Source organism: Salipiger marinus, assembly GCF_900100085.1.
Lineage (GTDB): Bacteria > Pseudomonadota > Alphaproteobacteria > Rhodobacterales > Rhodobacteraceae > Salipiger > Salipiger marinus.
Genome location: NZ_FNEJ01000002.1, coordinates 1 through 218700, shown reverse-complemented (window position 1 = coordinate 218700; position 218700 = coordinate 1). Strand labels below are relative to the sequence as shown.

At 68.1% G+C, this 218700-nt stretch carries 217 protein-coding genes, 3 tRNA genes and 1 other RNA gene; 134 read left to right on the top strand and 87 right to left on the bottom strand.

The features are described from left to right. The first annotated feature begins 255 nt into the window (after positions 1–255). From rpsM to BLR51_RS02950, 13 genes are all read left to right on the top strand, one after another. The gene (gene rpsM / locus BLR51_RS03010; protein WP_089843621.1) at positions 256–624 is read left to right on the top strand and encodes a 30S ribosomal protein S13; all 369 of its coding nucleotides are present in this window, start codon (positions 256–258) and stop codon (positions 622–624) included. A gap of 15 nt (positions 625–639) precedes the next feature. Continuing rightward, positions 640–1032 (top strand): 30S ribosomal protein S11, encoded by a 393-nt coding sequence (gene rpsK / locus BLR51_RS03005; RefSeq protein WP_089843617.1) that lies wholly within the window; start codon positions 640–642, stop codon positions 1030–1032. A gap of 115 nt (positions 1033–1147) precedes the next feature. Beyond that, positions 1148–2164, top strand: a complete 1017-nt coding sequence (locus BLR51_RS03000) for a DNA-directed RNA polymerase subunit alpha (protein ID WP_089844093.1) — start codon at positions 1148–1150, stop codon at positions 2162–2164. A 128-nt stretch (positions 2165–2292) separates the two neighbouring features. After that, a complete protein-coding gene (gene rplQ, locus BLR51_RS02995; RefSeq protein ID WP_089843613.1) occupies positions 2293–2718 on the top strand; it encodes a 50S ribosomal protein L17 in 426 nt (141 codons plus the stop codon). 115 nt (positions 2719–2833) lie between these two features. After that, positions 2834–4210, top strand: coding sequence for a trypsin-like peptidase domain-containing protein (locus BLR51_RS02990; protein ID WP_089844089.1), 1377 nt, complete (start codon positions 2834–2836; stop codon positions 4208–4210). Between the two features lie 45 nt (positions 4211–4255). After that, the gene (gene crcB / locus BLR51_RS02985) at positions 4256–4633 is read left to right on the top strand and encodes a fluoride efflux transporter CrcB (RefSeq protein WP_089843609.1); all 378 of its coding nucleotides are present in this window, start codon (positions 4256–4258) and stop codon (positions 4631–4633) included. Beyond that, complete coding sequence (locus tag BLR51_RS02980) at positions 4630–5682, top strand: RluA family pseudouridine synthase (RefSeq protein ID WP_089843605.1); 1053 nt, start codon at positions 4630–4632, stop codon at positions 5680–5682. Before crcB ends, BLR51_RS02980 begins: the two co-directional genes overlap by 4 nt. Before the next feature lie 3 nt (positions 5683–5685). Continuing rightward, positions 5686–6363 (top strand): HAD-IA family hydrolase, encoded by a 678-nt coding sequence (locus tag BLR51_RS02975; RefSeq protein ID WP_089843601.1) that lies wholly within the window; start codon positions 5686–5688, stop codon positions 6361–6363. Beyond that, on the top strand, positions 6360–7073 hold the full coding sequence (locus BLR51_RS02970; RefSeq protein ID WP_089843597.1) for an ATP12 family chaperone protein: 714 nt from the start codon (positions 6360–6362) through the stop codon (positions 7071–7073). The genes BLR51_RS02975 and BLR51_RS02970 overlap by 4 nt, the downstream gene beginning before the upstream one ends. A 197-nt stretch (positions 7074–7270) precedes the next feature. Further along, on the top strand, positions 7271–8293 hold the full coding sequence (locus BLR51_RS02965; protein WP_089843594.1) for an amino acid ABC transporter substrate-binding protein: 1023 nt from the start codon (positions 7271–7273) through the stop codon (positions 8291–8293). A 141-nt stretch (positions 8294–8434) separates the two neighbouring features. Next, positions 8435–9667, top strand: coding sequence for an amino acid ABC transporter permease (locus tag BLR51_RS02960; protein WP_089843590.1), 1233 nt, complete (start codon positions 8435–8437; stop codon positions 9665–9667). Position 9668: 1 nt separating this feature from the next. After that, positions 9669–10985, top strand: coding sequence for an amino acid ABC transporter permease (locus BLR51_RS02955; RefSeq protein ID WP_089843586.1), 1317 nt, complete (start codon positions 9669–9671; stop codon positions 10983–10985). An 11-nt stretch (positions 10986–10996) separates the two neighbouring features. Further along, entirely contained in the window at positions 10997–11788 is a 792-nt protein-coding gene (locus BLR51_RS02950) for an amino acid ABC transporter ATP-binding protein (RefSeq protein WP_089843581.1), read from the top strand. A 36-nt stretch (positions 11789–11824) separates the two neighbouring features. On the opposite strand, the gene BLR51_RS02945 is transcribed toward BLR51_RS02950, so the two are convergent. The 10 genes from BLR51_RS02945 to rpmH all read right to left on the bottom strand — a co-directional run bounded on the left by BLR51_RS02945 (position 11825) and on the right by rpmH (position 19952). Further along, positions 11825–12310, bottom strand: a complete 486-nt coding sequence (locus BLR51_RS02945; protein ID WP_089843578.1) for a SixA phosphatase family protein — start codon at positions 12308–12310, stop codon at positions 11825–11827. Positions 12311–12316: 6 nt separating this feature from the next. After that, entirely contained in the window at positions 12317–13210 is an 894-nt protein-coding gene (gene argB / locus BLR51_RS02940) for an acetylglutamate kinase (RefSeq protein WP_089843574.1), read from the bottom strand. Between the two features lie 81 nt (positions 13211–13291). Continuing rightward, positions 13292–13945, bottom strand: coding sequence for a ribosome biogenesis GTP-binding protein YihA/YsxC (yihA, locus tag BLR51_RS02935; protein ID WP_089843569.1), 654 nt, complete (start codon positions 13943–13945; stop codon positions 13292–13294). After that, positions 13942–14685 carry an MOSC domain-containing protein gene (locus tag BLR51_RS02930; RefSeq protein ID WP_089843565.1) on the bottom strand — a complete coding sequence of 248 codons (744 nt, stop codon included), beginning with the start codon at positions 14683–14685 and terminating at the stop codon, positions 13942–13944. Before BLR51_RS02930 ends, yihA begins: the two co-directional genes overlap by 4 nt. Beyond that, positions 14682–16502, bottom strand: coding sequence for a membrane protein insertase YidC (yidC, locus tag BLR51_RS02925; protein ID WP_089843561.1), 1821 nt, complete (start codon positions 16500–16502; stop codon positions 14682–14684). The genes BLR51_RS02930 and yidC overlap by 4 nt, the downstream gene beginning before the upstream one ends. A 143-nt stretch (positions 16503–16645) precedes the next feature. Continuing rightward, positions 16646–18190, bottom strand: coding sequence for an EAL domain-containing protein (locus tag BLR51_RS02920; RefSeq protein ID WP_230795981.1), 1545 nt, complete (start codon positions 18188–18190; stop codon positions 16646–16648). 61 nt (positions 18191–18251) lie between these two features. Further along, positions 18252–19121, bottom strand: a complete 870-nt coding sequence (ttcA, locus tag BLR51_RS02915) for a tRNA 2-thiocytidine(32) synthetase TtcA (RefSeq protein WP_089843556.1) — start codon at positions 19119–19121, stop codon at positions 18252–18254. Between the two features lie 9 nt (positions 19122–19130). Beyond that, positions 19131–19352, bottom strand: a complete 222-nt coding sequence (gene yidD, locus BLR51_RS02910) for a membrane protein insertion efficiency factor YidD (RefSeq protein ID WP_089843553.1) — start codon at positions 19350–19352, stop codon at positions 19131–19133. Next, positions 19349–19801, bottom strand: a complete 453-nt coding sequence (gene rnpA / locus BLR51_RS02905) for a ribonuclease P protein component (RefSeq protein WP_089843548.1) — start codon at positions 19799–19801, stop codon at positions 19349–19351. Before rnpA ends, yidD begins: the two co-directional genes overlap by 4 nt. Before the next feature lie 16 nt (positions 19802–19817). After that, positions 19818–19952: a 50S ribosomal protein L34 gene (gene rpmH, locus BLR51_RS02900; RefSeq protein ID WP_008884025.1), complete on the bottom strand. Its 135-nt coding sequence runs from the start codon at positions 19950–19952 to the stop codon at positions 19818–19820. Between the two features lie 276 nt (positions 19953–20228). Between rpmH and BLR51_RS02895 the strand changes: the two genes are divergently transcribed. From BLR51_RS02895 to BLR51_RS02880, 4 genes are all read left to right on the top strand, one after another. After that, entirely contained in the window at positions 20229–20978 is a 750-nt protein-coding gene (locus tag BLR51_RS02895) for a TVP38/TMEM64 family protein (RefSeq protein WP_242656624.1), read from the top strand. A gap of 17 nt (positions 20979–20995) precedes the next feature. After that, positions 20996–22420, top strand: a complete 1425-nt coding sequence (locus BLR51_RS02890; RefSeq protein ID WP_089843544.1) for a dihydrolipoyl dehydrogenase family protein — start codon at positions 20996–20998, stop codon at positions 22418–22420. A 19-nt stretch (positions 22421–22439) separates the two neighbouring features. Then, positions 22440–23822 (top strand): sensor histidine kinase, encoded by a 1383-nt coding sequence (locus tag BLR51_RS02885; protein ID WP_089843540.1) that lies wholly within the window; start codon positions 22440–22442, stop codon positions 23820–23822. Between the two features lie 95 nt (positions 23823–23917). Then, positions 23918–23994: transfer RNA gene (locus tag BLR51_RS02880), tRNA-Arg, on the top strand. Between the two features lie 160 nt (positions 23995–24154). Here BLR51_RS02880 and BLR51_RS02875 read toward each other — a convergent pair. After that, complete coding sequence (locus tag BLR51_RS02875) at positions 24155–25069, bottom strand: LysR family transcriptional regulator (RefSeq protein WP_089843537.1); 915 nt, start codon at positions 25067–25069, stop codon at positions 24155–24157. Between the two features lie 99 nt (positions 25070–25168). Between BLR51_RS02875 and BLR51_RS02870 the strand changes: the two genes are divergently transcribed. The 7 genes from BLR51_RS02870 to BLR51_RS02840 all read left to right on the top strand — a co-directional run bounded on the left by BLR51_RS02870 (position 25169) and on the right by BLR51_RS02840 (position 30311). Further along, positions 25169–25492: a nuclear transport factor 2 family protein gene (locus tag BLR51_RS02870; protein WP_089843532.1), complete on the top strand. Its 324-nt coding sequence runs from the start codon at positions 25169–25171 to the stop codon at positions 25490–25492. Next, positions 25489–26268 (top strand): SDR family oxidoreductase, encoded by a 780-nt coding sequence (locus BLR51_RS02865; RefSeq protein WP_089843528.1) that lies wholly within the window; start codon positions 25489–25491, stop codon positions 26266–26268. Before BLR51_RS02870 ends, BLR51_RS02865 begins: the two co-directional genes overlap by 4 nt. 210 nt (positions 26269–26478) lie before the next feature. Further along, entirely contained in the window at positions 26479–27306 is an 828-nt protein-coding gene (locus tag BLR51_RS02860) for a UDP-2,3-diacylglucosamine diphosphatase (protein WP_089843524.1), read from the top strand. Between the two features lie 2 nt (positions 27307–27308). Then, the gene (locus BLR51_RS02855; RefSeq protein WP_375342672.1) at positions 27309–28424 is read left to right on the top strand and encodes a ceramide glucosyltransferase; all 1116 of its coding nucleotides are present in this window, start codon (positions 27309–27311) and stop codon (positions 28422–28424) included. 4 nt (positions 28425–28428) lie between these two features. Continuing rightward, the gene (locus tag BLR51_RS02850; RefSeq protein WP_089843515.1) at positions 28429–29010 is read left to right on the top strand and encodes a DedA family protein; all 582 of its coding nucleotides are present in this window, start codon (positions 28429–28431) and stop codon (positions 29008–29010) included. After that, complete coding sequence (locus BLR51_RS02845; RefSeq protein WP_230795971.1) at positions 29007–29702, top strand: glycosyltransferase family 2 protein; 696 nt, start codon at positions 29007–29009, stop codon at positions 29700–29702. The genes BLR51_RS02850 and BLR51_RS02845 overlap by 4 nt, the downstream gene beginning before the upstream one ends. A 3-nt stretch (positions 29703–29705) precedes the next feature. Continuing rightward, the gene (locus tag BLR51_RS02840; RefSeq protein ID WP_089843507.1) at positions 29706–30311 is read left to right on the top strand and encodes a CDP-alcohol phosphatidyltransferase family protein; all 606 of its coding nucleotides are present in this window, start codon (positions 29706–29708) and stop codon (positions 30309–30311) included. On the opposite strand, the gene BLR51_RS02835 is transcribed toward BLR51_RS02840, so the two are convergent. After that, entirely contained in the window at positions 30308–31432 is a 1125-nt protein-coding gene (locus BLR51_RS02835) for a geranylgeranyl reductase family protein (protein ID WP_089843504.1), read from the bottom strand. The genes BLR51_RS02840 and BLR51_RS02835 overlap by 4 nt on opposite strands. A 208-nt stretch (positions 31433–31640) precedes the next feature. On the opposite strand from BLR51_RS02835, the gene BLR51_RS27655 reads away from it, so the two are divergent. Then, the gene (locus tag BLR51_RS27655) at positions 31641–31802 is read left to right on the top strand and encodes a hypothetical protein (RefSeq protein ID WP_165616720.1); all 162 of its coding nucleotides are present in this window, start codon (positions 31641–31643) and stop codon (positions 31800–31802) included. Between the two features lie 121 nt (positions 31803–31923). Here BLR51_RS27655 and BLR51_RS02830 read toward each other — a convergent pair whose 3' ends face one another. Beyond that, on the bottom strand, positions 31924–32130 hold the full coding sequence (locus tag BLR51_RS02830) for a cold-shock protein (RefSeq protein ID WP_089843501.1): 207 nt from the start codon (positions 32128–32130) through the stop codon (positions 31924–31926). A 279-nt stretch (positions 32131–32409) separates the two neighbouring features. Here BLR51_RS02830 and BLR51_RS02825 point away from each other — a divergent pair, with 279 nt between their 5' ends. Then, on the top strand, positions 32410–32889 hold the full coding sequence (locus tag BLR51_RS02825; RefSeq protein ID WP_089843498.1) for a DUF2938 domain-containing protein: 480 nt from the start codon (positions 32410–32412) through the stop codon (positions 32887–32889). A gap of 243 nt (positions 32890–33132) precedes the next feature. Here the strand turns inward: BLR51_RS02825 and ettA are convergent, their stop codons facing one another. After that, entirely contained in the window at positions 33133–34788 is a 1656-nt protein-coding gene (gene ettA / locus BLR51_RS02820; RefSeq protein ID WP_089843494.1) for an energy-dependent translational throttle protein EttA, read from the bottom strand. 237 nt (positions 34789–35025) lie between these two features. Here ettA and BLR51_RS02815 point away from each other — a divergent pair, with 237 nt between their 5' ends. The 3 genes from BLR51_RS02815 to dacB all read left to right on the top strand — a co-directional run bounded on the left by BLR51_RS02815 (position 35026) and on the right by dacB (position 40749). Further along, on the top strand, positions 35026–37314 hold the full coding sequence (locus BLR51_RS02815; RefSeq protein ID WP_165616719.1) for a methyl-accepting chemotaxis protein: 2289 nt from the start codon (positions 35026–35028) through the stop codon (positions 37312–37314). A gap of 1265 nt (positions 37315–38579) precedes the next feature. Next, on the top strand, positions 38580–39188 hold the full coding sequence (locus tag BLR51_RS02805; RefSeq protein ID WP_089843486.1) for a nicotinate-nucleotide adenylyltransferase: 609 nt from the start codon (positions 38580–38582) through the stop codon (positions 39186–39188). 64 nt (positions 39189–39252) lie between these two features. Continuing rightward, the gene (dacB, locus tag BLR51_RS02800; protein ID WP_089843483.1) at positions 39253–40749 is read left to right on the top strand and encodes a D-alanyl-D-alanine carboxypeptidase/D-alanyl-D-alanine endopeptidase; all 1497 of its coding nucleotides are present in this window, start codon (positions 39253–39255) and stop codon (positions 40747–40749) included. 207 nt (positions 40750–40956) lie between these two features. Here dacB and BLR51_RS02795 read toward each other — a convergent pair whose 3' ends face one another. Further along, entirely contained in the window at positions 40957–41403 is a 447-nt protein-coding gene (locus tag BLR51_RS02795; protein ID WP_269061976.1) for a tellurite resistance TerB family protein, read from the bottom strand. 94 nt (positions 41404–41497) lie between these two features. Between BLR51_RS02795 and BLR51_RS02790 the strand changes: the two genes are divergently transcribed. The 3 genes from BLR51_RS02790 (at position 41498) to BLR51_RS02780 (ending at position 45979) form a co-directional block, all read left to right on the top strand. Next, complete coding sequence (locus BLR51_RS02790; protein ID WP_089843476.1) at positions 41498–43075, top strand: lysine--tRNA ligase; 1578 nt, start codon at positions 41498–41500, stop codon at positions 43073–43075. Positions 43076–43150: 75 nt separating this feature from the next. After that, the gene (locus BLR51_RS02785; RefSeq protein ID WP_089843473.1) at positions 43151–43552 is read left to right on the top strand and encodes a DUF4864 domain-containing protein; all 402 of its coding nucleotides are present in this window, start codon (positions 43151–43153) and stop codon (positions 43550–43552) included. 141 nt (positions 43553–43693) lie between these two features. Next, a complete protein-coding gene (locus BLR51_RS02780) occupies positions 43694–45979 on the top strand; it encodes a right-handed parallel beta-helix repeat-containing protein (RefSeq protein WP_089843470.1) in 2286 nt (761 codons plus the stop codon). A gap of 42 nt (positions 45980–46021) precedes the next feature. Here the strand turns inward: BLR51_RS02780 and BLR51_RS02775 are convergent, their stop codons facing one another. Further along, positions 46022–46690, bottom strand: a complete 669-nt coding sequence (locus BLR51_RS02775; protein WP_089843467.1) for a hypothetical protein — start codon at positions 46688–46690, stop codon at positions 46022–46024. Between the two features lie 132 nt (positions 46691–46822). Between BLR51_RS02775 and parA the strand changes: the two genes are divergently transcribed. Both parA and BLR51_RS02765 read left to right on the top strand, forming a co-directional pair. After that, a complete protein-coding gene (gene parA, locus BLR51_RS02770; protein WP_089843464.1) occupies positions 46823–47464 on the top strand; it encodes a ParA family partition ATPase in 642 nt (213 codons plus the stop codon). Between the two features lie 24 nt (positions 47465–47488). Beyond that, the gene (locus tag BLR51_RS02765) at positions 47489–48331 is read left to right on the top strand and encodes a DUF6206 family protein (protein ID WP_089843461.1); all 843 of its coding nucleotides are present in this window, start codon (positions 47489–47491) and stop codon (positions 48329–48331) included. A 112-nt stretch (positions 48332–48443) separates the two neighbouring features. Here the strand turns inward: BLR51_RS02765 and fsa are convergent, their stop codons facing one another. Then, a complete protein-coding gene (fsa, locus tag BLR51_RS02760) occupies positions 48444–49097 on the bottom strand; it encodes a fructose-6-phosphate aldolase (protein WP_089843457.1) in 654 nt (217 codons plus the stop codon). A gap of 104 nt (positions 49098–49201) precedes the next feature. Here fsa and BLR51_RS02755 point away from each other — a divergent pair, with 104 nt between their 5' ends. From BLR51_RS02755 to BLR51_RS02660, 22 genes are all read left to right on the top strand, one after another. Beyond that, positions 49202–51391 carry a primosomal protein N' gene (locus BLR51_RS02755; protein WP_089843453.1) on the top strand — a complete coding sequence of 730 codons (2190 nt, stop codon included), beginning with the start codon at positions 49202–49204 and terminating at the stop codon, positions 51389–51391. 153 nt (positions 51392–51544) lie between these two features. Continuing rightward, positions 51545–52342 (top strand): S49 family peptidase, encoded by a 798-nt coding sequence (locus BLR51_RS02750; RefSeq protein WP_089844081.1) that lies wholly within the window; start codon positions 51545–51547, stop codon positions 52340–52342. Beyond that, complete coding sequence (locus BLR51_RS27650; protein ID WP_165616718.1) at positions 52342–52515, top strand: hypothetical protein; 174 nt, start codon at positions 52342–52344, stop codon at positions 52513–52515. The genes BLR51_RS02750 and BLR51_RS27650 overlap by 1 nt, the downstream gene beginning before the upstream one ends. Position 52516: 1 nt before the next feature. Next, positions 52517–53467, top strand: a complete 951-nt coding sequence (locus BLR51_RS02745; protein ID WP_089843450.1) for a calcium/sodium antiporter — start codon at positions 52517–52519, stop codon at positions 53465–53467. A gap of 25 nt (positions 53468–53492) precedes the next feature. Further along, the gene (locus BLR51_RS02740) at positions 53493–54281 is read left to right on the top strand and encodes an SDR family oxidoreductase (RefSeq protein ID WP_089843447.1); all 789 of its coding nucleotides are present in this window, start codon (positions 53493–53495) and stop codon (positions 54279–54281) included. Beyond that, positions 54281–54592, top strand: a complete 312-nt coding sequence (locus BLR51_RS27340) for a hypothetical protein (protein WP_131821777.1) — start codon at positions 54281–54283, stop codon at positions 54590–54592. The genes BLR51_RS02740 and BLR51_RS27340 overlap by 1 nt, the downstream gene beginning before the upstream one ends. Then, positions 54589–56469 carry an excinuclease ABC subunit UvrC gene (gene uvrC, locus BLR51_RS02735; protein ID WP_089843443.1) on the top strand — a complete coding sequence of 627 codons (1881 nt, stop codon included), beginning with the start codon at positions 54589–54591 and terminating at the stop codon, positions 56467–56469. The genes BLR51_RS27340 and uvrC overlap by 4 nt, the downstream gene beginning before the upstream one ends. Before the next feature lie 90 nt (positions 56470–56559). Beyond that, on the top strand, positions 56560–57423 hold the full coding sequence (locus BLR51_RS02730) for a branched-chain amino acid aminotransferase (RefSeq protein WP_089843441.1): 864 nt from the start codon (positions 56560–56562) through the stop codon (positions 57421–57423). A 1-nt stretch (position 57424) separates the two neighbouring features. Beyond that, on the top strand, positions 57425–58645 hold the full coding sequence (locus BLR51_RS02725) for a hypothetical protein (RefSeq protein ID WP_089843439.1): 1221 nt from the start codon (positions 57425–57427) through the stop codon (positions 58643–58645). Between the two features lie 56 nt (positions 58646–58701). After that, positions 58702–59157: a universal stress protein gene (locus tag BLR51_RS02720; protein ID WP_089843436.1), complete on the top strand. Its 456-nt coding sequence runs from the start codon at positions 58702–58704 to the stop codon at positions 59155–59157. Positions 59158–59241: 84 nt separating this feature from the next. Then, positions 59242–59805 carry a NifU family protein gene (locus BLR51_RS02715; protein WP_089843433.1) on the top strand — a complete coding sequence of 188 codons (564 nt, stop codon included), beginning with the start codon at positions 59242–59244 and terminating at the stop codon, positions 59803–59805. 3 nt (positions 59806–59808) lie between these two features. Beyond that, positions 59809–60378, top strand: a complete 570-nt coding sequence (tsaB, locus tag BLR51_RS02710) for a tRNA (adenosine(37)-N6)-threonylcarbamoyltransferase complex dimerization subunit type 1 TsaB (protein WP_089843431.1) — start codon at positions 59809–59811, stop codon at positions 60376–60378. Further along, positions 60375–60830, top strand: a complete 456-nt coding sequence (locus BLR51_RS02705; RefSeq protein ID WP_089843429.1) for a GNAT family N-acetyltransferase — start codon at positions 60375–60377, stop codon at positions 60828–60830. The genes tsaB and BLR51_RS02705 overlap by 4 nt, the downstream gene beginning before the upstream one ends. 114 nt (positions 60831–60944) lie before the next feature. Beyond that, positions 60945–61949 carry a BMP family lipoprotein gene (locus tag BLR51_RS02700; protein ID WP_089843427.1) on the top strand — a complete coding sequence of 335 codons (1005 nt, stop codon included), beginning with the start codon at positions 60945–60947 and terminating at the stop codon, positions 61947–61949. A gap of 106 nt (positions 61950–62055) precedes the next feature. Beyond that, positions 62056–63657 carry an ABC transporter ATP-binding protein gene (locus BLR51_RS02695; protein ID WP_089843424.1) on the top strand — a complete coding sequence of 534 codons (1602 nt, stop codon included), beginning with the start codon at positions 62056–62058 and terminating at the stop codon, positions 63655–63657. Beyond that, positions 63650–64744: an ABC transporter permease gene (locus BLR51_RS02690; RefSeq protein ID WP_089843422.1), complete on the top strand. Its 1095-nt coding sequence runs from the start codon at positions 63650–63652 to the stop codon at positions 64742–64744. The genes BLR51_RS02695 and BLR51_RS02690 overlap by 8 nt, the downstream gene beginning before the upstream one ends. After that, positions 64744–65709 (top strand): ABC transporter permease, encoded by a 966-nt coding sequence (locus tag BLR51_RS02685; protein WP_089843419.1) that lies wholly within the window; start codon positions 64744–64746, stop codon positions 65707–65709. The genes BLR51_RS02690 and BLR51_RS02685 overlap by 1 nt, the downstream gene beginning before the upstream one ends. Positions 65710–65913: 204 nt before the next feature. Continuing rightward, a complete protein-coding gene (locus BLR51_RS02680) occupies positions 65914–66819 on the top strand; it encodes a sulfite exporter TauE/SafE family protein (protein WP_089843417.1) in 906 nt (301 codons plus the stop codon). Next, complete coding sequence (locus tag BLR51_RS02675) at positions 66816–67580, top strand: TIGR02186 family protein (RefSeq protein ID WP_089843414.1); 765 nt, start codon at positions 66816–66818, stop codon at positions 67578–67580. Before BLR51_RS02680 ends, BLR51_RS02675 begins: the two co-directional genes overlap by 4 nt. Beyond that, on the top strand, positions 67577–68023 hold the full coding sequence (locus tag BLR51_RS02670) for an acyl-CoA thioesterase (protein WP_089843411.1): 447 nt from the start codon (positions 67577–67579) through the stop codon (positions 68021–68023). The genes BLR51_RS02675 and BLR51_RS02670 overlap by 4 nt, the downstream gene beginning before the upstream one ends. Position 68024: 1 nt before the next feature. Then, on the top strand, positions 68025–69236 hold the full coding sequence (locus tag BLR51_RS02665; protein ID WP_089843408.1) for a hydantoinase/carbamoylase family amidase: 1212 nt from the start codon (positions 68025–68027) through the stop codon (positions 69234–69236). A 60-nt stretch (positions 69237–69296) separates the two neighbouring features. Next, entirely contained in the window at positions 69297–69758 is a 462-nt protein-coding gene (locus tag BLR51_RS02660; protein WP_089843405.1) for a DUF2383 domain-containing protein, read from the top strand. Between the two features lie 4 nt (positions 69759–69762). Here BLR51_RS02660 and BLR51_RS02655 read toward each other — a convergent pair whose 3' ends face one another. After that, positions 69763–70464 (bottom strand): response regulator transcription factor, encoded by a 702-nt coding sequence (locus BLR51_RS02655; protein ID WP_089843402.1) that lies wholly within the window; start codon positions 70462–70464, stop codon positions 69763–69765. After that, positions 70461–72359 (bottom strand): hybrid sensor histidine kinase/response regulator, encoded by a 1899-nt coding sequence (locus BLR51_RS02650; RefSeq protein ID WP_089843399.1) that lies wholly within the window; start codon positions 72357–72359, stop codon positions 70461–70463. Before BLR51_RS02650 ends, BLR51_RS02655 begins: the two co-directional genes overlap by 4 nt. Before the next feature lie 320 nt (positions 72360–72679). Here BLR51_RS02650 and BLR51_RS02645 point away from each other — a divergent pair, with 320 nt between their 5' ends. The 7 genes from BLR51_RS02645 (at position 72680) to BLR51_RS02615 (ending at position 81260) form a co-directional block, all read left to right on the top strand. Beyond that, positions 72680–74650 (top strand): AMP-binding protein, encoded by a 1971-nt coding sequence (locus BLR51_RS02645; protein WP_375342670.1) that lies wholly within the window; start codon positions 72680–72682, stop codon positions 74648–74650. A gap of 88 nt (positions 74651–74738) precedes the next feature. Next, the gene (locus BLR51_RS02640; RefSeq protein ID WP_089843395.1) at positions 74739–75593 is read left to right on the top strand and encodes an ABC transporter ATP-binding protein; all 855 of its coding nucleotides are present in this window, start codon (positions 74739–74741) and stop codon (positions 75591–75593) included. Between the two features lie 79 nt (positions 75594–75672). Further along, positions 75673–76626, top strand: a complete 954-nt coding sequence (locus tag BLR51_RS02635; RefSeq protein ID WP_089843392.1) for a branched-chain amino acid ABC transporter permease — start codon at positions 75673–75675, stop codon at positions 76624–76626. 38 nt (positions 76627–76664) lie between these two features. Beyond that, positions 76665–77741, top strand: a complete 1077-nt coding sequence (locus BLR51_RS02630; protein WP_089843388.1) for a branched-chain amino acid ABC transporter permease — start codon at positions 76665–76667, stop codon at positions 77739–77741. Positions 77742–77793: 52 nt separating this feature from the next. Beyond that, a complete protein-coding gene (locus tag BLR51_RS02625; RefSeq protein ID WP_089843385.1) occupies positions 77794–79086 on the top strand; it encodes an ABC transporter substrate-binding protein in 1293 nt (430 codons plus the stop codon). Between the two features lie 57 nt (positions 79087–79143). After that, complete coding sequence (locus BLR51_RS02620) at positions 79144–79974, top strand: ABC transporter ATP-binding protein (RefSeq protein ID WP_089843383.1); 831 nt, start codon at positions 79144–79146, stop codon at positions 79972–79974. A 38-nt stretch (positions 79975–80012) separates the two neighbouring features. After that, positions 80013–81260 carry a phenylacetate--CoA ligase family protein gene (locus BLR51_RS02615; RefSeq protein ID WP_089843379.1) on the top strand — a complete coding sequence of 416 codons (1248 nt, stop codon included), beginning with the start codon at positions 80013–80015 and terminating at the stop codon, positions 81258–81260. Here the strand turns inward: BLR51_RS02615 and BLR51_RS02610 are convergent. The 3 genes from BLR51_RS02610 to BLR51_RS02600 all read right to left on the bottom strand — a co-directional run bounded on the left by BLR51_RS02610 (position 81224) and on the right by BLR51_RS02600 (position 84698). Then, positions 81224–82432: a class I SAM-dependent methyltransferase gene (locus BLR51_RS02610; RefSeq protein ID WP_089843376.1), complete on the bottom strand. Its 1209-nt coding sequence runs from the start codon at positions 82430–82432 to the stop codon at positions 81224–81226. The two genes, BLR51_RS02615 and BLR51_RS02610, sit on opposite strands and share 37 nt — an antisense overlap. 52 nt (positions 82433–82484) lie before the next feature. Then, positions 82485–82787, bottom strand: coding sequence for a DnaJ family domain-containing protein (locus tag BLR51_RS02605; protein WP_089843373.1), 303 nt, complete (start codon positions 82785–82787; stop codon positions 82485–82487). Between the two features lie 351 nt (positions 82788–83138). Further along, the gene (locus tag BLR51_RS02600; protein ID WP_089843369.1) at positions 83139–84698 is read right to left on the bottom strand and encodes a bifunctional metallophosphatase/5'-nucleotidase; all 1560 of its coding nucleotides are present in this window, start codon (positions 84696–84698) and stop codon (positions 83139–83141) included. Positions 84699–84818: 120 nt separating this feature from the next. Here BLR51_RS02600 and BLR51_RS02595 point away from each other — a divergent pair, with 120 nt between their 5' ends. Beyond that, complete coding sequence (locus BLR51_RS02595) at positions 84819–85160, top strand: DUF952 domain-containing protein (protein ID WP_089844078.1); 342 nt, start codon at positions 84819–84821, stop codon at positions 85158–85160. Next, complete coding sequence (locus BLR51_RS02590; RefSeq protein ID WP_089843365.1) at positions 85157–86215, top strand: quinone-dependent dihydroorotate dehydrogenase; 1059 nt, start codon at positions 85157–85159, stop codon at positions 86213–86215. The genes BLR51_RS02595 and BLR51_RS02590 overlap by 4 nt, the downstream gene beginning before the upstream one ends. A 31-nt stretch (positions 86216–86246) precedes the next feature. Here BLR51_RS02590 and BLR51_RS02585 read toward each other — a convergent pair whose 3' ends face one another. The 3 genes from BLR51_RS02585 to hemE form a co-directional block, all read right to left on the bottom strand. Next, a complete protein-coding gene (locus BLR51_RS02585) occupies positions 86247–87008 on the bottom strand; it encodes an ABC transporter permease (protein WP_089843362.1) in 762 nt (253 codons plus the stop codon). After that, on the bottom strand, positions 87005–87937 hold the full coding sequence (locus tag BLR51_RS02580) for an ABC transporter ATP-binding protein (RefSeq protein ID WP_089843359.1): 933 nt from the start codon (positions 87935–87937) through the stop codon (positions 87005–87007). The genes BLR51_RS02585 and BLR51_RS02580 overlap by 4 nt, the downstream gene beginning before the upstream one ends. Positions 87938–88030: 93 nt before the next feature. Then, a complete protein-coding gene (hemE, locus tag BLR51_RS02575) occupies positions 88031–89059 on the bottom strand; it encodes a uroporphyrinogen decarboxylase (protein WP_089843356.1) in 1029 nt (342 codons plus the stop codon). Positions 89060–89143: 84 nt separating this feature from the next. Between hemE and hemC the strand changes: the two genes are divergently transcribed. Next, on the top strand, positions 89144–90106 hold the full coding sequence (gene hemC / locus BLR51_RS02570) for a hydroxymethylbilane synthase (RefSeq protein ID WP_089843353.1): 963 nt from the start codon (positions 89144–89146) through the stop codon (positions 90104–90106). 230 nt (positions 90107–90336) lie between these two features. Here the strand turns inward: hemC and metG are convergent, their stop codons facing one another. Next, positions 90337–92046, bottom strand: a complete 1710-nt coding sequence (gene metG, locus BLR51_RS02565) for a methionine--tRNA ligase (RefSeq protein WP_089843349.1) — start codon at positions 92044–92046, stop codon at positions 90337–90339. A gap of 126 nt (positions 92047–92172) precedes the next feature. Beyond that, positions 92173–93396 (bottom strand): MFS transporter, encoded by a 1224-nt coding sequence (locus BLR51_RS02560; RefSeq protein ID WP_089843346.1) that lies wholly within the window; start codon positions 93394–93396, stop codon positions 92173–92175. A 164-nt stretch (positions 93397–93560) separates the two neighbouring features. Between BLR51_RS02560 and BLR51_RS02555 the strand changes: the two genes are divergently transcribed. From BLR51_RS02555 to BLR51_RS02515, 9 genes are all read left to right on the top strand, one after another. Next, positions 93561–94604, top strand: coding sequence for an aldo/keto reductase (locus BLR51_RS02555; protein ID WP_089843342.1), 1044 nt, complete (start codon positions 93561–93563; stop codon positions 94602–94604). A gap of 44 nt (positions 94605–94648) precedes the next feature. Continuing rightward, a complete protein-coding gene (gene trmB / locus BLR51_RS02550) occupies positions 94649–95362 on the top strand; it encodes a tRNA (guanine(46)-N(7))-methyltransferase TrmB (RefSeq protein WP_089844076.1) in 714 nt (237 codons plus the stop codon). 178 nt (positions 95363–95540) lie between these two features. Beyond that, complete coding sequence (gene aroA / locus BLR51_RS02545; RefSeq protein WP_089843338.1) at positions 95541–96902, top strand: 3-phosphoshikimate 1-carboxyvinyltransferase; 1362 nt, start codon at positions 95541–95543, stop codon at positions 96900–96902. 124 nt (positions 96903–97026) lie between these two features. Next, the gene (locus BLR51_RS02540) at positions 97027–97647 is read left to right on the top strand and encodes a (d)CMP kinase (protein WP_089843333.1); all 621 of its coding nucleotides are present in this window, start codon (positions 97027–97029) and stop codon (positions 97645–97647) included. Beyond that, positions 97644–98642: an aldo/keto reductase gene (locus tag BLR51_RS02535; RefSeq protein WP_089843328.1), complete on the top strand. Its 999-nt coding sequence runs from the start codon at positions 97644–97646 to the stop codon at positions 98640–98642. Before BLR51_RS02540 ends, BLR51_RS02535 begins: the two co-directional genes overlap by 4 nt. A 360-nt stretch (positions 98643–99002) precedes the next feature. After that, positions 99003–100679 (top strand): 30S ribosomal protein S1, encoded by a 1677-nt coding sequence (gene rpsA, locus BLR51_RS02530; RefSeq protein WP_089843325.1) that lies wholly within the window; start codon positions 99003–99005, stop codon positions 100677–100679. Between the two features lie 287 nt (positions 100680–100966). Continuing rightward, positions 100967–101248: an integration host factor subunit beta gene (gene ihfB / locus BLR51_RS02525; protein WP_089844074.1), complete on the top strand. Its 282-nt coding sequence runs from the start codon at positions 100967–100969 to the stop codon at positions 101246–101248. Positions 101249–101253: 5 nt separating this feature from the next. Beyond that, complete coding sequence (locus BLR51_RS02520) at positions 101254–101604, top strand: lipopolysaccharide assembly protein LapA domain-containing protein (protein WP_089843319.1); 351 nt, start codon at positions 101254–101256, stop codon at positions 101602–101604. 90 nt (positions 101605–101694) lie between these two features. Next, positions 101695–102375: a phosphoribosylanthranilate isomerase gene (locus tag BLR51_RS02515; protein ID WP_089843314.1), complete on the top strand. Its 681-nt coding sequence runs from the start codon at positions 101695–101697 to the stop codon at positions 102373–102375. A 123-nt stretch (positions 102376–102498) separates the two neighbouring features. On the opposite strand, the gene ykgO is transcribed toward BLR51_RS02515, so the two are convergent. Then, positions 102499–102624 carry a type B 50S ribosomal protein L36 gene (gene ykgO, locus BLR51_RS02510; protein ID WP_089843309.1) on the bottom strand — a complete coding sequence of 42 codons (126 nt, stop codon included), beginning with the start codon at positions 102622–102624 and terminating at the stop codon, positions 102499–102501. An 83-nt stretch (positions 102625–102707) separates the two neighbouring features. Beyond that, positions 102708–102782 (bottom strand) — tRNA-Val (locus BLR51_RS02505). Positions 102783–102930: 148 nt separating this feature from the next. On the opposite strand from BLR51_RS02505, the gene BLR51_RS02500 reads away from it, so the two are divergent. Continuing rightward, positions 102931–103791 carry an N-formylglutamate amidohydrolase gene (locus BLR51_RS02500; RefSeq protein WP_089843306.1) on the top strand — a complete coding sequence of 287 codons (861 nt, stop codon included), beginning with the start codon at positions 102931–102933 and terminating at the stop codon, positions 103789–103791. 2 nt (positions 103792–103793) lie between these two features. On the opposite strand, the gene lpxK is transcribed toward BLR51_RS02500, so the two are convergent. The 7 genes from lpxK to rbfA all read right to left on the bottom strand — a co-directional run bounded on the left by lpxK (position 103794) and on the right by rbfA (position 109602). Further along, positions 103794–104786: a tetraacyldisaccharide 4'-kinase gene (lpxK, locus tag BLR51_RS02495; RefSeq protein ID WP_089843301.1), complete on the bottom strand. Its 993-nt coding sequence runs from the start codon at positions 104784–104786 to the stop codon at positions 103794–103796. Further along, a complete protein-coding gene (locus BLR51_RS02490) occupies positions 104786–105928 on the bottom strand; it encodes a 3-deoxy-D-manno-octulosonic acid transferase (protein WP_230795900.1) in 1143 nt (380 codons plus the stop codon). The genes lpxK and BLR51_RS02490 overlap by 1 nt, the downstream gene beginning before the upstream one ends. A 68-nt stretch (positions 105929–105996) precedes the next feature. Next, entirely contained in the window at positions 105997–106239 is a 243-nt protein-coding gene (locus BLR51_RS02485) for a DUF4170 domain-containing protein (RefSeq protein WP_089843294.1), read from the bottom strand. A gap of 72 nt (positions 106240–106311) precedes the next feature. Beyond that, entirely contained in the window at positions 106312–107091 is a 780-nt protein-coding gene (locus BLR51_RS02480) for a 3'(2'),5'-bisphosphate nucleotidase CysQ (RefSeq protein ID WP_089843291.1), read from the bottom strand. Next, complete coding sequence (locus BLR51_RS02475) at positions 107078–108424, bottom strand: TldD/PmbA family protein (RefSeq protein ID WP_089843288.1); 1347 nt, start codon at positions 108422–108424, stop codon at positions 107078–107080. Before BLR51_RS02475 ends, BLR51_RS02480 begins: the two co-directional genes overlap by 14 nt. A gap of 33 nt (positions 108425–108457) precedes the next feature. Further along, complete coding sequence (locus BLR51_RS02470; RefSeq protein ID WP_375342669.1) at positions 108458–109210, bottom strand: phosphodiester glycosidase family protein; 753 nt, start codon at positions 109208–109210, stop codon at positions 108458–108460. Continuing rightward, positions 109207–109602, bottom strand: coding sequence for a 30S ribosome-binding factor RbfA (rbfA, locus tag BLR51_RS02465; protein WP_089843285.1), 396 nt, complete (start codon positions 109600–109602; stop codon positions 109207–109209). The genes BLR51_RS02470 and rbfA overlap by 4 nt, the downstream gene beginning before the upstream one ends. Before the next feature lie 83 nt (positions 109603–109685). Between rbfA and dapB the strand changes: the two genes are divergently transcribed. Continuing rightward, positions 109686–110501 (top strand): 4-hydroxy-tetrahydrodipicolinate reductase, encoded by an 816-nt coding sequence (gene dapB / locus BLR51_RS02460; RefSeq protein WP_089844068.1) that lies wholly within the window; start codon positions 109686–109688, stop codon positions 110499–110501. A gap of 104 nt (positions 110502–110605) precedes the next feature. Here dapB and BLR51_RS02455 read toward each other — a convergent pair whose 3' ends face one another. Next, positions 110606–110797 (bottom strand): DUF1674 domain-containing protein, encoded by a 192-nt coding sequence (locus BLR51_RS02455; RefSeq protein WP_089843282.1) that lies wholly within the window; start codon positions 110795–110797, stop codon positions 110606–110608. Between the two features lie 93 nt (positions 110798–110890). Between BLR51_RS02455 and BLR51_RS02450 the strand changes: the two genes are divergently transcribed. The 7 genes from BLR51_RS02450 (at position 110891) to BLR51_RS02420 (ending at position 119718) form a co-directional block, all read left to right on the top strand. After that, a complete protein-coding gene (locus tag BLR51_RS02450) occupies positions 110891–112153 on the top strand; it encodes an RsmB/NOP family class I SAM-dependent RNA methyltransferase (protein ID WP_089843279.1) in 1263 nt (420 codons plus the stop codon). A 189-nt stretch (positions 112154–112342) separates the two neighbouring features. Beyond that, the gene (locus tag BLR51_RS02445; protein WP_089844065.1) at positions 112343–114091 is read left to right on the top strand and encodes a heparinase II/III family protein; all 1749 of its coding nucleotides are present in this window, start codon (positions 112343–112345) and stop codon (positions 114089–114091) included. A gap of 21 nt (positions 114092–114112) precedes the next feature. Continuing rightward, on the top strand, positions 114113–115702 hold the full coding sequence (gene purH, locus BLR51_RS02440; RefSeq protein WP_089843275.1) for a bifunctional phosphoribosylaminoimidazolecarboxamide formyltransferase/IMP cyclohydrolase: 1590 nt from the start codon (positions 114113–114115) through the stop codon (positions 115700–115702). A gap of 122 nt (positions 115703–115824) precedes the next feature. After that, on the top strand, positions 115825–116313 hold the full coding sequence (lspA, locus tag BLR51_RS02435) for a signal peptidase II (RefSeq protein WP_089843272.1): 489 nt from the start codon (positions 115825–115827) through the stop codon (positions 116311–116313). 55 nt (positions 116314–116368) lie between these two features. Further along, positions 116369–116890 carry a DUF3035 domain-containing protein gene (locus tag BLR51_RS02430; RefSeq protein WP_089844063.1) on the top strand — a complete coding sequence of 174 codons (522 nt, stop codon included), beginning with the start codon at positions 116369–116371 and terminating at the stop codon, positions 116888–116890. A gap of 141 nt (positions 116891–117031) precedes the next feature. Next, positions 117032–118387, top strand: a complete 1356-nt coding sequence (locus BLR51_RS02425) for a M16 family metallopeptidase (RefSeq protein WP_089843269.1) — start codon at positions 117032–117034, stop codon at positions 118385–118387. Next, complete coding sequence (locus BLR51_RS02420) at positions 118384–119718, top strand: M16 family metallopeptidase (RefSeq protein WP_165616717.1); 1335 nt, start codon at positions 118384–118386, stop codon at positions 119716–119718. Before BLR51_RS02425 ends, BLR51_RS02420 begins: the two co-directional genes overlap by 4 nt. 212 nt (positions 119719–119930) lie before the next feature. Here BLR51_RS02420 and dapA read toward each other — a convergent pair whose 3' ends face one another. After that, positions 119931–120806 carry a 4-hydroxy-tetrahydrodipicolinate synthase gene (dapA, locus tag BLR51_RS02415; protein WP_089843266.1) on the bottom strand — a complete coding sequence of 292 codons (876 nt, stop codon included), beginning with the start codon at positions 120804–120806 and terminating at the stop codon, positions 119931–119933. A gap of 128 nt (positions 120807–120934) precedes the next feature. On the opposite strand from dapA, the gene BLR51_RS02410 reads away from it, so the two are divergent. After that, a complete protein-coding gene (locus BLR51_RS02410) occupies positions 120935–122890 on the top strand; it encodes a lytic transglycosylase domain-containing protein (RefSeq protein ID WP_089843263.1) in 1956 nt (651 codons plus the stop codon). Positions 122891–123046: 156 nt separating this feature from the next. On the opposite strand, the gene BLR51_RS02405 is transcribed toward BLR51_RS02410, so the two are convergent. Together BLR51_RS02405 and mnmC2 are read right to left on the bottom strand one after the other, a co-directional pair. Further along, positions 123047–123919, bottom strand: coding sequence for a DMT family transporter (locus BLR51_RS02405; protein WP_089843260.1), 873 nt, complete (start codon positions 123917–123919; stop codon positions 123047–123049). Next, a complete protein-coding gene (gene mnmC2 / locus BLR51_RS02400; protein WP_089843257.1) occupies positions 123916–124584 on the bottom strand; it encodes a tRNA (5-methylaminomethyl-2-thiouridine)(34)-methyltransferase MnmC2 in 669 nt (222 codons plus the stop codon). Before mnmC2 ends, BLR51_RS02405 begins: the two co-directional genes overlap by 4 nt. Before the next feature lie 50 nt (positions 124585–124634). Between mnmC2 and BLR51_RS02395 the strand changes: the two genes are divergently transcribed. Then, entirely contained in the window at positions 124635–125717 is a 1083-nt protein-coding gene (locus BLR51_RS02395; RefSeq protein WP_089843255.1) for an NAD(P)/FAD-dependent oxidoreductase, read from the top strand. A gap of 44 nt (positions 125718–125761) precedes the next feature. On the opposite strand, the gene BLR51_RS02390 is transcribed toward BLR51_RS02395, so the two are convergent. The 5 genes from BLR51_RS02390 to BLR51_RS02370 all read right to left on the bottom strand — a co-directional run bounded on the left by BLR51_RS02390 (position 125762) and on the right by BLR51_RS02370 (position 130816). Further along, positions 125762–126205: a MaoC family dehydratase gene (locus BLR51_RS02390; protein ID WP_089844057.1), complete on the bottom strand. Its 444-nt coding sequence runs from the start codon at positions 126203–126205 to the stop codon at positions 125762–125764. A gap of 97 nt (positions 126206–126302) precedes the next feature. After that, complete coding sequence (locus BLR51_RS02385) at positions 126303–127175, bottom strand: TIGR01459 family HAD-type hydrolase (RefSeq protein WP_089843251.1); 873 nt, start codon at positions 127173–127175, stop codon at positions 126303–126305. Positions 127176–127245: 70 nt separating this feature from the next. Beyond that, positions 127246–128505 (bottom strand): SulP family inorganic anion transporter, encoded by a 1260-nt coding sequence (locus BLR51_RS02380; RefSeq protein WP_089843247.1) that lies wholly within the window; start codon positions 128503–128505, stop codon positions 127246–127248. Positions 128506–128566: 61 nt separating this feature from the next. Then, positions 128567–129685, bottom strand: a complete 1119-nt coding sequence (locus BLR51_RS02375) for an HWE histidine kinase domain-containing protein (RefSeq protein WP_242656623.1) — start codon at positions 129683–129685, stop codon at positions 128567–128569. A 210-nt stretch (positions 129686–129895) separates the two neighbouring features. Continuing rightward, positions 129896–130816 (bottom strand): manganese-dependent inorganic pyrophosphatase, encoded by a 921-nt coding sequence (locus BLR51_RS02370; protein WP_089843244.1) that lies wholly within the window; start codon positions 130814–130816, stop codon positions 129896–129898. A gap of 155 nt (positions 130817–130971) precedes the next feature. Between BLR51_RS02370 and BLR51_RS02365 the strand changes: the two genes are divergently transcribed. Together BLR51_RS02365 and BLR51_RS02360 are read left to right on the top strand one after the other, a co-directional pair. Then, positions 130972–131172: a DUF3072 domain-containing protein gene (locus BLR51_RS02365; protein ID WP_089843242.1), complete on the top strand. Its 201-nt coding sequence runs from the start codon at positions 130972–130974 to the stop codon at positions 131170–131172. A gap of 165 nt (positions 131173–131337) precedes the next feature. Next, positions 131338–133617 (top strand): NADP-dependent malic enzyme, encoded by a 2280-nt coding sequence (locus BLR51_RS02360; protein ID WP_089843239.1) that lies wholly within the window; start codon positions 131338–131340, stop codon positions 133615–133617. A gap of 49 nt (positions 133618–133666) precedes the next feature. On the opposite strand, the gene BLR51_RS02355 is transcribed toward BLR51_RS02360, so the two are convergent. Continuing rightward, the gene (locus BLR51_RS02355) at positions 133667–134155 is read right to left on the bottom strand and encodes a hypothetical protein (RefSeq protein WP_131821776.1); all 489 of its coding nucleotides are present in this window, start codon (positions 134153–134155) and stop codon (positions 133667–133669) included. Between the two features lie 403 nt (positions 134156–134558). Between BLR51_RS02355 and prpE the strand changes: the two genes are divergently transcribed. Continuing rightward, a complete protein-coding gene (prpE, locus tag BLR51_RS02350) occupies positions 134559–136457 on the top strand; it encodes a propionate-CoA ligase PrpE (RefSeq protein WP_089843232.1) in 1899 nt (632 codons plus the stop codon). A gap of 2 nt (positions 136458–136459) precedes the next feature. Here the strand turns inward: prpE and gloA2 are convergent, their stop codons facing one another. Continuing rightward, complete coding sequence (gene gloA2 / locus BLR51_RS02345) at positions 136460–136843, bottom strand: SMU1112c/YaeR family gloxylase I-like metalloprotein (RefSeq protein WP_089843228.1); 384 nt, start codon at positions 136841–136843, stop codon at positions 136460–136462. Positions 136844–136855: 12 nt separating this feature from the next. Further along, a complete protein-coding gene (locus BLR51_RS02340) occupies positions 136856–137617 on the bottom strand; it encodes an NAD kinase (protein WP_089843225.1) in 762 nt (253 codons plus the stop codon). Positions 137618–137784: 167 nt separating this feature from the next. Between BLR51_RS02340 and glyA the strand changes: the two genes are divergently transcribed. Next, positions 137785–139080, top strand: coding sequence for a serine hydroxymethyltransferase (glyA, locus tag BLR51_RS02335; protein ID WP_089843222.1), 1296 nt, complete (start codon positions 137785–137787; stop codon positions 139078–139080). 285 nt (positions 139081–139365) lie between these two features. Beyond that, positions 139366–140985: an MFS transporter gene (locus BLR51_RS02330; RefSeq protein ID WP_089843219.1), complete on the top strand. Its 1620-nt coding sequence runs from the start codon at positions 139366–139368 to the stop codon at positions 140983–140985. Positions 140986–141047: 62 nt separating this feature from the next. Here BLR51_RS02330 and BLR51_RS02325 read toward each other — a convergent pair whose 3' ends face one another. Continuing rightward, the gene (locus tag BLR51_RS02325) at positions 141048–141701 is read right to left on the bottom strand and encodes a peroxiredoxin (RefSeq protein ID WP_089843216.1); all 654 of its coding nucleotides are present in this window, start codon (positions 141699–141701) and stop codon (positions 141048–141050) included. Between the two features lie 174 nt (positions 141702–141875). Here BLR51_RS02325 and BLR51_RS02320 point away from each other — a divergent pair, with 174 nt between their 5' ends. Continuing rightward, positions 141876–143315, top strand: coding sequence for an aldehyde dehydrogenase family protein (locus BLR51_RS02320; RefSeq protein WP_089843213.1), 1440 nt, complete (start codon positions 141876–141878; stop codon positions 143313–143315). 83 nt (positions 143316–143398) lie between these two features. Here the strand turns inward: BLR51_RS02320 and BLR51_RS02315 are convergent, their stop codons facing one another. From BLR51_RS02315 to BLR51_RS02295, 5 genes are all read right to left on the bottom strand, one after another. Beyond that, positions 143399–144043 (bottom strand): SDR family NAD(P)-dependent oxidoreductase, encoded by a 645-nt coding sequence (locus BLR51_RS02315; RefSeq protein WP_089843211.1) that lies wholly within the window; start codon positions 144041–144043, stop codon positions 143399–143401. A 9-nt stretch (positions 144044–144052) separates the two neighbouring features. Continuing rightward, entirely contained in the window at positions 144053–144496 is a 444-nt protein-coding gene (locus tag BLR51_RS02310; RefSeq protein ID WP_089843209.1) for a DUF1178 family protein, read from the bottom strand. Continuing rightward, complete coding sequence (locus BLR51_RS02305) at positions 144493–145011, bottom strand: NUDIX hydrolase (RefSeq protein ID WP_089843207.1); 519 nt, start codon at positions 145009–145011, stop codon at positions 144493–144495. Before BLR51_RS02305 ends, BLR51_RS02310 begins: the two co-directional genes overlap by 4 nt. After that, on the bottom strand, positions 145008–146255 hold the full coding sequence (locus BLR51_RS02300; RefSeq protein WP_089843205.1) for a 3-deoxy-D-manno-octulosonic acid transferase: 1248 nt from the start codon (positions 146253–146255) through the stop codon (positions 145008–145010). The genes BLR51_RS02305 and BLR51_RS02300 overlap by 4 nt, the downstream gene beginning before the upstream one ends. Positions 146256–146330: 75 nt before the next feature. Further along, positions 146331–147956: an AMP-binding protein gene (locus BLR51_RS02295; protein ID WP_089843203.1), complete on the bottom strand. Its 1626-nt coding sequence runs from the start codon at positions 147954–147956 to the stop codon at positions 146331–146333. A 111-nt stretch (positions 147957–148067) separates the two neighbouring features. Between BLR51_RS02295 and BLR51_RS02290 the strand changes: the two genes are divergently transcribed. Then, positions 148068–148715 (top strand): sulfotransferase family 2 domain-containing protein, encoded by a 648-nt coding sequence (locus tag BLR51_RS02290; protein WP_089844050.1) that lies wholly within the window; start codon positions 148068–148070, stop codon positions 148713–148715. Between the two features lie 244 nt (positions 148716–148959). Here BLR51_RS02290 and BLR51_RS02285 read toward each other — a convergent pair whose 3' ends face one another. Further along, a complete protein-coding gene (locus BLR51_RS02285) occupies positions 148960–149607 on the bottom strand; it encodes a ribonuclease T2 family protein (RefSeq protein ID WP_089843201.1) in 648 nt (215 codons plus the stop codon). 138 nt (positions 149608–149745) lie between these two features. Between BLR51_RS02285 and BLR51_RS02280 the strand changes: the two genes are divergently transcribed. Further along, the gene (locus tag BLR51_RS02280; protein WP_089843199.1) at positions 149746–150519 is read left to right on the top strand and encodes a DUF1013 domain-containing protein; all 774 of its coding nucleotides are present in this window, start codon (positions 149746–149748) and stop codon (positions 150517–150519) included. A gap of 206 nt (positions 150520–150725) precedes the next feature. On the opposite strand, the gene BLR51_RS02275 is transcribed toward BLR51_RS02280, so the two are convergent. Both BLR51_RS02275 and BLR51_RS02270 read right to left on the bottom strand, forming a co-directional pair. Further along, positions 150726–151625 carry an alpha/beta hydrolase gene (locus BLR51_RS02275; RefSeq protein WP_089843197.1) on the bottom strand — a complete coding sequence of 300 codons (900 nt, stop codon included), beginning with the start codon at positions 151623–151625 and terminating at the stop codon, positions 150726–150728. A gap of 84 nt (positions 151626–151709) precedes the next feature. Next, positions 151710–152294: a protein-tyrosine phosphatase family protein gene (locus BLR51_RS02270; protein WP_242656622.1), complete on the bottom strand. Its 585-nt coding sequence runs from the start codon at positions 152292–152294 to the stop codon at positions 151710–151712. A gap of 220 nt (positions 152295–152514) precedes the next feature. Between BLR51_RS02270 and BLR51_RS02265 the strand changes: the two genes are divergently transcribed. The 6 genes from BLR51_RS02265 (at position 152515) to BLR51_RS02240 (ending at position 157719) form a co-directional block, all read left to right on the top strand. Beyond that, complete coding sequence (locus BLR51_RS02265) at positions 152515–153360, top strand: DUF4394 domain-containing protein (RefSeq protein WP_242656621.1); 846 nt, start codon at positions 152515–152517, stop codon at positions 153358–153360. A 144-nt stretch (positions 153361–153504) separates the two neighbouring features. Then, positions 153505–155271 carry a DNA polymerase III subunit gamma/tau gene (locus tag BLR51_RS02260; protein WP_089843193.1) on the top strand — a complete coding sequence of 589 codons (1767 nt, stop codon included), beginning with the start codon at positions 153505–153507 and terminating at the stop codon, positions 155269–155271. A gap of 71 nt (positions 155272–155342) precedes the next feature. Continuing rightward, entirely contained in the window at positions 155343–155699 is a 357-nt protein-coding gene (locus BLR51_RS02255) for a hypothetical protein (RefSeq protein ID WP_089843191.1), read from the top strand. A 111-nt stretch (positions 155700–155810) separates the two neighbouring features. Next, positions 155811–156155 (top strand): YbaB/EbfC family nucleoid-associated protein, encoded by a 345-nt coding sequence (locus tag BLR51_RS02250; protein ID WP_089843189.1) that lies wholly within the window; start codon positions 155811–155813, stop codon positions 156153–156155. A gap of 25 nt (positions 156156–156180) precedes the next feature. Next, positions 156181–156777, top strand: coding sequence for a recombination mediator RecR (gene recR, locus BLR51_RS02245; protein ID WP_089843186.1), 597 nt, complete (start codon positions 156181–156183; stop codon positions 156775–156777). 30 nt (positions 156778–156807) lie between these two features. Beyond that, on the top strand, positions 156808–157719 hold the full coding sequence (locus BLR51_RS02240) for a hypothetical protein (RefSeq protein ID WP_089843184.1): 912 nt from the start codon (positions 156808–156810) through the stop codon (positions 157717–157719). Positions 157720–157749: 30 nt separating this feature from the next. On the opposite strand, the gene BLR51_RS02235 is transcribed toward BLR51_RS02240, so the two are convergent. Then, positions 157750–158700 carry a class I SAM-dependent DNA methyltransferase gene (locus tag BLR51_RS02235; RefSeq protein WP_089843180.1) on the bottom strand — a complete coding sequence of 317 codons (951 nt, stop codon included), beginning with the start codon at positions 158698–158700 and terminating at the stop codon, positions 157750–157752. Between the two features lie 250 nt (positions 158701–158950). Here BLR51_RS02235 and BLR51_RS02230 point away from each other — a divergent pair, with 250 nt between their 5' ends. From BLR51_RS02230 to BLR51_RS02205, 6 genes are all read left to right on the top strand, one after another. Continuing rightward, positions 158951–160066, top strand: coding sequence for a LacI family DNA-binding transcriptional regulator (locus tag BLR51_RS02230; protein WP_089843175.1), 1116 nt, complete (start codon positions 158951–158953; stop codon positions 160064–160066). 4 nt (positions 160067–160070) lie between these two features. After that, complete coding sequence (locus tag BLR51_RS02225; protein ID WP_089843172.1) at positions 160071–161066, top strand: ABC transporter substrate-binding protein; 996 nt, start codon at positions 160071–160073, stop codon at positions 161064–161066. Between the two features lie 66 nt (positions 161067–161132). Beyond that, positions 161133–161936, top strand: coding sequence for an ABC transporter permease (locus BLR51_RS02220; protein WP_089843169.1), 804 nt, complete (start codon positions 161133–161135; stop codon positions 161934–161936). Positions 161937–161940: 4 nt separating this feature from the next. Then, positions 161941–162729, top strand: a complete 789-nt coding sequence (locus BLR51_RS02215; protein ID WP_089843166.1) for an ABC transporter permease — start codon at positions 161941–161943, stop codon at positions 162727–162729. Continuing rightward, positions 162726–163757 (top strand): ABC transporter ATP-binding protein, encoded by a 1032-nt coding sequence (locus BLR51_RS02210; protein WP_089843163.1) that lies wholly within the window; start codon positions 162726–162728, stop codon positions 163755–163757. The genes BLR51_RS02215 and BLR51_RS02210 overlap by 4 nt, the downstream gene beginning before the upstream one ends. Continuing rightward, complete coding sequence (locus BLR51_RS02205) at positions 163757–164569, top strand: phosphodiesterase (RefSeq protein ID WP_089843160.1); 813 nt, start codon at positions 163757–163759, stop codon at positions 164567–164569. The genes BLR51_RS02210 and BLR51_RS02205 overlap by 1 nt, the downstream gene beginning before the upstream one ends. Before the next feature lie 105 nt (positions 164570–164674). On the opposite strand, the gene BLR51_RS02200 is transcribed toward BLR51_RS02205, so the two are convergent. After that, a tRNA-Thr gene (locus BLR51_RS02200) sits at positions 164675–164749 on the bottom strand. Positions 164750–164958: 209 nt separating this feature from the next. On the opposite strand from BLR51_RS02200, the gene BLR51_RS27645 reads away from it, so the two are divergent. From BLR51_RS27645 to BLR51_RS02120, 17 genes are all read left to right on the top strand, one after another. Further along, on the top strand, positions 164959–165120 hold the full coding sequence (locus BLR51_RS27645) for a hypothetical protein (protein ID WP_165616716.1): 162 nt from the start codon (positions 164959–164961) through the stop codon (positions 165118–165120). Between the two features lie 3 nt (positions 165121–165123). Then, positions 165124–166395, top strand: a complete 1272-nt coding sequence (gene murA / locus BLR51_RS02195; RefSeq protein WP_089843154.1) for a UDP-N-acetylglucosamine 1-carboxyvinyltransferase — start codon at positions 165124–165126, stop codon at positions 166393–166395. Further along, positions 166392–166859 carry a DUF2948 family protein gene (locus BLR51_RS02190; protein WP_089843151.1) on the top strand — a complete coding sequence of 156 codons (468 nt, stop codon included), beginning with the start codon at positions 166392–166394 and terminating at the stop codon, positions 166857–166859. The genes murA and BLR51_RS02190 overlap by 4 nt, the downstream gene beginning before the upstream one ends. A gap of 202 nt (positions 166860–167061) precedes the next feature. After that, positions 167062–168363 carry a histidinol dehydrogenase gene (hisD, locus tag BLR51_RS02185; protein WP_089843148.1) on the top strand — a complete coding sequence of 434 codons (1302 nt, stop codon included), beginning with the start codon at positions 167062–167064 and terminating at the stop codon, positions 168361–168363. A 102-nt stretch (positions 168364–168465) separates the two neighbouring features. Further along, positions 168466–168945 carry a UPF0262 family protein gene (locus BLR51_RS02180; RefSeq protein ID WP_089843145.1) on the top strand — a complete coding sequence of 160 codons (480 nt, stop codon included), beginning with the start codon at positions 168466–168468 and terminating at the stop codon, positions 168943–168945. A 3-nt stretch (positions 168946–168948) separates the two neighbouring features. Next, positions 168949–169395 (top strand): arsenate-mycothiol transferase ArsC, encoded by a 447-nt coding sequence (locus BLR51_RS02175; RefSeq protein WP_089843142.1) that lies wholly within the window; start codon positions 168949–168951, stop codon positions 169393–169395. After that, positions 169392–169790, top strand: coding sequence for a ketosteroid isomerase-related protein (locus BLR51_RS02170; protein WP_242656620.1), 399 nt, complete (start codon positions 169392–169394; stop codon positions 169788–169790). The genes BLR51_RS02175 and BLR51_RS02170 overlap by 4 nt, the downstream gene beginning before the upstream one ends. Continuing rightward, complete coding sequence (locus tag BLR51_RS02165; RefSeq protein WP_089843133.1) at positions 169787–170395, top strand: GNAT family N-acetyltransferase; 609 nt, start codon at positions 169787–169789, stop codon at positions 170393–170395. The genes BLR51_RS02170 and BLR51_RS02165 overlap by 4 nt, the downstream gene beginning before the upstream one ends. A 126-nt stretch (positions 170396–170521) precedes the next feature. Continuing rightward, the gene (locus BLR51_RS02160; protein ID WP_089843129.1) at positions 170522–171406 is read left to right on the top strand and encodes a carbon-nitrogen hydrolase family protein; all 885 of its coding nucleotides are present in this window, start codon (positions 170522–170524) and stop codon (positions 171404–171406) included. A 105-nt stretch (positions 171407–171511) separates the two neighbouring features. Beyond that, complete coding sequence (gene infA / locus BLR51_RS02155) at positions 171512–171730, top strand: translation initiation factor IF-1 (protein ID WP_005978431.1); 219 nt, start codon at positions 171512–171514, stop codon at positions 171728–171730. An 87-nt stretch (positions 171731–171817) separates the two neighbouring features. Further along, positions 171818–172399 (top strand): Maf family protein, encoded by a 582-nt coding sequence (locus tag BLR51_RS02150; RefSeq protein ID WP_089843127.1) that lies wholly within the window; start codon positions 171818–171820, stop codon positions 172397–172399. Next, positions 172396–173424, top strand: a complete 1029-nt coding sequence (locus tag BLR51_RS02145) for a ribonuclease E/G (RefSeq protein ID WP_089843124.1) — start codon at positions 172396–172398, stop codon at positions 173422–173424. Before BLR51_RS02150 ends, BLR51_RS02145 begins: the two co-directional genes overlap by 4 nt. Next, positions 173421–173630 (top strand): DNA gyrase inhibitor YacG, encoded by a 210-nt coding sequence (locus tag BLR51_RS02140; RefSeq protein WP_089843122.1) that lies wholly within the window; start codon positions 173421–173423, stop codon positions 173628–173630. Before BLR51_RS02145 ends, BLR51_RS02140 begins: the two co-directional genes overlap by 4 nt. 2 nt (positions 173631–173632) lie before the next feature. Further along, positions 173633–174889, top strand: a complete 1257-nt coding sequence (locus tag BLR51_RS02135) for an aminotransferase class V-fold PLP-dependent enzyme (protein WP_089843119.1) — start codon at positions 173633–173635, stop codon at positions 174887–174889. Positions 174890–174971: 82 nt separating this feature from the next. Beyond that, complete coding sequence (locus tag BLR51_RS02130; protein WP_089843116.1) at positions 174972–175706, top strand: 5-oxoprolinase subunit B family protein; 735 nt, start codon at positions 174972–174974, stop codon at positions 175704–175706. Continuing rightward, positions 175703–176716 (top strand): 5-oxoprolinase subunit C family protein, encoded by a 1014-nt coding sequence (locus tag BLR51_RS02125; protein WP_089843113.1) that lies wholly within the window; start codon positions 175703–175705, stop codon positions 176714–176716. Before BLR51_RS02130 ends, BLR51_RS02125 begins: the two co-directional genes overlap by 4 nt. A gap of 12 nt (positions 176717–176728) precedes the next feature. Continuing rightward, entirely contained in the window at positions 176729–177508 is a 780-nt protein-coding gene (locus BLR51_RS02120; RefSeq protein WP_089843110.1) for a LamB/YcsF family protein, read from the top strand. Positions 177509–177752: 244 nt separating this feature from the next. Here the strand turns inward: BLR51_RS02120 and BLR51_RS02115 are convergent, their stop codons facing one another. Then, positions 177753–178757 (bottom strand): zinc ABC transporter substrate-binding protein, encoded by a 1005-nt coding sequence (locus BLR51_RS02115; protein ID WP_089843107.1) that lies wholly within the window; start codon positions 178755–178757, stop codon positions 177753–177755. A gap of 94 nt (positions 178758–178851) precedes the next feature. Between BLR51_RS02115 and BLR51_RS02110 the strand changes: the two genes are divergently transcribed. Genes BLR51_RS02110 through BLR51_RS02100 form a run of 3 tightly spaced genes read left to right on the top strand, consistent with a single transcriptional unit; the run spans position 178852 to position 180862 of the window. Then, positions 178852–179337: a transcriptional repressor gene (locus BLR51_RS02110; protein ID WP_089843104.1), complete on the top strand. Its 486-nt coding sequence runs from the start codon at positions 178852–178854 to the stop codon at positions 179335–179337. Beyond that, on the top strand, positions 179328–180074 hold the full coding sequence (locus BLR51_RS02105) for an ATP-binding cassette domain-containing protein (protein WP_089844044.1): 747 nt from the start codon (positions 179328–179330) through the stop codon (positions 180072–180074). Before BLR51_RS02110 ends, BLR51_RS02105 begins: the two co-directional genes overlap by 10 nt. After that, positions 180074–180862 carry a metal ABC transporter permease gene (locus BLR51_RS02100; RefSeq protein ID WP_089843100.1) on the top strand — a complete coding sequence of 263 codons (789 nt, stop codon included), beginning with the start codon at positions 180074–180076 and terminating at the stop codon, positions 180860–180862. Before BLR51_RS02105 ends, BLR51_RS02100 begins: the two co-directional genes overlap by 1 nt. Before the next feature lie 155 nt (positions 180863–181017). On the opposite strand, the gene BLR51_RS02095 is transcribed toward BLR51_RS02100, so the two are convergent. Beyond that, positions 181018–182469 carry a sensor histidine kinase gene (locus BLR51_RS02095; protein WP_165616715.1) on the bottom strand — a complete coding sequence of 484 codons (1452 nt, stop codon included), beginning with the start codon at positions 182467–182469 and terminating at the stop codon, positions 181018–181020. Between the two features lie 539 nt (positions 182470–183008). Here BLR51_RS02095 and BLR51_RS02090 point away from each other — a divergent pair. Beyond that, positions 183009–184271 (top strand): MFS transporter, encoded by a 1263-nt coding sequence (locus BLR51_RS02090; RefSeq protein WP_089843094.1) that lies wholly within the window; start codon positions 183009–183011, stop codon positions 184269–184271. A gap of 283 nt (positions 184272–184554) precedes the next feature. Here the strand turns inward: BLR51_RS02090 and ffs are convergent. The 6 genes from ffs to BLR51_RS02060 all read right to left on the bottom strand — a co-directional run bounded on the left by ffs (position 184555) and on the right by BLR51_RS02060 (position 188839). Then, an RNA gene (ffs, locus tag BLR51_RS02085) (signal recognition particle sRNA small type) lies at positions 184555–184653 on the bottom strand. Positions 184654–184697: 44 nt separating this feature from the next. After that, positions 184698–185459, bottom strand: coding sequence for an ABC transporter permease (locus tag BLR51_RS02080; protein WP_089843091.1), 762 nt, complete (start codon positions 185457–185459; stop codon positions 184698–184700). 93 nt (positions 185460–185552) lie between these two features. Then, positions 185553–186341, bottom strand: a complete 789-nt coding sequence (locus BLR51_RS02075) for an ABC transporter ATP-binding protein (RefSeq protein ID WP_089843088.1) — start codon at positions 186339–186341, stop codon at positions 185553–185555. Positions 186342–186394: 53 nt separating this feature from the next. Then, on the bottom strand, positions 186395–187399 hold the full coding sequence (locus tag BLR51_RS02070; protein WP_089844042.1) for an ABC transporter substrate-binding protein: 1005 nt from the start codon (positions 187397–187399) through the stop codon (positions 186395–186397). A 133-nt stretch (positions 187400–187532) separates the two neighbouring features. Continuing rightward, positions 187533–188231, bottom strand: a complete 699-nt coding sequence (locus BLR51_RS02065; protein ID WP_089843085.1) for an HAD family hydrolase — start codon at positions 188229–188231, stop codon at positions 187533–187535. After that, positions 188228–188839, bottom strand: a complete 612-nt coding sequence (locus BLR51_RS02060; protein ID WP_089843082.1) for a histidine phosphatase family protein — start codon at positions 188837–188839, stop codon at positions 188228–188230. The genes BLR51_RS02065 and BLR51_RS02060 overlap by 4 nt, the downstream gene beginning before the upstream one ends. Before the next feature lie 323 nt (positions 188840–189162). On the opposite strand from BLR51_RS02060, the gene nudC reads away from it, so the two are divergent. Together nudC and BLR51_RS02050 are read left to right on the top strand one after the other, a co-directional pair. Beyond that, entirely contained in the window at positions 189163–190122 is a 960-nt protein-coding gene (nudC, locus tag BLR51_RS02055) for an NAD(+) diphosphatase (protein ID WP_089843079.1), read from the top strand. A 44-nt stretch (positions 190123–190166) separates the two neighbouring features. Next, positions 190167–190625, top strand: a complete 459-nt coding sequence (locus BLR51_RS02050) for an SRPBCC family protein (protein WP_089843076.1) — start codon at positions 190167–190169, stop codon at positions 190623–190625. A gap of 6 nt (positions 190626–190631) precedes the next feature. On the opposite strand, the gene xylB is transcribed toward BLR51_RS02050, so the two are convergent. The 13 genes from xylB to BLR51_RS01985 form a co-directional block, all read right to left on the bottom strand. Then, the gene (xylB, locus tag BLR51_RS02045; protein WP_207543538.1) at positions 190632–192083 is read right to left on the bottom strand and encodes a xylulokinase; all 1452 of its coding nucleotides are present in this window, start codon (positions 192081–192083) and stop codon (positions 190632–190634) included. A gap of 114 nt (positions 192084–192197) precedes the next feature. Then, positions 192198–192830, bottom strand: a complete 633-nt coding sequence (locus BLR51_RS02040; protein ID WP_089843070.1) for an ATP-binding cassette domain-containing protein — start codon at positions 192828–192830, stop codon at positions 192198–192200. Further along, positions 192823–194499, bottom strand: a complete 1677-nt coding sequence (locus BLR51_RS02035) for an ABC transporter permease (protein ID WP_089843067.1) — start codon at positions 194497–194499, stop codon at positions 192823–192825. The genes BLR51_RS02040 and BLR51_RS02035 overlap by 8 nt, the downstream gene beginning before the upstream one ends. Next, positions 194500–195708, bottom strand: coding sequence for an ABC transporter substrate-binding protein (locus BLR51_RS02030; RefSeq protein ID WP_089843064.1), 1209 nt, complete (start codon positions 195706–195708; stop codon positions 194500–194502). Positions 195709–195787: 79 nt separating this feature from the next. Then, complete coding sequence (locus BLR51_RS02025; RefSeq protein WP_089843061.1) at positions 195788–196480, bottom strand: HAD-IA family hydrolase; 693 nt, start codon at positions 196478–196480, stop codon at positions 195788–195790. Then, positions 196477–197151: a phosphoglycolate phosphatase gene (gene gph / locus BLR51_RS02020; protein ID WP_089843057.1), complete on the bottom strand. Its 675-nt coding sequence runs from the start codon at positions 197149–197151 to the stop codon at positions 196477–196479. Before gph ends, BLR51_RS02025 begins: the two co-directional genes overlap by 4 nt. Before the next feature lie 29 nt (positions 197152–197180). Further along, a complete protein-coding gene (gene rpe, locus BLR51_RS02015; protein WP_089843054.1) occupies positions 197181–197867 on the bottom strand; it encodes a ribulose-phosphate 3-epimerase in 687 nt (228 codons plus the stop codon). Between the two features lie 22 nt (positions 197868–197889). Next, positions 197890–198825: a 2-hydroxyacid dehydrogenase gene (locus BLR51_RS02010; protein ID WP_089844038.1), complete on the bottom strand. Its 936-nt coding sequence runs from the start codon at positions 198823–198825 to the stop codon at positions 197890–197892. Between the two features lie 7 nt (positions 198826–198832). Beyond that, complete coding sequence (gene rodA / locus BLR51_RS02005) at positions 198833–199972, bottom strand: rod shape-determining protein RodA (RefSeq protein ID WP_089843051.1); 1140 nt, start codon at positions 199970–199972, stop codon at positions 198833–198835. Beyond that, positions 199969–201888 carry a penicillin-binding protein 2 gene (mrdA, locus tag BLR51_RS02000; RefSeq protein WP_089843048.1) on the bottom strand — a complete coding sequence of 640 codons (1920 nt, stop codon included), beginning with the start codon at positions 201886–201888 and terminating at the stop codon, positions 199969–199971. The genes rodA and mrdA overlap by 4 nt, the downstream gene beginning before the upstream one ends. Next, positions 201885–202424, bottom strand: coding sequence for a rod shape-determining protein MreD (locus BLR51_RS01995; RefSeq protein WP_089843045.1), 540 nt, complete (start codon positions 202422–202424; stop codon positions 201885–201887). Before BLR51_RS01995 ends, mrdA begins: the two co-directional genes overlap by 4 nt. Next, positions 202417–203346 (bottom strand): rod shape-determining protein MreC, encoded by a 930-nt coding sequence (gene mreC / locus BLR51_RS01990; protein WP_089844035.1) that lies wholly within the window; start codon positions 203344–203346, stop codon positions 202417–202419. Before mreC ends, BLR51_RS01995 begins: the two co-directional genes overlap by 8 nt. A 79-nt stretch (positions 203347–203425) precedes the next feature. After that, positions 203426–204472, bottom strand: a complete 1047-nt coding sequence (locus tag BLR51_RS01985; RefSeq protein ID WP_089843041.1) for a rod shape-determining protein — start codon at positions 204470–204472, stop codon at positions 203426–203428. A gap of 444 nt (positions 204473–204916) precedes the next feature. Between BLR51_RS01985 and BLR51_RS01980 the strand changes: the two genes are divergently transcribed. The 4 genes from BLR51_RS01980 (at position 204917) to BLR51_RS01965 (ending at position 209478) form a co-directional block, all read left to right on the top strand. Beyond that, complete coding sequence (locus BLR51_RS01980; protein ID WP_089843038.1) at positions 204917–207421, top strand: GcvT family protein; 2505 nt, start codon at positions 204917–204919, stop codon at positions 207419–207421. 78 nt (positions 207422–207499) lie between these two features. Then, the gene (locus BLR51_RS01975) at positions 207500–207949 is read left to right on the top strand and encodes a YtoQ family protein (protein WP_089843035.1); all 450 of its coding nucleotides are present in this window, start codon (positions 207500–207502) and stop codon (positions 207947–207949) included. A 97-nt stretch (positions 207950–208046) separates the two neighbouring features. Further along, a complete protein-coding gene (gene mscL, locus BLR51_RS01970; RefSeq protein ID WP_089843032.1) occupies positions 208047–208469 on the top strand; it encodes a large conductance mechanosensitive channel protein MscL in 423 nt (140 codons plus the stop codon). A gap of 121 nt (positions 208470–208590) precedes the next feature. Next, on the top strand, positions 208591–209478 hold the full coding sequence (locus BLR51_RS01965) for a cation diffusion facilitator family transporter (RefSeq protein ID WP_089843029.1): 888 nt from the start codon (positions 208591–208593) through the stop codon (positions 209476–209478). A 21-nt stretch (positions 209479–209499) separates the two neighbouring features. On the opposite strand, the gene BLR51_RS01960 is transcribed toward BLR51_RS01965, so the two are convergent. The 7 genes from BLR51_RS01960 to BLR51_RS01930 all read right to left on the bottom strand — a co-directional run bounded on the left by BLR51_RS01960 (position 209500) and on the right by BLR51_RS01930 (position 217144). After that, the gene (locus tag BLR51_RS01960; protein WP_089843025.1) at positions 209500–210405 is read right to left on the bottom strand and encodes a DMT family transporter; all 906 of its coding nucleotides are present in this window, start codon (positions 210403–210405) and stop codon (positions 209500–209502) included. Positions 210406–210409: 4 nt separating this feature from the next. Next, complete coding sequence (locus BLR51_RS01955; RefSeq protein WP_089843022.1) at positions 210410–211132, bottom strand: SDR family oxidoreductase; 723 nt, start codon at positions 211130–211132, stop codon at positions 210410–210412. A gap of 5 nt (positions 211133–211137) precedes the next feature. Beyond that, on the bottom strand, positions 211138–212022 hold the full coding sequence (locus BLR51_RS01950; protein WP_089843019.1) for an NAD(P)-dependent oxidoreductase: 885 nt from the start codon (positions 212020–212022) through the stop codon (positions 211138–211140). A 30-nt stretch (positions 212023–212052) separates the two neighbouring features. Next, on the bottom strand, positions 212053–213543 hold the full coding sequence (locus BLR51_RS01945) for a D-arabinonate dehydratase (protein ID WP_089843016.1): 1491 nt from the start codon (positions 213541–213543) through the stop codon (positions 212053–212055). 84 nt (positions 213544–213627) lie between these two features. After that, on the bottom strand, positions 213628–215220 hold the full coding sequence (locus BLR51_RS01940) for a TRAP transporter large permease (protein ID WP_089843013.1): 1593 nt from the start codon (positions 215218–215220) through the stop codon (positions 213628–213630). Between the two features lie 5 nt (positions 215221–215225). Beyond that, positions 215226–216032: a TRAP transporter small permease subunit gene (locus BLR51_RS01935; protein ID WP_089843010.1), complete on the bottom strand. Its 807-nt coding sequence runs from the start codon at positions 216030–216032 to the stop codon at positions 215226–215228. Between the two features lie 104 nt (positions 216033–216136). Beyond that, positions 216137–217144, bottom strand: coding sequence for a TRAP transporter substrate-binding protein (locus BLR51_RS01930; RefSeq protein WP_242656619.1), 1008 nt, complete (start codon positions 217142–217144; stop codon positions 216137–216139). Between the two features lie 224 nt (positions 217145–217368). On the opposite strand from BLR51_RS01930, the gene BLR51_RS01925 reads away from it, so the two are divergent. Continuing rightward, positions 217369–218028: a GntR family transcriptional regulator gene (locus BLR51_RS01925; RefSeq protein ID WP_089843002.1), complete on the top strand. Its 660-nt coding sequence runs from the start codon at positions 217369–217371 to the stop codon at positions 218026–218028. Positions 218029–218700: the final 672 nt, after the last annotated feature.

Sequence of the window (218700 nt, the reverse complement as noted above, 5' to 3'; positions counted from 1 at the left end):
CCGTCAAGGCTTGCAGACGGTGGCGTCTGTCTTTAAACTCATGGACGCAATGTCAGGTTCCGCGCCTGTGCCTCTTGACGCGCCTGGCAAATTCTCTTACCCACCGCCATCTCATCACGAGAATCGTCTTGCGGCTGGGTCGCTCCCTGACGCAGATCACCTCATCAGCGGAAAGCCCGTGGGTCGCATCCCCTCGGGCTCATGTTGTGAAAAAAGGTTCTGGCACTACGGAACCGCAACGAAAGGAAAAGAGACTTGGCACGTATTGCCGGCGTGAACATCCCGACGAACAAGCGGGTGCCCATCGCCCTCACCTATATCACCGGAATCGGCCACACCTCGGCCAAGGCCATCTGTGAAGCCGTGAACATCGACGCCACCCGTCGCGTGAACGAGCTGTCGGATGCCGAAGTGCTTGCCATCCGCGAGCACATTGACGCCAACTTCACTGTCGAAGGCGACCTGCGCCGCGAAGTGCAGATGAACGTCAAGCGCCTGATGGATCTGGGCTGCTACCGTGGCCTGCGTCACCGCCGCAACCTCCCGGTCCGCGGTCAGCGGACCCACACCAACGCCCGCACCCGCAAGGGCCCGGCGAAGCCGATCGCCGGCAAGAAGAAGTAAGGGAGGGCTGATTCAATGGCACGTGATACCCGTCGCGGAGGCAAGAAGAAGGTCTCCAAGAACATCGCCGCTGGTGTGGCGCATGTGAACTCGTCGTTCAACAACACCAAGATCCTGATCTCGGACGTGCAGGGCAATGCGATTGCCTGGTCGTCCGCAGGCACCATGGGTTTCAAGGGGTCGCGGAAATCGACCCCCTATGCCGCCCAGCTGGCTGCCGAAGACGCAGGCCGCAAGGCGCAGGAACATGGTGTGAAGACGCTGGAAGTCGAAGTGCAGGGCCCGGGTTCGGGTCGTGAATCGGCTCTGCGCGCGCTGGCTGCCGTGGGCTTCAGCATCTCGTCCATCCGTGACGTGACGCCGATCGCCCACAATGGCTGCCGCCCGCCGAAGCGTCGCCGCGTCTGACCGCCAAAACTTTACAGGCGGGGCCCTGCCGTTGGCGCGGGGCCCTGCTTTCGTCATTTCAACCTCGGGCGTCTGCGCCTTTGGACATGGGGCACGGACTGGAATGGAGGGACGCATGATCCACAAGAACTGGGCTGAACTTATCAAGCCGACCCAGCTGGAGGTTCGCCCCGGCGCCGATCCGACCCGCGTTGCGACCCTTGTGGCCGAACCGCTGGAACGGGGCTTCGGCCTGACGCTCGGGAATGCTCTGCGCCGCGTGCTGCTGTCGAGCCTTCAGGGCGCGGCGATCACGTCGGTACAGATCGACAATGTGCTGCACGAATTTTCCTCCGTCGCAGGCGTCCGCGAGGACGTGACCGACATCATCCTGAACCTCAAGGGTGTGTCGCTGCGCATGGAAGTCGAGGGGCCGAAGCGCCTCAGCCTCAACGCCAAGGGTCCGGGGGTCGTGACCGCGGCCGATATCACCGAATCCAACGGCATCGAGGTGCTGAACAAGGACCACGTGATCTGCCACCTCGACGAGGGTGCGGATTTCTACGTCGAACTGACCGTGAACACCGGCAAGGGCTATGTCTCTGCCGACAAGAACAAGCCCGAGGATGCCCCCATCGGCCTCATTCCGATCGACGCGATCTATTCGCCGGTCAAGAAAGTGGCCTATGAGGTTGTGCCCACCCGGGAAGGTCAGGTTCTGGACTATGACAAGCTGACCATGAAGATCGAAACCGATGGTTCGGTCACTCCGGAGGATGCCATCGCGTATGCGGCGCGCATCCTGCAGGACCAGCTGTCGATCTTCGTCAACTTCGAAGAGCCGGAATCGGCGATGCGGCACGACGACGACGACGGGCTGGAGTTCAACCCGCTCCTGCTCAAGAAAGTCGATGAGCTGGAACTGTCGGTCCGTTCGGCCAACTGCCTCAAGAACGACAACATCGTGTATATCGGCGATCTGATCCAGAAGACCGAAGCAGAGATGCTGCGCACGCCGAACTTTGGCCGCAAGTCGCTCAACGAGATCAAGGAAGTGCTGTCCTCCATGGGTCTGCACCTTGGCATGGATGTCGAGGACTGGCCGCCGGACAACATCGAGGATCTGGCGAAGAAACTGGAAGACCAGTTCTGAGCCACCCCGTGCAGGGGCCGTGCCAGCCGGCATGGCCCTTGCGCCCCGCAAACGGGCATTCCGCCCCAAGGAGAGGGTTCCGCACGCATGGAGCCCCGGACAAAGCAAAAAACGCTTGGAGATAGAAAATGCGTCACGCTTCCGGTTACCGCCGCCTCAACCGCACCCACGAGCACCGCAAGGCGCTGTGGGCGAACATGGCTGGCTCGCTCATCGAGCACGAACAGATCAAAACCACCCTGCCCAAGGCGAAGGAACTTCGCCGCATCGTGGAAAAGCTCATCACGCTGGGCAAGCGCGGTGACCTGCACGCCCGCCGTCAGGCCGATTCCCAGCTGAAGCAGGACAAGCACGTTGCCAAGCTGTTCGAGATCCTCGGCCCGCGTTATGCCGAACGTCAGGGCGGCTATGTGCGCATCATGAAGGCCGGCTTCCGCTACGGCGACATGGCGCCCATGGCGATCATCGAACTGGTCGACCGCGATGTCGACGCCAAAGGCGCCGTGGACCGCGCGCGTCTTGAAGCTGACGAGGCGCTTGCCGACGCGGAATGATCCGCGCGCAGGTGATGTGATCGGGGCCCTGCCGGGAACGGCGGGGCCCTTTGCCGTTCTGCGGCTTGCAAAGCGGCGGGGGCGGGGACATATCGGCGCGCAGGAGGACCAGACCATGCTCCGTGCCCTATTGTTTCTGGCGCTGGCCGCCAGCCCGCTGGCCGCGCAGACCCCGCCGCAGGTGCCGCAGGATGCGGCGCAGATCTCGCTGAGTTTTGCGCCAGTGGTGAAGCAGGCCGCCCCCGCCGTGGTCAACATCTATGCCCGCCGCGTGGTGCAGGCACGCAGCCCCTTTGCCGGGGATCCGCTGTTTGACCGGATGTTCAGCGACATGCGCGGGCGTCCGCAGGTGCAGAACTCGCTCGGCTCCGGGGTGATCCTGTCGGCGGATGGCATCGTGGTGTCGAATTACCATGTGGTAGGGCAGGCGACCGACATCCGCGTGGTGCTGAACACCGGCGATGAATATGCCGCCCGCGTGCTGCTGGGCGACGAGGAGGCGGATCTGGCCATCCTCAAGCTGGAAGAGGCGGCGGACATGCCCTTTCTGCCCCTGCGCGACAGCGACACGGTCGAGGTGGGGGAACTGGTGCTCGCCATCGGCAATCCGTTTGGCGTGGGGCAGACGGTGTCCTCTGGCATCGTGTCGGGGCTGGCGCGGTCGGGCACCGCCACCGGCAATGCGCGCGGCTATTTCATCCAGACCGATGCGCCGATCAATCCGGGCAATTCCGGCGGCGCGCTGGTGGATGTGGCGGGGCGGCTGATCGGGGTCAATACCTCGATCCTGACCCGGTCAGGCGGCTCGAACGGCATCGGTTTTGCCATTCCTTCCGCACTGGTGGCGCAGTTCGTCGATCAGGCCCGCGCGGGCAAGACCAGCTTCGAGCGGCCATGGGCCGGGATGACCGGGCAGAGCGTCGATGCCGACCTGTCGGAAAGCCTTGGCCTGACGCGCCCCGGCGGCGTGGTGATCGCGCAGATGCACCCCGCCAGCCCCTTTGCCCGCGCCGGTCTGCAGGTGGGGGACGTGGTGCGCGCGGTGGACGGGCTGCCGGTGAACACCCCGCCAGAGATGCTGTTCCGCATGTCGGTGCGCGGGCTGGGCCATGCCGCGCGGGTCGCGTATCTGCGCGATGGCACCCCGCGCGAGGCCGAGGTGACGATGATCGCCCCGCCGGATCTGCCGCCGCAGGACCGCACCACGCTGGACGAGCGCGCGGTGCTGCCGGGCCTGACCGTGGCGCGGGTCAACCCGGCGGTCCTGGCAGAGCTTGGGCAGGTGGACGGGCCCGAGGGCGTGGTGGTGCTGGATCCGGGGCCATGGGGCGCCCGCATCGGGCTGCAGCGCGGCGACATCCTGCGCGCCGTCAATGGCCGCGAGGTGAAGGCGCCGGGGGATGTGGATCCGCTGCTGCGCCGCGCGGCGCCCCGGCTGCAGATCGACGCGCTGCGCGGCGGCACAAGGCTTGCGCTGCGGGTGCGGCTTTGACCCGCAGCGCTTGACAACAGGGCGTCCGAGGCTCATTTCCGCGCCATGATCCTCACCCTCTTTCAGGTCGCGCTTGGCGGCGCGCTTGGTGCCAGCGGGCGCTATCTGACCGGGCTTGCCATGGCCCGGCTCTTGGGGCGCGGCTTTCCCTGGGGCACGCTGGCCGTCAACATCCTTGGGTCCTTTGCCATGGGGGTGCTGGTGGTCGCGCTGGCGCAGCTGTCGGCGAACCGGCTGGCACCGTTTCTGATGACCGGGGTGCTGGGCGGGTTCACCACCTTCTCGGCCTTTTCGCTGGATGTTGCCACGCTTTATGAACGGGGTGACGTGGGGCAGGCGGCGATCTATGTTGCCGCCTCGGTGGGCGTGTCGCTGGCAGCCTTGTTCGCCGGCCTTTTCCTGACCCGGAGTATCCTCGCATGAGCCGAGTGCAGACCGTGACCGTAGGCCCCGGCGACGGCGACCAGCGGCTTGACCGCTGGCTGAAACGCCATTTCCCGCATCTGGCGCAGGGGCGCATCGAAAAGATGTGCCGCAAGGGCGAAATCCGCGTCGATGGCGGGCGGGTGAAAGCCTCGGACCGGATCGAGGTGGGCAACCAGATCCGCATCCCGCCGCTGCCGGAACCCGAGGAGGTGGCGCGCACTGCCACGCCCGCGCGCAGCCGCATCTCTGACGCCGATGTGGCGCTGATCCAGTCCTGCGTGCTGTGGAAGGATGACCACATCATCGCGCTGAACAAGCCGCCGGGCCTGCCGACACAGGGCGGCAGCAAGCAGACCCGCCATGTCGACGGGCTGTCCGAGGCGCTGAAATTCGGGCTGGAGGAAAAGCCGCGGCTGGTCCACCGGCTGGACAAGGACACTTCGGGCCTGCTGCTGCTGGCGCGCACCCGCGAGGCGGCGCAGGGGCTGACTGCCGCGCTGCGCCACCGCGAGACGCGCAAGATTTACTGGGCGCTGGTGGCGGGCGTGCCGGTGCCCTATCTGGGCGAGATCAAATACGGGCTGGTGAAGGCACCGGGCCGGGGCGGCGGCGGCGAGGGCGAGAAAATGCTCGCCGTGCATCCGCGCGACATCGACAGCACGCCGGGCGCCAAGCGCGCGCACAGTCTTTACGCCACGCTTTACCGTGTGGCGAGCCGTGCCTCTTGGGTGGCGATGGAGCCGCTGACCGGGCGCACCCACCAGCTGCGCGCGCATATGGCCGAAATCGGCCATCCGATCATCGGCGACGGCAAATATGGCGGCTCCGGGCAGGAAAACATGGGCGATGGCTGGGGCGCGCAGCTGGGGGGCATCATCTCCAAGAAGCTGCACCTGCATGCGCGGTCGATGACCTTTCAGCATCCGGTCACCCGCAAGACCATGACCCTGACGGCGCCGCTGCCGGATCACATGGCGCAAAGCTGGGACACCTTTGGCTGGACCGAGGATCTGGCCAGCGACGATCCCTTTGCAGAGCTGCACTGAGCCATGACGCTGAAGCTGGTGATCTTCGACGTGGACGGCACGCTGGTGGACAGTCAGGCCGATATCGTCGCCTCCATGCAGGCGGGATTTGCCGCCGTGGGCAAGACCGCGCCGCTGCGCGACGAAATCCTTGGCATTGTCGGCCTGTCGCTGCCGCTGGCCGTGGCACGGCTGGCCCCCGAAGAAGACCCGCAGACCCATGTCGTGATGGCCGACGCCTACAAGGCCAGCTACACGGCGCGGCGCGACGCGGCGGGGGAGCACGCCTCCTCGCCGCTTTATCCGCATGTGCGCGAGGTGCTGGAGGCGCTGCACGCGCGCCCCGACTGGCTGCTGGGCATCGCCACCGGCAAATCGCGGCGCGGGCTGAACCGGCTGGTGGACGAACATGACCTGCGGCGGCTTTTCGTCACGCAGCACTGTGCCGACGACCATCCGTCCAAACCCCATCCCGCCATGCTGCAGGCGGCGCTGGCCGATGCGGGCGTGGCGCCCGAGGCGGCGGTGATGGTGGGCGATACCAGCTTCGACATGGAGATGGCGCAGGCGGCAGGCGTGCATGGCATCGGGGTCAGCTGGGGCTATCACCCGCTGGACCGGCTGGGCGCCGCCCGCAGCATGATTGATGACATCCGGGCCCTGCCGGGGCTGCTACAGACCCTCTGGGAGATTGCCGCATGAGCGAATGGGCCCCCCGCCGCTTCTACACTCAGGCCCATGTCGTCGATACCGACGGCGGGTTCATCCTGCATCTGGACGCGCGGCCGCTGCGCACGCCGGGCAAGGCGCCGCTGGTGGTGCCGACCCGCGGGCTGGCCGAGGCCATGGCCGAGGAATGGCAGGCGCAGTCGGAAAAGATCGACCCGCGCACCATGCCCTTTACCCGCACCGCCAACACCGCCATCGACAAGGTGGCGCCGCAGCATGCCGAAGTGGCGGATATGCTGGCCGAATATGGCGACAGCGACCTGCTGTGCTACCGTGCCGAAAGCCCCGCCGATCTGGTGGCCCGGCAGGCGGCGGGCTGGGATCCGCTGCTGGACTGGGCCGAGGCGCAGCTTGGCGCGCGGCTGCATCCGGTCACCGGGCTGATGCACCGCCCGCAGCCCGCCGAGGCGGTGGAGGTGCTGCGCGCGCGCACCCATGCGCTGACCCCGTTCGAACTGGCGGCCTTTCACGATCTGGTGGCGCTCAGCGGCTCGCTGGTGCTGGGATTCGCGGCCACCGTCCCGGACCACTCCGCCGAAGCGATCTGGGCCCTGTCGCGCCTTGATGAAACCTTCCAGCAGGAACTTTGGGGCGAAGACGAAGAGGCGCAGGCCGCCGCAGAGGTGAAACTTCAAGCATTTCTGCACGCTCACCGCTTCTTTGCGCACTGCCGCACTGCCTAATCCTCTCTCTTAAAGGCTCTCCTTGCGTAAGAAGCGGGCAGGCAAAGTCGGTTTTCATGTGAGCATGGCTTGACCTGTTGGCGGGATTCCTCCCAAACTCCGGTTACTGCGGGCAGGATCACTCCTGCCCATGGACAGCGGCCGGGACAGGCCACGGAACCGGCCCATAAGGGGCTGGACAACAGGAAGAGGTTAACATGAAAAGAACCGTAACTCTTGGCGCGCTTGCGGTTGCCGGCCTGACGGCGGCGGGAGCTGCCGGTGCGGCAACTCTCGATGATGTCAAGGCACGGGGCACCCTGAACTGCGGCGTGGCAACCGGCCTGCCGGGTTTTGCCGCTCCGGACGCGAACGGGGTGTGGCAGGGGTTCGACGTGGCGCTGTGCCGCGCTGTGGCCGCCGCCGTTCTGGGCGATCCGATGGCCGTGGAATTTGTGCCGACCACCGGGCAGACCCGCTTTACCGCGCTGGCCTCGGGTGAAATCGACATGCTGGCCCGGAACACCACCTGGACCTTCTCGCGCGATGTGGACCTGAAATTCGAATTCGTCGGCGTGAACTATTACGACGGTCAGGGCTTCATGATCCCGAAAGCGCTTGGCGTTTCTTCGGCCAAGGAACTGGACGGCGCGACCGTCTGCATCCAGACCGGCACCACCACCGAACTGAACCTTGCGGACTTCTTCCGCGTCAACAACCTCAGCTACGAGCCGGTGCCGATCGAAACCAACGCCGAAGCGCAGCAGCAGTATCTGGCTGGCGCCTGCGACGTCTACACCACCGACGCGTCCGGCCTTGCCGCCACCCGCGCCACCTTTGAAGCCCCGGGCGATCACGTCATCCTGCCCGAGATCATCTCCAAAGAGCCGCTCGGCCCGCTTGTCCGCCATGGCGACAGCGAATGGGGCGATGTCGTGCGCTGGACCCTCAACGCGCTCGTCGCGGCCGAGGAATATGGCGTGACCTCTGCCAATATCGGCGAGTTGTCGACGACTGCGGGCGACAATCCCGAAATCAACCGTCTGCTGGGCACCGAAGGTGAACTGGGGGCCATGCTGGGTCTGGATGCCGCATGGGCCAAGAACGCCATCATGGCCGGGGGCAACTATGCCGAAGTGTTCGAAAAGAACATCGGTGAAAACACCCCCATCGGCCTGTCGCGCGGCCTGAACGCGCAGTGGACCGAAGGTGGCCTGCTTTACGCACCGCCCTTCCGCTAAGATCGGATCACGGAAAGGGGCGCGGTTCATCCGCGCCCCTTTCCCCTCAATCAGAGCAATACCAGAGTTTCCGAAGGCGGACAGAGGTCGGGCAAACCCGGCACGGGATCCGGGAAGAACGGAAACCACCGGGGAGAACATATGGCGACCTTGACCGATCCGCCGGAGCATGGCTTCCGGCTGGGCCAGCTTATTTACGATACGCGCTACCGCTCGCTGACGATCCAGGTCGTGGCGATGATCCTGTTGGCGCTGATGATGTCCTGGCTGGTCTCGAACACGATCCAGAACCTTGCGGCGCTGGGGAAGGACATCAATTTCGGCTTCCTCTGGCAGCCATCCGGATATGACATCAACCAGCGGCTGATCTCCTATGACAGTCAGGCGACCCATGGCCGCGCGGCGGTGGTCGGCATCCTGAACACGCTGCTGGTGGCCCTGCTGGGCTGCATCCTGGCCACGATTCTGGGCGTCATCGCAGGGGTGCTGCGGCTGTCGTCCAACTGGATCGTGTCGCGGCTGATGGCGGTCTATGTGGAAGGTTTCCGCAACGTGCCGCTGCTGCTGTGGATCATCCTGATCTTCGCGCTGCTGACCGAAAGCACGCCCGCCCCCAACGCCTTCCGGGGCGACGAGCCCACCTCCTCGATGTTCCTCGATGCGGTGGCGGTGACGAATCGCGGCGTCTATATCCCCGCGCTGCACTTCGCCTCGCCGCTCAGCCAGAATGGCGCGGTGACATGGGGGGTGATCCTGCTGGTTCTGGCCCTGTCGATCTTCGCCATCACGCGGATCAAACGCTGGGCCACCGCCACGCAGGAAGCCACCGGCGTCCGGCCCGCCACATGGCATTACACGCTGGGCCTGCTGATCGTGCCGGTGGGCGCGCTGCTGGTCACCATGGGCGCCTATCTGGACCTGCCCGCGCTGCAGGGCTTCAACTTCGCGGGCGGCACGCATCTGCGCAACTCGCTGATCGCGCTGTGGCTGGCGCTGTCGCTTTACACCGGCGCCTTCATCGCCGAAATCGTGCGCGGCGGCATCCTTGCCATTTCCAAGGGCCAGTCCGAGGCCGCCTTTGCCCTCGGGCTGCGGCCAAGCACCACGATGAACCTCGTGATCCTGCCGCAGGCGCTGCGGGTCATCATCCCGCCGCTGATCTCGCAATATCTGAACCTGACCAAGAACAGCTCGCTGGCCATCGCGGTCGGCTACATGGATGCGCGCTCCACACTGGGCGGCATCACCATCAACCAGACCGGGCGCGAACTTGAAGGCATGCTGCTGCTGGGCCTGTTCTACCTCGTGCTCAGCCTCATCATTTCGGCGGCGATGAACATCTTCAACGCCAGCGTCAAGCTGAAGGAGCGGTGACATGAGCGACACCCACGCACAGACCGCCGCCTTCGTGCGCGACAGCATGATCCAGCAGCAGGATCCCCCCGTCAGCCAGTCCGGCGCGGTGAAATGGGTCCGGGAGAACCTGTTCTCCTCATGGCTCAACATCATCCTGACGCTGGCCTCGCTGTGGTTCATCTGGGCCGCGCTCAGCCACCTGCTGCCATGGATGCTGCGCGGCATCTGGCAGGCGGACAGTCTGGCCCAGTGCCGGGCCATCCGTGACGAGCTTTACGGCCCCGATGTCAGCGCCGCCTGCTGGGCCGTCATCACCGAACGCTGGAACCAGCTGCTGTTCGGCTTCTACCCGCAGGATCTGTACTGGCGTCCGGTGCTGGCCTTCGTGCTGTTCCTCGTGGCCATCGCACCGGTCCTGTTCCAAGGCCTGCCCAAGAAGATGCTGGGCTTTTCCCTGCTTTCGCCCTTCGTGATCTTCTGGCTGATCTGGGGCGGGTCGATCTGGGGGCCGGTGGCCATCGCGCTTGGCTTCGTGGTGGGCTGGGCGGTCACCCGCTATCTGACGCCGGTCATCGGCGTGCTGCCGGGGGTCATTGCGACCATCCTCGCCCCCATCGTCTACTGGCTGCTGGTGGCTGCGCCGCTGGCGGGGCTGCTGCAGGACATCCTGCCGCTGGGAATCACCCCGGTCGGCTCCAAGGACATCGGCGGCTTCATGCTGGCGCTGGTCATCGGCGTGTCGGGCATCGTGCTGTCGCTGCCGCTGGGGATCCTGCTGGCGCTGGGGCGGCAGTCGGACATGTTCCTGATCAACAAGGTCTCGGTCACCTTCATCGAGACGATCCGCGGCGTGCCGCTGATCGTGTGGCTGTTCACCGCCTCCCTGCTGCTGAACTACTTCCTGCCGCCGGGCACGAACTTTGACCTGATGCTGCGGGTCATCATCATGGTGACGCTCTTTGCCTCTGCCTATATCGCCGAGGTGGTGCGCGGCGGTCTCGCGGCCCTGCCCAAGGGGCAATACGAGGCGGCGGGCGCGCTGGGGCTCGATTACTGGAACTCCATGCGGCTGATCATCCTGCCGCAGGCGCTGAAAATCTCCATCCCGGGCATCGTCAACACCTTCATCGGGCTCTTCAAGGACACCACGCTGGTGATGATCATCGGCATGATGGACCCGCTGTTTCTGGCGAACGCGATCCGCGCCACCACCGACTGGAACGGCGTCTACTGGGAGCTTTTCGTCTTCATCGGCCTCTGCTTCTTCGTCTTCTGCTTCAGCATGGGCCGCTATTCCCTGTTTCTAGAAAAAAAGCTCCGCCGTGAGCATCGTTAAGGAGAGCCCGCATGTCTGACCTTGCCCTCGACCGGCAGATCGACCGGAGCCAGATGACCGTCTCCGACGAGGTGGCCATCCAGATCACCAAGATGAACAAGTGGTTCGGCACCTTCCATGTGCTGCGCGACATCGATCTGACCGTCTATCGCGGCGAGCGGATCGTGATTGCCGGGCCTTCGGGCTCTGGCAAGTCGACGATGATCCGCTGCATCAACCGGCTGGAGGAACACCAGTCGGGCACCATCATGGTGGATGGCACCGAACTGTCCTCGGATCTGAAGAACATCGACAAGATCCGGTCCGAAGTCGGGATGTGCTTCCAGCACTTCAACCTGTTCCCGCACCTGACCATTCTGGAAAACTGCACGCTGGCGCCGATCTGGGTCCGCAAGATCCCGAAACGCGAAGCCGAAGCCACGGCGATGCATTTCCTTGAAAAGGTGAAGATCCCCGAACAGGCCCATAAATACCCGGGCCAGCTGTCCGGCGGCCAGCAGCAGCGGGTGGCAATCGCCCGATCGCTCTGCATGAAGCCGCGCATCATGCTGTTCGACGAACCGACCTCGGCGCTTGACCCCGAGATGATCAAGGAGGTTCTCGACACCATGGTGGAGCTGGCGCAGGAGGGCATGACCATGATCTGCGTGACCCACGAGATGGGCTTTGCCCGTCAGGTGGCCAACCGCGTGATCTTCATGGATGCGGGGCAGATCGTCGAACAGAACGAGCCGGAAGCCTTCTTCAACAATCCGCAGCACGAGCGGACCAAGCTGTTCCTGAGCCAGATCCTCGGGCACTGAGCGTGGCACGGCGGGCCTGCGGGCCCGCCGCGTCTTTCAGATCAGGTCGCGCGGCACGATGAACTCCAGCGCCTCGGCCTGTCCCATCCGGGCTTCGGCCCAGCTGTCGATGTCAAGCTGCGCCACCAGCGTGGCCCCGGTAGGGTAGGCGGCAAAGCGCGGATGGCCCGGTGGCCGCGCCACCAGACGCGCCGCAAATTCCGCGATGCCGGGATTATGCCCCAGCATCAGCACCACATCGCCCCGCGCCGTCTGCAGGCTGGACAGCATGACCTCTGGCGCTGCGTGATAAAGCCGGTCCTCGAAACGGGCGGGGGCGTCCAGATCCAGCAGATCCAGCGTTTCCCGCGTGCGCGTCGCGGTGGAACACAGCACCTGATCCGGGCGCAGGTTCTTTTCGCGCAGCCAGCGCCCGATGGCCGCAGCGCTGGCCCGACCGCGCACATTCAGCGGACGGTCATGATCCGCCATGCCAAGGGACCAGTCGGATTTGGCGTGCCGGACCAGAATCAGCCGTTTCATCGTGCCTCAGCTCCGCGCCTTGACGGGGGGCAGGTCGGCACGGCGGATGAGCGAGCCAGCACCATGTTCGGTGAACAGCTCCAGCAGGCAGGCATTGGGCACCCGCCCGTCAAGGATCACCACGGCGCGCACGCCTTCCTCCACCGCCTTCAGCGCGGTTTCGGTCTTGGGGATCATGCCGCCCGCGATGGTGCCGTCAGAGATCATCGCGCGCACATCCTCGGGGGTCATCTGCGTGACCACCTCGCCCTCGGCGTTCTTCACGCCGGAGACATCGGTGAGCAGCAGCAGCCGGTCGGCCTTGAGCGCTGCGGCCAGTGCGCCTGCGGCGGTGTCGCCGTTGACGTTGAAGGTTTCCAGATAATCCATGCCGGTGGCGACAGGGGCCACCACGGGAATGATCCCGGCGGCAAAAAGATCGCGCAGCACCTGCACGTTGCATTCCACCGGGTTGCCGACAAAGCCCAGTTCGGGGTCGTCCGCCTCGCAGACGATCAGATCGTCATCCTTGCCGGACAGGCCGACGGCGCGGCCACCCTCGTCCATGATGGCCTGCACAATGCGCTTGTTGACCAGACCGGTCAGCACCATTTCCACCACTTCGACGGTGGCCTGATCGGTGACCCGCTTGCCGCGCACGAAGCGCGATTCGATATTCAGCCGCTTCAGCATGTCGTTGATCATCGGACCGCCGCCATGCACCACGACCGGGTTCACGCCCACCTGCCGCATCAGCACGATGTCGCGGGCGAATTCGGCCATCGCCTCCTCGTCGCCCATGGCGTTGCCGCCAAATTTCACGACCACCACCGCGCCCGTATAGCGCTGCAGATAGGGCAGGGCTTCGTTCAGAGTGCGGGCGGTGGCGATCCAGTCTCGGTTCATGGTCTGCTTCTTCATCCTGGCTGCATCCTCGGGTGGGGGCTTGAGGCTCTGTCTGGAAAACAACGGGCCGTCACGCAAGAAGTTTCGCGGAAACTCTCAGGCCAGCCCGGCGATGATGGCGCGCAACAGCGGGATGCCGTCGCCCTTTTCCGAACTGGTCAGCACCAGTTCCGGATAGGCGGCGGGGTGTTTGGCGAGCTTGCCGCGCACCTGATCCAGCACCTTGTCCAGCTCGCTGGCCTTCAGCTTGTCGGTCTTGGTCAGCACCGCCTGAAAGGTCACGGCGGAGCGGTCGAGCAGGGTCATGATCTCTTCATCCACCGACTTGATGCCGTGGCGCGCATCGACCAGCACGAAGGCGCGGCGCAGCGAGGCGCGGCCCGACAGATACTGTTTCAGCAGGCGCTGCCATTTCTCCACGATCGCCACCGGCGCATTGGCAAAGCCATAGCCGGGCAGGTCGACGAGGTAATGGCTTTCGGCCAGCGTGAAGAAGTTGATCTCCTGCGTGCGGCCCGGCGTGTTGGAGGCGCGGGCCAGCCCCTTGCGCCCGGTCAGGGCATTGATCAGGCTGGATTTCCCGACATTGGAGCGGCCCGCGAAACAGACCTCGGGCCGGTCATCGGGCGGCAGGCCGTCCATGGCCACCACGCCCTTGAGAAAGGTCACCTCCCCCGCAAAGAGCTTGCGCGCCGCTTCGGTGGCAGCGTCATCGGGAAGTTCAGCCAGAGGAAAGGGCAGGGAAGTCACAGCAGGGTCACCTTGTCGCCGGGGGCGATGGTGCCGCCCCGTATCACTTCGGTCTGCACCGAAAAATCGGTATGGCCCCAGCTTTTCAGCGTGCCAAGCGTATCCGCGTCGCGCAGGCCGGTTTCTGGGTTGGCGGTGGTCGCGGCACAGCGGCCCGTGCGTTCGCGCACCAGCAGCACCGCCTCGCCCAGCTGGACCTCGCGCCCGATCCAGTCGAATTCCGCCCATGCGGGCAGATCCTCGATCCAGAGATTGCCGCGCCAGCGATGGATCGACAGGGGCTGGCCCATCCGCTCTTCGACAGCGCGGTGGCTGGCCATGTTGCACAGCGTCACCGAAGCGAAGGGCGCGTCGGTCATACCGCGCGCCTGCGCCCGCACCAGCCGCGCCGACTGCGCGCGGTCTGCGGGCATCAGGGGGCGCACCCAGTCCAGAAACGCCGCCTGTTCGGTCTCGGGGTCAAAGCTCAGATCGGGCCGGTCGGGGTGGCGCAGGGTGATGCGCCCCGTTCCCTCGTCCAGCGTGGAACTGATCGCCATCAGCTGCGGCGCCTTGGCGCCGCGGCTGAAATTTCCGCAGCGCGCCCAGTCCGTGCCATCAGCCTCGGACAGCTCATGCGCCACGGCCCAGGCCCGGTCCCAGGGCAGGCAGGCGCCTGCCTGCAGCGTCACCCGATCCAGCGCCTCGCGGCCATGGGCCTTGATCGGATGGCGCCAGATCGAGGTGACACGCCCGGTCATTTGCTGTCCGACTTTCCGGCGGTCTTCTTCTTCCGGTTGAAGCTGGACTTGATGTTGCCGAACACGTCCGGCTTGAAGCCCTGACTGCGCATGATGATGTACTGCTGGCTGAAGGTGATGGTGTTGTTGGTGATCCAGTACAGCACCAGCCCCGAGGCGAAGCCGCCCAGCATGAACATGAACACCCACGGCATCCAGGCAAAGATCATCGCCTGCGCCGGATCGGTGGGCGCCGGATTCAGTTTCTGCTGCAGCCACATGGAGATGCCCAGCAGGATCGGCAGGATGCCGATGAACACCAGCGCCAGCGTGCTGGCCGGTTCGGGCGCGGCCCAGGGCAGCAGGCCGAACAGGTTGTAAAGCGAGGTGGGATCGGGCGCCGACAGATCCTGGAACGGGCCGAACCATGGGGCGTGGCGCAGTTCGAACGCCACGAAGATCACCTTGTAGAGCGAGAAGAAGATCGGGATCTGCAGCAGGATCGGCAGGCAGCCCGAGGCGGGATTGACCTTTTCCCGCTTGTAGAGCGCCATCATCTCCTGCTGCATCTTCTGGCGGTCGTCGCCCGCGCGTTCCTTCAGCTTCTCCATCTCCGGCTGGAGTTCCTTCATCTTCGCCATGGAGACGTAGGATTTATAGGCCAGCGGGAAGAGCAGCGCCTTGAGGATGACGGTCAGGGCGATGATCGACCAGCCCATGTTGCCGATCCACTGGTGCAGGTGGTGCAGCACCCAGAAGATGGGTTTGGTCAGGAAGAAGAACCAGCCCCAGTCGATGCTGTCGACAAAGCGGTCGACGCCCGCTTCCTGATAGTCGCGGATGGTTTCCCAGACCTTGGCGCCGGAAAACAGCCGGGTGGAGACCTGCGCGCTGGCGCCGGGTTCCAGGGTCTGGGTCGGCAGCACGATCTCGGTCTGATAGATGTCGCGGCCTTCGTTGTATTTCACCGCCTGACGGTAGCTGGTGCCCGCATCGGGGATCAGCACGGTCATCCAGTAATGTTCGGTGAAGCCGATCCAGCCGTTTTCGGCGACCTGCATGACCTCGGCCCGCGCGCCCTCGGCGGGCACCACGTCCAGATCGCGGATGTTCTTGTATTTGGTCTCTTCCAGCTTGCCGTCGCTCATGGCGATGGCGCCTTCGTGCAGCACGAAGAAATTCTTCAGATCCGCAGGTTCGCCATGACGGGCAAGGATGCCGTAGGGCGCCGCGGCAAGCGTGGTGTCAGAGGTGTTTTCCATCGCCTGCGTGACGCGGAACATGAAATTCTCGTCAACCGCGAAGGTGCGGCGGAAGATCAGGCCCGAAGGGCTGTCCCAGCGCAGGGTGACGGGGCTGTCCACACGCAGCGTGTCGCCCTGTTCCAGCTGCCATTCGGTGTTGGGGCCGGGCACGTCCTCGGGGCCAAGGCCGGCGCCGGGGGCCCAGCCGTAAACGGCGTAATAGGGATTTGCGCTGCCGACCGGGTCCAGCACCTGCACATTGGGCGAGCCGGGATCCATCGTGACGTTGTAATCGCGCAGGTTCAGCACGTCGAGCCGGCCACCGGTCAGCGCGATGGAGCCGTCCAGCCGCGGCGTGTCGATGGGCACGCGGACGGTTTCAATCGCCGCCTCGGGGGCGGCGGTGCCGGGAGCCGCACCGGGGGTCGCGCCGGGCACGCTGACCGCAGCGGGCGCATCGGCGGTCTGCTCCGTCGCCGGGGCCGTGGCCTGATCCACCGCCGTTTCCGGGGGCGGAAACAGGAGGAACCAGACGAGGATCACCACGAAGCTCAGCGCGGTTGCGATAAGCAGGTTCTTGTTCTGATTGTCCATGCGAGGCCGCCACCAGTCCTTTGGAAAGTCAGTGCCGGGTTCAACAGCCCGCACCCCCAAAGGTCAAGCCGATTCATGGGAAGATCCGCTAAAGTGACCGTTGCGGGCAAGGATGCCGCGCCTGCGGGGGTGGGATGCGGCGCCTAGCCGGTGGCGCGGCCAAGGTTGGGCGCCTCCGCGATGCGGCGGGCATGGGCCCGGGCCCAGTCCGCCAGCGCCGCCGCGGCCATGGGGCGGGCGACCCCGAAGCCCTGCACATGATCGCAGCCAAGCTGCGCCAGCAGCGCGTGTTCGCCAAGCCCTTCGACCCCTTCGCCCAGAGTCTGCAGGTTCAGCCGTTCGGCCAGACCAAGGATGGCGGCCATCATGCGCTGCTGGTCCTCGTCGCGGTCCACCCGCGACACGAAGCTGCGGTCGATCTTCAGCCGGTTGACCGGAAAGCGGCGCAGCGCGGTGATCGAGGCGTGGCCGGTGCCAAAATCGTCAAGGTCGATCTGGCAGCCCAGCCGGGACAGGCCCATGATATTGCGGGCAACCACGCCTTCGGGACAATCGGCGATCACGGTTTCCAGCACCTCCACCCCCAGCCGTGCGGGGGGCAGGCCGAAGCGGTCCAGTTCCCAGCGGATGCGGTCCAGCAGATGCGGGTTGCGCAGTTCGGCGGCGGAGAAATTCACGCTGACGCGGGGGATGTCGAGGCCCTGATCGTCCCAGCCGCGCAGCGCGGTCAGGCTGTGCTGCAGGATCACCTCTCCCAGACGGTCCATCTGGCCCGCCGCTTCCAGGGCGGGCAGGAACTGCCCCGGCGGCACGATGCCCCGCTCCGGATGGATCCAGCGGGCCAGCGCCTCCACGCCGCTGATGCGCCCGGTGGAGGTGCAGAGCTGCGGCTGGAACCATGGCTGGATCTGGCCCTTGGCCAGCGCCCGGTCGACCTCGTGCAGCAGCGACTGCCGGGCGGAGCGTTCGGCGCGCATGGTTTCCGTCCAGGCGCGAATCGCCGAGGGGCCATTGGCCAGCGCTTCGGTCAGGGCGATCTGCGCCGCCTCGATCAGCCGGGCGCCGCTGGCCCCGTCCTTGAGCCGGTTCATGCCGCAGAAGCCGATGGCGACAGAGATGTAATGCACGCCGGTGGCGGTTTCGGCGGGTTCTTCCAGCCCGCGCTGCATCCGGTCGGCCAGCGCCAGCAGCGCCTCCAGATCCAGCCGCAGCGACGGGCCGAACAGCACCATGAAGCGCGAATCGCCGGTACGCACCGCAATGTCATCCCGGCGCAGCAGCCCCCGCAGCCGGGTCAGCAGCAGGTCGCGCAGCTCTTCGGCGGTTTCGCTGCCCGCACGGCGGGCGACGGTTTCCAGTCCCTCCGCCTCCAGCATCAGGCAGCCGGTGGCCAGACTGGCGGCGCGAGCGCGCAGCAGCATCTGGTCGGCCATGTCCTGTGCCATGGCGGCATCGGCAAGGCCGGGCAGGATGCTGCGGGGTTCGACGGGGTGCAGCGCGTCGCCGCGCCGCCCGAGGGTCAGATAGAGCAGGGGCAGCAGCAGCGCGACGGTCAGCAGCCCCGCCTCTCCGCCCAGCCAGAACCCGGCCAGCGACAGCGCGGGCAGAAAGGCCAGCATATGCGGCCCGTGGAGCCATTTCAGCAGCCGCCGCCGCAGCGGAGTCAGCAGTTCTGCGAGGTGCGGCATGGTGACCCCCTGCATGTGTCCCGTCATCGAACAGGACTAGAACAGCAGAGTGACCCGGAGCTTAACGCAGATCGGGAATATCGTTCGGAGTTTTCTCAGAAAGATCGCGCTGCAGCCCGAGGAAGTCGAAAATCTTCGGATCCAGCATGTGCGAGGGGCGGATATTGGTCAGCGCGCGGAACATCACCTGCCGCCGTCCGGGAGAGTTTTTCTCCCACCCGTCAAGGATTTGCTTCACCTGCTGGCGCTGCAGCCCGTCCTGACTGCCGCAGAGGTCGCAGGGGATGATGGGATATTGCATGGCTCGGGCGAATTTTTCGCAATCGGCCTCGGCGACATGGGCCAGCGGGCGGTAAAGGAACAGGTCGCCCTCCTCGTTCACCAGTTTCGGCGGCATGGTGGCCAGCCGTCCGCCGTGAAAGAGGTTCATGAAGAACGTCTCGAGGATGTCGTCGCGGTGATGGCCCAGCACCACGGCAGAGCAGCCTTCCTCGCGCGCGATGCGATAGAGGTTGCCGCGCCGCAGCCGCGAACAGAGCGCGCAATAGGTCCGGCCCTGCGGCACCTTGTCCACCACGATGGAATAGGTGTCCTGATATTCGATCCGGTGCGGCACGCCCATGCGCTGCAGGAACTCCGGCAGCACCGTCGCGGGAAAGCCGGGCTGGCCCTGATCCAGATTGCAGGCCAGCAGATCCACCGGCAGCAGGCCGCGCCATTTCAGTTCATAGAGAATCGCCAGCAGGGTGTAGCTGTCCTTGCCGCCCGACAGGCAGACCAGCCAGCGCGCGCCCGGTTCCACCATGCCATACTGTTCCACCGCCTCGCGCACGTTCTGCACGATGCGCTTGCGCAGCTTCTTGAATTCCGTGGTCTTGGGCGCGCCGTAGAACAGCGGGTGGATGTCGGTGGCGTCGTCATCATCGAACATGGGGCTACCTCAGTCGGGGACGTTGTCGATGCCGGACCCGCCCAGAGGGTGGCAGCGCAGGATGCGGCGCAGCGCGAGCCAGCTTCCGCGCAGCGCGCCATGCTTGTCCAGCGCCTCCAGCGCATAGGCGGAACAGGTCGGCTGATAGCGACAGCCATGCCCGACCCAAGGCGAAAACACCAGCCGGTAGGCATGCACGGGCAGGGCGGCAAGGCGCGCCAGCGGGGTCATGGACCCGGCTTGTGCAGCTTGCGCAGGGCAAAGGCCACATCGCCCTGCATCAGCAGGAAATCGCGCTCGGCAGTGGCGCCGGCGCGTCCGATCAGCACGTAATCCCAGCCGGGACGGCCAAGGCCGGGCAGCACCAGCCGCGCCACTTCGCGCAGCCGCCGTTTTGCCCGGTTGCGCGCCACCGCGTTGCCCACCTTCTTGGAACAGGTGAAGCCTACGCGGATCGCGGGCGATCCGTCGTCGCGGAACCGCGCCTGCACCAGCATCGACGCCACGGGCATCCGCCGCGCCCGAGCCGCCGCCAGAAAATCAGCGCGTTTGCGCAGGATCTCCAGCGGTGTCACCAAGGGGCGCTCCGGGTCCGGGGTCGTGGGCAGGCCAAGCGGAAAGGCCGCCCGGGTGCTGCCCGAAGCGGCCTTCGCGGATGGATGGGGGCCTCGCTCCGCCATGGGCAGAGCGCGCGGCTCAGGCGCTGAGCCGCTTGCGGCCGCGCGCCCGGCGGGCGTTCAGGACCGCGCGACCACCTTTGGTGGCCATGCGGGCGCGGAAGCCGTGGCGGCGCTTGCGAACAAGGTTCGAAGGCTGAAAGGTGCGTTTCATCGCGCTCTTCTCCGTCTGATCGGGTCTCCGAGGGAGACCGCGGTGTCTTCGTGTCTACAGGGATGCCTGAACCGCATGATCCGTCTCCGGCCATCCTGTGCAGGCGGGCCCGAAGCGGAATCGCCGGGCCCGATGTCATTCGAGGACTGGGCTATAGGGAGACGGGCGCCGCATGTCAAACCTCTTCGGGGCGGGGGCGGCAACATTCTTGGCCAAGATGGCGGTTTTGGCCATGCCGCGATCAAGCTCGCGTGAGGGGGCTCGCGCAGAAGTCGGATGCGGCGCATCCTGCGCGGCATGAGCCAGACCGTTTCCTCGTCGCGGGCGCTGCTGCGGCATCTGCCGCTGGTCCTGATCGCCGTGGGGGCGGTCACGGGCGCCGTGCTGCTGCGCGACCAGATCAGCTTTGACACCCTGCGCACGCATCGCGACGGGCTGCTGGCGCTGCGCGATGCCAATTACCCGCTGGTCGTGGCGGGGTTTCTGGCAGCCTATGTGCTGATGGTGGCGTTTTCGCTGCCCGGCGCCTCGGTCGCGTCGGTGACGGGCGGGTTTCTGTTCGGGCTGGCGGCGGGCACGGCGCTGAACGTCACGGCGGCCACGATTGGCGCGGTGCTGATCTTTGTCGCGGCGCGGGCCGGGCTGGGGCGGGCGCTGGCGGCGCGGATTTCAGCCTCTGACGGCACGCTGGCGCGGCTGAAGGCCCGGCTGGCGGAAAACGAGGTCAGCGTGCTGCTGCTGCTGCGCCTGCTGCCGGTGGTGCCGTTTTTCGTGGCGAATCTGCTGCCTGCGCTGGTGGGGGTGCGGCTGCGCAATTTTGCATGGACCACGGCGGTGGGCATCGTGCCGGGCGCGCTGGTCTTCACCTCGATTGGCGTGGGGGTGGGCGCCGTGTTCGACCGGGGCGAGACGCCGGATCTGTCGATCCTGTGGTCGCCCGCGGTGCTGGGGCCGGTGCTGGGGCTTGCCCTGCTGGCGGCACTGCCCATGTTGATCAGGATGATCCGCGGACGCGGACAGGTGTAAGGCAGGCAGGAGCAGGCATGACAGGCCACAGGATGGAGACCGATCTGCTGGTGATCGGCGCGGGCTCTGGCGGGCTTTCGGTTGCGGCCGGGGCGGCGCAGATGGGCGCGCGCGTGGTGCTGCTGGAACGCGGGCTGATGGGCGGCGACTGCCTGAATTTCGGCTGCGTGCCGTCCAAGGCGCTGATCGCCGCCGCCGACCGGGCTCATGCGCCGGTGGGGGCGGACATGTTCGGTGTGATCCTGCCGCCCGCGCGGATCGACTGGGCCGGGCTGCGCGCGCATATCCGCGACAGCATCGCCCGGATCGAGCCGATGGACAGTCAGGAACGGTTCGAGGGGCTGGGCGTCACCGTGCTGCGCCATTCGGGGCGGTTCCTGTCGCCGGACGAGGTGCAGGCGGGGCCGCATGTGATCCGCGCCCGCCGCATCGTGCTGGCCACCGGGTCAAAGCCGCTGATCCCGCCGCTGCCGGGGCTGGAGACGGTGCCCTACCTTACCAATGAAACGCTGTGGGATCTGGACCGGCTGCCCGAGCATCTGCTGATTCTGGGCGGCGGGCCGATCGGGCTGGAAATGGCGCAAGCCTTCCGCCGTCTGGGCAGCCGCGTCACGGTGGTGGAGGCCAAGCGCGCGCTGGCCCGCGAGGATGGCGAGATGGCGGCGGTCGTGCTGGACGCGCTGCGCGGCGATGGCGTGACGCTGCTGGAAGGGCAGGCGGTGACCGAGGTGTCGGCGCAGGACGACGGCGTGGCGCTGCGGCTGGCGGACGGGCGGCAGGTGGCGGGCTCGCATCTGCTGGTGGCGACGGGGCGGCGCCCCGCGCTGGAGGGGCTGGATCTGGACCGCGCAGGGATCGAGACCGGGCCGCAGGGCATCCGCACCGATGCGCGGCTGCGCAGCACCAACCGCCGCGTCTATGCGGTGGGCGATGTGGCGGGGCAGGGGCAGTTCACCCATCTGGCGGGCTATCACGCGGGCATCGTGCTGCGCGCGGTGCTGTTCGGCCTGCCCGCCCGGGTGCGGCCCGACATCGTGCCGCGCGCCACCTATACCCGCCCCGAACTGGCGCAGGTCGGCCTGACCGAGGCGCAGGCCCGTCTGCGCTATGGCACGGCGCTGGAGGTGATCCGCGAGCCGCTGCATCACAATGACCGCGCCATCGCCGGGCGCCAGACCACCGGGCTGCTGAAGCTGATGGTGCATCGGGGCCGTCCGGTGGGCGTGTCCATCGCGGGCGCGCAGGCCGGAGAGCTGATCGGGCTCTGGGCGCTGGCGCTGTCCGCGCGGCTGAAGATCGGCCAGGTCGCGGGCATGGTCGCGCCCTATCCCACGCTGACAGAGCTTAACAAACGCGCGGCAGGAACCTATTTCGCTCCTCGATTGTTCCAGTCCCGTGTGGTCAAATCAGCCACACGACTGGTGCAACGCATGCTGCCCTGAAGGTCCAAGACGCATCCAGATGTTCAATTCGCTGTCCGGCCGCTTCCTGATCCTCACAATGGTCTTTGTGATGCTGGCCGAAGTGCTGATCTTTGTGCCCTCGGTCGCGCGGTTCCGCGCGGATTTTCTGCTCGACCGGCTGGAACGGGCGCAGATCGCCTCGCTGGCGCTGCTGGCCGATGCCATGATCGACCCCGATCTGGAACGGGAGCTTCTGGAAAACGCGGGCGTCTATAACGTGGTGCTGCAGCGCGACGCCACGCGCGAACTGGTGCTGTCCTCGCCGCTGCCCGGCTCTGTCGATGTCACCTATGATCTGCGGCAGGACGGGCCTTTCACGCTGATGAAGGACGCGATGGTGCGGCTGGCCGATCCGGGGCCGCGGCTGATCCGGGTGCTGGGCTATCCGCAGCAGGATGGCGGCGAGCTGATCGAGGTCACGATGGAAAGCGCGCCGCTGCGCGAGGCGCTGCTGGATTATGGCCTGCGGGTGCTGGTGCTGTCGGCCTTCATCTCTCTGGTGGCGGCGCTGCTGCTGTTTCTGGCGGTGCAGCGCCTGCTGGTGCGCCCGATCAAAAGCGTGGTGGGCCATATGCAGCGCTATGCCGAGGCGCCGGAGGACATGCGGCGCATAATCTCGCCCACGTCGCGCGTGCGCGAACTGCGCGAGGCGGAGGAGGCGCTGCAGTCCATGCAGACCCAGCTGTCGCAGTCGCTGCGGCAGAAGGAACGGCTGGCCCAGCTGGGCGGGGCCGTGGCGCGGGTCAGCCATGACCTGCGCAACATCCTGACCTCGGCGCAGCTTTTTACCGACCGTATCGAGATGTCCGAGGATCCGGCGGTCAAGCGCATGGCGCCGAAGCTGGTGGGCTCCATCACCCGTGCCGTGTCCCTGTGCGAAAGCACGCTGGCCTTCGGCAAGGCCGAAGAGCCGACGCCGGTGCTGACCCAGTTCAACCTTGCGGAGCTGGTCAACGAGGTGCTGGAGGCGGAGCGGCTGGCCATCGGCGACCATGATCTGTCGCTGTCCGAGGATATCCCCGCCACGCTGCAGATTCGCGGCGATCCCGAACAGATCTACCGCGCCATCGCCAATCTGGTGCGCAACGCGCGGCAGGCGATTCTGGGCTCGGGGCAGAGCGGCGAGATCTCGGTCGCCGCGCGGGTCGAGGAAGACGCATGGGTGATCGACGTGACCGATACCGGGCCCGGCCTGCCGCTGAAGGCGCGCGAACATCTGTTCCAGCCGTTTCAGGGCGGCGCGCGCAAGGGGGGCGCGGGGCTGGGTCTGGCCATCGTGACGGAGCTTGTGCGCAATCATGGCGGCACGCTGCGCCTGCTGGACACCGGCGAGACCGGCACCAGCTTTGAAATCCGCCTGCCCATGGGCGATGTGGGATAAATGCAGAAGCTGCCGCAAGGGCAGGCAGCTTCTTTCAAAAAACCTTCAGATTGTCTCTTGCATCCCCTCCGCACTGAGTCTATCCCCGCCCTCACGGACCGATAGCTCAGCTGGATAGAGTACTTGACTACGAATCAAGGGGTCGGGGGTTCGAATCCTCCTCGGTCCGCCACCTTCCTCCAGGAAGGTGGCGGGAATAAACGGGAAAGCCCGTCTGATCGATAGTCAGGCAGATTTCCCAAACATCCAGCACACTTATTCCCTCCTTTCATTCAGCCGTCCATCCGCCGCGCCGGTGCTCCGCGCGGCTTTTTGCTGTCTGGCCTTCCGGATCAGCTGCGGGGCTGGCGCTGCTGCGACGTGACCTCGCGCGCCAGCGCGAGAAAGGCCGCGACCCCGGCAGAGGGATGGCGCCGACCGGGATAATAGAGGCAAAGCTCCGACCGCGGCGGCGTCCAGTCCTCCAGACAGCGGATCATCCGCCCGGCGGCCAGATCGTCCGCCACGCTCTGCTCTAGGAAAATCCCGATTCCCGCCCCCTCCAGCACGGCGCGCCGCGCCACGCCGGCCTCGTCCAGCGTCAGCCGACCGGGCACGTCGACCAGCACCGTTTCGCCCTGCCGTTCGAAATGCCAGCGGAACAGCGCCCCGTTGGGCAGGCGCGCCCGCAGGCAGGCATGGGATTTGAGATCGGCGGGATTCTGCGGCGGCGGGTGACGGGCGAAGTAGTCGGGCGAGGCCACCACGGCATAGCGCTGCGGATGCCCGAGCGAGAGGGCGATCATGTCGCTGGGCACCAGATCGCGCACCCTGACCCCAAGGTCGAAATTTTCCGCCACGATGTCGACAAGCCGCTCGTCCGTGGCCAGATCGACCTGCATCTTGGGATAGCGGCGCAGGAACTCCAGCACCAGACCGGAGAGGATCTGCTGCCCGGCCAAGGCCGAGGCATTGATGCGGACCATGCCCGAGGGCGTTTCGGCCTGCGACCGCGCTTCCTCCATCGCGGTGCCGATGTCCGACAGCGCGGGGCCGATCCGGTCCACGAACTGCCGCCCCGCTTCGGTCAGGGCCACGCTGCGCGTCGTGCGGTTGAAGAGGCGCACCCCCAGCCCGGATTCCAGCTGCGCGATGGCGTGGGACAGCGCCGTGCTGGACATGTCCAGATCCAGCGCCGCCGCCCGGAACGAACCGTTGCGCGCGATGGCCAGCACGGCCTCCAGATCTTTCAGCCCGACGCCCCGCATTATCCCGGTTCCCTCATCAGCGCATGCCGCTTTGTCCCTCTAATCGGGATGCCGGGCAAGGGGTAGATAGGGAGGGCAACCAAGACAAGGAGTGGACCAATGAACCTTCCCGAGCCGATTCAGAGCTATTTCGAGGCCGATGCGCGCGGTGATGGCGCGGCGCTGGCCCAGACCTTTGCCGCCGATGCCATCGTCCATGACGAAGGCAAGACCCATCAGGGGCCGGAGGCGATCCGTGCGTGGTGGCAGAAGGCCAAGGCCGACTATGCCGCCACCGCCACCCCGCTGGAGCAGAGCGTCACCGAGGGCGGGTCGGTGGTCCGCGCCGAAGTCACCGGCACCTTTCCGGGCAGCCCTGCGGTCCTGACCTTCACCTTTGCGCTGGCGGGCGACCGGATCTCGCGGCTGGAGATTCGCGGATGAGCGGCTTTCTCGACCTGACCGGGGCGCGGGCGCTGGTCACCGGCGGCACGCAGGGCGCCGGGGCGGCCACCGTGGCGCTGCTGCGCGAGCTTGGCGCGACCGTGCTGACCACGGCGCGGACGCTGCCGGAGGGGGTTGATCCGGCGCTGTTCGTGGCCGCCGACCTGACCACCCCCGAAGGCTGCGCCAGTGTCGCGCAGGCCGTCCATGACCGGCTGGGCGAGATCGACATCGTGGTGCACATGCTGGGCGGATCCTCTGCCCCGGGTGGCGGCCATGCCGCGCTGACCGACGAGATCTGGCACCGCGAACTGGATCTGAACCTGTTCCCGGCGGTCAGGCTGGACCGCGCCCTGCTGCCCGGGATGGTGGCGCGGGGGCGGGGGGTGGTGATCCACGTCACCTCGATCCAGAGCGTGCTGCCCCTGCCGGAAGCCACCACCGCCTATGCGGCGGCCAAGGCGGCGCTGTCCACCTACAGCAAGAGCCTGTCGAAAGAGGTGGCCCCGAAAGGCGTCCGCGTGGTCCGGGTCTCTCCGGGCTGGATCGAGACCGATGCCTCGGTCCGGCTGGCCGAGCGGCTGGCTGCCGAGGCGGGCACCGATTACGAGGGCGGCAAGGCTCTGATCATGCAGTCGCTGGGGGGCATTCCGCTTGGCCGCCCGTCCAGCCCCGAGAACGTCGCGAGCCTCATCGCCTTTCTGGTCTCTGACCGCGCGCCCACGATCAGCGGCGCGGAATACACCATCGACGGCGGCACGGTGCCGACGGTGTGATGCAGGGCCCCGCGCCGGGCGGGGCGTTTCCTTTTGCGCGGGCGTGCGGGGTGGATGCCCCGCGCGCCCTTTCGGCGGTCCTGTGGCTGCGAAAATCTTGCCGCAGTGCGGAACCAACGGACAAGGCTTCGCGTTTCTCGCCAGATATCGTCACATGCACGATACACGAAGCCGCGATAACGCGGGCGCATAACGAAGGAAGAGGCCCGGATGCCATCCCGTTCCGTTGGCAGGAATGCCCCCAAATCGTATCGCAGTCTCTTCATCTCGGACCTTCATCTGGGCGCGCGGGCCTGCCGGGTCGGACCGGTTCAGGAATTTCTGCGCGGGGTCGAGGCCGAGACGATCTATCTGGTGGGGGACATCTTCGACCTGTGGCATGGCGGGCGCCTGCACTGGACCCCGCGTCATGATGCAGTGCTGGGCGATCTGCGCGCGCGCGCGGCCCGTGGCACGCGGGTGGTCTATCTGCCCGGCAACCACGATGCGGCGATGCGCACCCCCGGCGCCCGGGTCGAGGGCTGGGAGATCTGCGAGGCCGCCCTGCACCGCGCCGCCGATGGCCGCAGCTATCTGGTGCTGCATGGCGACCAGTGCGATCCGCGCTTCCTGCGCTGGCATCTGATGACCCGGCTGGGCAGCCGCATCGACGCCAGCATGCGGCAGGTGGATGGCTGGATGCGCCGCCGCGCCGGGCTCACCGACTGGGAACGCAGCTTCATCGACCGGATCTATGCGTGGTCTTACAACATGCTGGCCATGGGCGACGGGTTCGAAACCAAGCTGACCAAGCTCGCCGAGGCGGCAGGCGCCACCGGGGTGATCTGCGGCCATTCCCACAAGCCGGGCGTGCGCACGCATGGCCAGATGACCTATGCCAATTGCGGCGACTGGGTCGACAGCCTGACCGCGCTGGTCGAGGATTTTGACGGGCGCCTGCAGCTTCTGGCCTATGAGCGGGTGCCGGTTCCGGCAAGCCGCCCCAGCAGCGGCACCTCTGCCGAAGGGGGCGCACTGGCCGGGGGGGCTGCGACGTGACGCTGCTGCTGGCAGGCATTCTGGCCTTCACCCTTGCCGTGCATCTGCTGAGTGCTGCACTGGCCGCCCTGCGCTATCTGCGGCCCGAGCCGCCCGAACCCCGGCACCTGCCGTCCCTGTCGCTGATCCGCCCGATCTGCGGGCTGGATGCCTTTGACGAGGAAACCCTGAGGTCCTCCTTCGAGCAGGATTACCCCGATTACGAGGTGATCTTCTGCGCCGCGCGCGACAGTGACGCCGCCGTGCCGCTGGTGCGGCGGCTGATCGCCGACCATCCGCAGGTGCGGGCGCAGCTTCTGATCGGCGACACGCGGCTGTCGGGCAATCCCAAGCTCAACAACCTGTTCAAGGGCTACGAGGCCGCCACCAGCGACTGGCTGGTGATGACCGACAGCAACCTGTTGCTGGACCGCGATTATCTGCGCCGCCTGATGGCGGTCTGGCGCGAGGATACCGGGCTGGTCTCGGCCCCGCCGGTGGGCACGCGCCCGGCGAATTTCTGGGGGGCGGTGGAATGCGCCTTCCTGAACAGTTCCCAGGCGCGCTGGCAGCTGGCGGCGGACGAGCTGGGGCAGGGCTTTGCGCAGGGCAAGACGCTGTTCTGGCGCCGCGAGGTGCTGGAGGCGGGCGGCGGGCTGGCCGCGCTGGGGCGCAAGCTGGCCGAAGACGTGGCCTCCACCCGGCTGGTGCGCGGGCAGGGGCTGCGGGTGCGGCTGGCGCAGCGGCTTTTTGCGCAGCCGGTGGGGCATCGCACCGCCCGCAGCGTCTGGGACCGGCAGCTGCGCTGGTCGCGGGTGCGGCGCGACGGCTTCCCGATGCTGTTTCTGGCCGAGATCGCGCAGGGCCCGGTCCTGCCGCTGGTCGCGGTGGCGGGACTTGGCCTGACGGGCGTTGTGCCGCTGGTGCCTGCTCTGGCAGGACTGATGCTGCTCTGGTATATGGCGGAACTGGGACTGGCCCGGCTTGCGGGCTGGCCCGCCGGGGCGCGGGATCTGGCCGCGATGATTTTGCGTGACCTCTTGCTGCTGCCGCTGTGGATCGCCACATGGGCAGGGCGCGGCATCACCTGGCGCGGCACGGATATGACGCCGGAGCGGATTTCCGGCACGTCGGAGTAACGGTGTGATCGGACTAGAAACGGTAACCGCGCTGATCGTGAAGGACGGCCTCGCGATTCTTGCACCCATCGCGATGCTGGAAGGCCCCATCGTCACGGTCATCGCCGCATGGCTGGCCAGCCGTGGCCTGCTGGACATCTGGAGCGTGGCCATCGTGGTCATCGTCGCCGATATCGTGGGCGACATGCTGTATTACGCGCTGGGGCGCTGGGGGCTGAACCGCCTGCCGCAGCCTTGGCTGGTGAAGCTGGGGCTGAACCGGGTCCGACTGGCCTCGCTGGCGGGGCATTTCCACGAAAAAGGCGGCCGCACGCTGGTCTTTGGCAAGCTGACCCATACCGCCGGGGCGCCGATCCTCGTGGCGGCGGGGCTGGCGCGCATGTCGCTGTGGCGGTTCTTCTGGGTCAACCTGCTGGCCACCATCCCGAAAAGCCTGTTCTTCGTTGTGCTGGGCTACACGCTGGGCTCCGCCTACAGCCAGATCGACAACTGGATCGCCCGCGCCTCGCTGGTGGTGATGGGCGCCATGGTGCTGGCCGGGGCGGCATGGGTGTTCCGCAAAAGCGTCAAGGGCCTGCGCCGGTGACCGAGCTGAGCTGCATCATCCCCGCCTATAACGAGGCGCCGCGCATCGCCGCGGTGCTGGAGGCGGTGCTGGCGCATCCGCTCATCACCGAGGTGATCGTGGTGGATGACGGATCGCAGGACGAGACGGCGGAGGTGGCGGAGCGGTATCTGGCGCAGCATCCGCAGCTGCGCGTGCTGCGTCAGCCGCAGAACGGCGGCAAGAGCCGCGCCGTGGCCACGGGCATCGAGGCGGCAGAGGGCCGCTGCCTGCTGCTGCTGGACAGTGATCTGCTGGGCCTTGATGCCGCACAGATCACCGCGCTGGCAGAGCCGGTGCTGTCGGGCCGCGCCGGGGCCGCGATCAGCCTGCGCCGCAACGCGCCGCTGATCTGGCGGCTGATCGGCATCGACTACATCTCGGGCGAACGGGTGATGCCGCGCGCGCTGCTGACCGGGCGCACCGACCGGCTGCGCGCCCTGCCACGCTTCGGGCTGGAGGTGTTCATCAACCGGCTCTGGCTGGAGGCGGGGCTGCAGGTCGCCGTGGTGCGCTGGCCCGAGGTCGAAAGCCCGTGGAAACATGCCAAGCGCGGCGGCTGGGTGGCGGGGATCCGCGCCGATGTGGCGATGCTGGGCGACATCTTCCGCACCGTGCCCCCGCGCGAGACGCTGCGGCAGGTCATGGCGCTGCGCGCCCGCCGCCTGCCGTAACCCATGTTCGACGCAAGGCTTGCCCCGGTGCAGCGGCGCCTGCTGCAGCCGCTGGCGCAGCACCTGCATGGGCAGGGCGTGCGGGCGGACACCCTTACGCTGGCGGGCTTCGCGCTGGGGCTGCTGGCGGTGGGGGCTGCGGCGGCGGGTCTGCCGCTGCTGGCGCTGGCGGGGCTGCTGGCCAACCGGCTGGCGGACGGGCTGGATGGGGCCGTGGCGCGGCTGGCGGGCCCCACGGATCGCGGCGCCTTTCTGGACATCGCGCTGGATTTCCTGTTCTACGCGCTGTTTCCGCTGGGATTTGCGCTTGCCGATCCCGCCGCGAACGCGCTGCCTGCGGCGGTGCTGATTGCCAGCTTCATCGGCACGGGATCGTCCTTTCTGGCCTTTTCGCTGATCGCGGACCGGCGCGGGCTGAAAGCGGCGGACTATCCCAGCAAGGGCATTTACTATCTGGGCGGCCTGACCGAAGGGGCAGAGACCATCGCGCTTTTCGTGGCCTTCTGCCTGTTTCCGCCGGCCTTTGCGCCCTTGGCGCTGATCTTTGCCGCGGCCTGCGCCGTCACCACGGCGCTGCGCCTGCTGGCGGGCTGGCGGATGTTCGGCTAGCGCCCCCGCAGCAGCCGGAGCGGCAGGCGCCACGCGGCCCGGCGCAGCAGGGCGGCATAGTCCACCTCTCCGGCCAGCAGATCCATGTAGCGCAGTTTCATCGTGGCGGAGTCGCGAAAGGCCTGCCGGAACAGCCCGCCGCAACGGTCGGAAAACACCAGCGGGCGCAGCATCCGGGCGTGGCGCAGCGCGCGCAGCGTGGGGGCCAGCGCGCGGGCATAGCGGGGCAGGGCGCTGTCGGGGCGTCCTGCGGCCAGGGCGGCGATCACCGCCTCTGCCGCCAGATGGCCGCTCAGGAGCGCATGGGCGATGCCTTCGCCGGTGATCGGATCGACCAGCCCCGCCGCATCGCCCGCCAGCAGCATCCGCCCGCGCCCCGGCACCCGGCGCAGCTCGCCAAAGGGCAGGTGATGGCCCATCACCCGCGCCCCCGCCTGATCGGGGAGCAGCGCCAGATAGGCCGCCAGCCGCGCCTTCATGTCGGGATTGCGCGCCTGCAGCCCACCCAGGCCGATGGTGGTGCTGCCGGATTTGGCGAAGCGCCAGCCATAGCCCCACGCCGCCACACCAAAATCCACCTGCAGGCTCTGATCCTCCGACGGCGGCGCCTCGATTTCCAGCGCAAAGCCGATGGTGGCGGGATCGAAGGCGCGCCCGAACAGATGCCGCGCCACCGCGCTGTTCACCCCGTCCGCACCAAGGATCAGCGGGGCCCGCAGCGCGGGCCCGTTGCGCAGCTGCACGAAACCGGGCGCAAGGCCCGCCACGGAATGTCCGGTGAAATCCTCCGCCCCGGCCTGCAGCGCCTGCGCCAGCAGATGCGCGTCAAGCCCCAGCCGGGTGGTCAGGTAGACCGGGGGGCCGCCGGTGATCTGGCCAAGCGGGGCGCCACGGTCGAAAAACGACAGGCTGTCGCGGCGTTCCAGCAGGTCGGCGGGCAGCGGCTGGCGGAGCGCCCGCAGCGCACGGCCCGTGACCAGCCCGCCGCAGAGCTTCACCCGGGGAAAGCGCGCCTTGTCCACCAGCGCCACGCGCAGCCCCGCCCGCGCCGCGCAAAGCGCCGCCGCCGATCCCGCCGGGCCGGCGCCGATCACCACAAGGTCATAGCGGGGCGCGGACATGGCGGGGCTGCTCCGGAAAAAGGGCGGGAGCCGAAATGCGGGGCTCTCTGCGCGCAATCTCGCGCATGGGCATGGTCGGGGGGAAGCGTTTTCCGGCGGGTCTGCGCCGAAATTCGGCAGGGCTGGGCCTTGGGGAACCCATTCCTGCATCCAGCCGTTGATCGGCATCGCCCCCATGGGGCCGCAGATCCACAGGAAGGAGATCCGCATGTCGCTTGGAAAGATCGTTCGCCGGGCCGCTCAGGCCTTTGCCAGCCACAAGATGCGCGGCGCGAACCGCCCGGTGCGGCACCAGCCGGTCAAGCGCGGGCGCAGCGGCAAGGCGCAGCTTGTGTCGCAGGCGCTGCGGCTGGCGCGCCGGAAGTTCTGACCATTCTTTTTCAGAACGCGGCTTTGACCGGTGGTCAAACCCGGCACCTTGCTATAACAGAAGGGGCGGCCCCGGTGGACCGCCCCTTCCTTGCGGGGCTGGGCGCCCCACCTGAACCGAATTAGGCGAGCTGGATGTTGATGGCGCTTTCGCGGCCATCCCGGCCTGCCTGCAGGTCATAAGTGACCTTCTGATTGTCCTTCAGGCCGGTGAGGCCCGAACGCTCGACCGCGGAGATGTGGACGAAAACGTCCTTGGAGCCGCCATCGGGAGCGATAAAGCCGTAGCCCTTGGTGGTGTTGAACCACTTCACGGTGCCAGTTGCCATGGGTTTGACCCTTTCAAGTTCCTGTCGGTGCTGCCCGCGGGAGTGCGACAGCGCGGCTTAGTCACGTCTGGTTCGAATGACTGCGTGCCGGATAGGGAACTTGGTCGTCGAATAGAGTTCTAGCGGGCAAGAGACTCGCATGAAATCGGCAAAATCTCAAGAGGATTCGCGGGAATCCGGCGGGCTCCGCCGGTCTGTCCAGCCCTGTCTGGCGCCTTTGCACGCTTGCATCGGCGCCTGCCCTGAGGTCATGTCGACCCCGGGAAAAGGGAGAGGGACATGCTGGACCTGTTTTGGCTGGGGATCGTGATGGGGCTTGGCGGCACGGTCGCCATGGACCTGTGGGGGCTGCTGCTGCATCTGGCCGCAGGCATGCCCAAACCCGCATGGCGCAACCCAGGCCGCTGGGTGGCGCATCTGCCCCGGGGCCGGGTGTTTCACGACAGCATCGCCACGGCAGAGCCTGTGCCCGGCGAGGTGGCGATCGGCTGGGTCTTTCACTACGTGGTCGGCGCCATCTACGGCGTCGCGTTCCTGCTGCTGGCAGGGCGGGGCTGGCTGGCCGATCCGGTGTTCCTGCCGCTCTGGATCTTTTCGCTGGTGACCATCGCGGCGGGCTGGTTCCTGCTGCATCCCGGCATGGGGCTGGGCTGGGCCCTGTCGCGCACGCCCACCCCTTGGAAGGGGCGGGCGATGGGGCTGGTGGCGCATACCGTCTTTGCGCTTGGCATGTGGGCGGCAGCGTGGCTTTTCGCCTGACCTAGAGCATGGCCCAGTCGGTGAAGCGGAATTCCGGCTCCGGCTGTTGCGGCTGCGAAGGGGCGGGATGCGGGGTCATGTCGGGCTCCGGTCAGGGATAAGGGTCAGGGTTGCGGCAGGATGGCACCACGCCATCCGCCTGTCAGGTCAGGTATTCCTCCGCCGCCGTCACGAAAATCCCCGCGCACGACAACGTGCACGGGGAAAGGTCTCGTCTTCGGGAAACCGGCGGATTGTCGCGGATCAGCGGGTGAATTTCTTGAACTTCACCCGTTTCGGTTCCAGCGCGTCGGTGCCAAGCCGCCGCTTCTTGTCTTCTTCGTAATCCTCGAAGTTGCCTTCGAACCATTCCACATGGGCGTCGCCTTCGAAGGCGAGGATATGCGTGCAGATCCGGTCAAGGAAGAACCGGTCGTGCGAGATGACCACGGCGCAGCCCGCAAAATCCACCAGCGCGTCTTCCAGCGCCCGCAGGGTTTCCACGTCCAGGTCGTTGGTCGGTTCGTCGAGCAGCAGCACGTTGCCGCCCTCTTTCAGCAGCCGCGCCATGTGCACGCGGTTGCGTTCGCCGCCCGACAGCAGGCCCACCTTTTTCTGCTGGTCGGTGCCCTTGAAGTTGAAGGCACCGCAATAGGCGCGGGAGTTGATTTCCGCATCGCCCAGCTTGATGAGTTCCGCCCCGCCCGAGATCGCTTCCCAGACGTTGGCATCGGGGTCCAGATCGTCGCGCGACTGGTCGACATAGGACAGCTGTACGGTGTTGCCGAGCGTGATGGTGCCCTCGTCAGGCTGTTCCTGACCGGTGATCATCTTGAACAGGGTCGACTTGCCCGCGCCGTTCGGACCGATCACGCCGACGATGCCGCCGGGGGGCAGGGCAAAGGACAGGTTCTCGATCAGCAGCTTGTCGCCCATCGCCTTCTTGACGTTCTCAAGCTCCAGAACCTTGGCCCCCAGCCGCTCGCCGTTCGGAATGACGATCTGCGCCTTGCCGACGCGTTCGCGCACCGACTGGTCGGCCAGCTTCTCATAGGACTGGATCCGCGCCTTGGACTTGGCCTGACGCGCCTTGGCGCCCTGCCGCATCCATTCCAGTTCGCGTTCCAGCGTCTTCTGCTTGGCCTTGTCCTCGCGGGCTTCCTGCAGCAGGCGCTTGGCCTTCTGGTCCAGCCAGCTGGAATAGTTGCCCTCGTAGGGGATGCCGCGGCCCCGGTCGAGTTCGAGGATCCAGCCGGTGATGGCATCAAGGAAGTAGCGGTCGTGGGTCACGATCAGGATCGTGCCCTTGTACTCCACCAGATGGTTCTGCAGCCACGCGATGGTTTCGGCATCAAGGTGGTTGGTCGGTTCGTCGAGCAGCAGCATGTCGGGCGCTTCCAGCAGCAGCTGGCACAGCGCGACGCGGCGCTTTTCGCCGCCCGACAGGGTGGTGACATCGGCATCGTCCGCCGGGCAGCGCAGCGCCTCCATGGCGATGTCGATCTGGCTGTCCAGATCCCACAGGTTCTGCGCGTCGATCTCGTCCTGCAGCGCCGCCATCTCGTCGGCGGTCTCGTCCGAGTAATTCATCGCAAGTTCGTTGTACTTGTCGAGCTTGGCCTGTTTCGCCGCCACGCCCAGCATGACGTTGCCGCGCACGTCAAGATTGGGGTCAAGTTCGGGCTCCTGCGGCAGGTAGCCGACCTTCGCGCCCTCGGCGGCCCATGCCTCGCCGCTGAAATCCTTGTCCATGCCGGCCATGATGCGCAGCAGCGTGGATTTCCCCGAGCCGTTGACGCCCACGACACCGATCTTGACGCCGGGCAGGAAGCTGAGACGGACGTTTTCGAAACATTTCTTGCCGCCCGGATAGGTCTTGGAAACGCCTTCCATGTGGTAGACATACTGATAGCTGGCCATCGGATCCTCCGGTTCATGCGACGGCGCCTGTATCGCACCGGACAGGGCGAATGCAAATGGCTTTGCGGCGCAGATCGGCTGAAAAGCCCGCGACTGTTAAGGGAATCGTAGCGGCCGGTCTGCATAAGCTGCGGCATTGCGGGGAGGCCCGCCAGTCGCGGAGGGACCATCTTGTCTGCAAAGGTGCAAAAGCCGCTCCGGTTCTGGAGACGGCTCAGACTGATCCATAAAATGCCCATGATGATCGGCCTTCCCTGCCTGCTGTGCACGATGCTGGTCGGCGGGATGGTCTATCATCTGGCGGCGGAACAGCTGCGGCGGCAGCAGGAAAACGGCTTCCGCCAGCTGCTTGGCGAACGCGAAAAGGCGCTGCAGGGCTGGCTGGAGTCCATCGGCTCGGATCTGACGGTGCTGGCCACCACGCCCTCGGTGCGCGAGGCGCTGCAGCGGTTCTCCGCCGCGTGGGAGCGGATGGGGGAGGATCCGGGCGCGCTGCTGACCGCCGCCTATATCGACGAGAATCCGCATCCCGTAGGCAAGAAGGACGAGCTGGACGTGGCCTCCGACGGTTCCGCCTGGAGCCGCAGCCACAAGGACTATCACCCCGGCCTGCGCAGTTTCCAGAGGCAGGGCGGCTATTACGACCTGTTCCTTTTTGATGAGCACGGCAATCTTGTCTATTCCGTGTTCAAGGAACGCGATTTCGCCACCAATGTCCTGACCGGGCCACATGCGCAAAGTGGGCTGGGCGATGTGTTCCGGGCCGCTGCCGCCGGGATGGAGGGCGAGGTGTATCATTCCGACGTCGCCGCCTATGAGCCCAGTGCCGGGGCGGCGGCCAAATTCGCCGCGACGCCGATCTTTGGCCGCGCAGGGCGCCCGCTGGGAGTGGTGGCGCTGCAGGTGCCGCTTGACCGCATGGCGCAGGTGCTGGATTCCTCCAGCCTGCTGGGGCTGACCGGGCGGGTCTATGCGGTCAGCGAGGACGGGCAGGCGCTGAACGCGATCGGCGCGGCGCAAAGCTACCAGACGCTGGCGCCGCTGCCCGCCACGCCGCAGATCCTTGCCGCCGCGGAGGGCCGGACGGTCACGCTGCGCGGCAGTGTCGGACTGTCCGGGCAGCCGGTGGTCAGCCTGACCAGCGTGCTGAACCTTGCCGGCACGCAATGGGGATTCGTGCTGGAACAGGATCTTTCCGAGGCGGAGGCGGGGCCGGCCACGCTCTGGCGGCTGACCGTCATCGGGCTGGCGCTGGCCTCGGCGGTGGTGCTGATTCTGGCCTTTCTGGTGGCGCGCATGGTGACGCGGCGGATCGCGCTGATGGCGCGGGGGGTCCAGAACATGTCCGGCGGCGATTTTGACGGGCTTCGGCAGGAGGTTCTGGCCCCCGATGAACTGGGGGACATCGCTCGCGCGCTTGACGGGTTCAGGGCGGAACTGGTCAGCGGACAGGCAGCGGCTGCGGCGCAGGACCACCATCTTGCCCAGCAGCGCGAGGTCACCGACCGGCTCAGCGCCGCGCTTTCCGAACTGGCGAGGGGCAAGCTGACCTGCCGGCTGGAGACGCCGATGGGCGAGGCTTACGAGCCGCTGCGCCGCGATTTCAACGCCACCGTGGATGCCCTGCGCGACATCGTGGCGGATCTGCATTCCGGCGCGGCGGCGATCGGAGAAAGCGCCAGCGGCCTGAGTTCGGGAACCGACCAGCTGTCGCGGCGGACCGAAACCCAGGCCGCCACGCTGGAGCAGACGGCAGCCGCGATGGAGGAAATGGCCTCGACCTCCAGATCGACGGCAGAAGGCGCGGGTGCCATCGTCGCCGCCATCGACGCCGCCCGGCGCGAGGCGGAGCGCGGCGAAGAGGTGCGGGGGCGCACCTTCGCTGCCATGGCCGGGATCGAGACCTCGTCGCAGCAGATCGGGCAGATCATCCGCGTCATGGAGGATATCGCCTTCCAGACCAACCTTCTGGCGCTGAATGCAGGGGTCGAGGCCGCGCGGGCCGGAGAGGTGGGGCGGGGCTTTGCCGTGGTCGCCTCGGAGGTGCGGGCGCTGGCGCAGCGCTCCTCCGAAAGCGCGGCCGAGATCCGCAGCCTTGTCGCCTCCTCCGGTGCGACGGTCAGCGCCGGGGTGAAGCTGGTGTCGGAAATGGGCCAGTCCATCGAGACGATTCTGGCGCAGATCACCGCCGCAGCGGAAAAGGTCCGCGACATCGCCATGAGCGCGGGCGAGCAGGCCACCGCCACCACCGAGATCAACAGCGGCATCGCCATGCTGGACGAGGTCACCCAGCAGAACGCCGCCATGGCGGAGCAAAGCGCCGCCGCAACGCTGGAACTGCTGGGGCATGCGCGACGGCTGGGAGATCTGGTGGCGCGCTTTGACAGCGGCAATGAGGCGGGGCTGTCGACCGCTGCCGCCGCGTGGCAGGTGGATGCGGCGCAGGACCGGTCGCTGCCGCCGCCCGTGCCGATGGCCCTGCCGATGCGGCAGGCCGCGGGCAGTGCAGTGTGGCAGGAGTTCTGACACCCTCCCGCGCGGGCTTTATCCGCCGGGCGCAAGGCCTGTTGGCAAGGGGTCCATGGGGTGGGTGTCACGGGCGCTGGGGGCGGGATCCTGGCAGGGCAACCGGAGCAAAGCTCTGGCAGCGCAACCGGAGCGAGCCGTGGCAGGGACGGGGTGCGATCAAGAGGGGAAGATCGCCAAACGCTGTCGCTCCGGCGGGGTTCGGTCAGACAAGGTCCCGACGGACGGACGGGAGCCGACAGGGGGCTCCTGCATAGGCATTGGGCAGGCAGCAGTCGGGCAGATGGGGACAGACAAGGCTTCGGCATATATGCAGGATCAGGCCGAGTGAGGGCGGAGGGGTGGAGAAAGGCAAAGACTGTCGGGGCGGGCCTGCTGGGGCTTGATCCCGTTCTGCAACGCTGGAAAATCACTCGTGCCTCGTGCCTCGTGCCTCGTGCCTCGTGCCTCGTGCCTCGTGCCTCGTGCCTCGTGCCTCGTGCCTCGCGCCTCGCGCCTCGCGGTGCCGACCTTATGCGACAGGTGTTCGTTGTGATGCTTGACCGGCGCGCCCAGTGCGCGCGCTTCGTCGATCATCATGGCAAGCTCTGCGGCAGAAAAGGCGATGCTCTGCCGCGACGAGGCCTAGGGGAATTTCTGCTGGGGCGTGTCGGGTGCTCCCTGCCGCTCTTGAGGCTGCGGGCGCGGGCGCGTCCTGAGCGCGCAGCCGAGCTGGTTGGCAAGGGCAACCCGAGGGGCTTGCGGCTGCGGTCGCTCTGCGGGTTTGGTCACGCGCGCTGCGCCGCAGAGCCGGTGCTGCGCTGTGGGCCCTGCATGGACCGTGGCGCTGACCATCCTGCCACCGCATCGCCTCTGCGGGGCTGCCGCGCGGCTGGTGCCCTTTGCATCCGTGCACCGCGGAGCTGGCGTGACCTTCGGGCGCGCTTTTCGGCGAGGTTGCCGCCGTCAGGGGCGGGGCCTGGCGCCCGTGCTGGTGTCCTTCCAGCCATGGCCCTTGCGCCACAGGCCCCGGCCTTCCGGTTCGCGGCCCCGGGAGGCTGGCTCCGTGGCGGCATCCTGCGGCGCTCGTCTGCCAGTCTGGCACGGGGCGTTTTTTGCAGGGACGGCGTGGTGGAACTGGCCCGATTGGCCACCGGGCGGCCTGTGCTGCGCCGTCCAGAGGCGGGCGGTCCCTGCTGGCCGGGATCAGTTTCGGGTTGAATGATCCCGTGTTCCGGTCTCTTTCTGCATCTCGCCCTGAAGGGCCAGACGGAAAGGAAGGCGCGATGCGCTGGAACGCATATGAGACGGGGTTTTCCCTGCGCGCGGGGCAGCGGGTGGGATTGCTGGGCGGGTCTTTCGACCCTCCCCATGCCGGTCATGTGCATATCACGCGCGAAGCGCTGAAGCGCTTTCAGCTTGACCGGGTGATCTGGCTGGTCAGCCCCGGCAATCCGCTCAAGCCGCAGGGCCCGGCGCCCATGGCCGAGCGGATCGCGGCGGCGCGGCGGCTGATGAGCGACCCCCGGGTCATCGTCAGCGGCATCGAGGCGCTGGCGGGCACGCGCCACACCGCGCGCACGCTGGCCCTGCTGCGCCACGGCTTTCCGGGGGTGCGGTTCGTCTGGCTGATGGGGGCGGACAATCTGGCCCAGCTGCACCGCTGGGAGGACTGGCACAGCATCATGACCGGCGTGCCGGTCGGGGTGCTGGCCCGCCCCGGCAGCCGCATGGCCGCGCGCGACTCCGTGGCGGCCAGCGTCTATCGCGGCGCGCGCCTGCCGGAACGCGCGGCCCCGCGGCTGGCGCTGGCCGCCGCGCCCGCATGGTGCTTTGTCAACATGCCCATGATCGCGCTCAGCTCTACCCAGCTGCGCGCGGCGCGGGCCGAATGAAATGTGATCGCGGCAGGGACGGGCACCGCTTGTCGCCGCGCCGGGGCTGAGGTTAGATCGCGCCATGACATCCGTAGTTTCCCGCCGTGCCTTTCTTGGCTCCGCCCTTGCGGCGGGGCTTGTGTCCACTGCCGCCTGTGCTGGCGCGCCTCAGGCCTCGCTCCGCCCGGTGGCGCGGGGGGAGGATATCCGCCTGCGCGGGCTCACCTCGGTGGACGAGCTGATCGACGGCGCGGGGCTGGGCGGCAGCGTCGGCTTTGCGGTGCTTGATGCCGCCTCGGGGCGGCTGCTGGAGGACCATCAGGGCCAGCGGGGCCAGCCCCCGGCCAGCGTCGCCAAGGCGCTGACCTCTGCCTATGCGCTGGACACGCTGGGGCCCGATTTCCGCTTTGCCACGGAGGTGCTGGCCACGGGGCCGGTGACCGATGGCATGGTGGCGGGCGATCTGGTGCTGAATGGTGGCGGCGATCCGACGCTGGACACGGACGGGCTGGCGGCGCTTGCGGCACAGCTGAAGGCCGCGGGCCTGCGCGGGGTCACGGGCCGGTTTCTGGTCTGCGGCGGCGCGCTGCCCTATGCGCGCGCCATCGATCCGGACCAGCCGGAACATGTGGGCTACAACCCCGCCGTGTCGGCGCTGAACCTGAATTACAACCGGGTGCATTTCGAATGGCGCCGCGGCGGTGACGGCTATCAGGTGAGCATGGATGCGCCTTCGGCCACGCGGCGGCCTGCGGTGCGGATGGCCCGCATGGGGCTGGTGGCGCGGGATGCCCCGCTTTACACCTATGCCGATGGCGGCGGGTTCGATGACTGGACCGTGGCGCGCGGCGCGCTGGGCAGTGGCGGCGCCCGCTGGCTGCCGGTGCGCAAGCCCGAGCTTTATGCGGGCGAGGTGCTGCAGGCGCTGGCCGCTGAGCAGGGGCTGCGCCTGCCCGCGCCGCAGGTCATCGCCGCCCCTCCGGCCGGGACCGCGCTGGCACGGCACAGCAGCGCGCCGCTGTCGGTCGTGCTGCGCGACATGCTGAAGTTTTCCACCAATCTGACCGCCGAGGTCGTGGGCATGTGGACCACGCGCGCCCGTCTGGGCCGGGCGGTGGGTCTGCGCGAGTCGGCGGGGCAGATGAACGGCTGGGCCAAGGCGCGGCTGGGGCTGGGCGATGTGGCGCTGGTGGATCATTCCGGGCTGGGGCCGCAGAGCCGGATTTCGGCACAGGACATGGCGCAGGCCCTGCTGCAGGTCAACCAGCGCCTGCCGCTGAAGCCGATGATGAAGCCTTTCCCGCTGCTGGACAGCCGGGGGCGGCCGATCCCCAATTCTCCGCTGACGGTGCAGGCCAAGACCGGCACGCTGAACTTTGTCAGCGGTCTTGCGGGATTTGTGGATACGCGGGACGGGCGGCAGATGGTGTTCGCCATCTTCTGCGCCGATCTGCCCCGGCGGGACGCGCTGTCGCGCGCCGAGATGGAGCGTCCGGAAGGGGGCGCTGCGTGGAACCGCCGCGCCAAGGGGCTGCAGCAGGATCTGATCGAACGCTGGGCCGTGCTTTACGGCAGCTGAGCCATGACGGCGGGGGCGGGGCTGTTGCCCGCCGCCGCCCCCAGCAGGGGCAGCAGGCAGAGCAGGGCGGTCGCGGTGATCGTGAACATCTGGCGCATCGTAAACTCTCCGGTCTGGCACTGGGATCGCTAAACCCCCGTCAGGCCTGACTACGGCAGAGCTGCGCCGCGCGCAGGTCCGGAATACCGGACCCGCGCCGCAGCCGGGTCAGCCGCGCAGATGCCGGGCGCGGGCGCCGCGTTCGATGGCCGCCGCGTGCAGCCGGTCCAGATCCAGCTCGTAACGGATCTCTTCCAGAAGGCGCAGTTCGGCCTCGCGCAGCGAGCCGTCGGCGGCGGCCACGTCGCAGGCCAGCGCATAGGCGGTCTCGTTCAGCCGTTCCGGCAGGTGGTTGCGGATCAGGCCGAACAGGGCATCAAGCCCGTCTTCCTGTTCGAACAGGTCGAAGACCATATCCGCGATGACCCGCATGCGGTCGATGTCATAGGCGCCAAAGATCGGCAGCAGGTTCACCGCCGATTCGATCTTGACCAGTTCCGCGGTGCGGATGTTCTGGTCCGAGGCCGATACGGCAATCATCAGCGCCACAAGGCAGTCCTGCGGCGAGAGCGGTTGGGGGGAGGCTTCGGGCACGGACAGGACTCCTATGGTCATTCACCGGGCAATTTATTGACCCCGCGCCCCGCCTGCAATAGGACGCGGGCGCACCTGTTCCCCCGGGGGGAACGCATTTTCTGGAGAGTTTGAGATGTCCCAACTGCGCGAAGCCGCCCTGACCTCGAAGGCCTGGCCCTTTGAAGAGGCGCGCCGGGTCCTCAAACGCTATGAAAAGGCGCCGCCCGAAAAGGGCTATGTGCTGTTCGAGACGGGCTATGGCCCCTCTGGCCTGCCGCATATCGGCACTTTCGGCGAGGTGGCGCGCACCACGATGATCCGCCGCGCCTTTCAGCTGATTTCCGACATTCCGACCCGGCTGATCTGCTTTTCGGATGACATGGACGGGATGCGCAAGGTTCCCGAAAACGTGCCCAATCAGGCGCTGCTGCACGAGAACCTGCAGCGCCCGCTGACCCGCGTGCCCGACCCGTTCGAGCAGTTCGACAGCTTTGGCGATCACAACAACGCCATGCTGCGGCGGTTTCTGGACACGTTCGGCTTCGAATACGAATTCTATTCGGCGACCGAGTTCTATGCCTCGGGGCAGTTCGACGAGATCCTGCTGCGCTGCGCCGAGAAATATGATGACCTGATGGCCATCATGCTGAAATCGCTGCGGGAAGAGCGTCAGCAGACCTATTCGATCTTCCTGCCGATCCACCCCGAAACGGGCCGCGTGCTGTATGTGCCGATCAAGCATGTGGATGCCGCCGCGGGCACCGTGACCTTTGACGACGAGGACGGGCGGGAATGGACGCTGCCGGTCACCGGGGGCAATGTGAAGCTGCAGTGGAAGCCCGATTTTGGCGCCCGCTGGGCAGCGCTTGGCGTCGATTTCGAAATGTATGGCAAGGACCATTCCACCAATACCCCGATCTATGACGGCATCTGCCGCGCCTTGGGCGTGCGCCCGCCGGAGCATTTCACCTATGAGCTGTTCCTTGACGATCAGGGTCAGAAGATCAGCAAATCCAAGGGCAATGGCCTGTCGATCGACGAATGGCTGACCTATGCCGCGTCGGAATCGCTGAGCTATTTCATGTTTCAGAAGCCCAAGACGGCCAAGCGGCTGTGGTGGGACGTGATTCCCAAGGCGGTGGACGAATACCACCAGCAGCTGCGCGCCTATCCCGACCAGACGCCGGAGCAGCAGGTCAACAACCCGGTCTGGCACATCCATGGCGGCGACGTGCCCGAATCGAAGATGGTGGTGCCGTTTTCCATGCTGCTGAACCTCGCCTCTGCCGCCGGGGCCGAGGACAAGGACACGATGTGGGCCTTCATCCGCCGTTACGCGCCGGAGGCCAATCCCGGCACGCATCCCGATCTGGATGCGGCGGCGGGCTATGCGGTGCGTTACTTCAACGATTTCGTGAAGCCCACAAAGCAGTTCCGCGCCCCCGACGCGCAGGAGGCCGCCGCGCTGGAGGATCTGGCCGCCCGGCTGGACGCCTATGACGGCGCGGTGGAGGACGAGGCGCTGCAGACGCTGGTCTTTGCCGTGGGCAAGGAGCACGGGTTCGAGAACCTGCGCGACTGGTTCAAGGCGCTTTACGAGGTGCTGCTGGGGCAAAGCCAGGGGCCGCGCTTTGGCGGGTTCATCGCCCTTTACGGCGTCGCCGAAACCGCCGCGCTGATCCGCGACGCGCTGGCAGGCAAGCTGGCCTGATGACCCGCGCCCGCCCGGATTGACGGGCGGGCACCCCGCTCTAGCTTGACGCTTGGTCAAGGTGGAGGTGTGGTGATGAGGGCTCTGGTTCTGGCGGCTGTGATGGCCGCAGGTCTTGCCGGGCAGGCCGTGGCGCAGGAGGGCGACATTGCCGCGACGATCCGCGGGCAGATGGACGCGTTTCTGGCCGAGGATCCGGCGCGGGCCTTCACCTATGCCAGCCCCGGCATTCAGGGCCTGTTCGGCACGCCCGACAATTTCGCCCGCATGGTGCGCGACGGCTATCCGATGGTCTGGCGGCCCGATGACGTGCGCTTTGGCCCGCTGCGGCAGGTCGACGGTGCGCAGCTGCAGTCGGTCTATGTCACCGATGCCGACGGGCGGGCGCATCTGCTGGAATACCGGATGGAACAGATCGACGGGCGCTGGCGCATCGCGGGCGTGCGTCTGCTGCAGGCGCCCGAAGCCTCGGTCTGAGCTGCTGACGCCGGATCCGTTGCCGCAGCGCCGGGAGCAGCGTCACGCCGGGCGCGATTTCCGTTAACCCCTGCCTGATACCTCCCTGTCGCGCGGGGCCGGGTGGCCCTGTTGCACGCGCAGCAGCAGAGGATCGACGGCATGAACATTGCAGTGACCCAAGGTGTGGAGCTTTCCCCCACGCCGTTTTCCCAAGGGCTGAACCACTGGTCACGGGGAGACGGCACGCCCGGATCCGACAGTTATGACAGCCTGCCCACGGCGGCTTTCGTTCCGGCGGATCAGGATTTTGGCGGCGCTCTGGAGCTGCAGAAAACAGAAGCCACGCAGAAGCTGCGCTACATGGGCAATACGCCGATCCTGCCGGGCGTCTATCTGCGCGTTACGGCGCGGGTGAAGGCGCTGTCGGGGCCGCTGCCCGCCGTGCGGATCGCCGCTTGGGCGGGGCGGGGGTCGCAGGCGGTGAGCGGGCTGCCGCTGCAGGGCCCGGCACGGGCGCTGACCAGCTATGGCGCGGTGGTGGAGGTGTCGGCCATCGTCGGCACCGGCACGCGGCAGGGGGTGGACATGCCTTGGGGCATGGAGCCGACGCTGGGCCATTTCGGGCTGGATCTGACCGGGCCGGTGGGGGGCGTGGTCCGGATCGACGATCTGCAGATCGAGGATGTGAGCCAGGTTTTCCTGCGCGACATGCTGGCCATGGTCGACGTGCGCGATTACGGCGCAACCGGCAATGGCAGCACCGATGACAGCGCCGCCTTCGAGGCGGCGGATGCTGCGGCACAGGGGCGCACGGTTCTGGTGCCGGCGGGCACGTTCCGGCTGGCGAATTCTGTGACCTTCGACAGCCATGTGCGGTTTGAGGGGCAGGTGACGATGCCCGCGGCTGCCATCCTGTCGCTGACCAAGGACTTTCACCTTTCCGCCTATATCGACGCCTTCGGGGGCGACGAAACACTGGCTTTGAGCAAGGCGCTGCAGTCGCTGTTGAACAATGCCGATCATGAGAGCCTTGATCTGGCCGGTCGGCGGGTGTCGCTGATGGCGCCGCTCGACGTGGCGGCGGCGGTGGCCAACCGCAGCACCTATGCGCAGCGCCGGGTGCTGCGCAACGGCCAGATCCGGGCCGAGGAAAGCGGCACATGGGCGCCGCGCACCGTCACCTCGCAGGCCAGCTATGCGGCGGCAGATCCGTGGCGGCTGACCAATGTGGTCAACGTGGCGAATGTGCAGGTGGGCAGCCTTGTCACCGCGGCGGGGGTGGGGCGCGAGATCTACGTGAAATCCGTCAACGTGGCCGCGCGCGAGGTGGCGCTGTCGCAGCCGCTGTCGGATGCGGCGGGCACGCAGGCCTACACCTTTACCCGCTTCCGCTACCTGCTGGATTTTGCGGGGTTCGAGAAGCTCGAAAAATTCGAGATCGAGGATGTGGAGTTCCAGTGTTCGGCGCTGGCCAGCGGCGTGATGCTGCCGCCGCTGGGCACGGTCAACGTGATCCGCAACTGTGTCTTCAACCGGCCCGGGCATCGCGGCATCACCTCGATCGGGGAGGGCTGTCAGGGTTTGCTGCTGGATCACAACCAGTTCATCAGCGCCGAGCCGGACCTGGCCACGCAGGCGCGCCAGTCGGTCGCGCTGAACACCAACGCCAATGACGTGAAGATCCGCAACAACCGCGCGTCGCAGTTCCGGCATTTCGCCGTGGTCTCGGGGGCGCATTCGGTCATTTCGGGCAACCATTTCTTTCAGGGCGACGACACCGCCTCCGGCATCCGCAGCGCCGGGGTGGTGCTGTGCCTGCGGGCCTGCAATGCCACGATCTCTGGCAACTATGTCGACAACTGCTTCATCGAATGGACGAACGAACGCGAGCCGGATCCGGATTTTTCCGGCGGCTTCGGCTTTGCGGGCCTGTCGGTGACCAACAACGTTTTCCTGTGTTCCAACGTTGCGGCATGGTTTTCCTTCCTCGTGGTCAAACCTTACGGCACGGGGCATATGGTCAACGGGCTCAATGTCTCGGGCAACCTGTTCCGCAGCGTGGGCGGGCAGATCGACCGGGTGGAGCGGGTCGACACCTCCTTTGCCGGGCTGAACCTGAGCGCGATGCGGCGGGTGTTTGTCCATTCCAACACCTATCACAACATCCAGACCGGGGCGGAAAACCCGGTCACCATCAGCCATGCCCAGAACAGCCATGCGGCGACCTGGGTGGTCGGCACCGGAGGCAAGCTGCCCTTTGACGGCGTGGCGCAGGAGGTGGAGAGCCTTGTCCTGCGGTCGCGCCCGCGCAACGGCGCCAATGTCAGCGCCCATCACATGCCCTATGCGCAGCCCGGCGAAGGCCCCGGTCAGGATCAGGTCCATGTGATCTGGCCCGAACCGATGCGGGGCGATCTGACGCTGCGGGTGCGCATGGATCTGTAGCAGGGGATGGCGCCTGCCGGACCGGTCCTCCCGCGGGGCCGGTCAGAACCGGGTCCAGAGCCCCATGGTCACGCCCATTGTCCGGTCTCCCGTCAGGCTCCAGCTGCCGCCGATCTCTGTCTGCACCTTGCGGAACAGCGGCGTCACCAGCGAGGGGGCAAGGCGCACGAAACCGGGCCCGTCTGCGGGCGCGCCGCTTTGTACCTGCAGCAGCAGCATGCGGTCTGACGGCAGATGGAGCCCCAGCGTCAGATCCAGCTTCGCCGCCGCGCGCCCGCCGCCGGGCAGTTCGACCAGCGCATCAGCGGCCATCCAGCCCCAGTCACGCCCGAGCCCCAGCGACAGGCCCGGCCTCAGCACGGCGGCCCCGTCGATCTGGCCCAGCCCGACTTCCGCCGCCACGCGCAGCCCGGGATCGGACTGGCGCAGGGGCCAGCGCAGGAAGGCCACCGTCTTGACATCGCCGCTGACCGACCGGCCCAGATCGAGCCCCAGTGTCAGGCGCTCGGTCAGGCCGTATTCCACATAAAGCGTGCGATACTGCCCCGTCGGCTCCAGCGAGGTCCATGTGCCAAGGTCCTGCGGCCAGGACAGCCGCACCGTGGCGCTGGCAAAACCCGCCCCCTTGGCCTGAGGCCAGGCCCCGGCCAGCGCGCCCGATGCCAGCAGGCAGAGCGCCAGTCCGAGGCTGAGAAGGCGCGGCAGGCACATTCCTGATCTCCGGTCACTGCCGCAGCCTGTGCCGCGCGCGGTTAATGCCACGTTAAGCGCACTGGATTTGCAGAGGAGATCGGCTATGCTGCAGCTGCAAGTGCCCGTGTGGCACGGGCAAAAGGGGGCGCCATGACCGGATCCGTGATCACCGTCGCACAGCAGAAGGGTGGATCGGGCAAGACCACGGTCTCGGCCAATCTGGCCATCGGCTTCCGGCTGGCGGGCAAATCGGTGGCGCTGGTGGATATCGACCCGCAGGGCAGTCTGGGCCGCTGGTTCATGACCCGGCTGGAGCGGGATCCGGACGCGGTGTCGGGCCTCGACTTCGCCACTTCCTCCGCCTGGGGCGTGACCTATGAATGCCGCAAGCTTGCCGAAACCCACGATTTTGTCATCGTCGACACGCCGCCCAAGGCAGACAGCGACCTGAGGCCCGCGCTGCGCGCCGCCGATCTGGTGGTTGTTCCGGTCTCCATGAGCCACCTGGACATCTGGGCGACCGAAGGCGTGCTGGATCTGGCGCGGCGCGAGAACAAGGAGGTGCTGGTGGTGCTCAACCGCACCCGGCCCGGCACGCGGCTTGCCGCCGAGGTGGCGGAGGCGGTCAAGGGCATGGAGGCGCGCATCGCGCAGGCACATCTGGCCAACCGCGTGGGCTATGCCGAAGCCTTCGGTCAGGGGCGCAGCGCCGCCGAAGGCCGCAAGAGCCCGGCCCGGGACGAGATCGCAGCCCTGACCGCAGAGGTGGCGCAGGTGCTGGCAAACGGCTAAACGGGGCGCGACAGGAGACCCGACATGACCGACCTCGCAGCCCTTGCCGACACGATCCGCCGCCATCACGAGTCGCAGGGCCAGCCCGTGTCCCGGCTTGGCTATTTCTGCGCCCCGTTCCGGCCCGCTTCCGGGCCTTTTGCCGAGAGGGTCATCAAGGTCTATCGCAGCCTGCCCGATCCGGCGGCGCTGGACCGGCTGGCCGCGGCGCATGAGGATTACGTGCAGGCCCTGCTCCGCGCGGGGGTGCCGATGCCGGACACGGACTTCCTGCTGCTGGACACGGGCACGGCGCGGGTGCCGGTGATCGTGCAGGAAGCCCTGCCCGAAACCGCCCTGATGCGGCCCCGCATGCAGCAGGAGGATCTGCCCGGCACGCTTGCCCTGATGGAGGCGGCGGGGCAGGTCATCGCCCGGTTCTGGACTGCTGCCGACCAGTTCGAAACCCGCATCGGCTTTCACCCGTCCATCCGGAATTTTGCGGTGATGGGCGGGCAGGCGGTGTTCTTCGACACTTTCCCTCCCCTCATCCACTACTCGCGCGAGGAGATGGGGCGGATGCTGCTGCAGTTTTCGGAAAAGCGCCTGATGCGCGTGGTGGGGCCGCTGCTGCAGCGCAAGGTCACGGGCATTCAGGACGAATGGTATTCCGCCCCCGAAACGCTCGTGGGGCTGGTGGGATCCGCCTGCCGTCTGCGTCCGGAACACGCGGCGGCCTATCTGGACTGGGGGCGGGACTTTGCGCCACGCGCCATGCCGCGCTGGTCGGAGGAGGTGCTGGCCGGTCTGGCGCAGCCGCCGCGGCTGCCGGGATACTGGACAGGGTTCCGCAAGCTGCTGGGCCTGCAGGGCGAACCCAACCTCTGACATCCGGTGCAGCCCTGCGGCAGGGGCGCCAAAAATCTTCGTACGAAGATTTTTTCTTGGAGGAGACGGGGTCGGCGAGATTTTTCGTCCGAAGAATCTCGCCTTGCGTCGCTCAGACGATCTTGATGCCGGCCTTTTCGGCATCCGCGACAAAGGTCGCAAGACCCTTCTCGGTGAGGACGTGATTGGCCATGGCCTTGATCACCGCAGGCGGGGCGGTGCAGACATCCGCGCCGATCTTCGCGCATTCGGACATGTGGTTGGCGGTCCGGATCGAGGCCGCGAGAATCTGCGTCTCGTAGCCGTAATTGTCATAGATCTGGCGGATATCCGCGATCAGCTCCAGCCCGTCGAGGTTCAGGTCGTCCAGCCGGCCGACGAAGGGCGAAATGAAGGTCGCGCCAGCCTTTGCGGCCAGAAGCGCCTGATTGGCGGTGAAGCACAGGGTCACATTGACCATGCGGCCCTCGTCGGAGAGCACCTTGCAGGCCCGCAGACCGTCCCAGGTCAGCGGCACCTTGACCGCGATGTTCGGGGCGATTTCCGCCAGCTTGCGGCCTTCCTCGATCATGGCTTCGGCGTCCAGCGCCACCACCTCGGCGGAGACGGGACCGGAGACCAGATCGCATATCTCCTTGGTCACTTCGAGAATGTTGCGGCCCGATTTGGCGATCAGCGACGGGTTGGTGGTGACGCCATCCACCATGCCAAGCGCGTGCAGTTCCTTGATGGCGTCGATATCGGCGGTGTCTACGAAGAATTTCATGGAAGAAAGCCCTCCCGGCTCTGCTTGGAATTCCGTTGCGGCTGTCTTACCCCATGAGGCGGGGCACCGGAACCCCCTTGCTGCGGGCGCTAACGGACGGATCCATGGATGACTTCTACGAGGCGGGCACGCTTGTTGCGGTGCTGACCACGCAGCCGCTGGACCGGCTGCTGGATTATCGCGCGCCCGAAGGCGGCTGCGCGCAGGGCGCCTATGTCGAGGTGCCGCTGGGCCCCCGGCGGGTGCTGGGCGTGGTCTGGGGACCGGGGCAGGGCGGCTGGGATCCGGCGAAGGTCCGCAGCATCGGCCGGGTTCTGGATGCCGTGCCGATGCGGGCGGAACTGCGCAGCTTTCTGGAACGGGCGGGGAGTTACACGCTGACGCCGCTTTCGGCCATGCTGCGGCTGGCCACCCGCGCGCCGGGGCTGGGCGAGGCCCCGGCCCGGCGCAAGATCTACCGCCCCGGCACTGGCGCGCCGGAGCGGCTGACCGATGCCCGGCGGCGGGTGCTGGAGGTGCTGGAGGAACGCGGCGGCCTGTCGCTGACGCTGGGCGAGCTGGCGGAGGCGGCGGGGGTTACCTCGTCAGTCATCAAGGGGCTGGTCACGCAGGGCGCCGTGCGGGAGGAGGAGGCGCCGCGCGATCTGCCCTTTCCCCGGCTCGATCCTGATCTGGGCGGCAAGGACCTGACCCCCGATCAGGCGGCGGCGGCGGCGGCGCTGTGCGAGGGCATCCGGTCGGGGCGCTATGGCACGGTGCTGCTGAAGGGGGTCACCGGGTCGGGCAAGACCGAGGTCTATATGGAAGCCGTGGCCGAGACGCTGCGCCGCGGGCGGCAGGCGCTGGTGCTTCTGCCGGAAATCGCGCTGAGCGCGGAATTCCTCAACCGGGTGGAGGCGCGGTTCGGCGCGCGCCCCGCCGAATGGCATTCCGGCGTCACCGTCACCGAACGGCGCCGGGTCTGGCGGCAGGTGGCCGAAGGCGGCGCGCAGCTGGTGGTGGGGGCCCGTTCGGCGCTGTTCCTGCCGTTCCGCGACCCCGGGCTGATCGTCGTCGACGAGGAGCATGACACCTCCTACAAGCAGGAGGAGGGCGTGCTTTACAACGCCCGCGACATGGCGGTGCTGCGCGCCTCGATCTTCGAGGGGCGGGTGGTGCTGGCCTCGGCGACGCCATCGCTGGAAAGCTGGGCCAATGCGGCGGCGGGCAAGTATCAGCGGCTGGATCTGACGTCGCGGTTTGGCGCTGCGGTGCTGCCCGAGATGCGGGCGCTGGATCTGCGCGGGCAGGATCTGCCCGCCAATCGCTGGATTTCGCCTGCGCTGCAGGGGGCGGTGCGGACCCGCATCGACAAGGGCGAACAGGCGCTCCTGTTTCTCAACCGGCGCGGCTATGCGCCGGTGACGCTGTGCCGGGCCTGTGGTCAGCAGATCGGCTGCCCGCATTGCGATGCGCGCATGGTGGAGCATCGCTTCCTGCAGCGGCTGGTCTGCCATCAATGCGGCGAGAGCGCGCCCATGCCCGAGGCCTGCCCCTCCTGCGGGGTGGCGGGCAAGCTGGCGGCGGTCGGGCCGGGGGTGGAGCGGCTGGCCGAAGAGGCGGCAGAGGTGTTTCCGCAGGCGCGGCTGGCAGTGCTGTCCTCGGATCTGTTCGGCACGGCGCGGCAGCTGAAGGAAGAGATCGTCAAGATCGCCGAGGGCGGCGCGGACATCATCATCGGCACGCAGCTGGTGGCGAAGGGCCATAATTTCCCGCTGCTGACGCTGGTGGGGGTGATCGATGCCGATCTGGGCCTGCAGGGGTCGGATCTGCGCGCGGCGGAGCGCACGTTTCAGCTGATGCGGCAGGTGGCAGGGCGCGCGGGCCGGGCCGAGCGGGCGGGGGTGGCCCTGCTGCAGACCTTCCAGCCCGAGCATCCGGTGATCCGCGCCATTCTGGCGGGGGATGAGGAGGCGTTCTGGGCCGCGGAGGCCGAGGAGCGGCGGGTGGCGGGCATGCCGCCCTATGGGCGGCTGGCGGGGGTGATCCTGTCCTCCACCGATGTGCAGGAGGCTTTCGATCTGGGCAATGCGCTGGCGCGGCAGGATGGCCCGCTGCGCCGGGTGGGCGCACAGGTCTATGGTCCCGCCCCCGCACCAATCGCGCGGGTGCGCGGGCGGCATCGGGTGCGGCTGCTGGTCAAGGCGCCCAAAGGCGTGGCGCTGCAGCCCGCGCTGGCCGAATGGGCGGCGCAGTTCCGGCTGAGGGGCGAGCTGCGCATGGCCATCGACATCGACCCGCAGAGCTTTTTCTGAGCGCCTGGCCCCTGACGGGCGGGGCAGGGGGCGCTGCCCCCGCCGCGCGTGCCGCGCGGCCCCCCGGGATATTTGGGGTCAGAAGAGGCGGGGGCGCCGAGTTTGCCCCTGCCGCGCCTTGCCGGGCTGGGGCGGCGTGGCTACATGAAGCGCATGAAAAACTGGATCCCCTTTCTGAACTCCGGGCCGGTCGTGTCGGTGGTGCGCCTGCAGGGCGCCATCGGCATGGCGGGGCGCGGCGCGCTCAACGACACCACGCTGGCGCCCCTGCTGGAGCGCGCCTTTCGCCGTGGCAAACCGGCGGCGGTGGCGCTGGAGATCAATTCGCCCGGCGGCTCGCCGGTGCAAAGCTCGCTGATCGGCGCGCGTGTCCGTCGCCTGTCGGAAGAAACCGGCGTGCCGGTGCTGGCCTTTGTCGAGGATGTTGCGGCCTCTGGCGGCTACTGGATCGCCTCTGCGGCGGACGAGATTCATGTGGATGACAGCTCCATCCTTGGATCCATCGGCGTGATCTCGGCGAGTTTCGGCGCGCATGTGTTTCTGACGCGGCAGGGGATCGAGCGGCGGGTGCATACGGCGGGGCAGTCCAAGAGCATGCTCGACCCGTTCCGCCCCGAATCCGAAGAGGATGTGGCGCGGCTGGAGCGGCTGCTGGGGCAGCTGCACCAGACCTTCATCGCGCAGGTCAAGGCGCGGCGCGGCAGCAAGCTGGCCGAGGATCCGGCGCTCTTCACCGGCGAGATCTGGCTGGGCCGCTCTGCCGTGGAGGTGGGGCTGGCCGATGGCGTGGGCCATCTGGTGCCGGTGCTGAAGGCGCGGTTCGGCAACAAGGTGAAATTCCGCCGCTACGGTCCGCGCCGCCGCCTGCTGCCGAAGCTGGGCCTGTCCATGGCGCAGGAGGTTCTGTCGGGGATCGAGGAGCGCGCGGCCTTTGCGCGCTTCGGGCTCTGATGCTGGCCAAGATCGTCCTTCTGTTTCTGGCGGTGATCGCGGTGCTGGGCATTTTCGGCAAGCTGCGCCTTCCGGGGGTCGGCAAGCTGGGCCGCCTCTCCAAGCCCTGTCCGCGCTGCGGGCGGCATCGCATCGGGCGCGGGCCCTGTCCCTGCGGTCACAGAAAGGTCTGACATGGTTTTTGTCTATGCGGTTCTTGGCCTCGTCCTGCTGCTGTTTGCGGGGGACGCGCTGGTCAAGGGTGCCGTCAACCTTGCGCTGCGCATGGGGATCCCGGCGCTGATCGTCAGCCTGACGGTGGTGGCCTTTGGCACCTCGGCGCCGGAACTGCTGGTCTCCGTTCAGGCGGCGCTGGACGGGGTGCCGGGCATCGCGCTGGGCAATGTGGTGGGATCGAACACCGCCAATGTGCTGCTGGTGCTGGGGATTCCCGCGCTGCTCGCGGTGATGCACACGTCGGGGCATGACACCCGCAAAAGCTATCTGACCATGCTGGGCGGGTCGGTGCTGTTCATCGCGCTGGCCTTCCGCGGCGTGTTCGACTGGATCGCGGGGCTGGTGCTGCTGGCGGGGATCACGCTGGCCATTCTGGATTCCGCCCGCGACGCGCTGCGTCACCGCCGCGCCGGCATTGCCGCAGGCCCGGCGGTGGAGACGCCCGAGGGCGCCGATCCGGACATGCCGTGGTGGAAGATCGCGCTGTTTCTGGCGCTGGGTCTGGTGGGGCTGCCCATCGGCGCCAACCTGCTGATCGACAGCGCCACCGAAATTGCCGCCATGTTCGGCGTGCCCGATACGGTGATCGGCCTGACGCTGGTGGCGATCGGCACCTCGCTGCCGGAGCTGGCCACCACGGTGATGGCGGCGCTGCGGCGGCAGGCGGATGTGGCGCTGGGCAATGTCATCGGGTCCAACCTGTTCAACCTGCTGGCCATCATCGGCATCGCCGCGCTGATCAGGCCGCTGCCGGTTGATCCGCAGTTCCTGAGCTTCGACCTGTGGGTGATGCTGGGCGCCTCGCTGCTGCTGATCCCCTTCGTGTTCCTGAAGCAGGATATCGGGCGGGTCTGGGGCGTGATCCTTACGGCGCTTTATGCGGGATATATGGCGCTGGTCCTGATCTGAGATGTGACGCAAGAGGAGACGTCGGATGGAACACCAAAAGCGGGCGCTGGTGACCGGGGCAGGGCACCGGCTGGGCCGGGCCATGGCGCTGTATCTGGCCGGGCGGGGCTATGACGTGGCGGTGCATTACGCCAGTTCCGCCGCAGGGGCCGAGGCGGTGGTGGCCGAGATCGCAGGTCTGGGCCGGCAGGGCGTGGCGCTGCAGGCCGATCTGCTGGACGAGGCCGCGACGCAGGGGCTGGTGGCGCGGGCCGCCGAAGCCTTGGGCGGGCCGCTGACCGTGCTGGTCAACAATGCCTCGATCTTCGAGCATGACACGCTGGAGAGCGCCACGCGCGACAGCTGGGACCGGCACATGGAATCGAACCTGCGCGCGCCTTTCGTGCTGACGCAGGGCTTTGCCGCGCAGGCCCCCGCGCCGCGCCGGGATGCCCGGGACGAGCCGGTGGCGCAGGCGCTGGTCGTCAACATGATCGACCAGCGGGTGCGCAGCCTGACGCCGGAATTCATGACCTACACGCTGGCCAAGATGGGGCTCTGGGCGCTGACCCGCACCGCCGCCATGGCGCTGGCGCCCAAGGTGCGCGTCAATGCCATCGGCCCCGGTCCGACCCTGCGCGGCGGTCGCCAGACCGAGGAGAATTTCGCCCGCCAGCGCGCCGCCACCGTGCTGGAACGCGGCGCCAGCCCCGAGGATATCTGCGCGGCTCTGGGCTATTTTCTGGAGGCGCCGGCCATCACCGGGCAGCTGCTGTGTGTGGATGGCGGACAGCATCTGGCATGGGAAACCCCGGACGTGCTGGGTGTGGAATGATGCAGGGCCGTTCCGACTTTTGCACCGGCGGATTTGCTGTCATGAAAGCGTTAAGAATTTGTTATCCTTTCAAGGGCTTGATGGGGTCTGCGAAAAAGAAACGTTCATTATCAACGGTTTGTGAAATCGCTCAAAAATTAAGCAATCCATTGAAAGGGCCAAGAACCAAGGGAATTTTGCAGTTGCCCGGAATTTGCCCGCAGGGTTATCCACAGAAGCGGTGGATGTATTCCTGCTTGATGCTGGCCTTGCGGCGGTGCAGCGAAGCCAGAGAATCGTTCCCCCCGAAAAGGGCTGACGCAGCGGCATGACGACAGACTCCGACCTTCCGCAGGACAGCGCCCGTCCCCGGGGCGCAGAGGTCATTCAGGCCTATCTGAAGACGCTGGACGGCAGCCCCGGCGTCTACCGGATGCTGGATGACCAGAGCCGGGTTCTGTATGTGGGCAAGGCGCGCAACCTGAAGGCGCGGGTGTCGAATTACGCGCGCCCGACGGGGCATTCGCGGCGCATCGCGCGGATGATCGCCGACACCGCGTCGATGATGTTCCTGACCACCCGGACCGAGACCGAGGCGCTGCTGCTGGAGCAGAACCTCATCAAGCAGCTCAAGCCGAAATTCAACGTGCTGCTGCGCGACGACAAGTCGTTTCCGAACATCATGCTGACCACGGATCACGCCTTTCCGCAGATCCGCAAGCATCGCGGCGCGCGCACCGAAAAGGGCGCCTATTACGGCCCCTTTGCCAGCGCGGGGGCGGTGAACCGCACGCTGAACCAGCTGCAGCGGGTGTTTCTGCTGCGCAACTGTTCCGATTCCATGTTCGAGGGCCGGACCCGGCCCTGCCTGCTGCACCAGATCCGGCGCTGTTCGGCGCCCTGTGTCGGGCGCATCTCCGAAGAAGACTACCGCGCCACGGTGGCGGATGCGCAGCGGTTCCTGTCGGGCAAGTCGACCCAGATGCAGGAGGTGCTGGCGGAGCAGATGATGGCAGCCTCGGAGGCGATGGAATTCGAACGCGCCGCCGCGCTGCGCGACCGGATCCGCGCGCTGACGCAGGTGCAGTCGGTGCAGGGCATCAACCCGCGCGGCGTGGCCGAGGCGGATGTGATCGCGCTGCATCTGGAGGGCGGGCAGGCCTGCGTGCAGGTGTTTTTCATCCGCGCCAACCAGAACTGGGGCAACAAGGATTTTTACCCCCGCGTCGGCGACGATGTCGGCCCCGAGGAGGTGATGGAGGCGTTTCTGGGCCAGTTCTACGACACGAAGGAACCGCCCCGCCTGCTGCTGCTGAGCCACGAGATCGAAAATCCCGACCTGATGACAGAGGCGCTGTCGGACAAGCTGGGCCGCAAGGTCGAGATCGCGGTGCCGCTGCGTGGCGAAAAGGCCGAACTGGTCGAGGGGGCAGCGCGCAATGCCCGCGAAAGCCTTGCCCGGCGCATGTCGGAAACCGCGACGCAGGCCAAGCTTCTGCGCGGGCTGGCCGATGCCTTCGGCCTTGATACCGTGCCGCAGCGGATCGAGGTTTATGACAACAGCCACATCATGGGCACCAATGCCGTTGGGGCGATGATCGTGGCCGGGCCCGAGGGCTTTCTTAAAAGCCAGTATCGCAAGTTCAACATCCGGGGCGACGATCTGACCCCCGGCGACGATTTCGGCATGATGAAAGAGGTGCTGACCCGCCGCTTCACCCGCCTGCTGAAAGAGGATCCCGAGCGTGAAAAGGGCCTGTGGCCGGATCTGCTGCTGATCGACGGCGGGGCAGGGCAGGTCAGCGCCGTGGCCGAGATCATGCGCGAACAGGGGGTGGAGGACATTCCCATGGTCGGCGTCGCCAAGGGCATCGACCGTGACGCGGGCAAGGAGGAATTCCACCGCATCGGCGAACGGCCCTTCGCGCTGCGCCACAACGATCCCGTGCTGTATTTCGTGCAGCGCCTGCGCGACGAGGCGCACCGCTTTGCCATCGGCACCCATCGCGCCAAGCGCGCCAAGGCGCAGATGGCCAATCCGCTGGACGAGGTGCCGGGGGTGGGGGCGTCGCGCAAGCGCGCGCTGCTGGCGCATTTCGGCTCCGCCAAGGCGGTCAGCCGCGCCAACTTTGCCGATCTGCGCGCGGTGGACGGGGTAAGCGAGGCGCTGGCCGAACGCATCTACGCCTTTTTCCACGAAAAGGGCTAGGCGGGCCATCACGCTCTGCGGAGCGGGCCGCTGTGCTCTGGACCTTGGCCCGCGCCGCGCCTACCGTGGCGCAAAACCACGGAGGCACATATGGCAGTCGGCACCAACATCCGCACCTATTTCCAAGGCGCATGGCACGAGGGCGACGTGGCGATCCTGCGCGGCGCGGATCACGGCACTTGGCTCGGCAGTTCGGTCTTTGACGGTGCGCGTTATGTGCAGGGTGTGGCCCCCGACCTTTACGCCCATTGCCTGCGGGTGAACCGCTCTGCCGAGGCGCTGATGCTGACCCCCACCGTCAGCGCCGAGGATATGGTGCAGATCGTCTGGGACGGGCTGTCGGCCTATCCCAAAGAGGCTGCCGTCTACATCCGCCCGATGTACTGGGCCACCAATGGCGACGGATCGGCCATCGTGCCCTCGCCCGAGAATGTGGGCTTTGCCATCTCGCTGGAACAGATCCCCATGGCCGCCACGGACACCAGCACCACGCTGGGCCGCACCCGATTCCGCCGCCCGGTGCTGGAGGATGCGGTGGTCAATGCCAAGGCGGGCTGCCTTTATCCCAACAACGCCCGCATGCTGGTCGAGGTGCGCCGCCGGGGCTTCGGCAACGCGCTGGTGGCCGATGCGCTGGGGAATGTTGCGGAAACCGCCACCGCCAACGTGTTCATGGTGCGTGATGGCGTGGTCTTCACCCCCATCGCCAACGGCACCTTCCTTGCCGGCATCACCCGGGCGCGGCACATCGCCAACCTGCGCGCCGACGGCGTGGAGGTGCAGGAAACGGTGCTGAGCTTTGCCGATTTCGAGACCGCCGAAGAGGTGTTCCTGACCGGCAACATGAACAAGATCACCCCGGTTTCGGGGTTCGAGGACACCTCCTATCAGATCGGTCCCGTCACCCGCCGCGCGCGCCAGCTCTATTGGGACTGGGCGCTGTCTGACGGTTGAGATGCGGCGCGAGCCGCCCCTGACCGCGCCCCGGCGCCCGGCCCAGCCCGAGGCGCGGCGCGTGCTGCGGGCAGAGCGGGGGCCGGGGCCTGCGTCCGGATCCAAGCCGGAGCCCGCAGCCCCGGGCCTGCGCGCGCTGCGGGGCGACCGGCCTCCGCGCCGCCGCCGCTCGCTTTTCCGCCGGGGTCTGGCGCTGCTGCTGCGGCTGCTGCCGCTGGTGGTCACGCTGGGCCTGATGGTCTGGGCACTGCAGGACAACCCGCTGGCCCGCCCGCTGGTTGCCGCTTCTGACCAGCAGATCCGCGCCAGCCTTGACCGGGCGCTGGCCGCACGGCTGCCGCCCGAGCGGCTGGTGCTGGAGCTGGACGAGGCGCTGATGACCAATGATCTGGACCGCATCGACATGCTGCTGCCCTTGGCCGACCGGGTGGGGCTGACCCCGGATCCGGCGCAGGCCGAGGCGATCACCGCGCTGCGCGAGGCGGAAAGCGGCTTCTGGGCCGGGGCTGCGGACTGCGCGCGCTGTGCCGCCGATGTGGCCGACTGCCCGTCGCTGCGCATGCTGGGCGCCTGCGGCATCCCGCTGGAACTGACGCCCGTGGGGGATCTGAACGCGCTGCGCCGTGCGGGCATCGCGCTTTGGGAAGAACAGGATGTCGACGAGGTCGAGGTGACGCTGGCCGCCATCGGGCTGGCCGCCACCGGCGCGATCGTCCTTACCGGCGGCAGTTCCGCCACGGTGAAGGCCGGGGCCACCGCGCTGCGTCTGGGGCGGCGCATGGGCACGCTGACCTCGGGCTTTGCGGCGGATCTGGCGCGGCTGACCGATGCCGCCATGCTGCGCCGTCTGCTGGCGCGCAGCGGCGATGCCGCTGACAGCGCGCGGCTCGCGCGGGCCAATGCGCTGGCGGGGGATGTGACCCGCGTGGTGGGCAACACCTCCATGTCGGATGGCATCCTGCTGCTGCGCCATGTGGACAGCGCCGAGGATGCCGCCCGGCTGGCGCGGCTGTCGGATGTGGCGGGCCCCGAAACGCGCGGCGTGATCGAGGTTCTGGGCAAATCCCGCACCTTCCGCGCGCTGCTGCGCGTCTCGGACGAGGCGCTGGCGGCGGTGGCGCTGATCTGGCTGGGGCTGGGGCAGCTTGTCGCCTCGGTCGGGCTGTGGCTGGGCGGGCGGCTGATGCGGCCGCTCACGCAGGGGCTGGCGGGGCGGCTTTAGTTGGGCGTTGCCTGTGCGCCTGCCCTGCGCCATGATCTCCGCGAAGGAGAGACCTCATGCGCAAGTTCCTCGTGGTGCTCGATGACAGCCGCGAATGTCTCAACGCGATGCGGTTTGCCGCGATGCGCGCGGCCCGCACCGGCGGAGGCGTGGCGATCCTGTCGGTGATCCCGCCTGACGATTTCAACCACTGGATCGGTGTGGGCGACATCATGCGCTCCGAAGCCCGCGAGCGCATCGAGGCGCATTTCGAGGTTTTCGCCAAATGGATGCGCGACCGGCAGGGGGTGGATCCGGAACTGGTGATCCGCGAAGGCGACCCGGTGACCGAGATTCTGGCGCAGGTGAAGGACGATCCCGATATCGGCGTGCTGGTGCTGGGGGCGGCGGCGGACAAGAAGGGCCCGGGCCCGCTGGTCAGCCAGATGACCCGCTCTTCGGGCAGCCTGCCGATCCCGCTGACCATCGTGCCCGGCGACATGTCCAAGGAGCGGCTGGAGGCGATCACCTGAGCCGCCAACTTTAGAACGGTTCCAAATCTTGACGCGGGGCGGGTGCGGGCGCATATAGGGAGCAGCCCGGAGAAAGGACGCCTCATGTTCATCCAGACCGAATCCACCCCGAACCCCGCGACGCTGAAATTCCTGCCGGGCCAGACCGTGCTGGAAATGGGCACCGCCGATTTCCCCAATGCCGACGGGGCTGCCGCCTCGCCGCTGGCGGGCCGGCTGTTTTCCGTTTCCGGCGTGGCCGGCGTGTTCCTTGGCAGCGATTTTGTCACCGTCACCAAGGGGGATGCCGCCGACTGGGATCATGTGAAGCCCGCCGTTCTGGGCGCGATCATGGAGCATTTCCAGTCCGGCGATCCGGTGATGGCGGGCGACGCCAAGGCCAGCTCGGGCCACCGTGACCATACCGGCGAGGATGGCGAAATCGTCAGCCAGATCAAGGAACTGCTCGACAGCCGGGTGCGCCCTGCCGTGGCGCAGGATGGCGGCGACATCACCTTCCACGGCTTCGAGCGCGGCGTGGTCTACCTGCACATGCAGGGCGCCTGCGCGGGCTGCCCGTCTTCGACCCTGACGCTGAAGATGGGCATCGAGAACCTGCTGCGCCATTACATCCCGGAAGTGACCGAGGTGCGGCCGGTCATGGCCTGAGCCATGGCTGCCGGACCGTTTGTCCTTGGCTTCGACACCTCGGCCGCGCATTGCGCGGCCGCTGTGCTTGACGGCGAGCGCTGTCTGGCCACCCGGGTCGAGGAGATGGGGCGCGGGCAGGCCGAACGGCTGATGCCCCTGCTGGAGGAGCTGCTGGCCGAAGCGGGCCTCACCTGGCGCGATCTGCACCGCATCGGCGTAGGGGTGGGGCCGGGGAATTTCACCGGCATCCGCATTTCCGTCGCCGCCGCGCGCGGTCTGGCGCTGGGTCTGGGGATCCCCGCCATCGGGGTCAGCACCTTTGACGCGATCCAGCTTGCCGATCCCGAAGCCGCCGCCGCCGTGCCCGCGCCGCGCGGCCAGATTTATCTGCAGCTGCCCGGCGGGGCGCCCGCGCTGGTGACCGACAGCACCGACATCACCCCCGTGCTGCCGCCCGACCCTGCGGAGCTGGCCTGCCGGATCGCCCGCATCGCCGCCCTGTCCAGTTCGCTCGCGCGGCCTGCGCCGCTTTATATCAAGCCCGCCGATGCCGCGCCCGCGCGGGATGCGGCGCCGCTGATCCTGTCATGACCCCTGCCGAGCTTGCGGCGCTGTCGGCCCGCGCCTATCGCCACATGGATCCGTGGGGCGAGGCGGATTTCGCCGAAACGCTGGCCCATCCGCTAACGCTGCTGGTGACGGGGCAGGGGGCCTTCGTGCTGGGCCGGGTGGTGGCGGACGAGGCAGAGATTCTTGCGCTTGCCACCGATCCCGCAGGCCAGCGGCGCGGGCTTGGCCGCGCGGTGCTGACCGCCTTCGAGGCGCAGGCGCAGGCGCGCGGGGCCGCACAGGTGTTTCTGGAGGTGGCCGAGGCCAATGCCCCGGCGCGCGGCTTTTACGGCGCCTGCGGCTATGCCGTCACCGGGCGGCGCAGGGACTATTATGCCCGCCCCGAGGGGGGGCGCGACGATGCGCTGCTCATGGCGCGCACGCTGCCCTTGGGTCACGCGCCACCCGCCGCCAACCCTGCGTCGGATCACTGAAAAACCAGTTGACCCGCCTTTGCGGCACAGCCTTAATCGGGACAGATCTGCAAGGATCGGCCAACAGAGCGGGGCGGGACAACGCCGCCGCCAGTCCACACCCGGGAGCAAGACATGACCTTCGCAAAAACCATCCTCGGCACCGCGGCCACGCTGGCGCTGACATCAGGCGCGGCGCTGGCCGATCCGGCGCTGATCTACGATCTGGGCGGGAAATTCGACAAATCCTTCAACGAAGCCGCCTATAACGGCGCCGAGATGTTCGTGAAGGAAACCGGCGGCAGCTACCGCGACATCGACCTGCAGTCCGAAGCACAGCGCGAACAGGCGCTGCGGCGCTTTGCCGAAAGCGGCTTCAACCCGGTGATCACCACCGGCTTTTCCATGTCCGCCCCCATCGCCGAAGTGGCGCCCGACTATCCCGATACCAAATTCGTGACCATCGATGGCTTCGTCGATCCCGAAACCCATCCCAACGTGCTGTCGATCCTGTTTTCGGAACATGAAGGCTCGTATCTGGTCGGCATGATGGCCGCCATGGCGTCTGAATCGGACACTGTCGGCTTCATCGGTGGCATGGACACGCCGCTGATCCGCAAATTCGCCTGCGGCTATGCGCAGGGCGTGCTGGCGGTGAAGCCCGAGGCCACGGTGATTTCCAACATGACCGGCACCACCCCCGCCGCGTGGAACGACCCGGTGAAGGGGTCGGAACTGACCAAGGCGCAGATTTCGCAGGGCGCCGACGTGGTCTATGCCGCCGCCGGTGGCACCGGCATCGGCGTGCTGCAGACCGCCGCCGACGAGGGCATCCTGTCGGTGGGCGTGGACAGCAACCAGAACTACCTGCATCCGGGCAAGGTGCTGACCTCCATGCTCAAGCGTGTGGATGTGGCCGTGGCCGAGGCGATGACCAAGGGCGAGGCGCTGGAAACCGGCGTCATGGTGCTGGGTCTGGCCGAAAACGGCGTGGGCTACGCGCTGGACGAGCACAATGCCGATCTGGTCTCCGCCGAGATGAAATCCGCCGTCGATGCGGCGCGGGAAAAGATCATCGCGGGCGAGATTGCCGTGCATGACTATTCCTCGGATGACAGCTGCCCCGTCATCAATTTCTGATCCCGCTCTGTGACGGGCCGCGGCCAGACGCCTGCGGCCCGTTTTTCTTGTCTGTCCGCCGGGCCGCCTGCGCCCGGCGCGGCGGGCCCGCCACACGAGGCCGCGCATGAGTGACATTCCCGCCATCGAGCTGAAAGGCATCTCCAAGGCTTTCGGCCCGGTGCAGGCCAACCGCGACATTTCCATCCGGGTGATGCCGGGCACGATCCATGGCATCATCGGCGAGAATGGCGCGGGCAAATCCACGCTGATGTCGATCCTTTATGGCTTCTACAAGGCCGATGCCGGCGAGATCCATGTCAACGGCACAAGGCGCGACATCACCGACAGTCAGGCGGCGATCGCGGCGGGCATCGGCATGGTGTTCCAGCATTTCAAGCTGGTGCAGAATTTCACCGTGCTGGAAAACATCATCCTCGGCGCCGAGGACGGGCCGCTGCTGCGCCCCTCGCTGGCCCGCGCGCGGGGGGTGCTGAAATCCCTTGCCGAGGAATACGAACTGTCGGTCGATCCCGACGAGCTGGTGGAAAACCTGTCCGTCGGGCATCAGCAGCGGGTGGAGATCCTCAAGGCGCTTTACCGGCAGGCGGATATCCTGATCCTTGACGAACCCACCGGCGTGCTGACCCCCGCCGAGGCCGACCATCTGTTCCGCATCCTCGACAACCTGCGGCGCGAGGGCAAGACGATCCTGCTCATCACCCACAAGCTGCGCGAGATCATGGAGATCACCGACACCGTCAGCGTGATGCGGCGCGGCCAGATGACCGCCACGGTGCGCACCGCCGACACCTCCCCCGAAGAGCTGGCGGAGCTGATGGTGGGGCGCAAGGTGCTGCTGCGGGTCGACAAGGCCCCCGCCACGCCGGGTCGGGTGCTGCTGGAGGTGGAAAACCTGCGCCATGTCGATGCCCATGGGGTCGAACGGCTGAAAGGCGTGTCGCTGCAGCTGCGCGCTGGCGAGATCCTCGGGCTGGCAGGGGTGGCAGGCAATGGCCAGTCCGAACTGCTGGAGGTGCTGGGCGGCTATGCGGCGGCCAAGGGGGCCGTGCGGCTGAACGGGCAGGCGCTGCCGCTGGCGGGGCCGGGATCGGATGCCGGGGCGCGGCGGGCGGCGGGGCTGGGCCATGTGCCGGAAGACCGCCAGACCGAAGGGCTGATCATGCCCTATACCGCGTGGGAAAACACCGTGTTCGGCTATCACCGTGATCCGCGCTACCAGCGCGGCCTGCTGATGGACAATGCCGCGATCCGGGCAGAGGCTGCGGACAAGATGGCGCGCTATGACGTGCGCCCGCCCGATCCCGATCTGGCCGCGCGCAATTTCTCGGGCGGCAACCAGCAGAAGATCGTGCTGGCGCGCGAGATCGAACGCGACCCCGAGGTGCTGCTGATCGGCCAGCCGACGCGCGGCGTCGATATCGGCGCCATCGAATTCATTCACAAGGAAATCGTGCGCCTGCGCGACCGGGGCAAGGCGATCCTGCTCGTGTCGGTGGAACTGGACGAGATCTTTGCGCTGTCGGACCGCATCGCGGTGATCTTCGACGGGCAGATCATGGGCGAACGCGACCCCGCCCGCACCAACCAGACCGAACTGGGCCTGCTGATGGCGGGCATGACCGAAATGCCGGACGGGCCGCTGGTCGAGGCGGTGGACGCGCAGATGGCGGCAAAAGCGGCGCGGGAGGCCGAACATCATGGATAGGATGCCCGCATGGGCCGATGCGGTGCTGGTGCCGCTGATCTCGATCCTGCTGGCCGCGCTGCTGTCGGCGCTGGTGATCCTTGCCATCGGCGAAAGCCCGGTCGAGGCGCTGCTGCTGATGGTCGACGGTGCGCTGATGCGCTCCACCGGCTGGGGCTATACGCTCTATTACGCGACGAATTTCATCTTTACCGGCCTCTGCGTCGCCATCGCCTTTCATGCCAGCCTGTTCAACATCGGCGGCGAGGGGCAGGCGATGATCGGCGGGCTGGGGGTGGCGCTGGTCTGCCTGTTCATTCCCTTTCCGCACTGGTCCATCGCCCTGCTGGTGGCCACCGGAGCCGCCGCGCTCTTCGGCGCGGGCTGGGCGCTGATCCCCGCATGGCTGCAGGCGCGGCGCGGCAGCCATATCGTGATCACGACGATCATGTTCAACTTCATCGCGGCGGCGGTGCTGAACTATGTGCTGGTGAACCTGCTGCGCCCCGCAGGCGCCATGGATCCGGCCACGGCGCCCTTTCCCGCCGCCACCCATCTGCCCAGCTTTCACGACATGTTCGCCACGGCGGACAACCCGCTGTTCCGCGGATCACCCGCCAATGTCAGCTTCTTTCTGGCGGTGCTGGCCTGTCTTGGGGTCTGGCTGCTGATCTGGCGGACCCGGCTCGGCTATGAAATCCGCGCCATGGGCTTTTCCGAAAGTGCCGCGCGCTATGCGGGCATCTCTCCGGTGCGCATCACCGTCATCACCATGCTGATCTCCGGCGGGCTGGCGGGGATGATGGCGCTCAACACCACCATGGGCGAGGCGGAGCGGCTGGTGATGAACGCCACCGAAGGCGCGGGCTTCATCGGCATCGCCGTGGCGCTGATGGGGCGGTCGCATCCCTTGGGCGTGCTGCTGGCGGCGCTGCTGTTCGGGTTCCTGTATCAGGGCGGGGCAGAGCTGGCGCTCTGGACCAATATCCCGCGCGAGCTGATCACCGTCATTCAGGCGCTGGTGATCCTGTTCACCGGGGCGCTTGGCAACATGGTGCGCGTGCCGCTGGAACGGATGTTCGTGGCGCTGCGGCGGAGGGCCTCGTGATGGAGTTCGTGACCCTGCTTCAGGTGCTGGATTCCACCGTGCGGCTGGCCATGCCGCTGCTGCTGGCCTGTCTGGCCGGGCTGTTTTCCGAACGTGCGGGCATTTTCGACATCGGGCTGGAGGGCAAGATGCTCGCCGCCGCCTTCCTGTCGGCGGCGGTGGCGGCGGTCACCGGGTCGGTCTGGCTGGGGCTGCTGGCGGGAATCGGGGCTTCGCTGCTTTTGTCGGCGATCCACGGGCTGGCCTCGATCACCTTTCGCGGCAACCAGCTGATTTCCGGGGTGGCGATCAACTTTCTGGCCTCGGGGCTGACGGTGCTGCTGGCGCAGGACTGGTTTGCCGAAGGCGGGCGCACGCCGTCGCTGATGGGCGCGGGCCGGTTCGAAAGCCTGACCCTGCCCTTTGCCGAAACCCTGAGCACGGTGCCGGTGCTGGGGCCCATCTATTACGAGCTGATTTCCGGGCATTCGATCCTTGTCTATGTCGGGTTCCTGATGGTGCCGCTGACATGGTGGGTGCTGTTCCGCACCCGGTTCGGCCTGCGGCTGCGCGCCGTCGGCGAGGCGCCTGAGGCGGTGGACACCGCAGGCGTGTCGGTGGTGGGGATGCGCTTTGCCGCCGTGGCGATCTGCGGCGTGCTCTGCGGACTGGCGGGGGCCTATCTTGCCACCGGGCTGCAGGCGGGCTTCGTGCGCGAGATGACGGCGGGGCGCGGCTATATCGCGCTGGCGGCGCTGATCTTTGCCAAATGGCGGCCATGGCACGCGCTCTGGGCCTGTCTGCTGTTCGGCCTGCTGCAGGCGGTGGCGCTGCGCTACCAGAACCTCGAGATCGCGGGCATTCCGCTGCCGGTGCAGCTTATGGACGCGCTGCCCTATATCCTGACCGTGGTGATCCTTGCGGGGTTCGTGGGCAAGGCCATCCCGCCGCGCGCGGGTGGCCAGCCCTATGTGAAGGAACGCTGAGGCGGCGGGGGCCGCGCCGCCCCGCCGCCACAACGGCGGTACGAGGCCGGCGAGGGGCGCTGCCCCTCGCGCTCCCCGGGATATTTCCGCCAAGAAGAAGGGGCGGATGCGGCGCTGCGGCAGGGTTGCATCAGCCAAGGCGATCGGTCATCCCGATGGGCGGCTGTGGTTGCCAAATCCGGCGGGCATGCGCAAAGTCGGGCCATGCAGATATACCTTCCCATCGCTGAAGTCTCGGTCAATGTCTTCCTGCTGTTCGGGCTGGGCGGTCTGGTCGGCGTGCTGTCGGGCATGTTCGGCGTGGGCGGCGGGTTTCTGATCACGCCGCTGCTGTTCTTCATGGGGATTCCGCCTGCGGTGGCGGTGGCCACCGGCGCCAACCAGATCGTCGCAAGCTCGATTTCCGGGGTGCTGGCGCATCTGAAACGCCGCACGGTGGATCTGCGCATGGGGTCGGTGCTGCTGGCGGGGGGGCTGGTCGGCTCGGCGCTGGGGGTGTGGATTTTCAACCTGCTCAAGGAACTGGGGCAGGTCGATCTGCTGGTGCAGCTCTGTTACGTGGTGTTTCTGGGCATCATCGGCGCGCTGATGTTTGTCGAAAGCCTGAACGCGCTGTTCCGGGCGCGCAAGGGCGCGCCGTCCAAGCGGCGCCATCACGGCTGGGGGCAGGGCCTGCCTTTCAAGATGCGGTTCCGCACCTCGGGGCTTTACATCTCGGCCATTCCGCCGGTGCTGGTGGGGCTGATGGTGGGGGTGCTGGCCGCGATCATGGGCGTGGGCGGCGGCTTCATCATGGTGCCCGCGATGATCTATCTGCTGGGCATGCCGACCAAGGTGGTGATCGGCACCTCGCTGTTCCAGATCATCTTTGTCACCGCCTTCACCACGCTGCTGCATGCCACCACCAATTACACCGTGGACATCCTGCTGGCGCTGGTGCTGATCGTGGGGGGCGTGATCGGCGCGCAGCTGGGCACGGTGCTGGGCATGCGGCTGAAAGCGGAGCAGCTGCGCATCGCGCTGGCAAGCCTCGTGCTGCTGGTCTGCGGCAAGCTGGCGCTGGATCTGTTCCTGACCCCCTCCGAGATTTACGATCTGGTGACGCCATGAGGGGGCTGGCGCTGATCCTTGCGCTGCTGCTGGCGGCGCTGCCGCTGCGGGCCGAGGAGGTGGTGATGGGGCTGAGCCGCAACACCGTCGCCATCACCGCAGATTTCGACGGGTCCGAGGTGCTGATCTTTGGCGCGGTCAAGCGCGAGGTGCCGATCCTGCCCGAGCCGCCGCTGCAGGTGATCGTCACCGTCGAGGGCCCGCTGGAGCCGGTGACGGTCTGGCGCAAGGCGCGGCGCATGGGCATCTGGGTCAATTCCGAAGCGGTGGAGGTGGACAGCGCCCCCGGCTTTTACGCCGTGGCCACCTCGGCGCCATGGTCCGACGTGATCTCGGCGGTAGAGGATCTGCGCCACGAGGTGTCGATCCCCCGCGCCATCCGGTCGGTGGGCGCCCCCATGGAGATCATGGACAGCCAGAGCTTTACCGAGGCGCTGATCCGCATCCGCGAGGCGGAGGGGCTTTACCGGGTCGAGGAAAATTCGGTGGAGTTGCGCGACAGCACGCTGTTTGATGCGGCGATCACCATGCCCGCCAATATTTCCGAAGGCCGCTATGTGACGCGGGTGCTGCTGACGCGGGGCGGTGTCGTGGTGTCGGAACATTCCTCGGAACTGATGGTCAGCAAGGTCGGGCTGGAACGCTGGCTGTTCAACCTGTCACGCAACATGCCGCTGGTTTACGGGCTGCTGTCGCTGGCCATCGCGGCCTTTGCGGGCTGGGGCGCCTCGGCGGCCTTCCGCGCCATGAGATCGGGATGACCCGCCGCCCGCCCTCGCCGCGCGCGGATTATGCCGTGTTCTTTCCGCTGCAGACCCGGTGGAAGGACATGGACGCCTATGGCCATATCAACAACGTCACGTATCTGTCCTATGTCGATACGGTGGTGTCGCTCTGGCAGCTGGAGCATGGCATGGGCCCGCTCGATCCCTCCGGGCAGCGGTTTCTGGTGGCCGAGAATGGCTGCACCTTCCATGCCGAGGCGCATTTCCCCGACCGGCTGGAGGCGGGGCTGCGGCTGGGGCATCTGGGGCGCAGCTCTGTCCGGTTCGAGGTGGGGTTTTTCCGGGGCGATGCGCCGCTGGCCTCGTCCGAGGGGTTTCTGGTCCATGTGCTGGTGAACGAAGCGGGCCGCCCCGTGCCCATTCCCGACGAGGCGCGGGCGGCGCTGGCCCGCCTGCAGCTTTCCGCAAAAGGATCCTGAGATGACCGACCTGCCGATTCCCGTCGATGCCGACCGCTTTCTGGCCGATCTGCACGCGCTGCGCGGCTTTGGCGCCACCGGCACCGGCAAGGGCGTCTGCCGCCCCGCCTATTCCACGGCGGATCTGGCCGCGCGCGACTGGCTGGCCGGGCGCATGACCGAGGCGGGGCTGGCGGTGCAGGTCGATCCGGTGGGCTCGGTCTTCGGTCTGGCGGAGGGGCGGTCGCTGCTGGTGGGCTCGCATTCCGACAGCCAGCTGGAAGGCGGCTGGCTGGATGGCGCGCTGGGGGTGGTGGCCGGGCTGGAGATCGCCCGCGCCGCGCGCGAGGCGGGCGGGCCGCCGGTATCCTGCGTATCGTTTCAGGACGAGGAGGGCCGCTTTGGCGTCACCACCGGCAGCGCGGTCTGGTCGGGCCACATGCCGCTGGAGCGGGCCGACACCCTGCGCGACGCGGACGGGCAGACCATGGCAGAGGCGCGCGCGGGGCTGGGCGACCGGGTGGGCGGCTTTGTCGATCCGGCGCGGTTCAGCGGCTTTCTGGAAATGCATATCGAACAGGGCCCGGTGCTGGACAGCGAGGGCGGGCAGCTGGCGGTGGTCGAGGCCATCGTGGGTCTGCGCAATCTGACGCTGACCTTTCACGGCCTGCAGAACCATGCAGGCACCACGCCGATGCGCCTGCGCCGCGACGCGTTTCAGGGGCTGGCGCTGTTCACCTCCCGCATCAACGAGCGGTTCCGCAACGTCGTCACCCCGGCCACGGTCTGGACCATCGGCCATGTCAGCGTGCATCCCAATGCTCATGCGGTGGTGCCGGGCCGCGTGACCTTCACCCTGCAGTGGCGCGACGGCGAGTCGTTCCGGCTGGACCGGATGGAGGCGATCGCCCGCGAGACCGCCGCCGAAGTCGCCGCCGAACTGGGGCTGGATCTGGAGACGGCGCCGCTGCTCGATCTGCCGCCCGTGCCCATGGATCCCCGCCTGCGCGCCGCGCTGGAAACCGGGGCAGAGGCCGAGGCGCCGGGCCGCTGGCGGAACCTGCCCTCGGGGGCGCTGCATGACGCCACCAATGTGGCGGCGCTGATGCCGGTGGCGATGCTGTTCGTGCCCTCCATCGGCGGGATCAGCCATGATTTCGCCGAAGACACCGCCGAGGCCGATCTGGTCTGCGGGCTGCGCGCGCTGGCGCGGGCGGTCGCCGCTCTGGGCTGACGGCGGGAACCCCCGCGCCTCCCCGGCGTTGCTCTGGGGTAGCACAAGCAGGAGCCTGCCATGACCGACCCCCGTGCCATCACCGCCACGCCCGACCAGCTGGAGCGGCTGCAGCACCTGCTGTCGCGCAGCGCCGATGCCCGCGCGTGGTTCGAGGAAATGGAGGACAGGGCAGAGCCCGAATTCCGCCCCGTCACGGTAAAGTTCCGTGGCCTGCATGTGGAACAGGTGGACCGGCTGACCGCGCTGCTGACCGCCGTGGGCGGCGAGCCCGACCCTTCGGGCAGCGTGCGGGGCGCGGTCAGCCGCGCCGCCGTGTCCATGCGCGCCATCTTCGGCGAGATCGACACCGACATGCTTTCAGCCATCCGCGACTCGGAATCCGCGCTGCTGGACGAATTCGCCGCCGTCATCCCGCAGATGGAGCCGTCGCGCTACCGCGACGAGCTGGTGCAGATGCAGGGCGAACTGACCCGCCTGCTGGCCGAGGTGGAGGCCGAGGCGGCCCGTCCGCGCGACTGACCGCTCAGGACCAGTCCACATCCCCCAGAAAGATGTAGCCCGCGCCATAGATCGTCTTGATCAGGCGCGGGTTTTTGGGATCCTCGCGCAGCTTGGTGCGCAGCCGCGAAATGCGCACGTCCATGGCCCGGTCGAAACTTTCGCCCGCCCCGCCGCCAAGGCTTTCCTGCATATGCGCCCGGCTCAGCAGCCGCTTCGGCGCCTCGAGGAACAGCCGCAGCACCTCGCCTTCGGCATGGGAAAACGGCACCTCGGCGCCGCCTGCATCCTCCAACACGTAACGGTCGAAATGCGCGGTCCATCCGGCAAAGCGCGCGGTGCTGCCCCGGCTGTCCCGCGTGCGGGGGCTGCGCAGCCGGGCGCGGATGCGGGCCACCACCTCGGCGGGATCAAACGGCTTGATGATGTAGTCATCCGCGCCCAGTTCCAGCCCGGTCACCCGGTCCTGCACCTGCGCCCGGCCCGAGATGATGATGACCGCCGCCCCCTGTTCCAGCGCCAGCCGGTGCACAAGGCTCAGCCCGTCGCGGTCCGGCAGGCCCAGATCCACCAGACAGACATCGGGGCCCGCGCGTTTCAGCGCCGCCTCGAAATCCGTGGCGCGGGCGAAGCCCTGACAGCGGAAGCCCGCCTCGGTCAGCGCCTCGGTCAGGATGGCGCGGATCGCCGCCTCGTCATCCAGAATGAACACCAGCGGCGCGGTCATGGCGCGGTCTCCGGGGCGGGCTGCGTCTCGGGCCACAGGAACCCGGCAAGCTGGCCCTGACTGAACGGCTTGGCCAGCACCGGCGCGCAGGCGGCGGCGCGGATGTGGCGCGGATCCCCGGCAGGCAGCGAGGTCATCAGCCGCACCGGCAGATGCGGCAGCAGGCCGGGCAGGTCGCTGCCGGGCTGAGCCCCCTCCACCAGCACGTCCGACAGCACAAGATCGATCTCCAGCCCTTCGGCCAGCGCCAGCGCCTCGGCGACCGAGGCCGCTTCCACCACCACCTGACCCATGCCGGTCAGCATGTCGCGGATCCCTGCGCGCAGATCGGCGTCATCCTCCACCAGCAGCACCAGATGCGGGCGGGGCGGCAGCACGGCGCGGCGCAGCGGCAGGCGCAGCGTGACCCGCGCGCCGGGGCTGTCATTGGCCAGCTTGATAGTGCCGCCCGCCAGCTTCACCATGTCATAGACCATGGCCAGACCCAGCCCGGATCCGGCGCCGCCCTTGGTGGTGAAAAACGGATCAAGCCCACGCGCCAGCGCCTCCGGGGTGAAGCCGGGGCCGGTGTCGCGCACCACCAGTTCCAGCCATGTGTCGCGCAGCTCGCGCAGGGTCAGGGTGATGCGCCCGCCCGCCGCGCCGCAGGCATCGCGCGCGTTCAGGATCAGGTTCAGCGCCGCATCCTGCACCAGCCCCGCATCCAGCAGATAGGCGCCAGATCTGGGGGCCGTCACCTCCAGCGTGATGCCCTCGGGCAGGGAGGGACGGGCCAGCGTCGCCAGATCGCGCAGGAAGGCGCGAAGGTCCACCGGTTCGGGCCGCCATGCCCGCGGCGAGGTGATGTTGGCGATCCGGTCCAGCAGCACGCCACCACGCCGCGCCGCCTGTATCGTGCCCGCCACCAGCCGCTGCGCCTCGGGATCCGGCGCCAGCCGCTGCAGCTTCGACATCATGCCCAGAATGATGGTCAGCAGGTTGGCGAAATCATGCGCCAGCCCCGAGGTCAGCTGCGCCGCCATCTCGCGCCGCCGCCCGTGCTGCAGCGCCGCCCGCGCCTGCGTCTCCTCGGTCACGTCCAGCGACAGGATATAGACGCCGCGCTCCAGCGGATCGGGGGTGAACACCGCACGGATGCGGCGCGAGGAACCTTCGTCGGTGAATTCGAACAGGTTCTGCTCTCCGGCCAGCGCCCGCTCCAGATGCGGCAGCACGCGGGCATAGGCGGGCCCCAGCGCCTCCGAAATATGCAGCCCTACGATGTCCGAAGGCCGCCCCGGCATCACCTGCGACAGCCGCCGGTTGGAATAGGTGTAGCGTCCCGCCGCATCGACCCGGGCGATATGGGCGGGCATCATCTCGGCGGTGAGCCGGGTGCGCGCCTCCATCTCGGTCAGCTCGCGCCGCGCCTCCTCAAGCGCTGCATTGGTGGCGGCGAGTTCGCGGTTGGTGGCGGCCAGCGCCTCCGACCGCCGCAGCACCTCGCCCGACAGCAGCTCGGACCGGGTGCGCAGCAGCAGCTCCTGCGCCTTCACTGCGGTGATGTCGGTATAGACGGTGACCCAGCCGCCCTGCGGCAGCGGCGCGCCCTCCACCGAGATGGTCCGGCCATTGGCGCGGGTGCGCTCCATGTAATGCGGGGCAAAGGCGCGGGCCTGATCCACCCGCGCCTGCACGAAAGCCGCCGGATCCTCCACCACGCCATATTCCCCCGCCTCGACCAGATGCCGGATCGTCTCGTCGAACCGCGCGCCGGGCTGGCGCAGCCGCAGCGGCAGGTCGAACATCTCGGCGAAGCGGCGGTTGCTGACCGCCAGCCGCAGATCCCGGTCATAGATCGACAGCGCCTGCTGGATCAGGTTCAGCCCGGCCTGTGTCAGCGCGTCCTTGTCCATCCCGCCTCCCCCTGCACAAGGGCTAGCACCGCCGACCGCACCCGCAAAGCCTGTCGCCACGTTCCGCCGCTTCTTCTTGGTCCAAATATCCCGGGGGAGTCCGCCGCAGGCGGACGGGGGCAGAGCCCCCCCTTTTCTGAACCTCCGGCGGACGCCGTCCTTGTTACAATTCGCAAGGTTTGGGCAAACATGCCGAAAAGATTGACCGGCAGGCTGATTTCGATCCTGATGAGGGATGACTCGCAAGAGGCGCGCCACGGGCCCTGAGGAGGAGGGTCTGCGGCGTCCGGCCCAAGCCGGGAGCACAGGGAGGAGACCACTTGGCCCATCAGTCCGGGGGTGCGGAAGATCCGCGCTCCGTCCCCGCCATGCTGGCGCGCAACGCCACGCGGCATGCAGACCGTCCCGCCTATCGGGAAAAGGAATACGGCATCTGGCAGAGCTGGACATGGGCCGAAACGCAGGCGGAGGTCGAGGCTTTCGCGCTGGGGCTGCTGGATCTGGGCGTGGCGCGGGGCGATCATGTGGCGGTGATCGGGCGCAACCGGCCCGCGCTTTACTGGTCGATGGTGGCGGCGCAGATGGTGGGGGCGGTGCCTGTGCCGCTTTATCAGGACGCGGTGGCCGAGGAGATGGCCTATGTGCTGGGCCATTGCGGCGCGCGCTTCGTCATCGCCGCCGATCAGGAACAGGTCGACAAGGTCATCGAGATCCAGCAGGGCCTGCACCAGTTCGAACATATGATCTATGTCGATCCGCGCGGGCTGCGCAGCTATGACCACAGCCGCCTGCACGCCTATGTGCAGGTGCAGGCGCAGGGCCGCGCCGCACGCGCGACATGGCTGCCGGAACTGCAGGCGCGGCGCGCGGCGCTGGGCTATGACGACACCTGCGTGATGCTTTATACCTCGGGCACCACCGGGAAACCCAAGGGTGTGGTGCTGTCTAACCGCAACATCCTCGAGACGGCGAAAAACTCCGCCAGCTTCGACCGGCTGGACGCGGGCGAGGAGGTGCTGGCCTATCTGCCCATGGCCTGGGTGGGGGATTTCATCTTTTCCGTCGGGCAGGCCTACTGGACCGGGTTCTGCGTCAACTGCCCGGAATCGCCCGAGACGATGATGACCGACCTGCGCGAGATCGCGCCCAGCTATTACTTCGCGCCGCCAAGGGTGTTCGAAACCCAGCTGACCCAGATCATGATCCGGATGGAGGATGCGGGCGCGCTGAAGCGGCGGATGTTCCGGCATTTCATGGATCTGGCGCGCCGGGTCGGGCCGCGCGTGCTGGACGGCAAGCCGGTGGGGCTGCTGGACCGGCTGCATTACGCGCTGGGCGAGGCCTGCGTCTATGGCCCGCTGAAAAACGCGCTGGGCTTTTCCCGCGTCCGCGTCGGCTATACCGCCGGTGAGGCGATCGGCCCGGAGATTTTCGATTTCTACCGCGCGCTGGGCATCAACCTGAAGCAGCTATACGGCCAGACCGAGGCGTCGGTCTTCATCACCCAGCAGCCCGATCACGAGGTGCGGCCCGACACGGTGGGCGTGCCCTCGCCCGGGGTGGAGATCCGCATCGCCGAGTCGGGCGAGGTGTTCTACCGCTCGCCGGGGGTGTTCGTGGAATATTACCGGAATCCCGACAGCACGGCGGGGACCAAGGATGCCGAAGGCTGGGTGGCCACCGGGGATGCGGGCTTCATCGAGGAGGCGACGGGGCATCTGCGCATCATCGACCGGGCCAAGGATGTGGGCCGCATGGCGGATGGCGCGCTGTTTGCGCCGAAATATGTCGAGAACAAGCTGAAATTCTATCCCAACATCCTTGAGGCGGTGGTGTTCGGCGCGGGCCGCGACCGCTGCGCCGCCTTTCTCAACATCGACCTGACCGCCGTGGGCAACTGGGCGGAGCGCAACGCCATCGCCTATGCCTCCTATCAGGAACTGGCGGGGCATCCGCGGGTGCTGGACATGATCCAGAGCCATGTGGAGGAGGTCAATCGCAGCGTGGCCGGGGATGCGATGCTGTCGGGCTGCCAGATCCACCGGTTTCTGGTGCTGCACAAGGAGCTGGATGCCGATGACGGCGAACTGACCCGCACCCGCAAGGTGCGCCGCGCGGTGATCGCCGAGAAATATGCCGATCTGCTGGCGGCGCTTTACGACGGGTCGGAGGAGATCCGCACCGAAACCGAGGTGACCTATGAGGACGGGCGCAAGGGCCGCATCCGCGCGCATCTGACCATCCGCGACGCGGCGGTGGGGCCGGTCGGGATGCGGGAGGTGGCGGCATGAGGGCGGTGACGGCGGGCGGGCGCTCCTGCTGCGCAGATCGCCCCGCCCACCGTCCCGTCAGGGCGGATCTGGTGGCGGGGGTGGCGTGATGGATGGCAGCAGGACAGACGACAGCACGGAAGGGCAGGAAACCGTGAGGGATGAGGGACATGTCGTGGCGGAGGGCCGCAGGATCGGCCCGGTGCTGATGGAGCTGCGCAACATCACCCTGCGCTTTGGCGGGGTGGTGGCGATCAAGGACATCTCCTTTGACATCCGCGAGGGCGAGATCCGCGCCATCATCGGGCCGAACGGGGCGGGCAAATCCTCCATGCTCAACATCATCTCGGGGTTCTACACGCCCTCGGAGGGCGCGCTGCTTTACAGGGGCGAGACCCGACCGCCGATGCGCCCCTATGAGGTGGCGCGGCTGGGGGTGGCGCGCACCTTTCAGAACATCGCCCTGTTCGAGGGCATGACCGTGCTCGACAACGTGATGACCGGGCGGCTGACCCATATGAAGGCGGGGCTTGTGGCGCAGGCGCTGTGGTGGGGCCGGGCGCGCGACGAGGAAATCGCCAACCGCGAGGTGGTGGAAAAGGTCATCGACTTCCTCGAGATTCAGGCGATCCGCAAGACCCCGGTGGGGCGGCTGCCTTACGGGCTGAAAAAGCGGGTGGAACTGGCCCGCGCGCTGGCCGCCGAGCCGTCGCTGCTGCTGCTTGACGAGCCGATGGCGGGCATGAATGTCGAGGAGAAGGAGGACATGAGCCGCTTCATCCTCGACGTGAACGACGAATTCGGCACCACCATCTGTCTGATCGAGCATGACATGGGGGTGGTGATGGATCTGTCCGACCGGGTGGTGGTGATGGATTACGGGCGCAAGATCGGGGATGGCACGCCCGACGAGGTGCGGCGCAATCAGGATGTGATCGACGCCTATCTGGGGGTGGCGCATTGATCCGGGTCCGGGGGGCGCCTCCGGTGCATGGCCCCTGCACATCCCAAGGCGAGGCCCGCAGCAGCAAGGAGCGGACGACATGCTGAACGACATCTTCATCAAGCCCTTCGCCGACATGGCCGCCGCGCCGGATTTCCTGCTGCAGGTGCTGTGGGAGGGGCTGGTCTCTGGCATCCTTTATGCGCTGATCGCGCTGGGCTTCGTGCTGATCTACCGCTCCAGCCGCATCTTCAACTTCGCGCAGGGCATCATGGTGGTGTTCGCAGCGCTGACGCTGGTGGGGCTGCACGCGCTGGGGATCCCGGCATGGATCAGCGTGGCGCTGACGCTGGCGGTGATGTTCGCGCTGGCGGTGACCATCGAACGGGTGGTGCTGCGCCCGCTGGTGGGCCAGCCCGACATCATCCTGTTCATGGCCACCATCGGCATCACGCTGTTCCTGATCGGCGGCGGCGAGATCATCTTTGGCGGCGAGAACAAGGTGATGATCACCGAGGAACTGGGCATTCCCACCGGCTCGGTGCTGCTGGAGCCATGGGGCGGGCTGCTGATCCTTGAACAGAAGGACATCACCGCCGTGCTGGTGGCGGCGGCGCTGGTGGTGGCGCTGCTGGTGTTCCTGAACAGGACGCGGATGGGCCGGGCGATCCGGGCGCTGGGCGACGATCATCAGGCGGCCCTGTCGGTGGGGATTTCGCTGCAGACGGTCTGGGTGCTGGTCTGGTTCATCGCGGGGATCATCGCGCTGGTCACCGGCATCGCATGGGGCGCGCGGGCGGGGGTCAGCTTTGCGCTGGAGGTGATCGCCTACAAGGCGCTGCCGGTGCTGATGCTGGGCGGGCTTGAATCCATCACCGGGGCGATCATCGGCGGGCTGATGATCGGGATGCTGGAAAAGCTGTTCGAGATCTACTGGGGCCAGCCGCTGCTGGGCGGCAATACCGAGACATGGTTCGCCTTCGTGCTGGCGCTGGTGGTGCTGCTGTTCCGCCCGCAGGGGCTGTTCGGCGAGCGCATCATCGAACGGGTCTGACGGCATCGGACAGGGCACTGGGCACAAGGGAGGGCGGCATGTTGTATCGCACGGCGGGGCAGTTCAAGACGAGTTACAAGGCGGATATGGCGCTGTTCCCGGTGCGGCAGGATGCGGTGCTGCTGGCGGTGATCCTTGCGCTGGTCTGGGGGGTGTTTCCGCTGCTGGCCAGCGAATTCGCCTTTCAGACGCTGCTGATCCCCATCCTGATCTATGCGCTGGCGGCGCTGGGGCTGAACATCCTGACGGGCTATGCCGGGCAGCTGTCGCTGGGCACCGGCGCCTTCATGGGGGTCGGCGCCTATGCCTGCTACAAGATGGTCACGCTGTTTCCGTGGATGAACCCGGTGGTGGCGATCCTGCTGTCGGGGCTGTTCAGCGCCGGGGTGGGGGTGATGTTCGGCATCCCGTCGCTGCGGATCAAGGGCTTCTACCTCGCCATCGCCACGCTGGCCGCGCAGTTCTTTCTGGTCTGGCTCTTCGAGAAATGGGGCTGGCTTTACAATGACAACGCCTCCGGGGCGATTCAGGTGCCCAATCTGGACATGTTCGGGATCTATGTCGCCGGGCCGCAGGCCTCGTCGCTGGTGCAGTATTACGTGGTGCTGGCGGTGGTCACGCTGATGACCCTGCTCTGCATCAACCTGACGCGGGGCAATCTGGGGCGGACGTGGAAGGCCACGCGCGACATGGACATCGCCGCCGAACTGATCGGCATCAACCTGCTGCGGTCCAAGCTGATGGCCTTTGCGGTGTCTTCCTATGTGGTGGGGGTGGCGGGGGCGCTCTTCGTCTTCATGTGGCGGGGGGCGGCGGAGCCGAACCTGTTCGACATCCCGCTCAGCTTCCGGGTGCTGTTCATCGCCATCATCGGCGGGCTGGGATCGATCCTTGGCAATTATCTGGGGGCGATCCTGATCGTGGGGCTGCCGGTGGTGCTGAACACGCTGCCGCAGGCGCTGGGGCTGCCGATCAGTTCCGCCACGGTGGAACATCTGAACGTGATGATCGTGGGCGCGCTGATCGTGTTCTTCCTGATCATCGAACCGCACGGGCTGGCCCGGCTTTGGGCGCTGATCCGCGAAAAGCTTATCATCTGGCCCTTCCCGCATTGAGGAGGCGCGGGGGGGACGGACATCATCACACGATCTCAGGGAGGAGACACGGATGATCACGCTGAAACGACTGGGCACGGCGGTGGCGATGACGGCGCTGCTGGCCACCGGCGCGCTGGCCGAGGGGCTTTATGCCCCCAACCTTGCCTATCGCACCGGTCCCTTTGCCGCGACCGGCATTCCGCTGATGAACGGGCAGAAGGATTACATGGAACTGCTCAACGCCCGCGATGGCGGCATCGGCGGGATCCTCATCGACTTCGACGAATGCGAGACGGGCTATTCCACCGAGAAGGGCGTGGAATGTTACGAAAAGACCAAGGGGCAGGCGATCGTCACGCAGCCATGGTCCACCGGCATCACGCTGCAGGTGCTGCCCAAGACCAATGTGGACCAGATCCCGATCCTTGCCCCCGGCTACGGGTTTTCGCCCATGGCGGATGGCAAGGTGTTCCAGTGGGCGTTCAACATCCCGCTCAGCTACTGGGACGGCGCGTCTATCCTGCTGAAATATCTGGAAGAGCAGGGGGATCTGTCGGGCAAGAAGATCGCCTTCCTGCATCTGGACCACCCCTTCGGCAAGGAGCCGCTGCCCTTCATGGAGCAGGAGGCCGAAAAGAAGGGCTTCGAGCTGCTGCCGATTCCGGTCGGGCTCAAGGAGATGCAGAACCAGTCGGCGCAATGGCTGCAGATCCGGCGCGAGCGGCCCGATTACGTCATCATGTGGGGCTGGGGCGCGATGAATGCGGGCGCCATCACCGAGGCGGTCAAGACCAAGTTCCCGATGGAAAACATGCTGGGCGTCTGGTGGGCCGGGCATGATGCCGACCTGAAACTGGTGGGCGAGGACGGGCGCGGCTACAAATCCGTCAGCTGGTCCTTTCCGAACCCCGATGCGCCGATCATGGCCGACCTGAAGACGCATGTGGTCGATCCCGGCAAGACCCAGTCCGATGCCGAGGAAATGTCGGGTGTGTTCTACAGCCGCGGGCTGGTGATCTCGATGATCCTTGGCGAGGGCATCCGCGTCGCGCAGGAACATGCGGGCACGCCCGAAATCACCCCCGCCGATCTGCGCTGGGGGCTGGAGAACCTCGACATCACCGAGGCGCGTCTGGAAGAGCTGGGCATGACCGGCATGGTGCCGCCGTTCAAGACCAGCTGCGCCAACCATACCGGCCATTCCGGCGGCTGGATCCTTGAATGGGACGGCGCAAAATTCGTGAAGGCGACCAATCTCATCATGCCCGATGCCGAGGCGATCGCCCCGCTGGAGGCGCAGGCGGCCAAGGACTATGCCGAGGCCAACGCGCCCTGGCCCGCAAACGACGCCTGCCAGATGTGACACCCCGTCCGGCGGCGGTGTCGTGCCGCCGCCGGATCCCCCTTTCGGAGAGATGCCATGCTGGACGCTGCCCCCGCCCCCGCGCGTGATGCGCTGCTGGAGGTCAACAACGTGGAGGTGATCTACAACCACGTCATCCTTGTGCTGAAAGGCGTGTCGCTGAGCGTGCCCAAGGGCGGCATCACCGCGCTTCTGGGCGGCAATGGAGCGGGCAAGACCACCACGCTCAAGGCCATATCGAACCTGCTGCGTTCCGAGCGCGGCGAGGTGACCAAGGGCACGATCCGCTATGCGGGCGAGCGCATTCAGGATCTGGAGCCTGCGGCGCTGGTGCGGCGCGGCGTCATTCAGGTGATGGAGGGGCGGCACTGTTTCGAGCATCTGACGGTCGAGGAAAACCTGCTGACCGGCGCCTATACCCGGCGCGACGGCAAGGCGGCGATCCAGTCCGATCTGGAGATGGTCTATGCCTATTTTCCGCGCCTGAAGGAGCGGCGGAAAAGTCAGGCGGGCTATACCTCGGGCGGGGAACAGCAGATGTGCGCCATTGGCCGCGCGCTGATGAGCCGCCCGCGCATGATCCTGCTCGACGAGCCCAGCATGGGGCTGGCGCCGCAGCTGGTGGAGCAGATCTTCGAGATCGTGCGGGCGGTGAACGAGGGCGAGGGCGTGTCGTTCCTCTTGGCCGAACAGAATACCAATGTGGCGCTGCGCTATGCGCATGACGGCTACATCCTTGAAAACGGACGTGTGGTGATGGACGGGCCCGCGGCGGCGCTGCGGGAGAACCCGGATGTGAAGGAGTTCTATCTGGGCATGTCCGACGAGGGGCGGCGCAGCTTCCGCGACGTGCGCAGCTACCGGCGGCGCAAGCGCTGGCTGGCCTGAACGGGCGGACGCGCGGGGATCTGGGGAAGGAAAATGCCATGAGCAGCTATTACGACGCGCTGGAAACGCGCAGCGCGCAGGACAGGGCCGCGTTCTGGGCCAAGGCGCTGCCCGCGCAGATCGCCCGCGCGCAGGCGCTGCCCGGCTATGCGCAGACGCTGGCGGGGGTGGATGCCGCCGCCGTGACCGGGCCTGCGGCGCTGGCCGCGCTGCCGGTCTTGCGCAAGGCGGGGCTGGTGGCGGCGCAGCGCGCGCAGCCGCCCTTTGGCGGCTTCACCACCCGGCCCGCCTCGGGGTTTGCGCATGTGTTCCAGTCGCCGGGGCCGATCTATGAGCCGGGCGAGGTCACGGGGGACTGGTGGCGGCTGGGGCGGTTCCTGCATGCGGCGGGGATCGGGCCGGGCGACATCGTGCAGAACTGCTTTGGCTATCACCTGACGCCTGCTGGCATGATCTTTGAAAGCGGCGCGCGGGCGGTGGGGGCGGCGGTGCTGCCCGCAGGCACCGGGCAGACCGAACTGCAGGTGCGCGCGGCGGCGGATCTGGGGGTCACCGCCTATGCGGGCACGCCGGATTACCTGAAGGTGATCCTTGAGAAGGCCGAGAGCTTGGGCGTGACGCTGGTGCTGTCCCGCGCCGTGGTGTCGGGGGGCGCGCTGTTTCCGTCGCTGCGCGGCTGGTATGCCGACCGGGGCATCACCTGCCTGCAATGCTACGCCACCGCCGATCTGGGGCTGATCGCCTACGAGACCCCCGCGCAGGAGGGCATGGTGATCGACGAACAGGTGCTGGTGGAGATCGTCACCCCCGGCACCGGCGATCCGGTGCCCGAGGGCGAGGTGGGCGAGGTGGTGGTGACCACGCTCAACCCCGATTATCCGCTGATCCGCTTCGCCACCGGCGATCTGTCGGCGGTGCTGCCGGGCGGCTCCCCCTGCGGGCGCAGCAACCTGCGCATCCGGGGCTGGATGGGCCGCGCCGACCAGACCACCAAGATCAAGGGCATGTTCGTGCGCCCCGAACAGGTGGCGGCGCTGGTGGCGCGCCACCCCGAAATCGCCCGCGCCCGCGTCGTGGTCAGCCGCGAGGACGACATGGATGTGATGACCGTGCGGCTGGAAACCGCGCAAGAGGATGTGCAGGGCTTTGCCGACAGCGTGGCGGATCTGCTGAAGCTGCGCGGGCGGCTGGAACGGGTCGCCCCCGGCGGGCTGCCGCGCGACGGGCAGGTGATCGAGGATCAGCGCCGTTACGATACGGCGGTGGCGGTCAGCAGCGCCGAATAGACCAGCAGCCCGCAGGGTTCCAGCGCGGCATGGACCGAGGCCCAGAGCGTGCCGAAGGCGATGGGATCGCGCCCGCTGGCCTGCGCGATCTGGCCAAGGCTGCGGCGCCCGTCGATGGCGGCCAGCAGCGGCGCGGCGGCCCGGGGCAGGGTGACGGGTTCGGGGCGCCCGCCCAGCGTCACCGGGATGGCATGGCCCTGCGCTACAAGCTGCGCCAGACGGGCGGCGGGGGCGCCGCGCAGATGCGGGACCAGCGCGCGGGTGGCGGGGCTGGCCTTGCCGGCGGGGCTGCCCTGCGCCACGGCATAGCCGGTATGGACCCGGATCGTGCCGCGCAGCTTTTCCGCCAGCGTCATGCGCGTGACCGGATCCATGCCCTCGGGCACTTCGGTCAGGCGGGACAGGTCGTAAAGCGCGGGCGTGGCGAAGCCCGCCAGCTGCCAGCCGGTTTCGGCCAGCACCTCCAGCAGCTGCGGCACGTCATAGGCGCGGTCCTGCGCATGCAGCAGCAGGTCATAGAACCCGGCCTCCGAGGTCAGGTGATCGCTGAGATTGCGGTTGGCGCGGAATGGGTGGCCTTCGGGCAGGTCGGCGACGATCTGCCGGGCGCGGATCAGCCGCTCTCCCGGCGGCAGGCCCTGAAACAGCGCGGCAAAGGCCTCCTGCAGCGGATAGACCCCCGAGCGGCCATAAGGCGCATAGACCATGAAGCCCAGACCACCCCCCGGCGCCAGCGCCGCGCGCAGGGCGCGAAAGCCCGCAGGCGGGTCGGGCAGGTGATGCAGCACGCCGCAGCAGTCGATATAGTCGAAGCGGCCATATTCGGCGGCCTCCAGCAGGCTGGCGGTGTGGAAGGTGATGTTGCCCAGCCCGCGCATCTGCGCCCGCGCCTCGGCCACCGCACGCGAGGCGGTGGACAGATCGAGATAGGTGATGTCATGGGCGCGGCCCGCATCGGTCAGGGTCTGCGCCAGCTGGATCAGCCCGTCACCGGTGCCGCCCCCCGCCACAAGGATGCGCAGCGGCCTGTTCCAGTCGCGCTGCCCGCCCCAGAGGATATGGTCCATCTCCAGCGGGTGCGAGGGCGAGCCGGTGATCAGGCGGTGCCGTTCCTCCGCCGGGTCGCGGGCGGGATAGGGGAAAACCTCGTAATGTTCGCGAACCGTGACCATGCGCACCTCTCTGACCGGAGTCTTGTGCCATGGGCGCGGGCGGAGGGGAAGCTCAGGGGCGCCGCCGCGCCAGATCGAGCTTCGTGTCGAGCAGGGCAATCTCGCGCAGGATCTCGGCCCGGCGGCTGCGGCAGGAGGTGTCGCGCAGCGTCTCGCGCAGGCGGGCCAGATCGCGGGTCAGCGCCACCGCCTCGGGCACCGCGCCATTGTCGCGCAGCAGCCGGTGCAGCACGGCGTTCTCCGGATCGTCGCAGGGCGGCAGCGGCCTGCCCGCGCCGGGCAGGTTGTCGAATTCACCCCGCGCTTCGGCGGCGGCGATGCGGGCATTGATGAGGTCGATGAGCGGATGGTCCATGACGCCTGCCGGGTGGGAGGGAGAGAAAGGGGGCGCTGCCCCCCCGTCCGCCACAGGCGGACAGTTTGCGAAGAGGGGCTCTGCCCCCGTCCGCCACGGGCGGACAGTGGGGAAGGAGGGGGCTCTGCCTCCCGTCCGCCACAGGCGGACAGTCGTGGAAGAGGGGGCTCTGCCTCCCGTCCGCCACAGGCGGACAGTCGTGGAAGAGGGGGCTCTGCCCCCGTCCGCCAAGGGCGGACAGTCGTGGAAGAGGGGGCTCTGCCCCCGTCCGCCAGAGGCGGACTCCCCCGGAGTTTATCGGGCAAGATGAAGGGGCGGGTGCGGCGCAGGGGCACGCGCCCGCCCCGGTGGTCAGTTCTTGACCGTGATGCGGCCATCGGTTGCGGGCTGGTAGGGGGTGTTCGCGGCGAGGTATTCCGCCATGACATCGGCCAGATCGGGGCCGAAATCATAGGCGTTCTGCGCGTCTCGGAACATCGCGTAGCCGTCGCCGCCATTGCGGACGTAGTTGTTGGAGACCACGCCATAGAGCTTTTCCGGCTCGATCGGCGTGTCGCCCACCCTGACGTCGGAGATGCGGCTGCCCGGTTCGGCGGCGAGATCGACGGTGAAGCTGAGCCCGGCCACCTGCGGGAAGCGGCCTGCGCCTTCTTCGATCTGGCTGGTGCCGCTTTCGAGGGCGTCGACGAGGGTAGCGCCGGTCACCTGAAAGGTCGAAAGCGTGTTCTGGAAGGGCAGCACGGTCAGCACCTCGCCCATGGTCACCGGCCCCGCGTCGATGGAGGCGCGCAGCCCGCCGCCATTGGTCAGCGCGATCTCGATGCCCTGATCGCGCACCCGCTCGAGCATGGCCCCGGCCACCAGATTGCCCATGGCGCATTCGCCGATCCGGCAGGTTTCGCGGCTGCCGTCGATCTCTGCCGCGGTTTCGGCGACGACGGTGCTGCGGATCTCCTCCAGCGGCTCTGCGGCTTCGGTGATGCGGGCCTTGACCGTTTCATCCTCGGCCACGGAGGCGTCGAGCAGCAGCGGCGCGCCGCTGGCCTCGGTCAGGGTGCCCGCGTCGTCGAAGGTCACGGTCAGTTCGCCCAGATACTTGCCATAGGCATAGGCGGAAACGATGGCGGTGTCGCCCACCATGGTCGGATAGGGGCCGCTGGCGCCCTCCATGTCGCCGAGCAGGGTGTGGCTGTGGCCGCCCACGATCACGTCCACGCCGCTGGTCGCCTCGGCGATGCGCTGGTCGGTGGCGTAGCCGGAATGGCTGAGCAGCACGATCTTGGTGATGCCTTCGGCGGTCAGGCGGTCCACCTCGGCCTGCACCGCATCGACCGGATCGGTGAAGGTGATGTTGGGCCCGGGCGAGGCCAGTTCGGGATTGTCTACCGGGGTGAGGCCGATCAGGCCGATCCGGTCGCCGCCCTTGTCGATCACCGTGGATTTCAGGACGCGGTCCTTCAGCAGCGGCTCGGAGGAGAGGTCGGCATTGGCCATCAGCAGCGGCGCGTCCAGCGCATCGGCAAAATCCGCCAGCACCTGCGGCCCGTTGTCGAATTCGTGGTTGCCCACCGCCATGGCCTCGTAGCCCATGGCATTCATCATCTCGGCGGCCAGCGCCCCGCGGTAATAGGTGTAGAACAGCGCGCCCTGAAACTGGTCGCCCGCATCCAGCAGCAGGCTGGTGTCGTGCCGCGCCCGCGCCTCGGCGATGGCGGTGGCCATGCGCGCCGCCCCGCCGAAACACGCGCCTGCGGCATTGTCCTCGGCGCTGCAGCCCGAATCGTATTTGCTGATCGGCTCGAAACGGTCGTGCACGTCATTGGTGTGCAGCAGGGTCAGCGTGAAGTCGGCATGGGCGGCACCGGCGCAAAGCGCCAGCAGCGCCGCGCTGGTCAGAAGGCGAAGGGGCATCGGAAATCCTCTCTCTGGGGGGCTGACTGCGGCGATGGTGCCCTGTGCCGGGCGCGCTGTCAAAGCGCCGTGAGGGCGGCGGGGATTGACCGGCGCGGCTTTCGGCGGCATCTGGACGGCATGCTGATTTACAAGATCCTCCGGGCCGGGGAATGGGCCGAATTGCAGGCGGCGGGCAGCAGTGCTGGCGCGCCGGTGGATGTGGCCGATGGCTACATCCATTTTTCCACCGCCGCGCAGCTGCGCGGGACGGCGGCCAAACATTTTGCCGGCGAGGCGGGGCTGATGCTGCTCTGCTACGAGGCGGAGGATCTGGGCCCCGCCCTGCGCTGGGAGGAGGCGCGCGGCGGCGCGCTGTTCCCGCATCTTTATGCGCCGCTGCCGCTGGCCGGGCTGGTCTGGTCGGCGCCGCTGCCGCTGGACAGGGCGGGCACGCATGTGTTCCCCGGGGATCTGGCATGAGCGCGCTGGAGCGGGCAGGGCTGGCGCTGCTGCGCCGGGTCGATCCCGAACGCGCGCATGGTCTGGCGCTGGCAGCGCTGCGCGCAGGGCTGGCGGCGGCGCCGGGGCGGCTAACGTCGGACCGGCTGCGCTGCCGCGTGGCGGGGCTTGATCTGCCGAATCCGCTGGGGCTTGCGGCGGGGTTCGACAAGAACGCCACGGCGCTGGCGGGGCTCGCGCGGGCAGGTTTCGGCTTTGTCGAAGTGGGGGCCACCACGCCGCGCCCGCAGCCGGGCAACCCGCAGCCCCGGCTGTTCCGCCTGACCGAGGACCGCGCCGCCATCAACCGCTTCGGCTTCAACAACGAGGGCATGGAGGCGATGGCCGCGCGGCTGGCGTCGCGCCCGCGTGGCATGGTGCTGGGGCTCAATCTGGGGGCCAACAAGGACAGCGCCGACCGGGCAGCAGATTTTGCGCAGGTTCTGGCGCGCTGCGGCGGCGATCTGGACTTTGCCACGGTCAATGTCAGCTCGCCCAACACCGAAAGGCTGCGCGACCTGCAGGGCAAGGAGGCGCTTGCGGCGCTTCTGGCCGGGGTGATGGCCGCGCGGGACGGGCTGTCAGGCCCGATCCCGGTCTTCCTGAAGATTTCCCCCGATCTGGACGAGGAGGGGCTGCGCGACGTGGCGGAGGTGGCGCTGGCCTCTGGCGTGGCGGGGGTGATCGCCACCAACACCACGCTTGCGCGCGACGGGCTGCGCTCGGCCCATGCGGGCGAGGCGGGCGGGGTGTCGGGCCAGCCGCTGTTTGACCGCTCCACCCGGGTGCTGGCGCATCTGTCGCAGCTGACCGAAGGGCGGCTGCCGCTGATCGGCGTGGGTGGCGTGGGCTCGGCAGAGCAGGCCTATGCCAAGATCCGCGCAGGCGCCTCGGCGGTGCAGCTTTACACCGCGCTGGTCTATGGCGGGCTGGCGCTGGTGCCCCGGATCGTCGAGGGGCTGGATGCGCTTCTGGCGCGCGACGGTTTCGGCTCGGTGGCGGAGGCCGTGGGTACCGCGCGGCAGGACTGGCTGTAAAAGCGGCAGGGGGGCAGGGCGCCCCCCGTCCTCAGGCGCGGATGCGCCAGCCGGTGCGGAAGATGATCCAGATCACCGCAAGGCAGATGCCGGTAAAGGCCGCGATCGCCAGCAGGCTGAGCCCGATCGGCACGTCGGCCATGCCGAAAAATGCCCAGCGGAAGCCGGAGATCAGATAGACCACCGGGTTGAACAGCGTGATGGTCTGCCAGAGCGGCGGCAGCATCGAGATCGAATAGAACGATCCGCCCAGAAAGATCAGCGGCGTGACGATCAGCAGCGGCACCAGCTGCAGCTGTTCGAAATTCCCGGCCCAGAGCCCGAGGATGAACCCCAGCAGCGAGAAGCTGATGCAGGTCAGCACCAGAAAGGCCAGCATGGCTGCGGGGTGCATCACCTGCATGTCGATGAACAGCGCCGCCGTGGCAAGGATCACCGCGCCGATGAACAGCGATTTGGTCGCCGCCGCGCCGACAAAGCCGATGACGATTTCCAGAAAGCTGACCGGGGCCGACAGCGGTTCATAGATCGTGCCGGTGAATTTCGGGAAATAGATGGCGAAGCTGGCGTTGGAGATCGATTGGCTGATCACCGACAGCATGACCAGCCCCGGCACGATGAAGGCGCCGTAGCTGACCCCCTCCACCTCCTGGATGCGGGAGCCGATGGCGGCGCCGAACACCACGAAGTAAAGCGAGGTGGAGATGACCGGAGAGATGAAGCTTTGCAGCAACGTCCGGAAAAAGCGGGTCATCTCGTAGTGATAGATGGCCCAGATGCCGCGCAGGTTCATGCCGGTTCCTCCTGTTTCGCCACCATGCTGACGAAGATGTCCTCCAGCGTGCTCTGCCGGGTCGACACGTCGCGCACCGCGATGCCCTCGCTGCGCAGATCCGCCATCAGATGCGCGATGCCGCTGCGGTCGGCGGCGGTGTCATAGGTGTGCACCAGCACCCGCCCGCCGTCTTCCAGCGCCAGCCCGCGATTCTGCAGCGCGGGCGGCAGCGTGGCCAGAGAGGTGTCCAGTTCGACCCGAAGCTCCTTGCGCCCCAGCCGGGACAGCAGGCGCTTCTTGTCCTCCAGCAGCAGGATGCGGCCGCCATTGATGACGCCGACGCGGTCGGCGATGGCCTCCGCCTCTTCGATGTAATGCGTGGTGAGGATGATGGTGGTGCCGCGCCCGCGCAGTTCCTCGACGATGGCCCACATGTCGCGGCGCAGTTCCACATCGACCCCGGCGGTGGGTTCGTCCAGAAACAGCACCTCCGGTTCATGCGACAGCGCCTTGGCGATCAGCACCCGGCGTTTCATGCCCCCCGACAGCGCGCGGGTCTGGGTGTCGCGCTTGTCCCACAGCGACAGGCGGCGCAGGATATCCTCCAGCAGCGCCTCGTTGCGGGGCTTGCCGAACAGCCCGCGGGTGAAACGCACCGCGGGCAGCACCTTGGAAAAGGGTTCAAGGTTGATCTCCTGCGGGACCAGCCCGATCAGGCTGCGCGCGGCGCGATAGTCCCGCACCACGTCATGCCCGCCGACCCGGACCGCGCCCGATGTGGGCTGCACCAGCCCGCAGATGGTGGAAATCAGCGTTGTCTTGCCCGCGCCGTTCGGCCCGAGAAGGGCAAGGATCTCGCCCTTCTCGATGGACAGGTCCACCCCTTTCAGAGCCTCGAACCCGCCGTCATAGACCTTGCGGAGCCCTTCGACCTCGACCATTGCCATGGGATGTCCCTCCTTGGTGGCTTGCCGCCAACCTAGACCTCCCCGCGCCGGATGCAATGTGCGCCCCTGCACAGGGCGCCCTGCCGGGAGGGGTCAGCCGCCGCGCACCGTGTCGATCATCAGCTGCACGTTCTCCGGATCGGCATCCGGGGTGATGCCATGACCAAGGTTGAAGATATGCGGCCCGTTGCGGAAGGCCTCGACCACGCGGCGGGTTTCGCGCACCAGCGCCTCGCCCCCGGTGACCATGTGCGAGGAGGCAAGATTGCCCTGCACGCAGCCCGACACCTGCACATGCTCGGCGGCCCAGTCCGGCGTCACGCTGTCATCCACCGCCACGCAATCGGCGCCGGTGGCCTGATGGAAGCCCACATACTGCGCCCCGGCCTGCCGCGGGAACACGATGACCGGCAGCCCCGGAAAGCGCGATTTCAGCTCTTGGGTGATGATCCGCGCGGGCTCCAGCGCATAGCGGCGGAAGGCGTCCTCGGGCAGCGATCCGGCCCAGCTGTCGAACAGCTTCACCACCTCGGCGCCCGCCTTCACCTGTTCGCTCAAGTATTCGATGGTGCCCTCGGTCAGCCGGTCGATCAGCGCGTCGAACACCTCCGGATCTTCCTGCCGCAGCGCATGGGCCGGGCCCTGATCCTTGGTGCCGCGCCCGGCGATCATGTAGGTGGCCACGGTCCATGGCGCGCCCGCAAAACCGATCAGCGTCGTCTCGGCGGGCAGGCTGCGCGACAGGCGGCCCACCGTCTCGTAGATCGGCGACAGCGTGTCATGGATGGCGGAAACCGGCTTCAGCCGGTCAAAATCCGCAGCACTGGTCACGGTGGACAGCCGCGGCCCCTCGCCGGTGACGAACCACAGATCGGCGCCAAGCGCCTGCGGCAGCAGCAGGATGTCGGCGAACAGGATCGCGGCGTCAAAGCCATAGCGGCGGATCGGCTGCAGCGTGACCTCGGTGGCAAGCTCGGGGTTGTAGCACAGCGACAGGAAATCCCCCGCCTGCGCCCGGGTCGCGCGGTATTCCGGCAGATAGCGTCCCGCCTGCCGCATCATCCAGATGGGGGGAGTGGGCAGCACCTCTCCGGCCAGCGCGCGCAGGATGGTCTTGGTCATGGGGGCCTCCGTGTTCCGTCAGGGCGGCAATATGTCAATTTCCGCCCCATTGCCACAGCGCTGCGCGCGACATAAAGCTGCCCCATGCATAGCGATCTGCCCTCTCCCGCCCAACCGCTCCGGATCGGCACCCGCGGCTCGCCGCTGGCGCTGGCGCAGGCCCATGAAACCCGCGACCGGCTGGCCACGGCCTTTGGCCTGCCGCCCACGGTCTTTGCCATCGTGGTCATCAAGACCACCGGCGATGACCGGGCGATGATCGCTGCCGACCGCCCGCTGAAAGAGATCGGCAACAAGGGGCTCTTCACCAAGGAGATCGAGGAGGCGCTGCTGTCGGGGGCCATCGACATCGCGGTGCATTCGATGAAGGACATGCCGGTGCTGCAGCCCGAAGGGCTGATGCTGGACTGCTACCTGCCGCGCGAGGATGTGCGCGACGCCTTCATCTCGCCGGGCTTCGGCGGCATCGCCGATCTGCCTGCGGGCACGGTGGTGGGCACCTCCTCGCTGCGCCGTCGCGCGCAGCTTCTGCACCGCCGCCCCGACCTGCAGGTGGTGGAGTTCCGCGGCAACCTGCAGACCCGGCTGAAAAAGCTCGAGGACGGCGTGGCCGCCTGTAGCTTCCTCGCCATGGCCGGGCTCAACCGCATGGGGCTTTCTGGCCCGCACATGACCGCCATCCCCCCCGAAGAGATGCTGCCCGCCGTGGCGCAGGGCGCCATCGGCATCGAACGGCGTGAGGCTGACGCGCGGGTGGCGGAGATGCTGGCGGCGATCCATGACGCGCCCACGGACCGGCGGCTTGCGGCGGAGCGGGCCTTCCTCGCCACGCTTGACGGATCCTGCGAGACGCCGATCGCCGGGCTGGCGGAACTGGACGGCGACAGCCTTCACCTGCGCGGCCAGATTCTCAGCCCCGATGGCCGCCGCGCCTTCGCCGGGGACCGGCGCGGCAGCGTCGGGGACGGCGCCGCCATGGGCCGCGATCTGGCCCGCACCCTGCTGGCCGAGGCGGGGCCGGATTTCTTTGCGTGGAAGGCAGGATGACGCCGCGCCCGGCTTGAACTTTTCCGATCTCCGCAGGCCTCAAACCCCGCGCAGCGGCGCGGGGCTTTCATATTTGCGATGAAACAGAAGAAAGGGGGCTCTGCCCCCGCCCGCGCTGGCGCGCGGCCTCCCCCGGGATATTTTTGGTCAGAAGAAACGGCAGGGGCGTGACCTCTGGCTTCTTCTGACCCCAAATATCCCCGCCGGAGGCTCCGGCGGGGCCGCCTGGATCAGCGGTTGCCTGCGAAGCGCGCCTGCCAGTCCTCGCGCTCTTCGTCCGTGATCTTGCGGAAGGTGACCTCGGGCACGGTGAAGCCGTGGCCTGCGGGCAGGATCTGCAGCGCGGTGTCGAGATCCGCAGGCCAGCTGCGGTCGGTCACGGCGAGCGCGTCGAGCAGGGCGGCGGCGGCATCGGGGATGAAGGGTTCCGAGATCACCGCGTAAAGCCGGATCAGGTTCAGCGCGAGGCGGATCTGCGCGGCGGCCTGTTCGGGGTCGGTCTTGAAAGTCGACCAGGGGGCCGCTTCCTGCAGATATTCGTTGCCGAGCACCCAGGCCGCGCGCAGGGCGCTGGCGGATTTGCGCACCTCGGCCTGGGACATATGTTCTTCGTAGTCGCGGATTTTTGTCGTCAGATCGGCGATGAGCTGCGCCTCGCGCGGGCCAAGGCTGCCGCCCTCGGGCACCACCTCGCCGAATTTGGAGCGGCAGAACTTGGTGACGCGGCTGGCGAAATTGCCCAGCACGTCGGCCAGATCCTTGTTCACGCTTGTCTGGAAATTCTCCCAGGTGAATTCGCTGTCCGAGCTTTCGGGGGCATGGCTGAGCAGCCACCAGCGCCAGTAATCCGGCGGCAGGATCTCCAGCGCCTGATCCATGAACACGCCGCGCCCGCGCGAGGTGCTGAACTGGCCGCCATCATAATTCAGGTAGTTGAAGGATTTGATGTAATCCACGAGCTTCCACGGCTCGCCGCTGCCAAGGATGGTGGCCGGGAAGCTGAGCGTGTGGAAGGGCACGTTGTCCTTGCCCATGAACTGGGTATAGGTCACGTCCTCTGCGCCCCTGTCGGTGCGCCACCAGCGTTCCCAGTCGCTGCCCTTGCCCGCATCCACCCATTCCTGCGCGCAGGCGATGTATTCGATGGGGGCGTCGAACCAGACGTAGAAGACCTTGCCCTCCATGCCGGGCCAGTCCTCTTCGCCCTTTTTCACCGGGATGCCCCAGTCGAGGTCGCGGGTGATGCCGCGGTCCTGCAGCCCGTCGCCGTCATTGAGCCATTTCTTGGCGATGGAGGTGGTCAGCACCGGCCAGCCTTCGCGGGTGTCGATCCACTGTTCCAGCTGGTCCTTCATGGTGGACTGGCGCAGATAGAGATGCTTGGTCTCGCGCATCTGCAGGTCGGTGGCGCCCGAGATCACCGAGCGCGGATTGATCAGATCCACCGGGTCGAGCTGTTTGGTGCAGTTGTCGCACTGGTCGCCCCGGGCGCTGTCGAAGCCGCAATTGGGGCAGGTGCCCTCGATGTAGCGGTCGGGCAGGAAGCGGCCATCGGTGGGCGAATACATCTGGGTTTCGGAGACTTCGCGGATCAGCCCCTGATCGGCCAGAACCCCGGCGAAATGCTGGGTCAGCCGGTGGTTCTGCGGGCTGGAGGAGCGGCCGAAATGGTCGAAGCTGAGCCGGAACCCCTCGGCGATCCGGGCCTGCACCTGATGCATCTCGGCGCAGTATTCGGCGACCGGCTTGCCCGCCTTGGCGGCGGCAAGCTCGGCGGGGGTGCCGTGTTCGTCGGTGGCGCAGAGGAACAGCACCTCATGGCCGCGGGCGCGCTGGTAGCGGGCGAAGAGATCCGCCGGAAGCTGGCTGCCCACCAGATTGCCCAAGTGCTTGATGCCGTTGATATAGGGGATCGCCGAGGTGATGAGGTGCCGTGCCATGTCCGTCCCGCTGCTGGTCCGCGTTTCGGGCGCTCTTACCGGATGTTGGCGGCTGTGGCCAGTGGCGGAGCGAGGGGCTGCCTGCCCCTCGCGCTCCCCGGGGATATTTGCGGTCAGAAGAAACGCTCAGTCGCGCGGCGTGCGCTGGCGCGACAGCAGGCGCCCGATCAGGAAGCTGGTGCGGGGGGCATAGACATAGGCGGTGCGCCGGGTGGCGGGGCGGGCGCGGCGGCGGATCAGGCCGAAGATCACCAGCGCCAGATGGCCAAGTCCGATCATCGTGAAAAGCGCGGGCGGGCCGAAGCCCTCGATCAGCGCGGCGGCGGCGGAGGGCGCGGCGATGGCCCCCACCGCATACCAGAACATCAGGGCGGCGGAGAGTTCGACCCGTTCCGAATCTCCGGCGAAATCATGGGCATGGGAGGCGGCGATCGAATAGATCGGGAAGGTGGTCAGCCCGAAGATCGCCGCCATGATCATGACGCCGGTGGGGGAGAGGCTGGTGAGCGTGGCGGTGGCGACGCAGGAGGCGATGGCCGCGACCGAGAGCCAGATCAGCACCTGCCTGCGGTCGTAGCGGTCGGCGATCCAGCCGACGGGATATTGCGCCAGCGCCCCCCCGGCCACGAAGGCGGCAAGGAAGAAGGCGATCTGGTCGGGGGCGAGCCCCACCTCTGCGCCATAGACCGGGCCCACCATCCGGAAGCTGGCCGAGGAGAGCGCGGCGGTCAGCACCCCCGCCACGGCCAGCGGCGAGCGCGCTCCCGCCAGCGCCGGACGCAGCCGCGGGGCGGCGGGGGTGCGGGGCTGGCGGCGGCGGGTCAGGGTGATGGGCAGCAGCGCCATGCAGCAGAGCAGCGCCAGCAGGTTGTAGCTGACGTAATGCGCAGGCTCGAGCACGCCGATCACCAGCTGTGCCGCGAGCGAGGCGCCCATATCCGCCACCCGGTAGGCGCCCATGGCGCGGCCCCGGGTCTCGTTGGTGACTTCTGCCTGCAGCCAGGCCTCGATCACCGTATAGGCGCCCGCGACGCTGAGCCCCGAGGCGAGGCGGAAGACCGCCCAGGCTTCGGGGGTGGGGACCAGCGGATGCGCGATCAGCCCCATGGCGCCAAGTGCCGTGAAGGCGGCGAAGGCGCGGGAATGGCCGACCGAGCCCATCAGCCGCGGCGCCCACCAGCAGCCCGCAAAAAAGCCCAAGAAATGTGCCGATCCCAGCAGGCCGATTTCTGTGGTGGTGAAGTCCAGCGCGAATCCGGAAAGCGCGTCTAGCGGGCCGACGCCGCCGGTGGACAGTTGCAGAAGGACCACCGACAGAAACAGGGCCGCAAAGGACAAAGGCAGGCGCATGGGTTCTGAGGATCATGGGCAACCGGGGGTGTCGCGACCGGCTGCGACATTGCGGGGTCGTTTTCGGCTGTCGTGGCGGCTTTGGCGCGGTGGGGGAATCGGGGCTTGGCAAGCCCGCGCGGCCCGCTAGTCTGCGCCGCGACACGGCGATCAGGAGAGACGCGATGCAGATGACCCCGCTTGGGCGCACCGGGATGACGGTGTCGAGGCTGTGCCTTGGCACCATGACCTTTGGCAACCAGACCGCGCCGGAGGAGGCCTTTGCCCAGATCGAGCGGGCGCAGGCGGCGGGGATCAATTTCATGGACTGCGCCGAGATGTATCCGGTGAACCCGGTGCGGGCGGAAAGCGTGGGCCGGTCCGAGGAAATTCTGGGCGCGTGGTTTGCCCGCAGCGGGCGGCGGCAGGACTGGATTCTGGCCACCAAGATCACCGGCGAGGGCCAGAAGGCGGTGCGCGACGGCGCGCCGATTACGCCCGAGACGATCCGTGCGGCCATCGAAGGCTCGCTGAAGCGGCTGCGCTGCGAGGTGATCGACCTTTACCAGTTCCACTGGCCCAACCGGGGCAGCTATGCCTTCCGGCAGAGCTGGCGCTTTGCGCCATGGACGCAGGACCGCGAGGCGACGCGCCAGCATATGGCGGATGCCCTGGGCACGCTGGCCGAGGAGGTGGCGCGCGGCACGATCCGCGCCTTTGGCCTGTCCAATGAAAGCACATGGGGCACGGCGGAATGGCTGCGCATCGCGGCGGATACCGGCGGGCCGCGCGTCGCTTCGGTGCAGAATGAATATTCGCTGCTGTGCCGCATGGCCGATACCGATCTGGCGGAGCTTCTGGTGAACGAGGAGGTGGGGCTGCTGCCCTATTCGCCGCTGGCGGCGGGGCTGCTGACCGGCAAGTATCAGGGCGGGGCGGTGCCCGAGGGCTCGCGCATGGCGCTGAACGGCACGCTGGGCGGGCGCAAGACCGACCGCGCCTTTGACGCCGTTGCGGCCTATCTTGATCTGGCGCGGGCGCATGGGATCGATCCGGTGCATATGGCGCTGGCCTGGGCGGCGGGGCGGCCCTTTGTCACCTCGGCGATCTTTGGCGCCACCACGCTGGCGCAGCTGGAGCATCTGCTGGGGGCGGCGGATCTGGACCTGCCGGAGGATCTGCTGGCGGCGCTGGATGATCTGCACAAGGCGCATCCCATGCCCTATTGAGGCGCGATGTTGCCATGGCCCGCGTCCTTGGCTATGGCGCGGGCATGACCAGTTCCAACAAGCATCCCGGCGCGCCGTGGCGCAATTTCTATGGCCGCCTGAAGGGCAAGACGCTGCGCCCGGCGCAGGAAACCTATCTGGACGAGGATCTGGTGGCGCTGTCGCCGGGCCCGGTCGACTGGGAGGTCAATCCCGACCGCGTGCCGCTGGATCTGCGCGCGCGCTTTGGCGAGGTGCCGGTCTGGCTGGAGGTGGGATTCGGCGGCGGCGAGCATCTGGTGCATCAGGCCGCCACCCATCCGCAGGTGGCGATCATCGGCTGCGAGCCCTTCATCAATGGCGTGGCCATGCTGCTGGGCAAGATCCGCGCGGCGGGCGTGTCGAACCTTGCCGTTTATCCCGGCGATGCCCGCAACATCTTTGACGTGCTGCCCGACGGATCGGTGCAGAAGGCGTTTCTGCTTTATCCCGACCCATGGCCCAAGACCCGGCATCACCGCCGCCGTTTCGTGACGCAGGAGCATCTGGTGCCGCTGGCCCGGGTGCTGGCGCCCGGGGCGGAGTTCCGGGTGGCCACCGACATTCCCGATTACGTGCGCCAGACGCTGGCGGAGGTCCCGAAGGCCGGGTTCACGCGGGTGCGCTGCGCGGCGGAGGATCTGCACCGCGCCTGGGAGGACTGGCTGCCGACGCGCTACGAGAAAAAGGCGCTGCGCGAGGGAAGGGTGCCGCATTACCTGACCTTCCGGCGGGGCTGAGGCGACCGGCGCGGCAGGGGGGGGCGCTGCCCCCCACGGACCTGCGGTCCGTTCCCCCCGGAGTTTATCCGGCAAGATGAAGGGGCGGGCCTTGTGCCGAGACCCGGGCGCCGCAGGGCGATGGACGGAGGCGGCGGGCGCTGCTACATGGCGCGCGAGTGATCACAGGAGGGGCGTCATGTCGAGCCACGGGGAAGCCAGAGCGATGGTGTCGCGCAAGTCCGCAGGGCTGCGCGGGCAGGCGGAGGTGCCGGGGGACAAGTCGATTTCGCATCGCGCGCTGATCCTTGGCGCGCTGGCCGTGGGCGAGACGCGGGTGAGCGGGCTGCTGGAAGGGCAGGACGTGCTGGACACCGCCAGTGCCATGCGCGCCTTTGGCGCCGAGGTCGAGAAGCGCGGCGATGTCTGGCATGTGACGGGTGTTGGCGTTGGCGGTTTTGCCGAGCCCGCGCAGGTGATCGACTGCGGCAATTCCGGCACCGGGGTGCGGCTGATCATGGGGGCCATGGCCACCACACCGATCTCTGCCACCTTCACCGGCGATGCCAGCCTGAACAAGCGGCCCATGGCGCGGATCACCGATCCGCTGCGGCAGTTCGGGGCCCATGCCTATGGCCGGTCGGGCGGGCGGCTGCCGCTGGTTCTGGTCGGGGCGGAGCAGGCGATGCCGGTGCGCTATGCCACGCCGGTGCCTTCGGCTCAGGTGAAGTCGGCGGTGCTGCTGGCCGGGCTCAATGCGCCGGGCGAAACCGTGGTGATCGAGCGCGAGGCGACGCGGGATCATTCCGAGCGGATGCTGGCGGGGTTCGGCGCGGTCATTTCCAGTGAGGACGGGCCGGAGGGGCGGGTCATCACCCTGCAGGGCCAGCCCGAGCTGCGCCCGCAGGTGATCGCGGTGCCGCGCGATCCGTCCTCGGCGGCGTTTCCGGTCTGTGCCGCGCTGATCACCGAAGGCTCGGACGTGCTGGTGCCGAATATCGGGCTGAACCCGACGCGGGCGGGGCTGTTCTTTACCCTGCAGGAGATGGGGGCTGATCTGGTCTTCGAGAATCCGCGCGAGGAGGGCGGCGAGCCCGTTGCCGACCTGCGGGCGCGGTTTTCGCCCAACCTGCGCGGCATCGAGGTGCCGGCAGAGCGTGCGGCGAGCATGATCGACGAATATCCGGTGCTGTCGGTGGTGGCGGCCTTTGCCGAGGGGCGCACCCATATGCCCGGCGTCAAGGAGCTGCGCGTCAAGGAAAGCGACCGGATCGAGGCCATGGCCGTGGGGCTGCGCGCCTGCGGCGTGACGGTGGAGGCGGGCGAGGACTGGTGGACGGTCGAGGGGCGCGGCTTTGGCGCCGTGCCGGGCGGGGCCACCGTGGCCACGCATCTGGATCACCGCATCGCCATGTCGTTTCTGGTGCTGGGGCTGGCCACGGAGGCGCCGGTGACGGTGGATGATGGTGGCCCCATCGCCACCTCTTTCCCGGTGTTCGAGCCGCTGATGCGCGGGCTTGGGGCGGATCTGGGGGCTGCGGACGCGGATCCGGCGCGATAGGGTGGCCGCCGCGCTGGTCTGGTGCGCTGCTCTGGTGCGGGACCGTGCGGCTTGCCAGCCCGGTCACGCGGGTTAAGCTTGCCGCCTCGGGCACGGCATCAGGCTTTGAGGGAAAGGACGACGCATGGCTTTCACCATCGCCATCGACGGGCCGGCGGCGGCTGGCAAGGGCACCATCAGCCGCGCAGTCGCCGCGCATTTCGGCTTTGCGCATCTGGATACCGGGCTGCTCTACCGCGCGGTGGGGCGCCGGATGCTGGAGGGCGTGCCGCCGATCGCGGCGGCGCAGACGCTGACGGCGCAGGATCTGGGCGGCTCCGGCCTGCGCGCCCCGGAGGTGTCGCAGGCCGCGTCGCGGGTGGCGGCGATCCCGGAGGTGCGTGCGGCGCTGGTGGATTTCCAGCGCGCCTTTGCCCGGCGCGATGGCGGCGCGGTGCTGGACGGGCGCGACATCGGCACGGTGATCTGCCCCGAGGCGGATGCCAAGCTCTTCGTGACCGCAAGCCCCGAAGTGCGGGCGCGGCGGCGCTTTGACGAGCTTTGCGCCACCGGTGTTACGACAGATTACGCGCGCGTGCTGGAAGAGACCCGCGAGCGCGACGACAGGGATGCGACGCGGGCCGATGCACCGCTGCGGGCGGCGCCCGACGCGGTGGTGATCGACACCTCGGCGCTGGATGTGGAGGCGGCGGTGGCGGCGGCCATTGCGGCGGTAGAAACACGAAGCGGGAGAGCGCGGGCATGAAAACGCTGATCATGGGACAGGGCGGGCCGGAGATTCCGGCGCTGGGGATCGGGGCCATGTCCTTTGCCGATTTTTACGGCGAGACCACCGAGGCCGCGTCTTTTGCGGTGCTGGATGCGGCGGTGGCGGCGGGGCTGCGCCATATCGACACCTCCAATGTCTATGGCAAGGGCCGGTCGGAGCGCACCATCGGCGCGTGGCTTGCCGCCAATCCCGGCGCGCGGGACAAGCTGCACATCGCCACCAAGGCGGGCATCACGCAGGATGCGCAGGGGCGGCGCGTTTTCAACAACAGCGCCGCGCATCTGGAGGCGGAGCTGGACGGATCGCTGGCGCGGATGGGGGTGGAGCAGGTCGACCTGTTCTATGTCCACCGGCGCGAGGCGGCCATCCCCATCGAGGAGGTGGCGGAGGGGTTGGGCCGGATCGTCGCCAAGGGCAAGGCGCGGGCGGTGGGCTTTTCCGAGATCGCGCCCTCGTCGCTGCGGCGGGCTCATGCGGTGTTTCCGGTGGCGGCGGTGCAGTCGGAATATTCGCTCTCCTCGCGCTTTGTCGAACTGGGGCTGCTGCAGGCCTGCCGCGAGCTTGGCGTGGCGCTGGTGGCGTTCTCGCCGGTGGGGCGGTCGCTGCTGACCGATGCGCCGCTTGATCCGGCGAAATTCGGCAAGGGCAGCTTTGTGGGCGACAATCCCCGGTTCCAGCCGCCGAATTTTGCCGCCAATCTGGCGATCACCGACGGGTTCCGGCGGCTGGCGGCAGAGATGGAGGTGCCTGCGGCGGGGCTGGCCATCGCATGGCTTCTGGCGCAGGACGGCCCGGTGCTGCCGATCCCCGGCACGCGGTCGGTGGCGCATCTGCGCGAACTGCTGCGCGGGCTCGATCTGGATCTGGGACCGGAGGATCTGGCCCGGATCGAGTCGGTGCTGCCGGTGGGCTGGGCGCATGGCGACCGCTATTCCGACGGGCAGTATGTGGGGCCGGAACGGTTCTGCTGATCGCGGCTTCTGCGGGGGGGAGGGGGCAGAGGGGGGCGCTGCCCCCCGCGCGCCTGCGGCGCGCGCCCCCCGGGATATTTGTGCCAAGAAGAAGGGCGCGGGACCGGGGCCGGGCGCGCGGGCGGTGCGCCGCTGCGGGCAGGACCTGCGGGCCGGATGGCTTTAAGCCTTGCCTTGACGGGGTGTGGCAGCTATATCGCGCGCGTCCAGCAAGGCTTGCGACGCCCGCCTTCAGGGGGCGGGCAGGGTCGGTTCACCGGCCCATCCTGTGCTTCGCGGAAGCCCGAAAGACCAATCCCAAGACCGGCGGAGACAACCGCATGGCCAGCAAAAAACCGATGTAAAGGACATATACGCCACATGGCAAATACCACCATGGAGGAATTCGAGGCCCTCCTTAACGAAAGCCTCGAAATGGACACCCCGGACGAAGGTTCGGTTGTCCGCGGCAAGGTCATCGCGATTGAAGCGGGCCAGGCCATCATCGATGTCGGCTACAAGATGGAAGGCCGCGTCGATCTTAAGGAATTCGCCGAACCCGGCGAGACTCCCAACGTTTCCGTCGGCGATGAGGTCGAGGTTTACCTGCGCTCCGCCGAGAACGCCCGGGGCGAAGCCGTCATCTCCCGCGAGATGGCCCGCCGCGAGGAAGCCTGGGACCGTCTGGAAAAGGCCTATGCCGACGATGCCCGCGTCGAAGGCGCGATCTTCGGCCGCGTCAAGGGTGGCTTCACCGTGGATCTGGGCGGCGCTGTCGCGTTCCTGCCCGGCTCTCAGGTCGATGTGCGCCCCGTGCGCGATGCCGGCCCGCTGATGGGTCTGAAGCAGCCCTTCCAGATCCTCAAGATGGACCGTCGCCGCGGCAACATCGTTGTCTCGCGTCGTGCGATCCTTGAAGAATCGCGCGCCGAACAGCGTGCGGAAGTCATCGCCAACCTCACCGAAGGCCAGACGGTCGACGGCGTGGTCAAGAACATCACCGAATACGGTGCGTTCGTGGATCTGGGCGGTGTCGACGGCCTGCTGCACGTCACCGACATGGCGTGGCGCCGGGTCAACCACCCGTCCGAGATTCTGGCGATCGGCGAAACCGTCAAGGTTCAGGTCATCAAGATCAACAAGGACACCCACCGCATCAGCCTCGGCATGAAGCAGCTGCAGGAAGATCCGTGGGATCTGGTGGCGGTCAAGTTCCCGCTGAGCTCGGTCCATCAGGGCCGCGTGACCAACATCACCGATTACGGCGCCTTCGTGGAGCTGGAGCCCGGTGTCGAAGGTCTGGTCCACGTGTCGGAAATGTCCTGGACCAAGAAGAACGTGCATCCCGGCAAGATCGTGTCCACCTCGCAGGAAGTGGATGTCATGGTGCTGGAAATCGACGCGGCCAAGCGCCGGGTGTCGCTGGGTCTCAAGCAGACCATGCGCAACCCGTGGGAAGTGTTCTCGGAAACTCATCCCGAGGGCACCGAGGTCGAGGGCGAAGTCAAGAACATCACCGAATTCGGTCTGTTCATCGGCCTGCCCGGCGAGATCGACGGCATGGTGCACCTCAGCGACCTGTCGTGGGACCAGCGCGGCGAAGAAGCCATTCAGGATTACCGCAAGGGTGACGTGGTCAAGGCCGTGGTCACCGAAGTGGACACCGACAAGGAGCGCATCTCGCTCTCCATCAAGGCCCTGGGTGGTGACAAGTTCGCCGATGCGGTTGGCGGCGTGAAGCGCGGCTCGATCATTACCGTCGAAGTGACGGCGATCGAGGAAGGCGGCGTCGAGGTGGAATACGAAGGCATGAAGTCCTTCATCCGCCGGTCCGACCTTGCCCGCGACCGTGCCGACCAGCGCCCCGAGCGTTTCTCGGTGGGCGACAAGATCGACGTGCGCGTGACCAATATCGACAGCAAGACCCGTCGTCTGGGCCTGTCGATCAAGGCGCGCGAGATCGCCGAAGAGAAGGAAGCCGTGGAACAGTATGGCTCCTCTGATTCGGGCGCATCGCTGGGCGACATCCTTGGCGCGGCACTGAAGCGCGACGAGTAAGTCCTGTCCCTGACAGGCTGGAAAGGCCCCGCTTCGGCGGGGCCTTTTTGCTGCGCGCGGCCTTCGGCGGGCTGGCTGGCGGAGCGCGCGTGTGAGTCGCAGCACCCGGACTTTCGGCGGAAAACCGCGCGAGAGGCCCGCGCAGGGGCCCCGCTGCCCGCTGGAATGGCTGCAAACTGCTGCGATAAATGGGCTTTTCTCCTCACCGCCCGGTTTCCTTTTGAGCGGCTCGGCGTATAGTCCTAGAATACGAGGGGCGCGGAAGACGCAGCACAGGGATGGTGAAGATGATCAGATCGGAATTGATCCAGAAGATCGCGGAGGAGAACCCGCATCTTTATCAACGGGATGTGGAGCGGATCGTGAATACGATCTTTGACGAGATCACCAATGCCATGGCCCGGGGCGACCGGGTGGAGCTGCGCGGCTTCGGCGCCTTTTCGGTCAAGCAGCGCGATGCCCGGCTGGGGCGCAACCCGCGCACCGGCGAGGCGGTGGATGTCGAGGAGAAATGTGTGCCCTTCTTCAAGACCGGAAAACTGCTGCGCGACCGCCTGAACGGAAAGTGACCTGAATGACCTACATCCGCTACCTGCTTCTGGGCCTGCTGGCCGTGCTGCTGATCGCCATCGCGCTGGCCAACCGGGGGCCGGTCACGCTGCAGCTGCTGCCCGATGACATGGCGACCCTGCTGGCCTTCCAGCAGATGCTGACCGTGCCGGTGTTTCTGGTGTTTTTCGGCGGGATTCTGGCGGGTCTGCTGATCGGCTTCGTCTGGGAATGGCTGCGCGAGCACAAGCACCGCGCCGCCGCAGCACAGCGCAAGGCCGAGCTGCGCCGTCTGGAGCGCCAGCTGAAGCGCACCGAGGCCGAGCGCGACAAGGACAAGGACGAGGTTCTGGCGATCCTCGACCAGAGCCGCTGACCCCTGCGGGGCAGGGGGGCGCTGCCCCCCTCGGCGCGGGACGCGCCTCCCCCCGGAGTTTAGGGGCAAGATGAAAGGGATGGGCCGCCGATGACCAGCGCGGACGGGATCAGGGTCAAGATCTGCGGGCTGACGCGGCCCGAGGACGTGGCTGCCGCGGCGGCGGCGGGCGCGCATTATGCGGGCCTTGTGTTTTATGCCCGGTCGCCGCGTGCGGTCGGGGTGGATCTGGCGCGGGATCTGGCGCTGGCGGCCCCGGTGGGGCTCGCCAAGGTGGCGCTGCTGGTGGATGCCGAGGATGCGGCGCTGGATGCGATCGTGGCGCGGGTGCCGCTCGACATGCTGCAGCTGCATGGGCACGAATCGCCCGAGCGCGTGGCGGAGATCCGGGCGCGGTATGGCCTGCCGGTGATGAAGGCGGTGGGGGTCGCGCGGGCCGAGGATCTGCCGCAGCTTGATGCCTATGGCCGGGTGGCGGACCAGATTCTGGTCGATGCCAAGGCGCCGAAGGACGCGGCGCTGCCGGGCGGCAACGGACTGGCCTTTGACTGGCGGCTGATTGCCGGGCGGCGCTGGCCGGTGCCGTGGATGCTGGCGGGGGGGCTCGCGCCGCAGAACGTGGCGCAGGCGGTGGCGATGACCGGCACGCGGCAGCTTGACGTGTCCTCCGGGGTCGAGACGGCGCCGGGGCAGAAATCTGCGGATCTGATCCGGGCCTTCGTGGCGGCGGCGCGCGATCTGGCCCGCGCGCCTGCGGTGCCCCGCCTCTGACGGGCGGGCACCGGTGGGGGGCCGCTTGTCCGGCGGCAAGCACCGGCACGGGATAAAAGACGCTGCAAAAGCAAAGGGCCACCCGTTTGGATGGCCCTTGTCAGATCAGGCGTCAGCCTTGGTTCAGCCCTGACGGGCTTTGAACCGGGGCTGGGTCTTGTTGATCACATAGACGCGGCCCTTACGGCGCACAACGCGGCAGTCGCGGTGGCGCTGTTTGAGCGAGCGGAGTGAGTTTGCGACCTTCATTCCAGTCTCTCCTCTTGTCGCGGCGCGCGAGCGCCTTTCGTTGCAGCATGCGGCGGGACAAGTCCCGCGCGCGGTGAATTCCATGGTGGGCGGTACTGGGATCGAACCAGTGGCCACTACGATGTCAACGTAGTGCTCTACCGCTGAGCTAACCGCCCTTATGGTGTGCGCGATCTCCTTGCTCCGCGATGATGCGGAGCGCGGTGAACCGCGCCGGTGGAGGGGTCTATAAAAGGAGTCGGAAGCGGGATCAAGGGCTTTTGGCAGCCCGGGAAAATGGTTTATTGTCGGCCGGAAGGAGCGCAGATGCCGAAAGTCGCCTATCACCTTGACATGCCCGAGGCGGCCACGTCCTGCGTGGTCTTCGCGTCGCCCCATTCGGGCCGGGATTATCCGTGGAGCTTCCTGCGCAGCACCGTTCTGGACGAACACGCGATCCGCTCGTCTGAGGATGCCTTTGTCGACCGGCTGTTCGACTGTGCGCCGCAGTTTGGTGCGCCTTTCCTGCGGGCCGGGGCGCCGCGCGCCTTTGTCGACCTGAACCGCGCCGCCGACGAGCTTGACCCCGCGCTGATCGAAGGGGTGCGGCGGGGCGGTCACAATCCGCGCGTCGCGAGCGGGCTGGGGGTGGTGCCGCGCGTGGTGGCCAATGGCAGGGCGATCTATAGCGGCAAGCTGCCCATGACCGAGGCGGAGCGGCGGATCACCCAGTACTGGCGGCCCTATCACACGCAGCTTCAGGCGCTGCTGAGCCGGGCGCTGCTGGGATTCGGCGAGACGATTCTCATCGACTGTCATTCCATGCCGCATGAGGCGGTGGAGGGGGCGGCGCGCGGTGGGGCCCGGCGGCCCGAGATCGTGATCGGCGACCGGTTCGGCGCCTCGGCGGCGCCGGAGATCGTCGAGCTGATCGAGACGGCCTTCCGCCGTGCCGGGCTGGTGGTGGCGCGCAACGCGCCTTTTGCCGGGGCGTATATCACGCAGGCCTATGGCCGCCCGTCGCGGCGCCAGCATGCGGTGCAGGTGGAAATCGACCGCGCCATTTACATGGACGAGGCCAGCATCCGGCCGAATGCGAATTTTCAGGCGTTCCGGCGGCTGCTGCGCGGCGTGGTGTCCGAGGTGGCGGCGATCGGTCACCGCGACCAGCAGCTGGCGGCGGAATAGGTTCAGCCGAAGAGCGCGTCGAGCCGGGTGTCCAGCACTGCGGGATCCTGCAGCCGCAGCCGCACCGGCAGGGTCAGTACCTTGGGGCGGAAGCTGTCGGGCAGGCGCACCGCATCCTTTTCGGTAGTGACAAGCTGCGCGCCCGCTGCGGCGGCGTCCCGCTCCAGCCGGGTCAGCAGGGCGGGGGTCAGCGGCTGGTGGTCGTCCAGCGCCCGCGTGCCGCGCAGATCGGCGCCAAGCCCGCGCAGCGTGGCGAAGAATTTTTCGGGATGGCCGATGCCGGCGAAGGCGAAGGCGGGCATGTCCTGCCAGTCCATGCCGGTCTGCAGCGGCTCCAGCGCGCCGGTCAGATGCGGCAGGGTGATGTGGCGGCGCCAGCGCGCGGCAAAGTCCTGCTGTGCCCCGGGCGCCCCGATGGAGAGCAGCAGATCGGCGCGGGCAAGGCCGGGGTCGACCGGCTCGCGCAGCGGCCCTGCGGGCAGGCAGCGGCCATTGCCGAAGCCATAGCGCGCATCGACCACCACCAGCGCCAGATCCTGCGCCAGCGCCGGGTTCTGGAAGCCGTCATCCAGCACCACCGCCTGCGCGTCTGCGGCCACCGCCGCCTTGGCGCCCGCCGCGCGGTCGCGCGCCACCCAGACCGGGGCGAAGGCGGCCAGCAGCAGCGGCTCGTCGCCCACATCGGCGGCGCTGTGGCGGCGCGGATCGACCTGCACCGGGCCGGTCAGTCGCCCACCATGGCCGCGCGACACCACCTGCGCCGCGATGCCGCGCGCCGCCAGCCGTTCCAGCACCGCGATGACGCTGGGGGTCTTGCCGGTGCCGCCCGCGTTGAGGTTGCCGACGCAGATCACCGGCACACCCACCCGCAGGCGCGGGCCTGCCGTCACGCGGCGGGCGGTGGCGCGGGCGGTCAGCGCCGCCAGCGGCGCCAGCAGGCGGGCCTGCCACGCGGGGCGGTCGGGGGGCGTGTCCCAGAAGCCGGGGGCGCGCATCAGGCGGCCTCCCCGGTATCCAGCCAGTCCCCGGCCAGCGTCAGCAGCTCGTCGGTCAGGGCGGCGCCCTGGCTCACCACATCCCAGCCGGCATGGGCCATGGCGGCGGCGCGGTCGGGGGCGATCAGCTGGCTGACGGCGGCGGAGAGCGAATCGAAATCGCGCACGATTCGCGCCGCCCCCGCCTCGGCCAGCCGGGAATAGGCGGGCAGGTGGCGGCCCACATTGGGACCATACAGCAGCGCCGTGCCATGCACCGCCGCCTCCAGCGGATCCTCGCCGCCATGGCCGGGCACCAGCGAGCCGCCCAGAAAGACCAGCGGCGCCAGCCGATACCACAGGCCCAGCTCGCCCGGGGTTTCGGTCAGGATCATCTGCGTGGTCTCGTCCGGCATCTCGCCATTGTCCCAGAGGCACAGCCGCAGGTCAGAGGCGCGGGCGCGGTCGGCGATGGCCGCCGCATCCTCGCCCTCGGCGGGGACCAGAATCAGCAGCAGCCGGTGTGCCAGCCGCACCGCGCGCAGATGCGCGTCCAGCACCTGCTCCGCCTCTGCGGTGCGCACGCGGGCGGCGAGCCAGACCGGGCGGGCGGCAAAGGCCGCCACCAGCTCTTCATGGGCGCGGCGCGGATAGTCGAGCGGCGGCGCGGTTTCGGTCAGCAGCCCGGTGCGCGGCAGCCGGTCCTCGGGCAGGCCCGCGCGGCGCAGGCGGCGGCGGGCGGCGTCATCCACGCCATAGGCGCGGTCAAACAGGCTGAGCGTGGCCGGGGCTGCATCCGGCATCCAGCCGGGCGCCGGGGTGGTCCATTGCGCGTCCCGCGCATCCAGCAGCACCAGCTTCGTGCCGCGCGCCTTCAGCGTGTGCAGCAGGGCGGGGCGCAGATGCTGGCCGGTCCAGAAGCCGATGGCGGGGCGCCAGTGGGTCGCAAAGCCCGTCACCTCGGGCTGGCTTTCGCCGGGCAGGTCGGTCGCGATGGCGCCGGGCGGGGCGCAGGCCGAATCACCCGTGACCAGCAGCGACAGATCCGGGCGCTGCATCTGCAGGCGCGACAGAAGCGCGGCCAGAGGCCGGGCGCTGCCGGGCGTGCCCGCCTGCGCCCAGATGATCGGTCCCGCAGGCCTTGGCTGGTCCGGTTCCGCCACGGCGGAACTGGTCCTGCCTCTGGCGAAAGCCAGATAGGCGGACAGGGAAAACGGCCTGCGCGTCAAGGTCAGCCAAGATCCACGGCGGCTGAGTCCTCGCGCTCTTCGTCGCGCAGGCGGTGAAGATGGGCGATGAAATAGCGCATATGCGCATTGTCCACGGTGCGCTGCGCTTCGGCCTTCCACGCATCATGCGCCGAGGCGTAGTCGGGGAAGATGCCGACGATATGAATGTCGTTCACGTCCTTGAAGACGGTTTTCTCCGGCGTGACCAGTTCGCCGCCGAAGACGAGATGAAGGCGTTGACCCATGCGGTGTCCTTTCTCGCGCTGACGCGCGCACCCTACGGCTTGCGGGCGGCACGTCAAGCCGTGGTCATGGTCTCAGCGCGGGTGCAGCCGGGCCAGAATGTCGTCATGCAGCGCCGGATTGGCGGCGATCACGCCCTCGTGCTGGGCGCTGCGGGCGTTGAAGGCCAAGGGGCGCCCGAAACGGTCCGTCACCCGTGCCCCCGCCTCCTGCAGGATCAGCGTGCCTGCGGCGATGTCCCATTCCCATGTCGGGCGGAAGGTCAGCATCGCGTCGTAGCGCGCCTCTGCCACAAGGGCCAGCCGCCATGCCAGGGAGGGACGGTGGCTGCGCCGGAACCCCGGCACGGTGCCGCGCCAGAATCCCGGATCCAGCACCGGCTTTGGCGCCAGCACATGCGCCCGGGTCAGATCGCCCTGCCGGGTCACGGTCAGCGGCGCGCCGTTCAGCGTGGCGCCGCGCCCGCGCGTGGCGGCATAGCCCAGCCCCAGCACCGGCAGCAGCACGGCGGCGGCGATCACCTCGCCGCGTTCGGCGATGGCCAGCGAATGCGCCCAGCTGTCCTCGCCCTCGATGAAGCTGCGGGTGCCGTCGATGGGGTCGATGATGAACACCCGCTCCGATGCCAGCCGGGCGGGGGCATCGGCGCTTTCTTCCGACAGCCAGCCATAGCCGGGGCGGGCGGCACGCAGGATCTGCTCCAGCCGGTCGTTCACCGCCAGATCGGCGGCGGTGACCGGGCTGCCATCCTGCGCCTTCAGCCGGATGTCCAGCGGCCCGCCGCGATAGGCCAGCGCCACCTCTGCCGCAGCTTCGGCGGCACGCACCAAGAGGGCGCCATCACTCTCCGGCAAGGGTCAGCCCCTCGACCCGCAGCGAGGGCACGACGCGCGACAGCCAAGGCCGCGCGTCATTGGCAGGCGTCAGGCTCAGCAGCATCTCGCGCAGGTTCCCCGCGAGGGTGACGCCGGAGACCGGATAGGCAATCTCGCCATTCTCGATCCAGAAGCCTGCGGCACCCCGGGAATAATCGCCGGTATTGGGGTTGATGGTCGATCCGATCATCGAGGTGACCAGCAGCCCGCGCCCGGTTTCCGCGATCAGCTCGGCGCGGCTCTGCCCGCCTTGGGTCAGGTCAAGGTTCCACGCCGTGGGCGACGGCGCCGAGGAGGTGCCGCGCGCCGCATTGCCGGTGGGCGCCAGCCCCAGCTTGCGCGCCGTGGCCAGATCCAGCGACCAGCCCTGCAGCACGCCGTCCTGCACCAGCGCCCGCGCCCGGGTCGGCAGGCCCTCGGCATCGAAGGGGCGCGAGGAGGGCACGCGCACCCGGCGCGGATCCTCGATCAGCGACAGCGCGGCGGGCAGCACCTGTTCCCCCATCGCGTCGCGCAGCCACGAGGCGCCGCGCGTGATCGCGCTGCCATTGATCGCCGCCGCCAGATGCCCGATCAGCGAGCCGGAAATGCGTTCGTCAAAGATCACCGGATAGGCGCCGGTGCGCGGCTTGCGCGGGCTCAGCCGCTCCACCGCGCGCTCGCCCGCGCGCGTGCCGATCTCGGCGGCGCCGCGCAGGTCGGCGGCAAAGATGCGGGTGTCGCCGTCATGGTCGCGCTCCATCCCCAGCCCGCTGCCCGCGATGGCGACGCAGGAAATGGACCGCGAACTGCGCGTATAGCCGCCCGAAAAGCCGTTGGTGGCGGCCAGATGCACCCGCGTCGCGCTGTAATGCGCCGAGGCGCCATCCACCTGCGTGACGCCGCGCACCGCCTGCGCCGCCGCCTCCGCCTCGCGCGCGTCCTGCTCCAGCTCGGCGGGGGACGGTTCGGCGGCGGGATCGAACAGCTCCAGCGCTGCGGCATCCACATCCCGCGCCAGCAGGGCGGGATCGGCAAGGCCGATATAGGGATCCTCCGGCGCCTCGCGCGCCATGGCCACCGCCCGCTCCGCCATGGCGGCCAGCACTTCGGGCCGCGCGTCAGAGCCGGAGACCACGGCGCTGCGCTGCCCGATCAGCACGCGCAGGCCGAATTCCAGCCCCTCGGCGCGCTCCGCCTGTTCCAGCCTGCCGCCGCGCGTGTCGATGCCAAGCGCCGTGCCATCCAGCGCCATGGCATCGGCGGCATCGGCCCCGGCGCGGGTCGCAGCCTGCAACAGGGCCGCGGTCAGGGTTTCAAGATCCTTCGACATCTGTCCTCCGGCACGGGTTCAGGAATGGCAGGCTCAGCCTGCGGGTTGCACCACGCCCACGATGGGGCCCATGGTCCGGCCCGGATCGGCACGTCCGATCGCGGGCGCATAAAGCCGCGAGACATTGCCGTCGAAATACAGCGCCTGCGGCAGCTTCAGCCCGTCGCGGAACAGCCGCCCGAACTCGTGAAAGGTCACCGGCTGTTCCGAGATCGCAAAGACCAGCCGCCGCCCGTCCGCCGAAGCGCCGACACCGTTGCGCACATAGCGCGAGGTGCTGTCGGGCAGAAAGCGCGGATGCAGCGCGCCGTCGATCACCAGCATCGGCCCCGACTGCGTGGCAAAGCGGCAGTCCGGCCTGCTGGCCAGAAAGGCGCGCGTCTCGATCACCTCGGCGCGGCGGTCGCGGATGCACAGGATGCCGTTGGGCAGCAGCCCGAAATTCCCCGGCGAGGGGTTCGGCACCACGCGCATCTCCTCGCGCCCGTCCTCGACATAATGGCCCACCGGCGCGCGGTCGGCATGATACATGCCCGCGTTCATCGCGAAGGCCAGCGTCAGCCCCTGCGGCGCCAGCGCGCTTTCCAGCGTCGAAAACTGGCCCCAGGGCTGGCCCTCGGGGTCGCGCAGGAAGGTGCGCAGATCCTCGCGCGCCGCATCGACCCGGCAGAGCGTGTAGCGCTGGCCCTCGAAGCTCTCGGTCGCGCAGTCCACCGCCGCAGCCCGGCCCGGCCACAGGACCGCAGCCGCCAGACAGGCGGTGGCAAGGATGCGCCAGAGGCTCACTCGTCCAGATCGCGGCGCACCGCGTCCTGCGCGAACAGGCGCCGCGTCTCGTCGAGCCGGTCGAAGGTCTCGTCGAGCCGGAACCGCAGCTCTGGCGCGAATTTCAGCGTCAGCCCCTTGGAGACCGCCCGCCGCAGCTCGGCGCGGTTGCGCTCCAGCCCTTCGAACATGGGGGCGGGATCGCCGCCGCCCAATGGCACCACATAGGCGGTCGCCACCTTAAGGTCGGGTGACACGCGCACCTCGCCCACGGTGATCGACTGCCGGTTCAGTTCGGGGTCGTGGATGTCGCCCCGGTTCAGGACGTCGGACAGCGTGCGCCGGATGAGTTCCCCCACCCGAAGCTGCCGCTGGCTCGGCCCCGAACCTTCTTGGAATCTGTTTTTGCCCATGGCGCAGACATAGGCCTGTTGCGCCCCTTTGCCAAGCCGACCCGCGCGCGCTAAGCAGGCCGCGTGTCGACATGGAGGGCAAGATGACCGATCAACCGGGCGTGGTGGTGACAGGCGTGTCGGGGCGCATGGGGCAGATGCTGGTGCGCGAACTGGGGCGCAGCGACCGGCTGCGGCTGTCGGGCGCGCTGGAACGGCCCGGCCATGCATGGGTGGGCCGCGATCTGGGCGAGGCGATGGGCGGTGCCCCGCTTGGCGTCACGGTCAGCGACGATCCGCTCGACACCTTCGCCCGCGCGCAGGCGGTGCTGGATTTCACCGCCCCCGAGGCGACGGTGGAGTTTGCCGATCTGGCGGCGCAGGCGCGCTGCGTGCATGTGATCGGCACCACCGGGCTTCAGCCTGCGCATCTCGACCGCATCCGCGCCGCCGCCCATCACGCGGTGATCGTGCGCGCGGGCAACATGAGCCTTGGCGTCAACCTGCTGACCCGCATCACCCGGCAGGTGGCGGCGGCGCTGGATGCCGACTGGGACATCGAGATCGTGGAAATGCACCACAACCGCAAGGTCGACGCGCCCTCCGGCACGGCGCTGATGCTGGGAGAGGCTGCGGCGGCAGGCCGGGGCGTCGATCTGGCCGACGCCTCGGACCGGGGCCGCGACGGGCTGACAGGCGCGCGCAGGCGCGGCGACATCGGCTTTGCCGCGCTGCGCGGCGGCGATGTGGTGGGCGAACACGAGGTGATCTTCGCCACCGAGGGCGAACGCATCGTGCTGAAACACATCGCCTCCGACCGCGCGCTGTTTGCCCGGGGCGCGCTGCGCGCCGCCCTCTGGGGGCAGGACAGGGCGCCCGGCGAATATGACATGCTGGACGTGCTCGGCCTGAACGACTGACCCGTTCCGGCCGCGCTCGGGGCTTCATCTTGCCCCTAAACTCCGGGGGAGTCCGCGTCAGCGGACGGGGGCAGTGCCCCCTCTCTCCCCCGACCTCTCGCGCCTCAGAAATCGATGGCGAGGCCCTTTTTCTCCCAGTCGCCAAAGCGCGCGGGGTCAAGCCCGTCGCGGCCGCCATATTCTTTCGGCTGCGGGGACCGGGCGGCTTCCGCCTCGGCGGCGGCGCGGCGTTCGGCGGCTTCGGCCAGCGCGCGCCGGGCGGCGGCGGGCAGGTCGGCGGGGGTGTCGGTGGTCATGGCGGCGGTCCTTCGGCTTTTCAGGCGGGGGTGCCCCTGATATAGGGCCCGGCGCGACCGGGCAACAGGGCCTGCGCGGAACGGAGAGACCCCATGTCCGACAAGGCAAGCCCGGCGCGCGGCGCCGCCCTCAGATGTCTGGGCGAGGTGACGGGGCAGGGCCGCCTGCTGTCCGAGGCGATGACGGGCCCCGCATGGGCCGCGCTGGCCCCCGCCGACCGCGCCGCAGCCCAACGTATGACGCTGGAGGTGCTGCGCAATCTCGACCGCTGCGACGCGCTGCTGAAACCGCATCTGCGCAAGGCGCCGCCGCTGATGGTGCGCAACGTGCTGCGGCTTGGCACATGGGAGCTTTGCACCGGCGGCGCCGCGCATGGCGTGGTGAATGACTGCGTGACCCTTGTCTCCGCCGACCGCAAGGCGCGGACCATGGCGGGGCTGGTCAATGCCGTGCTGCGCCGCATCGCCGAGGACGGCCCTGCCGCATGGGCCAAGCTGCGGGTGCCGCGCCTGCCGCGCTGGCTGCGCGATCCGCTGCGCGCGGCATGGGGGCCGCAGGCGGTGGCGGCGATGGAGGCGGCGCATCTGGCCGGCGCGCCGCTTGACCTGACCGTGAAGGATGATGCGGCGGGCTGGGCTGAGCGGCTCGGGGCGGAGCTGCTGCCCACCGGCTCGCTGCGGCTGACCGAGGCGGGGCAGGTTTCGGGTCTGCCCGGTTATGACGAAGGCGCGTGGTGGGTGCAGGATGCCGCCGCCGCCCTGCCGGTGCGGCTTCTGGGGGATGTGGCGGGGCTCCGCGCGCTGGATCTCTGTGCCGCCCCGGGCGGCAAGACGCTGCAGCTTGCGGCGGCGGGGGCGCAGGTCACGGCGCTCGATCTGTCCGAACCCCGGCTGGCGCGGCTGGCCGAGAATCTGGCCCGCACCGGGCTTGGCGCCGAGCTGGTGGCGGGCGACGCGCTGGAGGCCAGGGGTGAGTGGGATGTGGTGCTGCTGGATGCGCCCTGTTCGGCCACCGGCACCATCCGCCGCCACCCCGATCTGCCGCGTGCCCGGCAGGGCGAGGGGATTTCCGACCTGATCGACCTGCAGGCGCGGATGCTCGATCACGCGCTGAGCCTGCTGGCGCCGGGCGGGCGGCTGGTGTTCTGCACCTGCTCGCTGCTGCCCGATGAGGGCGAATGCCAGATCGAGGAGGCGCTGGCCCGCCATCCCGGCCTGCAGGTGCTGCCCGTCGAGGCGCCGGGGGTCGAGCCGGGCTGGCGCGCGCCCGAGGGCGGGCTGCGGCTGCGCCCCGATTACTGGCCCGCGCGTGGCGGCATGGACGGGTTCTACATGGCGGTGCTGCAGCGCGGCTGAGGCGGTCGCGCAAGGGGGCGCTGCCCCCTCTGCGGCTGCGCCGCATTCACCCCCGGGATATTTCTGGTCAGAAGAAGGGCAGGCGGTGGCCTGCGGGGCGCGGCGGGCGGTTTGTCCGGTGACTTGCCGCGGCGGCTGCGTTAAGGTTCCGTCAAGACGCCATTCAGGGGCGCGACGATGGGGCGGGGCATGATGGAGGATTGGAGCTGGTCGCTGGCGGTCACGCGCTGGCGCAACCGTCTGGCCGCCCGGGCGGCGGCGCGGGCGCGGCCCGCCACCGCCTTTCGGTCGCAGCCCGAACCCCGCGCCACCGGATCCGCCGCGCGCGGGCGCCAGCTTTGCGCGGGAAATCTGCTTTTTGCCGGTCATCTGGTCGAGGCACCGGGGGCGATGATCTGGGATCTGCCCGCGCCGGACTGGGCGTGGCAGGCGCAGATCCATGATTTCGGCTGGCTCGACGATCTGGCGGCGGTGGGCGATGCGCCCGCCCGCGCGCTGGCGCAGGAGTGGCTCTGGGGCTGGATCGCGCGCTATGGCCGCGGGCAGGGGCCGGGCTGGGTGCCCGATCTCGCCGGTCAGCGGCTGATCCGCTGGACCCATCACGCGCTGTTTCTGCTGCGGGGCCGCGATGCCGCCGCCGCCACGGGGTTTTTTCGCGCGCTTGGCAGCCAGACGCTGTTTCTGGGCCGCCGCTGGCAGGTGGCCCCGCCGGGGCTGCCGCGCTTTGCCGCGCTGACCGGACTGATCTATGCGGGCCTGTCGCTGGAGGGGATGGAGGCGCAGGTGGATCCCGCCTGCCGCGCGCTGGAGGCCGAATGCGAGGCCCGCGTCGATGCACAGGGCGGCATCCCCTCGCGCAATCCCGAAGAGCTGCTGGAGGTGCTGAGCCTGCTGACATGGGCTGCCGCCGCGCTGCGCGAAGCGGATCGCAGCCCCGGGCCTGCGCATCTGGCGGCGATTTCCCGCATCGCCCCCACGTTGCGCGCGCTGCGCCATGCCGATGGCGGGCTGGCGCGGTTTCAGGGCGGCGGGCGTGGCGCCGAGGGGCGGCTGGAGCAGGCGCTGGTCGGCGCCGGGCTGCGCTGGCGCCCGCCCGAGGGTCTGGCCATGGGCTATGCCCGGCTGTCGGCGGGGCGCACCAGCGTCATTGTCGATGCGGCGCCGCCGGTGTTGGGGCGGGCTTCGGGGGATGCCCATGCCTCGACGCTGGCTTTCGAGCTGACCACCGGGCGGCGGCCGCTGATCGTCAGCTGCGGCACCGGCGAGATGTTCGGCGAGGACTGGCGGCGGGCGGGGCGGGCGACGCCCTCGCATTCCACGCTGGCGCTGGCGGGGCGGTCCAGCGCGCGGCTGGCGGAGCGGCGGCGGCTGGCGGGGGTCGAGGTCGAACTGCTGGCCGAGGCGCCGAAGCGCGTGCCGGTGGAACTGCGCGCCACGGCGGAGGGGCCGCGGCTGGAGGCCGGGCATGACGGCTGGCGCGCCAGCCACGGGCTGACCCATGCGCGGGTGCTGCAGCTGTCGCCGGACGGGCGGGAGCTGAGCGGCGAGGACATGCTGCTGACGCTGGACGAGGCCGACCGGCGCCAGTTCAGCCGGAAGCTGGATGCGGGGCGGCTGGCGGGCCTGCCATGGGAGATCCGCTTTCATCTGCATCCCGAGGTCGAGGCGGAGATCGATCTGGGCGGGGCGGCGGTGTCGCTGGGGCTGCGCTCGGGCGAGATCTGGGTGTTCCGGCCCGAACCGGGGGTGGATCTGACGCTGGAGCCCTCGGTCTATCTGGAAAAGGGCAGGCTGCGGCCCCGCGCCGCGAAACAGGTCGTTTTATCCGGCCGCGCGATGGAGTATGCGACCCGCATCCGCTGGAGCCTGGCCAAGGCGCAGGACACCGCGCTTGCGGTGCGCGATCTGGTCCGGGACGAGCTGGACATGATGCTCTGAACCATCTGGGACCAATGCCATATGCCTGACCTGCACCCCGTCGCCCGCGCGCTGATTTCCGTTTCCGACAAGACCGGCCTTCTGGATCTTGGCCGTGCGCTGGAGGCGCGGGGGATCGAGATCCTGTCCACCGGCGGCTCTGCCCGCGCCCTGCGCGAGGCCGGTATCGCCGTGCGCGACGTGGCCGAGGTGACCGAATTCCCCGAAATGATGGACGGGCGGGTCAAGACCCTGCATCCGCGCATCCATGGCGGCCTGCTGGCGCTGCGCGACGATGACGCGCATCTGGCGGCGATGGCCGAGCATGGCATCCCCGCCATCGACCTGCTGGTGGTCAATCTTTATCCCTTCGAGGCGACCGTGGCGCAGGGCGGCGATTACGCCACCTGCATCGAGAATATCGATATCGGCGGCCCTGCGATGATCCGCGCCGCGGCGAAGAATCACGGCTTTGTCACCGTGGTGACCGATGTGGCGGATTATCCCGCGCTGCTGGCCGAGCTGGACGCGCAGGAGGGCGCCACCACGCTGGCCTTCCGGCAGAGCCTTGCGCAGATCGCCTATGCCCGCACCGGGGCCTATGACGCGGCAGTGTCCACATGGATGGCGGGCGCGCTGGAGCAGGCCGCGCCGCGCCGCCGGGTGATCGCGGGCGAGATCGCCCAGACCCTGCGCTATGGCGAGAACCCGCATCAGGCGGCGGCCTTCTACCGCGACGGGTCGAACCGTCCGGGCGTGGCCACGGCGGTGCAGCATCAGGGCAAGGATCTGAGCTACAACAACATCAACGACACCGACGCGGCCTTTGAGCTTGTGTCGGAGTTCCGGCCCGAGGACGGCCCGGCCTGCGCCATCATCAAACATGCCAATCCCTGCGGCGTGGCGCGCGGCGCGACGCTGGCCGAGGCCTATGCCCGCGCCTTCGACTGCGACCGCACCTCTGCCTTTGGCGGGATCGTGGCGCTGAATCAGGTGCTGGATGCGGATACGGCCCGCGCCATCACCGAGATCTTCACCGAGGTGGTGATCGCCCCCGGCGCCGATGACGCCGCGCGCGAGATCTTTGCCGCCAAGAAGAACCTGCGCCTGCTCACCACCTCCGGTCTCGCCGACACCGCCGCGCCGGGGCTCGCCTTCCGTCAGGTGTCGGGCGGGATGCTGGTGCAGGACCGCGACAATGGCGTGATCACCCGCGCCGATCTGAAGGTGGTGACGCAGCGCCAGCCCAGCGAGGCCGAACTGGAGGATCTGCTGTTTGCATGGACCGTCGCCAAGCACGTCAAGTCCAACGCCATCGTCTATGTGAAGGACAAGGCGACGGTGGGCGTGGGCGCGGGCCAGATGAGCCGGCTTGATTCGGCGCTGATCGCCGCGAAGAAGGCCGAGCGCATGGCCGAGGGGCTGGGCCTGCCGTCGCCGCTGACGCAGGGATCTGCCGTCGCCTCTGACGCGTTCTTTCCCTTTGCCGACGGGCTGATGGAAGCGGCGGCGGCGGGCGCGACCTCTGTCATCCAGCCGGGCGGGTCGATGCGCGATGCCGAGGTGATCGCCGCCGCCGATGCGGCGGGGCTTGCCATGGTGTTCACCGGCATGCGGCATTTCCGGCACTGAGCCGGTCGTGAGGGGGCAGGGGGCTCTGCCCCCTCTGGCGCGTGCCGCGCCATTCACCCCCGGAGTTTTCCGGGCAAGATGAAGACGGGGGCCTTGGTTCCCGCATGCGAGGGAGCAGGATCATGCGGATCGTCGCGGCAACGGCGCTGGGGGTCTTTCTGGCCGACCAGCTGTCGAAATGGCTGGTGGTGCATGTCATGGGGCTGGCGCAGAAGCAGGCGATCGACGTGCTGCCGCCGTTTCTGAATTTCCGCATGGCGTGGAATTACGGCATCAATTTCGGGCTGTTTTCCGGTGGGCCCGACGCCACGCGCTGGATCCTGATCGCGCTGGCGCTGGCCATCGTGGGGTTTGTCACGCTCTGGCTGCGGCGCGATCCGCCGGGGCGCTGGGGGCTGATCTCGGGCGGGGTGCTGATCGGCGGCGCGCTTGGCAATGTGGTGGACCGGCTGCTTTATGGTGCGGTGGCGGATTTCCTGAACATGTCCTGCTGCGGCATCTCCAACCCCTTCGCCTTCAACATCGCCGATATCGCGATCTTTGCCGGGGCGCTGGGGCTTGTGCTGTTTCCTGCCGAAGCCAAGCCCAAGTCCCGCAAAAAGGGCTCGTGACGGGGCGGGCCGGATGGTCTAAAGCAGGGATCAAGGCAAGAACCGGAGGATGGCCATGAAGCTGCCGCAAGCCGCGCTGATGATCGGGCTCGTCGGGACGCTCGCCGCCTGTTCGGGCGGGGAGGGACGCACGCTGCACCAGCTGCGCAACAACCGCGGCACGCCCGAGGAATTCGCCATCGTTCCCAACAAGCCGCTGGTGCGGCCCGAGACCTATGGCAGCCTGCCCGCGCCGACGCCGGGCGGGGCCAACCGCACCGACCAGACCCCGCGCGCCGATGTGGTGGCGGCCCTTGGCGGCAATCCGGCGGCGCTTGCTTCTGCAGCGGCTCCGGCCAGCGACATGGCGCTGCTGTCGCGCGCGACGCGCTACGGGGCCGATCCGGCGATCCGGACCCAGCTTGCCACCGAAGACGCGGCCTTCCGCCGCCGCAAATCCATCTTCAACTGGAAGCTGGTGCCGGACAACGAATACAACCGCGCCTATCGCGACCAGTCGCTGGATTCGCAGGGCGCGCTGGACGCATGGCGCCGCACCGGCGTGCGCACCCCCTCCGCCCCGCCCGCGGGCGAGTAAGGCGCGGCGCCGCAGCACCTTCGCGGCCATCACGAACGCGCAAGCCCCGCTTGAAAGCCCGCGCCCGCTTCGTAGGTTGGGAGGCAGGGAACAGACGAGCAGCGGTGCGGGATCCGCACGAGGGGAGAAGGAACAGTGTTCATGAGGTCACTTGCCGCGGTCATCGCGCTGGCTGCGTTCGGCGCAGGATCTGCCGCCGCGCAGGAGGTCGAGGAAAAGGTCACGACCTTTGCGCTCGACAACGGCATGGAGGTGGTGGTGGTCGAGGATCATCGCGCCCCGGTCGTGGTCCATATGGTCTGGTACAAGGCCGGATCGGCGGACGAGACGGCGGGCAGCTCCGGTGTCGCGCATTTTCTGGAACATCTGCTGTTCAAGGGCACCGATACGCTGGAGCCGGGCGAGTTTTCCCGCGTCGTGGCGGAGAATGGCGGCACCGACAACGCCTTTACCAGCCTTGACCAGACCGCCTATCACCAGCGCGTCGCCGCCGACCGGCTGGGCCTGATGATGCAGATGGAGGCGGACCGCATGGTCAACCTGCAGCTGACCGAGGCCGACATCCTGACCGAGCGCGACGTCATCATCGAAGAGCGCAACATGCGGGTGGAAAACGATCCCGGCGCGCTGATGCGCGAACAGATGACCGCAGCGCTTTATCTCAACCACCGCTATGGCGTGCCGGTGATCGGCTGGCCCGAAGAGATGTCGACGCTGGGGCTGGATGACGCGCTGGCCTATTACGAGCGCTTCTATGCGCCCAATAACGCGATCCTGATCGTGGCGGGCGACGTGACCGCCGACGAGGTGCGCGATTTGGCCGAGCAGCATTACGGCCCGCTGCCCGCCAATCCCGACCTTCCCGCCGAACGGATGCGCCCGCAGGAGCCGCCGCAGCTTGCCGAACGGCGGCTGGTGATGACCGATCCGCGCGTCGCCCAGCCTTATGTGATGCGCCGCTATCTGGCCCCCGAGCGCGAGCCGGGCGCGCAGGAGCAGGCGGCGGCGCTGACCCTGCTGGCCGAGGTGCTGGGCGGCGGGCAGACTTCGGTGCTGAACCGCGCGCTGCAGTTCGACCAGCAGAAGGCGATCTATGTCTCTGCCTTTTACGACGGCACCGCCTATGACGATGGCAGCTTCGGCTTTGCCGTGGTGCCCGCGCCGGGGGTGACGCTGGCCGAGGCCGAAGCGGCGCTGGATGCCGAACTGGCGGAGTTCATGACCGAAGGCGTGGATCCGGCCCAGCTTGACCGGATCAAGTTCCAGCTGCGCGCGCAGCGCATCTATGCGCAGGACGACGTGTCCGACATCGCGCAGCGCTATGGCAACGCGCTGACCTCCGGCCTGACCGTGGCCGACGTGCAGGCATGGCCCGACGCGCTGCAGGCGGTGACCGGCGAGGACATCACCGCCGCCGCCCGCGCCGTGCTGGACCGCCGCCGCTCCGTCACCGGCTGGCTCACCGCAGAGGCGCCCACCAAGGAGGTGTCGCAATGATCCCCGTTCTGAAACCGCTGCTGGCGCTCGCCTTCACCCTGTCCTTTACGCTGCCCGCCCGGGCCGAGATCGAGATCCAGCAGGTGGAAACCCCCGCCGGCTTCAAGGCCTGGCTGGTGGAGGAGCCGTCGATCCCCTTCACCGCGCTGGAGCTGCGCTTTCGCGGCGGTGCGGCGCTGGATCTGCCGGGCAAGCGCGGGGCCACCAACCTTATGGTGGCGCTGCTGGAGGAAGGGGCGGGCGATCTCGATTCCCGGGGCTTCGCCGAGGCCACCGAATCGCTGGCCGCGCAGTTCCGCTATGACGCGGGGCAGGATGCCATCGGCGTCTCCGCCCGCTTCCTGACCGAAAACCGCGAGGCGGCGGTGGATCTGCTGCGGCAGAGCCTGATCGCGCCGCGCTTCGATCAGGACGCGCTGGACCGGGTGCGCGCGCAGGTGCTGTCCGGCATCCGCAGCGATGCCAAGGATCCCGATGCCATCGCCGATGCCACCTTCGATGCGCTGGTCTTTGGCGACCATCCCTATGGCTCGGATCTGAGCGGCACCGAGGACAGCGTCACGGCGCTGACCCGCGAGGACATCGTGGCGGCGCATCAGGCCGGGATGACCCGCGACCGCGTGGTGATCGCCGCCGCAGGCGACATCACCGCCGAGGAACTGTCGACCCTGATCGACGGGCTGCTGAGCGATCTGCCCGACAGCACGCAGGATCTGCCGGAGGATGTGGCGGTAGAGACCACCGCAGGTGTCACCGTGGTGCCCTTCGAGACGCCGCAATCGGTGGCGGTGTTCGGCCAGCGCGGGCTGGCGCGGGACGATCCCGACTTCTTCGCGGCCTATGTGATGAACACGATCCTTGGCGCTGGCGGCTTCGAGGCGCGGCTGATGCAGGAGGTGCGCGAAAAGCGCGGCCTGACCTATGGCGTCTATTCCTACCTGCTGCCCATGGATCATGCAGCGCTTTACATGGGCCGCGTCGCCTCGGCCAATGACCGCATCGCCGAAGCCGTGGCCGTCATCCGTGACGAATGGGCAAAACTGGCAGAGGCGGGCGTGACGCAGGCGGAACTGGATCAGGCCAAGACCTATCTGACCGGCGCCTATCCGCTGCGCTTTGACGGCAACGGCCCCATCGCGCAGATCCTTGCGGGCATGCAGATGGACGGGCTGACCCCCGACTATGTCACCGACCGCAACGCCATGGTCGAGGCGGTGACCCTGGAGGATGTGAAGCGGGTGGCGGCGGATCTGCTGGACCCCGAAGCGCTGCGCGTCGTCGTGGTCGGCCAGCCCGAGGGCTTCGAGGACGCGGACACCGCCACGCCCTGACCGCGCCATCCCCCACAGCCAAAGGGGCGGGCCGCTTTTTGCGCCCGCCCCTTCTTCTTGGCCCAAATATCCCGGGGGAGTCCCCGCAGGGGACGGGGGCAGAGCCCCCTTCTTCACCTATGTCCGCCTGTGGCGGCCCGGGGGCAGAGCCCCCCCTTCTCTTTGTGTCCGCCTGTGGCGGACGGGGAAGGGGCAGCGCCCCCGGCGCCTGCTCAGTTCATCAGCCCGGCATGGCGCAGCGCCGCGTCGAGCTTGTCGCGGGTGGGGGCGGTGACCGGCAGCAGCGGCAGGCGGATTTCCTCGGAGCACAGGCCCAGCTTCGACATGGCATATTTGGCGCCGCAGAGGCCCGGCTCGGTAAAGATCGCCTGATGCAGCGGCATCAGCCGGTCCTGAATCTCCAGCGCCCGCGCGTAATTGCCCGCCAGCGTCGCCTCCTGCAGCTCGGCACAGAGCTTCGGCGCCACATTGGCGCTGACCGAGATGCAGCCGCAGCCGCCCTGCGCGTTGAAACCATGGGCGGTGGCATCCTCGCCCGACAGCTGCACGAAGTCCGGCCCGCAGGTGATGCGCTGCTGCGACACCCGCTCCAGATCGCCGGTGGCATCCTTCACGCCCACGATGCGCGGCAGCCGCGCCAGTTCGCCCATGGTGGCGGGGCTCATGTCCACCACAGACCGGCCGGGAATGTTGTAGATGATGATCGGCAGATCGCAGCAGTCATGCAACGCGGTGAAATGCGCGATCAGGCCCGCCTGTGTCGGCTTGTTGTAATAGGGCGTCACCACCAGCGCGCCCTGCGCCCCCGCCTTTTCGGCAAAGCGCATCAGGCGGATCGCCTCGCGCGTGCTGTTGGATCCCGCCCCCGCGATCACCGGCACCCGGCCCGCCGCCGCCTGCACCACGCAGTCGATGACCGCCTCGTGCTCGTCATGGCTCAGCGTGGGGCTTTCGCCCGTCGTGCCCACCGGCACCAGCCCGTGGCTGCCCTGACCGATGTGCCAGTCGACAAGTTTTTTCAGCGTGTCGAAGTCCACTGCGCCGTCCTTGAACGGCGTGACCAATGCAGGCATGGAACCTTTGAACATGACACGCGTCTCCTTCGTGAGTGAAAATCGTCTAGCGGGCCTGAAGGGAATGTGAGTTGGAACCCCCCGGGCCGCGCGGTATCCTCCGCGCCGTGTCTATTCCTTTTTGGCAGGGAAATTGCAAGATCATGTCGCGCCTCCGCGCCGCTCTCCTCCTTCTGGTCGCTCTCTTCGCCACAGCCGCCCCCGCCCAGCAGGAACGCCCGCTGGCGCAGGCCATGGCCGACATGCGGGGTGGCAACTGGGCGGCGGCCCTGATCGGCGCGCGCGGCGACGGGCAGGCGGCGCTGGACGTGATCCTGTGGCATTACCTGCGCGCCAGCCGCGGCGACGCACGGCAGGTGATGGATTTTGTCACCCGCAATCCCGACTGGCCGGGCATGCCCTATCTGCGCGAGAAAAGCGAAATCGCCATCTCGGAATCCGACAATGACACGGTGCGCGCCTTTTTCGACGGCTACAGCCCGCAGACCGGGGCGGGCGCGCTGGCGCTGGCCCGCAGCCATCTGGCGCTTGGCGAACGCGGCACCGCCGAGGCGGATATCGTGCTGGCATGGCGCACGCTGCGGCTGGCGCCCGAGGAACACGACACCTTCCTGCGCGACTGGCGCGACCTGCTGGCGCCGCATCACATCGCCCGGCTCGACATGGCGCTGTGGCAGGGCTGGACCGCCAATGCCCGCGCCATGCTGCCGCTGGTGCCCGAAGACTGGCGCGCGCTGGCCGAGGCGCGGCTGGCGCTGCGCGACATGGCGCCGGGGGTGGACGGTCTGATCGCCAAGGTGCCCGAGGCGCTGGCCGAGGATCCGGGGCTGGCCTATGAGCGCTACCTGTGGCGGCTGCGCAAGAACCGCGACGAAGACGCGGTGGCGCTGCTGCTCGAGCGCTCCACCAGTGCCACGGCTCTGGGCGAGCCCTGGGCCTGGGCGGGGCGGCGCGACGATCTTGCCCATGCGCTGCTGCTGCGCGGCGATTTCCGCGATGCCTATGCAGTGGCGGCCCGGCACGGCCTGACCGATGGCGCGCAGTTCGCGGAACTGGAATGGCTGGCGGGCTTCATCGCGCTGCGCTTTCTGGGCGAGCCAGACGTGGCGCTGGCGCATTTCCGCGCCCATGGCGGCGCCGTCTCCTCGCCGATCTCGCTGGGCCGAGCCGGCTACTGGACCGGTCGCGCGCTCGACGACAAGGGCGAGACGGAGGCGGCGCGGCAGGCCTATGCCGAGGGCGCGCGCTACCAGACCTCGTTCTACGGGCTCCTGGCGGCGGAACGCGCCGAGGTGCCACCCGATCCCAAGCTGGCGGGGACCGAACCCTTCCCCGACTGGCGCACGGCTCCCTTCACCTCCTCCAGCGTCTACAAGGCCGCAGTCCTGCTTCTGGCCGCCGGTGAGAGGTCGCTGGGCGAGCGGTTCCTGACCCACTTGGCCGAGGGGCTCGACCGCGAGCAGATGGGCCAGCTTGGCGACATGCTGGCCGAGATGGGCCGCCCGCATGTGCAGGTCATGCTGGGCAAGCGCGCCGCGCAATATGGCGTCGAACTGCCGGGGCCCTATTACGCGCTGCATCCCGATCTGGTGCAGGCCAGCTTTCCGGTGCCGCGCGAACTGGTGCTGTCCATCGCGCGCCGCGAATCGGAATTCGACCCGCGCGTGATTTCGGGCGCGGGCGCGCGCGGGCTGATGCAACTGATGCCGGGCACCGCCCGCGAGGTGGCGGGCTGGCTCGACCTGCCTTACAGCCTCGACGGGCTGCTGGACGATCCCGCCTATAACGCCCGGCTGGGATCGGCTTATCTCGCGAGCCTCGCGCGCCGCTTCGACGGCAATGCGGTGATGATGGCCGCAGGTTACAACGCCGGGCCCTCGCGCCCGATCACGTGGATGGAGCAGTATGGCGACCCGCGCGAGGGCAAGATCGACGTGGTGGACTGGATCGAGATGATCCCCTTCAACGAAACCCGCAACTACGTGATGCGCGTCACCGAAAGCCTGCCGATCTACCGCGCGCGTCTGGGGCAGGATCCGCATCCGGTCCCCTTCAGCGAAGAACTGGTGGGCGCCACGCTGCAGCCGCTGGGGGAATGACGGCGCCCTTGGGCGGCAGCAGTGCCTGTGGCGATGTCCGGCCTGCCTCCGGCGGGGATATTTGAGGTCAGAAGAAACGCGGATCGCGCCCTGCTTCTTCTGACCGGAAATATCCCGGGGGGCCGCCCGGAACGGGCGGCGGGGGCAGCGCCCCCTCTAGCTCCGGGCTTGGCGCCGGGCGCGGATCAAGGTGAACACGCCCGCGCAGACGATGATCGCGGTCCCCAGCGCCACGTTGGGCCGCAGCACCTCGTCAAAGGCTACGATGCCGAGGATCGAGGCGAAAACCAGCTGCAGATAGGCAAAGGGCTGCACGGCCGAGGCTTCGGCCACTTCGTAACATTTGATCAGCGTAAAATGCCCCGAAGCCCCCAGCAGGCAGAGCAGCCCCATCAGCCCCCAGTCGCCAAGGCTCATCGGCGTCCAGAACCACATCCCGATGCCGGTGGCGACCACCACGCCGCTGACTCCGGTCCAGAAGAACGAGGTGGCGGCGCTGTCGGAGCTGGCGACCTTGCGGGTCTGCAGCCCGTAAAGCGCGAACATCAGCGCCGCGAGCAGCGGGATGGCGGCCAGCGGCGAGAACACCCCGCCCGAGGGCTGCAGGATCACGAGGATGCCCAGAAACCCCACGCCGATCGCGGTCCAGCGCCGCCAGCCGACCTTTTCGCCCAGCACCGGGCCGGAGAAGGCCGCGATCAGCAGCGGGTAGCAGGCAAAGACCGCATGGCTTTCCACCAGCCCCAGATGCACGAAGCCGGTGACCATCACGCAGATTTCCAGCACCAGCAGCGTGCCGCGGAAGATCTGCATCACGGGGCGGCTGGTGCGGGCCGCCGCCCTCAGCCCGCCGGGCTGGCGCGCGGCGAGCGAGATCACGAAGGCGGCCAGAAACCAGTAGCGCACCATGGTGACCATATACACATTGGTGGCCTCGGACAGGTGGCGCGACAGCCCGTCCTGCGCCGAAAAGATCAGCGTGGTCAGCACCATCAGCCAGATGCCGAGAGAGGTGTTCTGCGTGGTCATGGCAGGCGCGCCGTGGTCATGTGGCGTTTGCGGCCATGACCGGGGCGGCGGGTGACCTCGAACCCGGCCTCGGCCAGCGCGCGGCGCACATGGCCTGCGGCGGTGTAGCTGGCGGCGCTGCCGCCGGGGGCAGTATGGGCCGCCACCTGCGCCATCAGGTCGGCCCCCCAGAGTTCGGGGTTCTTGGCCGGGGAAAACCCGTCCAGAAACCACGCATCGGCGCGGTGCGGCCAGACCGGCAGGGTCTGCCGCGCATCACCTTCGACCAGCGTGAAGGCCAGATCCGGCAGGTCGATCCGGCGGGCCTCTGCCTGCCAGAACGGCGCCAGTTCCGCCGCGAGCGGAGCCAGTTCCGGAAAGGCCGCCTGCGCGCGCAGCATGTCGGGTGCTGCAAGCGGAAAAGCCTCGAAACTGGTGAAGACCAGCCGTCCGTCCTGACCCGTGGCGCGCCACAGTGCCAGCGTCGCCAGCAGGTTCAGCCCGGTGCCGAAGCCCAGTTCAGCCACATGGAACCCGTCCCGGAACCGCGCGGGCAGGTCGTTTCCGGCATGGAAGGTGTGCCGCGTCTCGGCGAGCCCGTTCTCCAGCGAGTAATAGGGATCGTCGAACCGGGGCGAGACGGGGACATCTCCGTCCCGCCAGAGCGGGGCGTCGGGCTGGTTCATCTTGCGCGCCTGTTCTAGAACTGCCGCGACATTGGAGCGGAGGCACGGGAATGGCAAGCGGGGACGTGACAGTGCGCGGCGCGGGCATCTTTGGCCTCAGCCTTGCATGGGTCTGCGCGCGGCGCGGCGCGCGGGTGCAGGTGGTCGACCCCTTTGGCCCGGGCGCGGGATCGAGCGGCGGCACGGTGGGCGCGCTGGCGCCGCATGTGCCGGAAAACTGGAACCCCAAGAAGGCCTTCCAGCTGGAAAGCCTGCTGAGCGCCGAAGGGTTCTGGGCCGAGGTCGAGTCGGCGGGGGGCCTGTCCGCAGGTTATGCCCGCACCGGTCGCCTGCAGCCGGTGGCGGGAGAGGCGGCGCTGGCGCTGGCCCGCGCCCGGGGGCAGGGCGCGCGCGCGCTCTGGGGCGATGCGGCGGTCTGGGAGGTGATCCCGGCAGAGGAGGCGGGCGCGTTTGCCCCCGCAGCCCCCGAGGGCTGGCTGATCCGCGACACGCTGAGCGCGCGGGTCGCCCCCCGCCGCGCGGTGGCGGCGCTGGTGGCGGCGCTGCGGGCGCGCGGGGCCGAGATCGTGACCGAGGCGGAGGATCGCGGCGCGGTGATCTGGGCCAGCGGCTGGCAAGGGCTGCGCGCGCTGTCGCAGGATCTGGGGCAGCCCGTGGGCGACGGGGTGAAGGGCCAGTCGCTGCTGCTGCGCTTTGACGCGCGGAACGCGCCGCAGCTGTTTGTCGACGGGCTGCATATCGTGCCTCATGGCGATGGCACGCTGGCGGTGGGATCGACCTCGGAGCGCGAGTTTGACGATCCGGGCGCGGTGGACGGGCAATGCGACGCGCTGCTGGCGCGGGCGGTGGCGGCGCTGCCGCAGCTGGAGGGCGCGGAAGTGCTGGACCGCTGGGCGGGGGTGCGGCCAAGGGCGCGGAGCCGGGCGCCGCTGCTGGGGCCATGGCCGGGGCGGCCCGGGCAGTATGTCGCCAATGGCGGCTTCAAGATCGGCTTCGGCATGGCGCCGAAAGTGGCGGAGGTCATGGCCGATCTGGTGCTGGAGGGGCGCGACGCCATCCCCGACGGGTTCCGGCTGCAGGATGCGCTGCGGCCCGCCGCAGGCGGGGCAGCGGGCGCTGCCCCCGTCCGCTGACGCGGACTCCCCCGGGATATTTGGGGCCGCTGGAAGCGGGGGCGTCAGTCGAACTTGCGCGAGGGGGCGAGCACCTTGGCCTCGCCCGCGAGCACGGGTCTGCCGTCGACCGAGCAGCGGCAGTCGAGGGTGACGCGGCGCTTGGCAATGTCGATCCCGGTGACGGTGACTTCGGCCAGCACGGTGTCGCCGGGGCGGACGGGGGCAAGGAATTTCAGCGTCTGGCCCAGATAGACCGTGCCATGGCCGGGCAGCTGTTCGCCGATCACCGCCGAGACCAGCCCTGCGGTCAGCATGCCATGGGCGATGCGGCCCTCGAAGATGGTGTCCTGTGCATAGGCGTCGTCCAGATGCACCGGATTGCGGTCGGTGGAGACTTCGGCAAAAAGCGCGATGTCGTGGTCGGTCACCTGTTTGCGCAGGTGGCGCGACATGCCCATCTCGATATCCTCGATGCAGATCGTGCCACGCGGCAGGTTGTCCAGCATCTTGTCCTCCATGATCTGCGGCCCGGTAATAAAGCGCCATCCAGAATGATGGTTTCGCAATTTTATTACTTCGCGACCGCAGAAAGTCAAGGGGATGTCAGCGCAGGAAGCCCATGGCGAAGCTGGGATGCAGGTTTTCCTGATCGAGATAGCGCGCGAGCGCCTCGGGATCGGGGGAGCGGGTGGTGAGGGTTTCCCGCGCCGCCAGCCCGCCGGTGATGAAGAGCGAATCGATGTCTTCGCCGATGGCGCCCAGCACGTCGGTGCGGATGCCGTCGCCGATGGCGAGGATGGCGCTGTCGGGCAGCTCGCGGTCGATCTCGGTCAGGCGGCGGCGGGCGAGGTCATAGACCGGCGGGTGCGGCTTGCCGAAATAGAGGCTTTCGCCGCCCATTTCGGTATAAAGCGCGGCCAGCGCGCCCGCGCACCATTCGCGGGTCTCGCCCCGGTCCACCACGATGTCGGGATTGGCGCAGAGCAGTTTCAGCCCGCGCGTCTTGGCCAGCAGAAATTCGGGGCGCATCACGGCAGGGTCGGCTGCGGGGTCGAAGGGGCCGCAGCAGATGATGCCTTCGGCCTCGTCCAGCGGCACGCGGGTGATCTCCACGGGGTTTTCCACCAGCTTCAGCGGCTCGAAGAAGCTGTTGTCGAACTCGGTGCCCATGAACCAGACCTTCTGGCCCACCGCGCCCTGAAACATCGCGGCGCGGGCGCTGTCGCCGGAGGTGGCGATGTTGTCCCAGCAGTCTTCGGGGATGCCGAAGCCTTCGATCTGCTTCATCACCTCGTGGCGCGAGCGCGGGGCATTGGTCAGCAGGATGACCGCGCCGCCCTGCGCGCGGAAGCCGCGCAGCGCCTCCACCGCGTCGGGAAAGGCGGTGACGCCATTGTGCAGGCAGCCCCAGAGGTCGACGAACAGCGCCTCGTAATCCTGCGAAATGTCGGAGAGTTGTTCGATGATCCGGGTCATGCTGGCCTCGCTGCTGAGCGTTGCGGCCTTGATAGGCGGCGCGCTGCCGCTTGGCCAGCGCGAAACCGGCCTAGCGGTCGGGGGGCTGCCAGTCCGGCGCGGAGGCGCGGCGCTGCAGCCGCAGCGCGAGGCCAAGCGCCACGCCCAGCCCGATGGCCACGGTCAGATCGGCCAGCACGGTCAGCACGCAGGTCAGCGCGAGCAGCAGCCGGTCTGCCATGGGGCCGGTGGTGGCATGGGCGCGCCAGTGCTGCGGCTCGCTCATGTTCCATGCGGTGAGGATCAGCAGACCGGCCAGCGCGGGCATGGCCAGCGCCGAGGCCAGCGGGGCCGCCACCGCCATGGCGCCAAGGATCGCCACCGCATGCACCATGCCTGCCACCGGCGAGCGCGCGCCGGCGCGGATGTTGGTGGCGGTGCGGGCGATGGCGCCGGTGGCGGGCAGGCCCCCCATCAGCGCCGAGGCGAGATTGGCCCAGCCCTGCGCCAGCAGTTCGGCGCCGGAGCGGTGGCGGTCGCCCGTCATCCGGTCGGCGACCATGGCCGAGAGCAGCGATTCCACCCCTGCGAGAAAGGCGATGATCAGCGCCGAGGGCAGCAGCGCGCGCAGCGTCGCGGGGTCGAGCGTGGGCAGGGCGGGCATCGGCAGGCCGCGCGGCAGGGTGCCGAAGCGGTCGCCCAGCGTCGCCACCGGCAGATCGAACAGCGCCACCGCGCCCGACACCAGCGCCACCGCCACGATCAGCCCGGGCCATGCCGGGGCAAGGCGGCGGAAGAGCGTGATCAGCGCCATGGTGGCGAGCCCCGTGGCCAGCGCCCAGGGTTCGACCGCGCCGCGCGCCTGCCAGAGTGCTGCGATTTTTTCCACCGCCTCGGCGGGCAGATCGCCGGTCAGGCCCAGCAGATCCTTGAGCTGGCTCAGCGCGATGATCGCGGCGATGCCGATGGTGAAGCCGTTGATGACCGGCTCGGGGACAAAGCGGATCAGCTTGCCCGCGCGCAGCAGCCCCGCCACCAGCAGGATCAGCCCGGCCATGAAGGTGGCGGTGACCAGCCCGGAAAAGCCGTGCCGGGCGATCACGTCGGCCACCACCACGATGAAGGCGCCGGTGGGCCCGCCCACCTGCACCCGGCTGCCCCCCAGTGCCGAGATCAGGAACCCCGCCACCACGGCGGTGATCAGCCCGGTTTCGGGCCCGGCCCCCGAGGCGATGGCGATGGCAAGGCTTAGCGGCAGGGCCACCATGGCCACGGTGATCCCCGCCCAGAGATCGGCGCGCAGGTCGGCGGCACTGTAGCCGCGCAGGGAGGAGGCAAGGGCAGGTGTCATGACCTTATCGCTACGCCCGCGATCCTGAGTCGCGCAAGGCGCGTGTCGCGGCTGCGACAGCCTAGCGCGGCAGTTCGGGCAGAACCGCGTCGGCGGCGAAGGGATCGTCGGCCAGCAGCCGGTCCGCCGCCGTGCTGAGGCTCAGATGCAGGCCCTCGGGGGCGTAATCCAGCGACAGCGCGCCGCCGAACGCCTCGGGCAGGGTGTAGCGGATGATGCGGCTGCCAAAGCCCTGCGTCGCGGGGATCTGCACCGGCGGGCCGCCGCGTTCGGTCCAGTCCATGCGGAAGCGGGTGCCGGTGACCTGCCAGCCCAGCGTGACCTGCCCGGTCAGGCTGCCAAGCGCGCCGTATTTGATCGAATTGGTCGCCAGTTCATGCAGCGCGAGGCTGAGTGCCGTGACCTGTTCGCGCCCGATGGCGATGTCGGGGCCGGTGATGGTGATGCGGGCGCCGCCATCCTCGAACGGCTCCAGCGCCCGTTCCGCCACAAGCCGCAGCAGGCCGCGGGTCGCCCCCGCCTCCATCAGCAGATCCTGCGCGCGGACCAGCGCCGCGATGCGCTTGTGGATTTCGGACTTGATCTCTTCGGACGGGCGCCCGCTGCGGAAGGTCAGGTTGACCAGCGCCGAGACCAGCGCATAGGCATTGCGCGAGCGGTGAACCAGTTCGCGGTTGCGCAGCTGCGCCAGCGAGTTGGCTTTGACCTTGGCCGTGGTTTCCATCACCGTGTCGAGCATGCCGCGCACCAGCCCCGTCTCGTCGCGCACCGGGCTGTAGCAGAAGGTGAAATAGGCGGATTCCATCGTGCCCGAGCGGGTGGTGTGAATCTCGAAATCCTCGATGAAGGTCGCCTCTCCGGCCAGCGCGCGGGCGGTGATGGGGGCAAGGCTATCGGCGGCTTCCTTCCACACCTCCAGAAAGGGGATGCCAAGGCAGGGATGCTTGCGGCCAAGGATCGGCACGAAAGCGTCGTTGTAGATCATGGTCAGATCGTCGCCCCAGCACAGGCATTTGGGAAAGGCCGATTGCAGCATGGTGCCCGCGCTGATCTTCAGCACGCTGGGCCAGCCGGAAATGGCGCCAAGCGGCGTGGAGGCCCAGTCATGCGCGGTGATCGCGCGTCCCATGGCCCCGCCGCCCCGAAGAAAGGGATAGTCCAGACGAGCCTGACCCGGCACCAGATGCTCCTCCAACGGGCCGGAGAGAGGGGCAAATCTCCGGCGGTGGTTACGGACCCTCGCGCCCGGAGTCAAAGTCTACCACGGCGCAAGCAGAAACCATCCCCGTTGAAGGGGGCTCTCCAAAAAAACTGCAGGTGCAGCGACGGTGCCGCAGGGCAGCAAAAAGGGGGCGCAGGGCGCCCCCTTTGTATCCGGTCCGCGCCAGGATCAGACCTTGAGGCTGGGGATGATCTGCTTCTTGCGGCTCATGACGCCGGGCAGCACCACGGTGTCGCCGGTCACGGTCACGCCAAAGCTCTTTTCCGCCATGGTCTTCACCAGATCGTTGGGGATCAGCAGCGTGGCTTCTTCCTTCAGGATGTCGATGACGAACAGCAGCACCTGATCGGCGCCGTCTTCCTTGGCCACCTCGACCATGGAGGCCATCAGGCTGTCCTTGCGGTCAAGGATCGTCGCGGGAGAGGTGGTTTCCAGCACGGAGACGCGCAGTTCGGTGCCGTCCACGGTGAATTCCTTGGAATCCATCCGCAGCAGTTCGGCATCCGAGAAGCTGGAGACATCGGATTTTGCCGCGAACATCTGCGCGGCAAATTCGGGGATCGACACGTCCAGATCGGCGGCCAGCTTTTCGGCCACGGCGCGGTCATGCGCGGTGGTGGTGGGCGAGCGGAATTCCAGCGTGTCGGACAGGATGCAGGTCAGCGCCGCGCCCCTGATCGCCTTCGGCATCTTGTCGGCATCGGCGCCCATCAGATCCAGCATGACGGTGGCGGTGCAGGCCAGCGGGCGCATGGTGATGTCGATCGGGCCCTTGGTCTCGAGGCCGCCCACCAGCTTGTGGTGGTCGATGATGGCGCGGATGTCGGCGGAGTTGATCGAGGGCGGCAGTTCCGCCGGGTTGTTGGTGTCCACGATGACCACCGGCGCGCCTTCGGCCACGTCCGCGATGATCTCCGGCTTCTCCAGACCCCAGTGACGCAGCATGAACGCGGCTTCGGTATTGGGTTCGCCCAGCAGGGCGGGCTTCGCCGCCTCGCCCTTCACCTCGGTCAGATACCACGCCCAGAGGATGGCGCTGCCGGTGCTGTCGGTGTCGGGGGATTTGTGGCCGAAAACCAGGGTGGTCATGGAAATGCTCCTTGGGTGATGATCGGATTTCGCGGGCGTTATAGGAGTGGCCCGCTGGCTTGTCACGCGGCGAAGTGGCGGCTGCGGCGGGGTGGGCGGGGCGCGCATGGAACCCTGGCCAGCGTCGGCGCGTTTGTGCCGAAAGGAGGTTCTTTATGTCGACCCAATCCGAAGATCCCGCCATCGACGCCGCCATGGACGTGCCGCCCGACCCGCGCGAACCCATGACCGAGGTGCAGACCGTGCGCCTGCGCGAGCTGTCCGAGCAGACCGGCGAGCCCTTTACCGAAGAGCTGACCGAATGGCAGGCCGAACAGCGCATTGCCGAACTGGAAGGCCGGATCGTGCCGGTCTGACCCGCCTTTTACACCGGATCCGTTTCTGCTCCGCCCGTTGGGCGGCGCGTGGATCCCTGCGCCGGCCATTTTGAGTTTACGCCTCGCGGCATTCCTGTTACCCGGATCCAGATGCCCTTGCGGCAGATAGTTCAGTGTTGAACAATTTTCGGGACGAGGCCGCGCATGTCCGATACCGCTCAGGAATCCCTCCGTCAGGCCGCGCTGTTCTATCACGAGAATCCCAAGCCCGGGAAACTCGAGATCCGCGCGACAAAGCCGCTTGCCAATGGTCGCGACCTTAGCCGCGCCTATTCGCCGGGCGTGGCCGAGGCCTGTCTGGAGATCAAGGCCGACCCCGCCAATGCCGCCCGCTACACCGCGCGCGGCAATCTGGTGGCGGTGGTGTCCAATGGCACCGCCGTGCTGGGTCTGGGCAATATCGGCCCGCTGGCCTCGAAGCCGGTAATGGAAGGCAAGGCCGTCCTTTTCAAGAAATTCGCCGATATCGACTGCTTCGACATTGAACTGGCGGAAAACGACCCGGTGAAGCTGGCCGAGATCGTCTGCGCGCTGGAGCCGACCTTTGGCGCTATCAACCTTGAGGACATCAAGGCCCCCGACTGCTTCATCGTGGAAAAGATCTGCCGCGAGCGGATGAACATTCCGGTCTTCCACGACGACCAGCACGGCACCGCCATCGTGGTGGGGGCCGCGGCCACCAACGCGCTGTTCGTGGCCGAAAAGGCGTGGGAAGACATCAAGATCGTCTCCACCGGCGGCGGGGCGGCGGGCATTGCCTGCCTGAACATGCTGGTGAAGCTGGGCGTGAAGCGCGAAAACATCTGGCTCTGCGACATTCATGGGCTGGTCTATGAAGGCCGGGCCGAGGACATGAACCCGCAGAAGGCCGCCTTTGCGCAGAAGACCGACCTGCGCACGCTGGATGACGTGATCGAGGGCGCGGATCTGTTCCTTGGCCTCTCCGGTCCGGGCGTGCTGACCCCCGACCAGGTGACGCGCATGGCCGCGCGGCCCATCATCTTTGCGCTGGCCAACCCGACCCCGGAAATCATGCCGGACGTGGCGCGCGCGGTGTCGCCCGATGCGATCATCGCCACGGGGCGCAGCGACTTCCCCAATCAGGTCAACAACGTGCTGTGCTTCCCGTTCATCTTCCGCGGCGCGCTGGATGTGGGCGCGACCGAGATCAACGACGAGATGCAGATCGCCTGTGTCGAAGGCATCGCGGCGCTGGCCCGTGCCACCACCAGCGCCGAGGCGGCGGCGGCCTATCATGGCGAACAGATGACCTTTGGCGCGGATTACCTGATCCCGAAGCCATTCGATCCCCGGCTTTCTGCCGTCGTCTCCTCTGCCGTGGCCAAGGCGGCGATGGAGACCGGCGTGGCCACCCGCCCGCTGACGGATCTGAAGGCCTACAAGGACAAGCTGAATGCCAGCGTGTTCAAGTCGGCGCTGCTGATGCGCCCGGTCTTCGAAGCGGCGGCCACCGCGTCGCGCCGCATCGTCTTTGCCGAGGGCGAGGACGAGCGCGTGCTGCGCGCCGCGCAGGCCATCCTCGAAGACACCACCGAACACCCCATTCTGATCGGTCGCCCCGAAGTGCTGGAGGCGCGCTGCGAACGGCTGGGGCTGACCATCCGCCCGGGGCGCGATTTCCACATCGTCAACCCGCAGGACGATCCGCGCTACCGCGATTACTGGGAAACCTATCACCGGCTGATGGCGCGCAGCGGCGTCACCCCCGATCTGGCCCGTGCGGTGATGCGCACCAACCTGACCGCCATCGCCGCGGTCATGGTGCATCGCGACGAGGCCGATTCGATGATCTGCGGCACCTTCGGGGAATACCGCTGGCATCTGAACTATGTGACGCAGGTGCTGGGCGATGTCCGCCACCAGCCGCATGGCGCGCTGTCCATGATGATCCTTGAAGACGGGCCGCTCTTCATCGCCGACACGCAGGTCTGGATCGAACCCACGCCGGAACAGATCGCCGAGGCCGCGATTGGTGCCGCGCGCCATGTCCGCCGCTTTGGTCTGGAACCGAAGATCGCGCTGTGCTCGCGGTCACAGTTCGGCAATCAGGCTGACGGGTCCGGCCCGCGCATCCGCCGCGCGCTTGCCATCCTCGACAGCGCGCCGCGCGATTTTGTCTATGAGGGCGAGATGCATGTGGATGCGGCGCTGGATCCCGAACTGCGGGCCCGACTGCTGCCCGACAACCGGATGGACGGCGCCGCCAACGTGCTGGTCTTTGCCGAGGCCGATGCCGCCTCTGGCGTGCGCAACATCCTGAAGGTCAAGGCGGGCGGGCTCGAGGTCGGGCCGATCCTGATGGGCATGGGCAACCGCGCCCATATCGTCACGCCCTCGATCACCTCGCGCGGGCTGCTGAACATGTCCGCCATCGCGGGCACGCCTGTCGCGCATTACGGCTAGGCCGAAACCGGCGCCGGGGCTCTCCCGGCGCCGGTCCCCGCAGCTCCGATCAGCTGCGCATGGTCAGCGTCATGTATTGCGCGCGGTTGGCGAAGTTGGACAGGAACACGGCGGCGCCGTTCCGCCATTCATAATACTGGTAATAAACGTTCAGGTTGCCGGAGCCCGACAGGCTCATCATCATGGGCGATCCCGGCTTGCCAAGCACCTCCCAGCGCCGGAACGGGATTTTTGCGCCATTGTCGGGCCGGATCTTGCCGCCCTTCAGCACTGAAAACTGCGCCTTTTCGCCCTTGTGAGTGGTCACGTTCCACTTGCCCAGCCAGTGCATGTCCTTGCCGCTGACGGGGGAATCCCAGCCCAGTTTCTTCGCCTCCGCAGCGGACCAGGCGAGCGAGGCCATGTCCTGTGGTTTGGCCTTTTTTGTCATCGCGATAAGTTCTTTCAACCGAACCTCGGCTGCAGCAAGCTCTGCCGGAGTCGCCACCACATACAGCAGCGCGGCCGCGGCCGCGCCAAGGAATGCTCTTCTGTTCATGGTCGTTCCTAACAATATCCGGGTTGAATGACGGCGAGTCGGCCCCGCCAGCCCCAGAAAACGGCACGGCGGGCAGGGCGGTCAATCCTGATGCTGCAGCCGCAGCAAAGCTGTGTCACCTCTGGCGCGGTGCTGGTCCTGGCACGGGCAGAATCACCGTCATCTGCCGGTGCGGAAGGCAGCCGCGGCGTGATTTGCAGCTTTTGACTTAGCGAATTTGCAAACGCGCGCCGCGCTGCGGCGTGGCGGCAAACTTTCCGGGGCTTTGCAAAGTTTGCAGTCCGATTCCGCGGTGTTTCTGCAAAACTTCTGCGACCTTCGGTCCTGTCGCACGGTAACAGGCTTGCCCGAAATCGGGGCAGGTGCCTAATCCTCTTTCGCAGTGGACGAGAGGAGGCGACCCATGGGCTACAAGGATGTTTACGCAGGCTGGCAATCCGATCCCGAAGGATTCTGGATGGAGGCCGCCCGCGCCATCGACTGGGACAGGGTGCCGTCGCGGGCGCTGTCGGAGCCCGGGGAGGGGCGGTACGAATGGTTCGCCGATGGCATGGTCAACACCTGCTGGAACGCCGTGGATCGCCATGTGGAGGCCGGGCGCGGCGAACAGGTGGCGATCATCTGGGACAGCCCCGTCACCCATACCAAGCGCGAGATCACCTATGTGGAACTGCGCAACCGCGTCGCCACGCTGGCCGGGGCCCTGCGCGCCAAGGGGGTGGAAAAGGGCGACCGCGTCATCATCTACATGCCGATGATCCCCGAGGCGCTGGAGGCGATGCTGGCCTGCGCGCGGCTTGGCGCCATCCATTCCGTGGTCTTTGGCGGCTTTGCCGCGCATGAGCTGGCGGTGCGCATCGACGACGCGCAGCCCAAATGCATCATCGCCGCCTCCTGCGGGCTGGAGCCGGGGCGGGTGGTGCATTACAAGCCGCTGCTGGACGGCGCCATCGACCGCGCCCGCCACAAGCCCGAGTTCTGCGTGATCTACCAGCGCGAACAGGAGGTGGCGGCACTCGTCGAAGGCCGGGACGTGAACTGGCACGGCTTTCAATATGGCGTGACCCCCGCCGACTGCGTGCCGGTGGAGGGCAACCACCCGGCCTATATCCTTTACACCTCCGGCACCACCGGGGCGCCCAAGGGCGTTGTGCGCCATACCGGCGGGCATCTGGTGGCGCTTCACTGGTCGATGAAGAACATCTATGATGTCGACCCGGGCGACCGGTTCTGGGCGGCGTCGGATGTGGGCTGGGTCGTGGGGCACAGCTATATCTGCTATGCGCCGCTGATCTACGGCGCCACCACCCTCGTGTTCGAGGGCAAGCCGGTGGGCACCCCCGATGCGGGCACGTTCTGGCGGGTGATTTCGGAACACCGGGTCAAATCCTTCTTCACCGCCCCCACCGCCTTCCGCGCGGTGAAACGCGAGGATCCGGCGGGGGAGTTCGTGGCGAAATACGACCTGTCCTGCCTGAAGGCGGTCTATCTGGCGGGCGAACGCGCCGATCCGGACACCATCGTCTGGGCGCAGACCATGCTGGGCAAGCCGGTGATCGACCACTGGTGGCAGACCGAAACCGGCTGGGGCATCGCCGCGAACCCCATGGGGATCGAACCGCTGCCGGTGAAGCTGGGCAGCCCCTCGGTGCCGATGCCGGGCTATGACGTGCGCATCCTCGACGAGGGCGGGCACGAGGTGGCGCCGGGCACGCTGGGCGCCATCGCCATCAGGCTGCCGCTGCCGCCGGGCACGCTGCCGACGCTGTGGAACGCCGAAGAGCGGTTCCGCAAATCCTACCTCACGCATTTCCCCGGCTTTTACGAAACCGGCGACGCGGGGATGAAGGACGAGGACGGCTATCTGTATATCATGGCGCGCACCGATGACGTCATCAACGTCGCGGGCCATCGCCTGTCCACCGGCGGCATGGAGGAGGTGCTGGCAAGCCATCCCGATGTGGCGGAATGCGCGGTGATCGGGGTCAGCGATCCGCTCAAGGGCCAGCTGCCGCTGGGGTTTGTCTGCCTCAACCGGGGCTGCGACCGCCCGCATGCAGAAATCGTGCGCGAATGCGTGGCGCTGGTGCGCGACCGGATCGGCCCGGTCGCGGCGTTCAAGCTTTGCGCCGTGGTGGACCGCCTGCCCAAGACCCGGTCGGGCAAGATCCTGCGCGCCACCATGGCCAAGGTCGCGGATGGCGAGCCGTTCAAGCTGCCCGCCACCATCGACGATCCCGCCATTCTGGACGAGATCCGCGCGGCACTGGAACCTCTGGGCTATGGCAGGCTGCCCGCCTGATCTCAGCTTTCGTAAAATTCCAGCGGCAGGCCGTCGGGATCGGGAAAGAAGGTGAAGCGCTTGCCGGTCAGCGGATCCGTCCGCACCGGCTCCACCGCCACGCCCGCCGCGTCCAGCCGTGCCTTTGCGGCCTCCACATCGGCCACGGCAAAGGCCAGATGCCGCAGGCCCTTGGCCTCGGGGCGGGAGGGACGGTCGGGCGGGGCGGGAAAGCTGAACAGCTCGATCTGCCCGCCGCCCGGCACCGCCAGATCCAGCTTCCAGCTCTGCCGCTCGGCGCGATGCGTCTCCGCGATCACCCGCAGCCCCAGCAGATCCACGTAAAACGCCCGGCTCCGCGCGTAATCGCCGCAGATCAGCGCCACATGATGCAGCCCTTCGATCATTCCAAATCCCTTTCAGACAAACTGTTCGCGGATCAGCCGCTCTTCCAGCCCGTGGCCGGGATCGAACAGCACCCGGTGTTCCACCGACGGTTCGGACCGGATCACCACCCGCACCACGTTGCGCACCGACTGGCTGTCGGCCTCGGCCATGACGGGGCGCTTTTCATGCTCCAGCACCTCGAATGTCACCTCGGCGCGTTTGGGCAGCAGCGCGCCGCGCCAGCGCCGGGGCCGGAACGCCGCCACCGAGGTCAGCGCCAGCACGTCCGACCCGATGGGCAGGATCGGCCCGTGCGCGGAATAGTTGTATGCGGTGGATCCGGCGGGCGTGGCCAGCAGCGCGCCGTCACAGACCAGTTCCGGCATTCGCAGCTTGCCATCCACATGGATCGCCAGCCGGGCCGCCTGCGGGCCGGTGCGCAGCAGCGACACCTCGTTGATGGCCAGCGCCTGATGCACGGCGCCATCCACGGTCTGCGCGCGCATCACCAGCGGATTGATCACCGCCTCCTCCGCCGCTTCCAGCCGTTCCGGCAGGCGGTGTTCGGAATAGGCGTTCATCAGAAACCCCACCGTGCCCCGGTTCATGCCATAGACCGGCACGGCCAGTTCCTCGGTCCGGTGCAGGGTCTGCAGCATGAACCCGTCGCCCCCCAGCGCCACGATCACATCCGCGCCCTGTTCGGCGTGGTCGCCATAGCGGTTGGTCAGCGAGGCAAGGGCGGCCTGCGCGATGGGCGCGCGGGAGGCGCAGAAGGCAATTCGCAGCGACATGAGGTTTCCTGACCCTTTCCGGTCGTTCCGAAACAATCACAAGTTTCCGCCTTCTGCCAGTCACGACGCAGGTTGAGGCTCCCGTGTCGCTTTGACGGCTTTGCGCTGGGTCCGGTTTCCTTTACCTAGGCGCCAAGTGACGAATCCATGACACCGGAGGCCCGCCCATGAACGCCCCGCAACGCGACAGCGGCTTTTTTACCGAAGACCTGTCTTCCAGCGACCCCGAGCTTTTCGCCTCGATCACCGGCGAGCTTGGCCGGCAGCGTGACGAGATCGAACTGATCGCGTCCGAAAACATCGTGTCCCGCGCCGTGATGCAGGCGCAGGGGTCGGTGATGACCAACAAATATGCCGAAGGTTATCCGGGCAAGCGCTACTATGGCGGCTGCGACTGGGTGGACGTGGCGGAAAACCTCGCCATCGACCGGGCCAAGCAGCTTTTCGGCTGCGGCTTCGCCAATGTGCAGCCCAATTCCGGCAGTCAGGCCAATCAGGGCGTGTTCACCGCGCTGCTGCAGCCCGGCGACACCATTCTGGGCATGAGCCTTGATGCGGGTGGCCACCTGACCCATGGCGCAAGGCCCAACCAGTCGGGCAAATGGTTCAACGCCGTGCAATATGGCGTGCGCCAGCAGGACAACCGGCTCGATTACGATCAGGTCGCGGCGCTGGCCGCCGAACACCAGCCCAAGCTGCTGATCGCGGGCGGCTCGGCCATCCCGCGCCAGATCGATTTTGCCAAGATGCGCGAAATCGCCGACAGCGTCGGCGCATGGCTGCTGGTGGACATGGCGCATTTCGCCGGTCTGGTGGCGGCGGGCGAACATCCCTCGCCCTTCCCGCATGCGCATGTGGCCACCACCACCACCCACAAGACCCTGCGCGGCCCGCGCGGCGGCATGATCCTGACCAATGACGAGGATCTGGCGAAGAAATTCAACTCCGCCATCTTCCCCGGCATTCAGGGCGGCCCGCTGATGCATGTCATCGCCGCCAAGGCCGTGGCCTTCGGCGAGGCGCTGGATCCGTCGTTCAAGACCTATGCCAAGCAGGTCATCGCCAATGCGCAGGCGCTCAGCGACCAGCTGATCAAGGGCGGGCTCGACACCGTGACCCATGGCACCGACACCCATGTGGTGCTGGTTGACCTGCGCCCCAAGGGCGTGAAGGGCAATGCCACCGAAAAGGCGCTGGGGCGCGCGCAGATCACCTGCAACAAGAACGGCGTGCCGTTCGACCCCGAAAAGCCCACCGTGACCAGCGGCATCCGGCTCGGCTCCCCCGCCGGGACCACGCGCGGCTTCGCCGAGGCCGAATTCCGCCAGATCGCCGACTGGATCATCGAGGTGGTGGACGGGCTTGCCGCCAATGGCGAGGAAGGCAATGCCGAGGTGGAGGCCAAGGTGCGCGGCGAGGTGACCGAGTTCCTCAAGCGCTTCCCGATCTATCCCTCGCTCTGATCGCGGGACAGCAGCACTGACCAAGGGCCGGCCCCGCGCCGGCCCTTTTGCGTGTCCGGGCGGGTCCGGGGCAGGGCCGCCCCTTGCACTTCTTCTGACCAAAAATATCCCGGGGTCGGGGGCAGAGCCCCCGCTTTCTTACCTCTGAGCCCGCAGGCGCGCACCTCCTGATACATGCACTGCGCATGTTTTTTGCCAAAGCCCCTTGGCGGAGGGCATAAAACGGGCTCTATCTTTGGGCATCCCCCGTGCTGCGCCCCCGCGTGGCCAGAGCAAAGAGCCTTCATGCCCGCCGCCGCCTCTCCGCTGTCCGTCCTGCGCATCGCCGCCTTCCGCAACCGCTGGCTGGCCTCCATGGTCTCCAATCTGGGCACGCTGGTGCAGTCGGTGGGGGCGGGCTGGATGATGACCCAGATCAGCGACAGCGATGCCATGGTGGGACTGGTGCAGGCCGGGGTGACGGTGCCCACCATGCTGTTCGCGGTGTTTGCGGGCACGCTCGCCGACAATTTCGACCGCAGGCGGGTGATGATCGGCGCGCAGCTTTTCATGATGGCGGCGGCAACGCTGCTGACCGTGCTGACGCTGCTGGGGCTGATGACGCCATGGCTGCTGATCCTGCTGACCTTTCTCATCGGCACCGGATCGACCTTCTTCAACCCGTCATGGCAGGCCTCCATCGGCGACATCGTGCCGCGCAGCGACCTGCCCTCGGCGGTGGTGCTCAACTCCATGGCCTTCAACGCCATGCGCTCCATCGGGCCTGCGGCGGGCGGGATCATCGTGGCGGCGGCGGGGGCGGCGGCGGCCTTTGCGCTGAACGCGGTCAGCTACGTGGTGATGATCCTGACGCTCTGGGTCTGGAAGGCGCCGCCCCCCGTGTCGACCCTGCCGCCGGAACCGCTGCGGCTGGCGGTGGGATCGGGGCTGCGCTACGTCGCCATGTCGCCCAACCTGATGAACGTCATGGGCCGCGCCTTCGTCTTCGGGCTGGGATCGGTGGCGGTGCTGTCGCTGCTGCCCATCGTGGCGCATGACCGGCTGGACGGCGATGCCACCACCTATGGCATCCTGCTGGGCGTGTTCGGGCTGGGCGCCATCCTTGGCGCGCTGAACAACGCGCGGCTGCGCGAGCGGTTCGACAATGAACATGTGGTGCGGGTGGCGGCGCTGGCGGCGCTTCTGGGCACGGCGGGGCTGGCGGTGGCGCCGACGATCTGGGCCTGCCTGCCCGCGCTGCTGGTCAGCGGCATGGCTTGGGTGGTGGCGCTGTCGCTGTTCAACGTGACGGTGCAGCTGTCGACGCCGCGCTGGGTGGTGGGGCGCGCCATCGCGCTTTATCAGTCCGCCTCCTTCGGGGGCATGGCGGCGGGCAGCTGGCTCTGGGGGGCGGTGTCGGATCTGCAGGGGCTGACCGTGGCCTTTCTGGCAGCGGCCGTGGTGCTGGCGGCGGCGGCGGCCATCGGTCTGGTCCGGCCCCTGACCGAATATGGCGATCTCGACATGTCGCCGCTTGATCTCTTCCGCGAACCGACGCTGCATCTCGATCTGAAGGCGCGCAGCGGCCCCATCGTCGCCATCACGCGGTTCGAGATCGACCCGGCGGACGTGCCCGAGTTTCTGGCGGTGATGGCGGAACGGCGCCGGGTGCGCATCCGCGACGGCGCGCAGAACTGGGTGCTGATGCGCGATCTGGAAGAGCCGCGCATCTGGGAGGAAACCTATCACGTGCCGACTTGGGTGGAATATATCCGCCACAACACCCGCCGGACCAAGGCCGATCAGGGCACCTATGCCCGGCTGCTGGCGCTGCACCGGGGCGAGGCCCGCCCGCATACCCGGCGGATGATCGAACGCCAGTCGATCCCGCGCCGCCGCAACGGCGTCTATGATTTCGAGAACTGAGACAGCAGAAGGCCCGCCGGACCAGTGTCCGGCGGGCCCTTGGATGTCACGTCAGAACAGGATCAGCCGGGGTTCTTGGCGAAGCGCAGATAGGGCAGCTTGATGTCCAGATCGCCGTATTTCTCCCGCGCCTCGTCATCCTTCAGCGACAGCGCCACGATCACGTCCTGACCGACTTCCCAGTTGGCGGGGGTGGCCAGGGGCTGCTGATAGGTGCGCTGCAGCCCGTCCAGCGCGCGCAGCACCTCGGCGAAGTTGCGGCCCACCGACATGGGATAGGTCATCATCAGCTGCACCTTCTTGTCGGGCGAGACGATGAAGACCGACCGCACCGTGGCGGAATGGGCGGGCGTGCGGCCATCGGGCAGGTAGGCATCGGCGGGCAGCATGTCCAGCGCCTTGGACAGGGTCAGGTCGCCATCCGCGACGATGGGAAAGCCTGCGGGCGCGCCGGCGGTCTTTTCGATGTCGCCCTTCCACGCCTTGTGCTCCTCGACCCCGTCGACCGAGATGCCCAGCACCTTGGTGCCGCGCTTGGCCCATTCCGCCGAAAGCTGCGCCACGGCGCCGAATTCGGTGGTGCAGACGGGGGTGAAATCCTTGGGATGGGAAAACAGGACCGCCCAAGAGTCGCCGATCCAGTTATGCAGGTCAAAGTCGCCCTGATCGGTGACGACATGCAGGTTCGGCAGGGTGTCGTTGATGCGCAGAGCCATGGAGATATCCTTTCCTGGGTCGATGTCGCGGCATGTGGCACCCCTTTCAGATACGGTCTGATCCTGCGAAGTAAAGCCCCGGCTTGCAGCGCACCGGTGCCGGTGACAGAGTGCCGCGCAGGCCGGGCCCTCGCCTGCGCATGTGCAGACCACCACGGACAAGGAGATCGCGAGATGATCGAGAAGCGTCAGTTCTACATCAACGGAGCTTGGGTGGATCCCGCGACGACCCGCGATCACGAGGTCATCAACCCCGCCACCGAAGAGCCCTGCGCCATCATCTCGCTGGGGGATCAGGCCGATACCGATGCGGCGGTGGCCGCCGCCAAGGCGGCGCTGCCGGGCTGGATGGCCCTGCCGGTGGCCGAGCGGATCGGCTATGTCGAAAAGCTGCTGGAGGTCTATCAGGCCCGCGCCGAAGAGATGGCGCAGGCGATGACGCTGGAGATGGGCGCACCCATCTCGCTGTCGCGCTCCGATCAGGTGGGGGCGGGCAGCTTCCATCTGAAGAATTTCATCCGCGCCGCCAAGGAATTCGAGTTCGAGCATCCGCTGCGCGAAGGCGCCACCAAGGACCGCATCCTCCACGAGGCCATCGGGGTCTGCGCGCTGATCACGCCGTGGAACTGGCCGATGAACCAGATCACGCTGAAAGTCGGCGCCGCCGCCGTGGCGGGCTGCACCATGGTGCTGAAACCCTCGGAGGAAAGCCCGCTCGACGCGCTGCTTTTTGCCGAGATGATGGATGCGGCAGGCTTCCCCAAGGGCGTGTTCAACCTTGTGAACGGCGATGGCGCGGGCGTGGGCACGCAGCTGTCGGGGCATCCGGACGTGGACATGGTGAGCTTCACCGGCTCCACCCGCGCGGGGCGGCTGATTTCCAAGACCGCCGCCGAGACGCTGAAGCGCGTGCATCTGGAACTGGGCGGCAAGGGCGCCAATCTGGTCTTTGCCGATGCCGACGAGGCGGCGGTGAAGCGCGGCGTGCTGCACATGATGGAAAATTCGGGCCAGAGCTGCAACGCGCCGTCGCGCATGCTGGTCGAGGCACCGGTTTATGACCGGGTGGTGGAGGAAGCGGCCCGCGTCGCCTCCGAGGTCAAGGTCGGCGATCCGCAGCAGGAGGGCGATCACATCGGCCCTGTGGTCAATGCGGTGCAGTGGGGCAAGATTCAGGATCTGATCCAGAAGGGCATCGACGAGGGCGCGCGGCTGGTCGCGGGCGGCGTCGGGCGTCCCGAGGGGCTCAACAAGGGCTTCTACGTCCGGCCCACCGTCTTTGCCGATGTCACCCCGGACATGACCATCGCGCGCGAGGAGATCTTTGGCCCGGTGCTGTCGATCCTCCGGTTCGAGACCGAGGAAGAGGCGGTGCGCGTCGCCAATGACACGCCTTATGGCCTCACCAACTATGTGCAGAGCCAGGATGGCGCGCGCGTCAACCGGCTGTCGCGGCAGCTGCGCTCGGGCATGGTGCAGAACAACGGCGCCTCGCGCGGGGCGGGTGCGCCCTTTGGCGGCGTGAAACAGTCCGGCAACGGGCGCGAGGGCGGCACCTTCGGGATCGCCGATTTCCTCGAGATCAAGTCGGTAAGCGGCTGGGCCGCCGAGTAAGGCCCGTTCCGCCGCGCTGAACCGGAAACGGCGTCCCTTGCGGGCGCCGCTTTCCTGTCTGCCGCAGGGCTGCGCTGGGGGCGTCAGAACGGGTGGGTGCGCCCGTCCCATGTCTGGAAGGAGCCGGTGCTGTCGAGGCTCAGCGCGTCGAGCCGCGCCGCCAGCCCTTCGGCGGACTGTTCGGGGGTCAGATCCGCCGCCTCGCCGCCCATGCCGGTGCGCACCCAGCCGGGATGGTAGGTGCCCACGGCGATGCCGCGCGGTTTCAGCGCCATGGCAAGGTTGCTGCCCAGATTGAGCGCCGCCGCCTTGGAGGCGCGGTAGATCAGCGCATTGCCCTTGGCGAGCGCATTCGATCCCATCTGCGAGCTGATGATCATGATCTTGGCGGCGGGGGCCCGTTCCAGCAGCGGCAGCATGGCCTGCACGGTCAGGAACACGCCCGTCACGTTGACCGCGAAGGTCTGCGCCCATTGCTCCGGCGCATAGCCGCTGTCCAGATCCTCGGCCTTGTCGAGATAGACCCCGGCATTGCAGATCAGCGCATCCAGCGCGATGTCGCCAAGCTGCGCCGCCAGTGCTGCGGGGGCGGCGGGATCGGTCACGTCCAGCGGCAGCAGGCCCGGCGTGGCGCGGGCGGTGCCCAGAACCTTTTCGCCCCGGGCGGTGAAGGTGGCGGCGAGCGCCGCGCCCACGCCGCGATTGGCGCCGGTGATGAGCAGGGTCATGGCAGGATCCTAATTGGCTTTGCGGGTGGGCAGGAAGGGCAGCGGCGCCACCGGCACGCCCTCCTCGATCAGGGCGCGGGCTTCTTCGCCGCGGGTTTCACCCCAGATCGGGCGATGCGGCGTGTCGCCGCTATGCATGGCGCGGGCTTCCTGCGCAAAATCGCGGCCCACATATTCGGAGGTGCGTTCCACATGCTCGCGCAGCGCCCGCAGCGCCTGTTCGGCGGGGGAGGCGGGTTCGGAAAGCCGCGGCTTCTGCGGCGCGGGCGCAGGCGCCGGGGCTGCGGCGCCGTGATTGACGCGCGGCGCCATCAATTCCTTGGTCACGTCCGTGGATCCGCAGACGGCGCAGGCCACCATGCCTGCGGCCTGCAGCTTGTCGAAAGCGGTGGCGGACTGGAACCAGCTGTCAAAGCGGTGGTCCGCCGCGCAGCGAAGCGAATACTGGATCATGAGGAAAACCCTGATGGACCCCCTTGATCTGGGGAGTGCGGCCCGAAGGTCAAGATGGGCGTGCTGCCAAGCTCGTCGGGATCGAACTGCAGCAGCAGGCGGGCGAGGTCCGGTTCGTGCACCAGCGCCGCCGCGCGGCGGCGGCTGAGCCAGCGGCGCTTGCGCTGGCCGCGTTCGGGAAAGCGCTTGTCGAGCCCGGTCACCTCCAGCGGAAAGACCATGGCCATATGCGGATGCGGGCTGTGGCGCTTGCGATAGATGTAGCTGCCCGCGCAGCCGCCCTGCAGGCGGCCCCGCACGCCCGCCTCCTCCCATGCCTCGCGCGCGGCGCTCTCGGCCATGGACCGGCCCGGCATCGGCCAGCCCTTGGGCAGGGTCCAGCGCCGCCCGCTGCGGCTGGTGATCAGCAGCAGCTGCAGCTTGCTGCCCCGGATGCGGTAACACAGGGCGGCACATTGCAGCAGCGGGCTGGCCGCCTGAGGGGCATGGGACCGGAGGGCAAAGGTGAAGGTCATGGGATGTGCCTGTTTTGCCTGTCAGTCTGCCGGGGCGGCGTGCCCGCGTCCAGATGGCCCAGCAGGGTTTTTAGCAGGTCCTGAACATCTGCCTCCGGTCTGAGCAGCTGCTGCGCCGCGTCTCCGCGCTGCTGCTGCAGGGCAGGGGGCGCCAGATCGGCCAGCGCGCGGGCCAGCGTGGCAGCATCGGTAATGCGAAGCGCCGCCCCGGCGTGATCCAGCGCCGCAAAGGGGGCGGCAAAATTTGCCACATCCGGGCCGTGGATCAGCGCCGCGCCAAAGGCTGCCGGTTCATAGGGCGTGTGCCCGCCACGGTCGGTGAGCGTGCCGCCGATGAACACCCGCCCCGCCAGCCGGTAGAACAGCGCCATCTCGCCCAGTGTGTCGGCCAGATAGACCTCCGCCTCCGGCGGCTCGCCTTCGGAGCGCCGCGCGCAGGTCAGGCCGCGCGCCGCGATCAGCCGCGCCACCTCGGCGGCCCGGCGCGGATGGCGCGGCGCAAGGATCAGCCGCAGCCCCGGATCCTGCGCGCGGGCGGCAAGATGGGCGTCAAGCACGATCTCCTCCTCGCCCTCATGGGTGGAGGCGGCGAGCCATGTGGCGCTGCGGTCAAAGGCACGCTCCAGCGCGGGGTCGCGCAGATCGGGCGGGGCATAAAGCGCCTTCAGGTCCACCACCGGCCCTGCGGCCTGCGCGGGCAGGCCCGCTGCCAGAAACCGCGCGCGCGAACCGTCGTCCTGCGCCGAAAGAAAGGCCACCCGCGCCAGCAGCCGGCCCTGCAGCCCGCCGAAGATCCGCCAGCCGCGCGCGGTGCCATGGGTCAGCCGCCCGCCCAGCACCAGCACCGGCCCGGGACAGGCGAGCAGGCGCTGCGGCCAGATCTCGGATTCCATGGCGATATGCGCGACCACCTGCCAGCACCGGTGCATCCGCCGCGCCACCCATCCCAGATCCAGCGGCGAGAGGCGCGCGCAGAGCCCCCAGCTTTGCGCCAGAGCCACGCCGGAGGCGGAGTTGCAGGTGACCAGCAGCGGCAGGCCGGGGCGGGCGGCGCGCAGCGCCTCGATCACCGGGCGGACCGAGGCCAGTTCGCCATTCGAGGCCGCGTGCAGCCACAGATGCGGCCCCGGCGCCACCGGACCCAGCGCCAGCCGGTCGCGCAGCGCGGACCAGTCACGCGCCAGCGCCGCCCGGGCCAGCACCCAGACGGCAAAGACCGAGACCAGCAGCCGGTAAAGCGCCATCCATCCCTCCGTGGCGCGCGTGCCGCGCCTGCGCCCGGCTTAGGGCAGGCGGGGCCAGAGGTGCAAGCCCTTGGCTCAGAGCATCCGCGCCCGCGCCCGAAGCTCGAACTTCTGGATCTTGCCGGTGGAGGTCTTGGGCAGATCCTCGAACACCACAAATTTCGGGGTCTTGAACCCGGCCAGCCGCTGCCGCGCATAGGCGATCAGATCCGCAGCGCTGGCCTCGTGTCCCGGTTTCAGCTCGACAAAGGCGCAGGGCACCTCGCCCCAGCGGTCATCCGGCTTGGCGACCACGGCACAAAGCAGCACCGCGTCATGGCCCATCAGCGTGTTCTCCACCTCCACCGAGGAGATGTTTTCGCCGCCCGAAATGATGATGTCCTTGGCGCGGTCGGCGATCTGGGCATAGCCGTCGGCATGGCGCACCGCGATGTCGCCGGAATGGAACCAGCCCCCGGCAAAGGCCTCGCGCGTGGCCTCCGGCGCCTTGTAATAGCCCTTCATCACGCCATTGCCGCGATGCAGGATCTCGCCCCGCGTGGTGGCATCGGCGGGCACCGGGGTCAGATCCGGCGCCATGACGGCCACGTCCTCCATGAAGGGCATGCCCACGCCCTGCCGCGCCTTGAGCGCCGCGCGCTCCGGCCCCGGCCCGCTGTCCCAGTCGCTGCGCCAGATACATTCCACATCCGGCCCGTAGGTTTCGGTCAGCCCGTAAACCTGCGTGACGCTGAAGCCCATGGTCTCGATCTTGGCCAGCGTGGCGGGGGCGGGGGGCGCCCCGGCGGTGAACACCTCGACCACATGGCCGAAGGCGCGGCGCTCCTCGGCGGGGGCGTTGACCAGCATGTTGAGCACGATGGGCGCGCCGCCAAAATGCGTGACACCTTCGTCGGCAATGGCGGCATAGATGGCGCGCGCGGTGATGTCGCGGCAGCAGACCAGCGTGCCGCCAATGGCGGGCATCATCCATGTGTGGCACCAGCCGTTGCAGTGAAACAGCGGCACGATGGTGAGATAGACCGGATGCAGCACCATGCGCCACGACAGCACCTGCCCCATGGCATTCAGATAGGCGCCGCGATGGTGATAGACCACGCCCTTGGGCCGTCCCGTGGTGCCGGAGGTGTAGTTGAGCGCAAGGCTTTCCCATTCATCCTGCGGCAGGATCCAGTCAAAGGCCGGATCGCCACTGGCCAGAAACTCCTCATAGTCCATGTAATCGCCATAGGCGGCGATGCCCGCCACCGGATCGGCAACCTCGATCACCCGGGGCGGCGACCCTGTCATGATCTCCAGCGCTTCGGCGAGACGGGGCAGGATCTGCGGATCACAGAGCACCAGCTTGGCCCCGCCATGGTCAAGGATATGGGCCAGCGTGTCCGCATCCAGCCGGATGTTGATGGTGTTGAGCACGGCGCCACAGGCGGGCACGCCAAAATGCGCCTCCGCCTGCGCGGGAATGTTGGGCAGCAGCGTCGCCACCACATCGCCCGGCGCGATCCCCGCCCGCGCCAGCGCCGAGGCCAGACGGCTGACCCGCGCGTGATGCTCGGCATAGCTCCTGCGGTGGCTGCCATAGACCACGGCGGCATGGTCGGGAAACACCCGCGCCGCGCGGGCCAGAAAGGACAGCGGCGTCAGCGGCACATGGTTCGCCGCGCATTTCTCCAGCCCGGTTTCGTCGGCAAGCCAGCCCATGGTGGTGGTCTCCTCCCTGCTCCGCAGACACTATGCGCGGGCAGGGCGCTTTGGGAAAGAGCCGTGAACGATCCGTTTGCGCGTGGCGCGGGCCGGGATAGTCTGCGGGGCATGATCATCTCTCGCGGCCGCGGCTACATCTTCGTGCATATCCCCAAGACCGGCGGCACGGCGCTGGCGCGCGCGCTGGAGGCGCGCGCGCGGCCCGATGACATCCTGATCGGCGACACGCCGAAGGCGCAGCGCCGCCGTGCCCGGCTGAAGGTGCTGCAGCCGGCGGGGCGGCTCTGGAAACATTCAGGCCTCGCCGAGATTGATGGGGTGGTGACGGCGGCCGATCTGGACGGGCTGCTGTGTTTTGCGCTGGTGCGCAACCCGTGGGACCGGGTGGTGAGCTATTACCACTGGCTGCGCGTCCAGCGCTTCGCCCATTCCGCCGTGACGCTGGCCCGCCAGCTGAGCTTTGCCGGTTTCGTCAGCCATCCAGATACCGCTGCCCGCCTGCGGGCCTGGCCCTATGGCCGCTACCTGCGCGACGCTTCGGGACAGGACCGCGCGGGGCTGTGGATCCGGCTCGAACATCTGGAGGAGGACATGGCGCCGCTGGCCCGTCATCTGGGCTTCTTCCCGCGCATGACGCACGAAAACCGCTCGGACCGCCGCGCCGATTACCGTGGCTACTACACACCCGAGAGCGCGGCCCGCATCGCCGAGATCTGCGCCGAAGACATCGCCCGCTTCGGCTACAGCTTCGGCTGACCCCGCCGCGCCACTCCCCAGCCCGCGCGCCTGCGGCTGCGGCAGGATGCCTCCGGCGGGGATATTTTTGGTCAGAAGAAGCTTGAAGCGCATCAGGGAAGCCCGCCCGTATGACGGGGCGGGCCGAAGCTCTCGCTTCTCCTGACGCGGTCATCGGCGTCCCCGCCTGTACCGTCAGGCAAGATTAGCCTTGAGTGGTTAACCGAGTGTTTCTTCTGACCAAAAATATCCCCGCCGGAGGCATTTATGGGCGGGGCGTTTCAGCCGGGCGCGCCGGGTCGAGCAGGGCGTCGCGAAGCTGGCAGTCCTTGACCACATCCTGACCGCAGGGCACCGGGTCCAGATCCTTTGACAGGCACAGGCGCGCTTCCTGAATGCGTCCTGCGCGGCAGGTGATGGTCAGCATGTCGGGTGCAAGGCCGGGATTGGCCTGCAGGAAGGCCTCCTCCACCAGCGTTGCGGGCAAGGTAACGGGAGCGGCGAGCTGGTCCAGCGCCGCGGGTTTGGCAAGGCTTTCGAAGGCGCGTCGCGAGAGCGCGAAATACTCGGTCGCGGGGAGCCCGGTGCAGCTGCCATGTTTGCGCCACTGGTGCCATGCCAGTCCGGAGGTGCCCATGATGTCAGCCATGGCGGCGGTCTGCCGCCGGTCGGGCGCGGGATGCGGGCTTGGGCAATAGGAGGGCCAGCCGCGCCGGTTCTGCGGCCAGAGCCCGTGCAGCACCCAGCCAAGCGCGCGGTCACATTGCGGCGAGCCTTCGGCGCGGCCTTCCAGCGCGCACCATGTCGGCGACCAGGACAGCGCCAGCACGTAATAGTCGAAGCGGCCGGGCCGCTCTCCCTCGGCGCGGGCGGGCAGGGCTGTCAGCAGCAGCAGCAGAAGGCACCAGCGCATTTTCTCTTTCCTCTTTTGTCCTGCGCAATTATATAAGCCTGAAGTTCCCCGACAACGGAAACCCGTCCCGGAAACATTCCGGGACCTCCCGAGGCCCAGGCCTTGGGGGCGGGGAGAAGATTTGCAAGGAGCATATCCATGGCCAAACTGCTGCACTCGAGGGCGACCGCCGTCTGGCTCGTCGACAACACCACGCTGACCTTCAAGCAGATCGCGGATCTGACCGGCATGCACGAGCTGGAGATTCAGGGGATCGCGGACGGGGACGTGGCCGGGGGCGTGAAGGGGTTTGATCCGGTGGCCAACAACCAGATCGAGGCCTCCGAGATCGAGAAGGCGGAAAAGAACCCGCTGCACAAGATCAAGCTGAAATACAATCCCGCCGCCGTCGACGAGGACAAGCGGCGCGGTCCGCGCTACACCCCGCTGTCCAAGCGTCAGGACCGGCCCAACGCCATCCTGTGGCTGGTGAAATTCCATCCCGAACTGGCGGACAGCCAGATCGCCAAGCTGGTCGGCACCACCAAGCCCACCATCCAGACCATCCGCGAGCGCACCCACTGGAACATCCAGAACATGCAGCCCATCGATCCGGTGGCGCTGGGCCTGTGCCGCCAGTCGGAGCTGGATGCCGCCGTCGCCAAGGCCGCCAAGTCGCGTGACGAGGTGATGACCGATGACGAGCGGCGCAAGCTGGTCTCGACCTCGCAGAGCCTTGGCATGGAGACCGAGCCGCGCCTGCCCACCGCCATCGAGGGGCTGGAGACGTTCTCGCTGTCCGATCCGCGCGGCGAAGACGAGGAAGACACCCGTGGCCCGTCGGATTTCGCGGATGCGGACAGCTTCTTCAACCTGCCCGCCGGGTCGGATGACGACGAGGACGAAGACGAAGACGACACTCCGCGGCGCTGAGCCGTGCGCCCGGCCCGGTCCAAGGGCCGGGCCGCCCCTGTCATGGGGCGATGCGCTGCCGTCCGTTCGGGGCGGTGGCGCGGCCCTTGGGAACCTTGGGCCGGATGGATCTTTCCATTTCTCCAAATAGACAGCGATCTGTGCGAGGGCGCGGCGGATTCGCGCTGGCGCTCCGCTGACACCGGATCAGCGGCGCGCGGGCGCGGTTACGGGACCGGAGGCTGGTCCCCGTCCTGTGCCACCGCGAAGGCGCGGGGGAAGCTGGCGGCGAAGGTCGCGCCATGGCCCAGCCCCTCGAACACCTCCAGTTCCAGAACCAGATCGGCGCGCCGCGCCAGTCTTTCGGCCAGCGCCATGGTCTGCGGGGCCGGGCGCGGTGTGGCGGGCGCCTCGGTTCCGCGCCGGTATTCGCGGTCTCCGAGCTGGATCAGCAGCCGCGCCGGAGCGCCGGTGCGGGCGCGGGCGCGGGCTTCGGCTCCGGCCAGCGCGCCGCCGCCAAAATGGGTGGAGGGGCTGACCGCGACATAGGCCCGGAATGCCTCGGGTGTGGCGAAGAGCGTCCCCAGCACGAAAAGCCCGCCATAGGAATGGCCCCAGAGCGTCCGCGCGGCGGGATCAAGCGGCATCCCCTGCGCCACCGCCCCGGCGATCGGCCCAAGCAGCCGTGCGCGAAAGGCGGCATCGCCCCCGGTGGGGCGCCTTTGCGCCGGATCGCCTTCGGGCCACTGGGCGACGGGGGGCGTGTAATCGCGGGACCGGGCGCGCGCGTCCACCGCCGTGTCCACCGGATAGCCGATCCCCACCACCGCAAGCCCGGGATGCGCCGCAAGATCCGCCGCGTTCAGTCGGCTGAAGGCGGCATTGCCGTCGAGCATCCAGAGCGACGGCCAGCCTGCGGCGGGGGGCTGGCCCAGCGGGCAGGCGGTGAAGATCCGGTAGCCCAGCCCGTCGATCCGCAGATCGGTCTGCGCCAGCCGGTGCGTGGCGGGCGGGGTTTCAAACAGCGGATAATCCACCACCTGCGGCACAGGCTGCGCGGCCAGACGGGCCGGGGGCAGGGTGAGGGCGGCGAGGGCGGCAAGAAAGCTGCGGCGGCAAAGAGGCATGGGACAGGCTCCGGCAAGGGTGGGGGCTGGCTCATGCTGCTGGCAGACCTCGTTCTAGCGCAGGTCGCAGGACGGTGCAAAGGCTCAGAGCGGCGGCCGGGGCCCGCGCGGGGTGTCGCGCCGGGCGGCGCGCGCCCAGTCCAGCTGTGCGGCAGTGGCCACGGCGCCGGGCAGGAGGGCGCGCAGCCGCGCCAGCGCGGTGTCCGGCACCTCGCCCGTCTCGATCATCAGGCGCAGCGCCACCATGCCGGACCGCCCGTGCCCGCCCCGGCCATGCACCAGCACCCGCCCGCCGCCGATCAGGGCGCGGCGCATCCGGGCGCTGGCCTCTGGCCAGCTGCGGGTGAAGGCGGGGTCGGGGGTGTCGCCCGCGCGCAGCGGCAGGTGCAGCCAGCGGCTGCCCCGGTCCTGAATGTCCTGCCCCAGCGTCATGGCGCCCGCCGCGAACAGTTCTTCGGGCAGGGCCAGCGTCAGCAGAAAGGCGGGCGCCCAGCTTGCGATATGGTCGAGATCGCCATGGTAGTCGCCGCCATCGCCGGGCAGCGGCGCCAGCGCGAGGATGCCGCCCCCCACCGCCACCGCATGGATCACCGACGCACCGCCGCCAGAGCCCGGGCCAAGCCGGGGCTCGGCCAGCCTGCGCACGCGCGGCCCGTTGCCGTGTTCCATCACTTTCTCCCTTCCTCCGGGCGGGATGATACACGACCGCCGCCCCCGTCCCAGCCGATTCGGCGGGCCAAATTCCGCAGGCCGCGCAGAAACTTGGCGCCGCGCTGAAACTTCGTGGCGCGGCGCTGCGTGTGTTCGTGTGTCGGGCGGCTGGCCAAGCAGGCGGCTGCCCTTACTGACCTGAAGCACCCTGATGACGAGGAACGCCATGACCTTTCGCATGACACACGCCGCCGCCCTGATTGCCCTTACCGCCGCCACCCCCGCGCTGGCGCAGGATCAGGCTGCCGCCATGGGCTTTGCCCTTGCCGAAGATGGCATGACCCTTGTGGTGATGCCCGATGCCGCCGATCCCGCCACCGTGGAAACGCACGAGCTTGACACCATGCTGCACGCCATCGCATGGCGTCCCGTCACCGGCGAGCTGCTGGGTCTGGGCGCGGGCACCATCTATGGCATCGACCCCGCCACCGGCGCGCTGACCGATCTTGAGGCGAGCTTCATGGAAGACGCCACCATCGCCGAGGGCGCCAAGGTCGCGTTCGATTTCAACAATGCCATCGACGCTGTGCGCGCCGTGTCCAGCGCGGGCGACAACCTTGTGTATTTCCCCGCAGGCTTCGGCGATGGCGACGAGCGCGCCGGATCGGTGCGCCGCTTCACCGATGCCTATTACGCCGAGGGTGACGCGCATGCCGGCACCGAGCCGATGATCTTTGCCAATGCCTATACCAACGCCATTTCCGGCGCCAAGGCAGGCAGCACTGCGCAGTTTGCGCTGGATGCCGAAACCGACGCACTGGTGAGCCTTGCCAACAATGACGGCACGCTGATGACCATCGGCAAGGTCACCGTGGACGGGGCCGAGGTCGACCTGTCGGCATGGGGTGGCATGGACATCCTGTCGCCGGAAGAGGGCACCGACATGGCTTGGGCCATCCTGCAGATGGAAGGCGCTGACACCGCAGGGCTTTACGAGATCGACCTTGCCACGGGTGCCGCCACGATGCAGGCCGATCTGGGCATGGGCGGCTTCACCGGCTTTGCCGTCGCGCCCGCGATGTAATCCCGTCACCACGGCTCTGCGCGCCTGATCCCTTGGCGCGCAGGGACACCGGGCGCCCGCGTCTCGCGTTTTCCTCCCGTCGATGCGGTGGACGGCGGGCGCCCGGTCCCTTACCTTCCGCGCAACTCCGCAGGAAGGTTGCCCATGACCGACGACAGCCCGAAATATCAGGTGCTCGCCCGCAAATACCGCCCCGAGACCTTCGCCGATCTGGTGGGGCAGGAGGCGATGGTGCGCACGCTGAAGAACGCCTTCAAGGCCAACCGCATCGCGCAGGCCTTCATCATGACCGGCATCCGCGGCACCGGCAAGACGACCACGGCGCGGATCATCGCCAAGGGCATGAACTGCATCGGCCCCGATGGCACGGGCGGGCCCACCACCGATCCCTGCGGCGTCTGCGAACACTGCCGCGCGATCATGGAGGGCCGCCATGTCGACGTGATGGAGATGGACGCGGCCTCCAACACCTCCGTCAACGACATCCGCGAGATCATCGACAGCGTGCATTACCGCGCGGCTTCGGCGCGCTACAAGATTTACATCATCGACGAGGTGCACATGCTGTCGACCAGCGCGTTCAACGCGCTGCTGAAGACGCTGGAAGAGCCGCCCGCGCATGTAAAATTCATCTTTGCCACCACCGAGATCCGCAAGGTGCCGGTCACGGTGCTGTCGCGCTGCCAGCGCTTCGACCTGCGCCGGATCGAGCCCGAGGTGATGATCGACCTGCTGCGCCGCATCGCCGGGCGCGAGGGGGCGCAGATCAGCGATGACGCGCTGGCGCTCATCACCCGCGCCGCCGAAGGCTCGGCCCGCGATGCCACCTCGCTGCTGGATCAGGCGATCAGCCATGGCGCCGGAGAGACCACCGCCGACGAGGTGCGCGCCATGCTGGGGCTGGCCGACCGGGGCCGGGTCATGGATCTGTTCGAAAAGATCATGCGCGGCGATGCGCCCGGCGCGCTGACCGAACTGTCGCAGCAATATGCCGATGGCGCCGATCCCATGGCGGTGCTGCGCGATCTGGCCGAGATCACGCACTGGATTTCCGTGGTCAAGATCACGCCGGAGGCGGCGGAGGATCCGACCATCGGGCCGGATGAACGCAGCCGCGGGCTGGCGCTGGCCGAAGGGCTGGGGATGCGGGCGCTGACGCGCATGTGGCAGATGCTGCTCAAGGCGCTGGACGAGGTGGGGCAGGCCCCCAACGCGATGATGGCCGCCGAAATGGCGGTGATCCGGCTGACCCATGTGGCCGAACTGCCCTCGCCCGAGGATCTGCTGCGGCGGTTGCAGGACTCGCCCCCGCCTTCGGGTCCGGGCGGCGGCGGAGGGGGCGGCGGCGCTGGCGCTCAGGCGCAGGGCGGTGCTGCGCAGGCCATGGGCCGCGCGCCGCAGCCCACCCATGCAGCACCTGCGGGGCCTTCGGCCTTGGCTGGGTCGGCGGTGCTGGCCGTGGCCGCCGATCAGGCGCTGGCGCGCTATCCCAGCTTTGACCATGTGCTGGAGCTGATCCGCGCCAACCGCGACGTGAAGCTGCTGGTGGAGGTGGAAAGCGGCCTGCGGCTGGCCGCCTATCAGCCGGGCCGCATCGAATTCACCCCCGCCGACGGGGCGGCGCCCGATCTGGCGCAGCGGCTTGGCAGCGCGCTGCAGCGGTTCACCGGCACGCGCTGGGGGGTGTCGGTGGTCAATGGCTGCACCACGCCCACCGTGGTGGAAAAGCGCGACGCGGCGGATCTGGCGCTGAAGGCCGAGGCGGAGAAGCACCCGCTGGTGCTGGCGGCGCTGGCGGTCTTTCCCAAGGCGCGGATCGTGCGCATCCACACCCCCGAGGCCGAGGCGCAGCAAGCCGCCGAGGACGCGCTGCCCGAGGTCGAGGATGAATGGGATCCTTTCGAGGAATAGGGCAGGGAACGCAGGGCGGGGTCTGCGGGTTGAGCATCAACCCTGATGCCCCTCATTCAAAGGATGCCGCCATGAAGCTGCCCAGCCGTCCCGCGCTGCCCGACCTGACCCGCCTGCGGGACCGCGCCCTGCCTGCCTCGCGCACGGAACGGCTGGGGCCGCTGCTGTTCGCAGGCGGGCTGCTGGCGGTGGGGGTCTTTCTGCTGAAGGCCAAGCCGAGCTTTGCCCATGTGCCGCGCGCCAAGCAGTTTGGCGATCTGCCGCGCCGGTCGCGCCTGCGCCGCGCGGCCCAGACCACCCGCGACCAGATCGAACCCTTTGCGCCCACCAACATCACCGACCAGATCGGGCGCTCGCTGATTCTGGGCGGCGTGGCGCTGCTGGCGACGCGGCTTCTGGACGAGATGGCGGGCCGCGATACCGACTGATCGGCGCCCCCGCCCTTGCCGCAGCGCGCCCGCCCCCGTATCTAGGGGGCAAGCCCCGGTCGGGGCACCAGACAGGCAGGCCCGGCTGGGGCCGCAGACAGGAGAGATGACATGCTGAAGGGTTTGGGCGGTCTTGGCGACATGGCCAAGATGATGAAGGCCGCGCAGGACATGCAGGGCAAGATGGCGCAGCTTCAGGAGGATCTGAAGGCGATGACCGTCACCGGTGAATCCGGCGCCGGGCTGGTCAAGGCCACTGCCAGCGCCAAGGGCGAGCTGAAGGCGCTGGACATCGATCCGTCGATCTTCAACGCCGATGACAAGGAAGTGGTGGAGGATCTGATCCTTGCCGCCGTCAAGGACGCGCAGTCCAAGGCTCAGGAAGCTGCCGAGGCAGAGATGCGCAAGCTGACCGAAGGCATGGGCCTGCCTGCGGACATGAAGCTGCCGTTCTGAACGGGCACCGCACGGGCCTGCCCGCATGAGCCGCAGAAACGACCCCATCGAGGCGCTGATCGAGCTGATGGCCCGGCTGCCGGGCCTTGGCCCGCGGTCGGCGCGGCGCGCGGTGCTGCATCTGATCGCCAAGCGCGCGCAGCTGCTGCAGCCGCTGGCCGAACTGATGACCGAGGTGGCGGCCAGCGCGCGTGAATGCCTCAACTGCGGCAATGTGGGCACCGGGGACATCTGCAACATCTGCGCCGACGAGCGCCGCGCCAATGGCCTGCTCTGCGTGGTCGAGGATGTGGGGGATCTCTGGGCCATGGAACGCTCCGGCACCTTCCGCGGGCGGTATCATGTGCTGGGCGGCACGCTGTCGGCGCTGGATCAGGTCGGGCCGGAGGAGCTGCGGATTCCGCAGCTTGTCACCCGCATCGAGACGGAAGCGGTGACAGAGGTGATCCTTGCGCTGAATGCCACGGTGGACGGCCAGACCACCGCGCATTATATCGCCGACCAGCTTGCGGGCCGGGTGGCGCTGTCGTCTCTGGCGCAGGGCGTGCCGATCGGCGGCGAGCTTGACTATCTGGACGACGGCACCATCATCGCCGCCCTCAACGCGCGGCGGCGGATCTGACCGCGCCGCTTCTGGTTGCGGAGACGATACATGAAATTCCTGATCCTTGCCGGTCTGCTTGCCCTGCCTCTGGCGGCGGGGGCGCAGGCCCTGCCTGACCCTGCGCCGCTGTCGCAGATGGATCTGCTGGCGCGCGACATCGGGCGCGGCATCGGCCAGACCGCGCTCGACGCGCGGCAGCAGGGCGCCTTTGCGGGGGGCTTTCTGGCGCGGGGCGAGGTCAGCCCCTCTGGCGCGCAGGACAGCACCCTGTCCGATCGCGGGCTGGTGACCGGCTGGGGCTTTGCCAATGGCGTAACGCCGTTCATCGGCTATGCGCAGGGCCGGTCCGAGCTGGAGGATGACCTGCATGAGGCGCGCATCCGGTCCTATTTCCTTGGCGCCGCCTATGCCGGGCAGCGGGCCGGGCTGCACTATGGCGCGGCGGTCTTTGCTGGGCGCACCCATAACAAGCTGTCGAGCCCGGGTTTTGCCACCGGCAGCGCCGATCATGATGGCCGTCTGCTGGGGCTCAGCCTGCGCGCGGACCGGATGCTGCGGCAGGGCATGACGCCGGGCACCGGGCTTGACCTGCGGGTGGCGGCGGATGTGATCCACCATCAGACCCGCGACTACGCCCTGAACGGGCTGCAGGGCCGGGTGGACGACCGCGCCAGCACCGCCACCGCGCTGCATGTGGAGCTTGGCGCACCGATGCGCCACCACGGCCTTGCGCTGCGCCCCTATGCGGCATGGGAGGCGTTTGGCGGGCAGCAGGACAGCTTTGACTATGCCAAGGACGGGCTCTCCCGCCGGGTGGAGGCGACCGACCTGCTGTCGGGTCACCGGCTGGCGCTGGGGCTTGATCTGGGCGGGGGCGCGCATCCTGCCGCCCGGATCGAGGCGCGGCAGGACAGCGGCGGCGCCTTGGGTCTTGCGGTGATGGCGCGCTACGGCTTCTAGCGCGCCGGTCAGGCCGGTTTCGGGCCGGTGTCAGGCCAGCGCCTCGGTTTCGCCGTCGCCTTCACGGTCGTAGCTGAAGGCGCTGTGCCCCGCCACGACGCAAAGCGCGACGATGCCCGCGCCCCGGTCCTGACGCAGCACGCCTTCGGCCAGCTGCACCGCGCCAAAGCCCGCATCCTGCATCAGGCCCGCCACATAGCTGCGCGAATGGGCAAAGCGGCGGCTTTCGCGCAGCGTCACCGGCGCCTCGCCCAGTTCGACGGTGAAGGCCAGCCGCCCGCCCGGCGCCAGCGATCCGGCGCACCAGCCGATGATCCGTTCCAGCGCGCCCAGATAGATGAACACATCCGCCGCCACGATCAGGTCATAGCGCGCAGGCCCCAGATCCAGCGTGGCGATGTCGCGTTTTTCAAGCTGGTCATACAGCCCCTTGGCCTGCGCCTCGGCCAGCATGCCGCCCGACAGGTCACAGCCTTCCAGCCAGTCGCAGCGCGGGCGCAGCACCTCTCCGGCAAGGCCGGTGCCGCAGCCCAGATCCAGCGCCCGGGCCGCCCGGCCAAAGCCGGTGCGGTCAAGCTCGTGCAGGATCCATGCGGGGCCGCAATAGCCCAGCCGGTCCACCAGCGAGGCTTCGAACCGGGGCGCATACTGGTCAAACAGCAGCTCCACGAAGGCGGGGGGCATGGTTTCCGACACGGCCTGCCCGGACAGCAGGTCACGCTTCAGCCCCGCGCCCAGCGGATCGCGCGGATCGGCGGTCACGGCGCGGTCCAGCGCTGCCATGGCAGCGACGCGGTCGCCCGCCATCTCGTGCAGTTCCCCCAGCCGGAACCAGCCCGCCGCCCAGCCCGGCGCCAGATCCAGCGCGCCCGACAGCACCTCGAGGGCGCCCGCAAGATCGCCCAGATGCACCAGCGTTTCGGCAAAGGAGGCCCGCCGGTCGGCATCCGGCTGGCCCGAAGGGAATGGCGTTCCAACCATGATCGCGCTTTCGAAAGGGCCCGCTCATTTGCCGGAAACCGGCCACGCGGCGGACGACACGCTGCGCCGCAATATGGCGCATCGGAAGGCGCGTTACGCCTGCCCCCGTGCCCTGTCAAGAGACCGCCCGGAGCGCCGGGCAGCGGCGCGGTGACGCGGGGTGGCAGGGGCGCGCGGCCGGTCGGGCCGCGCCGCGCCCAAGTTTGCCGCCGGGCGTCATACTCCTGTTGGGAATCGCCTGTATCCCCACATGGAAACGTTTCCATATCGGAGAGTGGAGCAGGTGAAGGCCAAGGTCACCATCAAGGATGTGGCGCGCAGGGCGGGCTGTGGCATCGCCACGGCAAGCCGGGTGCTGAACAATTCCGGACCCGCCAGCGCCGATGTCCGCAGCCGGGTGCAGAAGGCCGCGCAGGATCTGGGCTTTTCCTTCAGCGCGCTGGGGCGGGCGCTGCAGAGCAGCCGGTCGATGACCGTGGGCTGCCTTGTGCCGTCGCTTGCCAATCCGGTCTTTGCCGAGGCGGTTCAGGGGCTGCAGACCGTGCTGGCGGGCACCGGCTACCAGCTTCTGATCGCCAGTTCCAATTATGACGGTGCCGCCGACAATGACGCCATCGCGACGCTGATCGCGAAAGAGGTCGACGGGCTGATCGTGACCATGGTGGCGCCGGAGCACAGCGCGGCGCTTGCGCTGGCGCGGACGCGCGGCATCCCGGTGGCGCTGATGTTCCACGATCCGGTGGCGGGCCTGCCCTCCGCCCATGTGGACAACGGCGCCGCCGCGCGCGAGGTCGCCCGCCGCTTTGGCGATCTGGGGCACCGGCGCACGGCGTTTCTGGCGCTGCGCTTTGCCAGTTCCGACCGTTCGCGCAACCGCTATGCCGGGTTTCTGGCCGAATGCCGCCTGCGCGGTCTGCCCGACCCGGTGCTGATCGAACTGACCGAGACCGAGGCCAATACCCCCGAACGGCTGGCGCAGACCCTTGCCGCGCTGCCCGATCTGACCGCGATCTTCGCCTCGAACGATTTTCTGGCCATCGCCGTGCAGAAGGCCGCGCGCCTGCTGGGCTGGCGGGTGCCGCGCGACCTGTCGGTGGTGGGGTTCGACGGCATCGAAATCGGGCGGCTGCTGGACGTGCCGCTGGCCACGATCGAGACCGAGCCCGCTGCGATGGGCCGTCAGGCCGCGCTGACGCTGCTGGACCTTCTGCAGGGCGGCGCCCCGGTGCAGCTGCCGCCCTTGCCCTTCACCTTTCGCGCGGGGGCCACGCTGGCACCTCCCCGCGCGGATCGCCGCGACGACGACCGGGTTGCCCCCCGGCCGCCGTCCGTTCTCTCGCTCAAGACCGATCTCAAACAAGGATGAACCGATGAAACATACTGTTCTTTCGGCGCTTTTCGCAACCGCGATCGCCATGCCCGCGCTGGCCGAAGACGCCATCTGCTACAACTGCCCGCCGGAATGGGCGGACTGGGCCTCGATGCTGGACGCGCTGGATGCGCAGGCCGACATCCAGATGCCGCATGACAACAAGAACTCCGGCCAGACCCTGAGCCAGCTTCTGGCCGAACGCGCGAGCCCGGTGGCGGATGTGGCCTATTACGGCGTCACCACCGGCATCAAGGCGGGGGCGGAAGGCGTGGTGGAGCCCTACAAGCCCGCAGGCTTTGACGAGATCCCCGACGGTCTGAAGGATCCCGAAGGCCGCTGGTTCGCCGTGCATTACGGCACGCTGGGCCTGTTCGTGAATGTCGACGCGCTGGGGGGCGCGCCGGTGCCGCAGTGTTTCGCCGATCTGACCAAGCCGGAATATCGCGGCATGGTGGGCTATCTCGACCCGTCCTCGGCCTTTGTGGGCTATGCCGGTGCCGTGGCCGCGAACATGGCCTTTGGCGGCGATCTGGGCAATTTCGACCCGGCCATCGCCTATTTCAACGATCTGGCGCAGAACGACCCGCTGGTGCCCAAGCAGACCTCCTATGCGCGGGTGGTGTCGGGCGAGATTCCGATCCTGTTCGATTACGATTTCAACGCCTATCGCGCCAAATACGAGGAGGACGGCAATTTCGAATTCGTCCTGCCCTGCGAAGGCTCGGTGCGCGTGCCCTATGTCATGAGCCTTGTCGCCGATGCCCCCCATCCCGAGGCGGGCAAGCGCGCGCTGGATTTCATCCTGTCGGATGAGGGGCAGGCGATCTGGACCAATGCCTATCTGCAGCCCGCCCGCCCGGTCGATCTGCCCGCCGAGGTGGCCGAGAAATTCCTGCCCGCCGCCGATTACGAGCGCGCCGTGGCCGTGGATTATGCCGAGATGGAGCGCGCACAGGCCGCCTTTGGCGAGCGCTACCTGAACGAAGTCAAGTAACCGCGACCCCGACGGGGCGGTGCCCGGCGCATCGCCCCGTCCCCCTGTCCGCACCGGAGCCCCGCTGTGAGCCACCGTTCCTTCCTTCTGCTGTGCCTCGTGCCGCTCGCCAGCTTCGCGCTGGCCTTTCTGGCGATCCCGCTGGTGCGGCTGGTCCTTGCCTCCGGCGAAGGCGCCGAGGGCTGGGCGATCTATCTGACCATCCTGCGCACCCCGCGCTACCTCGCGACGCTGGGCCAGACGCTGCTGGTGTCGCTGGCGGTGACCGCCGCCGCGCTGGCCGTCTCGACCACGGCGGGGCTGTTTCTGGCGCGCAGCCGCTTTGCCGGGCGCCGGGTGCTGCTGTCGATCCTGACGCTGCCCTTGGCCTTTCCCGGCGTGGTGGTGGGATTCATGATCATCCTGCTGGGCGGGCGGCAGGGGCTGGTGAACCAGCTTCTGCCCGGCCACTGGGTCTTTGCCTATTCGGTCACCGGGCTGTTTCTGGGCTATCTCTATTTCTCGATCCCCCGCGTGCTGCTGACCGTCATGGCGGCGGCGGAAAAGATCGACCCCGCGCTGGAAGAGGCCGCGCGCACGCTGGGGGCGCCGCCATGGCGGGTGATGGTCGATGTGGTGCTGCCCGCGCTGGCGCCCGCGCTGATCGCGGCAGGGGCCATCGCCTTTGCCACCGCGATGGGGGCCTTTGGCACCGCCTTCACGCTGGCCACCGACATCGACGTGCTGCCCATGGTGATCTACACCGAATTCACCCTGTCGGCGAACATCGCCATGGCCTCGGCGCTGTCGGTGGTGCTGGGGCTGGTGACATGGGCGCTGCTGCTGCTCGCGCGCAGCCTGTCCGGCGGCACCGTGGCGGCGGGGGGCTAAGGTCATGCGACACCCGACCCGTCTGATCCCGCTCGCCGTCACGCTGCTGGCCTGCGCCTTCCTGCTGGTGCCCATCGTGCAGTCGGTGCTGGCGGGGCTGACCGTGAACTATTTCCGCGGCCTGTCCTCCGGCCTGACCCTGAAATGGGTGGGCGAGGTCTGGGGGCTTTACGCCTCCAGCATCCTGCTGTCGATCTGGCTGGCGCTGGCCTGTCTGGCGGTGACGCTGGTGCTGGGCGTGCCCGCCGCCTATGCGCTGGCCCGCCGCCCCGGTCGCGCGGCGCGCGTGCTGGAGGAGTTCATCTCGCTGCCGCTGGCCGTTCCCGGTCTGGCGCTGGCGCTGGCACTGCTGCAGCTTTACGGATCCTATAGCGGGTTCCGCACCAGCTGGGCCTTCATCCTTGTCGGCCATGTGCTTTACACGCTGCCGTTCATGGTGCGCTCCGTGCTGGCGGTGCTGGCCGCCATCGACCTGAAAACGCTGGAGGAGGGGGCGGCCACGCTGGGCGCCGGTCCGGCGCGGCGCTTTGTCGACATCGTGGTGCCCAATGCCCTGCCGGGCATTCTGGCCGGGGCGCTGACCGTGGTCACGCTGTCCATCGGGGAATTCAACCTGACATGGATGCTGCACACCCCCTATCTGAAAACGCTGCCGGTGGGGCTGGCGGACAGCTACGCCTCCATGCGGCTGGAAATCGCCTCCGCCTATACGCTGGTCTTCTTCGTGATGATCGTGCCGCTGCTGGTGGCCATGCAATGGGCCAGCGCCCGTGCCCAGAGGATCCTGTCATGACCCTGTCCCTGTCCCGCGTCGCCAAGACCTTTGCCGGTGGCACCAAGGCGCTGCTGCCCACCGATCTGACCATCGCACCGGGCGAAATCCTGTCGCTGCTGGGGCCCTCCGGCTGTGGCAAGACCACGCTTCTGCGCATCATCGCCGGTCTGGAACAGCCCGATCCCGGCGCCCGGGTGCTGTTCGACGGCGAGGAGGTCACGGCGCTGCCGGTGGAACGGCGCCGCATCGGCATGGTCTTCCAGTCCTATGCGCTGTTTCCCAACATGTCGGTGCGGGCCAATATCGGCTACGGGCTGAAGATGCAGGGGCTGGCGCGGGCCGATATCGACGCCCGGGTCGACGAGGTCACGGCGCTCTGCCAGCTGCAGCCCTATGCCAGCCGGGCGGTCACGGCACTGTCGGGCGGGCAGCGGCAGCGCGTGGCGCTGGCCCGTGCCATCGCGCCGCGCCCCCGGGTGCTGCTGCTGGACGAGCCGCTCTCGGCGCTGGATGCGGCGCTGCGCGGCCAGCTGCGCGACGAACTTGCGCTGCTGCTGCGCAGCTTCGGGATCACCGCGATCTTTGTCACCCACGATCAGGACGAGGCCATGGCCATCGCCGACCGCGTCGCGGTGATGCGGGCGGGGCAGGTGGCGCAGATCGGCACGCCGGAGACGCTTTACCGCAACCCGACCTCCGGCTTTGTCGCCCGCTTTGTCGGCGGGGCGATGCCGCTGCGCGGGCGCGTCACCGGGGATCACCTGCATCTGCCGGGCGGCGCTTTGCGGCTGCGCCCCGGCGCGGCGGGCCAGCAGGTGTTCGTGCGGGCCGAGGACATCCGGCTTGACCCCGAGGGCCCGCTGGCCGCCCGGGTCGAGGCGGTGACCTTTCTGGGCACCCATTACCGCCTCGCGCTGTCGGGGGCGGCCCCTGACCTTTTGACCGCGCTGCATGCCGGGCACAGCGCGCCCAGACCCGGCGAGGCCGTGCGCCTGTCCATCGCGCCCGACGCGCTCCTGTCCCTGCCTGCGGAAGACCACGCCTGATGTCCAGTTTCATCCAGATCACCGACCCCCATATCGTCGCCAAGGGCGCGCTGGTCTGTGGCCGCTCCGACACTGCCACCGCGCTGCGGTTGGCGGTCGCCACCATCAACGACCGGCTGCCGCTGCTGGAAGGGGTCACCTGCGCGATTGTAACCGGCGATCTGACCGATCACGGCACCCCCGAGGAATACGCGCATTTCCTCGAGATCATGGCGACGCTTGATCTGCCTTGGCTGGCGGTGCCGGGCAATCACGACCAGCGCGCCGCGATGCGTGCGGCCTGTGCCGGGGCATCGTGGCTGCCTGCGGAGGGACCGATTCACTGGCAGCGGGATTTTGGCCCTTATTCGGTGATCGCGCTCGACACGCTGCTGGAGGGCGCGCATCACGGGCGTCTCTGTGCCGAAGGTCTGGAGTTTCTGGACAGCGCCCTGACCGCCCTTGGCGACCAGCCTGCGGTGATCGCCACGCATCATCCGTGGCTGCCTTCGGGGATTCCGGCGATGGATGCGGACAACCTGCATAATGGGGCTGCGCTGATGGCCCGGCTGGAGGCGCATCCCGGCCCGGTGCGGATGATCTCGGGCCATGTGCACCGGGCAGTGACCGGGCAGATCGGGCGAATCCCCTGCCAGATCGCGCCCGCCCCCTGTCATGCCGTGGCGCTGGACCATAGGGCAGGGCGGGATCCGGGGCTGGTGCTGGAACCGGGCGCGGTCACCCTCTACCGCTGGCACGAGGTGCCGGGGCCCTGCCTGACCAGCACCCTGCTGCCCTTGGGCCGGTTTTCCGGACCATGGCCCTTTGACTGACCCAAGCGTGACGGCGGGACCGGAGCCGGTCCTGCCGCGCCGCAGGGCGCACCAACGCGCGCGCCCAAGAGGTGCCGGATTATGAATGAGATACAGGAAGGGGGATGGTGCTGTGAGAGAGGATTGAACTCTCGACCTCACCCTTACCAAGGGTGTGCTCTACCACTGAGCTACCACAGCCTATGTCCCTCCAGATTGCTACTCCAGAGAAGACCCTGGATCAAGCGGCTCTGGAAAAGCCTTTGCTTTCATCGCCTTTCCCGGAATTCTCTGCGCTGCTTCGTAGAAGCGCCGGGCGCCGGGTTGGCGTGGCGCGGTGATTAGACTCAAAGTTCCGGGGGTGCAAGCGCAATCTGGACGGTTTTTCGTCCCTCGTTTAAAGAAGGCACATGGAGCGCAAGACAGGCACCCCCAAATCCCCCGCCCCAACCCGGGAGGACCGGCTCAAAGCCGCCCTCAAGGCGAATCTGGCGCGCCGCAAGGCGCAGGCCAAGGCGCGGGGCGGGACAGAAAAACCAGCTCCGGGGCAGAGCAGCGAAAAGGACGGCTGAAGCATGGATTCCATTTTGGTGACGGGCAACGGTCCGCTCTCGGGGCAGATCCCCATCGCAGGTGCAAAAAACGCCTGCCTGACACTGATGCCCGCCACGCTGCTGTCGGACGAGCCGCTGACGCTGACCAACGCGCCGCGGCTGTCGGACATCCGCACCATGACGCTGCTGCTGCAGTCGCTGGGTGCCGAGGTGCAGGCGCTGAACGACGGTCAGGTGCTGGCGCTGTCGAGCCACGCGCTGACCTCGACCCGGGCCGAATATGACATCGTGCGCAAGATGCGCGCCTCGATTCTGGTGCTGGGGCCGCTGCTGGCGCGGCATGGCGAGGCGCAGGTGTCGCTGCCCGGCGGCTGTGCCATCGGGGCGCGCCCGGTGGATCTGCATCTGCGGGCCATGGAGGCGCTGGGGGCCGAAATGGATCTGCGCGACGGCTATGTGCATGCCAAGGCGCCTGCGGGCGGGCTGCGCGGCGGCGTCGTGCGCTTTCCGCTGGTGTCGGTGGGCGCCACGGAAAACGCGCTGATGGCGGCGGTGCTGGCGCGCGGGACAACCGTGCTGGAAAATGCCGCGCGCGAGCCGGAGATCGTGGATCTGGCGCAGTGCCTGCGCAAGATGGGCGCCCGGATCGAGGGCGAAGGCACGTCCCGGATCGAGATCGAGGGTGTGGACCGGCTGGGCGGCGCCACGCATCGCGTGGTCACCGACCGCATCGAACTTGGCACCTATATGCTGGCCCCGGCGATCTGCGGCGGCGAGGTGGAATGTCTGGGCGGGCGCATCGACCTGCTGCAGGCCTTCTGCGAAAAGCTGGACGAGGCGGGGATCTCGGTCGAGGAAACCGCGACCGGGCTGAAAGTGGCGCGCAAGAATGGCCGGGTGCGGGCGGTGAACGTGGTGACGGAGCCGTTCCCCGGCTTTCCCACCGACCTGCAGGCGCAGATGATGGCGCTGCTCTGCACCGCCGAAGGTGACAGCGTGCTGGAAGAGAAGATCTTTGAAAACCGCTTCATGCACGCGCCGGAACTGATGCGCATGGGTGCGCGGATCGACGTGCATGGCGGCACGGCCCGGGTGCGCGGCGTGGACGCGCTGCGCGGCGCGCCGGTGATGGCGACCGATCTGCGGGCCAGCGTGTCGCTGATCCTTGCCGGGCTTGCCGCCGAGGGCGAGACGGTGGTCAGCCGGGTGTATCATCTGGACCGCGGCTATGAGCATGTGGTCCGCAAGCTGCGCGGCGTGGGCGCAAAGATCGAAAGGATCAAGGGCGAGTGACCAGAGATGCACGATTCGAGGATGCGGGCGGCCAGCCGCTGAATCTGGGCGCGCTGGATGCCGAGGATCTGCAGGTGCTGTCGGCGCTGCTGCAGGATTCGGTGCTGACGGTGGCGGACATGTATTTCGAGCGGCGGCAGCGGCGGCTGGTGCTGCTGGTGAACCGGCTGCGCCGCGAGGAGGGCGCCGAAGGCCTGCCGCCCGAGCGGGTGCGCGCGGTGCTGGTGGTGGAGCATGTGCTGGGCGTGGCCAGTCAGGGTGTCCCGCGCGAGGCGCGCGACACGGTGCTGGCACTGCTGTCGGTGGGGTTCGAGCCGGGCGAAGACGGCGCGGGCTCGGTCATCTTCACGCTGGCCGGCGACGGGGTGCTGCGCGCTTCGGTGGAGGCGCTGGAGCTGCGCCTGCGCGACGTGACCCGGCCTTACAATGCCGTCTCGGGCAAGCTGCCGCGCCATCCCGACTGAGCGGCGCGGCAGGCGGGCAGGCGTCGGGGGGGGGCGCCCGTCCGCCCCGGACAGTTCCGGAGAGAGGGGGCGCTGCCCCCGTCGCCTGCGGCGACTCCCCCGGGATATTTGCAGTCAGAAGAAGCGGGGGCGCGCGGCGCTTGCGCTTGAGGCGGGGGCGGCGGGGCGCTATGTCCGCCCAAAGCCCTGAAAGGAAGTGTTCATGCCCGTCTTTCTTGACACGCGCGAGCCGGATTTCGAGATCGATTTTGCGCGTCTTCTTGGCGCCAAGCGCGAGGACAGCCCGGATGTGGACGACACGGTCGCCGCGATCATCGCCGATGTGCGCGCGCGCGGCGATGCGGCGGTGCTGGATCTGACCCGGCGCTTTGACCGGCTGGATCTGACCGCCGACCGGCTGGCCTTCACTCCCGCGGAGATCGCGGAGGAATGTGCGCGGGTGCCCGCCGCCGAGCGCGCGGCGCTGGAGACGGCGGCGGAGCGCATTCGCGCCTATCACGTGCGCCAGATGCCGGAGAATGCCCGCTGGACCGATCCGGATGGCGCGACGCTGGGCTGGCGCTGGACGCCGGTGGCGGCGGCAGGGCTTTACGTGCCGGGCGGGCTTGCCAGCTACCCGTCCTCGGTGCTGATGAACGCCATTCCCGCCAAGGTCGCCGGGGTGGAGCGGCTCTGCATCGCGGTGCCCACCCCCGATGGCGTGGTCAATCCGCTGGTGCTGCTGGCCGCGCGCATCGCCGGGGTCGACGAGATCTACCGCATGGGCGGCGCGCAGGCCATCGCGGCGCTGGCCTATGGCACCGAGACCGTGGCGCCGGTGGACAAGATCACCGGCCCGGGCAATGCCTTTGTGGCAGCGGCCAAGCGGCGGGTCTTTGGCAAGGTCGGGATCGACATGATCGCGGGGCCGTCGGAGATTCTGGTCATCGCCGATGGCGACAACGATCCCGAATTCATCGCGCTTGACCTGCTGAGCCAGGCTGAACATGACGAAAGCGCGCAGGCGATCCTGCTGACGCCCGATGCGGACTTCGGCCGCGCCGTGGCCGCCGAGGTGGAGCGCCTGCTGCAGGTGCTGGAGCGGCGCGCCATCGCTGCGGCAAGCTGGCGCGATTTTGGCGCCATCGTGGTCACCCGCGATCTGGCGGAGGCGGCGGCGCTGTCGGACCGGGTGGCGCCCGAGCATTTGGAACTGTGCGTGGCCGATCCCGAGGCGCTGGCGGCGCGGATCCGCCATGCGGGCGCGATCTTTCTGGGGCAATGGACGCCGGAGGCCATCGGCGATTACGTGGGCGGGCCCAATCATGTGCTGCCCACGGCGCGCTCGGCGCGCTTTTCCTCGGGGCTGTCGGTGCTGGATTTCCTCAAGCGCACCACGCTGGCGCAGATGTCGCCCGCAGCCCTGCGTGCCATCGGCCCCGCCGCCGAGGTGCTGGCGCGGTCGGAAAGCCTGCAGGCGCACGGGCTGTCGGTCACGGCCCGGCTGCGCAAGCTGAACGGCTGACCCCCGCAGCGGCAGTCCCGGCCCGGTGCCGGGACCGCATCGCTGCATTGCGGGGGCGGGCGGGCCGCGCTACTGCTGGGGCAACCGCGCAAGGACGATGCCATGAGCCATATCGCCCATATTGACCTCGACGATGCCAACCTGCCCGCGCCCACGCCCGAGATCGAGCAGGAGCGCCGCGTCGCCATGTTCGACCTGATGGAGCGCAACCGCTTCATCCTGCCCGCGCGCGAGGACCGGGCGGCGCCCGCCGGGCCCTACCGGCTGGGGCTTGCCATCCGCGAGAAGCGGCTGGTCTTCGACATCGCCACCGAGGCGGGGGAAAAGGCGGCGGAATTCCATCTGTCGCTGTCGCCCTTCCGGCAGGTGGTGAAGGATTACTTCCAGATCTGCAAAAGCTATTTCGACGCGGTCAAGACCGCCGCCCCCAGCCAGATCGAGACCATCGACATGGCCCGGCGCGGCATCCACAACGAGGGCGCGCGCATCCTGCAGGAGCGGCTGGAGGGCAAGGCCGAGGTGGATACCGACACCGCCCGGCGGCTGTTCACCCTCATCTGCGTGCTGCATTTCGGGGGCTGAGCCTTGCCGCAACTGCCGCAATCGGTGCTGTTCTGCTGTGACCACAACGCCGTGCGCTCGCCCATGGCCGAGGGGATCATGAAGAAATTCTACGGCACCGGCACCTATGTGCAGTCGGTGGGCGTGGTCAACGATCTGGAAATCGACGGCTTCGCCATCGCCGTCTGCAAGGAGATCGGGGTGGAGCTGTCGCGGCACCGCGCCCGCAGCTTCGAGGAGATGGAGCAGATGGGCGAAACCCTGTCGGGCTTCGACCTGATCGTCGCCATGTCGCCCGCCGCACAGCGCGCGGCGCTGGAACTGACGCGGTTCTATCACTTGACCGTGGAATACTGGCCGATCATGGATCCGACCGGGCTTGGCGAAACGCGGGAAACCAAGCTCAACGCCTATCGCCAGACCCGCGACCAGATTCACGACAAACTCAAGGCCCGATGGGGGGGACAATGACAGCAAGCGACATCATCCGGCGCTATTTCGATGCTTTCAACGCCAAGGACACGGCAGCCATGCTGGCCTGCCTCGATCCCGAGGTGGCCCATCACGTCAACGAGGGCGAGGTGCGCATCGGCACCGAGAAATTCGCCGCATTCTGCGCCCACATGACCCGCAGCTATGACGAGACGCTCACCGACATGGTGGTGTTCGAGGCCGAAGGCGGCACCCGCGCCGCCGCCGAATACATCGTCAACGGCACCTATCTGCAGACCGATGAGGGGCTGCCCCCGGCGCGCGGCCAGACCTACCGGCTGCCTGCGGGCTCGTTCTTCACGCTGAAGGACGGGCGCATCAGCCGGGTCGTGACCTATTACAACCTCGCCGACTGGGTGCGGCAGGTCGCATGACCGAGGTGCGGGTGCTGACGGGCGCGGCGCTCGACGCCGCGCTCGAGGATGTGGCGCGGCTGCGCATCGCGGTGTTCCGCGACTTCCCCTATCTCTATGACGGGGATCTCGAATATGAACGCGGCTATCTGCAGACCTATCGCGACAGCCCCGGCGCGGTGCTGGTCGGCGCCTTCGACGGCGCGCGGCTGATGGGGGCTGCCACCGGCACGCCGATGGAGGACCACGCGGAGGATTTCGCCCAGGCCTTCGCCGGGACCGGCCTCCCGCTTGCCGAGATCTTCTACTGCGCCGAATCGGTGCTGCTGCCGGAGGCGCGCGGGCAGGGCATCGGCCACCGGTTTTTCGACCTGCGCGAGGCCCATGCCCGCACGCTTGGCCGCCGCTACAGCGCCTTCTGCGCCGTCGAACGCCCCGCCGGTCACCCGGCGCGGCCCGCAGGTTACGGCCCGCTCGACCCGTTCTGGCGCAGACGCGGCTACGCGCCGCTGCCGGGGGTCGCGGCCAGCTTCCGCTGGACCGATCTTGGCGACAGCGCGCAGAGCGACCACCGCCTCAACTTCTGGCTGCGCGATCTTCGGGCCCCGGCCGCTTCTTCTGACTGAAAATATCCCGGGGGAGTCCGCCGTTGGCGGACGGGGGCAGAGCCCCCTCTTTCATATCAGTCCGCCCCCGGCGGACGGGGGCAGAGCCCTCATCAACACCACCGCTCCCAGAAAAGGACCACGCCCATGAAAATCGCCACCGCCGCCTATCCCATGGACATGCTCGCGGACTGGGATGCCTATGTGCACAAGCTCGGCACCTGGGTCGCCGAGGCTGCGGGGCAGGGGGCGCAGCTGCTGGTCTTCCCGGAATATGGCGCGATGGAACTGGCCACGCTGGCGGGCGCCGCCACGGCGGCGGATCTGGAGGCGTCGCTGCATGCCGTCTCGGATCTGGTGCCCGCGGCGGATGCGCTGCATGCCGATCTGGCGGCGCGGCACGGGGTGCATATCCTTGCCGCTTCCGCCCCGGTCTTTGATGCCGCGATCTCGGCCCGTCCGGTGAACCGCGCCCGGCTTTTCACCCCCGGCGGCGCCATGGGCGCGCAGGACAAGCAGATCATGACCCGATTCGAACGCGAGGACTGGAACGTGGTGGGGGGCGGCCCGCTGCAGGTCTTCGACACCGCGCTGGGGCGCATCGGCATCCTGATCTGCTATGATTCGGAATATCCGCTGCTGGGCCATGCGCTGCGCGAGGCCGAGCTGCTGCTGGTGCCCTCCTGCACCGAGGCGCTGGCGGGCTACAGCCGGGTGCGCATCGGCGCCATGGCCCGGGCGCTGGAACAGCAATGCGTCAGCATCATGTCCTCGACCGTGGGGCTCTGCGACTGGTCGGAGGCGGTGGACACCAATTCGGGCCGGGGCGGCGTGTTCGGCCCACCGGACAGGGGGTTTCCGGCCACCGGCGTGCTGGCCGAAGGCGTGCTGGACCAGCCCGGCTGGACCTATGCGACGCTGGACCTTGACGCCATCGCGCGGGTCCGCGACGATGGGGGGGTGCTGAACCGCAGCCATTGGACCGACCAGTCCGGGCGCGACGGCCCCGCAGTGCTGCGGGCGCTGCGGTGACGCTGTTTCAGCGTCCTGCAATTGCACCCTTGAAAATTGCGCCGTTCGGGCGCATATCGTATCGCGTTCCGTCATAGCCACGGAACGGTAAGTCTAGGAGACAGCATGGCCAAGGAAGACACGCTCGAATTCCCCGGTGTCGTGAAGGAACTCCTGCCCAATGCGACGTTCCGGGTCGAGCTTGAAAACGGCCATGAGATCATCGCACATACGGCAGGCAAGATGCGCAAGAACCGCATCCGTGTTCTTGCAGGCGACAAGGTTCAGGTGGAAATGACCCCCTATGATCTGACCAAGGGCCGGATCAACTATCGCTTCAAATAAGCTCCGCGCGGATCCGGCACAGATTGCGGGATCCGTCAGCGGAGGCGGCCCGGGTCCGGGCCGCGCACAGACCGCGGGGGGCCGCCTATGAAACTTGTTCTTGGCTCCGGCAGCCCGCGACGGCGCGACCTGCTCGCGCAGCTTGGCGTGACCGCAGACGCCATCCTTCCGCCCGACATCAACGAAGATCCGATGCCGGGCGAACTGCCCCGCCCCTATTGCATCCGCCTCGCGCGGGAAAAGGCGCTGGCCGTGGACGCGGCGGAGGATGACATCGTCCTGTCCGCCGACACCACCGTGGCGCTGGGGCGGCGCATCCTTGGCAAACCGCGCGACGCGGGCGAGGCGGCGGAGTTTCTGACCGCGCTTGCCGGCCGCCGTCACCGGGTCGTCACCGCCGTGGCGGTGCGGCGCGGATCCCGTCTGTGGGAACGCGACGTGGTCACGCAGGTGAAGATGAAACTGCTCTCCAACCTTGAACTCAACGCCTATCTCGCCACCGGCGACTGGCAGGGCAAGGCGGGCGGCTACGGCATTCAGGGGCCTGCGGGCGCCTTCATCCCGTGGATCAACGGCAGCTTTCCCGCCGTCATGGGCCTGCCTCTGGCGGAAACCGCGCATCTTCTGGCCGCCGCAGGCTATCCGCTTTACCGGGAGACCGACGCATGAAGGGCCGCACCATCGCGCTGGACCATCTGACGCAGCAGGGGGAGCAGGTCGAGGCCGCCGCCCTGATCGTCGATGGCGTGCTGCAGGATCTGCTGATCGACAGCGACCATCCCCGCCCCGGCACCATCTATCGCGGCGTGGCCGAACGCCCGATGAAGGGGCAGGGCGGCATGTTCCTGCGCACCCCCGACGGGTCCGCCTTTCTGCGGCAGGTCAAGGGGCTGGCGCCGGGCCAGCCGATCCTCGTGCAGGTCACGGGCTTTGCCGAACCGGGCAAGGCCATTCCGGTGACCACGCGGATCCTGTTCAAGTCGCGTTATGCCATCGTCACCCCCGGCGCGCCCGGACTCAACGTGTCGCGCCAGATCAAGGATGACGACCTGCGCGACCAGCTTCTGGAAATCGCGCATGAGGTGATGACCGGCGAAGACGGGCTGATCCTGCGGTCGGCCTGTGACGGCGCCGATCCCGACGACATCGCCGAAGACATCGCCGCCATGGCGCAGCTTTGCGCGCAGGTCATGGCCGACACCAGCGGCGAGGCGGAAACGCTGGTCGAAGGCGACAGCCCCCATGCGCTGGCGTGGCGCGACTGGGAAAAGGCCGATCTGGATGCGGGCCCCGGCAGCTTTGACCGGCACAGTGTGCATGACATGATCGAGACGCTGCAAAGCCCCGACGTGCCGCTGTCCGGCGGCGGGTCGATGCGGATCGAACCCACCCGCGCGCTGGTCGCGGTGGATGTGAACACCGGCGCCGACAGCTCGCCCGCAGCGGGGCTGAAGGCCAATGCCGCCGCGCTGAAGGAACTGCCGCGCCAGCTGCGGCTGCGCGGACTGGGCGGGCAGGTCATCGTCGATCCGGCGCCCATGCCCAAAAAGGACCGCCGCGCGCTGGAACAGGTGCTGCGCGCCGCGCTCAAGGCCGATGCGACCGAAACCATCCTTGCGGGCTGGACCCAGCTGGGCCTGATGGAGATCCAGCGCAAGCGCGACCGCGTGCCCCTGACCGAGGTGCTGAGATGAGCTGTCCGATCTGCGGCAAACCGACCGAGACCAAATACCGTCCCTTCTGTTCCGGGCGCTGTGCCGATGTGGATCTGGCGCGCTGGATGTCGGGCAGCTACGCCGTGCCCTCGACCGATCCGCAGGATGTCGAAGAGGCGCTGGAAGCGGCGGAGCGTGAACTTTCCCGGCTCTCCGACACCCCGACCAAGCAGACAAGGCATTGACCATGATTGCAGACACGCCCGGCCTTCTGGACGCCATCCGCGCCCGCTTTGCCCATGTGGACAGCTGCCCCTTCACCGGGCCGCGCATCTTCTTTGAAAACGCGGGCGGCGCGCTGACGCTCAGCGCGGTGGCCGAAACCTCGGCCCGTTTTGCCGCGATCCCCGACAATCAGGGCCGGGACAATCCCGCCTCCGCCGCCTTGGGCGAGATCATCGCCAAGGCCAAGGAAGACGCGCGCGGCTTTTTCAACGCCCCCGAGGGCGGGCAGATCTTTGTCGGCGAAAGCGGCACCGAACTGCTGTTCCGGCTCATCGCCGATGCCTGTCTTGGCGCGCCCGAAGGCGGGGTGGTGCTGGGCTCGACCATCGAACATCCGGCCTCGCGCAGCGCCGCCGCCCGCTGGTCCGAAGTGGCGGGCAAGCGCCATGTGCTGATCCCGCATGACGACGCCACGGGGCTCGTCACCGCCGAAGCCTATGCCGCCGCCGTCACGCCGGACGTGCGCGTGGCCACCATCCTGCACACCTCGCCCGTTACGGGCATGAGCATGGATCTGGCCGCCATCGCCGCCGCGATCCGCGCCGTGGCGCCCGAGGCCTATATCATCGTGGACGGCATCCAGCATGCCTGCCATGGCGGCATCGACCTGACCGCGGCCGGGGTCGATGGCTATGTCATCTCTCCCTACAAGGTGTTTTCGCGCCATGGCTACGGGCTCGCCTATGCGTCGGACCGGCTGTCGGCCCTGCCGCATAACGCGCTGATGAACGGGCCGAAGGGCACATGGGAACTGGGCACGCGGGATACCGGCGCTTATGCCACCTTCTCGGACGTGGTGGACTATTTCGAATGGCTGGGCGGTCAGGTCAGCGACGCCACCGATCCGCGCGAACTGATCGTGGCGGCGGGCCACGCCATCCACGAACAGGAGGCGCGGCTCTGTCAGGTGGCGCTGCACGGCACCGGCAACCTCAAGGGGCTGGCCGAACTGCCCGGCGTCACTATCGTCGGCGGCATCGACAATGCCGCGCGCGAAGGGCTGGTCAGCTTCTATGCCGAAGGGCACCCGTCGCCCGAGATCGTGGCGGCGCTGCGGGACGAAGGCATCCGGGTGCATACGCGCAAGGCGGACCATTACTCCGGCAACGTGCTGACGCCGCTGGGGCAGGCCGACTGCGTGCGCGTGTCCTTCTGCCATTACAATTCCGAAGCCGAGGTGGCGGCGCTGCTGTCCGCCATGGCCCGCATTCTGGACTGACCGCCAGCCCGGCACGCCCCCGGAGACGGGGCGTGCCAAAAGGCGGTTGCGGTCGCGCGGCGGGCGCGCCAAGGTTTGCGCCATGACCGCCGAAACTTCCCCCCTGTTGCGCACCGTTGGCATTGATGGCCTGCTGGTCAGCTTTGGCGACCGGCTGGACGAGGCCGCCAACCGTGCCGCGCTTGCCTTTCGTGCCGCGCTCGAGGCCGAAGACTGGGAGGGGGTGACCGAGCTTTCCTCCTCGCTGGTGTCGACCTATCTGCGCTTCGATCCGTTGGCGCTGTCCCATGCCGAGCTTGAGGCGCGGCTGCGCCCGCTGATGGCCTCGCGCGACTGGCGCGAGGCGCCGCTGCCGCAGGGACGGCGGCTGCACCGCATCCCCACCGCCTATGGTGGCCAGCTTGGCCCGCAGCTGGCGGAGGCCGCGGGTCTTGCCGACATGACCGAGGCGCAGGCGGTGGAGGCGCTGTCGAGCGCGCGGGTGCGGGTCACGGCGCTGGGATTCGCGCCCGGCCAGCCCTATCTGGGCGAGCTGCCGCCGGTCTGGAACATCCCCCGCCAGCAGGCGCTGACCCCCAAGGTGCCCAAGGGCGCGCTGGTGCTGGCGATCCGGCAGTTCGTGATCTTTTCGGTGACCGCCCCCACCGGCTGGCGCCATGTGGGCCAGACCGCGGCACCACTGTTCCGCATGGGCCATGCGCGGCCCTTCCTGCTGGCGCCGGGGGACGAGGTGGAATTTCCCGCGCTGTCCGAGGCAGAGTTTGACCGGCTTGCCACCGATCCGGACGGCGGCGTGACGTCGGAGGTGCTGTCATGAGCGGCGGGCTGCGGGTGCTGTCGGTCGGCCCGGCGGTGACGGTGCAGGATGGGGGCCGCCCCGGCTGGATCGGGCAGGGCCTGTCGCGCGGCGGCGCCATGGACCGGCAGGCCTTGGCCGAAGCGGCGGCGCTGCTGGACCAGCCGCAGGGCGCCGCGCTGGAAATGGCCGGAGCCGGGGGCCGGTTCGAGGCGCTGTCGGATCTGCGCATCGCGCTGACCGGGGCGCCGATGCGCGCGCAGATCGACGGGCAGCCGGTGGTCTGGCACGCGGTGCATGCCCTGCCCAAGGGCGCGGTGCTGGATCTGGGGCCGGTGACGGCGGGGGTTTACGGCTATCTGAGCCTTGGCGGCGGGTTTGATCTGCCGATGGTGCTGGGGGCGCAGTCGGCGCATCTGACCGCAGGGCTGGGCGCGCGGCTTGAGCCCGGCGAGGTGCTGCCTGCGGGGACGGATCGCGGCGGGCCGACCGGGCGCAAGCTTGCCGTGGAGGACCGGTTCTCCGGCGGGCTGCTGCGCCTTGTGCCCAGCCTGCAGACCGGGCTTTTCCCCGAAGAGCAGCGCGACCGGCTGGGGCGGACCCGCTTTGTCCGCGATTCCCGCGCCAACCGCATGGGCGTGAAGCTGGTGCCGGAAGGCGAGGGTTTTGGCGTCGAGGGCGGGCTGTCGGTGGTGTCAGAGGTCATCACCCCGGGCGACATCCAGATCACCGGCGATGGCGCGCCCTTCGTGCTGATGGCGGAATGCCAGACCACCGGCGGCTATCCCCGGCTGGGCACGGTCATTCCCGCCGATCTGCCGCGCGTGGCGCAGGCGCCCGCCGGGGCGGATCTGCGGTTCCGCTTCGTCACGCTCGACGAGGCGCTGGCGGCAGAGGCGGCGCATCGCGCGCAGATGGCGGGGCTGCGCGGGCAGGTGGCGCCGCTGATCCGCCACCCGTCCGAGGTGCGCGACCTGCTGAGCCTGAAACTGGTCAGCGGATTTTCCAATGGCGAGCATCACGATCACTGAGGAGGGCAGGACATGCCAAGCGTCGATCTGAACGCGGATATGGGCGAAAGCTTTGGCCCTTGGGTCATGGGGCAGGATGCCGCGCTGCTGGAGGTCATCACCTCCGCCAACATCGCCTGCGGCATCCATGCCGGGGACTGGGACGTGATGGCCCAGACCATGCGCGTGGCGGTGGCGCAGGGCACCGGCATCGGCGCGCATCCGGGCTTTCCCGACTTGCAGGGCTTCGGGCGGCGGCGGATGCAGATCGCGGGCGAAAGCCTGAGCAATCTGGTGGCGTGGCAGCTGGGGGCGGCGCAGGCCATGGCGCGCGCGGCGGGGGGATCGGTGCGGCATCTGAAGCTGCACGGGGCGCTGGCCAATATGTGCGCCGAGGACGAGGCGCTGGCCCGTGCCGCCTATGAGGGCGCGCTGCGCGTCGATCCCGACATCATCATCATGGTGCTGGCCGCCACCGCGCAGCAGCGCGCGGTGGAGGGGCTGGGCTGTGCCTGGGCGGGCGAGATCTTTGCCGACCGCGCCTATAATGACGATGCGACGCTGGTGGACCGGGCGCTGCCCGGGGCGGTGATCCACGATCCCGATCTTGCGGCGCGGCGCATGGTGGAGATGGTACAGGCGGGTGCCATCGTCACGGAAAGCGGCGCGCGGATCCCGGCGCCTGTGGACACGATCTGCCTGCATGGCGATGGCGCCACCGCGCTGCAGATCGCCCGCGCGGTGCGCGCGGCGCTGGAGACGGCGGGCGTGACGCTGGCGCCGTTTGCGGGCCGTCGCGGCGCGGCGGGCTGATCCGGGGGCCCGCCCGCCAGAGGCGGGCAGAGGGGAGAAGAGGGGGCGCTGCTCCCCGCCCGCCAGAGGTGGGCAAAAAGGGGAAAGAGGGGGCGCTGCCTCCGCCCGCCAAAGGCGGGCAAAAAGGGGAAAGAGGGGGCGCTGCCCCCGTCCGCCAAAGGCGGGCAAAAGGGGAAAGAGGGGGCTCTGCCCCCGCCCCCTGCGGGGGCTCCCCCGGGATATTTGTGGCCGCTGGAAGCCGCAGTCAGCCCTGCGCGCAGGTGGCGATGCGCTGCGCCATGTCCTCGATCAGGCGGGGGTAGAAGTCGGCGCCGGGGGCAAGCGTGCTGCCCAGCGGGTCAAGCTCGGCCACGGGCAGGCTGGTGGAGGCGGTGACCGTCTCGATCAGATGCGGGTCGAACTGCGGTTCGGCGAAAATGCAGGTGGCGCCTTCGGCCTCCAGCGCGTCGCGCAGCGCGGCGAGCCGGGCCGGGCTGGGCGAGGTGGCGTCCGAAAGCCGGAGCGCCCCCAGAACCTGCAGCCCGAAGGCCTGTTCGAAATACTGGTAGGCGTCGTGGAAGACGACAAAGCGCGCCTCCTGCACTGGGTCGAGCGTGGCGCGGGCTGTGGTCACGGCCTCGTCAAGCCGGGCTTCGGCGGCTGCGGCATTGGCGCGGTAGGTGTCGGCATGGTCGGGATCGGCCTTTGCCAGCGCCTCGGCGATGGCCCCGAGCCAGAGCCGGGCATTCTGCGGATCAAGCCAGCCATGCGGGTCGTCGGCGCCATGGGCGTGGTCATGGCCGTGATCCTCTGCGGCGTGATCGTCGTGGTCGTGGTCGTGGTCCTCGTGGCCGTCCTCCGCCGCATGGTCGTCATGCGCATGCGCGTCGTGATCCTCGTCATGCGTGTCGGCGGCGCCGAACAGCACGTCCTCGCGGGTGGCAAGGTGGCGTGTGCCGGGCAGGTCGAACAGCGCCAGCGCCGCAGCCTCGCCCGCGATGGCGTCGATCTTGCGCGCCATGTCCGGGCTCAGCGCCTCGCCCATCCAGATCACCAGCTGCGCCTCCTGCAGGGCGCGCGCTTCGGAGGGTTTGAGCGCGTGGTCATGCGGCGAGGCGCCGGGCGGGACCAGCAGCGCGGGCGTGCCCAGATCCCCCATGACGCTGGCCACCAGCCCCTGCACCGGTGCGATGTCGGTGGCGACACGCGGCACCTCGGCGAGGGCGGCGGTGGAGGAGAGCAGCAGGGCGGGAAGCAGGGAGCGCAGCATCGGAGCCTCTTTCGGGTTGTGATGTTATAGTGTAACGATCCGGGCTTGATAGCGCCCCTGCTATAACATATCAAGCCCCAAACACGGAGGCCGCATGGACCCGCTTGGTTTCACCCGCCACGATCACGACCAGTGCCGCAGCCACGGGCTGCATTCCGCCGAGGAGGTCTGCGCGCGCGAGGGGCTGTCGCTGACGCCGCAGCGGCGCCGGGTGCTGGAGATCCTGCTGCGCCAGCACCGGGCCATGGGCGCCTATGACCTGATGGACGTGATGCGCGAGGAAGGCCGGGCGGCGCAGCCGCCCACCGTCTACCGGGCGCTGGATTTTCTGGTCTCCAACGGCTTTGCCCACAAGATCGAGCGGCTGAACGCCTTTGTCGCCTGCGCCCATCCCGGCGAGCGCCACAAGCCCGCCTTCCTGCTGTGCCGCGCCTGCGGGGCGGTGGCGGAGATGCCCGCCCGCGCCATCACCGATGCCGTGCGCGCGGCGGCGGAGAGCCTTGATTTTGCGCTGGAGCGGGTGGTGGTGGAGGCCGAGGGCCTGTGCCCGCGCTGCCGCGAGGCCAAGCCGTGCGGCTGATCGAGGCCAAAGGCATGACGGTGGCGCTGGCCGGGCAGGTGGTGCTGCGCGACGTGGATTTCCATGTCGATCCCGGCGAGATCGTGACCATCGTCGGTCCCAACGGATCCGGCAAGTCGACGCTTCTGCGCACGCTGATCGGCGCGCTGCGCCCCGAGGCCGGAGAGATCCGCCGCAAGCCGGATCTGCGTCTGGGCTATGTGCCGCAGAAGCTGCAGATCGACGCGACGCTGCCGCTGACCGTGGGTCGCTTCCTGTCGCTGCCCCGCCGGATCGCGGCGGCGCAGGCGCAGGCGGCGCTGGACGAGGCGGGGGCGGGCACGCTGACCGACCGGCCCATGGCCGATCTGTCGGGCGGGCAGTTCCAGCGCGTGCTGCTGGCCCGCGCGCTGCTGGGGCGGCCTGACCTGCTGCTGCTGGACGAGCCGACGCAGGGGCTGGACCAGCCCGGATCGGCGGCGTTTTACCGGCAGATCGAACAGATCCGCGCCCGGCTGGGCTGCGCCGTGGTCATGGTCAGCCATGAGCTGCATGTGGTGATGAGCGCCTCTGACCGCGTGGTCTGCCTGAACGGCCATGTCTGCTGTCAGGGCCATCCCGAAACCGTGGCGCAGGCGGCGGAATACCGGGCGCTGTTCGGCACCGGCACTCATGGCGCGCTGGCGCTTTACCGGCACGAGCACAGCCACAGCCACGATCACGACCACAGCCACGACCATACGGATCATGTGCACTGATGCTGGATGATTTTCTTGTCCGCGCCGCGCTGGCGGGGCTGGGGCTGGCGCTGGCCGCCGCTCCCTTGGGCTGTTTCGTGTCGTGGCGGCGCATGGCCTATTTTGGCGATGCCACGGCCCATGCCGCGATTCTGGGCGTGGCGCTGGCGCTGGCGCTGTCCCTGCCGGTCTTTGCGGGCACGCTGGCGGTGGCGCTGCTGATGGCGCTGCTGGTCGGCACGCTGAGCGAGCGGGGGCTGGCGCTGGACACCGTGCTGGGGGTGCTGGCGCATGGCGCGCTGGCGGTGGGGCTGGTGGCGATCACCTTCGTGCCGGGGGCGCGGCTTGACCTGTCGGCCTATCTGTTTGGCGACATCCTTGCGGTGACCCCCGCCGATCTGGCGGTGATCTGGGGCGGGGGGCTTGCGGTCAGCGCGCTGATGGTCTGGCGCTGGCAGGCGCTGCTGACCACCACCGTTTCGCCGGATCTGGCATGGGCGAGCGGGCTTGATCCGCGGCGCGAGCAGCGCATCCTGACCGTGGCGCTGGCCCTGACGGTGGCGGTGGCGATCAAGGTGGTGGGGGTGCTGCTGATCGGGGCCATGCTGCTGATCCCCGCCGCCGCGGCCCGCCCGTTTTCCCGCACGCCGGAGCGGATGGCGCTGCTTGCAGCTGCGATCGGCGCGGTCTCGGCCCTCGCAGGGCTGCAGATGGCGCTGTGGTTCGATACGCCCGCCGGGCCGTCGATGGTCTGCGTGGCGGCGGCGATCTTTGCCGTCTCCGCCGCAGCAAGCGCGCTGCGCGGCTGAGCGGATCACGGGCCTATGCGTGCCGCGCATCTTGAACTCGCGTGCCGATGATGGCGGGCGGCCTTGCCGCTTTCGACGTCAGGCAGGGGGCCGGTCAGCGCAGGGCCCTGAAAGCGCGACGAAGGCCCCGTGCTTTGCGATCAGACCGCGCAGGCTCATCTGGTCTGGAGCGGCACCCGGATGACCACGCGATACCCGGGCTTCGCGGGGCTTGTCTGCATGGCGGCGCCAAGCTGCGCAACCAGACCGTCGATGATGCGTGTGCCAAGACCCTGTTCGGCGCCTTCGGCCTTCCCGGTGCCGTTGTCGGCGACTTCCAGCACCAGATCGCCAGCGTCCAGACGGGTCGCGACCTTGATGATCCCGTTCGGAACGCCTGCAAGCCCGTGCTTGATCGCGTTCGTCGCCAGTTCGTTCACGATCAGCGCGAGCGGGATCGCCTTGTCCGCCGGCAGTTTCACCTCGGCCGGATCACACTGGACGGCCACACCGGCTGTCCCGGCATCGCCGGAGGCAAGATTGCCGCACAGCTCGCGCAGGTAGTCTCCGAAGGCGACGCTCGTCACCTCGTTCGAGCGGTAGAGCATCTCGTGCACGGAGGTGACCGCGCGGACCCGCGCCGCCGCCTCTTCGAGCCGTTCGCGCACTTCGCCCTTGCTGGCCCTGCGCGCGGCGGTGTTGAGGATGCTGGCCACAAGCTGAAGGCTGTTCTTGATGCGGTGGTTCACCTCGCCCAACAGCGTTTCTTTCTGCGCCAGCAGGCGGTCCCGTTCTTCCAGCGTCTGCGCCAGTTTTTCCTCCCGCTCCTTCGAGGCGGTGATGTCGAGGCTGACGACAACGAAGCGGGGCAGCGCGTCGCGGTGATCCCGCACAAGCTCCCCATGCGATGACAGCCACCGCGTGGCGCCATCCTCCCGCACCAGCCGGTGCGTGAGGGCCACAGAGGTATGTTCCGGCGCGTTCATTTCCTGTTCGAAAGCGGCGTGAAACTCGTCCCGGTCCTGAGCGTGGACCAAAGCAAAGATGACGGGCGCTGGCAGCGTGCCCTCGCGTTCCGGAAGGCCCAGCATGATGGCGAAGGCCCGCGAGACGTAGATGGTCTCGGTGCTGGGGTCGTATTCCCAGAAAGCAAGATCGTTGAGCCGCTGCGCCGACCGCAGGCGGATCGCCTGATCGCGGCGGAACAGCGTCTCCTCGGTGACATCGCGGACATGGTGGATCAGCGCCACGACCTTGCCGTCGCGCAGGATCGGCGTGTTCAGCGGCTTCCAGTAACGCTCCTCGAAGCCGCCCCCCGGCTCGCGGAGCGGGATGTCATATTTCTGCACCGCCATGGCATGCGTGCGGCCCGTCGTGCGCGCCGTCTCCAGCGAGGCGCGCAGGTTGCGCACGCCATCGGCGTTCGGATCATCGGGATTGTCCGGAAACGCCTCGAACATCGCGACGCCGACCAGATCCTCCCACCGGGCCCGTGTCAGGTCCAGATACTGCTGGTTGACGTCGATGATGGTGAAGTCGGGGTCAAGGATCAGATAGCCATGCGGCGCCGCCTCGAACACCGCGTTGCGCAGTGCCTCAGCCTCCAGATTTTCCGACAGTTCAGCCATGTCTGCCCCGCGCGCATGTTCACATGTAAGCCGCAATAGTTGACCATGGGCCGGGAAGCCAACCCCAAGACGCGGGTGCCACGGGCGCGTAAGACGGGCGAGCCTGCCTGACCCCATCTCCGCAGCTCATCCAGCGTCCAGCGAAAGTCGACCCAGCCTTTCCCGGCAGCATATGAGGCTTGGCCGGGCACAGCAAGGCCACAGCCATCCTGCTCGCGCGTGCCGCGCGGCAGGTGATCCGCTGAACGGGGCTTGGCGTGCGCGGCGAAGGGCGGCTGCCTGCGCGCCGCAAAGGCATCATCGTTCTGGCGTGATGACGTTTCGACGTCACCAGCCCAAAGGGGCAGTCTCGCGCACGGCGCGATCACCCGTCAAAGCGCCGCTTCCGGGTCGGGGCAGGGGCAGATCGTTGCCAGCCTCGGCGCCCGTGTCGCCTGTCGCAAACGGAGGATCAGACGGCGTTGCTGCAAGAGCAGAACGGGGCCGTCCTATTAGCCTGACGGGCAGTGCACGAGGCCGCAGGTCGAAAAGGGCAGGGGATGATCAAGGTGCTTTCAGGGGTCTGGGCCCTGCTGCTTGGCGTGGTGCTGATCATGCTCGGCAACGGCATGCACTTTACGCTGATCGGTCTGCGCGGCGGGCTCGAGGGGTTTTCCTCGACCGCGCTGGCGGTCGTGACCTCGGGCTATTTTCTGGGCTTCCTGTCGGGGGCGCGGCTTACGCCGCTGATGATCCAGCGCGTGGGCCATGTGCGGGTGTTCGCGGCGCTTGGCAGCTTCATGTCGGCGGCGCTGATCGCGCTGCCGCTTCTGGCAGAGCCCTGGGCCTGGACCGTGCTGCGGGTTCTCGTGGGGTTCTGCATGTCCGGCATCTATGTGTCAGCCGAAAGCTGGCTGAATGCCGCGGCCACCAATCAGACCCGGGGAAAGCTGCTGTCGGCCTACATGATCGCGCAGACGCTGGGGATCATCGGCGCGCAGGGACTGCTGACCCTGGGCGATCCGGCAACATCGGTGCTGTTTATCTGCGCGTCCATTCTCGTCTCGGTCTCGTTCGCGCCGATCCTGCTCTCCGTCGCGGTGGTTCCGGTGGTGGAGGTCGCGCGCCCGATGCCGCTGCGCCGCCTGTTTCAGGGCTCGCCGCTCGGCACGGTGGGGATCTTCCTGCTGGGCAGCGTCTATGCCACGCAATCCGGCATGGGCGCGGTCTTTGGCACCCAGATCGGCCTCTCCGCGTCGCAGATCGCCCTTTTTATCGCGATGCTGTTCGCAGGCGCGCTGGTGCTGCAATATCCCATCGGCTGGCTGTCGGACCGGATGGACCGGCGCAGGCTGATCTTTGGTCTGGCGGTTCTGGGCGCTGCCTCCTGCGCGATGGGAGGGGTGACCGGCAGCGGGCTCTGGCCGCTGATGACCGCAGCCTTTCTTGCGGGGGGCGTCACGACGCCGCTTTATGCGCTGCTGCTGGCCTATACGAACGATTCTCTTCCTGCCGCGGACATGCCTGCGGCGTCCGGCGGGCTGGTCTTCACCTTCGGGCTGGGGGCGATTGCCGGTCCGCTTGTCACCGGCTGGGCGATGCAGCGCCTTGCCCCGCAGGCCTTCTGGCTGGTGCTTGCGGTGACCTTTCTGGGGATCGCGCTTTATGCGCTTTACCGCATGACACAGCGGGCGGTCGCCTCGGCAGAGGACACCGACAGCTACCTCAACGTGCTCCCCACGGCATCGCCCGTCGCGGTTGAGGCGGCAGGGGAATGGGCGGTGGAAAACGCCGAAGCCTCCGGAACAGACGCGGCACGGTAGAGGGCAGGCCGAAACCGGTCGCTTCGTGCAGACGATGGACCGTTTTCTGCCGCGCTTCGCGGCGGCTGCCCTCCTTCCCCGCGGGGCCTCGGGGCCGCGAGCGGCAGGCAGGGCCGCATCCTGGCCTCGAAGGACGGGGTCACAAAGGGCTGACGCGCGGTTCGGGCAACGGCGCAGGCCGAAGCCGGAGCCGCCCGCGGGGCGGCAGAAACCCTCCGCTCGGCACCCTGCCTCGGAAGGAGCACGGGCTGTGGTTCATCTCGAGGACATGAGAGGGGAGGTAAGGTGAGAGGCTGGACAACGACCCAAGCGGGGCTCGTTACGGCTGCTTCCTTCCGGACCTGACCGGGTTGGCGAGGCGCCTGCCCGCGCCAACCTCTCAAGGCGTCATCTAGTCGTCACGCGGGCGATGTGCAACCCCCTGTCTCAGCCGGGGGCGCGATCCGCCCAGCCCGCAAAGATTTTTTCCAGCGCGACCACGATGTAATAGAGCACGATGCCAAGGAAGGCCAAGGCGATGAGCACGGCGAACATCAGCGGATAGTCGGAATTGGTCTTGCCGCTGTCAAACAGCGCGCCAAGGCCGCGGCCATGCGGCGAGACGATCTCCATCAGGTTGGTGCCGATGAAGGCCAGCGTCACCGAGACTTTCAGCGCGCCGAAGAACTCCGGCAGGGTCTTGGGCAGGGCGATCTTGCGGAAGATGGTGGTCTGGCTGGCGCCAAGGCTGCGCAGGATGTCGCGATATTCCGGCTCCAGCGTCGAGAGGCCGATGGAGACCGAGACCGCGATGGGAAAGAACGAGATCATGAAGGCGATGAGCACGGTGTTGAAATCGTGCATCCCCACGAACATCAGCGCCACGATGGGCACCACGGTGGCCTTGGGGATGGCGTTGAAGCCCACCAGCAGCGGGTAGAGCGCGTCGCGCATGGTGCGGGAAAAGCCCATGATCATGCCAAGGGCCGTGCCGAAGATCACTGCCAGCACCAGCCCTGCCACGGTGCGCCACAGCGTCTGCCAGCCCATGGTCAGGAACAGCGGCCAGTAGCGCTCGAAGGCGGGGACGAGGTCGGAGGGCGAGGCCATCTTGTAATTGGGCCAGCCCATGATCCAGACCAGCGCCTCCCACAGCAGCAGGAAGATCAGCATGGCGGCGGTGGGGACGGCGATCTGGCGGAATGTCATGGGCGGGCTCGGCGGCTGGAGGAGAGGGGGCTCTGCCCCCACGCGCCGGGGGCGCGTTCCCCCGGGATATTTCTGGTCAGAAGAGGCGGGGCGTCAGGCGGCGGCGGGGGTGCGCCCTTGGGCGATCTCGATCTGGTGGCGCAGGATGGCGAGCTGCTCCGCCGCCTCTGCGGTATAAAGATGCGCGATGTCGCGCGGGCCCTGCTGCGGCAGGTCCAGCGTATACTGCGTGCGGGCGGGGCGGCCCGACAGCACCACCACCTGATCGGCGAGATAGATCGCCTCGCGCAGGTCATGGGTGATGAGCACGCCGGTGAAAGGTTCCTTCGCCTTGAGCTGGTGCATGATCTGCCACAGATCCTCGCGGGTGAAGGCATCGAGCGCGCCGAAGGGTTCGTCGAGGATCAGCACCTCGGGCTGGTGCACCAGCGCGCGGCAGAGCGAGGCGCGCTGCCGCATGCCGCCGGAGAGTTCCGAGGGGCGCTTGTCCTCGAAGCCTTCGAGCCCGACAAGGCTCAGCAGGTGGCGGGCGCGGTCCTCCTGCTGCGACTTGCTGAGATCGGTGGGCACGATTTCCAGCGGCAGCAGCACGTTTTTCAGGATGCTGCGCCATTCCAGCAGCACCGGGTTCTGGAAGGCCATGCCCACGGTGGCGCGCGGCGAGGTGACGGGGCTGCCATGCAGCCGCACCTCGCCGTGATCGGGGATCAGCAGCCCCGCCACCAGCTTGGTCAGGGTGGATTTGCCGCAGCCGGAGGGGCCGACCACGGCGGTGAAGCCGCCTTCGGGCACGGCAAGGTCAAGCCCGTCCAGCACCGGCAGCGGGCCCTTGGCGGTCCTGTAGGCGTGGCGCACGCCGGTGATCTCGATCAGATGGGTCATGGTGGTCTCTGGCAGGGCAGCGGGGGAGGGCGGACCCTCCCCCGGCGTGGGGGTCACTGCAGCGGAAAGCCTGCCTCGGGCAGGTAGCTTTCGGTGAAATAGAGCGCGGCGTCGGGGGTGTTCTGGAACTCGTAGGTCAGCTTGATCTGTTCGACCGCGCTGTCCATCCGCGCCTCGTCGATGAGCCCGAAGCCGTTGGCGCTGGTCCAGTCGGTGACCACATTGGCCTCCAGCGCCAGTTCCAGCCGCCGCAGTTCCAGCTCTGAATCCGAGGCCGGGTTGCGCGACACGAGGCTTTCCACCGCCGTGGCGGGATCGGCCACGGTGTCCTTCCAGCCTGCCGCCACGGCGGCGAGGAAGCTTTTCAGCAGCTCGGGATTGGCCTCGGCCCAGTCGGTATTGGCGATGATGGCATTGCCGTAAAGATCGACGCCGTAATCGGCCATGAGCAGGGTGGTGAGGTCGGATTCCTCGACCCCAAGCCGGGCGGTGTTGAGATAGGAGGTGAAGGAGAAGCCGGTGATCGCGGCCACCTTGCCTTCGGCCAGCATCGGTTCGCGGGTGGGGAAGCCCACCGGCTCGATGGTGATGGCTGTGGTATCAAGCTCGTTTTCGGCGGCAAAGATCGGGAATTGCGCCCATGCGCCGTCGGGCGGCGGGGCGCCCAGCACCTTGCCCTCCAGATCCTTCGGCGTCTCGATGCCCAGAGATTTGCGCCCGATGATGGCGAAGGGCGGCTTGTCGTAGATCATCATCACGCCGATGACCGGGGCGCCGGGGTTCTGGTCAAGGAACTTGATGAGCGAGTTGATGTCGGCAAAGCCCACGGGAAAGGCGCCGGTGGCCACTTTGGGGATCGCGTCCAGCGAGCCCTGACCGGCGGTCACCTCGACCTCCAGCCCGGCTTCGGCGAAATGACCGTTGTCGATGGCGACAAAATAGGGGGCGGCGGGGCCTTCGAATTTCCAGTCGAGCGCGAAGGGCAGGGCGGTCTGGGCCTGAGCCGCCGAGGCGGCGGCCAGAAGCCCGGTGGCCAGAACGAGGGCGCGGGGGGTCATGCTGCGGGTGTCTCCCTGTTGGGGCGGAATTTCCGCCGTGTTTTGCGGCGGGTGTGTCATGGCTGGCACCAGAATGCCCGGAAATGTGGCGAAGTCCAGCATTGAGACACGGCATGCGCCCGAGTTTTGTGCATCATTCGGGGGATGTGCCTGCAGGCTGGGCAGAAGGTGCATCCCGCGACGGCAGAAGCCCCGCCGCCTGCGCGCCCGCGCGCAGATCGACGGCCATGTGATGCGCATGGCGTCCGGATCCGGGCACAAGATCGGGCACCTGCACCACGCGCATCCCCGCCGCATGCGCGGCCTCGGCGCCGGTATCGCTGTCCTCGAAGGCAAGGCAGCGGGCGGGCGGATGCCCGAGCCGCGCGGCGGCCAGCAGATAAGGCTCGGGCGCGGGCTTGGGCCGGTTCACGCAGTCGGCGGAGACCAGCACCCGGAAGGCGGCGCGCAGCCCGGCCCGCGCCAGCTTTGCCTCCGCCGCGGCGCGGCCGGAACTGGTGGCCACGGCCATGGGCAGGCCAAGGGCTGCGATCTCCGCCACCAGCTCGCGCGCGAAGGGCTTCAGCGGCGCGCCTTCGGTCCGGCGCAGCGCGGCGGATTCGGCTCGGATGGCCGCGTTCAGCGCGCTCTGGTCCAGATCGCCATATTGCGCGGCAAAGACCTGCGCGACGGTCTCGCGGTCGCGCCCGATCAGCCCCTCGAGAAAGCCGGGGGCCACGGTCACGCCGAAGCGCCGGAAGGCGCGCCGCCCCGCCTCCAGCGCAAGGCGTTCGCTGTCGACCAGCGTTCCGTCCAGATCGAAGATCACGGCGGCGAAGGGCAGAGCGGTCATGCCGGGGCCTCTTGGGATGCTGCAGAGGGGGCGGTGAGCGTTTCCATCGGCTGCCAGCGCGACAGGGCCTGCCGGGGCTGCCAGCGGAAGGCAAAGACATTGCCGCCGCCGGGGCCCTGATCATAGGCGCGGCTGATCGGCACCCCCAGCAGCGCGCAGAGCAGCAGGGTGCCGACCCCGCCATGGCCGACGAAGAGCACGTCGCCGCAGGTCTCGTCGCTCAGGCAGGCGGCCACCTCCGACAGGGTCCGGGCCTGCGCGGCGGCGGCAGTCTCCCAGCCGCGCACGCTGGTCTGTGGCTCGGCGAAGAACCGGTCGGCCACGGCTTCGAACTCCGCAGGCGGCAGGAAACCGGTGGCGCTGCGGTCGTTCTCGTGCATGCGGGGGCGGATCTCGACGGTGCAGCCGAGGCTGGCGGCCAGCGGGCGCGCCGTCTCCAGCGCCTTGACCTCCGCGCTGGACACGACCCGGCTGATGCCCGCCAGCGCGCCGCGCGCCGCCAGCGCTTCAACCCGCGCCGCCCCCTTCGGGCTGAGCGACCACGACGGCACGTCCTGCGCGGGATCAATGCGCACCTGCGGGTGGCTGAGATAGAGCAGACGCGCCATGGCTCAGCTCTGGCGCCAGAGGCGCGCGGGATCGCGCGGGAAACGGGTCGGGCGGGGGGTCATCGCAGATCTCCACATCAGATGCGGGCTTATCAGAGCAGGCTTGGCCGTGGCGCGCAACGGGCGGCGGATGCTCTGCCTCGCCAGCGCCGGAGCCTCCGGCGGGAGTTTAAGGGGCAAGATGAAGGCGGGAGGGTGCTCTTTCATCTTGCCCCTAAACTCCGGGGAGCGCGAGGGGCAGCGCCCCTCGCACCGCAGGTTCGGGCGTGGTTGCCACCGCCTGTCTTGCATGGCATCCCGAAGACGCAGTCAGGAGAGCGGTGATGCGGCAGGCGGAAGAGGTGACATTCGGCGGGTCCGGTCTGGACCGGGCGGCGGATCTGCGCGGGGACATTCCGGCACTTGCGGCGGCGCTGCAGGCGCCGGGCGCGCGCAGCGTGGTGATCTGGCGCGGCAAGCCGCTGGTGCGCGGCGAGGCGCAGGCGGATCTGCTGCGGCTGCCGCTGGACCATCCGCTTCTTGCCGAGGCGCGGGCGCGCCCGGTCCTGCTGGGGCGCGAGGCGGGCGCGGTGGTGCTGGCGCATGACATTTCCGGCTGGGAGCCGGAGGCGCCCCCGGGCGAGGGGTTTCTGGACCAGAGCGTGCAGGTCCATCCGCTGGCTCCCGAGGGCGCGCGGTTTGTCGAATTGCGGGCGCTGCTGATGGCGCTGAGCCCGCGCGATGCCGAGCTTGCCGCGACCGCCAAGGCGATCCTTGGCTGGCATGACAGCCACGGCTTCTGCGCCCGCTGCGGCCATGCGTCAGAGGTGATGATGGCGGGCTGGCAGCGGGTCTGTCCCGCCTGTGGCACGCATCATTTTCCGCGCACCGATCCCGTGGTCATCATGCTGGTGACGCGGGGCAATTCCTGCCTGCTGGGGCGGTCGCATGGCTGGCCCGAGGGCATGTTCTCCTGTCTGGCGGGCTTTGTGGAGCCGGGCGAGACCATGGAGGCGGCGGTGCGTCGCGAGGTGATGGAAGAAACCGGCGTTCCTGTGGGGGCGGTGCGCTACATGGCGACGCAGCCCTGGCCCTGGCCCTCGTCGCTGATGATGGGCTGTCACGCCGAGGCGCTGGACACGGCGCTGACCATCGATCCGGTGGAAATCGAGGCGGCGCGCTGGGTCAGCCGCGAGGAACTGGCGCAGGCCTTCGCGGGGGATCACCCCGAGATCAAGCCCGCGCGGAAAGGTGCCATCGCGCATTTTCTGCTGCGGGCGTGGCTTGCGGACCGGCTCGTTTGACGCGAGGCTTGGCGCAACACCAGTCGGGTGGGGCAGGAGCGGTTATGGAATTCACGACAAAAGAAGACATCGCGGCACCGGTGGAGCAGGTCTATGCCGAGCTGACCGATTACGAGCGTCTGGAGCGGCAGATCATGCGCCGCGGCGTCGCTCTGCGCCGTGTGGCGGAGGGCCCCGGCGTGGGCATGGCATGGCAGGCGACCTTCGGCTTTCGCGGCAAGGAGCGCGAGGCGCGCATCACGCTGGTGGAGGCGCAGGCGCCCGACCTGCTGGTCTATGACAGCCTGTCCGGCGGGCTGGAGATGCGCACCCGGCTGGAATTTGTGGCGCTGTCGCGCTCGCGCACCCGCGTGACCATGACGGCGGATCTGAAGCCGCAGACCCTGTCGGCGCGGCTGCTGGTGCAGTCGCTGAAACTGGCGCGGGGCAATCTGGAAAAGCGCTTCCGGGTGCGTATGGCGGAATATGCCAAGCAGCTGGAGGACCGGCTGAGCCGGGCCTGACCCGGCTCAGGGCAGCGAGAGCGGGCGCAGGGCCGCGTAAAGCGCCCGCCAGCGGTCCAGCCTTGCGCGCAGGGCAGGCGCGTCGCGGGGCGTGAAGAGCTGCGTGGGCACCGGGCGCTGCGCCAGATCGGTGCGGCTGATCCGCCCCAGCGCAAGGGCCGCCAGCCGCGCCGCGCCGATGGCGGGGCCAGCGGGGGCGCCTTCGGGGCGATAGACCGCGTGGCCGGTCACATCGGCAAGCACCTGCAGCAGGAAATCGCTGCGCGCGCCGCCACCAAGCGCGGGAAGCGGCCCCGGATCCTGCGCCGGGCTGTCGAAGCTGGCGAAGGCATCGGCGAAGCAGAAGGCCACAGCCTCGACCGCGGCGCGCATCATGGCGGCGCGGCTGGTGCTGTCCTCCAGCCCGAAAAACGCGCCCCGGATATGCGGATCGCCATGCGGGCTGCGCTCGCCGGTCAGATAGGGCAGGAACAGCGGCACGCGGGCGGGGTCGGTGGCTTCGGCCTCGGCCAGCAGCGGGCCGATCTGCGCCCCGGCGATGCCCGCGAACCATGCCAGCGGGCGCGCGCCGTTCAGCATGGCGGCCATCTGCACCCAGCGGTCGGGCAGCGTATGGGCGAAGGCATGCACGAAGCGCGCCGGATTGGGGGTGTAGCTGTCTCCGGCCACCAGAAGCTGTGCCGAGGTGCCGAGCGAGATCAGCCCCGCCCCCGGCTCCACCGCGCCCACCGACACGGCGCCGGTGGCAGCATCGCCGCCCCCCGTCACCACCGGCAGGCCGGGGCGCAGCCCCAGCGCCTCTGCCACCTGCGGCAGCAGGGGGCCTGCCACCTCGTGCCCCGCACGCAGTTCGGGCAGCCAGCGCGGATCGGTGGCGGAGGCGGCACAAAGCGCGTCGGACCAGCGCCGGGCCGCCTGATCGAACCACAGCGTGCCCGCCGCATCCGAAGGGTCGGTGACATGGCCGCCATGCAGGCGCAGGCCGATGTAATCCTTGGGCAGCAGCACATGGGCGATGCGCGCGTGATCCTGCGGCGCGTGGCGCGACAGCCACAGCAGTTTCGGCGCGGTGAAGCCGGGCAGCGGCGGCACGCCCGCGATCTGGCCGATCTGCGGCAGGCTGCGGGCCAGATCGGCGCATTCGGCATGGGCGCGCCCGTCATTCCACAGCATCGTCGGGCGCAGCACCTGATCCGTCGCATCCAGCAGCACGGCCCCGTGCATCTGCCCGGAAAGGCCGATGGCGGCGATGTCCTGCCGGTCAGAGGCCGAAAGCGGCGCCAGCAGGTCGGCCAGCACGCGCAGCACCGCCTGCCACCAGTCCGCCGGATCCTGTTCCGAGGCATAGGGCATGGGCGAGCGTGTGGTCAGCGGATGCGTGGCCTCGCCCAGCATGCGCCCGTCCCGGCAGAGCACGGCAATGACGGAGCTTGTGCCCAGATCCAGCCCGATTTCCACGATCAGCCCCTCCTGCCCGTCGCGCGTCCCTGCGCGCGACCCGCCTGCCTGCGCAGGCTTCCCCGATCTGCCTGCCCGCGCAGGTTTGCCCGACCCGGCGCCAAGGGCAAGGGGTCAGCCAAGGGTCACCACCCGCCCGCCCGCCGCGCGGGCATCTTCGGCGTCATGGGTCACCAGCAGCACCGGCAGGCCACGCGCCTGTGCCCGCGCCAGAACCAGCGCGCGGATCTGCGCGCGCAGACCGGCATCCAGCCGCGAGAACGGCTCGTCCAGCAGCAGCGCGCGCGGTTCGGCCAGCAGCATCCGCATCAGCGCCACCCGCGCCTTCTGCCCGCCCGACAGCGTGGCCGGATCGCGCGGGCCGTAGCCTGCCAGCTCCACCTCCTGCAGGGCCGCCTCGATCCGGGTGCTGCGGGCGGCGCCGCGCAGGGCGCGGGGCAGGCCGAAGCCCAGATTGCCCGCCACCGACAGATGCGGAAACAGCAGGTCGTCCTGAAACAGGATGCCCACCTGCCGCGCCTCGGCGGGGCGCCGGGTCAGATCCGTGCCGTTGAGCAGGATGCGCCCTTCCAGCGTGAAGGCCGGATCAAGCTGGCCGATGATGGCCGAGAGCAGCGTGGATTTGCCGGATCCGGAGCGGCCCATCACCGTCAGCACCTCGCCCGGGGCCACGCGCGCGTCGAGCGTCAGCAGCAGATCGCCGCCGCGCCGCAGGATCACATGGTCCAGCACCAGCCCCTCAGCCATGGCGCATCCCCCGCCGGTGGCGCCACAGCAGCGCAGGCAGCAGCAGCGCCAGCGCGAAGGGCAGGAAGGCGGCGCCGGTCTGGGCCAGCGCGGTCACGCCGATCACCCGCCGGTCGCCGCCGGAGGCAAGCGCCACCGCTTCGGTGGTCAGGGTGGGCACCCGGCCCGCGCCGATCAGCAGCGTCGGCAGGAACTGCCCGACGCTGGCGGCGGCGGCCACGGCAAAGGCGGTCAGCACCGGGCGCAGCAGCAGCGGCAGGCGCAGCCGCCAGAACACCGACGCCGGGCCATGCCCCAGCGCGTGGCCCACGGCGGCATAGCGCGGATCCAGCGCGCGCCACGGATCGCTGAGCGACAGGAAGGCGTAAGGCAGCACAAAGACCAGATGGGCGGCGATCACCGCCGCCCGGCTGCCCTCCAGCCCCGCCAGCAGCGCCAGCACCTGCAGCCCCGGCAGAAAGGCGATCTGCGGCACCAGCAGCGGCAGATAGAGCAGCCAGAGCGCGCGGCGGGTCGGGCGCAGATGGTGGCGCTGTTCGGCCTGCAGGCAGGCCAGCACCAGCGCCGTGGCGATCCCCGCCGCCAGCGCCGCGATCAGCAGCGTCTCGGCCAGCAGCGCCGCGAGCCCGGGCCCGTGACGCTGCCAGCTGCGCAGCGACAGGGCGTCGGGCAGCAGGGAGGGAAAGGTCCAGACCCCGGCCAGCGACCAGACGGCGAGCCCCGCCAGCCCCAGCAGCACGGCGCCTGCCGACATCCCCCCCAGCGCCAGACCGGCGGCGCGCAGGCCGCGCTCGGCCCGCCCGCGTCCGCCACGGGTCAGCCAGCCGCGCGTGGCGCGCGCCAGCGCCAGTTCGCCACAGCGCCACAGCGCCAGCGCCAGCAGCGTGGCGGCAAACAGCAGCACCGCCCCCGCCGCCGCCTGAAAGCGCAGCGCCAGATCGGGATCGTTCATCCAGCGCAGCACCTGCACGCCAAGCGGCGGCGGCGTGGTGGGGCCAAGGATCATCGCCACATCCACCACCGACACCGAATAGGCCAGCACCGCATAGACCGGCAGCCGGATCAGCGGATAAAGCCGGGGCAGGATCACCTTGATCCAGCCGGTGATGCGCCCGTAACCCAGCGCCTGCGCGGTGGCGAGGCTTTGCCCCGGGCGCAGGCCGGGCAGCGCCGCCAGCACCATCAGCAGCAGGAAGGGCATCTCCTTGACCACGAGCCCGGCGGTCAGCGACAGCCCCCATGGATCCTGCAGGATCAGCAGATCGGGCGGGCGGTCCCAGCCCAGCATCTGCGCCAGCCCGCGCGCGATCCAGCCCGAGGGCGCGATGAGAAAGGCAAGGCCAAAGGCCGCCGCCGCATGGGGCACCGACAGCAGCGGCGACAGCGCCCGTTCCAGCAGGGCGAAGGCGCGGGTGCCGTGCCAGCCCGCGCAGATCAGCAGCGTCAGCCCCAGCGCCAGCGCGGTGGCGGCAAGCCCGGTGCCAAGGCTCAGCGCCAGCGCGCGCGGCAGGCCCGGCCAGTCCAGCAGGGCGCGGAACGGCTCAAGCCCCGGGGTGGTGCCGCCCAGCGTGGGCATCACGCCAAAGGCGGGCGCCAGCGTGCCCGCCAGCCCCGCCGCCACCGGACCCAGCAGCGCCAGCAGCACCAGCGCGGGCGCGGCCCTCAGCACTCAGGGCGCCACGCCGTAGCGGCGGGTCCAGTCCGTCTCCAGCCGGTCCATCCACGAGGGATGCGGCTCCGGCAGGGTTGGGCCAAGCGCTGCGGGGTCCAGCGTCGCCTCTCCCAGCGGCAGCGCGTCAAAGAGCGCGCGGTCCTGCGGCGCAAGCCGGTCCAGCGCCAGCACCGGGCCCAGCCCCCAGACCTCGGGGTTGGCCATGCGCGCCTGCGCTTCGGGGGACATCAGCAGGTTGGCCAGCACCATGGCGCCCGCCTTGGCCTTGGCATTGTAGGGGATGGCGACAAAGCTGGCATTGCCCAGCGTGCCGCCGTCATGGACATGGCTGCGCACCGTGTCGGGCAGCTGGAAGGCGGCGATGGCATTGGCGGCGGCGTTGGGGTTGAAGTCAAAGCCGATGTCGATTTCCGCATCGGCCATCAGCTGCACCAGACGCGGCCCGTTCTGTGGCCATGCCCGGCCCTGCCGCCAGAGGTTGGGATGCAGCGCGTCAAGATAGGCCCAGAGCGGGGCGGTGGCCGCGTCATAGGTCGCGTCGGTGACGGGCTGCGACAGCAGCGCCGGGTCGGGGGTAAGTTCGATCAGCGCCTGCTTGAGAAAGGTGGAGCTCAGAAAATCCGGCGGCTGCGGATAGGCAAAGCGGCCGGGATTCTCTGCCGCCCAGTCCGCCAGCGCCGCCATCGACCGGGGCGGTTCGGCCAGCCGGGCGCTGTCATGGAAAAACACCAGCCGGGCCATGCCCCATGGCGCCTCCAGCCCCTCGGTGGGCACGGTGAAATCGGCGGTCAGCGCGGCATTGGCCCCGGGATCGGTCAGCGCGAAATTCGGCAGCGCCTCGGCCCAAGGCCCGAACAGCAGGCCCTGTTCTTTCATCGCGGCAAAATTTTCGCCATTGATCCAGATGAGGTCGACCGCGCCGCCGCTGTCCTGACCTGCGGTCTTTTCGGCCAGGACCCGGCTCACCGCCTCGGCGGTGTCGGAAAGTTTCACATGGGTGACGGTGACGCCGTGCTGCGCCAAGGCCTGCGCGCCCAACCAGTCGATGAAGCCGTTGACCGCGTCCGACCCGCCCCATGCGTTCCAGTACACGGTCTGGCCCCGCGCCTCTTCGGTGACGGCGGCCCAGTCGGCGGGGTCGGGGTCGGCCAGCGCGCCGGTGGCTGCGGCACAAAGCGCCGCTGTGCAGAAAAACTGCCGGATCATCATACACTCCTTGCAAGGCCGCGGGGCGAACCGGGGCCATGTGGCAAGTCCGTGTGGTCGCGGTCAACCGAATTTCCCGTCAGGCGCGGACCCCGGCAAGGGCGGTGGCCAGCGGTTCGGGCCAGTGCGCGGACTCCAGCGAGGGGATCACCGCCAGCGCGCCGGTAAAATCCTCCGCTTCGGTATAAAGCGCGGGCGTCACCACCACGCGCAGCCCCGCGCCACGCGCCGCCAGCACCCCGTTGCGGCTGTCCTCGAAGGCAAGCGCTGCCCCGGCGGGCAGGCCCAGCCGGGCCAGCGCCAGCGTGTAGATGTCGGCGGCGGGCTTCTTGCGCGGCACCTCGTCCCCCGCCGCGATCACGTCGAACACCTGATCCGCGTCGCGGTCCCAGCAGGCGCGGGCCAGCGCCTGCACATTGGGCGCGCTGGTGGTGGTGGCGACCGCCAGCCGCAGCCCCGCCGCGCGTGCAGCGGTGACCAGATCCGCGACACCGGGGCGCAGCGCCAGCCCCTGCGCCAGCTGCCGCGCATAGGTTTCGGTCTTGCGCGCGTGCAGCGCCGTGACATCCGGCGCGGGCTGCCCGGTTTCCTGAGCATAGCGGCGCATGCGCTCCTTGCCGCCGGTGGTGCGCAGCAGGCGCCGGTAGGTGTCGCGGTCCCAGTGCCAGCCCAGCCCGGCCTCGGCAAAGCTGAGGTTGAAGGCGTGGCGATGCGCCTCTTCGGTTTCGGCCAGCGTGCCGTCCACGTCGAAGATCAGCGCCGCCAGCGTCATGCGGCGCGCTCGCGCAGGTGCCGCGCCACCAGATCGGGCAGCGCGTCGAAATGGTCAAAGACATGGGCATGGGGCAGATCCGCCACCGCCGTGTGGCGATAGCCTTCGGTAAAAAGCGCAAAGGGCAGGCCCGCGCGCTGGGCGGTTTCGGCATCCACCTCGCTGTCGCCCACATAAAGCGCGGAAGCCGTGCCCAGTTCGGCCAGCACATGGCGCAGCGGCGCGGGATCGGGTTTGCGCTGCGGCAGGGTTTCGGCGCAGGCCACGGCGGACAGGAACGGCGCAAGGCCGAAATGATCAAGCGCGATATGCGTGGGGCTGGCGGGCTTGTTGGTGCAAAGCCCCATGGGCAGACCCATGGCGCGCAGCCGCGCCAGCGCGTCCATGACCCCGGGATAAAGCCGGGTCAGGGCGGGCGGCTTGTCATATTCGCGCATGAACAGCGCCAGCAGCCGGGCATGTTCGGCGGGATCCTCGGGCAGGCCTACCGCCTGCATCACGCGCGAGATCAGCACAGGCGCGCCCTTGCCGATGAAGCTGCGCGCCTGCTCGAAGCTGATCTCGGGCAGGTTTTCGTGGCGCAGCACGGTGTTGGCGGCGTGGTGCAGGTCGGGCGCGCTGTCGATCAGCGTGCCGTCGAGATCGAAGATGAGGGCGGTCTGGGCAGTCATGGCCGAGGATCCTTCGTGATGCGGTCAGGTCAGGTCGCGGCGTTTGCGGCGTCGCGGATGGCCCGGATATTCTGACCGTAGGGGGCGGGATCGTCCACCGATCCGCCGCGGAACACCGCCGATCCCGCGACCAGCACATCGGCGCCTGCCGCCACCACCAGCGGCGCGGTGGTGGGATCGACCCCGCCATCGATCTCGATATGGATGGGCCGGTCGCCGATCAGGCTGCGCAGCGCGCGGATCTTGGCGGTCATGTCGAGGAATTTCTGCCCGCCAAAGCCCGGATTGACCGTCATCACGCAGATCAGGTCGGTCAGATCCAGCAGCGGCTCCACCGCCTGCGCGGGCGTGCCGGGATTGAGCGCGATGCCAGCCTTCATGCCCGCGCCACGGATCGCCTGCAGGGTGCGGTGGCTGTGCGGTCCGGCTTCCAGATGCGCGGTGAGGATGTCGGCCCCGGCATCGGCATAAGCCTCGATGAAGGGATCGACGGGGGCGATCATCAGATGCACGTCCATCACCGTTTTGACATGGCGGCGGAAGGCTTTGACGGCGGGCGGGCCGAAGGTGAGGTTGGGGACGAAATGGCCGTCCATGACGTCGACATGGACCCAGTCGGCGCCCTGCGCCTCGATGGCCTGAATCTCGCGGCCAAAATCGGCGAAATCGGCGGACAGGATGGAGGGCGCGATCTTTACGCGGCGGTCAAAGGGCATGGGCTGGTCCTTGTGGGGGAGGTCAGTAGCCGGCATCGCGGTCGACGACATGGCAGAGCGGTTCGCCGGCCTCGTTGCGGCGGATGTTGTCGGCGATCACCCGCGCGGCGGAGGCGGGGCGGGTTTCGGCGGCGATATGCGGGGTCACGGTGACGCGCGGATGCTGCCAGTAGGGGTGATCGGCGGGCAGCGGTTCGATGCGGAACACGTCGAGCGTGGCCTGCGCCACCTGTCCGCTGTCCAGCGCCGCCAGCAGCGCGGTGTCCTCCACCAGCGCGCCCCGGCCCGGATTGATCAGCACGGCGCCCTTGGGCAGCAGATCCAGCGCCGACGCGTCGAGCAGGTTTTCCGTCTCGGCGGTATGGGGCAGCAGCAGCACGAGGATCTGGGCCCCCGACAGCGCCTCGGTCAGACCCTCCGCACCATGCAGGCAGCGCAGCCCGTCAAGGCTGCGGGGGGTGCGGCTCCATCCGGTGACGGGAAAGCCAAGGCTGGTCAGCTGCCGCGCGCAGGCGTGACCCAGTGCGCCCAGCCCGAGGATGGTGACCGGGCGTTCCTGCGCCAGCGGCGGGGCCACCTGATCCCATGCCGGGGTGGTGTTGCCGATATACTTGTCCATGCCCAGATGGTGGCGCAGCACATGGCCGGTGACATATTCCACCATGCCCTGCGTCAGGCCTTCGGAATCGACCATGCGGGTCAGCGGCACGCGCAGCGTCGGGTTGGAGACCACGCCTTCGACACCGGCCCAGAGGTTCAGCACCGCCTTGAGCCGGGGGAAGGGGGTGAAGTCGGTCAGGCCGGATTTCGGCGCATAGATGATGTAATCCACCTCTTCGGGGGGCAGGTCGAGCCCCAGCCGGTAGTCCAGCCCGGTGGCGTCCAGCGCCTCGGTCAGGGGGGTCTCGTATTGCGCCCAGCGGTCAGCCGGGGCGGCGAAAAGGATGGTGGGGGACATCATGCTCTCATCTTGGCCTGTGAATATGCGCACTCTGGACCAGACCGAAGGCGATCATCAACACCAGCATGGCCGATCCGCCATAACTGACCAGCGGCAGCGGCACGCCCACCACCGGGGCCAGCCCCATGACCATGGACATGTTCACGGCGAAATACAGAAAGAAGGTCAGCCCGACACCCAGCGTCAGCAGCGAGGAGAAGCGGTCGCGGTTCTGCAGCGCGGCGGCGATGCAGAAGATCAGGACCAGCACGTAAAGCGCAAGCAGGGAGATGCCGCCGACAAAGCCGAATTCCTCGGCCAGCGTGTTGAAGATGAAATCGGTGTGCTTTTCCGGCAGGAAGTTCAGCCGCGACTGCGTGCCCTGCATGAAGCCGCGCCCGGTCCAGCCGCCCGAGCCCATGGCGATCTTGGCCTGCGTGATGTGATAGCCCGCGCCAAGCGGATCGGTGGAAGGGTCAAGAAAGGTGTCGATGCGGCGGAACTGGTAATCCTTCAGCAGCTGCCACGGGGTGCCGCGCGATTCGAACACCGCCCAGACGGTGCCCGCCCCGGCGGACAGCACCACGGCAAAATAGGCCCAGTGCACGCCTGCCAGAAACATCATGAGCCCGCCGCCGGTCATCAGCAGCAGTGCCGTGCCCAGATCGGGCTGCACCAGCGTCAGCGCGGTGGGGCCAAGGATCAGCAGCAGCGGCAGGATCACCCAGATCGGGCTAGAGGTCTTGCGCAGCGGCAGCCAGTCGTAATAGGCGGCCAGCACCATCACCAGCGCGACCTTCATCAGCTCCGAAGGCTGCAGCCGCATGAAGCCCAGATCGATCCAGCGCTGCGCCCCCATGCCGATGGCGCCGAACAGCTCCACCGCCACCAGCAGCGTCAGCGAGATCAGATAGGCCAGCACCGACAGGTTGCGCCAGAGCCAGATCGGCACCATGGCCACCACGAACATGGCGGCAAGCCCCATGCCGTAGCGTTTCATCTGCGGCTCGGCCCAGGGCTGCAGCGACCCGCCCGCCACGGAATAGAGCATGAGAAAGCCCACCCCCGCCACCGCCGACAGCAGCAGGATCAGCGGCCAGTTGAGGTGCAGCACCTTGCGCCAGCCCGAGGGCGTGGTCTTGACCGTGTATTCAAGATAGCTCATGCGCGGCTCTGCGCCTCTTGCTCGCGCACGCGGCGTTCGCGCTCCAGCCGTTCCTGCTGTGCCTCGATGCGGCCCCGGTCGGAGGCGGGATAGGCGTCCAGCGGCGGGGTGCCGCCGTAAAGCGCCTGCAGCACCACGTCGCGCGCGATGGGGGCCGCCGCGGCGGAGCCGCCGCCGCCATGTTCCACCACCACCGACACCGCGATGCGCGGCGCCTCAAAGGGGGCATAGGCGACGAACAGCGCGTGGTCGCGTTCCTCCCACGGGACATCCTCGTTGCGCACGACGCGGTTGAGCACCTGACTGGTGCCGGATTTGCCTGCCATCAGGTAGGGTTCGTGATCCACCCGCGACCGGTAGCCGGTGCCGCGGCGGTTGTTCATCACCGCATACATGCCCCGGCGCACCCAGCGCAGATGGTTGGGGTTAAGCCCCAGATCCTCGCCGCCCTCGATCGGGGGCTCGACGCCGTCGATGGTCTTGATCAGGCGCGGGCGCACGGCGCGGCCCGTGGCGACCCGCGCGGTCATCACCGCCTGCTGCAGGGGCGAGCTGAGCACGAAGCCCTGCCCGATGGAGGCGTTGACCGTGTCCCCGATCAGCCATTCCGCCCCGCGTTCGCGGCGTTTCCAGTCCTTGTCGGGCACCAGCCCGGCGGTGACCGCCGACATCGGCACGTCGGGCGCGTCGCCAAACCCCATCTTGCGGGCCATGGCGGCGATCTTTTCGATCCCCACCTTCATGGCCAGTTCGTAATAGAACACGTCGCAGCTTTCCCGCAGGCTGTGTTCAAGGTTCACATGGCCATGCCCGGTGCGCTTCCAGCAGTGGAAGCGGCGCGAGCCGACCTCCAGATGGCCGGGGCACCAGTAGGTGTCATCCGGCGACAGCAGCCCCGCATCCAGCGCCGCCAGCGCCACCACCATCTTGAAGGTGGAGCCGGGCGGGTAGGCGTCCTGCACCGTCTTCGACGCCAGAGGCCGGTGGTCATTGTCGCGCAGCACGGCGTAATCGGGCACCGAGATGCCGCGCACGAATTTGTTGGGGTCATAGGTGGGCGCGGAGGCGATGGCGAGCAGGTCGCCCTTTTCCACATCCATCACCACGCAGGAGGCGGATTCGATCCCCAGCCGCGCGGTCACGTAATCCTGCAGCCCGCTGTCCACGGTCAGCTGGATGTCGGCGCCGGAATCGCCTTCCTGCCGGTCCAGTTCGCGCATGACGCGGCCCACGGCATTGACCTCCACCCGCTTGGCCCCGGCCTTGCCGCGCAGCGCATCCTCGAATTTCGCCTCAACGCCGACCTTGCCGATCTGGAAGCGGGGGATGCTGAGCACGGGTTCGGGATCCTCGTAACGGGTCAGATCCCGTTCCGACACCGGCCCGACATAGCCCGCCACATGGGCGAAATTGCCGTGCTGCGGATAAAAGCGCGACAGCCCCACCTCGGGCGTGACGCCGGGCAGGGCGGGGGCATTGACCGCGACGCGGCTGATCGCATCCCAACTGACCCGGTCGGCCACGGTGATGGGCAGGAAGGGCGCGGAGCGCTTCATCTCCGCCATGGCGCGGTTCAGCTCGTCGGGATCCAGATCCACCAGCGCCGACAGCCGGGCGATGACCTCGTCGATCTCCCCCGCATCCTCGCGCACGATGGTGATGCGGTAGGTGGGTTCGTTTTCCGCGATGACCTTGCCGTTGCGGTCGAAGATGCGCCCGCGCGTCGGCGGGATCAGCCGGATGTTGATGCGGTTCTCTTCGGCCAGAAGCCGGAACTGGTCGGCCTGATCCACCTGCATGTGCCGCATGCGCAGCCCCAGCGTGCCCGCCAGCGCCATCTGCGCGCCCCCCAGCAGCAGGGCGCGGCGCGAGATCTTCTTCCAGCTGTCGGTGCTTTCCTTGGGCGTGCGTCTCACATCGGCCTCCCGGCGTGATCAAAATCGCCCGGCGCGGTGCGGCGCACGCCAAGCAGAAGCTGCGAGACCATGACCACCAGCGGATAGCAGAAGACCGTCATGGCAAACCGCATGAGCGTCAGAAAAGACGGTCCGGCGGGCACGATCAAGACCATCAGCACCAGACGGTACAGAATCGTGATCGCGGCCAGCACCAGCGCCACCGTGATCCACTCCATCAGGAAGGTGCGGTCGCGGTTGCCGCGATTGGGGGATTTCAGCAGTTCCGTCGCCAGCAGCACCAGCGCCGCCCACAGCCCCGGCGGTCGCTGGAACAGGATGTCGGCCATCAGCATCACCAGCGCCACCAGCCATGCCGGGGCGTAATCCGGGCGCCGCAGCACCCAGACAAAACAGAGCGCGGTCAGCAGGTCGGGCCCCGCCAGCCGCGCGGGCATCAGGTCAAGCGGCAGCAGGTGGTAGAACACCACCCCGCAGGCCAGCGCCACGAAAAGCACGCGCATGGCCCAGATCCGGGCGGGCCTGCTCTCAGCCATTGGAGCCTGCATCCGCCGGGGCGGCGGGCTCCTCGGCTGTGGCCTCGGGCCCTTCGGGCAGCGGGGCGGGCAGGATCAGCCCCGAAGGCGCGTTGACCCGGCGCGCGCCGTGATCGCGCAGCACCCGCAGGAATTCCAGCCGTTCGTAATCCGCCGCCAGCCGCACCCGCAGCCGACCGCCCGGATCCTGCGCCACCTGCCCGATCAGCAGGCCCGGCGGAAACACCTCGCCATCGCCGGAGGTGACGATGCGGTCGCCCGGCTTCACCAGATCGGGGTTTTCAAGAAAATCGATGGGCGGCGTCGCGGTATTGTCGCCGGTGACCATGGCGCGCTGCCCCGAGGGCTGGATCACCGCCGGGATGCGGCTGGTGGCATCGGTCAGCAGGATCACCCGGCTGGTATTGGCCCCCACGCCAGAAATGCGTCCCACCAGCCCGATGCCGTCCATGGTGGCCCAGCCATCGACGATGCCGTCGCGCGATCCGACATTGATCAGCACCGACTGCCGGAAGGGCGAGCCCGAATCCGCCAGAACCACGCCGGTGATATAGGTCAGACGCGGGTCAAGCCGGACATTGTTGAGATCGCGCAGCCGGGCATTTTCCTGCTCCAGCTGCAGCGCCGCCTCCTTCCACGCCGTCATCTGGCGCAGCTCGCGGCGCAGCTCCTGATTCTGTTCGTGGATGCGCTGATAGGACTGGAAATCGCGCAGCAGCGTCACGATGCCGGTGACCGGCGCCATGGCCCAGTCGAAGCCCGGGATCACCGCGTCGATGATCTGGGCGCGGAACCGTTCGGCGCGGGGGCTGTCGATGCGCCAGAACACGAACAGCCCCAGCAGGCACAGCACCAGAACCGCCAGAAGCAGGCGCTTCAGCGGACCGGCATAATCCTCGCTGTTGGAGCCGTGTCTGGCCATGATGTCCCCGCGTCCAAGGCCTGAGGCCACCCCCCGCCGGGGGGTGGCTCAGCCGGTCCTGCCCCGCAGGAGGCCCGGATCAGCTGTCGTAATCAATCGCGTGGCGCAGCTGCTTTTCATATTCCAGCGCCTTGCCGGTGCCCAGAGCCACGCAGTTCAGGCTTTCCTCGGCGATGGAGACCGCAAGCCCGGTCTGCTCGCGCAGCGCCAGATCCAGATCCCCCAGCAGCGCGCCGCCTCCGGTCAGCATCACGCCCCGGTCGACGATGTCGGCGGCCAGATCCGGCGGCGTCGCCTCCAGCGCGGTCATCACCGCCTCGCAGATGGCCTGCACCGGCTCGGCCAGCGCCTCCGCCACCTGCGCCTGGCTGATCTCGATCTCCTTGGGCACGCCGTTCAGCAGGTCGCGGCCCCGGATCTGCATCGAGGAGCCCCGCCCGTCATCGGGCATGCGCGCCGTGCCGATGGAGGTTTTGATGCGCTCGGCGGTGGATTCCCCCACCAGCAGGTTCTGCTGGCGGCGCAGATAGTTGATGATCGCCTCGTCCATGCGGTCGCCGCCCACCCGGACGGAGCGGGCATAGACGATGTCGCCAAGGCTCAGCACCGCCACTTCGGTGGTGCCGCCGCCGATATCCACCACCATGTTGCCGGTGGGATCGGTGATCGGCATGCCCGCGCCGATGGCCGCCGCGATGGGTTCGGCGATCAGCCCCGCCTTGCGGGCGCCCGCCGACAACACCGACTGCCGGATGGCGCGTTTTTCCACCGGCGTCGCGCCATGCGGCACGCAGACGATGATCTTCGGCTTCGAGAAGGTGGACCGCTTGTGCACCTTTCGGATGAAATGCTTGATCATCTCCTCGGCCACGTCGAAATCCGCGATCACGCCTTCGCGCATCGGCCGGATGGCCTCGATCGAGCCGGGGGTGCGCCCCAGCATCAGCTTGGCATCCTCACCCACGGCAAGAACCTTCTTGACGCCGTCCTTGACGTGATACGCCACCACGGAAGGTTCAGAGAGGATGATCCCGCGACCTTTCACGTAGACCAGCGTGTTCGCGGTGCCGAGGTCGATGGCCATGTCCGCCGAAAAGGCGCCCATGAGTCTGTCCAGTCCAAACATCCAGTGTCCCGTCCCAGTAATACGGAAAAATGGCCTCCGACTCCCTCAAGCCGAGGCCGCCGCCCTTATAGGCCCGTTTCGCCTCCGCGCAAAAGCCCCCCCGGCCCGCAAATGCGCGTGATCCCGCGCGTTTCCCGCCCGGCGCGCCGCCTGGGGCTTTTCACCCGGGGAAAACCCTGCGTCAGACGCGGCGGTCTCGCGCTTCTTGCGCTTCATCTTGCCCCTAAACTCCGGGGGGAGGGCGCGGCACGCGCCCATGGGGGGCAGAGCCCCCCGCCTTTTCTCCGGCGGGGCCGCGCGGCCCCCTCTTTCGGCCAAGCGGGCAGCACCTGGTGGCAGCCATGCCGTCCACATGTCGTTTTCCCGTCAAGACAAGTCGGGCCGCACCCGCCGGATGTGGCGGCGCGCGCTATTGAGGGGAAAAACCTGCGGGGAGCGCATATCATGAAGACGGAAGTCAAAGCACTGGTGGTCGGCGGCGGAGCGGTGGGCACCTCCATCGCCTATCATCTGGCCCGGGCGGGCTGGTCGGATGTCATGCTGCTGGAACGGGACGAGCTGACCGCAGGATCCACATGGCATGCCGCGGGCCTGCTGCCCTATTTCAACATGTCCTATGCCACCACGCATATCCACGACTACTCCATCAAGTTCTACAAGACGCTGGAGGAGGAGACCGGGCTTGATGCGGGCTTCTTCGTGGTGGGCAACCTGCGCATGGCACAGACGCAGGCGCGCATGGACGAATACCGGCTCTATTCTGCCACCGCCGAAACCTGCGACGTGCCGCATGAATTCCTGACCCCCGCGCAGATCAAGGAGCGCTGGCCGCTGGTGCGCACCGAGGATCTGCTGGGCGCGCTGTTCCACCCCACCGATGGCTATATCAACCCCGCCGACGTGACCATGGCCATGGCCAAGGGTGCGCGCCAGCGTGGCGTGCTGATCGAACGCAAGTGGCAGGTCGACGGCTATACATGGCATGGCGATCACTGGCAGGTGCAGGTCACCAAGATGGCCGAACGCGGCGGCAACCTTGTGCCCACCGAGGAAAGCGTGGTGATCCGCGCCGAACATGTGGTCACCGCCACCGGCAACCACGCGCAGCGCACCGCGCGGATGCTGGGGCTCAAGACCCCCGCCATCCCGGTCGAACATCAGTATATCATCACCGAACCCGATCCGGCGCTGGTGGCGTGGCGCGCGGAAGGCAACCCGCAGCATCCGGTGCTGCGCGATGCCGATGCCAAATGGTATGTGCGCGAGGAGCGCGGCGGCTGGATTCTTGGCCCCTATGAGCGCGGCGCGCCCGCCTGTTTCCGCTATGGCGTGCCCGACAGCTTCCGCGCCGATCTGTTTCCGCTGGATCTGGAACGGATCGAGGAGGAATACATGAGCATGATCCACCGGATTCCGACCTCGGAAACCGTGGGGCTCAAGGACGATTTCAACGGCCCGATCTGCTACACTCCCGATGGCAACCCGCTGCTGGGACCGGCGCCGGGGCTGCGCAACATGTGGCTGGCCGAAGGCTTCTCCTTTGGCATCACCGCCGCGGGCGGCGCGGGCTATTACCTTGCGCAGCTGATGACCGAGGGCGAGGCGGCGATCGACATGGCCAGCCTTGATCCCAAACGCTACGGGCAGGACTGGATGACCACCGATTACGCGGTCACCAAGAACGAAGAAGCCTATGAGCATGTCTTCATCCTGCATCACCCCGACGAGGAGCGTCCCGCCGCACGCCCGCTGCGCACCGCCCCCGCCTATGAGCGGCAGAAGGCGCTTGGCGCGCAGTTCGGCCATGTGAACGGCTGGGAGCGGCCCAATTATTACGGCCCGCTCGACGCGCCCGAGCATTTCGACCATGACGCGCGCAGCTTCCGCCGGGGCGGCTGGTGGCCCTATGCCGAGGCCGAGGCTCGTGCCATCCGCGAGACGGTCGGCATCATCGATGCCAGCGCCTTTGCCAAACATGTGGTCAAGGGCCCCGGCGCCACCGCCTTTCTGGACCATTTCACCTGCAACAAGCTGCCGAAGGTCGGGCGCATCAACCTGACCTACGCGCTGTCGGTCAAGGGCACCACGCGCACCGAATACACCATCGTCCGGCTGGCGGAGGATGAATATTACCTTGTCAGCGCCGGGGCATGGCATGCCTATGACGAGGATTACCTGCAGAAGGCCGCCGAGGATTTCGGCATGGATCACGGCTGGTTCACCGTGCAGGACGTGACCACGCAATGGGGCGTCTATGCGGTGGCCGGGCCCAATGCCCGCGCGCTGCTGCAGGGGCTGGTGCGCGATGCGGAGCCCGAGACGGTGCTGGGCAACAAGCGCTTCCCGTGGCTGTCGATGCGCAACATCGAACTGGGCATGTGCCCGGTGCGCGCCATCCGCGTGGCCTATACCGGCGAGCTGGGCTGGGAGCTGCATTTCCCGATGGAGATGGGGCTTTACCTCTGGGATCAGCTGATGGCGGCGGGGGCGGCCCATGGGCTGAAGCCGGTGGGGGCGCGGGCGCAGAACTGGCTGCGGCAGGAGAAAAGCTACCGCGCCTTCGGCACCGAGCTTGGCCGCGACGCCACCCCGCTGGAGGCCGATCTGCCGCGCTTCGTCGACCTGTCCAAGGATTTCCATGGCAAGGCGGCGATGGAGGCCACCGGCATCCGGTCGAAATGCTGCACCCTGCTGATCGACGGGCCTGCCGATGCCGACCCGTGGGGCCGCGAGGCGCTGTATCACGGTGACACGCGGGTCGGGCGGCTGACCTCTGGCGGCTATTCCGTGGCCTTCGGCAAGAGCATCGGCATGGGCTATGTCCGCCCCGAACTCGCGGTGCCCGGCACCAAGCTGCTGGTGCGCATGATGGGCGATCTCTGGCCCGCCGAGGTGGTCGAGGACAGCCCCTATGACCCCGCCAACGCCCGGATCCGGATCGACGGCTGACCGGTTTGCGGGGCCCGGATGGTTGCATCCGGGCCCCGCGCGCCTACTTTCGGGGCAGGACCGAGGGAGGCAAGACGTATGGGACTGACCGTCTATCTGTCAGGCGAGATTCACACCGACTGGCGCGAGCGCATCATCGAAGGGGCGCAGGGGCTGGACGTGACCTTTTCCGCGCCGGTCACCGATCACGCCGCCAGCGACGACTGCGGCGTGGCGATTCTGGGCGCCGAGCCGGACAAGCTGTGGCATGACCGCAAGGGCGCGCAGATCAACGCGATCCGCACCCGCAAGGCCATTGCCGATGCCGATGTGGTGGTGGTGCGCTTCGGCGAGAAATACCGCCAGTGGAACGCCGCCTTTGACGCAGGCTATGCGGCGGCGCTTGGCAAGTCGCTGGTGATCCTGCAGCAGCCCGACCACGATCACGCGCTGAAGGAAGTGGATGCGGCGGCGCTGGCCGTGGCCCGCGATCCCGCGCAGGTTGTGGCGATCCTGCGCTATGTGCTGACCGGGGCACTGCCCGGCTGAGCGGGTCCCCCGCGCTGCGGCTTTTCCTGTGCAACGCGCCCGACCCGGTGTTAACTGGGTCCGGGCCTGACGAGCCCGTGTTGCAGAGGACAGTGAGATGATTCAGGAATTCAAGGCGTTCATCGCGCGCGGCAATGTCATGGACATGGCCGTGGGCATCATCGTCGGCGCGGCCTTTACCGCCATCGTCAGTTCCCTTGTGGGCGACATCATCAACCCGGTGATCGCGCTGTTTACCGGAGGCATCGATTTCTCTGGCTGGTTCTATGCGCTGGACGGGGGCGAGTATGTCTCGCTGTCCGAGGCGAAAGAGGCAGGCGCGCCCGTTTTTGCCATTGGCAGCTTCATCATGGCGGTCATCAATTTCTTCATCGTCGCCTTTGCGGTCTTCATGCTGGTGAAGATGGTCAACCGCCTGCGCGCGGTTGCGGAAAAGCCTCAGGACGTTGCGCCCACGGTGCCCGCAGGCCCGTCCGAACTGGATATCCTCATCGAGATCCGCGACGCGCTGCGCAAGTGACCGTCTGAGCCCCTCTGCCTGTCCCGCGCCGTGCGGGGCAGGATTGCGCTGCAGTGCGGCATCCGGCTTGCGAGGCCGGGGCTGCTTCGTTATCAGGCCGCCCACAGACAGGGAGCAGCCCATGAACAGAACCGTCAAGATCGCCTGGGGCAGTGTTGCCGTCGGGATTGTGGTTCTGGGGGTCAAGACGCTGGCCTGGCGGATGACCGGGTCGGTGGCGCTGCTGTCGGATGCGCTGGAAAGCATCGTCAATGTCGCCACGGCGCTGGCCGCGCTGCTGGCGGTGCATATCGCCGCGCAGCCCCCCGATGCCGACCATCCCTTTGGCCATCACAAGGCGGAATATATCAGCGCCGTGATCGAAGGCGTGCTGATCGTGGTGGCGGCGGTGCTGATCCTCAACGAGGCATGGCAGGCTTGGGCCGATCCGCAGCCCATCGTGGCGGCCTATACCGGGCTTGCCATCAATCTGGCTGCTGGGGTGCTGAATGCCCTCTGGTGCTGGGTGCTGCTGCGCGAGGGGCGGCGGCTGCGCTCTCCCGCGCTGGAGGCGGACGGGCGGCACCTGCTGACCGACGTGTTCTCCTCGGCGGGGGTGGCTGTCGGGGTGGGGGCGGCGGTGCTGACGGGCTGGCTCTGGCTTGACGCGCTGCTGGCGGCGCTGGTGGCAGTCAACATCCTGTGGTCGGGCTGGCATGTCATCCGCCGGTCGGTGGGCGGGCTGATGGACGAGGCGGTGCCCGAGTCGGAACTGGCCGAGATGCGCAGCATCATCTCCGCCAATGCCGATGGCGCCGTGGAGGCGCATGACCTGCGGTCGCGCCGCGCGGGCAGCGCCACCTTTCTGGAATTTCATCTTGTCGTGCCCGGCGCCATGAGCGTGGATGACGCCCATCACATCTGCGACCGCATCGAGGCGGCGCTGCAGAGCGAAATGGACGGCTGCCGCGTCACCATCCATGTGGAGCCGGAATACAAGGCCAAGCATAGCGGCATCGTGGTGCTGTGACCCCGCAGGGGCCGCGCCCGGTCAGAGGCGCGGCGGCGGCGGATGTGGCACGCCCCGGCGGCGTTCGCGGTGCCAGATATACAGCCCCGAGCTGATGATGATCGCCGCGCCCACCAGTGTCCATGCGGTGGGCAGCGAGTCGAAAAACAGCCAGCTCGCGATGGAGGCGGTCATCAGCTGCAGATAGACCACTGGCGCCAGAAGCGAGGCATCGGCATAGCGATGCGCCGCCGTGGCCGCGATATGCCCCGTGGCGCCAAAGGCCCCGATCAGGCACAGGATCAACATCACCTCCAGCGCGCCGGGGGCCTGCCACGCGGGCAGCACGATGGGCGCCAGCAGCAGGGTCGGCACGCCCGCCCCCCAGAGCTGCGAGGTGGAATTGCTTTCCTTGCCCGCCATCAGCCGGGTGAGGATGAAATACCCCGAGGCGCAGGTGAGCGCGCCCAGCGACAGCAGCATGGCCGGGTGGAATTCCGCCCCCCATGGCTGCATCACCACCAGCACCCCCAGAAAGCCGGTGCAGACGGCGGCGATGCGGTGCACCCCCACCTTTTCGCCAAGGAAGGGGATCGCCAGCAGCGTCACCGCGATCGGCCCCGCGAACATGATCGTCGTGGTGACGGTGATCGGCAGCCATGTCAGCGCAAGGAAGTTCAGCAGGGTGCTGCCAAACAGGAACAGGGCGCGGGCGCCCTGTTTCACCGGAGCCGAGGTGCGGAACAGATCGCCACGGTCCTGCGGGTAGAACACCAGCAGCGTCAGCAGGAAATGCCCGGCATAGCGGCACCAGACCACCTGCAGCGCGGGCTGGCCGGACTGGATCAGGAACTTGGCCGAGGTGTCGATGCAGGTGAACAGACAGACCGCCAGCGCCATGAGCCCGAGGCCAAGCCCGCTTCGATCTTCCCGCGGGGCGATGGACATGGGATCAGGCCGCCGCCCAACCGCCGTCGATCACATGCGCCTGCCCGGTGGTGAAGGCGCTTTCGTCCGATCCCAGATACAGCGCCAGCGCCGCGACCTCTTCGGCGGTGCCGATGCGGCCCATGGGCTGGCGGGCGGTAAAGGCCTTCATCGCGCCTTCGTAATCGCCCGTGGCGCGCAGCCGGTCATGCAGCGACGGGCTGTCGACGGTGCCCGGGCAGATGCAGTTCACGCGGATGCCGCGGGTGACGTAATCCACGGCCACGGATTTGGTCAGCCCGATCACCGCCGCCTTGGACGCGCCATAGACGCAGCGGCCCGGTGCCGCGATGATCGAGGAGGCGACCGAGGCGATGTTGACGATGGTGCCGCCGCCGCGTTCCACCATGCCGGGAAGGGCCGCCTGCATGGAATGGAACTGCGCCTTGACGTTCAGCGCGAAGGCGAAATCGAAATCGGCGTCGCTGGCTTCGGTGATGGTGCCCGCATGGACCACACCGGCGCAGTTCACCAGAATGTCGGGCGCGGCATCGGTCACGGCCTTCTGCAGCGCGGCCTTGTCGGTCACGTCCAGCGCGAAGGTGGTGGCGTTGAGCCCGTCCAGCAGGTCCGCCTTGAGGTCGGTGGCGGTGACGATGGCGCCTTCGCGGACATAGGCCTCGGCGATGGCGCGGCCGATCCCCTGACCGGCGGCGGTGATGAAGGCGCGTTTGCCCTGCAGTCTCATGTCGTTCAACCTTTCAGGTTCTTCGAGAGGTAATCCACCATTTCCGGCACCATGTGTCCGGAGAAGCCATTGCGCAAGGCTTCGGCGAGTGTTTCTGATGCCGCTCCCGACATGCGGGAACGGGCCCCAAGCTCTTCGGCCATGGCGCGGTAATAACCCACGTCCTTTGCGGCATTGTCGACCGAAAAGGCGAGGTCCAGCTTGCCGTCCATGGCCCAGGATTTGATGAAATCCATCATGCCGGAATGGTTGGGACCGGCGGCCAGCACGCCATAGAGCTTTTCGCGCGCCACGCCTGCGGCATCGGCCATGGCAAAGGCTTCGGACATCGCCGTGGCGGTGGTCATGGCGAAGAAGTTGTTGATAAGCTTGATGGTGTGCCCGGCGCCGAGATCGCCAAGGTGAAAGACGTTTTCGCCCAGCACGTCGAGCACCGGCTTCACCTGTTCATAGGTGCGCAGGTCGCCCGCCGCCATGATGTTGAGCTTGCCGTCCTTGGCATGGGCCGGGGTGCGACCCAGCGGCGCGTCCATATACTGCGCGCCCTTTTCCGCCAAGGCCGCGCCGATGCGCAGGGTGGAGCCGGGCAGGGAGGTGCCGAAATCGATCACCACCTGACCGGGCTTGGTGCCGGCCAGCACGCCGTCATCGCCAAAGATGCGGCTTTCCACCTGTTCCGAAGTGCCCATGCACAGCATCACGATGTCGGAGGCTTCGGCGAGCTCGCGGGCGGTCGCGGCCTCGGTGCCGCCCCGGCTCACCGCCTCGTCGATGCCGCTGCGGTCACGGTTGCCCAGAACGGTGACGCCATAGCCTGCGCCCTGCAGGCATTCCACCATGGCGCGGCCCATCAGGCCCAGCCCGATGAACCCGATTGCGGGTGTGTTCATAGTGTCCTCCTCCGGTGTTCTGGCGGCGGCTTACATCACGGCGCCAACCTGCCACGGCACAAATTCGTAATCGCCCAGGCCCTGCGCTTCGGACTTGGTCTTTTCGCCCGAGGCCATGCGCAGCCACATCTGGTAGATCTCGCGGCCCACCTCCTCGATCGAGGCGCCGTCGGACAGGATGCGCCCGGCGTTCACGTCCATGTCGTCGGTCAGCCGCTCATACATCGGGGTGTTGGTGGCGACCTTCATGCAGGGCGAGGGTTTGGAGCCGAAGGCCGATCCGCGCCCGGTGGTGAAACAGACAAGGTTGCAGCCCGAGGCGATCATGCCGGTGACGCTGGCAGGGTCGTAGCCGGGGCTGTCCATGAAGGTGAAGCCCTTGGCGGTGACCGGCTCGGCATATTTGTAGACACCCATCAGCGGCGTGGTGCCGCCCTTGGCCGCCGCCCCCAGCGATTTTTCCAGAATGGTGGTCAGGCCACCCTTCTTGTTGCCGGGGGAGGGGTTGTTGTCCATCGAGCCGCCCGCGCGTTCGGTGTAGTTTTCCCACCACTTGATGAGGTCGAGCAGCTTTTCCCCGATTTCCGGAGTGGTGGCGCGGGCGGTCAGCAGATGTTCGGCGCCATAGATCTCGGGGGTTTCCGACAGCACGCCGGTGCCGCCCTGCGCGACCAGCAGGTCGCAGGCATAGCCCAGGGCGGGGTTCGCGGTGATGCCGGACCACGCATCCGACCCGCCGCATTCCAGCCCGACCATCAGTTCGGAGGCGGGGCAGGGTTCGCGCGACACGTCATTGACCACGGGCAGCATCTGTTCGATCTGGGCGATGCCCAGTTCCACGGTCTTGCGCAGGCCGCCCACGTCCTGAATGTTCATGGTCTGGAACAGCGGGCCGGGGGTCAGGCCATAGGCTTCGATCAGCCAGTCGATCTGCATCGTCTCGCAGCCGAGCCCCGCCATCAGCACGCCGCCGACATTGGGGTTGCGGGCATAACCCCAGAGCACGCGCTGCAGCAGCTCAAAGCCGGTGCCGTCGCCGCCCATGGCGCAGCCGGTGCCATGCACGAAGGCCACGACGCCGTCGACATTGGGATAGGCGGCCAGCTTTTCCGGGGTGAAATGCTCGGCGATCAGCCGCGCGGCGGTGGCCGAACAGTTCACCGAGGTCAGCACGGCGATGTAATTGCGGGTGCCCACGCGCCCGGTGGCGCGGCGGTAGCCCATGAAGGTGTCGATCTGGGTGGCAGGCTCGACCGGGTGCAGGTTGGTGCCGAATTCGTATTTGGCATCCACGTTGCGGAATTCGAGGTTGTGCGTGTGCACATGGGCGCCAGCGGCGATGTCTTCGGCGGCATAGCCGATGATCTGCGCGTATTTGCGCACGGGCGCGCCCTTGGCGATGGCTTCGGCAGCCATCTTGTGGCCGCGCGGAATCATCTGGATGGCGCCTTCAGTGCCGATTTCAAGCGGCGTGACGGCGGTGACGACATTGTCGAGCGGGGAAAGGCGGATCGTGGACATCTGGCGGTGGCTCATGACTTGGCTGCGGGCGCCGCAGCGGCGGAACCGGGGCGGATGATCCGCCCCGGTTCAAGGTGTTTGACGTTACAGCAGCACTGTGACGATTGGCGGCCAGGCCAGCAAGACCAGAAGCGCCAGAAGCTGGATGCCGATGAAGGGCAGGAAGCCGCGGAAGATGTCGGTCAGCGAGATATGCGCCGGGGCCACGGACTTCAGATAGAAGGCCGCTGGGCCGAAGGGCGGCGACAGGAAGCTGACCTGCATGTTCATACAGAACACCACGCCGAACCAGATGGCGACATATTCCGGCGCCACGCTGCCGAACCAGCCGATCTCGTCCACCGGCAGGCGCATGACGATGGGCAGGAACACCGGCATGATCAGCAGCACGATGCCCACCCAGTCCATGAACATCCCCATGATGAGGAAGATGAACATCATGAGCAGGATGACCCCCATGGTCGGCAGGTCGGAACCCACGATCATGTTCGCCACATAGGTCGGACCGCCCGCCAGCGTGTAGGCTGCTGCCAGAGCCGCCGCACCCACGGTGACCCAGATGATCGTGCCGGTGGATTTCAGCGTGCGCATCACCGCATCCCACACGATTTCAAAGGTCATCTCGCGCCGCATCAGGCCGATCACGAACACGGCGATCACGCCCATGCCCGCAGCTTCGGTGATGCCGGTGATGCCGCCATAGATGGAGCCCAGAACCACGCCGATCACCACGGTGGGGGCGACCAGACCCTTGCCCATCTCCCAGCCCTTCGCCGTGCGCTCGCGGCCCACGATGAAGAACACGATGATGCCGAAGAGCACCAGCGCGCCCGCAAGCCACGGCAGGTCAGAGGCCATGCCGAGCGGAATCGGGTTCACGCCTTCGCGGATGGTGTTCATGCCGGTGACGGTGAAGAACAGCGCGCGCAGGAACAGGGCCGCCGACACCCACATCCCGAAGCGGGACAGGAAGCCGAGGAACATCAGGCTTTTCTCGCTGCCCGCCGGAGCGGTCGGATCCTCGGGCGGCAGCGGGGCCTCCTCCGGATTCATCCGGGTGCGGATGAAAATGTAGATGATGTAGAACGACGCCAGCATGAAGCCGGGCAGGAAGGACGCCGTGAACAGCGCCTTGATCGAGGTTTCCGTGACCAGACCGTAGAAGATCAGGACGATGGAGGGCGGAATCATCGTACCCAGAGAGCCGGAGGCGCAGATGGTGCCGATGGCAAGGTTCTGGTTGTAGCCAAGCCGCAGCATCTGCGGCAGGGCGATCAGGCCCAGCAGCACGACCTCGCCGCCGATGATGCCCGACATGGCGGCCATGATGACAGCCATGATCGAGGTCACGAAGGCGATGCCGCCGCGGGTGCGCGACATCCAGACGTTGAGCGAGGAATACATGTCCCGCGCGATGCCGCATCGTTCAAGTAAGGCGGCCATAAAGATGAACAACGGAACCGAGATGAGAACGTAGTTCACCAGCTGTCGGTAGATTGACTGTCCAAGCACCGCGAACGGGCCCATGCCGAACCGGCTGAACAGCAGTTCGGGCCCGAATTTCATCACAAGCGTCGCCACGGCCAGAAAGGCCGAGGCAAACCCGAGCGGCATGCCGATCGCCAGCAGGGCGAACATGCCCAGAAGCAGGATCAGGCTTATCGTGCCGATATCCATCTAGATCAGTCCTCCAGCGTGCGGCGGATGTTTTCGATCTCTGTCTGATCGATTTCATCCGCGGGAGAGTGGTGTTCGGGCGCCTTGTTCCAGTCGGCGATCAGGTTGGTGAGGGCCTGAAGCGCCACCAGCCCGATGATGATGATGAGCCCGGCCTTGACCGTGGAGGGCAGGGGCGGATCCCACGCGGTGCCAAAGGTTTCCATCCGCATGATCTTGGTGATGGCTTCATTGTAGCCGCCCCAGAGCAGGCAGAGGAAAAAGACCCAGATCAGGAAGACGGAGATGCAGTCGGAGGCTTTCTGCATCCAGCGCGGCATCATGTCATAGATGATGTAGATCCGGATGTGGCTGCGCTGCTGCATGGCGTAAAGCCCGGCCAGCAGGAAGACAAAGGCCGCGATCCAGAGCGAGAGTTCGTTGGCCCAGAGCGTGGGCTTTTCGAAGGCGTAGCGCGCCACCACTTCGTAGAACATCACGAAGACGGTGGCGACGACGCCGATCATGGCGATTCGCGACAGCACCAGCGACACGATGTCCAGCGGACCGGTCGGTTCTGTCTCGATCGCGCCGCGGACGTCGGAGAAGTAGAGCGCGCCGAAGAAGACGGCGGCGGCCAGCGTCCAGAGCATCACGGAGACGAGGGGGCGGCCCTCGGGCCGCAGCATTTCATACATGCCGATCGGTTCGGCAGACACGAACTGCCCGACGATGAGCCAGAGGGCCGTCGCCAGAGCAAGCGCGGTGCTTACCAAGGCGAGAAGCCGCACCGGTCCACGCAGGGAGCCGAGCCACAGGCTTTCGGAGGTCATGGGTTAACCCTTTCGGAGGAGGACAAAGGGGCCTTTCAGACAGGAACGGCGGGCCCGACTCTGGGGCCCGCCGCTTGCCCTGCCGCACGGGGTGCGGTGAAAGCTTATTCGGACTGGGAAATCAGGCCGAGCTGGGTCAGGTACGACTTGTGGCTTTCCACCAGAGCGGCGGCTTCGGGCGAACGGGTTGCCCAGTCATCCCACGCGGCCTGTGCGGCCTTGCGGAAGGTGGCGCGGTCTTCAGCCGACCAGTTGTGCAGCGTCACGCCCTTTTCCGCGAGCTCGGCTGCCGCTTCGGCATTGGCCTTCTCGAAGAACAGCGCGGAGCGCAGCGCGAGCTTTTCCATCGCCGTCTCGATGATGCGCTTGTGCTGGTCGGACAGGCCGTCCCACACCATCTTGTTGCAGGCGAGGTGGTCGGACGGCATCGAGTGGAAGCCCGGATAGGTCGCGTGCTGGGCCAGATCGAACAGACCGATGGACTGGTTGTTGGCCAGACCGGAATAGTCGGTGCCTTCGATGATGCCGGTTTCCATCGCGGTGAAGACTTCGGTGAAGTCCATCACGATGGGAGAGGCGCCCAGATTCGCGAAGATCTCGGTTTCCATGCCCGGGGGGGAGCGGAACTTCCACTCTTTCAGGTCATCGGGGCCCGCCACCGGGGTGGTGGAGGTCAGCGATTCCTGCCCGTAGACCCACCAGCCGATCAGCTCCATGCCGAACTGGTTGTAAAGGTCCTGAGCCTGCTCCTTGCCGCCGCCGTAATAGAGCCACGACAGCTGCTGGTAGGGCGTGTCATAGCCGCCCATGATGTCGCCCACGAACTGGAACGCGGGGTTCTTGCCGGTCTGGTAGGCACCGCCGGTCATGTCGCAGTCCAGAATGCCGTTTGCGGCGGCATCAAAGGTCTCCACGGTTGCGACGACCGAAGAGGCGTAGAACATTTCGATGTCGATGGCACCGCCGGACATCGCTTCGACGTCTTCGACAAACTCGGTGGCGAGTTTGCCCGAGGTCTGTTCGGGGTTGTAATGCGTCTGGATGCGCAGCGTGACGTCCTGCGCGGCAGCCGGAGCGGCCAGCGCCAGTACGGCGGTTGCAGCCTTAAGCATGGTGGATGATTTCATGACATTCCTCCCTGAATGCGGGGACTACCCCTAATGTGTCGGCGCTCCCTCACCGCGCCGGATGGTATACCATCTGTAATGAAGCTAGCCCAACCGGGCATCGACAATCAACAGTTTTTGGTATACCAGATATCGGTAACACGGTCTCCTTCCCCTCAGAGGGGCCTCGGTCTAGTTTCCGGCACCGCCCGGAGGCGGAGGAGCATGACATGACGGAATTGAGCCTGGCGGAACAGATCGCCGCCCGGTTGCGGCGGGACATCCTGCGGGGAAAGCTTCCGCCCGATACGGCCATCAAGGAAAGAGACAATGCCGCCGAACTGGGGGTCAGCCGCACCCCGATGCGGGAGGCCATCCGGATTCTGTCACAGGAAGGTCTGGTGCTGCTGCGGCCCGCGCGCAGCCCGATCGTGGCGCGGCATACCGTGAAGGAAGTGCATGATCAGGTCGTGGTGCTGCTGACGCTGGAAAAGCTGTCCGCGCATCTGGCCTGTGTCGCGGCCTCCGATTCGGAACTGGACGGGCTGACGCAGCTCAACGGGCGAATCGGCGAGGCCTATGATCATGTCGATGCGCTGGACCTGTTCGAGATGGACATGGCCTTTCACCGGATGATCGCCGAGATCTCGCATAACGAAGCCTTGGCCGAGACTCACCGGGCCTATCTCGCGCGGCTGTGGCGGGCGCGGTTCCTGTCAGCCAAGATGCGGCGCAACCGCGAACGGGTGGTGACCCATCACAGCGCCATCACCACCGCCCTGCGCAGCCGCGATCCCGAAGCGGTGGATGTGGCGCTGGACATGCATCTGGGCAATCTTGCCGAAGACATCTCTGCCGCCATCGCCGCAGAGAATGAAGCGACGCGCTGAACTGTCTGACCGGAAGCTGTGCGGGCCCTCTCTCCATCTGCCGGAGAGGCGGGCCCGTCTCGTCTGCGGAGCTTGTCCTGTTCTTTCTATAGAGGGGGCGCTGGGGCAGGGGGGCACCTATAGAAGTGACATCTATAGAGAGGTGCATCCGACCGGGGGCGGACCACTTTATGGAGGGGTGAGTCTCCGGCGGCTGGCGAGGGCCGGATCCCTGCTTGGTGGACTGCCTGATTTTTGGGCGGTTGCGGGCGCCAGACCCGGCGAAATCCCTGTTCAGAGGGCGCTGCGGGAAAAAATGCGCAGAAAAGCAAAATTTCTGAAGAAATGACTTGCGGGTGTTTGTTGTATTCCGTAGATAGCCCCTCACCGGCGGCGCTGAGGTGCTGACGGGACGCCAGACGGGGCGGCGGCGAGGCGGGGACGCGGAGCTGGTCGCAGACGAGGCGGAACGGAATTCGAGGGCATGACGGGCAGCGCGCCGCAAGTTAGGGCGCACTGTTCTGGTTTTTGTCTCTCACGCTCTTTGACATCGCAAGTATCTGAAGAGATATGCGGGCGGCACTGGTTCATACGATGGATCAAATGTCTGCATATCAACGCTTCTAGGGTTTCGGCCCGATGATGAAGTGTCAGCTTCACTGTTTGGCGGCTTTCGGTTTCTTTGGAAACCCG

Excerpts from the sequence above, each read along its gene's own strand:
- rpsK (WP_089843617.1), top strand. The coding sequence starts at position 640 with ATGGCACGTGATACCCGTCGCGGAGGCAAGAAGAAGGTCTCCAAGAAC.
- BLR51_RS03000 (WP_089844093.1), top strand. The coding sequence starts at position 1,148 with ATGATCCACAAGAACTGGGCTGAACTTATCAAGCCGACCCAGCTGGAG.
- rplQ (WP_089843613.1), top strand. The coding sequence starts at position 2,293 with ATGCGTCACGCTTCCGGTTACCGCCGCCTCAACCGCACCCACGAGCAC.
- BLR51_RS02990 (WP_089844089.1), top strand. The coding sequence starts at position 2,834 with ATGCTCCGTGCCCTATTGTTTCTGGCGCTGGCCGCCAGCCCGCTGGCC.
- crcB (WP_089843609.1), top strand. The coding sequence starts at position 4,256 with ATGATCCTCACCCTCTTTCAGGTCGCGCTTGGCGGCGCGCTTGGTGCC.
- BLR51_RS02980 (WP_089843605.1), top strand. The coding sequence starts at position 4,630 with ATGAGCCGAGTGCAGACCGTGACCGTAGGCCCCGGCGACGGCGACCAG.
- BLR51_RS02975 (WP_089843601.1), top strand. The coding sequence starts at position 5,686 with ATGACGCTGAAGCTGGTGATCTTCGACGTGGACGGCACGCTGGTGGAC.
- BLR51_RS02970 (WP_089843597.1), top strand. The coding sequence starts at position 6,360 with ATGAGCGAATGGGCCCCCCGCCGCTTCTACACTCAGGCCCATGTCGTC.
- BLR51_RS02965 (WP_089843594.1), top strand. The coding sequence starts at position 7,271 with ATGAAAAGAACCGTAACTCTTGGCGCGCTTGCGGTTGCCGGCCTGACG.
- BLR51_RS02960 (WP_089843590.1), top strand. The coding sequence starts at position 8,435 with ATGGCGACCTTGACCGATCCGCCGGAGCATGGCTTCCGGCTGGGCCAG.
- BLR51_RS02955 (WP_089843586.1), top strand. The coding sequence starts at position 9,669 with ATGAGCGACACCCACGCACAGACCGCCGCCTTCGTGCGCGACAGCATG.
- BLR51_RS02950 (WP_089843581.1), top strand. The coding sequence starts at position 10,997 with ATGTCTGACCTTGCCCTCGACCGGCAGATCGACCGGAGCCAGATGACC.
- BLR51_RS02945 (WP_089843578.1), bottom strand. The coding sequence starts at position 12,310 with ATGAAACGGCTGATTCTGGTCCGGCACGCCAAATCCGACTGGTCCCTT.
- argB (WP_089843574.1), bottom strand. The coding sequence starts at position 13,210 with ATGAAGAAGCAGACCATGAACCGAGACTGGATCGCCACCGCCCGCACT.
- BLR51_RS02930 (WP_089843565.1), bottom strand. The coding sequence starts at position 14,685 with ATGACCGGGCGTGTCACCTCGATCTGGCGCCATCCGATCAAGGCCCAT.
- yidC (WP_089843561.1), bottom strand. The coding sequence starts at position 16,502 with ATGGACAATCAGAACAAGAACCTGCTTATCGCAACCGCGCTGAGCTTC.
- BLR51_RS02920 (WP_230795981.1), bottom strand. The coding sequence starts at position 18,190 with ATGCCGCACCTCGCAGAACTGCTGACTCCGCTGCGGCGGCGGCTGCTG.
- ttcA (WP_089843556.1), bottom strand. The coding sequence starts at position 19,121 with ATGTTCGATGATGACGACGCCACCGACATCCACCCGCTGTTCTACGGC.
- yidD (WP_089843553.1), bottom strand. The coding sequence starts at position 19,352 with ATGACCCCGCTGGCGCGCCTTGCCGCCCTGCCCGTGCATGCCTACCGG.
- rnpA (WP_089843548.1), bottom strand. The coding sequence starts at position 19,801 with ATGGCGGAGCGAGGCCCCCATCCATCCGCGAAGGCCGCTTCGGGCAGC.
- rpmH (WP_008884025.1), bottom strand. The coding sequence starts at position 19,952 with ATGAAACGCACCTTTCAGCCTTCGAACCTTGTTCGCAAGCGCCGCCAC.
- BLR51_RS02895 (WP_242656624.1), top strand. The coding sequence starts at position 20,229 with ATGCGGCGCATCCTGCGCGGCATGAGCCAGACCGTTTCCTCGTCGCGG.
- BLR51_RS02890 (WP_089843544.1), top strand. The coding sequence starts at position 20,996 with ATGACAGGCCACAGGATGGAGACCGATCTGCTGGTGATCGGCGCGGGC.
- BLR51_RS02885 (WP_089843540.1), top strand. The coding sequence starts at position 22,440 with ATGTTCAATTCGCTGTCCGGCCGCTTCCTGATCCTCACAATGGTCTTT.
- BLR51_RS02875 (WP_089843537.1), bottom strand. The coding sequence starts at position 25,069 with ATGCGGGGCGTCGGGCTGAAAGATCTGGAGGCCGTGCTGGCCATCGCG.
- BLR51_RS02870 (WP_089843532.1), top strand. The coding sequence starts at position 25,169 with ATGAACCTTCCCGAGCCGATTCAGAGCTATTTCGAGGCCGATGCGCGC.
- BLR51_RS02865 (WP_089843528.1), top strand. The coding sequence starts at position 25,489 with ATGAGCGGCTTTCTCGACCTGACCGGGGCGCGGGCGCTGGTCACCGGC.
- BLR51_RS02860 (WP_089843524.1), top strand. The coding sequence starts at position 26,479 with ATGCCATCCCGTTCCGTTGGCAGGAATGCCCCCAAATCGTATCGCAGT.
- BLR51_RS02840 (WP_089843507.1), top strand. The coding sequence starts at position 29,706 with ATGTTCGACGCAAGGCTTGCCCCGGTGCAGCGGCGCCTGCTGCAGCCG.
- BLR51_RS02835 (WP_089843504.1), bottom strand. The coding sequence starts at position 31,432 with ATGTCCGCGCCCCGCTATGACCTTGTGGTGATCGGCGCCGGCCCGGCG.
- BLR51_RS27655 (WP_165616720.1), top strand. The coding sequence starts at position 31,641 with ATGTCGCTTGGAAAGATCGTTCGCCGGGCCGCTCAGGCCTTTGCCAGC.
- BLR51_RS02830 (WP_089843501.1), bottom strand. The coding sequence starts at position 32,130 with ATGGCAACTGGCACCGTGAAGTGGTTCAACACCACCAAGGGCTACGGC.
- BLR51_RS02825 (WP_089843498.1), top strand. The coding sequence starts at position 32,410 with ATGCTGGACCTGTTTTGGCTGGGGATCGTGATGGGGCTTGGCGGCACG.
- ettA (WP_089843494.1), bottom strand. The coding sequence starts at position 34,788 with ATGGCCAGCTATCAGTATGTCTACCACATGGAAGGCGTTTCCAAGACC.
- BLR51_RS02815 (WP_165616719.1), top strand. The coding sequence starts at position 35,026 with ATGATGATCGGCCTTCCCTGCCTGCTGTGCACGATGCTGGTCGGCGGG.
- BLR51_RS02805 (WP_089843486.1), top strand. The coding sequence starts at position 38,580 with ATGCGCTGGAACGCATATGAGACGGGGTTTTCCCTGCGCGCGGGGCAG.
- dacB (WP_089843483.1), top strand. The coding sequence starts at position 39,253 with ATGACATCCGTAGTTTCCCGCCGTGCCTTTCTTGGCTCCGCCCTTGCG.
- BLR51_RS02795 (WP_269061976.1), bottom strand. The coding sequence starts at position 41,403 with ATGACCATAGGAGTCCTGTCCGTGCCCGAAGCCTCCCCCCAACCGCTC.
- BLR51_RS02790 (WP_089843476.1), top strand. The coding sequence starts at position 41,498 with ATGTCCCAACTGCGCGAAGCCGCCCTGACCTCGAAGGCCTGGCCCTTT.
- BLR51_RS02785 (WP_089843473.1), top strand. The coding sequence starts at position 43,151 with ATGAGGGCTCTGGTTCTGGCGGCTGTGATGGCCGCAGGTCTTGCCGGG.
- BLR51_RS02780 (WP_089843470.1), top strand. The coding sequence starts at position 43,694 with ATGAACATTGCAGTGACCCAAGGTGTGGAGCTTTCCCCCACGCCGTTT.
- BLR51_RS02775 (WP_089843467.1), bottom strand. The coding sequence starts at position 46,690 with ATGTGCCTGCCGCGCCTTCTCAGCCTCGGACTGGCGCTCTGCCTGCTG.
- parA (WP_089843464.1), top strand. The coding sequence starts at position 46,823 with ATGACCGGATCCGTGATCACCGTCGCACAGCAGAAGGGTGGATCGGGC.
- BLR51_RS02765 (WP_089843461.1), top strand. The coding sequence starts at position 47,489 with ATGACCGACCTCGCAGCCCTTGCCGACACGATCCGCCGCCATCACGAG.
- fsa (WP_089843457.1), bottom strand. The coding sequence starts at position 49,097 with ATGAAATTCTTCGTAGACACCGCCGATATCGACGCCATCAAGGAACTG.
- BLR51_RS02755 (WP_089843453.1), top strand. The coding sequence starts at position 49,202 with ATGGATGACTTCTACGAGGCGGGCACGCTTGTTGCGGTGCTGACCACG.
- BLR51_RS02750 (WP_089844081.1), top strand. The coding sequence starts at position 51,545 with ATGAAAAACTGGATCCCCTTTCTGAACTCCGGGCCGGTCGTGTCGGTG.
- BLR51_RS27650 (WP_165616718.1), top strand. The coding sequence starts at position 52,342 with ATGCTGGCCAAGATCGTCCTTCTGTTTCTGGCGGTGATCGCGGTGCTG.
- BLR51_RS02745 (WP_089843450.1), top strand. The coding sequence starts at position 52,517 with ATGGTTTTTGTCTATGCGGTTCTTGGCCTCGTCCTGCTGCTGTTTGCG.
- BLR51_RS02740 (WP_089843447.1), top strand. The coding sequence starts at position 53,493 with ATGGAACACCAAAAGCGGGCGCTGGTGACCGGGGCAGGGCACCGGCTG.
- BLR51_RS27340 (WP_131821777.1), top strand. The coding sequence starts at position 54,281 with ATGCAGGGCCGTTCCGACTTTTGCACCGGCGGATTTGCTGTCATGAAA.
- uvrC (WP_089843443.1), top strand. The coding sequence starts at position 54,589 with ATGACGACAGACTCCGACCTTCCGCAGGACAGCGCCCGTCCCCGGGGC.
- BLR51_RS02730 (WP_089843441.1), top strand. The coding sequence starts at position 56,560 with ATGGCAGTCGGCACCAACATCCGCACCTATTTCCAAGGCGCATGGCAC.
- BLR51_RS02725 (WP_089843439.1), top strand. The coding sequence starts at position 57,425 with ATGCGGCGCGAGCCGCCCCTGACCGCGCCCCGGCGCCCGGCCCAGCCC.
- BLR51_RS02720 (WP_089843436.1), top strand. The coding sequence starts at position 58,702 with ATGCGCAAGTTCCTCGTGGTGCTCGATGACAGCCGCGAATGTCTCAAC.
- BLR51_RS02715 (WP_089843433.1), top strand. The coding sequence starts at position 59,242 with ATGTTCATCCAGACCGAATCCACCCCGAACCCCGCGACGCTGAAATTC.
- tsaB (WP_089843431.1), top strand. The coding sequence starts at position 59,809 with ATGGCTGCCGGACCGTTTGTCCTTGGCTTCGACACCTCGGCCGCGCAT.
- BLR51_RS02705 (WP_089843429.1), top strand. The coding sequence starts at position 60,375 with ATGACCCCTGCCGAGCTTGCGGCGCTGTCGGCCCGCGCCTATCGCCAC.
- BLR51_RS02700 (WP_089843427.1), top strand. The coding sequence starts at position 60,945 with ATGACCTTCGCAAAAACCATCCTCGGCACCGCGGCCACGCTGGCGCTG.
- BLR51_RS02695 (WP_089843424.1), top strand. The coding sequence starts at position 62,056 with ATGAGTGACATTCCCGCCATCGAGCTGAAAGGCATCTCCAAGGCTTTC.
- BLR51_RS02690 (WP_089843422.1), top strand. The coding sequence starts at position 63,650 with ATGGATAGGATGCCCGCATGGGCCGATGCGGTGCTGGTGCCGCTGATC.
- BLR51_RS02685 (WP_089843419.1), top strand. The coding sequence starts at position 64,744 with ATGGAGTTCGTGACCCTGCTTCAGGTGCTGGATTCCACCGTGCGGCTG.
- BLR51_RS02680 (WP_089843417.1), top strand. The coding sequence starts at position 65,914 with ATGCAGATATACCTTCCCATCGCTGAAGTCTCGGTCAATGTCTTCCTG.
- BLR51_RS02675 (WP_089843414.1), top strand. The coding sequence starts at position 66,816 with ATGAGGGGGCTGGCGCTGATCCTTGCGCTGCTGCTGGCGGCGCTGCCG.
- BLR51_RS02670 (WP_089843411.1), top strand. The coding sequence starts at position 67,577 with ATGACCCGCCGCCCGCCCTCGCCGCGCGCGGATTATGCCGTGTTCTTT.
- BLR51_RS02665 (WP_089843408.1), top strand. The coding sequence starts at position 68,025 with ATGACCGACCTGCCGATTCCCGTCGATGCCGACCGCTTTCTGGCCGAT.
- BLR51_RS02660 (WP_089843405.1), top strand. The coding sequence starts at position 69,297 with ATGACCGACCCCCGTGCCATCACCGCCACGCCCGACCAGCTGGAGCGG.
- BLR51_RS02655 (WP_089843402.1), bottom strand. The coding sequence starts at position 70,464 with ATGACCGCGCCGCTGGTGTTCATTCTGGATGACGAGGCGGCGATCCGC.
- BLR51_RS02650 (WP_089843399.1), bottom strand. The coding sequence starts at position 72,359 with ATGGACAAGGACGCGCTGACACAGGCCGGGCTGAACCTGATCCAGCAG.
- BLR51_RS02640 (WP_089843395.1), top strand. The coding sequence starts at position 74,739 with ATGGATGGCAGCAGGACAGACGACAGCACGGAAGGGCAGGAAACCGTG.
- BLR51_RS02635 (WP_089843392.1), top strand. The coding sequence starts at position 75,673 with ATGCTGAACGACATCTTCATCAAGCCCTTCGCCGACATGGCCGCCGCG.
- BLR51_RS02630 (WP_089843388.1), top strand. The coding sequence starts at position 76,665 with ATGTTGTATCGCACGGCGGGGCAGTTCAAGACGAGTTACAAGGCGGAT.
- BLR51_RS02625 (WP_089843385.1), top strand. The coding sequence starts at position 77,794 with ATGATCACGCTGAAACGACTGGGCACGGCGGTGGCGATGACGGCGCTG.
- BLR51_RS02620 (WP_089843383.1), top strand. The coding sequence starts at position 79,144 with ATGCTGGACGCTGCCCCCGCCCCCGCGCGTGATGCGCTGCTGGAGGTC.
- BLR51_RS02615 (WP_089843379.1), top strand. The coding sequence starts at position 80,013 with ATGAGCAGCTATTACGACGCGCTGGAAACGCGCAGCGCGCAGGACAGG.
- BLR51_RS02610 (WP_089843376.1), bottom strand. The coding sequence starts at position 82,432 with ATGGTCACGGTTCGCGAACATTACGAGGTTTTCCCCTATCCCGCCCGC.
- BLR51_RS02605 (WP_089843373.1), bottom strand. The coding sequence starts at position 82,787 with ATGGACCATCCGCTCATCGACCTCATCAATGCCCGCATCGCCGCCGCC.
- BLR51_RS02600 (WP_089843369.1), bottom strand. The coding sequence starts at position 84,698 with ATGCCCCTTCGCCTTCTGACCAGCGCGGCGCTGCTGGCGCTTTGCGCC.
- BLR51_RS02595 (WP_089844078.1), top strand. The coding sequence starts at position 84,819 with ATGCTGATTTACAAGATCCTCCGGGCCGGGGAATGGGCCGAATTGCAG.
- BLR51_RS02590 (WP_089843365.1), top strand. The coding sequence starts at position 85,157 with ATGAGCGCGCTGGAGCGGGCAGGGCTGGCGCTGCTGCGCCGGGTCGAT.
- BLR51_RS02585 (WP_089843362.1), bottom strand. The coding sequence starts at position 87,008 with ATGAACCTGCGCGGCATCTGGGCCATCTATCACTACGAGATGACCCGC.
- BLR51_RS02580 (WP_089843359.1), bottom strand. The coding sequence starts at position 87,937 with ATGGCAATGGTCGAGGTCGAAGGGCTCCGCAAGGTCTATGACGGCGGG.
- hemE (WP_089843356.1), bottom strand. The coding sequence starts at position 89,059 with ATGACCAAGACCATCCTGCGCGCGCTGGCCGGAGAGGTGCTGCCCACT.
- hemC (WP_089843353.1), top strand. The coding sequence starts at position 89,144 with ATGCATAGCGATCTGCCCTCTCCCGCCCAACCGCTCCGGATCGGCACC.
- metG (WP_089843349.1), bottom strand. The coding sequence starts at position 92,046 with ATGGCACGGCACCTCATCACCTCGGCGATCCCCTATATCAACGGCATC.
- BLR51_RS02560 (WP_089843346.1), bottom strand. The coding sequence starts at position 93,396 with ATGCGCCTGCCTTTGTCCTTTGCGGCCCTGTTTCTGTCGGTGGTCCTT.
- BLR51_RS02555 (WP_089843342.1), top strand. The coding sequence starts at position 93,561 with ATGCAGATGACCCCGCTTGGGCGCACCGGGATGACGGTGTCGAGGCTG.
- trmB (WP_089844076.1), top strand. The coding sequence starts at position 94,649 with ATGACCAGTTCCAACAAGCATCCCGGCGCGCCGTGGCGCAATTTCTAT.
- aroA (WP_089843338.1), top strand. The coding sequence starts at position 95,541 with ATGTCGAGCCACGGGGAAGCCAGAGCGATGGTGTCGCGCAAGTCCGCA.
- BLR51_RS02540 (WP_089843333.1), top strand. The coding sequence starts at position 97,027 with ATGGCTTTCACCATCGCCATCGACGGGCCGGCGGCGGCTGGCAAGGGC.
- BLR51_RS02535 (WP_089843328.1), top strand. The coding sequence starts at position 97,644 with ATGAAAACGCTGATCATGGGACAGGGCGGGCCGGAGATTCCGGCGCTG.
- rpsA (WP_089843325.1), top strand. The coding sequence starts at position 99,003 with ATGGCAAATACCACCATGGAGGAATTCGAGGCCCTCCTTAACGAAAGC.
- ihfB (WP_089844074.1), top strand. The coding sequence starts at position 100,967 with ATGATCAGATCGGAATTGATCCAGAAGATCGCGGAGGAGAACCCGCAT.
- BLR51_RS02520 (WP_089843319.1), top strand. The coding sequence starts at position 101,254 with ATGACCTACATCCGCTACCTGCTTCTGGGCCTGCTGGCCGTGCTGCTG.
- BLR51_RS02515 (WP_089843314.1), top strand. The coding sequence starts at position 101,695 with ATGACCAGCGCGGACGGGATCAGGGTCAAGATCTGCGGGCTGACGCGG.
- ykgO (WP_089843309.1), bottom strand. The coding sequence starts at position 102,624 with ATGAAGGTCGCAAACTCACTCCGCTCGCTCAAACAGCGCCACCGCGAC.
- BLR51_RS02500 (WP_089843306.1), top strand. The coding sequence starts at position 102,931 with ATGCCGAAAGTCGCCTATCACCTTGACATGCCCGAGGCGGCCACGTCC.
- lpxK (WP_089843301.1), bottom strand. The coding sequence starts at position 104,786 with ATGCGCGCCCCCGGCTTCTGGGACACGCCCCCCGACCGCCCCGCGTGG.
- BLR51_RS02485 (WP_089843294.1), bottom strand. The coding sequence starts at position 106,239 with ATGGGTCAACGCCTTCATCTCGTCTTCGGCGGCGAACTGGTCACGCCG.
- BLR51_RS02475 (WP_089843288.1), bottom strand. The coding sequence starts at position 108,424 with ATGTCGAAGGATCTTGAAACCCTGACCGCGGCCCTGTTGCAGGCTGCG.
- rbfA (WP_089843285.1), bottom strand. The coding sequence starts at position 109,602 with ATGGGCAAAAACAGATTCCAAGAAGGTTCGGGGCCGAGCCAGCGGCAG.
- dapB (WP_089844068.1), top strand. The coding sequence starts at position 109,686 with ATGACCGATCAACCGGGCGTGGTGGTGACAGGCGTGTCGGGGCGCATG.
- BLR51_RS02455 (WP_089843282.1), bottom strand. The coding sequence starts at position 110,797 with ATGACCACCGACACCCCCGCCGACCTGCCCGCCGCCGCCCGGCGCGCG.
- BLR51_RS02450 (WP_089843279.1), top strand. The coding sequence starts at position 110,891 with ATGTCCGACAAGGCAAGCCCGGCGCGCGGCGCCGCCCTCAGATGTCTG.
- BLR51_RS02445 (WP_089844065.1), top strand. The coding sequence starts at position 112,343 with ATGATGGAGGATTGGAGCTGGTCGCTGGCGGTCACGCGCTGGCGCAAC.
- purH (WP_089843275.1), top strand. The coding sequence starts at position 114,113 with ATGCCTGACCTGCACCCCGTCGCCCGCGCGCTGATTTCCGTTTCCGAC.
- lspA (WP_089843272.1), top strand. The coding sequence starts at position 115,825 with ATGCGGATCGTCGCGGCAACGGCGCTGGGGGTCTTTCTGGCCGACCAG.
- BLR51_RS02430 (WP_089844063.1), top strand. The coding sequence starts at position 116,369 with ATGAAGCTGCCGCAAGCCGCGCTGATGATCGGGCTCGTCGGGACGCTC.
- BLR51_RS02425 (WP_089843269.1), top strand. The coding sequence starts at position 117,032 with ATGAGGTCACTTGCCGCGGTCATCGCGCTGGCTGCGTTCGGCGCAGGA.
- BLR51_RS02420 (WP_165616717.1), top strand. The coding sequence starts at position 118,384 with ATGATCCCCGTTCTGAAACCGCTGCTGGCGCTCGCCTTCACCCTGTCC.
- dapA (WP_089843266.1), bottom strand. The coding sequence starts at position 120,806 with ATGTTCAAAGGTTCCATGCCTGCATTGGTCACGCCGTTCAAGGACGGC.
- BLR51_RS02410 (WP_089843263.1), top strand. The coding sequence starts at position 120,935 with ATGTCGCGCCTCCGCGCCGCTCTCCTCCTTCTGGTCGCTCTCTTCGCC.
- BLR51_RS02405 (WP_089843260.1), bottom strand. The coding sequence starts at position 123,919 with ATGACCACGCAGAACACCTCTCTCGGCATCTGGCTGATGGTGCTGACC.
- mnmC2 (WP_089843257.1), bottom strand. The coding sequence starts at position 124,584 with ATGAACCAGCCCGACGCCCCGCTCTGGCGGGACGGAGATGTCCCCGTC.
- BLR51_RS02395 (WP_089843255.1), top strand. The coding sequence starts at position 124,635 with ATGGCAAGCGGGGACGTGACAGTGCGCGGCGCGGGCATCTTTGGCCTC.
- BLR51_RS02390 (WP_089844057.1), bottom strand. The coding sequence starts at position 126,205 with ATGCTGGACAACCTGCCGCGTGGCACGATCTGCATCGAGGATATCGAG.
- BLR51_RS02385 (WP_089843251.1), bottom strand. The coding sequence starts at position 127,175 with ATGACCCGGATCATCGAACAACTCTCCGACATTTCGCAGGATTACGAG.
- BLR51_RS02380 (WP_089843247.1), bottom strand. The coding sequence starts at position 128,505 with ATGACACCTGCCCTTGCCTCCTCCCTGCGCGGCTACAGTGCCGCCGAC.
- BLR51_RS02370 (WP_089843244.1), bottom strand. The coding sequence starts at position 130,816 with ATGACCACCCTGGTTTTCGGCCACAAATCCCCCGACACCGACAGCACC.
- BLR51_RS02365 (WP_089843242.1), top strand. The coding sequence starts at position 130,972 with ATGTCGACCCAATCCGAAGATCCCGCCATCGACGCCGCCATGGACGTG.
- BLR51_RS02360 (WP_089843239.1), top strand. The coding sequence starts at position 131,338 with ATGTCCGATACCGCTCAGGAATCCCTCCGTCAGGCCGCGCTGTTCTAT.
- BLR51_RS02355 (WP_131821776.1), bottom strand. The coding sequence starts at position 134,155 with ATGAACAGAAGAGCATTCCTTGGCGCGGCCGCGGCCGCGCTGCTGTAT.
- prpE (WP_089843232.1), top strand. The coding sequence starts at position 134,559 with ATGGGCTACAAGGATGTTTACGCAGGCTGGCAATCCGATCCCGAAGGA.
- gloA2 (WP_089843228.1), bottom strand. The coding sequence starts at position 136,843 with ATGATCGAAGGGCTGCATCATGTGGCGCTGATCTGCGGCGATTACGCG.
- BLR51_RS02340 (WP_089843225.1), bottom strand. The coding sequence starts at position 137,617 with ATGTCGCTGCGAATTGCCTTCTGCGCCTCCCGCGCGCCCATCGCGCAG.
- glyA (WP_089843222.1), top strand. The coding sequence starts at position 137,785 with ATGAACGCCCCGCAACGCGACAGCGGCTTTTTTACCGAAGACCTGTCT.
- BLR51_RS02330 (WP_089843219.1), top strand. The coding sequence starts at position 139,366 with ATGCCCGCCGCCGCCTCTCCGCTGTCCGTCCTGCGCATCGCCGCCTTC.
- BLR51_RS02325 (WP_089843216.1), bottom strand. The coding sequence starts at position 141,701 with ATGGCTCTGCGCATCAACGACACCCTGCCGAACCTGCATGTCGTCACC.
- BLR51_RS02320 (WP_089843213.1), top strand. The coding sequence starts at position 141,876 with ATGATCGAGAAGCGTCAGTTCTACATCAACGGAGCTTGGGTGGATCCC.
- BLR51_RS02315 (WP_089843211.1), bottom strand. The coding sequence starts at position 144,043 with ATGACCCTGCTCATCACCGGCGCCAATCGCGGCGTGGGCGCGGCGCTC.
- BLR51_RS02310 (WP_089843209.1), bottom strand. The coding sequence starts at position 144,496 with ATGATCCAGTATTCGCTTCGCTGCGCGGCGGACCACCGCTTTGACAGC.
- BLR51_RS02305 (WP_089843207.1), bottom strand. The coding sequence starts at position 145,011 with ATGACCTTCACCTTTGCCCTCCGGTCCCATGCCCCTCAGGCGGCCAGC.
- BLR51_RS02300 (WP_089843205.1), bottom strand. The coding sequence starts at position 146,255 with ATGGCGCTTTACCGGCTGCTGGTCTCGGTCTTTGCCGTCTGGGTGCTG.
- BLR51_RS02295 (WP_089843203.1), bottom strand. The coding sequence starts at position 147,956 with ATGGGCTGGCTTGCCGACGAAACCGGGCTGGAGAAATGCGCGGCGAAC.
- BLR51_RS02290 (WP_089844050.1), top strand. The coding sequence starts at position 148,068 with ATGATCATCTCTCGCGGCCGCGGCTACATCTTCGTGCATATCCCCAAG.
- BLR51_RS02285 (WP_089843201.1), bottom strand. The coding sequence starts at position 149,607 with ATGCGCTGGTGCCTTCTGCTGCTGCTGCTGACAGCCCTGCCCGCCCGC.
- BLR51_RS02280 (WP_089843199.1), top strand. The coding sequence starts at position 149,746 with ATGGCCAAACTGCTGCACTCGAGGGCGACCGCCGTCTGGCTCGTCGAC.
- BLR51_RS02275 (WP_089843197.1), bottom strand. The coding sequence starts at position 151,625 with ATGCCTCTTTGCCGCCGCAGCTTTCTTGCCGCCCTCGCCGCCCTCACC.
- BLR51_RS02270 (WP_242656622.1), bottom strand. The coding sequence starts at position 152,294 with ATGGAACACGGCAACGGGCCGCGCGTGCGCAGGCTGGCCGAGCCCCGG.
- BLR51_RS02265 (WP_242656621.1), top strand. The coding sequence starts at position 152,515 with ATGACACACGCCGCCGCCCTGATTGCCCTTACCGCCGCCACCCCCGCG.
- BLR51_RS02260 (WP_089843193.1), top strand. The coding sequence starts at position 153,505 with ATGACCGACGACAGCCCGAAATATCAGGTGCTCGCCCGCAAATACCGC.
- BLR51_RS02255 (WP_089843191.1), top strand. The coding sequence starts at position 155,343 with ATGAAGCTGCCCAGCCGTCCCGCGCTGCCCGACCTGACCCGCCTGCGG.
- BLR51_RS02250 (WP_089843189.1), top strand. The coding sequence starts at position 155,811 with ATGCTGAAGGGTTTGGGCGGTCTTGGCGACATGGCCAAGATGATGAAG.
- recR (WP_089843186.1), top strand. The coding sequence starts at position 156,181 with ATGAGCCGCAGAAACGACCCCATCGAGGCGCTGATCGAGCTGATGGCC.
- BLR51_RS02240 (WP_089843184.1), top strand. The coding sequence starts at position 156,808 with ATGAAATTCCTGATCCTTGCCGGTCTGCTTGCCCTGCCTCTGGCGGCG.
- BLR51_RS02235 (WP_089843180.1), bottom strand. The coding sequence starts at position 158,700 with ATGGTTGGAACGCCATTCCCTTCGGGCCAGCCGGATGCCGACCGGCGG.
- BLR51_RS02230 (WP_089843175.1), top strand. The coding sequence starts at position 158,951 with ATGGAAACGTTTCCATATCGGAGAGTGGAGCAGGTGAAGGCCAAGGTC.
- BLR51_RS02225 (WP_089843172.1), top strand. The coding sequence starts at position 160,071 with ATGAAACATACTGTTCTTTCGGCGCTTTTCGCAACCGCGATCGCCATG.
- BLR51_RS02215 (WP_089843166.1), top strand. The coding sequence starts at position 161,941 with ATGCGACACCCGACCCGTCTGATCCCGCTCGCCGTCACGCTGCTGGCC.
- BLR51_RS02210 (WP_089843163.1), top strand. The coding sequence starts at position 162,726 with ATGACCCTGTCCCTGTCCCGCGTCGCCAAGACCTTTGCCGGTGGCACC.
- BLR51_RS02205 (WP_089843160.1), top strand. The coding sequence starts at position 163,757 with ATGTCCAGTTTCATCCAGATCACCGACCCCCATATCGTCGCCAAGGGC.
- BLR51_RS27645 (WP_165616716.1), top strand. The coding sequence starts at position 164,959 with ATGGAGCGCAAGACAGGCACCCCCAAATCCCCCGCCCCAACCCGGGAG.
- murA (WP_089843154.1), top strand. The coding sequence starts at position 165,124 with ATGGATTCCATTTTGGTGACGGGCAACGGTCCGCTCTCGGGGCAGATC.
- hisD (WP_089843148.1), top strand. The coding sequence starts at position 167,062 with ATGCCCGTCTTTCTTGACACGCGCGAGCCGGATTTCGAGATCGATTTT.
- BLR51_RS02180 (WP_089843145.1), top strand. The coding sequence starts at position 168,466 with ATGAGCCATATCGCCCATATTGACCTCGACGATGCCAACCTGCCCGCG.
- BLR51_RS02170 (WP_242656620.1), top strand. The coding sequence starts at position 169,392 with ATGACAGCAAGCGACATCATCCGGCGCTATTTCGATGCTTTCAACGCC.
- BLR51_RS02165 (WP_089843133.1), top strand. The coding sequence starts at position 169,787 with ATGACCGAGGTGCGGGTGCTGACGGGCGCGGCGCTCGACGCCGCGCTC.
- BLR51_RS02160 (WP_089843129.1), top strand. The coding sequence starts at position 170,522 with ATGAAAATCGCCACCGCCGCCTATCCCATGGACATGCTCGCGGACTGG.
- infA (WP_005978431.1), top strand. The coding sequence starts at position 171,512 with ATGGCCAAGGAAGACACGCTCGAATTCCCCGGTGTCGTGAAGGAACTC.
- BLR51_RS02150 (WP_089843127.1), top strand. The coding sequence starts at position 171,818 with ATGAAACTTGTTCTTGGCTCCGGCAGCCCGCGACGGCGCGACCTGCTC.
- BLR51_RS02145 (WP_089843124.1), top strand. The coding sequence starts at position 172,396 with ATGAAGGGCCGCACCATCGCGCTGGACCATCTGACGCAGCAGGGGGAG.
- BLR51_RS02140 (WP_089843122.1), top strand. The coding sequence starts at position 173,421 with ATGAGCTGTCCGATCTGCGGCAAACCGACCGAGACCAAATACCGTCCC.
- BLR51_RS02135 (WP_089843119.1), top strand. The coding sequence starts at position 173,633 with ATGATTGCAGACACGCCCGGCCTTCTGGACGCCATCCGCGCCCGCTTT.
- BLR51_RS02130 (WP_089843116.1), top strand. The coding sequence starts at position 174,972 with ATGACCGCCGAAACTTCCCCCCTGTTGCGCACCGTTGGCATTGATGGC.
- BLR51_RS02125 (WP_089843113.1), top strand. The coding sequence starts at position 175,703 with ATGAGCGGCGGGCTGCGGGTGCTGTCGGTCGGCCCGGCGGTGACGGTG.
- BLR51_RS02120 (WP_089843110.1), top strand. The coding sequence starts at position 176,729 with ATGCCAAGCGTCGATCTGAACGCGGATATGGGCGAAAGCTTTGGCCCT.
- BLR51_RS02115 (WP_089843107.1), bottom strand. The coding sequence starts at position 178,757 with ATGCTGCGCTCCCTGCTTCCCGCCCTGCTGCTCTCCTCCACCGCCGCC.
- BLR51_RS02110 (WP_089843104.1), top strand. The coding sequence starts at position 178,852 with ATGGACCCGCTTGGTTTCACCCGCCACGATCACGACCAGTGCCGCAGC.
- BLR51_RS02100 (WP_089843100.1), top strand. The coding sequence starts at position 180,074 with ATGCTGGATGATTTTCTTGTCCGCGCCGCGCTGGCGGGGCTGGGGCTG.
- BLR51_RS02095 (WP_165616715.1), bottom strand. The coding sequence starts at position 182,469 with ATGGCTGAACTGTCGGAAAATCTGGAGGCTGAGGCACTGCGCAACGCG.
- BLR51_RS02090 (WP_089843094.1), top strand. The coding sequence starts at position 183,009 with ATGATCAAGGTGCTTTCAGGGGTCTGGGCCCTGCTGCTTGGCGTGGTG.
- BLR51_RS02080 (WP_089843091.1), bottom strand. The coding sequence starts at position 185,459 with ATGACATTCCGCCAGATCGCCGTCCCCACCGCCGCCATGCTGATCTTC.
- BLR51_RS02075 (WP_089843088.1), bottom strand. The coding sequence starts at position 186,341 with ATGACCCATCTGATCGAGATCACCGGCGTGCGCCACGCCTACAGGACC.
- BLR51_RS02070 (WP_089844042.1), bottom strand. The coding sequence starts at position 187,399 with ATGACCCCCCGCGCCCTCGTTCTGGCCACCGGGCTTCTGGCCGCCGCC.
- BLR51_RS02065 (WP_089843085.1), bottom strand. The coding sequence starts at position 188,231 with ATGACCGCTCTGCCCTTCGCCGCCGTGATCTTCGATCTGGACGGAACG.
- BLR51_RS02060 (WP_089843082.1), bottom strand. The coding sequence starts at position 188,839 with ATGGCGCGTCTGCTCTATCTCAGCCACCCGCAGGTGCGCATTGATCCC.
- nudC (WP_089843079.1), top strand. The coding sequence starts at position 189,163 with ATGCGGCAGGCGGAAGAGGTGACATTCGGCGGGTCCGGTCTGGACCGG.
- BLR51_RS02050 (WP_089843076.1), top strand. The coding sequence starts at position 190,167 with ATGGAATTCACGACAAAAGAAGACATCGCGGCACCGGTGGAGCAGGTC.
- BLR51_RS02040 (WP_089843070.1), bottom strand. The coding sequence starts at position 192,830 with ATGGCTGAGGGGCTGGTGCTGGACCATGTGATCCTGCGGCGCGGCGGC.
- BLR51_RS02030 (WP_089843064.1), bottom strand. The coding sequence starts at position 195,708 with ATGATCCGGCAGTTTTTCTGCACAGCGGCGCTTTGTGCCGCAGCCACC.
- BLR51_RS02025 (WP_089843061.1), bottom strand. The coding sequence starts at position 196,480 with ATGACGCTGGCGGCGCTGATCTTCGACGTGGACGGCACGCTGGCCGAA.
- gph (WP_089843057.1), bottom strand. The coding sequence starts at position 197,151 with ATGACTGCCCAGACCGCCCTCATCTTCGATCTCGACGGCACGCTGATC.
- rpe (WP_089843054.1), bottom strand. The coding sequence starts at position 197,867 with ATGCCCTTTGACCGCCGCGTAAAGATCGCGCCCTCCATCCTGTCCGCC.
- BLR51_RS02010 (WP_089844038.1), bottom strand. The coding sequence starts at position 198,825 with ATGTCCCCCACCATCCTTTTCGCCGCCCCGGCTGACCGCTGGGCGCAA.
- rodA (WP_089843051.1), bottom strand. The coding sequence starts at position 199,972 with ATGAGCTATCTTGAATACACGGTCAAGACCACGCCCTCGGGCTGGCGC.
- BLR51_RS01995 (WP_089843045.1), bottom strand. The coding sequence starts at position 202,424 with ATGGCTGAGAGCAGGCCCGCCCGGATCTGGGCCATGCGCGTGCTTTTC.
- mreC (WP_089844035.1), bottom strand. The coding sequence starts at position 203,346 with ATGGCCAGACACGGCTCCAACAGCGAGGATTATGCCGGTCCGCTGAAG.
- BLR51_RS01985 (WP_089843041.1), bottom strand. The coding sequence starts at position 204,472 with ATGTTTGGACTGGACAGACTCATGGGCGCCTTTTCGGCGGACATGGCC.
- BLR51_RS01980 (WP_089843038.1), top strand. The coding sequence starts at position 204,917 with ATGAAGACGGAAGTCAAAGCACTGGTGGTCGGCGGCGGAGCGGTGGGC.
- BLR51_RS01975 (WP_089843035.1), top strand. The coding sequence starts at position 207,500 with ATGGGACTGACCGTCTATCTGTCAGGCGAGATTCACACCGACTGGCGC.
- mscL (WP_089843032.1), top strand. The coding sequence starts at position 208,047 with ATGATTCAGGAATTCAAGGCGTTCATCGCGCGCGGCAATGTCATGGAC.
- BLR51_RS01965 (WP_089843029.1), top strand. The coding sequence starts at position 208,591 with ATGAACAGAACCGTCAAGATCGCCTGGGGCAGTGTTGCCGTCGGGATT.
- BLR51_RS01960 (WP_089843025.1), bottom strand. The coding sequence starts at position 210,405 with ATGTCCATCGCCCCGCGGGAAGATCGAAGCGGGCTTGGCCTCGGGCTC.
- BLR51_RS01955 (WP_089843022.1), bottom strand. The coding sequence starts at position 211,132 with ATGAGACTGCAGGGCAAACGCGCCTTCATCACCGCCGCCGGTCAGGGG.
- BLR51_RS01950 (WP_089843019.1), bottom strand. The coding sequence starts at position 212,022 with ATGAACACACCCGCAATCGGGTTCATCGGGCTGGGCCTGATGGGCCGC.
- BLR51_RS01945 (WP_089843016.1), bottom strand. The coding sequence starts at position 213,543 with ATGTCCACGATCCGCCTTTCCCCGCTCGACAATGTCGTCACCGCCGTC.
- BLR51_RS01940 (WP_089843013.1), bottom strand. The coding sequence starts at position 215,220 with ATGGATATCGGCACGATAAGCCTGATCCTGCTTCTGGGCATGTTCGCC.
- BLR51_RS01935 (WP_089843010.1), bottom strand. The coding sequence starts at position 216,032 with ATGACCTCCGAAAGCCTGTGGCTCGGCTCCCTGCGTGGACCGGTGCGG.
- BLR51_RS01930 (WP_242656619.1), bottom strand. The coding sequence starts at position 217,144 with ATGCTTAAGGCTGCAACCGCCGTACTGGCGCTGGCCGCTCCGGCTGCC.
- BLR51_RS01925 (WP_089843002.1), top strand. The coding sequence starts at position 217,369 with ATGACGGAATTGAGCCTGGCGGAACAGATCGCCGCCCGGTTGCGGCGG.